Source organism: Paenibacillus cellulositrophicus (genome assembly GCF_009363095.1).
Lineage (GTDB): Bacteria > Bacillota > Bacilli > Paenibacillales > Paenibacillaceae > Paenibacillus_AQ > Paenibacillus_AQ favisporus.
Window position 1 is genome coordinate 403700 of sequence record NZ_CP045295.1, and the last position, 230686, is coordinate 634385.

Genomic DNA, 230686 nt, shown 5'->3' on the forward strand with positions numbered 1-230686 from the left:
CAAGTTACGGTATTCCTGCGCTGTTTCTGGCGACATTTTCAGTCCGCCTGCAACAGGTGCTTGAGCCTGTACAACTAGAAGGAAAAGCGGGCTTTGTGGAGGAAGGCTTTTCATCATGAGTGGACCGTAGTACGCTGTTACTTTCGTTCCAGCCATCAGGTCCTCCCATTTCATGGACTCCCCTTGAGATGTCATGACACGCGTTTCTTTACCTGCATTCAAAACCAAATTGTCACCTAATTGAACCTGCCAGCCGTCATCCGTATGTTTCACGGCTTTGATAGTATCTTCTTTGACCGCGCGATCTGCGTGAACCTTAACACTCACGGCCTGCGCTTGGCCCGGGAAGCTTGTCGCCATAGCTGGTCCGAATTCTGCATCGATTTGTGTGCCGGCCTTCAAATCGGCTGGGGTTAGCATTTTGCCGTCCAGGCTTTTAATAGCCGTCGATTTGTCTACCGTCAATATGACCCATGTGCTGCCGAGAAGCTCGATCCGGTACTTCCCGTCTTCATTGGCCTGCACGCTTACAATTACACCAGACGCACGCATCAGGTCAACCGCTTCGCCGAGCTCAATTTCTTTGCTCGCTTCATCGTAATTTAATGTATATCCAAGCTTGGCCGCAGCATCACGGACTGGGATATACAGTTTACCATCAATAGAAACAGGCGTAAGCATGCTGTCTTGTCCATTAATAAGAACCTTTGTATCTTTTTGAAGGTAGCCTGTAACCTTTTCAACTAAAGCGTCAGCTTCGACTGCGGCCGTTGTGCCGAGTACCCCTGCCAAAGTGAATAATACCGTTAGTTTAGTTCGTTTCTTGTTCATAAAAAAGCTCCTTCCGATCCTGAGATGGATGACGTTAATTGGTCAATCCTGCTAACAATCCATCAGACGGAAGCGGCTTCAAATAGGTTGCAGCAAAAGTTATTCATTCGTTTCGAATGTCACAAATCAGACCCTTACATCGTCATATGTGCAAAACGTTAAGGGAGCTGGAGAATAAGATGCACGATTTGAAACGAGCTGGAACATTGAACGTTGATGCGATAAAAAAAGAGCCTTCCCGAGTGAAATATTGCAGATTGGCATATTCCATCCTTGCGTTCGTATTTTTGTTCTGTATCATTGTGCAGGTATATCTGGCCGGAATGGCTTTGTTCGGGGATTCGGAACTTTGGAAATATCATCGGTCGTTCGTTCCCATGTTTGGATCGATCTCGCTCATCCTGTTCATCCTCGGCATCGTCGGGAAACTCAACCGGACAATGATCTGGGGGAGTCTTGGGCTGTTCGTCCTGATCAGTCTTCAATATATTACGGCTCTCCATATTGCAGGCGCACTGCATCCCGTTCTGGCGCTCGCCTTGTTTGGGGTCTCTCTTGTCTTGGTTCGAGGTTCTTATCCATTTTTAATGAAGCGAAAATAAATTGAAGCCACTTCACGACACCAAGGATAAGCTGATTAGTGACCGTTCTGTGCCGCAAAAAAACGTTCAATCATTTGTTTCGTTTCGCGGGGACTTCTCAACTGGACTGCCTTTCCATTTTCATCGATAGTAAAATGCCCCTTAAATGCTTCCGGCATAGCATCATATTGTTTCTCGACTTGTTGAAGTGCTTTTTCAAAACAGGGATACCCGTATTTTTTAATGAGGAGAGGCAGCCCGAAGGCGGATCTTAAAAACTCATATTCCTGGTAGTTATAGGGTGTAGTCTCCGGTCTCTTCATCAAAATTTCAAGGAAATGATCGATGACCTTACCGATCTCTTCTTCTGTGGCATAATGCGCTAATCCACGGATGGCGAGCAGTCTCATGTCCAAATATCGTTCCTTCTTATAGGCTTTCTGAAAAAAATCCTTCAGCTCCAATTCCTTGCACCGGATTAAACCATACAGAATCTTATTGCGAAGGGCGATATTTTTCAGTTTAAAATATAGCAGCTCTATGAAATCTGCTTCATTTGCTGTTAACAACTCATAGTCTACTTCACTTATTGCGCCGATAAACTTCGGATCATTTTCGCGAAAGGAGGCAGTCGCTAAGTACCTAATCGATTCCTGACAATGCTGTTGATTTAAAGACATGGCGCCATCACTCCTTGTATAAACTTGGCACAGCAAAATACCGAGTTGATGCTTCAGTAATTGCGCGCTGCATCGAACCACCGTTGAGCCATTTCTTCCGTGATAGGCTGGCCAATCTGGTGATGGGACTGGCTGAGCTGCCATACCGCTTCGCCAAGGTCCTCTCTCTCAGTCGTTTCTATGCCTTTGAGGGTATTGAAGCGCACGGTGAAGGCGGTAATGGCTGCCTCGGCATCGGCGAAGCTGCGGGCCTGCGATAAGCCTGCCTGTGCAACGTTGTAAGCTTCGTTAGCCACCTTGGCCAGACGTTTAGGCCAGGACGAGAACGGGCGCCCGAACTCGGTCGACCACCACTCGGGCTTTCGTAATTGGCTCACTGAAGCATGGCCGCTCCATGGCCGGATTTTCGCGCGTGTTTTCATTTGCTGCTTCAGACGTTTACCCGTGAGCTCTTCCACGTTATATGCGATAAATCTATCAAGCAACGGCCACGTGTCTAACGGGGGCAGCTCTTCCAGATCCGGCATGAAACGCAGCTCCAGATTCGTTAACCGGGCCTGACGGGCCAACACGTCCATATCGCAGAAGTTCCCCCACAAACTTAGTGAATGTAGGTTCGGAAAGCGGTTCAGACACTCCAGCGAGACCGGCTGTCCCATCGGCGCATTCTGTAACGCCAAACTCGTCACCTGGTGCAGCTCACCTAGGTCAGGCATCAAGAAGGGGGGATCATTCTTGCGTCTACTTGTGTGGGGCGCTAGTGTCAGAGAAGACGGCATGTTTCCAGTGACCGAGAGGCGTGATAGATCGCCGGACACATTCAAGCGGCAAGGCGTTATCGGAAGTTTTAGGTTCAAACACCCTCCTGACGGACGCAACTCGATGTGCAGGCCATGCAAAATGGACTGGCTGGCATCCACCACCGTGTCTGCCGACAGGATTGGAGTCCACGTCATTTCTTCAATGGGACGCTTCTGTGCCCAATCCAAGAAGCCTGCGTCACTGCCTGTATAGTGCAGATAACGCGGCCAAGATGAGCCGGCTGGCGTAGCAAAGGCATCGAATACGGTCCAATCGATATGCGCGTCGGGCTCAACGTGAAGATCCGCCTTTTTCCCCAAGTATGACGGGCCAATGGATAGGCTCCCCACCCCGGGTCGCATCACAAGGGTATGGCTGCGAAGACCTGTCAGGTCGATGGGATAGCGGCCATCTTGTCTCATTCCGCCATGATGGCGACCGGCCGAGCCCAGCCGCCGCTTGCCTTTTCGACCTTAATCGGAAAGCAGCATACTTTGAAGCCATACGGTTTCGGTATTTTGTCCAAATTGGCCAGCTTCTCAATCTGGCAATATTCCTTGTCCTTGCCTACGTAATGCGCTGCCCACAGCACGCCTTCCCGCGGCTGCTTTTTATACGCTTCAGCCTGCAGGTTGAGCGGAATATCCCAGCCCCAGCCGTCAGTGCCGACTACCTTGATGCCTTGGTCCAGAAGCCACAGCGTAGCTTCAGCCGATACCCCGGCATGAAGAAATGCATAATGTTCGTGATACAGCCGTTTGTCCGCATCGCTCCGAATGAGAACGATATCAAAAGGCTTCAGGGTATACTCGATCCGTTTCAGCTCGGCGATCAGGTCATCCGTTGTGATCTCGTAACCAGGCGGCTTCGCGCTGAAATCGAGCACCACGCCGTCAGAATAAAACCATTCAAGCGGCAGTTCGTCAATCGTCCTTGCTTGCTTCCCCTCCGAGACCGGCCAGTAATGCCATGGCGCGTCGATATGGGTACCCGAATGCGTATTCAGCGTCACCATTTCCGTTGCCCACGCCTTGCTCTCTGGAAAATCCTCCTGCTTCAATCCAAGTATCTCGGCTGCTTGCCGCGCACCGTCTTCATGGGTCGCATATTCGATTTTCGCCGGCAGCGGCTCGCGGATACGCGGGCTGATCGGCACGCTCAAGTCAATAAGCTTCATGATGATTCTCTCCTCTCTTATCCCGATTTTCTTTATGGATATCCCTACCAATTATTTATGTACATACTCATTAAAGTAAATAATTTTATCCTAAATAGCAATATCAATCTGCGCCCGATTCCATTAAGCCGGCTAAACTTACTTGTTCATGTCGTCGGGTTTTGATTAGAACACTTATTGTTAAAACAAAAAAAGCCGCAGATACGCGGCTATTTAGCGTTGTATGCTCTAGGCTTCTTACGTGTCGGGATTTTTCCGTACAGAGATGCCTCTCTACTGGGATGATTCCAGATTAGTCTCTGTTCGCCTGATAGGTGAGCACGGCTACACCAGAACCGAAAGTCTGCGTGTCGACCAGTTTCAGCACCTTGTTGTCGAAGCCCTTATCGAACAGCCGTTGTCCACTGCCCAGCACGATCGGGAACACCATCAGCCGGTACTCGTCGATCAGGTCGAGCTGCGCAAGCGTCTGAATGAGCGCCCCGCTGCCGAACACGAGAATGTCTTTGCCAGGCTGCTGCTTTAGCTTTCGAATCTCTTCGGCGAAATCGCCCTTGATGACAGTGGAATTGTTCCATTCGGCTTTGTCCAGTGTCGTGGTGACGACGTATTTGGGGTAACCGTTCATCCATTCACCGTATTCCCCCGTCTGTTCGATCATGTTCGGCCAGGCTGCCGCGAACCCGTCATAGGTTACGCGTCCCAGCAGCAGCGTATCGCTCGACTTCAACTCCTCGTACTTGAACTTCTGCTGTTCATCGCTGCCGAATTGGAATGTCCACGCGGGATTCTCGATAACCCCGTCCAGCGATACGAATTCAGATACGACGACTTTTCTCATGTTTTCCATCCTCCTTTGATTTTTAAATATTGTTTATTGCATCAATGCTGTTGCGTGTCTTAAATTCAATTCGCCAATAGTATTACATTTAAGTTGTTTTCTGAACTTTCGGCAATTATATGACTTTCACGATACGCAGTAAAAACATTACATACATCGGAATGACGAACATGTTCTTCAGAACAAACAACACGGCGTTCGATAAATCCTGAACGTTGACTTCTGTTGCACCGAACAGATGAACGGACCATCCGATCGCAGCCTCGCTGCTTATCCACTCCGTTGCCAGCTTGAGCCCGGGAATGATTGCGTACTCGAACCAAAGGTACAGCCATCCCGCCGTGACGATAATTTCGGACGCCTTCAGAAGGGACAGCTTGCCCCAACGGATTTTATCCCGTTCTTTCCAGCCGATGACAACAATGGCCGCGAACAAAGCGATGCGTAAAATCCACAGAATCGTTTCCAGAGATTCCGGCTTGTTCCCCGTATACATCTGATATCCCCGTATCGCGGAGGGCACGATGGCGAGCGTCATAAGCACGATATGCGTAAAATAAAAGCGGAATCCCCACGTCACGAGCCGAAGCGGCTCCAGCAAAAATTGGAGAACCGACTGTCTAACGGTCATGGCTTTTTTACCTCACCTCCTTTCCGTTCACCCGGATATCACCCGATGTGTGCACGACCATGCTTTTGCTTGAGATTCCTTCCAGCTTCACATCTGCCCGCTTCGATGTGACTTCAACCTTGTCGTAAAGCTTATGGGGGAGCCGGACTTCGACCCTTTCTCGGTAGAAGAGCATACCAATATTGTCGCGATACGGATCTTTTCTGATCACGTCGATTTGCAGTTTCCCGCCGCTTCCGGTGATATCGATTCGATACAACTGTTCACGGCTTTTCTTGCTGACCCGAACATCCGCCGTAACGGTGTTCTGTTCGGACGGTAGCACGTACACGTCCGTCTGCGGCGAGTGAATTTGCACCGTCCGGATCGGTTCATTCGGAGCGGTCTGCTCGTGTTTGACGGTATACAGCTCGTTGATGCCCGTCAACCGCAGTGTATAAATGAATCCGGCGATTCCGGCAACGAGCAGTACAAGAGCAACGTATATTCCTTTTCTGATCATTGCGTTTCCCCTTTTACGCGCTGGTATTGAGACTTTGTTGATTGAATGGCCCATGCGGCCATCCGTTTGCCTGCGGCGTACAGCCCGATGCCTCCGAGCAAACCCAGGCTGAAGAAAATGAGGGACAAGGAGGCATACAGCATCCCGTCTGTGCGGTCATAGAACGGCATTGTCCATAGCAACAGCAAGGGCGAAAGCAAGAAGACTGCAGGCAGAAAGCAAGCGACCCCGTATAAAGTAATCCCGGCAAGCACGGGAAACATTCCCAGCAATGCGCCGATCCCTAGACGCGTCGTTGCCGATACCGCACGTAGCATCCGCAGGAACGAGATGCCATGTTCGGCTTCCACGATCCGGTATTCCGCGATCATTTCTTTCACGACAACCTCAGGAGCGCCCAACCTGCGACAAATTTCCTCTTCGCTGTGCCCGCTCTCTACCCCGGTTGCGAAATGTTCGGCGAAATCGTTGAGCAAATCCTGGCGTTCGCTTACGGGTAACCGTTTCAGTCCCGCCTCCAAACGCCGCAAATATTCAGCCTTGTTCACGCTTCATTTCTCCTTCGATCAATCGATTTATCGCGTCAGTAAGCAAGCCCCATTCCGCCAATAATCCCTCCAAATGCCGTAAACCCACCTCCGTCATAGAATAATATTTTCGCGAAGGCCCTTCTGCTGACTCAACATGATAGGTCGATAAATAATTTTGCGCTCTCAGCCTCCGCAGTAACGGGTAGAGTGAGCCTTCAGCGATGTCGATTTCCATGGAGATTCGCTCGGCAAGCTCAAATCCGTAATAGTCCTTTCTCGCGAGTAACGCCAGTACACACATTTCCAGCACGCCTTTCTTGAATTGCACATTCAATGAACATTCACCTCATCTAACTATCATCCACTACTGAATATTATTCACTAGCTGCCGATTTGACGCATCCGACCTTAGACGGAAATATAATCGGACTTTGGTCGGGTTGCGATGTCGATCCGGGAATAGCAGGCTGTTAATCCCGACGTGCTCTTTCTTATATCCGCCCTTTTTCTTCTGTAGTCAGTCAGAAACCCCACCGGTTGCGGAACCTTACGCAGAAACGGCAGCCAGTGATATAGGCTGCCGCTTCATCAATTATTATAATTTGTTGTAATGCTCATCCGTTACGGGTTCCAACCATTCCGGCTTACCTGCAGTGATGGCAATATGTTCGAACCAGCTGTCTTTTGCTGCACCATGCCAGTGTTTTACACCATCATGGGTAACCACAACATCACCGGCCTTCAGGAACTGGGCGGCCTTTCCTTCTTCCTGGTACCAGCCTTCGCCGCCGGTTACCAATAGAAGCTGAAACCCATCACGGTGGATATGCCAGTTATTCCGGCAACCCGGTTCGAAGGTTACATTCCCAACCCCAACATGAACATTGGGATCGGCAACCAACGTCTGCAGGTAACTTTGTCCCACAAAATATTTGGCAAATGCTTCATTCTTCTCTCCTACTGGGAAAATCACGCCGTTTTTTACCTCTTCATGTTTTGCCATGTTGGTTCCTCCTTTTAACATTAGTATGATTCATATCCTTTAGCTCTGTTTACTTTAATTTCCCGCCAAATACCGGAAAGAAGCTATGCTCACCATAATCTTGAATTTGCTCTACATTCTTCAATGTCTCCATATCTGCATCGCTGATCACAAAATCAAGCTCTGCATTGTTTCTCATGTGATCAGGATTTGCCGTCTTCGGAAGTACGACAAGACCAAGCTGGATATCATAACGCAGGCAAAGCTGGGCAACGGATACCCCATACTTATCTGCTATTGCCTTAACCTCATTATTATCAAGGATTGCACCGTGAGCAATTGGTGAATATGCCTCCACCAGGATGTCATTCTTTTGGCAGAACTCAATGAGATCCAAAGGCGTATTGCTCACATGTGCCAAGATCTGATTGACCATAGGCTTGATCTCACAGCATGCAAGTATATTCTCAATATCATCCTGAAGAAAGTTAGACAGACCGATGGCCTTTACTTTGCCTGTTCTATAAGCATCCTCCAACGCTTTCCATACTTCTTTGTTTTCCTCGAAGTAACGCTTCTCCTCACGGAACTCCGTCCAGGGTTGTGGACTGTGAATAATCAGAAGGTCAATGTATTCCAGTCCCAATTTGGCTAAGGACTCATGAATGGACAGCGTAACTGCATCATAGCTCTTTGCTTCTGCAGCAACCTTTGTCGTAATGAAAAGTTCTTCTCTCGCGACACCGCAGGTACGGATTGCTTCGCCTACTCCAGCCTCATTCATATAAGCCTGAGCCGTATCCATATGGCGATATCCTAGAGATACCGCATCTCGCACGGCCTGTGCCGCCTGTTCATCGTCGAGGAGCCAGGTACCCAATCCTAAATTAGGAATTTCAATACCGTTCGATAATTTGAATGTTTCGTTAAACATTGGTTTTGTCTCCTTTACTATTCCGGAATGATTTCATTGATGCAGCTTAAAGCATTTAACGTTCTAGGGAATCCCATATAAGGAAGACAATGAGTGATGGCGGTAATCATCGTTTCCTTGTCATTGCCGACATTTAGATTCCCTTGTACATGTGCCTTGACCTGAAGATCAGCACCCCCGAGTGCGCTGATGATGCTGAGCGTCAGCAGTTCACGCGTTTTCAAATCCAGGCCTCCTCGGGTATAGAAGTCGCCAAAGCAAAAGGCGGAAAGATACTCCTGAATATGCTTTTGATTAATCGGGGAATTTTCCTGGTTTTTGGTAATGATGTCACCGAAAATGTCCACCTGCACGGCAAGTCCCTTGTCAAACCGAGTCTCTTCTTCAACCTGTTGTTGGCTCTCCAGCGGCAATGCGATGTTTCTTGCTTTGAAAACGTTGTTGACCTCCGTCATGGCATTCAGCGTTTTGGGAAAACCGACGTAAGGCGCGCATTGGTACACGGCTTCCTTGATTTCGATCGGTGTAAGTCCGACGTTCAGGGCGGCATGGACATGTGCCTTGAGCTGAGGCAAGGTTTGATTTGTGGTTAGCACCACTAAGGTGATGAGCTCCCTCATTTTGTCATCCAGGCTGCCTTGATGAAAGACCTCCCCGAAAATAAACCGGCTCAACATATCCTGAAAATCGGGATCCGTGGTATATGCGGCAGGCACTCCATCGCCGAATAGCTGCTTGTACGTTTCTTGACTCTTCTCAATTCGATTCATCTTGCAACCTCCTATCCATGGGACAAATTCAAACAAGCCGTTATGATTAATGTAAGGTAAGCGGCACAACCTTCACTGTGGCTGAACGGGCTCGCGTACTGATCATCGAGTTTAGTTAAGGACTTCCCTTGTATTTCGCACGATATGCATTGTCGATGAGGTCCCCGATCTCCCCTTCTACCGGTTCAAAAGCAACTTCCTTAGTCATGCCAGCCACCGTGATCTGCCCCGCCTTCTGCTGTACTGCTGCCTGGTACCAACGGGAGTTCTGCCCGTAATAGGCGCGTACATAGAGTGAGCCGCCAACCACAACAGACCAAATCCAGGTCGGGGTACCATAGGTAACGCCGTCTTCCCGGAAAGGTGAGATGTGAAGATCATCGGACTCAGCGATCCTGCTCAATTCTTCTTTCGGCCACGTACTCATGAATGGGATCCTCCTTAAAGCTTGATATTAAGCATGCACATAGAATGAACTACAGCAGCAAAAATGAACATTGATTGTTTAATCAACTCGTGTTTATAATTTTATACAGAACCCCCATGCTTACAATGGTCATTTCCTCACAATGTGTGCGTTACTCAACAAATGATCCAAAATTGCCGATTATCTTAAGATGGAGGACGTTATAAAAATGACTAAAGTGGATCGAAGGGTCGTCAAATCCCAAGAAGCTATCAAGAAGGCCATTCTTGAACTGATGGCAGAAAAAAACTTTGATGACATTACCATCCGTGATATTTCCGACAGGGCCAATGTGAATCGAGGTACGGTATATCTGCACTATCTAGATAAATACGACCTGCTGGATAAAATTATCGAAGAACACATCAGTAATCTCAGCGAACTTTGCCGATCTGCATCCGAAATGAGCTTCCAAGAAGGAAATTATGTCTGGTTCGAATATTTTGCAGAGCATCATTTGTTTTTTTCAATCATGTTAAACACCAAAAGCGCGGCTCATTTCCGCAGCCGTTTCCTTGATTTAGTCGTTCAAGAGTATAAAGTTGAAGTCGATGTAACCGAAGGGAAAAATCAAGGCTTAAATCAAGAAGTTATCCTGCAATTTTTCGGGGCAGCCGTTGTGGGGGCCGTGGAATGGTGGTTCAGGAATGGAATGCCTGTTCCTCCTCGTGTCATGGCAGAACAGACAGGGATATTGCTGGATCGAAATTTATAACCTCTGAATAACAAAACCACCTGTAATTCATATAGAAATATATGGATTACAGGTGGTTTTCTATTAATAAGTCGAGGCGAAGTTACTGCCAATTTTGTTGTTCTTATGAACATCTTCCGTTCCGGCATCGAGCGCGGTCTTGTAATATAAGCATTTATGTTCGATGACTTCCATTGTTCTTTTAAGTTCTTCCATCTGCGCCTCTACAGCAGCTTTCCGTTCCAGAAACATATCATATCTTTGTTTCAGAGTCGTATCCCCTTCTGAACACCAACTAATAAAATTTTTAATTTCCTTAATCGGCATCCCCGTGGTTTTCAAACATTCGATTACTTTCAATGACTCGATATCGGATTCTTTAAACAAGCGTGTTCCGCTGGCTGTCCGTTCTACAAAGGGCAAAAGTCCCTCTTTGTCGTAGTAACGCAACGTATATATAGTAAGGTTCAATTGCTTGGCAGCTTCGCTGATTGAAAATGTCTTCAACAAGGATCTTCCTTTCTTTGCGATATAGCTCTGTCGTTTATACCTATTTTGATATTATCATAAAATCAGTGCTTGACCTAGAGTTAACTCTAGGGAATAAAATTGATTTTGCAACATATGAACAACCATGGATAGGAGGATTTCGAGATGATTACTGCTAAAGCAAGAGCTGTCGACGGTCCGGACAAACCGTTTCGAGCAGCTGAAATTAAACGACGCGATCTGGATTCGCAGGATATTTTAATTGAAATCAAATTTGCGGGAATATGCCATTCCGACATCCATACGGCTCACGGCGAATGGGGACCTGTCAACTATCCGCTTGTGCCTGGACACGAGATTGCGGGAATTGTTACGGCTGTTGGCCCTCATGTCACAAAATACAAAGTCGGTGACCGTGTAGGGGTTGGCTGTATGGTTGATTCCTGTGGCGAATGCGAGAACTGCCGTAAAGGGGAAGAACAATACTGCCTCAAAGGAAATGTTCCGACCTACGCTGGTGTTGACAAATACGGCGAGCCAACTCAAGGTGGTTATTCCACCCACATTGTCGTCACGGAGAATTTCGTAGTCAGAATCCCCGACAACATCGAGCTTGATGCCGCGGCGCCGTTGCTTTGCGCGGGTATTACAACCTATTCCCCGCTTAATCATTGGGGGGCCGGCCCAGGCAAAAAAGTAGCTGTAGTCGGTATGGGCGGCCTCGGGCATATGGCTGTTCAAATTGCGCATGCGATGGGTGCCGAGGTCACGGTTTTGTCCCAAACCTTAAGTAAAAAAGAAGATGGCTTGCAATTGGGTGCAGACAACTACTACGCCACTAGCGATCCGGAAACCTTCGAAAAACTCGCCGGCCGCTTTGATCTGATTATTAACACGGTGAGTGCCAGCATCAATATGGATGCTTATTTCTCACTACTAACGCTTGACGGAACTTTGGTTAACGTCGGTGCCCCTGGGGAGCCGTTGTCGCTGAATGTCATGTCCCTCATCGGACATCGGCGTTCATTTGCGGGCTCCATGATTGGAGGCATCCGCGAGACACAGGAAATGTTGGACTTCTGCGCACAGCACAGCATCGTTCCTAAGATCGAAGTGATCTCGGCCGACCAGATTGACGAAGCCTACAAACGTGTATTAGCCTCGGATGTGAAATACAGATTCGTCATTGATATTAGCACGATGTAAGCTGCGTACAACATTTGTTCCATAAGTGATTACATGTTGAAGGTGCCTCAAAAGAAAGCTTTTGGGCACCTTCGCTTTATTCTATGATTTTCATTCCACGTCCTTATTCCTTATCAAAATAAACGGTTTTTCCCGTTTCTGCGGATATATACACCGCCTCTAATATTTGCGATACGACCATCGCTTCCCTAGGTTTAACCAAAGGTTCGGTATCGTTCACGATACTGTCAATCCATTGCTTGGCTTCATACTCGAAATCGGTCATTTCTTCTCCGCTGAATCGTTCTCTTGCATTCGGATTCACATCGATTTTATTCAGGAACAGGCTCCCATCTCTCTCGCCATTGATCCGAAGCTCATTTTTAGCAAAATCCGCTCCTCCCTTCGTTCCGCACAGCAGGTTGCCGCCACCTTCTGCAATGTTAAGGGCCCAGCTGGTTTCTATGATGACCGTCGCTCCATTTTTAAATTTCACATACCCGAACGCCGAATCTTCTACCTCAAATTCGTTTGGATCCCAGGATCCCCATTCGTTTGCGGCATTTTCGGTATATTTCAGTTTATGGAAGACGCTGCCGACGACACTAACCGGTTCATAGTTATCCATCAACCACAGGATCAGATCAAGGGAATGGGTTCCAATATCAATCATAGGCCCGCCTCCCTGTTTCTCTTTATCCAGGAACACGCCCCATGTAGGTACGCCTCTCCTCCGGGTCGCAACCGCTTTGGCAAAATAGATATCTCCAAGTTCCCCTTTGGTGATCATCTTTTTTAACAGCTGACTTCTGGCGTTGGAGCGATTCTGGTACCCGACGGTTAGCTTCTTGCCTGTTCGCAAATGGGCTTCGTACATCACTTTGGCCTCCGCGCCTGTGACTGCCATCGGTTTTTCGCACATGACATGTTTGCCGCTTTCGAGAGCATCAATGGATATCGACGCGTGAGAGCTGTTCGGTGTCAATACATGTACGACCTCAATATCCTCTATCGCAAGCAGATCTTTGTAATTTGTAAACACCTTTGCATCTGGCGTGCCGTATTTTTGCGCCGCTTCCTCGGCCCTTTCCGGCTTCAAGTCGCAGAAGGCCACCATCTGTACATGATCTAACTTGGACAAACACGGCATATGCTTCCCGCCCGCGATCATGCCGCAGCCGATGATTCCTACTTTTACAGTTCTCATCTGAATTCCCTCCCCCACGCTATTTGAACTCTACCGTCCGGTTTTCCTTATGAGCGGTGTATGCCGCCTCCAATAGCTCCGTCAATTTTGTCCCCTCTTCCAGACCGAAGGGCATCGGCTTGTTATGAAGCAATGCATCTGCCCATTGGATGATCGGAAGCGGCTGCTCTTTAGGGAGTTGGCTCGGTGAAATCCATCCGGAGAAAGGCAAATCGAGCTTCTTCGAGATGACTCTAACGTTATCATCTGAGACCATCAAGGTGCCCTCTGTGCCGTAAATTTCAAGGGCAGAAGGAGTTTTGTACGTCACAAGGCTCGTTTCAACCAGAGCGACCGCGTTGTTTACGAACTCAATGGAGCACTGCGCATTATCTTCCACTGCACGACGGGTGAAGTAATGAAACATGGATGTGATTCTTTTGGGCTTGCCGAGCAGCATACTTGCGATGTACATCGGATGACAGCCCAAATCCATCATGGCTCCGCCCCCTGTTTGCTTCTCATCATACCAGTATTCCGGGAGCCAATTGTTTAAAGCACCGTCGTGGCCATTACGAATGCGTAAAAGCGTAATGTCACCTAATATATGGTCATCGATCAATCGTTTAGCGAACAATTGGTGTGGTCTTGTCAGAGCAGGAAATGAAATGCAGAATTTGACGCCTGCTTTGCGTACCGCTGCAGAGATCCGATCGCATTCCTGGGTGGTCAGAGCCATGGCTTTTTCGGTAAAAATGTGTTTGCCGGCCTCAGCTGCTGCTACCATGACGTCTGCGTGCATGCTTGTAGGGGCATCCACGACGACGCCATCGACGTCTTCCCGTTTCAGCAGAGTATCCAAATCCGCTTCAAAATCCGCTCCCAATTGGGCAGCCCATTCGCTTCCACGTTCAGGCTGTTCGTCCCAAACGGCCGTGATCTTAACGTTTCCATGATTTTGCAGCCTTCTGGCGTAATCCGCTGCATGCACATGCCATTTGCTTAACATCGCAACGTTCAACATGCTTTTCCCCTCCGTAATCGGTTAATAGTCGTCGTATGCGTTTGAGCATTCGTTAGAAAGTGAATTGGGATGGCAGTAACGCCACCCCAAAATTGTTCATGATATAGATTGAACGATCTAGAACCCTACATCATCTCTTTCCGCAGCTTTTTGAGCTACGAACTCCGCCATTTCATCCACGCCCGCAGACTTATATTTTTCTTGAACACTATGAAGAAGTTTTAGAGCTTCTTCATCTGACGAAGCAAACAGTGCTTTCTTAAATTCGTCGTCGAAATTCAAGCTGCTGGTTTTACTGATAAAATCCTGATATTTCGGCCATTCTCTTGCAAGGTAGCTGGCGCTTACTTTGTCTATGATTTTGATAGGCATTTTTGCCGAGAAGCTTTCCTCCAACTTTTGCCACTGCGTTTTTTGATCTTCGGGCGTCGGCCAAGTGACTTCATTAGAGAATGCCCCGATGAACCTTCCTGGAAGGAAATTGAGCCCTGCGTCTCTCTTCAGATCCGGATTTTCATCGAATTGTTTTTTTACATCCGGAATCCATTGGGGTACTCCGTTTTCCATGGTATAGTGCGTTCCTTCAATTCCGAAATACGCAAGCAATCGGCCTTCTTCGCTGTTAACATAATCAATGTACCGCAATGCCGCATCGGGATCTTTGATGTTCGCGCTCAAGAAAAGGACAGGGAAACCGGAACGGCCGGGTTTTTCAACTTGCGTACGAATGTCTCCGTTCTTATTCTTCATCGGGCCGAGTAGTTCATATTGCATTTCCGGATTCGTCTTATACAGCGTTTTTTGTAAATCACCTAACATCGGTTGGGCTCCGAATACAGCCATCTTGCCCGTCGTGAGCTTTTCATTCGCTGTGGTACTCGTATTGTTGAAGGCTTCAAGATCAAACAATCCTTCTTTTAGCAGCTTTCTCATGTATAACAACTTGGCTTCATAATCCTTGGATTGCGTCCAGTGGATCAGTTTTCCATCCACTTCACGGAAGTCCGAAATCGAATAATCCGACCATCCGGCAAGGAACTGCCCGTAATCCCATCCATTCCACATCGTTCCGGCCGGGATGACCGGCTTCCCGCCAATATCTTTGAACCCGCCATCTCTGATCTTGACCAATAGATCATACAGTTTGTCTTCCGTATCAATATCCTCCGCTTTTACATTTAAAGCTTTCAGGATATCTCCCCTGGCAAAAAGGCCGTAATTCCAATTATGAATGCTCTCAGGGGTTCCGTCCGGGGTCTCCGTTGGAATGAGATACGTCTTGCCTCCAAAATCGGGACTATTGAGATCGAACTCGGCAAAATCTTTCGCAATCCCGGTTGTCACCAGTCTTTTAATATTCGGGTATTTATCGAGATAAGGAGTTAAATCCAGAAGCTGTCCTTCCATGGCTGCCTTCTTGATGACTTGCCCTTCTCCTCCAGTAGTAGACCAGAACGGTGCGTTAACAATATCCGGAACCGTACCGGAAGCAAAGATGGTATTCAGTTTTTCTACTTCGCTTGTTGTGATGGATTCCAGGTTTAGCGTGACCCCGGTTTTTTCCCTGATTTTTTGGGCCACCGGATTATTTTTCTGGTCCTGAGGGAAACCGGCTCCGCCGCCGTTCCAAGCACTGAGGAAAGTCAAGGTTACCGGCTTTATTTCTTCTGTACCTGTCTTATTCGGACCCGGATCAACCGTGCCTGCTTTCTCTTCTTTGCCTGTTCCCGTACATGCCGTCATGGTCACTAACAGCAGTAACGCGATTAGTGTCGTGGCAAGAACACTCCTACGCCTGTTCTTCCTCATCCTACAATCCCCTTCCATTGGAAGTTTATATATAAAAGGCCTAGCCTTTTATACCAACTACTCCTTAAGCGAACCTACCAATACGCCTTTGACAAAATATTTCTGAAGAAATGGATACACACAGATGATCGGGGTGGTGATAATAATGACGAAAGTCATCCTCAAGGCTTCCGGAGTTACACCTCGCAGCTCCATCTGAGACTGGGTCATGTTTTGGATCGCTGATCCGCTATTTCCCGACGACGTCATCGACTGGAAAGACGCTTCGCTGATCATCTTGTTCAGGAACGTAGCCGCAGGCTGCAGTTTTTCGTTCTGTATGAAAAACTGACCGGTAAACCAGTCATTCCACACGCCAACCCCGACAAACAAGGCAATAGTAGCAAGCACCGGCATCGAAAGAGGCAGGATGATTCTTGCGAATACCGCCAACTCACTTGCTCCGTCGATTCGGGCCGATTCCGACAGACCTTCCGGGATCCCGTCGAAGAAGGTTTTCATAATAATCGCATTGAAAAAGTTATACAGTGACGGCAGTACCAACACCCAAAACGTATTCAGGATGTGCAATTCCCGGTACAGGATAAAGGTCGGAATGAGGCCCCCGCTGAACAACGTGGTGAAGAAAAAGAAGAATACGATATATTTTCTTCCGGGCAGCCCTTTCCGCGACAGGGCGTAGGCTAATAACGCCGTCAAAAATACGGAGCCAACCGTTACGATCAGGGTTCGGGAAATGGAAATATAAAACGAATTTAAGATTAAGGGATTGCTAAAAGCTTTCGCATAGTTTTCTAATGTAAACACTCTAGGAAAAAGATAGATTCCACCCTTCATCGCGTCGTAGCCGTCATTGAAAGAAAGGGCCAGAAAATAGATAAATGGATAGAGTGCCGTAGCGCAGAATAAAAGCAGCACCGAATAGTTCAGCGTCGCATACATTTTATCTGCCGGCGTCAGCCTTCTCTCCCCCATACACACACCTCCTCAATCTTCAGCGCCAGCTGTTTACCACAACGATACGTCACTCACACGTTTGGATACTTTGTTGACAACCACGATGAGAAGCAGCGAGATCGCTGACTTGAATAAACCAATGGCCGTGGAATAGGCTAATTGCCCTTGCTGCAGGCCAGTTTTTAAGACATACGTGTCCAATATCTCCGAGACGCTTAATGTTGCGGGGGACTGCATCAGCCAGATTTGGTCAAAACCCGCATTCAGTATTCCGCTGAGGGAGAATATGAGCAATATGCCGATCGTTGGCGTAAGGGATGGAAGCGTGATCTTAAACAGTTTGCTCCACCGGCCTGCCCCGTCGATTTCGGCTGCCTCATACAAGTGCGGATCGATATTCGTTAACGCGGCTAAATAAATGATCGAACCCCAGCCTACACCTTTCCAGATATCGGAAATGATGACCAATGGATAGAACAATTCCGGCTTCCCCATAAAAAAGATCGGATCCAACCCCATCTGGTACCGAATATCATTGATGAGACCTACGTTCGGAGACAGTATTTTTTGAAGTAAAGTAACGACGACGACCCACGACACGAAGTGCGGCAGATAGGAAATGGTTTGGAAAACCCTTTTAATTTTTTTGTGCATGATTCCATTAAGCATCAAGGCTAAGACCAATGGAGCCGGAAATCCAAAAATCAGCTTAAGGGCACTAATGGACAACGTATTTCGGAGAACATCGTAAAAGCTGGAATCGTTTAAAAACTGCTCGAAATATTTAAAGCCTGCCCACGGACTCCCCAAGATCCCCAGATTGAATTTGTAATCTTTGAACGCGATCAGAATGCCGTACATCGGATAGTAGGCAAAAACCAGAAACCATAGGATCGCAGGAAGAATAAATAAGTATATATATCTAAATTGCCATATTTTAACTAATTTTCGGTTCTTTTTTAGTCGTTCATATCTAGGGATAACAGCACCTTTGGGTACCATTCACCGAACACCTCCTACCTCTTCGTCGTATCAGGCTTTATATCGCATGGATTTCACACATCCCGGTCTCACTTTTGCGTAAGGCATATCGCACGGTTTCCCCCTCCTTTATTGCAAGCGGTTTCATTTGTATGATTCAAATATATTCAATATGGTGTAGGATTCATTCCATAATTTCTTCATTCGCATAAAAGTTATCTTCAGATCAGAAAAAAGGAGATGTTCCCGTCGCGGGACGGGCTGATATCATGATGTGGAGAAAATGTACTTTCCCGTCGTCTCGCCAATCACCAATTCCGGCTCCACGAGGGTTTTAATGTATTTTCCGGGTTGGCCGTCATCACTGTTTATGACCTCAAGCAGCGTGTTTGCCGCCCGGTAGCCCATATCTCGTTCAAACTGTTTAACATGCGTGAATGTGCTGTATCCTTCGATGATGGAAGTCGGATCGTCAAAACTGATGATGGATATGTCCTCAGGCACCTTCAAACCGGCTTGACGTGCCATCTGATGGATTTTCACGCCAAGACTCCCGTTTAGCGTAATATAGGCCGTTGCCATTCGATTTTGGATATATCGGTACAGAGGGTGTGTTTCTGCTTGCTCAAGACTTCCGATTTCAAAACCGGTTACGATGTGGGCCGGGTTAATGAGGGATCCCTTTTCCTTTAAGGCATTCATATATCCATCGATCCGCTCTTGAACGGTAACGGTTTGTATAGGCGAATCAGAGCATATGGCGATTTCACGGTGCCCCAGATCCCATAAGTAATTGACGGCCAGGTTAGCGCCAAGCCTACCGTCTGATGCGATATAATGAGTTTCCACTCCTGGAAGGTAACGGTCGATGAGAACAAACGGAAATCCCGCAAATTTCATGCTTAATATTTCTTCATTGAATAATTCCTCGTCAACCGGGAAAATCAACAGCCCTTCCACACCAATTTTACTGCAGGTCTGGATCGCCTCTTTTTCCTTCTCAATGCTGCCCTCCGATAAATAGATCACGAAACGGTAATCGTTTTCATTTAGGGCTTGCTGAATCCCCTGGACAAGTCTAATGGTAAAATAATCATAAATGCTGGGCATAATCAGACCGATCAGCCTCGTCCGTACTTCTCCGCTAGTTATAATGGTTTGCTTTTCTGCACTTTTAGAAGATGCCGTCGGAATTTCATTTTCCGGATCGCTTACAAAGGACCCCTTTCCGGGAACTCTTGTAATGATTCGTTCATTAACCAAGCCGGATAAGGCATGAACGACAGTAATTTTGCTTACTCCGAATCGCTCCATAAGTTCCTTTTCCGTAGGGATACGGTCTCCAACCTTCAATACCTGGGACGTGACCAAATCACGTATATACTCCTGAACCCTCTGATACAAAGGTATTCTGTCCGCTGAGTTCATCCGAATCACCACATTTCATATCAATATATTCAATATATAAAATACGAATGGCGAGATCGTTTTATTCCATGTCTGTTCTTTGTTTGATACACAAATAGCAGGCTCCCGATATTTCGGAAGCCTGCTGCTTCATCGATCTGCTTATTAAGTTAAACAAAATCGTCATCAATGAATTATTTCAATTTTGCAACGGATACGGCGACCTTCTCCAATTGCGCCTTTGAGAGGGAATGATCCTGCGAGTAGAGCGTAACAAATCGGTCATCGAGTTTAAAAGTCAGCATCGCGGTATCGCTTGGTGTATACCATTTAGCCTGCACCCCATTGGAGAGCGTGACATTTTTACCATCATATTCGAAAGCGTAGTCCCGTGGCGATACCTCTACGTTCATGTGATTAAACGTGAACTTGACCGAATCCCCGCCAGCAGCTACTTTCTGGAAACTATCATTTTTCACCGCCTGCATTGGCGCATAAGCCGTAGTAAAGCCGTCGAATTTCGCGAATTCTTTCTTCATCGCCTGAATTTGAGAAGTCGAATACGTAACAGCCACAAGATCGGCTCCTGTTTGGTTTCCTGTATTCCCATCGTTAGGCGCAGAAGGTGTACCAATGGTGATGACACCGGTACGGCTATTATAATCAACCGATGCCTTCAATGCCTCAGACAGGGCACGAACCGGAAGATAAGTCGAGTCGTTGTATACGATTGGAGCCAATTTGTTCCCTTTTCCATCCGTCGGTACAAACGTTTTTCCATCGATTTTGAAACTGATGTTGTGATTGAGGTAGGCGGAAATTTTCTGCAAGTTGGCACCGGCGTAGACGCCTGCCGCTCCGGAAACGGTCATACCTACGACAAGTGCAGCCATAATGGTTCCTTTTACACGATTTTTCATGATTATTCTCTCCCTTGTTGTTTTATTGCCGAAGCAAACGCGATGTCTTACCTTGGTAGAACTCAAACCTTCTTCATATCCCCGTTTATCTTGTTTAAGGCTGGGGTTCCTTATGTACCTAACTATAGAGCGACTTTATCTCCAAACTATCTCCGAATTGTATCCGACTTGTAAACATTTTGGCCTGGAGTAAATGCGTTTAATGAGAATGGTCGCAAGAGAACTTAAAAAGGCCGCCATGCGGCAGCCTTTTTGCAACTTGAATATATACTCGGCTTATTCTTAAGCTTTAAAAGGACCATCCGGATTGCTTGATCAGGTTGGTGACAAGCTCATCGTCGAAGACGATTCCGAAACCGGGGGTCGCCGGAATATGAATCTCTCCGTTTTCGATTCCATAGCCTGATACATCCATGCCTTCAATGGTAATGTCGTCATATTCCACAAATTCGAAGTTTTGCACCGCAGCTGACAAATGCCCCGACGCGTAAATCCCGTAAGCATTGCCGTAACAATGAGGCGCGGACCGCAAACCATGGGCATCCAGCTTTTCGCCTAATTCCATCCAATGCGTGAAACCCGGCGAGATGATATCGTACTGAAGCACATCGACACATCCGCGAATTGCCCACTCCACGAGATGCGGTGAGGCAAGCCCTTCCCCGTCTGCGATGAGCACATTCTGCCCGCGTTGCCGGAGCCATTCCTTCAGGTCCTCGTACAAGGCTTCATCCTCATGAAACGCTTCTTCCAGCCAATACAGGTTCACATCCGTCAAAGCCGCCAATACCTCTTTGGTTAAGTTCAAATTATACGCATTATTTGCATCGATCATAATTTTGCCTGTGGGACCCGCCACTTCTGCAATCCCCCGTACGATCGCAATATCCCGTTTCGTCCCTTCCCAAAGCGGCATATGGCGTCCGCCTCGGCCAACCTTAATCTTAAAATGACGCTGGCCCTTCGCAAAGCCTTGTGTCGCTTCTTCTTGCATCAATACGACGGCTGCCTTCTCATCGGAAAGATGCAAATCGTCGAAGTATAGAGAGGTGTCATAACATGGGACAACGAATGGGACTCCCCTTTCCAAGTTGGCAGTCGATACCAAGTCATATACTGGTTTGCCTTGTCTCCGTCCTAACCAATCTAACACCGGATATTCCAATGGCAAGCGATACGCTTCGCGCAGTCTGCCCTTGTCATCAAATAAGTCAAGCAATTTGCGGCCAATGATGCCTTCGGCCCACTCCGGCGTCATATGGATCGAGCTGCCGTAACCCGTTTGTCCATCGATTGTAATTCTGGCGATATCGACTGTACAGCTTTGGCCATGAATACCGATTCTGCCATTGGCCCCGGCGCTCCTGGATCGTTCTCCTCTTAACTTGGCGAATTCGATTTTTTCCACGATCCAATCCGATTGTATACCCGTAATATTCATAGGATTCCCCTCCTTCATCAACTCGGCGGTTTCATTTCCCGCGGTTAGCAGCCTAGGGTATTCGTCTGTCACATTTCGTCATACTCTCTCTATATTTACCGGGAGTAATCCCTTCGACTTTCTTAAACACTCTAATGAAAACGCTGTCACTTGTATAGCCGACCATCTTGGCGATCTGTGCGTTGGTCAGCCCAGGATCCGACATCAGTTTCTTTGCGTGATCCATCCGTACGACTGTCAGGTAGTCGTTTAAGTTCTGCCCGCTTACCCTTTTAAAAAATTGTGAGATATATTGCGGTGTGATTTGCAAATGCTCAGACAATAAATTTAGGCTCATGTTGGGATCGGCGTAATTCGCTTGAATACAAGCCTGTATTTGCATTAGGAGCTGTTCACTGTGGTCACTTCGTTCCAATTTGAATGATTCGGCAGCCGATAAATACAGATCCTTCGCTTTTTCAAACATCTCATCGGTTGTTTTACAGGAGAGCAGGAAACGTACAGGATGTATGTCGCCCTCTGTAAGCCTGCGGTACGCCGGAGTATCCGAAGTCATAATACGCAGCAGGGTACTGGCGAGACTGAATAATAAGCATCTCCCCAGCTCAGGAGTGATAGATTCGTCGCTAAAATTCATATCGAACAGCTGTTTAAGCAGAAGGACAACCTGCTCTTTGTCACCGCTTCGAACACAATTGATTAACTGCAGCTCGGTTTCGACGGGGTAATAATATTGCAGCTTTTGCTGGCGGATATCATGATAATAAAAGATCGACAGCTGCCCATTTACCATCCTGTACTCCAAGGCGGCAGCCGACTCCAAATAGGCTTCTCCAATCTGATGCTGCCCCTCATGAACTCCGCTTATGGCTATACTGATCTCCAGCTTGAATCGGGTCTCCAAAATGTGGTGCAATTCAGAGACGATGTCCTTAACACGGCAAGTCGAATGCTCCAACTGATCCGGCAACAGATTGACGAGCAGGGCCAGCCGATTTTTCTCCAGGTCTATGGTATGTATCGTATGCAAGTCGTAGATCGAATCTTCAGCCAAATTGGAGATAATAAATCGGACCAATGCCCATTGTTTTTCACTTTGGTTCGGTGCGAACCGGGTCAAGTCCTCCACTTGAACGAGAATGACGGCAAAATGAGGAAACGGAAACTGGATACCCATAAATTCCAGCGATTGTTTCATTTGCTCTGGAGGCTCATAATAGCCTTGAAGCACACGATGCAAATAATTTGAACGAAGCAATGGCAGCTGCTGGGTAAGCTTGTTCTTAATACTTCTCTCCTCGTCCCAGGATACCTTCATCATTTCCATGATATAGTCAAATTCATCACCAGCCGCTTTCCGGGGATGGAACTTTCCGGCCTGTATTGCTTCTACAATTCTTTTGATCGGAAAATAATTTCGATATGTGATTCCATACGCTGCTGCGCTCCCTACAAGAATGCATAACAAGAGAAGCCACAGCGCAAGATGCTCCATTTGTTTTAATTTATGCAAATATAAATTCAATGGCATCACATCAATATAGTACCATCCGACTTGTTCCGAGGTGGTGAATGATACCATTACATCTTGACCGTTCAGATTGGTATTGAGTAGACCGGTATTCGACTTAAGTTCGTTCAATATGGATTTTGATAAAGGGCTGGCACCGGGTGTACTGCTGATGAGTTCATGATTTTGGTTCACGATATAAACGGAGCTCCCGTTTGCGGACTCGATTTTTCGTGTCATTTCGTGAATTTTGGCTTCATCGATCAGAACGACAAGACTCCCTTTAATCGTGGAAGTGTCTTCGACAGGCAGCGATTGCATAAAGGTAATGACTTTCATAGGGTCATTCTTCAGGCTGCTGTTTCGCTGCAAAGTTGCGGCCGGCAGGTAAGTTTGACTATGGTAGCTGATCATCTGTTTACGCCATTCTTCATAGGTAAGATGATCAAAGCTATAATATTTATCGTAAAAGCTGTGCGAATCGGTCACGAGGTTCGGTTTGATCACAGAATCACTTCGGTCCAAAAAAATATAGAAATCGTAAACAAAATTGTTGGTCATGTGGGAGTACATTTTTAAATAGTCTCTTGAAAACTGTACCAGATGATATCGTTCGGATAAGTTCTTGCTCTGCGTATCCAATAAATAACGCAGCTTAGGATTGAGTATCATTTGATTGGATAAATGTTCAATATCTTTAAGATTGCTGTCTATATTGAGACGCATTTGCTCCAGCATGCCAAGATTGGAACGTTCCGCATTGGCTTTCATGATATGTTCAAACTGGGTATAGAAAACAAACCAGATGATGATGGGAAGCAGGAGCAGCAGACAATTGGATACGAGCATCCTGATGAATAGGCTTCTTCTTTTGCTTCCGGCATTCTTTTTTCGGATGAATGAAAACATTGCGATCCTCCTAGTATAGAAAAGCTTGCTCACTCCCTATTATTCGGGAAGAGCAAGCTTACTCCCTTCGTTGGATGACCGATTCGTGTGACGATCATTCTTTTAACGCACCGATCAGGACACCGTGCACAAAATACTTTTGCAGAAACGGATACAGACATAATATCGGAAGTGTGGAAATGATAATTGTCGCATACTTGATCGTGATTCCGATGTCTAACCGATCTGAGGCCGCTGCATCGGTCGTCATGCTGTCCGTACTGTTCGAGATCAGAATTTCACGGAGAACCAGCTGTAGGGGAAATAACTCCCGGTCACGCAAATAAATCAATGCGCTAAAGTACGAATTCCAATGTCCGACGGCATACCACAAAATCATGACGGCTATCACGGGCATCGAGAGAGGAACAATGATCCGGCTCATGATGGTCCAGTCGTTCGCCCCGTCGATCCGCGCGGATTCCTCCAGACTTACGGGTACCGCTTGAAATGCGGTTCGCATAATGATCAAGTTAAATGAACTGACTGCCCCAGGCAAGAGAAGTGCCCAAGGCGTATCCAGCATACCGAGACTGTTCACCAGCAGAAACGATGGAATGAGCCCCCCATTGAACACCATCGTGATCACGATCATGAACATGATGGAATTGCTGAAATAGACGTTGCGGCGAGAAAGGGCATAGGCTCCAAGTGTTGTCATGAATAAGTTGATGGCTGTACCGCCAGCGACATAAAAAATCGTGTTTCGGTAACCGGTCAGGATCATCGGATTATCCATTACGGCTTTATATGCCTCCAAGTTAAATCCTTTAGGGTAAAACAGCATGCCGCGAAATCGGGCCATTTCTGTAGGATCGCTCAAAGAGGCGAACAATACGTAAAGGAACGGGTAAAGCGTGACGAAGCAAAGCAGAATCATGAAGCACGTGTTGACGCCGGAAAATATCCATTCACCCAGGCTGCGTTTGTGAAGCATACCGTTTCTCCTTTTACCATAATTTATGTTCACTCACTCGTTTGCTAATGGAATTGGCGAGTACGATCAGAATGAAGCTGATGACCGAATTGAACAGCCCCACGGCAGCGGTATAGCCGAAATCGGCTCCGAGAATACCTTTTCTGTATACATAGGTGGAGATGACATCGGCCGTCTCATAGGTTATCGGATTGTACATGAGGATAATTTTCTCGCTCCCGACGGAAAGCATGGATCCAATATTGAGGATGAACATGATCACAATGGTTGGCATAATTCCGGTTAGGGTAATATGCAAGGTCTGTTTCCATCGTCCTGCTCCGTCGATCCGGGCCGCATCATAAAGTGTCGGGTCGATATTGGCAATGGATGCGAGATAGATGATAGAGCCCCACCCGATTCCCTGCCAGATGCCCGAGGAAATGTACATGAACCGAAACCATTCCGGCTCCTGCATGAAAGCAATCGGTTGAAGTCCAATCATGAGGAGAAGGTTATTCACCAGACCGTCTCGGGCAAAGAAATCGATCATCATCCCTACCACAACGACGATGGAGATAAAGTGCGGGAGGTAACTTATCGTCTGTACGATCCGCTTAAAAAAGCCCTTCCGAATTTCATTAAGCAATAACGCAAGGATAATCGAAGCGGGAAAAGCGAACAGCAATTCATAAATATTGATCAACAAGGTGTTCCGAATCAGTCTCCAAAAATAGTAATTTCCAAAAAAGCTTTTAAAATGGTCGAAACCAACCCACGGACTTCCCCAAATGCCGTCTGCAAGCCCGTAATCTTTAAAAGCAATTTGCAGACCATACATCGGTCCATAATGAAAAACGATATAGTAGGCAATGACAGGCAGCAGTATAAGATAAATGTAGCGATTTCGGATCAAGTCCCTTTTAATGATGCTCCATTTCGTGTCTGCCCGGTTCCCCGTTGCCGTCGTCACCATATTTCCCTGCACATTAGGCATGGCTTACTCCTTCTTTGAACACGGGAGAACGGCAAGCCGCAAGCTTTCCGCCTCCAGTTTAGTAGGCTTTTTAGCGGTTGTTGTAGCGTTCCAATCCGGATTGCTGCATTTTGATCGCATCGTCGAGCCCCATGCTTTTCAGGGTAGCGACATACTCATCGAACTTATTTAGCGATTCTGCGCCCATAATAAATTTAACGATCATTTCATTTTTGTAAGTGTCAACATCGTTCATGATCGAGGCATATCGGCTGTTGTCTTCCCTGGCGATCGTGATCGGAGGCATTCTCTTTTCATTCGAAGGTTCTGCCCAGACGGTTAAAGCCTCTTGCTGCTCCGGTCTGGCCGCATACTGCTCCATGTAGCGTACATCCTGCAAGAACGGACCGGCATCAGCGGACAAGACATGCTGTTTAAGGGATTGCGCAAGCGGCAATCCATCCGGATTGTTCATGACCGAGTCCGTATACTTCGGATAACCGTTCTCCATCGTATAGGATACGCCTTCTTTACCGAAGTTCATGATCATTCGTCCTTCTTCACTATAGAAGTAATCGAGGAATTTTACAGTTTCTTTTACGTGCTTGTTGCTTCCGGTAATAGCCGTGAATATGCCTACAATTTGATTGTCCATTTGACCGAATATCGGTTTATCGCCGGACTTCAATGTCGGATAAGGTGTGGCAGCAAGCTTGAATTGCGGTTCCTTGGACTCCATTAAGTCCATAAATCTGCCCAAGCCACCGCCTACTGCCATCACAGCCGCACCGACCTGATTGCCGGTCATTTTGGCATCGTACATTTTGCTGTCATTAGCTGCAAAATCTTTGTCCAGCAAGCCCTCATTGTACCAACGGTTCATGGTTGTAAGGTATTCCTTATATTCGGGTTGAACGGGGCCATATTTAACCGTATTTCCTTCATGATAGAAGCCGTTCGGGATTCCAAAAACACCAGTAAAAGCAAGCTCGCCTGCTCCGATCATGATCGGAATTTCATCGGCCTTTCCGTTGCCGTTGGGATCTTGCTCCTTAAACGCTTTCAAAACGGTGTACCATTCGTCGATCGTTTTAGGAATAGGCAAACCCAACTTGTCCAGCCAATCTTTACGTATGACCGGACCGTCGTGGGTTTGCAGTTTTCTAACGGGGCGGATGAACGGGAAGCCGATAATATCACCATTATCTGTCGACGCCTGCCTTCTCCATTCCGGGTTCTCGTCCAGCAGCTTTTTGAAGTTAGGCGCCTCATCCAAATAGTCGTTTAATGGAATGATTTTACCATCCTGAATCGCTTTTTGAGCGCCTCCCGGGTAATTATTCCACGAATACTCCACGACATCCGGCAGCGATTTCGAGGCCATCATCAAGTTGAATTGTTCACCACCTTGGCCTTGGGCCGGGTGTTGATAATCGATGGTGACACCGGTGTTCTTTTCGATTTCTTTAATGGCGGTAATCTCTCCATAGCTTTTCATAATGGCCGCTGCGTCCTTATGCATCTCTTTCCAATACGATAGGTGGCTCAAAGGTTCGGTTGTCTCTGCGGATTTCGTACTCCCCTTTGCTGTCTCCTCACTGCTGCAGCCGGCCATCGCTATGGCGGCTAACCCCAAACATAAAACGGGTGCAAGCTTATTGATTATTTTCCTGCTCATCTGCATAAATCGTAGCTCCTCCTCAATTTTAGATGTGCTTTTGCCATATTCAGCATAAAGGATGGGGGTTTCTCCCGAAATCGTACAAAATCAGAAAAGGTTTGCCGTTATTAAGATCGACTACTTGCGAAAATAAAACTGAATCGACCATATTAATGAATATAGACGAAAACGCGTTGGTTTCCTTGTCTTTCTTCGGCTGCGTAACCTGTTGTTGTCGTCGGATTTGACAGGTACATCTATCGTTAGAATATAAAAAGCCGCAGGTGTGCGGCTTTTTGCCGTGTATCCGGTTGGATAATTACTTTACGTTTGGCAGGCAGCTCCATCTCAACTTCAGCTGTGGTTCTTTTGTACAAAATAAAGAGCACATTGTTCAAGATCGTTCTACAGGAATGCCTTACACTAATGCTAAAGAGGTTCTAATCCAAATCGATGGAGGATGTTCAATGAATCATGCATGGACCTATGTCCGCCTTGCCGCCGTATCCGTGTTCTGGGGAGCCAGTTTTAATGCAGGTGAGCTGGCCATTCAAGCGATGCCCCCTTTGACGGTCACCGCTTGGAGATTCCTCATAGCCGCAGCACTCATGCTGTTGCTTCTATTGGTGAAGGAAAAACCATCGTGGAGCAATCTTCGCTCCTCGATCTGGGTCTATATTTTATTAGGGGTCGTCGGCGTTTTTGTAACGAATGCTCTGCAGTTCACAGCCTTGAAATATACACCACCGCTTCATCCTGCCTTGATTATGGCTACTAACCCAATCGTAACGGCACTTTTGGCGGTGCCTTTGCTGAAAGAAAACATCCGTAAGTGCCAAATCATCGGGATGTTGTGCTCGATCGCCGGTGTTCTTATGGTCATTACCAACGGGGCTTTTTGGCAACTCACTAACATATCACTTGGGGATTTTATAGCATTGGGAGCGAATATCACTTGGGCGCTATATGGGGTACTGGGACGAAAGCTTCTGACTAACAGCACGCCGCTCGCCACCTCAGCCATAACCATGGCAATTGCTACCATTTGCTTTCTGCCTTTTCTGAATTTCCCCTCATCGGGTATATCGCAAACGACACTCACAACAGCATGGATTTGCATTTTCTTTATGGGGACATTTGGCGCTGTTTTGACTTTTCTTTGGTGGAATCAAGGCATACAGAAAGTAGGTGCAAACCGTACCTCCGTATTCTTCAACCTGGTTCCTGTCGTAACGCTGATGATTTCGGTACTGATGGGGCAGCTGATAGGTTGGGTTCAAGTACTCGGTACCTTCATGGTCATATTGGGTGTCGTCACCGCAGTACGAACAAAACGAACGGGGCCGAGTGGAAATCATGGGCAAAAGCCAACCATCACCGCTTCGGCCAAATCGGATCTTTGAGTCTTTTATGCCAAGGGATGAGCAGAACTTACAAGAATATAAAAGCGATGCACTGTAAAATAAACGTATGTACAAAACAAGGAGGAAATAAGATGAACAACAATCAAGAGCTCTTGATCTGGATGAACAAAATGGCTGTAATCGAAACGGTATCCAAATTTGCTTATTATGCCGACAGCCGGGAGTGGGGATCACTTCAGCAGCTATTTACGGAAGAAGTGACAGTCGATTATACGTCCTTGGCAGGTGGCGAACCTATTACCATACCGGCCAGCATGCTGATGGACAACTGGAATCAGTCATTAACGCCTTTAAAAGCGACACAGCATTTGATCTCCAACCACATCGTGGATTTCGAAAATGAAGATCGGGCCGTATGCCGTGCCTACTTCCAGGCGCAGCATGATTTTCCAAACTCCTTCGGAGGGAGTCAGTGGACTTTGGGCGGAAAGTATTTGTTCCGCTTCGTAAAAGAACACGATCAGTGGAAGATTACCGAATTGGTCATGACCGCGGTATGGGCCAGCGGCAATCAAAATATTATGAACTTGGCCGGCCAACACAACTAAACTCTTTGAGAAGTTTCAAGTGCCTCAGCATGCCTGCTGCTCTGATAATCACTTAGTAAACGCTGCAATTTTTCCATCGTGCCATCTTGATGAGGAACATGAATGGAGACGGTCAAATTCGGATCATTTGAATACTGAAACGAAACAAGATCAAAATTCAACTTCCCGAGATTCGGACAGTGCAGCGTCTTTGGAGCATCTATGGCATCGAGTACTTCGTGATCGTCCCAAAACTCCCGAAACTCCCTGCTAACTTGGGACAAGGCGTCGAACTGTTCGGACCACCAGGGGTCGTCACCGTGACGCGCATAACCGGCATGAAAATTAGCAACAATCCGCCTGGCATGCAGTTCCCATTGTTCTCCCTTAGCGTAACGGAAGCGGGGTGACGTAAACGTCATCCATATGAAATTCCGCTCCCGATCTGACATAGCGGCCAACTCCCCATTCAACGCGCAATAAGCTTCATTCCAGGCAATGATGTTCATACGTGCATCCATGACATTTGCCGCGGACAGGTTTTGGCTATCCAGAAAGCGTTGCAGTTCCGGTGTAACCTGAGATATTTTCTTTGTTTCAACCAAGGGATATTGCTTACGGGCCAGATGATACAGATGTCTGCGTTCCGATTCATCTAACCGGAGCACTTCTGCTATGCGATCAAGGATTTCTACGGATACGTTAATATGACGCCCCTGTTCCAAGTAGGTATACCAATCCAATCCCACACCGGCCAACAGAGCCACCTCACCTCGGCGAAGTCCGGGTGTACGTCTGCGTCCGGAATCCTGTAATCCTGCTTGCTTCGGTGTTATCCTTTCTCGCCGTGAGCGTAAAAATCGAGATAATTCCTCGTATCGGTCCAATCTCTTCGACATAATCCACATGCCCCCTACTATATTCATGAACGTAGGATTCCCAATCCTACGATAACCAGATCTCTTCCTAGCCTCTTCAAGTTTCATTAAACTCAGTTTATGTCCTCCATAGGAGGAAAAGCAAGAATGGATAAGACAGTGATCGCCCCAACCTGTTCTTTTCCATTCGAACCAATCTGATTGAGGTGATGACAATGAAAGTAGCCGCCATTGTCGGCAGCATCCGCAAGGAATCTTTTAATTTAAAACTAGCTTACTATATTCAACATCGTTATAAGCATCTTTTCCAATTGGATGTGTTGAATATTCGGGATCTTCCCTTTTACGATCAGGATACGGAGTCCGCTCCGCCGCAGACGGTTATCGATTTCAAGGGCAAAGTCGCTGAAGCTGACGCGGTGTTATGGGTCACTCCTGAGTATAATTCAACCATCCCAGGTGTCATGGTAAATGCGATTGACTGGTTATCCCGCGTTGACCAAGTAATGGTCGGTAAGCCCTCTTGGATCGTAGGCTCTTCCATGGGTCTGCTGGGATCGGTGAAAGCTCAGGGCCATCTACGTGATATATTGTTTGCTTCCGGCATTTCATCGCCGCTGTTACCGGGAAATGAAGTATACATCGGCCTTGTGCATGAGAAAATGAATGAGAAGGGTGAGTTGACAGATGAACCTACGATTAAGCACCTGGATCTCGTATCCGAGAATTTTGTGATATGGGCAAAGGAACAATCCCGATTAAAGCAGCTGCAAAGTCTAGTATAAACGAGAATCTGGAGGAAAAAGATGTTTGAGCATATTGTACTATTGAAATTCAAGCCCGATGTTTCGACTGCCAAAAAAGAAGAAGCCGTCATGCAAGTTTATGACTTTAAGGGAAACATTCCGGGTATCACAGAAATCAGCGCTGGAATGAACGTTACGATGGAGAAGGAGCATATGCAGGGGTATGCGCTGGGAATCCGCGTCTCTTTTGAAAATCAACAAGCTTGCCAAGACTATATTCAGCATCCCCTGCATCAAGAGTTTTTGCAGGCGATTGGCCCATATATTGAAGGGATCATCGTTATGGACTATCCTTGGAAAGGTCAAGATTAGAAAAATACACATATTTTGTTAATAAATAAAGCCGCAGTTATGCGGCTTTTAAAATGGCTTAACGACCATGAGCACCAATACGGCAATCATCAGCAGCATGGCTGCCATCTCGATGGGTACGATCTTTTTTAACTGCAGTCCGAATTCGGCAGGTATGTCATTACCTTGGTCTTGACGCTCAGATATGGTTTTTCTGATCTTTTTCATACGCGGCTCGATCCATCCGTCGATCAGTCCAACCATGAGAAGCGCTAAGAGAATGGATACGTTCAGCCACATTTGGGATAACCCCATCTTGGTTATGATCATAAGCCCAACCCCGGTCAGAATAAGTCCGGTTCCGCCAATTTTAGGCATGATGGCCAGTTTGGCCGTTATACCTAATACAAAGTGCAGCTGGCCGACCGTTCTGGCGGATCTCCGAATGATGGGCGTTACGAAAGCGGGGCCGATAAAAGCGATCGAAGACAATATATGCAAAACGAGCAGTAATCCAAATAGACCCATCATCCCCTCCTCCTCAGCTCACTGCAATATGGCTTTGATAGGCTAGACCGACCCTTTTTCTTTTAAACGATCCTTCGAGTTCAAGATGGTCCAACATACACATGACGACATCGTCATAAGCTACATTCAGCTCTTGAAATCTGCTGAACAAGTGACCTGCTATCTCTGCTTCGGAAAAGTCCTTGATCGTCTCCTGCATCGGAACGGGCAAGATTTCCGTTGTGACATGCAGATGAGCAGAATCTGAATGCTCTCTCGAATCTGTCATGGTTCCCGGACACATCATGGTCCAATCGAGGTCCGTCCGCTGCAGCCTTTCGAAATTTCGGTTGTGGTTTTTATACTCAGGCGGAAAGCCGGGTAAATTGTTGCCGATCAAATCCGTATATGGAATATCCAGCAGGCCGGCTCCTCCCATAACCCATACCCGCCCGGAGAAACTCGGCTCCATTTCACACTGGCTAATAATGTTATCGACGATACGGACAAACTCTTCTCCCTGCCCCGCATGGCCGGCTGCAATAATAGCGGCGTCTTGATTCACAAGTGCCTCACGAACGCTCACTTGGTCCATCATATCGTCCACGATCACTTTTACTTGCTTTTCGGAATGCTCACCCAGCTGATCGTAAAGCTTCTCAGCATTTCGCACAAATGCGGTCATTTCATGCCCCATTTGTATCCCTTGTGCCAACACTCTTTTCCCTGTATTCCCCGTCGCTCCAAAAACAATGATTTTCATCGTTATGTCCTCCTCTTCATAGGTCCCAATATTTGGTTAGCTCAAGATTAGCACCGCTTCAAAAGGATGTTAAGAACCCACTTTAAAGTAGGGGACTTACTTAAAAGTAAGTATGACGAAAAGGGATACAATGCTTTTTCAGGAGTGTGACTGCATTGAAGCAAAAAGCTGCCCGGAAATCCCGTGGCAGCTTTTATTTGGAGTTGATTGAATTCGTGTACAAGTTCATTAATTCCGCTTTATGACGCCGGCTCTTCATACTTCCGCTTATTATGATTCTCTCCCCAAGCACACATGACTTCCGCAACAGGAATCAAGGTTTGGCCGTATTCACTAAGAGAATATTCTACTCTTGGAGGGACTGTCGGGTAAACCGTTCGATCGACTACGCCTTCTCGTTCCAAATCCCGGAGATGTTGTGCAAGCATTTTTTGCGAAACATCAGGGATAAGCTTTTCCAGATCGCTGAATCGCTTTGTAGAATCAATCAAAAGCCATAAAATCATCGGCTTCCATTTGCCACTTAGAACATGAATGATTGTCTCAATCGGACATTCACGTTGATGAATCATTGATGAATCATCCCCTTACCTGTAAGTAAGTACATTAACTACAAAGAACATAACAAAATTTTACATTAGCCCCTACAATCAAGTCAATCCATAACCGTCTGAAACGTATTGGCCACCCCCATCCCGAATACCTCACGGTGTCCAAGCATTCCTGCATGAAGCGGAATACCTTATGATATCCACTTTAAGTTAGGAGCTGATATCATGAGCCGTTTTCCGGATGTGGTCATCATCGTCAGAAGCAAAAAAAACTTTGCCAACATCGGCAAAGTACGCATTATAGGTAGCGCGTCCCCTTGCCTCAGTACTTTAAAAGTAGGGGCACCCGTAAAAGATGCTGTACTCTGTCTGCTTAAAAACGGGTTTCTAATTACGGAACAGAAAAATATTGGTGTTTTCTTCCGTATTCGATAAGTGAGGTCCGGCAGTGTTGCCTGAGCGCAAGCAAAAATCCCCCTTTTGTCACCAATGAATAAGCAGCAGCCAAGGACGAGAAAACAATAGTCCAGACTGCTGCTGTTTGATTAATAGCCCGCGTCAGTGCCATCTGTGAAATCTATGATTGCACGGTAGACCGCAGCCCAGAAGTCGTGAATAAAAATGTATGCAATGTTCCGATCAATGGAAGGTTTGCTGAATTCGAGACGGCAGGCAGGAAGGATGGAGAATACCATGTTACGCCCGCTTTTTGTACGCCCTCATCGCAAAGACATAAGCTACGAGCATAATGCCGACGCACCATGCCAGAGCAATCCAGATATCATTGCCTACCGGTTGATTTGACAATAGTGCACGGATGGTTTCTACAATAGAGGTTACCGGCTGGTTTTCGGCAAAGGCCCGAACGACCTTCGGCATCGAATCGGTCGGCACAAAGGCCGAGCTGATAAATGGCAGGAAGATCAGCGGATAGGAAAATGCGCTGGCCCCTTCGACCGATTTTCCGGACAATCCGGCAATCGCTGCGACCCATGTCAAAGCCAGTGTAAACAGCACGAGTATACCGGTTACAGCGAGCCATGGCAGAACCCCTGCCGAGGAACGAAAGCCCATAAGGAGCGCTACAAGGATGATGACGACAAGAGAAATCATGTTGGATACCAGCGAGGTCAGCACATGTCCCCATAACACGGCGGAACGCGCAATCGGCATGGAGTGGAACCGCTCAATAATGCCCCGCTGCTTATCCATAAACAGGCGGTAAGCCGTATAGGATATCCCGCTCGCAATCGCAATCAGCAGGATGCCGGGCAGCAGGTAGTTCACATAGTTATCCGTTCCGGTGTGGATTGCGCCGCCAAACACATAGACAAACAGCAGCATCATCGCAATCGGTGTGATACAGACCGTAATGATGGTGTCCATGCTGCGGAATATATGACGCATGGAACGTCCAAGCATAACGCCCATATCGCTAAAAAAGTGATTTTTGACTGTCTCCATTTACATAGCCTCCTTCTTTCCGACGATTGCGAGGAATATCTCTTCTAATGTCGGCTGTTTTTCTACATATTCTACCTTTGCGGATGGGAACAGCTTTTTCAGCTCAGAGAGGGTGCCACTCGCAATAATCCTGCCTTCATGCAGAATGGCTATACGGTCGGCAAGCTGCTCGGCTTCCTCCAAATATTGCGTGGTCAGGAAGATCGTCGTGCCGCCGCCGGCAAGTTCCTTGACGGTCTTCCAAACCTCGATGCGGGCCTCGGGGTCAAGACCGGTAGTCGGCTCGTCGAGGAAAATGATCTGCGGATTGCCCACAAGGCTCAAGGCGATGTCGAGTCTGCGGCGCATCCCTCCCGAATAAGTCACTGCCTTGCGGTCAGCGGCGTCCGTCAAGCCGAAGCGTTGCAGCATACGATCCGCGACCTGGCGCGGATTTTTGAGGTGCCGCAGCTTGGCGATCATAATCAGATTTTCCCGCCCGGTCAATATTTCGTCCACGGCGGCAAACTGCCCGGTCAGGCTGATCGATTGTCGTACCCGGTCGGGCTGTGATGCGACGTCACAGCCGTTTACGTTGGCGGTTCCTCCGTCCGGTTTGAGGAGCGTGGTGAGGATTCTGACCATCGTCGTCTTGCCCGCCCCGTTGGAGCCAAGCAGGGCGAAAATCTCACCTCGCCCCACTTCAAGATCGACGCCTTTTAGAACTTCTGTGTCCTTAAAAGATTTTCGCAGACCTTCCACTTCAATTAGTTTTTCCATCCGGGTACCCCTCTTTTACTTTGTTTTATCCGTTACCTTTTTTATGGCCTTGTTACTTTCTCGGGCAACCGCTTCCTGATAGATGTCAGCGTAAGTTTTTGAATCTTTGATGAGATCGTCGCAGAAAGCCGCTACGTCTCTTCCCGTCACTTCGAGCACGCCTTTCCTCAAAGCTGCGCCCTCTTCAAAAAGATCGACGATTCCCGAGAGTAAACCGGTCCCTTCGGTTAGCTCCACAGGGCCTACTTTAAAGAGATATTTTTGAATCTCCTTATACACGATATGATAATCCCGCGGGAGCGCTTTGACTCGCGCCACGTGCGCCCGCCACTCTTTTTTGCCTTCGATGATATCTCGTATACTCATGTGATCCTCCTCCTATTTGCCTAATTTTTTGGCGATATTATGGTTGAGCTGCTCGCGCCACTTGTCACGAAAAGACTTTGCTCCTTCTTCGCCAGCCAGCGCTGAACAGAAGCCTTGGATATCGTCACCCAAAACCTCTTGAACACTCTGGCCGTCCACCGCAGTTTCTTCAAGAAGGCCTAGCACACCGTCAAGAATCGGCATGAGGTTGCGGCCGGTGAAGTCGGAATGCACCCAAAGGTTGGCATTAATTTTTTTCCACGCCGCTTGATAATCCGCAGGCAGCTTTTGGGCCCGCGATTCAAAGGCTTTCATTTCTTTGGTCATGTCGCTGCCGGTGATTTTTTCCCAAAAATTCATTTTCCCTTCTCCTTTAACTCGTTTATTTTGGATGATACAAACTCCCATTTTTCCCAGAACTTCCGCAGCTCCTCACGCCCCGCGTCGTTGATCGCGAAAAACTTTCGCGGCGGTCCCATGTCGGATGGTTTCTTGGTGATCTCCACCAACTTGTTTTTTTCAAGCCGGATCAGAATGGTGTATACCGTTCCCTCCACAACATCTGTGAAGCCGAGGGCGTTCAGCTGCCGCGTAATTTCGTAGCCGTAGGTTTCTTGGCGGCTTATGATTTCAAGGACGCAGCCCTCAAGCACGCCTTTAAGCATTTCCGTTAAATTTTCCAACACAATCGCTCCTTGCTATTCTGTGTGACTGGTATGAAGTAATACTTACTACCGCTATAAAGTAACACGTAGTAGCTGGTTTTGTCAACGGCGTTTCTCGTCGCATTATCAAAAATAGGCTTACATTTGATTTTCCATCACAAGCTGTGAAGTCTCTTATTGTCGGGTATTCTGGATACTGAAACAACGTCCTGTAACCCAGGCATTGTTTAAAATAAAAAAAGCCGCAGTTATGCGGCTTTTCTCTGTGTATGTTCTTGTCGTCGTACAATGTACCATGAGATGATGTGAATTTCTATGGACGTCTGTTGTCAGAATAGACTTTCTGAGCCTCAGCATTCAACTTATATAAACGAAATCCTTCGGACAGATTATTACGCCTAATTATACTTTAAGGCTCCCAGCTTGCTGCGGATCCATGCCACCAGAAAGAGAAGCAGGCCGAACACAAGCACTGAGAAGTCGAACCAGATGTGACTCGTCGCTAAATAACGTTCAAAATCAATATCGCTTGTAATGCCCCAATAGCTTACAACCAGGACCAAAAATCCAAGCGTAAAGGAGAGCGCCCGATAATTCTTGAGCCCCGTCCATTCGGCTATTCCCGTTACGGTTGCATAATGATAAGTGGCCAGCTCGATAAATGTGCCGGGCAGCCATACAGCAAGCAGCAAAGCATCGATGTGCTGAAAGAATTCACCGAGTGCAATATAACGAACGACTTCGATAAAGGGATAGTTCAACGTACTGGTATACTCGCCAAAAAGGAATACAGATATAAGCCCGGATGCGGCCAATGTAATCATTTCACCAAACCAGGCAGTCATAACGAACAATGTTACCTTTCGTTTATCGGACAATAACGGGTAATACAGCCCTAGCAAAATATACCCTGCAAACCATGTGAACGGAACGGTGGCTCCTTTGAGCGATGGTATAGGCCCTTTTCCCAAGATCGGCAAAGCGTTCGATAACTCCCATTCAGGGATTGTAAGAATGCTCAATATGACAAACACAACGATTGTAGCCGGTATAAACAACTGTGCCAACCGCCCAAGCACCTCGACGCCGCCCCTAGCCGTATAGGCAACAAGGAACATGATTCCGCCAGAGATGACTACGGTAGGGGTGTTTTCCAAAAATACAGAAGATATGAAGTCGGTGTATATCCGCAAGATCACGCTGGTCAGATAAAAGGCATAGAACACGAAGATAAACCCTGCCGCTATACCCAGCCATTTTCCTAAAATACGTTTGCTGTAAACGATAATGGATTCTTCCGGAAACATCCGGCTGAGCCGCAGCATGGCCAGCACCATCATAATGCCGGTTAAATGTGACCATACGGGTGACAACCACAAGTCCCGCCCCGCCTTCTCGCCCGCAATTTTGGGAATCAGCAGCAGCCCGTCATAGGCCATCAGGGAATAAAGCATAAATGCTAATTGCCCCCGGGAAATCTTTCCTTTATCCACCATCTCCAACACCTCATCAACTTAATAAGCCGGAAAGTGGTCTGTAGAGCCACTCCACCCATCGGATGGGCCCTGGCATTTCCGGAAATAAAACGGCCATCAGGGCGGCTATCCAGCTCAAGCCGGCAATTGAGACAAGCACAACCCGTTCCCGGACACGGCCGATGTCCAAGCGAACCCACTCGAAACACGCGATGATGACGACGACCACCGTTATTCCCGCCACCTTCATCCAAATCATGGCTTGGTACGCTCCTTATGCTGTCGTCCCAGTGGAATGCTGTTCATACCGATGCGCCGCAGCTTCACGCTGGCTTCCACCTTGAAATCCATCTCTGGATAGAAACGGTTCCATTGCGGTTCAAGGCGGCTCCACTCATGTGGATTTCTGCGTTTGATCGCTTCACCGAAAGCAAAAATATCAGCGTGCATACGCTGGGTATCACGGACGGTCTGTGTTACGACCTCCCGAATATGTTCAGCCGCCGCTGCTTCAAGCAAACGGGCATTTTGGGGTTCAGCCATAGGGAGACGAGATGTATTTTGGATCATATTGATCTCCGATTCGATTCGGATGTTCATTTGCCACTCCCCATTCTTACGGATTGGAATCAAACGAGACTTTGCAGCGAGGGTCGTATAGGTCACCCGGGCGGGAGACTCATTCCCTACGTTGACAGTTTCGACATCGTTCTTCAATTGATTCGTTGCCCACTTTGCGGCGAGGAACGAGTTCCCCGTCAGCGTTCCGACCATTCGCCCCTGGTTAAAGACCGCATAACCCTTGATGTAAGGCTCCCCTCCTCTGTCTCCTCTGTCCTCCGGGATATTAATGAAAGGGAGAACCGCTGTGTCCTCGTCGCTGCTTAGACGCTGAACGAGCCGACTTAACGTCAACGGCTTATGAAACACGCGGGCAGCTTCGCTCTGCAAGAAACCCGCTTTGGTCTGTTCCAGCAAAAAATGCGAGTCGAAAAAATCCAGAGCTTTTCCGTGAGTTACAAAAGGCATCACCCGCAGGCGAATTTCATTGACACGTACGAGGTAATCCAGCTGTTCGCGAAACCCGTCCCTCGCGAGCTCCTCCCCGACAACCAGCACCTGAAGCTGCCCCCAATAAATCGTTCTCGGCAGCTTCCATTGGAGCCGTCCCTGTGCATCGGCCGCCGTGTCACCGATTGCGTACCGTACGATCGTCGTGCCTTTTCCGCCTTTCTGGCCACTGCTTTGCCCCGTTCCGCTCTGCTGCTGCTGTTGCTGCGGAGCGACGATTTCCAATATTAGTTCGATGGCTCCATCCTTCGTCCGGTCTATTCCCGCACTCGTGACGATCGCCAAGCTGTTCACTTCATCACTGTCCCAGCAGCCGGTCAAGGACAACAAGGCCGCTAATGGCAGTAGCCGTTTGCACAGTTGAATCAGGACAGATATAGACTTGTTTTTTCTCATATCTTCTCAACGTTCGCCCCCGTTTCCCGGATTTGGCCGCTTCCCCGGTGCAAGTCGCCGGCGGTTGTTTTTTCTCGAGTAGCCCGGCCGCATGATCATGGTCCACCAAGGAGCTCGGACTACCGCATCCTTCATCTCGTTAGCCGCAAAAGGCGTGATCGGGGACAAATAAGGCACTCCGAAAGAACGCAATGTGCACAAATGGATTGCAATGGCAATCAGACCATACATGACGCCAAGGATACCGAGCAGACCTCCAGCCAGAATAAGCAGCAGGCGCAGCAGGCGGACCGAGAATTCCAATGAATAATGCGGGGCTGTAAATCCAGCGATGCCTGTAAAGGCGATGATGATCACGATCGGTGCCGATACCAGGCCGGCGGATACGGCGGCTTCGCCCACAACGAGCGCACCGACAATCGTTACTGCCGAACCGATTTGCCGGGGAAGACGAAGTCCCGCTTCCCTCAGCACCTCGAATGCCATCTGCATCATTAACACCTCCACAATCGTCGGAAACGGGATCTCCTCCCGTGAGGAAACAATACTCATCAATAATTTGTTCGGAATCATTTCCTGATGGAAAGTCAGAAGGGCGATATACGTAGCAGGAAGCATCAGCGAAATGAATAGTGCGAAGTAACGAAGCATGCGCAGCAAGCTGGAGTATAAGGAGCGGTTATAGTAGTCATCTGCCGCCTGCAGCAAAGTAACGAGCGTTACGGGAACAATCAGCACGTCAGGCGTACCGTCGACCAGGATCACGACCCTGCCCTCGAGCAATCCAGCCGCCGCGATATCTACCCTTTCTGTGAACTGTTGTTGAGGGAACGGGGAATAAGGATCGTCTTCAGTAAGCTCTTCAATGTAACCCGTTTCCAGGATACTGTCTATATCGATACGACTCAGGCGGTTCTCTACCTCTTGGATCATGGCCGGCTTTGCAATGCCCTCCATATAAGCGATATAAATCTCGGTTTCCGTATCGCGTCCAATTCGAAGCGATTTTAATTTAAGGTTGACGCTTTGGATCTTCCGCCGCATGAGTGACAAGTTCGTCGAGATCGATTCGGTGAATCCTTCACGGGGCCCCCGCAGTGATGTCTCGGTCTCCGGTTCCTCCACCGACCGTTTATCCCATTTCGCGATCTTCAGCACCAGAGCCCGGTCGCAATCCTCAAGCAGCAGCAAAGGATAACCTTTAATCAGTTGTTTGGCGCACGCATAAGCATCGACGGATTCCTCGATAGACCCGATGGGTAAAGCCAGGTTTTTGATGGAGGAAAAATCCTTGGGCTGGCCTTCCGCCAGCATCATGAGCGGTCTCAAAACGTTGTTATCGATCTCCAGTCTGTCCGACATGTCCGGAATATAAACCAGCTGAGCATCCAGCTCCATGCCTATCCGGAAGGGGCGAAAGACGACATCGTCGGCGTTCCCCAGTATGCCCTTAAGCGTTTCGACGTTCCGGTCCAGCGATGGAACTAGCTCCGTACAATAGGACGAAGGCATTTCACCCGTTGTTTTTAAAGGAAACGAAGTCCGTTTTTTCATTTAAGGAGTCACCTTACCTATCCTGTTGGGTCAATTTCTCATGAATGGCATGCTTTACACCCTCCCATTATGTTTTCCCAAAAAGACCATTTCATTTCTGCATTTCTTTCTGATTGCGCAAATCCGTCACATGATGTATATTGTTTTTACATTGACATTACTGCAGGTCTAAAAAGGAGGAGCCATGTCACCTCGTACCAAAGAACAGAATGACGCGATCCGCGAGATGCGGATGAACCAAATCATGCAGGCAGCAGCGGAAGTATATTTGGAGAAGGGTATCCAATTGGAAATACGCGATGTTGCGGTCAAGGCTGAGCTCGGCTACGGAACCGTGTATCATTACTACAAAAATAAGCACATGCTTTTGGAAGATTTATTGTGGGATGCCCTATATCGGACGGAGTCGGCAGTACAATCTGCTATGACCGGAGACGGCGGCAGTTTGCATACAGCGGAGTCGTTCTCCAGGCTGCTTCTGAAGGAATGCATCCAAGATCCCTCCGTATTTATATTGCTTAAAACGGTCGCGGATAACTTTCATCACTTCCCGGGCAACCGGTTTATCAAGCTGTCAGACCATTTTCAGGATCGGATCTATATACCGTTTGTGGAAATGATTCGTGATGGAACCGGTTCTAAATCACCGGAGAAGATAGCTAATCTGATATTTGGCTCGCTGGTTGGCTGTGCAGCATTGAACATCCACCACAATATGCGCAATGAGACGGATGTCGAAGGCATCATTGACGTGATTTTTTCAGGCATACAGGCAAAGGAGAGATAATCGGAATGATCACCCTGAAATCGAAAGCGGAAATTGAACAAATGAGAAAAGCTGGCCGAATTGTCGCTGCTTTTCATCAAGCCATTGCAGGAATGATCCGGCCGGGAGTCACAACGCTCGACATTGAGTTGTTCGCTGTGCGGTTCCTGAAGGAGAATAACGCCAGGGCTTATACGGTCGGCTACAACGGCTATCCGTATGCGACTTGTGCGTCTGTCAACGACGTCATTGCGCACGGTTTTCCGAGCCCTAAACCACTCAAGGAAGGCGATATCGTCACCATCGATATTGTCGCGGAAGCGGATGGCTGGATCGGCGATTCAGCTTGGAGCTATGCAGTTGGCGAGGTGTCGGAAGAAGCCCGTAATTTAATGCGGGTAACGAAGGAATGCTTATACCTTGGTATCGAAATGGCCGTCGTCGGAAACCGGATCGGTGATGTGATGCACGCGGTTCAAAGCCATGCGGAGCGCAACGGATACTCGGTGGTGCGGGATCTGCTCGGTCACGGCGTGGGACGCGAGATGCACGAGGAACCTAATTATCCCCATGTCGGGAAGCCGGGCAAAGGATTCCGCTTGAAGGAAGGAATGGTTATGACGATTGAGCCGATGATCAATGCCGGAAAAGCATTCATGACGGTTGATGCCGACGGATGGACTGCAAGAACCGCCGACGGCTCACTTTCTGCGCAGTACGAGCATACGATCGCCATAACTGCGGATGGACCGATCATATTGACCGAACAGAAGAATTAGATTCAACAAAACCCTGCCAGCACATAGCCGGCAGGGTTTTCATCTTTCTTAATGATGCCCTTCCCCTTTTCATCGTCATTGTAAAACGCACCATCTCCGCAAGATGATCTCAAAGTTATTTTATAAAAAGGGCTTTAACAATGTCTCAGTGGCATTCCATAACAGACTTTGCGTGTTGGGATCCCCGCCGGGATGTACGGGAGTGATCGCTTTCCCGGAACCGACATTAAAATACCCGCCTGTAACATCCCGATACCTTGAATCCGTGACCAATTGAACGATGATCCCCGCACCTCTCCGCGGATCCCCAATTTTTAAAAATCGCAATGCTTTCTCGAGAACCGATGAAAACGCTAGCTCACGTCCCAGACCCGTAACGTTGAAACCGGGATTAAGCGCATTCACTGTGATGCTTGTTCCGTCCAACCGCCGCGACATTTCACCCGTAAACATGATATTCAACAGTTTCGTCTTTCCATAGATTTTGGAGGAACCCCATCGCGAAAACTCCGCTGTGTCAGTAAGGTCTTGGGGCAGCTTAAGTTCCCCGTGATGGCGGGAGGCTTCGGAAGCTACATTAATAATTCTTGCTTGCTCAGCATTCTTCAGCGAAGGAAGCAGCAGATGCGTCAGCAGCCAAGGCGCTAAATAGTTGACCGCTACCATCTCCGGGTATCCATCCTTGGTAATACGTTGTTCGAAACCATGCAAGCCCGCATTGTTTACCAATACATCAATTTTAGGATAAGCAGAGCGTATTTCATTCCCTACCTGTCTGACTTGGTCCATAAGTGAAAGATCACCGAAAAAAAAGTCCACCTTTGCATTGGGGGCATGCTGGCTAAGTATATCTCTCGTTATTTCCGCTGCCCTTTCGCTCCTCGCCGTTAATATTAGATGGGCGCCTTGCTTAGCCAGGCTAATGGCTGCCAATTGTCCTAAGCCTCTCGTCGCCCCTGTTATCGCAATAATTGGATCGTACATGATTTATTCCTCCCCGATTCCTTACTTAGATGCATTGAACTTGATGAGTGCTTATATCTTTCATATAATTGATATATCTCAACTATATTTAATTGTTTGATATATGTCAAATATTTTGGAATCGATGGGAGTTTATTATGGACAATAACAATCACGAAACCGGGAGAGCGCAGCTGGAAATCCATCTTGGTCAGCAGTTGAATGCCCTGTTAAGCGCTTCCCATGCCCTTCATGTAAAAACGGCGGCTGTATTTGATCCGAACTTGCAGCCCGCTGCGTTCCTGCTGGTCCGATGGCTTCTAGCCTACGGTCCGTCCAGCGCTACCTCATTGGCTGAATCCTTGGCTATGGACCGCAGCTCCGTAAGCAGACTCGTCGCCCAGCTCAAAAAAGCAGGTTATGTTCATAGCGAACCCGACCCCCATGATCGCCGCGGCGTCGTGCTGTCTGTAACTGATTTGGGACGCGACAAAGCCGTTCTGGCCATGAATGAAAAAGGAGCTGAATTTTATCACCGCATTTCGGACTGGGACGACTCCAGCCTGGAGGCTTTTATTCAGATGCTTAAGCGCTTTAATGGTTTGTAAAATAGAACGTTTAACAAAAAAATCACCGGCATACATGCCGGTGATTTTCAACCTCAGATGGTACCCTTATACAGGCAATCATCCACTGATATACTCAACCATTTTCTTATGCAGTTCGAATTCAGAACATTGAAAGATTCCGTTAAAATCATGCGGATTACGGATCACTTTGTTTAAAGTATCCATTCCATATTGCTCAACAACAAATTCGACGAACATATAGGAGAACTGGAATCCTTTCATCGTTTCAAAATCCCAAGTATCATCATTTAACTCATCAAATGTTGGGATCGCCAAATTGCGGATGGCATCTTCTGTCGAGCCTTTAATAAAGTCTTGAGTCATTTGTTTCGCTTCATATCCGCCTATCCCCTGCCTTATCCATTTCGGAGCCGTGCTATTAATTTCATTAATTAACCACATGGTGAACAGATGGACCGTGCTTTTCAGGATGGATTGATACGTATGCTCAGGTCCTGGATTCAACGGTGATACGATTTTAAGAATATGTCCTTCATATGTGCCCATAAACCAATTGGGTGCATCGGCTTCGCCTACAGCTCGATGAAACGTTGGAAGATCCGGGTATATTTCAATCACTATCTTTTGTGATGGATGATAGTTGTATTTTGTCGAGATACGCTCTACATTATTGCTGAGTTCAGCAAACAAATCTTGTTGAACCTTTTTCAAACGTTTGCTCGTGCTCTCGCTGCCACCCTTATCTACAATTGAAATCAAATCTTGAATAGACATGATGGTAATTTCCCCCCATTCTTTCAATTCTTTTTTTAGTCTTTCCAGTGATCTGTACAATCTGTTCTTTACGGCACTCTCACGCATTCCAATGATGTTGGAGATTTCAGATAAGGTCAAATCCACAAAAAAACGTAGTGCAATTATTTCTTGGTCAACCTCATCTAATTCTTTTAGCGCAGCTCCAATATCAATTCGAAAATCAACAAATTTTGTAAACTCAAGGGAGATCGACTGTGACTCATAATCTGTAAAATCAAAAGGAGATTCTTTTTTTCGTGACAACCTCCGGTATTCGTTTTTGACGGTGTTCTGAGCAATCTTAAATATCCACGTGAATAAATTAGAGCTGCCTTTAAAGCTCTGAATGTTTTCGACAGCTTTCAAAAATACCTGTTGAGTCAAGTCATCCGCAACCATCGGGTTTAATTTCAGCGAAAAATAGTTGCGGATTCTTTGACGATACTGCTCATACGCTCTTTCAAAGCTTGTGATGATCGCCTGTTCATCCGGATAAACAGGTTGTGTGTCGTGAGCTCCTGACATGATGTGAACCTCCTCTTGATTTACAATGAATTAGACACCAGAGGGAGCCAAAAAGCCACGTACATTACAAAAAAATATTATGTAATTACATCGCTATATCTTTTACAGCTTAAAGCAGCTCTCAATAGTACATGATCTCTTTTCTATACAAAAGAAAATAGGCCACCGATGATATCGAAAGCCTATTTCCAGCACAATTCATTCTACATCATAGGAATGACATCGTCACCGAATCACCTATTCTTCCTCGAACAATTTCTCTCCGCGATGGAGCCGCCATGCAATTTTCGCCGTATGAGGCAACTCACGGGAAGTCGGAGCATGCGCTGCCAAATAACGGGTAACTGCAAGGATCAGCGTTTCGCACGCCTTCTCAGCAAGCGGCCCAGACTCGGATGCCCAGCGGTCATATTCCGCCACGGCTGCCTCGTACATCTGGAAGGAGTGGAATTCCGCATCCTCTCGCAGCAGTGCATGACCCAGGACGTTGAATAATGGCTCCGGTTTACCGCCGCTGCGCAGGTAACGCATCACCCATGCCGCAGCCGGCGCCACTTGCTGCTGCTTATCGAGAATCTCCAGCAGTTCCGAGGGCTGCTGTACTTCTTCGCTCGAGCTAACTGCACTTGGTCTCGGGGCAGCCGGGATATTCAAAAACCGGTCGAGGTAAATGGTAACCGCCGTATGAAAAATCCCCCGAACCAGCCCTGGATCGGCGGAACGAATCAAGCCTTCATGAACCGCGTGAGCATGCGTGAACGTGTGCAGTACCGAAATCCAGTCTCCGAAATCGTTATGGATATGGAAGCGGACGATCCGTTCAGCCGCAGCCAATGCGGCAATTTGTGATAAACGCATCGGAGAGGCACCACAGAGCAAAGCCTCCTTTAACAAGCGAATCGTTCGAAGCGGCTCGTCTCCGAGCAGCGCTTGAAGCAGTTCCTCCTCGTCAATCTCGGAGCCCCCTTTTCCATGTGAAACTCCCTTCCTGGACAACTCCTCGAACGCTTCCTTCAACGGCTGAACCAGATTGACCGGAGATTGCCAGCTATGAAGCTCCTCGCTGCGCGATGCGTTCCCAAACATCGGAACGAGCGAAGCGAGGACATCTGCGCGCTGATCGTCTCCGACATACTTCAAGCTCTCAAAAGCTTTATTATGGAAATCCAGTGTGTGGCCTCCATTAATATAAAAATGGTCCGTCGCCGCCATGCTCAGCATGGAGAATAACCGGCTCTCATCCGCCCCCGCCTGAACGGCGGTCAGAAGCACCCGTTCCGCGCCGCGCGTATCCCGAACCTCGATGCACTCGCGGTACCACTCCGTTAACCGTACTATGGAGACGTCTGTATTCGGAAGCGGATCGAGCAAGAAGCGCGTTCCGCTTCCGGCTGAATCGCTCGCCGTGTGCAGCAATCCTTGAAACAACGCTAGGATCTGGCCCTGCTTATCCAGCTTGGGCAGAATGTTGGTCATCGCAGTCAGAATCGTTAATCCGGAGCCCCACCCTTCCCTGCGCTGTTTGACTCCAAATTCGATCCCGACCGCCGCGATTTCCTTCCCCGGAACGCCCGCCTCCCTTAATCCGACGATGGCCTTTGCGATGACAAGACCGATATTTTGTTCAAGTCCGCTTAGAAGCCGATCCTTATACCGTTGTACTTGATTACCGTTTCGGGAACTTGGGTTGACCCAAATCAATCCGTCATGCACGGTAAGATCATGTACAGGAACATCGTCCGCCCATGGGTCGAGCGTTCCCCCGCTGCATACATCAAACCTTGCATGATGCCAGTGGCATGTCAAAATTCCGTTGCACAAACTGCCCATATGTAGAGGAAAACCTAGGTGAGGACATCGGTTATCAAGCGCATGCACTTGATCTTCGTGATAAAAAACGACGATGCCCCCTTTGATCAACTTCGGCCCTTGATTTCGAATCTCTTCTACCGAACCCGCCTGAATCCAACCATTCATGTGAACGCCTCCATTTTTGAATTCATTTGCTTTCCTTGTATACAGATTATATGATTTCGAACACTTATTAAACATTTTTGTTTAAAAAGTTGATAAATTTTTTACGATGTTGATTTCAGATAACCAGCAACACGCTCTTGTCCTCTGATGTTGCTTTCTTAGCCTGCAATCACAGAACCAAAAGACCAGTTCCACAACGTGAACTGGTCCTTCTTCATACCCTGATCTTAACAAAATTTCAATTTATCGTTCTCTGGCTCACTTAAAACTTTGCAGTACCAGGGATGTTCTTTTCGGCTATTCCTACCCTTTCAAGACGGCAGATGTTTGCTTCAGCGACTGATCCGCCAAGATGGCCAGACGCTCCACCGAGCCGTCCTTCAAGTCAGGTGTAAATACGCTCAGGAATTGACAGGAGCTGTCCTGGACAGGGAAAAGATGTGTCGACAAGTTGAGCAAGCCTGCCTTGGGATGCGCAATCACGCGGGGATGCTGGCTCGAGCACCCAACGACATAATTGTCCCATCTTGCCGCGAATTCGGGACTGCCTTCCGTCATTTCTTGAATAAATTCGGTATACCAGGGGTCCTCGATATGCCGGGTGTACATCGCCCGGAAATGGCCAAGCAGCGATCCGGCAAGGTTTTCCCAATCGATGAACATCGTTTGGTAAGACGACAGCTTGAACATGCGCCAAATCATATTGCGCTCGCGGCTGTCAGAAGTCCCAAAGGAGCCAAACACGGAAGAGGCTAACGAGTTCCAGGCCAGCACATTCATTCTCCGGTCAGAAATATATGCCGGGCATAATGGCATTTGGTCTAACAAATACTTCAGCGAGTCCGACACGGCCGGTTGTTCAACGTCTCCTTTATAAGCGGTTCTAGGCGGTCTGGCGAGGAGATACAGATGTTTATGCTCGTCCTCATTCAGACGCAGCACACGAGCCAGGCTGTCCAGCACCTCATCGGATACATTAATGTCCTTGCCTTGTTCAAGCGAAGTATACCAAGGCAGCGAGATTCCCGCGAGTGCGGCGACTTCTTCACGCCGTAACCCCTTCGTTCTTCTTCTGGAGAAATCGGCATGCTGCAAACCTGCATTTTGCGGCGTCAGCCGCAGCCGGCGGGATCGCAAAAATTGGCCGATCTCCAGACGCTTTTGATCATCATTCATGTCGGTGGTCGCTCCTCTCAGGCTGATACTACCAATAGCAGCTTTGCCAGTTATAGGTGTAGTGAGGATATTCGTAGCAATATGAATACACACGGAGTTCTTCTTCAGGAAGTCAGGTTGCTGTAAGATGAAGCCATATTCCGGATACTTCAGTTCGCTAATCATTCTAAACAGGTGGTGTTCAATATGAATCAGCGTTTGTTTTCCTCCTATCAAATTAAGGGACTGCAGCTTAAGAATCGCATAATTATGGCTCCCATGCTGCAGAACTCAGTTACATCTAAAGACGGCAAGCCTAATGAGTGGCATTATGTCCATTACACCAGCCGCGCCATCGGAGGCGCCGGACTGATCATGATGGAAATGACGGATGTGGAGCCGGATGGCCGCATTACGGATTACGATTTGGGGCTGTGGTCCGACGAGCATATCCCTTACTTCGCTAAAATCATCGATGGGGTCCATTCCCACGGTGCCAAAATCGGCATACAAATCGCCCATGCCGGCCGCAAGGCTGAAGATGCAGAAGTTCCGGTCGCCCCTTCGGCGATCGCGTTCCAAGGTTCCCGCTACCGGCTGCCTCGAGCACTAACGACAGATGAAATCGAACAAAAGGTGCAGCTCTTTGGCGACGCGGCACGGCGCGCTGTCCAAGCAGGTGTAGACACGATCGAGCTGCATGGGGCACATGGATATTTGATTCATCAGTTCCAATCCCCGCAAACTAACATGCGGGACGACGAATACGGTGAAGACTTGACCCGTTTCGGCGTCAAGGTGATACAAGCCGTGAAAAAAGAGATGCCGGCCGACATGCCGCTCTTCTTCCGGATTTCGGCTATCGAATACGCGGACGGTGGCTATGACATCGAACACGCGCTCCGTCTATGCGAAGCTTACCGGGACGCTGGAGTGGATGTATTCCATGTCAGCTCGGGCGGTGAGGGCCCGGCAGGCTTGAAAAAGCCCGGTAACTATCCAGGCTACCAGGTGCCGTTCGCCCGAAGCATCAAAGAAGCCCTGAACGTCCCTGTCGTTGCGGTGGGGATGCTGGAAAATCCCTCACTGGCTGATGCCGTCGTTGGTAACGGGGATGCCGATCTAGTGGCGATAGCCCGCGGTATGCTGCGAGACCCCTACTGGGCAACGCATGCTGCGATTGCTCTGAAGCAAGAGCAGACCAACATTCCGAAGCAATACGAGAGGGCATATTTGTAAGTGAGCCAGATGGTAATGATTTATTGGAGTCGGGTGTATTTCATAAGGCTCCTGACGCAAGATTATCATCTCAGGCAATAAATGGCAACGATGCGCCATCGTGTGGGTCAATATCATTTCAAACAACAAAGGGCCTCCAAATTGGATGCCCTTTTTGTAATGTTTCGTTGTGGTGTTGATCTTGGTACCCCCAGTGTCATTTTTTCAAAACAAGGGGTCCCATCTCTTTCAGCGTAGTGCGTCCCCACTGCTCGATGAGCTTGCAATAGCTTTCGGCGTCATACATCTGCGCTGCCACGTCAGCGATCGTCATGGTCCAAGATATTTTGGGGAGAGGCTGCGCATCCAATGGCCTTCGAATCCCTTTCGTGCTTCCGGGTCCTTTGGCCATATCTTGGCGAATCAACTCCGTAGCGTAGCCTTCCTCCAAATGCTTCTGTAATGCGGATTGGACCCAAGCGTACATCTCATCGCTATAACCTTGGTGTTGAACCATGTAGGAGGCAACGGTGAGAAAGTGAACCCGTCCATAGCTGGGATCGTTGAATTCAAGTGCCAAAAATTCGTTGAAAATCGATTCGCAGGTAATCCCCTGAGGAAGATCGGCGTTGCATAGAACACAAGTATTCGGCATGTATTTTCCTCCTCATCCACCGCAATAAAAAACCCTTTATGTTAAGCGTCTCTCTTATCCTTATTTTTTCAAACCATATTTTTAGATGCAGCTAACCTCTTCTAGATCATAAACCTTTACCTTGCGAGAGAGTCAATAGCTAATGCGTGAAGATAGCATCCACGAGCTTCAATTCTTTTTTAAACTCAACCAGCCCAAAATAGATGCTCCATTTTCGGCGGCATTTATATTCTGAAGTGTTAAAATTGTGCAAAGTCTCAAGCAAGATGAAAAAAGCGTTTAGGAGGGGTAGCATGATATACGCTGACTTGCAACTCACGTATTATCAGATGAAAATCCAAAAAAAATTCTGGCGGACCATAAGCGTAACAGTCCCAGCGAGGAGGTACCCTTTATGATCACACGTAGGAAATCGGGCAAATGGTCCGTATTGTTTGTCGTCACGCTTGTGTCCTTTATCACGAATTTGGATGCGACGATTGTGGTCAATGGTCTCCCTCCACTCATGGAGGATTTGCATCTTTCGCTTGAACTGGGAATGTGGACGCTTACCTCGTTCTACATCACAAGTACTGTATTTTTGCTTCCTTCCGGCCGTTGGTCAGACATGTTCGGAACGAAACGGATTTTTCTATGGGGATTTGCTTTATTCACTATTGCTACCGCTCTTTGCGGAATGGCGAGTTCCGGTACGGTATTGATCCTCGCTCGTCTGCTGCAAGGAGCAGGGGCTGCCATGGCGATGGCAGCATCCACCCCGATTCTAATGCGGACCTTTCCTCCCCAAGAGCTTGGAAGGGCCCTTGGCATCAACAACATCGCATGGGTGACCGGATCTCTTCTCGGCCCTGTTGTCGGAGGGGCACTCATCGGCGGGTTCGGTTGGCGCTCCATGTTCTACGTTATCGTTCCGCTCGGAATCCTGGGCTTAATCGCCGGATTTTTTATTTTAAGAGAATCTGCGGAATTGCAAAAAGCCAGGACGGACTGGCCAGGCTTACTTACCTATGGGACAGGATTAACCGCATTTCTCATAGTCTTGTCCGAAGCGCAAACTTGGGGATGGGTATCGAGTATAACGCTTGGGCTGCTCGCACTTGGAATTCTCCTTTGGACCGCATTCGTTTTCATTGAGAAAAAAGTCCGTCACCCTTTGTTTGATCTAGGTCTCCTCGGCTATCGGGATTATACTATTGGGCTTGGAATCACGGCGAGTTATTGCATCGGTTATTTCGCTGTTTCCATTCTATTGACACTGTATTTGCAAGGTGCTCAACACCTCAGTCCCTTGGAAGCAGGGCTCATGTTGATCCCTTTATCCGTACCCCAACTGTTCACGGCTCCCTTAGGAGGCAAACTTGCGGACCGTTTCGGCCCGGCAAGAATGATATTGCTCGGTTCGTTTCTAATTGGTCTTGCGATCCTATTACTCGGACAGCTCGGCCCTGAGATGTCGGGTGCAGCTGTCATCATTCCGCTTTTGATTATATCTGCAGCAACCGGGCTCTCCTGGCCATCGCTTGCGAAAGCTGTGCTGTCAGCGGCTCCACCAAATCAAGCCGGACCTGCATCAGGAGTGTTCTGGACCGTTTACAATATGTGCCGTGCGATCAGCCAAGCGCTTGTTCTGGTCATCATTCAATGGGTGGCAAAGTCTGATGTTGCTTCTCATTTGTTGTCGGGGACCCAGAATCATGACATGAGTTCATCAAGGGATGCCCTTATTCATGCGACTAATGTTGGTTTTCGGTTGTTCGCAGCCTTTCTTGCACTCGCCATCCTGCTTGGACTGTTTTTACTGGGCACGCAAAGAAAACGGCAAGGGACTCGCCCGATTAAAAATTCGGAAAAGATAGAGTTTGAATGATCGTAAATACAAGGAGGTACAAAAAGAAAAGAACCGGATCCCTACGAGAATCCGGTTCTTGTAATCGTAAACAAAGCTCAACGATTGGCCCTATCACAACATCGCGAAACATCCATTATTCTTTAGGTTTTATGGCTCGTGTTGCAATAAAGCTGTTTGTATAGCGGTCCAAGAGCTTTTCCCCTCCGAAGGTATCTTCGTAAAACCCGGCAATGACAAAACCGGCATCGATTTGACCCTGCAATTGCTGCTCCAACGTGTGGCCGAATTCAAGGGGTGTTCCATTCTTTGCAATCTCTTCTTCAGTTGAATAATCGAGTTCTGAATAAGGGATGGAATGTTTCACTTGGAGGACCCCTTCCTCTTGAAGCTCCCAATCAAATAAATAAAATACGGGATTCATAAATCCGCTGATTAAACAACCTCCGGGGTTTTACGGATGTCACCACAATGCTCCAATTGCCTGCCCTTGCCTGTTGAATGTCTTCGCTGGATACGGGAACGGTCCAACGATTTTGTTGCTTTACTTTGTCTTCCCAAATGTTTTTATTGTGCTCTATACTTTTCATCTGTTTATGCACACCCCTAACACGATTAATTAGCGTTAGCCTACCACCTGCGGCTAGTTGGTTCCATTTGGATGATCCGACATTATTGACGTTAGTTCTTCCTTGCTGACTTTGGCCATCGATAGGAGGCAACGTGTCTGGTCACGCTGAAAACCTGCAATTAAAACTACCTATACCCGAGTAAGCTTATCCGGGTTTCTTACGATGTAGATTCCGGCAAGCTTTCCGTAACGACGTTGTAAAAATATAGCCGCCACAGTTTCGTCCCCTGAGCGGAGCACGATGCTGGTCTCCCCGTTCAAAAGGGCAAACTCGGAGCGAAGACTTCCCTGATAGTAGGGCTTTATGCCCTCGAACGCACCGGCAAGGATTCGGGCGACTTGATCGCGCGCTTGGATCGGTCGTGTAAAGGCAAGTACTTTTCCGCCCCCATCCGAGACGAGCATGACATCTTCGGTCAGAAGGGAAAGGATTTCATCAATGTTACCTTGCTCGAAGGATGTGAGGAACCGGCTAACCCACTCCCTTTCGGTCGCTTCGGCCGTAACCTGTTCCCCTTCGGATATTCCCATCTTGCTTTTTGCCCGGCTCATTAGCTTTCGGCAATTCGCCTCCTGCTTACCTAGCAGCTCGGCAATTTCGGGATATTCAAAACCCAGCGCCTCACGCAAGACGAATACCACTCGCTCTGTCGGCGTCAGTCTCTCGAGCATAACGAGCATGGCGTAGGATAGCATATCCCGGCGGACAACCGTCGTCTCGAGCGTATCCACTTCCGGCGTACGAAAAGGTTCGGGGAGCCATGGACCAACGTACATCTCCCTCCTCCTCCGCGCTGACTTCTGCAGATCAAGGCAGCGATTGGTTACCATTTTACACAAATAAGCTTTAGGCTCCTCCAAACACTCTACATGTACATCATAAGCCTTCATAAACACGTCCTGTACCGCATCTTCCGCATCCGCCGCAGAACCTGTCAGCTGATAAGCCAATATGAACAGCAGTGATTTATATTGACCGTACAGTTCTTCCAATCGTCGTCCCTCCGCTCATTTCTATCTAAGCATACTGGCGGTATCTTCTACCAGCTTTTTGATTCTTCCCGGAAGTTTTCCGGTCATAACCATATCGAGCCCCCATTTGCGTATCCAGAACACTCCTTTTTGCCCCAGTGCGATGGTGAACGCATCCATATTCGATTTGACGGAATGATGACTTGGAGCCGGACGGCCTTCTAAATCCGCCCTCACGATTGACCCCAGCCGAAGCCCCTGCTCCCCCGCTTCAAAGCACGTCATCTGGGTAGCTCTGCCGTCTTTCGGATCAACAATTCCTGAACAGTCGCCAATGCTGTATACGTCCGGCATCCCTTTGACGCGATAGCATTCATCCACCATTACCTTCCCCTCAAGCGTAAGGGGCAGCCCCATACCCTTCAGTCCCGGATTGGGTATCAAGCCTAAAGTCCAAATACACAAGCCAACCGGTAGACACACGCCGTTATTGAGTGCCAACGATCCTGCTTCCTCCCGAAGCGCCTTACGATTGTGAAGCACCGTTACTCCGCATTCGATAAGCTGCTGCTCCAACTTCCGTCTAAGTTTCCCCGACACTTCCGGGAGCAATCGTTCCTTTGCGTTCAGCATATAGACGGAGACCTCGGATGGGTTCAGACCTAACGCCATGGCTTCCTTCCTCATGGCGAGCGCAAGCTCGGCCGACGTCTCAATGCCGCTGATCCCCGCTCCTGCAACCGCGATGGTCATCAGTCTCTTGCGTTCTTTAGGGTTCATCCCGCAGGCAGCCTTCTGAAGGTTCGCGCGCCAGCGCTCCCGGATGTCTTCCGCAGCTTGTGGGTCGGTCAAAGCGATGCCGCCTTGATCGGGATCCGGTTCCCGAACGATGCTGCCCACCGCCACGACTAGAAGGTCATAACGCATTCGGGCATCATTTCCTTGTGAGTCTGTATATCGAACCCGTTTCTCGGTACTTTCCACAGACGCAACCGAGCCTTGCACGAAATCGACATCCTTAAGAGTTAACTGATCCCAGGGGATCATAATCTCTTCCTCGGTCGCGGTTGGACGGAACATTCTCAATTTGCGCAAATGACCGGGCTGCTTGTCGATGAGAACAAACCGAATCCTCCGTCCGTTCGCTATGCCCCGTGTTTTTTTCTGTATCGATTTGAGCGCTTGAAGCCCTGCATATCCTCCTCCAATGATGACACAGGTCAATTCCTTCATCATTCCTCAGCTCCTTTTGCATTTTGCACAAAGAACGATGTAAGGCTCTGATTTGTGACATCGGATACGCACAAAAATTTCATGGATCCATACAAAAAGCCGCAACAATGCGGCTAATAAGCATGTGTGAAAATCCATAAAAACACTAGTTTTAATCTATTCAATGATCTTTAGATATTGGGGAGGAATAAAATCAGCAAGCCATACACCGTTGTACGCTGCATAAACGGTGGAACAGCCTCTTCAATTGTTTCCGATATTATGGTCGCTTGAAATTTGATCCTACACCTAATACCGCACTTGCGGAAACTCCCTTGCTTCCGAGGTGAGGCCGGGTCTACCAACCTAAATTTATACAAGTTATGCAAGAAATTATGTATAATCACATGGGGCCTATAACTGAAACGGAGGTGGTTGGGACAAATAAAAGAGTCATTGGAGTCATCATTGGTATTGCAATAGCGTTTATATTCTTTGATTATATTCATAAGTCTGATCCAGAAAAGACCCTAGATTTCTACCTTAGAAGTCTAAAACAATTACATATCGAAGAAGCTTATCAATGTATTGTTTTTGAAAATGGATTTGCTGAGCCATTCGAAAGTTATAAACGAAATGCGATTTCAAACCAAATCGTGAGCTACTCCATTAAAAAGTTCTTTGTTGTAGGAAAAGATAGTTACGTTGCCTTAGTTGCATTAACCGAGCAAAATAAATCAAGCCCCAGAGATATTACTTTCACGCTGAAAAAGTTTAATGGCAAATGGAAAATACTCTTCCCCGCCTATAAAAGTCCAAATATTCTCTTATAATCAGTTTTTTGAATGGGAGACCGGAACTCTAAGCTGGTCTCCTTATTTTCCTTGACGAATTTACAAAATTAGCTTCTTTTTCCGGGTAAAAATATTACGGTTCGTGCATTGTGTGAAACGGTGATGCATACGTACCAAGCAAAACTATTTAGCACGGGTTTCATCGCTAACGACATGACCGCTCGCGGCAATGTCGTTAGCGATGATATTTTTATTTCAACGGCTCAAACTGCCCGCCAAACGCAATCGTTGACGATATGGACCGACCGGAATAAAAATCAGCCCCGTTTCATCCCAGGAAGCCGTGCGATAAAGCGCATCGCTGGAATTGGCATCAAAACCAAGAAGCGGACGCCCACCCATCCCAAGAGCGGATGATGCCAGCAATAAACGGTGCACGAGCATCCCGGCCTCCATTTGCTGTATGCGGTAGCCCCTCTTGCCGAGCTGGGATTGAAAGAAATTCCTCTTCCCTGCCACATGAAAGCCGAACGGCACTTGAAACAAATTGATATTGGGAAGCGACATTCCCTCCTGCAGCCGTTGGCGGTGATCCCCAAGAGAAACCGACTGCAGCGCATGCGCGGCGCCATCATACCGATAAGCGCCATCCGGAACGTCTTCGACCCCGTAGAAGCAGCCGTACAGGCATACACGGGGTTCCGGCCGCTCCCGCGGGCCATCCAGGTCATTGTGATACGAGAAGGAGGCCGTCGTTTCCCGAAGCAGAGCTGCAACCCGGGAGAGACCGATCGGCTTCGAAATAAATTCCGTCTCGGGCGAAAACCGGTTGCGGCAGGCCGCCGCCAAATCATACGACAAGCGGTCTACAGGAGGCAGGGGCAGTGCGAGCGCATGATCCGGGATTGCTTGTTCATCCTTCCGAATCTCTCGGAACAATCGCGTCGAATCCAGTCTGGACGCTTCGCTCATCTGAAGCAGTATCGGATAATCTGCGATCCTCTGTGACCTGACATAGTGATCATGCTTGATTGGCAGCAAGTCCCCGCACAGCTCGGAGGCGGAAACCGTGTCCTGATCCTCGTTCCCGCGTTCCATCCACCGGATCACCGGATCAGTCGATAACGGGATAACCGCATACACGCTCTCCTCTTGTTCCGATAGTCCGAGCAGATGATTGACGGCTTGATCGAGAAATTGAAAATGCACACTAGACGAATATCCGAATCGTTTCGCTATTTCGAGCAGCTGCCCGATCAAAATGCCAGCATCCAGTCCCTGCAGCCTGTAGGAAAAATTATTGTATTTGTAAAAATTTTTCCAGTAAACCGTAGATACGAACGCGGCTCCGAAGCAACCGCTCACGTCGCGGCGATTCCCAAGCGACTTTGCTACATAATCATCGAAGTTTCCTTCGCGCAGCAACGCCAACCGATGATGCGCCGCATCGTAATGGTATACGCCGGCAGGCAATTCACCAAGCTTCAGATAGAGATACAGTTCACTCGGATATAACCCGCCTCCGGAAGGTACGAAGCGTCGACACATCTGCAAGACGCCTGCCGATTCTTCCGATGGATCCCCTTCCATGACGGATTGGGTCAATTGTGTAAGCCCGAATGTATAGTAAAGGAAATGTCCGATATCGCGAAGGTTAGGCGGCTCACCGGTCGTAACCCTGCCCTCGAGCGTTACCGGCACTTCCCTGGACAGTGGAATCATTGGCAAATCACGATAAAGCTTGTATGGAAGCGGTGCGTCATCCCAATCCGTCTCCCAATTCAAGGGCTTGACCTTATCCGGATCATATTGCAAATGGTGAAGAAAAACGTCCAAATTCATAAGACTCATCGCTTTCCTCCTTGTCTTCAACCGCGCCGCTGATAGTTAAATTTACGGGAACGGGTGCGGATATGGATTAAGCTGCTCGGGAGACAAGGGCTCCTGCGCGTATGACAGCTCTACAGGGACCCTGAGCACTCGATCAAGTCCCGTCAAACGGATGAGATGCTGCCCGAACGTCATCGGCAGCATGCCGGGAATGAGCACTTTCACGCAATGCAATCCGTTGCGGCGCGTCTCCGGAGTTGTCTGGTCGACCACGATCACCTCAAGATTCAATTGGCGAAAAACATGCAGCATAGCCTTCAGATCATCGGTCAGATCTGCGTTCCAGCCCCTCGGTTCAAACGCTTCAGCGAACGTTTGGATCGGACGATCGTCATTCAGCAGAAAATCGAGCCGTTCCTCCGCCTCTTTCAACCCGTACAGCATGGAATGATCCTCCATTTGGACGACCTGGTACGGATCGAGAAGCATCCGTTCATACTGCTGACGGTTTTCCTCGAATTTCTCGTTGACCGTGAGCAGCATGCCCGCCACCTCGTGGATCGCGCTCTTGGCCGCGCGAATCGGATCTGGATGGGCGCCCGCCGCGCAGATGAGGTTTACACCCCGCTCTTTCTTGTTTTTCGCGAGTGCCCACACGCTTGGTATGCCGTGCTCCATTGTCGATTTATACAATTGCACTTCATAGCCCGCTACGGCCTCTATACGATCCGTCATCCATCTCAATTCCCGGTCCTGGACCGAACGGTGATCCAGGCGCGGCAGGGGCAGCCGTGCATACCAGGTCATGAGGAAGGAGTCGCGCTCCACCACTTCCAGCATCCCGTAGAAGATCGCTTCCTCTAGACTGCCGCCCAGCGCACAGCCATTGGACGTTTCGTAGACAAACCCTTGACCACAGCCCGAACTGTAATAAGCCAGCAGCTCCGGTACGAGAATCGGACGCTGCTGCAGGAACGAATAACCCCATACCCAATCGATCGGCTGCTCGGGATCGAATGGCTTGAACGGGAAGCCTGCGCGTTCATACTGTTCCTTCGCATGGACGCCTACGCGAAGAGGATCGAGCGCCTGGTCCTGCACATTGCGGAAACTGTCATGGACGACGGATCGTTTGCCGCGGGGCGACAGACCGCAATAACGCTCCAGCCCCTCCAGGATGGCCGTCATTTCGCTATCCGCATAGCAGTGGGTCCGACCTGCGCAAGCCTCATCTCCTCCAAACAAGGGCAAATTGATGCTCGCATCAGCAAATGGAGACACAAGGTCAACCATTTTCCCATTCAGAAAACCAGTCCTGACATCCAGGTAATCTTTGGCTAAAACTTCCTTCAGCTCATCCATCGAACGGCTGCGGTACGTTTCACCGCTGATTTTCAGGCTTGGCTGCAGCTCAATGCGAGCCGTCCCCTCATCGTCTTCCGGCAATCGGCCGCAGGTCGGACATAGCGGATCGGGCAGAAAGAAGTGCGACGAGCTGTTCATCGTACGCAGATCGATCAAGTATATCCGGCTTTCCGTCTCCGGCTCTCCACCCTCCAGTACCTTCACGGCTTCTGCCGCAACAAGGCGCGCCATTTGCAACAATCCCGTGCGAGATGCCCAAGCGTCCCGGCCGATCCCCCCTTGCGATGCCAGCATCTGCTGTAGGCCCCACGATTCCCTGCGATCACTTCCCGCCAGCAGGAACCGGGTATCCGCGCATTGCGAGCATCCTTGCCCCTCCGGACGAACCAACGGACCGACAATCCCCTCTCCGAATGCAACAAAGCCGCGAAGCCAGGGTGTTCCCGACTGTCGGAACCGTTCCTCCGCCGCAAGATGAACAGAAGGATCCCAAGCATCGTTCAGCACCAGCGCCAAGTCTCCCGTTGCCGCCTCTCCGGAATCCATGCTCTCCTGCCGGAACAGCCGATAGCGGCCATCGGCAGACAATTGCTTGATTACCAAATCGGCGAGCTGTCCTTCCCCGATGACCGTCACGATTGCGCTCAATGCGTCTCCTCCTCTCTCAGCGACACGCCAAACACCCCTGCCAGCTCTTCTTTCATAAACGGTTCTATCGATAAGTCAACGACCGCGATCCGCTTATGGTTCGATTGCAGGATCTGCCTGACAGACTGCAGCATGATGCCGGATTCCGAATTATCGAAACCCGGGATCGTCAGGCTCTGCGGTAAGACATCTTCAACCTTGACCGAAGAACGCTCCAGGATTTGGCCTTGAATGTCCGCCGCATCGTTTTGAGTTTTCATCAGCGCCTGTCGGAGCGCTTCACGCAGCGCCATTGTGCAGTTGACTCCGACTCCGCCGAACCAGTACCCGTTCGTACCGACCCAGACGACCGGGAAACCCGACGCTTCTTGACCCAATCCGATTACCGGGGCTTCCTGCATCGTAGATAATGCGCGCAAATAATAGCGGCAAATATCGTCCTCAACTCCGCTTAGCTTGATTGGATAAACGGAGGGCTCGCTGGATTCGGAACGACTTTTTAGCTCCTCGAAGAGACATTTCCGCAGTCCGCGGAAGACCGCTTCTGCTACGGTCTCTCCTGCTCCGATCCCTACATATCCATGCGGCTGCGAGTCGATCGGGCTGGCGGAATCCGGCTGCGCAGGTCTGGCTGTCTTCAGAACCCCGGCCAGTCGCGACACGTACGCCTCGATGCCGGCCAAGCCCGCTTCCTTCCTAGCCTCATGATGCGTCATTCCAGAACAGACGATCAGCGGCAGCAGATCAGCAGGGCCTTCCGACAGCGGGTCGACTGCCTGAACGCGACACTGGGAGAGCGGAAGCTGCTTCGAGTCCCCTTCCTCCCACAAGTGAAGAATGCCGGTCTCCGCCGAAGTCAAGCGATGGAAATAGGAGAAGAGACGTTCTGCATTCTGCCTTTCTGTTCGCTGATCGATTGAATGGTCGAACGGATCCGTAGGCTCGGCCGGACGAAGACCCCTGACCAGCGGATGGGGAAGTAACGAATGCCACCCGCCTTCTAATGTTTCCGGATTCAGCAGGAACAGTTTTCCGTTCAACTCAGAAACTGGCACGCCCGAAACGGCCTTGAACCATTCGAATACGACCACATTCGCGAGCATGGCTTCCGACGTAGTAGAGACGGGGGTCGGCCGATCTGCATCGCCAAGAGCGGTTCGGTGAATCCTGCGCCATGCCGATTCGAAGCAGACGTCCGAATCCGGGTGCACCAACGGTCCAGCTATGCCCACCTGCCGCAAGTAGATGGCAGGCAGCAGCAGCTTCTTCGCGTCCCTGCAGGCCGCATGAAGCGCTCTAAGCTCTCCGGGATCGTCATCCTGAGCAACGTAGAGAACGGAATCCGCCTGCCGCACGACCTCAGACCAATCGAGGAAGCCGTCATTCGACGGAAAAATCTCCTTGACTTCAATCTCGGAGTCCGTTAGACGCGCGGCCGCTGTCAGCTCTGAGATCCGCTGGCGATCCGTGGTCGCCGGGTTCATGATCAACATACGAAACCGGGGCAACCCAGATTCCAACAAAGCCGCAACGAGCGAGACAAAGATCGGGCCGGAACCAACCACAATCGGATTAGCCTCGCGATAGGTTTGAAAGCGGTAAGCGCCTTCCCCCGCTAAGCTGTCCAGAAATTCGATCTGTGCGTCATATTTCCGTACTACCGCTTCCGCAAGACTGTGTGGGCGGTCTTGGCTGGAGTCCCGGACAAAGCCGTTATTCAGCAGTACTTCCACGATTTCATAAACCCGTACCTTGTACGGATCCGGCAGCCCGTCCGTCAGATCCGCCATGGAATAATCCCCGCTCAGCATCGGCATCAATTTTTCGATCCACTGGTCGACCATGTCGCCTTCCATTCGGAACGAACCCGTATTGTTGCGAAAATAGACGCCTCCATTCGAATCGGGGAGAAAGAACGTATCCCCTTTCACTTTCAGACGCATAGAAGGGTTCAAGTTTTTATTCCTCCTTAAGGTTTTGCCGGAGGCAAAACCGCTTCGTAAGTAAAAGACTAAGCTTTTGCCGGTGATAACCGCATTGCACACACCTTCGGTTTTCCCTCATTTTCAAGTTATGTAGAGCGTTTTGTCCGTCATGCCTAAAACAAAAAGGAGCAAGCCCCTGCAAGACGCGATATCTGCAGGGGCATACCGTTTTGGGGATCGCCAAGCGAGCTTGTTGGAACTCAACGGCAGCGGGCGCAGCCTCCGCAACGTGCGCAGCCTCCGCAGCCTCCGCAACTGAAGCAGCTACTGCAGCGGAAACAGTTACCGCATGAACAAAACCCGCCGCATGCGCCGGCGCAAAAAAAGCAAATACCAACACATAAGCGGGAATCCCCCGGACAGTTCTGATATTGCGCCGACGTAGGGGTCATCCCCGTCGTATTGAATTGGCCGACATTCAAGTTTTGCAGACCTTTCTGGAATTCGTTCATTTAATACCCTCCGTATCATTCATTTCACTGTCCCTGCACGGGACAATCGTTATACGAGAATGTTTGGATCTGGATCCGACCGGCATACTAGCCCAGCCGCCCTTCTCGACAAAATAATTTATGAAATTGGATCCGCTAGTGTTCCTATGACATTTGCCTACGAAAAAATGGTTACGGCAAGATACTAATAACCCCGAACTCGACCATGAGTTTTCGGGATTTCGATCCTTCGGACTGCCTTCTCGAAGTCCCCCGCGTGGATCACTACTATAAACAAAACTGCCCGTTAGTTAAATCTGAAACATGCAGTAATGTCCCTTTCATCCAAGGTGTTGTATTAAGCTAACGGAAAATCGAGGCACCAAAAAAGTCATAACCAATATCTGTGGTTATGACTTTTTTGGTTTCTTTCTAATGTAAAGGATATTAATAATCCAGTAGGCGTCCATTATCGTTCCATTGACCGTACATCTTGTTTTTTCTCGTGTTTGTTAGGAATTTTTCTAATCTGTTCTTAAACCGCATAAAAATCAATCGCTTGTTCTGCAACCCCATCAAAGTTTAAATAGACAATAGCTGACATTTAGTAAAGCCTCCTTCTTGTTATAAATGCAGTATAATGAATAAGAGGTGACAGCTTTATGTCACCATTTATAAATAAAATACAGAACAAGAAGGAGTACATATGGAAAAGGTTGAGAGATTAATATCCATCATCATGATCCTGCTGAAAAAGGATGTGGTTTCAACCAAAGAATTCGCACAATTATTTAACGTTACCAAAAGAACGATTCTGCGTGATATGGAAACATTAAGTGTATCCAACATCCCCATCTATTCCGTCAACGGCGTTCATGGCGGCTACGGTATTATGGATGAATACAAGGTTGATAAACGTCTCTTAAGCAGCTCCGACCTGGAGAATATATTAACGGCACTCGGCGGATTGGAACAAATTCTGATCAGCGAAGAAGTTGAAGTGACCATTAAAAAAATAGAAGCCATGGTTAGCCCGTTGGCTCCGAAAAGCTCAATACATCTGTCATTTTATGATTGGGAGGGAAGGTCTGAAATTCGTCAAACTTTGAAGAAGTGTCAAGAAGCGATATTAGCAAGAAGGTTAATTTCATTTGAGTATATTGATAAAAATGGTGTGATCACGAACAGAATGGTCGAGCCATATCAGCTTCATTTTAGCGAAACAAGCTGGTATTTGAAAGGATTCTGTCTGCATCGCATGAGGTATAGAACGTTTAAATTATCCAGAATCGACCATCTTCAAGTGGATGAAAAAACGTTTAGCCCTAGAAATCATTCATTAGAACAAGAACATGAATCAAGTTATCAACCGGAACTAGTCACTGTAAGAGCGTTGATTTCGCCCAGCATAAAGGATCAATTTATTGAACGGTATGGCCGTAAGAGTATTGAATACTATAGTTCCGACTTATTATTGGCAACCATCCACGTTCCTCAAAGCCAAATCGGATTTCAATTTTTAGCAAGCTTCGGCACAAACCTAAAAATCGTAGAACCGCAATCATATGCTGATGAATTTCGAAATTATTTACTTGAAATGGTTAATCAATATTCCTAAATGGTCCACAGCACAAAAAAAGCTCTGCCTTTGGCAGTAGCTTCAGAGTTGCCCGAGAAAGCCCACCTCCCGGCTTGCCCGGAATTTTACTATGTAGCTCCTCTGCTATTTTTGTTATAAAACTCCCATAAAGGGGCTAAGTTGACCGATATAACCTCAATGACTCCTTCAAACATCGTTTCCACTGAGCGATCTTGAGGGTACCGGCTCCACTGCAAAGCCGAACCGAATATGCCCCAACTGATAACGAGGGCCATCGCTTCCCATTTTTCTTGCGAAAAGCCCTGTTTGTCCATTTCATTTATCCGTTGAAGCAGGAATCGATGAAGTTCCTGATGCATGACATTTTCAAACATCGCTTCAAACTGCTTGTCTCCCGGCGTGCTGCATTGTTGAAACCGCAATAGAAAATCGAATACGGTTTGAAAAAGGATTCGCAGATTATCCGCATTGCATCTTGTTTCTTCCGGCAGTCTATCCCTTATAGCCATTTGGAATTTTTCCGTCATCCAATATTCAAGAAAGTCATATTTATCCTGAAAATGCGCATAAAATGTTGTTCGATTTATGGCTGCTTGATTCGTGATATCGTGCACAGAAATGGAATAGACATTTCTCTTTTTCCCAACCAAATCGTTAAAAGCCTGCACGAACAGCTGACGGGTTCTTTTAACACGCGGATCCTCTGGATTTACCGACATTCTATCCCCCTCTTTCTCTAGAACTCAAATAACAGACAAAAGGACTAAAATGTCCGGAACACAACAAAAACAGCTTTTTGCAGGTTGTTCGCACGGACCCAACCTTTTAAATTTTACTTATACGATGATGATTGCACAAGCAAAATCGTATGGCAAGAAACTCTATCATGATTCGCAAACGAAAGGATGAGTGTAGGAATGATTGTTGTTACAGGAGCGAATGGAAAATTAGGCCGGAAGGTCGTAGAGGAACTTCTCAAACGTGTTCCTGCTGGGGACATTGGTGTAAGTGTCCGAGATGTGAATACGGCACAGGATCTAAAAGAACGCGGAGTTCGTGTTCGGCAAGGGCATTTCGATGATTCCGAAAGTCTCCTTCACGCCTTTGAGGAAGCGTCTCAAGTTCTCATGATCTCGTCCCACTCCTTGGGAGAGGTTGCTGTTCGTCAGCATCAAACCGCAATCGACTCGGCAAAAAAAGCTGGTGTTCGACGGCTGCTGTACACTAGCCAAATGTTTTCATCTGCAACGTCGAATTTTCCTCCCATGGACGTTCATGCGGCTACAGAAGAAATGCTAAAATCTTCAGGAATGGCTTTCACGTCGCTGCGAAACGGCTTTTATGCCGCTTCAGCAATCATGTGGATGGGTGATGCTTTAAAAACAGGGGAATTGATTGCTCCGGAAGATGGTCCTGTTGCCTGGACCACCCATTCCGACCTGGCCGAAGCCACAGCGGTTATCCTGACAGAGCAGAGTTATGACGGTATGACCCCTAACCTTACGGCTTCCCAAGCGATTGACATGGATAGAATCGCATCGATTGCTTCCAAGGTCTTGGACCGGCCGATTCGTCGAATTGTCGTATCGGATGATGAATATCGGAGCCATTTAATGTCCAGAGGACTGCCTGAAACGATGGTCGGTATGCTAACGGGTATGTTCCAGGCCAGTCGACAGGGAGATTTCTCGCAAACCAATCCCGCATTGGAAAAGCTGATCGGCAGATCCCCAATGAATTTTGCGGATTTTTTAAAAGATTCGCTTTCTCGGTGACACGTTAACGCCGACTTAGAAAGCAGCTCAATCGGATGAGCCGGCATGCCAAGCCTTTAGCATCTCTTGTGCTTTTTGCGGATCGTCGATGAGGAGAGTCCGATACTCCAGCATCCAATTAAGCGTGACCAGCATCTGGTCATATTCTTCCTTCTTGCCTTCGATCTCCTTTTTCTTGCCGCGAATCCAATCGATAATCTGCTGGTTCGTGTTCGCGTTGGCGTCGTGGTCCCGCAGCACTTCCTTCAGTTCAGCCAGTGAACAGCCGATGGACTGGAACTTCTTGATGAGCTTCAACCGCTCGACAGCCTCATCCGAATAGTTGCGGTAATTGTTGCTTTCTCGCCGGACATGCCGATCGTCCAGCAAGCCTTCCTTTTCATAATAGCGGATCGTATGAATCGTTAATCCCATCTTATCCGCCAGTTCCTGAATTTTCATCGTCTTTTCTCCTTTGGACCGCTTGCCCTAGAGTTCACTTCATAGTTTATGCTTAACATGTTCAAGCAGTCAACTCATGAAGGAGGATATCAAAATGCATGTTTTTGTTACAGGAGCAACAGGGTATGTCGGTTCCGCGGTTGTCAAGGAACTGATCGGTGCAGGACATACCGTATCGGGTCTTTGCCGCTCTGAAGAGAAAGCCGCGGAATTAAAGGCAGCGGGAGCCGAACCGCTGTACGGCACGCTGGACGATCTCGATACGCTAAGCAGCGCCGCCGCGGCTGCGGATGGCGTGATTCATCTGGCGTTCACCAACGATTTTTCCGACTTTGAAGGTGCACTGGCTCTGGATTTACGGGCCGTGGAAGTCATGGGAGCGGCGCTCGAAGGCTCCGGGAAGCCGTTCATTACTACCGCACATGCCAATGGACATGCCGTGGATGAAGCCGTGCTCGCTATGGCGAAGCGGGGTATCCGGGCATCGATCGTCTCGCTTGCACCGTCCGTACACGGCCAAGGCGATAAGGGCTTTGTCCCGATGATGATCAGCATCGCCCGTTCGAAGGGCTTCGCCGCCTACATCGGTGATGGAACGAACCGCTGGCCAGCGGTTCACCGCCTGGACGCGGCAGTTCTGTACCGTCTGGCGCTGGAATCGGCCCCGGCGGGCTCACGGCTGCTTGGTGCCAGCGATGAAGGCATTCCGCTCCGCGAGATCGCCGAGGTCATCGGACGGCAATTGAACGTGCCGGCGGTCAGCATCACATCTGAAGAAGCTGCCGCCCATTTCGGTTTTCTCGGTGCCATTGCAGCCCTCGACATTACAAGCTTGTATAACACTGCACAAGCGAGTCAGGCAACACGGGAGCTTCTTGGCTGGAAACCGATGCAGCCCGGACTCATCGCCGATCTCGAAGAAGGGCATTATTTCGTGTAAAAAAGGAGGGTGTCTCAAGCCTTAATTGGCTAGGGACACCCTTTTTATTTTCAGTAAAGGTTTCGTTATTCGCTTGTTATGCCTCTCTGTTCATCGGATACGAATAGCCATATATATTAAAATGATTCCTGTCGTAAATATTATTCATATTATTCAAGCGGACTGATGCATGCTAACATAAATGAAAAGTTCCGTTTATCCTGCTTCCATCGTTATATATTTACTGCAGAGGAGATCATTGATGTTACCAAGGTCCGCATTTCCATTACTTCTATTGAATATGTTTCTCGCCAATCTTAGCATGGGCCTCGTCATTCCGATCGTGCCGGAACTGCTCGCGATGTTTTCAGCAAGCGGCCAAGCCGCCGGCTATCTCGTCTCTTGCTTCGGTTTGACACAGTTTCTATTCTCACCCTTCGCAGGAAACTTGTCCGACCGGTACGGTCGTAAACCGATGATCATTACAGGGTTGATTTTATTTGCCGTTTCTAATTTAATGGCGGCGTTTGCAGGCGATTTAACCTTATTATTCGTGTCGAGACTGATCGGCGGAATCGGGTCAGCCGCCCTTGTCCCTGCGATTATTGCTTACGTTGCAGATATTACAGAAGATGCCCAGCGCAGCAAGGCCATGTCTTGGTTAGGCGCATCGATGACTTCAGGGTTTATTATCGGGCCGGGTGTAGGAGGATTGCTTGCGGAATGGGGCATCACAATGCCTTTCTTCGCTTCCGCATCCGTTGGACTGCTGGCTATGATATGCAGTATGTGGATGCTCCCCGAGCCGCTGTCGCCTGATATCCGCCGCCTTCGCCAATCTGTGCAGAACAAGAAAGACAATATCTTTCGTCAAATTGGTCTTTCCGTAAAATCCCGTTATTTTATCCTGCTGCTTATTGTTTTCGCCATGACGTTTGGTCTGACGCACTTTGAAGCCATTTTCCCGCTTTTTGTCGTTCAGGGTTATGGCTTCACTACGCAGCAAATCGCCATTTTACTTACCGTGTGCTCTTTGATCGGCACGCTGAACCAAGTGCTCCTGACCGACCGGATCACCCGCCGGTTCGGGGAAAAGCGGGTTATCGTCGCCATGCTTTTGCTATCCGCTTTCACGCTCGCATCGTTGCTTTTCTCAGGCAATTACTATTATGTCATGATCGTCACCATGCTATTTTTTTCATTCAATAATATTTTGCGTCCAACCATCAACACCCTCCTATCCAAAGAAGCTGGAGAGGACCAAGGATTCGTCGCAGGGATGAATAATGCCTATACGAGCCTTGGTACGATCTTTGGACCGTTACTCGCAGGGATATTATATGAAATCCATATCGACTTGCCTTATCTTTTTGGTGCATTTGTGCTGCTTGCAAGCAGTCTAGTCTCGGTAAGAAAATTGAATAAAAATCGTCATCGGCGTCTACAAGCGCGTTAACAGGCAGCATTAATCAATAGGATGATTCTCAACCCATCTCTTCTCTTAAGTCATGCTCCATGAAGAGAATATCACGTTTCATTTCCTTCATGCCCTGTCTGGATATCCGTCCGGTCTCGAACATGGCTTGGATGTTGTCTCTCTCCAGCTGAATCCCGACCCGTGCGAGCTCCTGCATCATGATGTCGAACTCTTCCCGGTTGTAGGTGTCCGATTCGTTTCGGGTCAGAAGAAGCAGCGTACGTTCATATTGCAAAATCAGCGAGCTGACCGACTCCATATCCGTCTCCCCTTTTGCGAGCAGCGCATTCAGCTCCTTTATGACATAAGCCGTATTTTGAATTCTGAGCCTGGCCAATTCGGCGCGTCTCTCCCGGATACTCAGGCGGGCCGGATGCAGCATTCCGAACACTTCAATCCATTGCTTCACAGGGAAAAGCTCTTTTTTATAACGGACATCTCCTGTGTGCATAAATAACAGCTGGTTTATTCTTCTAAGGTAACGGTACGCTGTGACTGGATTCACTTCTTTCTTCTGAACCGCGTGCAGCGTGTTCTCTCTTTCCCATTTCAGGATAGAAAGGCCCAAGGCCCGCTGCACTTTATCGTTCTTTTCCTCTTTTTTCAGCGATTTGATTCTGGAAGTATACGTATTGATGATCTGGGCAGTCGCCAGCCGGTTCTGATCCGTGGTCAGTTCGTTTAATCCGTTCACCACATTCCTCAGAATTTCAATTTTTGCCTGAACCTCCTCCTCTTCCTGCTCCGTTTGCGTTTCTTTCCCCAATAAAAGCGGCAGCAGATAGTTGGACGCAAGAAGGGTCCACAGGATAACTCCAGCCGCAAGGAAAATGATCAGATCCCTCGCCGGAAATGCGGTGCCATCACTAAGAAATAATGGCAGTGACATCGTACTCGCCAGTGTGATCGTTCCCCGGACGCCTGATAAGCTGAGAATCAGCGCCTTCTTGACCCTAAGCCGCAAAGGGCCGCGCGGTTTGGTCCCTTCGACCATATCCATTAGAATCGCCCAGATGAAGCGCAGCCCAAGCACAGCTGCGGTCAATAACAGGGTGTACATGATGACTTTCAGATTCCCGATTTCCGCGCTGTTCCAAATCGTCTGGATAATATCAGGAAGCTGTGTGCCAAGCAGCAGGAAAACCAGCCCGTTTAGAACAAAAACAATGACCGACCAGGTGCTTTTGGATACAACCCGCAGCTTGGCTACCTCGGGATTCATTTTCTTGTAACCGAAAGAATGGGCGATTCCTGCGGCGACGACGGCCAGGATGCCGTTAACCCCTAACTCCTCGGCCGCCATGAAAATCACAAAAGGGGTCAGGATTTCAATCAGCATGTGGAGCGTAACATTCTCCATCCCCAGTCTGCGCAGCCATTTCACCATGGCATATTTGGCAAGCGTGAGCAGCAGGCCCAGCACTACACCGCCAAGTGAGATGGAAATAAAGCTGATGCTGGCCGTTTTGAAAGAGAACACACCGGTGATCATCGCGGCTACGGCAAACTGAAATGACACCAGCCCCGATGCGTCATTGATTAAGGATTCTCCCTCCAGAATTTGCATCGTCTGATGAGGGATTTTTACTTTCTGCTCCAGTGCACCCACGGCCACAGCATCAGTAGGCGCTAATGCAGCCGCCAGTGCAAAAGATGCCGCCAGCGGAATCACCGGAAGGAGCCAGTTCAGGAAATAACCAACCACGGCTACCGTGACGAATACCAGACCCAGTGCCAGCAAAAGGATTGGTTTCTTCAGCTTCCAGAGCGCTTCCTTATCCGCATGCCTTCCATCATTGAACAGCAGCGGGGCAATGAACAGGAGCAAAAACAGCTCTGGATTTAATTTCAGTTCAAAGTGTAACGGCAGCCAAGTGATCAACATCCCCAGTACGATTTGAATAATAGGCACGGAGACCGAGGGGATAAACCGGTTCACTAAATTGGATAAAGACACCGCCGCCAGCATTAGCAAAATAAACTCAAACAATTCCAAACGATTCTTACCTCCATTATCGATCTGTAACGATCCACTCGTTGTAAATTTAGGATCCTCTCTACGATTCAACTATTGTAAATGATATTTATGAACTGTATGTGAATCGTTTTGCACTTAAGCCCAGAGCAATATTCTATAGTACCCATTGGTATTATCATCGGAATTACCGACAGCTTCTTTAATACACCCTACTTTCCATTTGTTCTTCACCAGATATGGCTATTAAGCGTGAAAAAGCCTAATTTCTCGGCATTCGGTGAGAAATTAGGCATTGGTACTTCATTATAGGGCCCTTAAGCGAATATACAAATTATTCCCGTTCCTTTGGCCAAGAACCTTGTTGTTTGCGAATGAATACGATTTGTCCGATATGGTATACGTTGTGCAGCATTTGACGGGCCAGCCTCCCCACACGCTCCTCATCCAGCTGACTGTCGTTCATTTGTGCCAGCGATTGACGCAAATCTTCACAAATCAGGCGGGTTTCTGCCAAGGTTGCCGCCCACTTGTCAGAATTCGCCGGGTCCCCAGGCCCTCCAAATGTATCTTCTGCCAAAACGGCCTCCCATTTAGAATCAGGGGGTTCTCCGATATCTCCATATGTAGGCTTGTGTTCAGATGCCTCTGTTCCATGCGTTGTGTCATGGAGTTGTCTGACAAGCAGGGCGTTGTAATAATTCAGATGGTTTACCGTTTGCCAAATGGTATTCCCTCCTCCAGGGGGCTGCCAGCTTGCATCGGTCGAATTTAAACCTGCAAGAGCAGATTCTAATGGTAAAAACCAGGTCTCCGTATCCCAAACAAAGTCAAATTGCATACGAAAAATATCTATCCGTTTCATATTCATTTGCTCTCTCCTTGATGATTCATATTTGGGAGTCTTATCACAGATTACGATCGTCCCCTGTTTCCTTTAAATGACTTGTAAGACAAAACAATAAAAAGCGTCTCCATTCGATTGATTTTCAATATGCTCGTCCATCCACCATACGCCGTAAGAGTAATAATAAGTCCCTTTTTGTGCGGGGGCATGAAAACTATTCTCTTTCACCGCAACGTCTATTGAACTTCCCTCCGCCGTCATTTGCGTGACGGTGATATTTGTTGGGCTTGGGCTCAACATTCATTGCAAACTTCACGACTTCACCGGGTTGTACGGAAACAGGAACTTCATCTTTTAAAAGTTCAACCGGTCCAGCGGTATCCACACATATACCTTGATTCTATCCTAATCATCACTGCTTAGACGTTAAAAATTTCCAATTTGTTGTATCATACTTCAGCATACATTCTTCTTAAAACACAAAAAGCCGCAGTTACGCGGCTATGAATTGTGTATGCTCTTGTCCAGGTCCATGACTTAGGCTGATTGAACGTGCGTTGTTATTCATCCCATCTGGAATGAAGCACGTGATGGCAAAAATTAGGCCGTTTATAACCCGGCAGAAACAGCTCGCATATATCGGCGTTAATCGTGCCGTAGGTCGTTTCCGGTTTATGCTTAAAGCCTTCAAAGAAGGCGCGCAGAATGTTGTGCTTAAACCGGTTTCGCGGGAACGCATCAACGATTTGCCGGCGAATTTCTTCCGAGATCAGTTCGAAGTTTTTCCCCACGACGTCGTAACCGACGCCAAAATTCATCAGGGCCGCTTCGGTTTCTTTATATTCGACGATTCCGATCGTAGTATGCAGGGCGACGGCATCCCACACCAATCGGATGGATTCTTCCGGCACGCCACGGCTTTGCAGGAAATCTCGAGCGGCATTCGCGCCGTCGACTTCAAAGCGCTTATCAGGACTGCGGAATGCAGGCGTAAGGCCTAAATCGTGGAAAAGAGAACTGATATAGAGCAATTCCGGATCATACTTCAATTGATTCAGGTTGCCTTTGAATGCTGCGAAAAGAAATACCCGGTTTGAATGGTTCCACAGCAAATCATCACCATGTTCCCGGAGTAATTCGGCCGCTTCCTTGGCCAGTTTGCTATCAGGTATTTGGATATCTGCGATTGACATGGACATCGCTAAGCGCCCCCTATTTATGTCGTTAAGCTTATACTAGGGTTTCATGGAATGGAGATCAATGCGGGTGTTTCTATGATCATTATCGACCAAATGCATGATCTCCTACCTATTTCCAGTATCCCCTTAAGACATTCGAATATTCCCTGGGGCGCTGCAGATTCTTTTTCTAAATATCCATTGACATAAGTACTAATTTTACAGGAAAGGTATACCCCATTGACTCTAACAACGATATAGCTTCCTTATTCTGTTCATGAACCAGCGTCTCCACTTCGTTTCTGCCGTTCTTCAGGTGATACTCAAATCCCTTCGTGATGAGAAACCTACCCAGCCCTCTATTACGCCAACGCGGAATGACGAATAATCTTTCGACTGCCCCGGTTTGCCAACACATTACGCTGCCAACCAACTCATCACCTTCAAAGGCAGAAATGGTATGTAACTCCGGACCACCCATCATCCATTCCAACATATTTACACTTCGGTATACTACACCTTGATAAAATTGATTTTCCAGCTCGGTATATTGGATTCGTTCTTCTCTGGATTCCATTGGGTGGTATTTGACATTCACTCCAATAGGCGCTCTGACTTCAGGTACAGGTTCTTCAAGTGAACGCCGTGCTATGTAATAAGTTTGAAAAGGGCTAAAGCCCTTCCCTTCGTAAAACGCTCTGTCACCGTAAAAGTCCTTCCACGCAACCAGCTTCGTTTTCTTGTTTGGATTGCGCAGCTTTTGGCAGGTATCCATAAAAGTAGGGAAAAGAACTGCTCTCACTTCATCCATGCGGTTTAAAGCTAATTCATTCGTAGGCATTTCGACTTCGAATACATCATGATTATCCGCAATTCCGTGACGTAAGTATCCTACACATATTAAATTACCGTCCTCGTTAAATACACAGCTCATCCTCTGATGATCGTAATCTCGATTATATTTAAAAAGGATCCATGCTTTGTGACTTAAGTTTTTTACTGCTTCCTCTAATTCAGACCCATACGGACGAGCTTGTAATGACATCCGAATGCCCCTCTCTGAATGGTGTTTCTTCAATCGTAGCAAAGGAAACCGTTTAGAAATATATAAAAGACCTTTCAGAATCATTTTTTACACAAAAAATCACATCATAATATATGATGTGATTTCTACGGCCTACATTTTTGAATAAATGATTTTTTTAATACTATCGATGGAAAGGCAGAATTGATCAGAAAGTTCATCGATCGTTGCGCCATCAATATATTGCTGACGTATGGTTTCGTTTCTGAGGCTCAAATGTTTTCGGCTTCCTGAATTTTCGCCCCATTTCTTCCGTTGTCCTTCTGGGGTTGGGATGTAAACCATGCTTCCGTGGATATATTTCTGTATTTCCTTTAAAAGCTCTTCCGGAAAAATGATATCTGCGTTTACATACTTCATGATAGCTCTGCTCCTTAAAATTTATTAAAATTTAAGGTTGCAAAGCCTATCCTATAAACAATGATCATGAACGCTGATATTCAGGCGGTGAAAATGAAATCTGAGCTCCATACAAACAACCGCCGTTGTTTATAGTACAAGACTTTGCATGGAGCTGATCGTAGATTTTCTCATCATTCGAGACCTCACTTTCAAAAATATGATCGGTGTCTAATCAGTACCAAAGATTACAATCGATAATATGTTTATTTTACTGATTTCTCCACTTCATGTAAATGTCTGGAACTGCGCCTAACTGTCATTTCAAAACATGAGGGGCTGGTACTGTTAGCCGAACCTCTTAGTGTTACAAAGAATTATTGATAAATTCCTTTACGGCCATTGCAACTCGTTCAGGCTGTTCTTCTGCTGAAAAATGCCCGCAATTTTCGATGATTTTGGCTTTGATATGTTGCAGGCCATTTTCCCTAAATCCGGCAAGGTATTTTTCAATATCTGCATTTTCATCCGATCCTCGCAAGTACAGAACTGGCGTTGACACGGTAACATGTTTTGACGCGGCATTATCCTGTTCATCTTCTTGGAAGCATCTGTATAAATCAAATCCTGCTCTCAATGCGTCCAAACGGGAATAGGCTTCGGCATATAATGTTCTGCGGGCATCACTCATTCGCTTGCCTTTTCCGGCCAGCACGTCATAGAAAAAGGAGAAATAAGGAAGTTCTTTGCCTGAAACCAGTATCTCGGGCAGTTCAGGCACGTTATGAAAACCAAAATGCCAGATGTAAGGATTACTTTTCACCTCGTTCCACGGATCAACTCCAGGAATGGCGACATTCATAATTACCGCGCGCGATAATCTGTCAGGAAAGCTCTTCAGAAAAGCATACGTCACCTGGCCTCCAGCATCACAACCTACCAGTGTCACATCTTGCAAATTCATATGATCCATAATTCCTCGAACATACTCGGCTATATTGCGTTTGCTGTATGACTGCAAAGGAATGACTGAATTCCCGATCCCGGGGATGTCGATGGCGATAACATGATATTCTTCGGCAAGCCTATGCATCACGTCTTCAAATTCCAGCCAACAGGTCGGCCAACCATGAATCAAAAACACAGTTGGCTTTGATATGGAACCGGCTTCGACTACATGGATCGGAACTTCTTTGACAAGTACTTCCCGGTGTGTGAACAAACCTTCTCACTCCTATCGAAATTTTGTGATCACTTCTCAATCGTAGCATTCAAAATATGACAACATCTTGTCACCATTGACATATCGTATTTGCAAAATGCGGACGGATGTAAAAGCCAGCTGAGCTTATCCGGCGGCACCCGACTCGTCTGGAGCGTGCGCGTGCCCCGTTACGGCTGCCCGCCGCTTCATGCGCCGCTCCAGACGCAGGCTAACCGCAAACAAGACGAGCGACAGCGCCGTCATAGCGCCTGCGAAATAGCCAATCTCACCGACGGTAGCGAAGCGCACGACAGCTCCTCCGGCCGATGCGCCCAAGGCGCTGCCGACGTACAGGACGGAAGACTGCAGCGACAGGACGATGCCGGACGAAGGCCCCGACAGCCCGATCAACCGGTGCTGCTGCGCAGGATTGAACATGTAGCCGCTGAAGCCGAACAGTGCCATAGCAGCCACCGCCATGGCGAGAATACCAGGCCGGCCGGCAAAGCCGTATAACGCCGACATCAAGATAAGCGCGGCTGTGAGCAGGGTAAGCGCCAGTGGAATCGCCCGGTTCGGTCCGATCCGGTCCGCGGCCAAGCCGCCTGTCCGCACCCCGATGAAGCTGGCGATACCGGAGAGGCACAGCACCATGCTGATCGTCCGGCCGCCGGCACCATAGCCGGAAAAAAGTTCGGAAACATACGTAAAGAGCGCAAAAATACCGGTGGCCCAAGCAAGCGTAATCAGCAAGGCGGATAGCAGCTCCGGCTTCTTGAGGTACAAAAGGCGTTCCCTTATACCGATCGCCGCACCCGGCGCCACCTGCGGGAACAGCAGCCGGATGGCTAGCGCGGCGAGCAGCGCCACCCCGCCGACGATCCAGAACGTCGTACGCCAGTCAAACGTCAGGGCGACCCACATCCCGAAGGGGACGCCCAGGATCAGGGAGACGGTTTGCCCGGCAATAACGATCGACACCGCACGCCCTCTTTTCTCAGGCGCGGCCAGCGTGGAGGCGACGGCGACGGCCCCCGGCGAGAACAGGCCTGCCCCCAGCGCGGCGACAATCCGCCCGGTCATCATCAGGCCATAAGAAGAGGCGAACCCGCACAGCACGTTTCCGACAGTGAGCAGCAGCAGCGAACCGAACAACAGTTTTCTGCGCTCCATCCTCCCGGTCAGTGTCGTCAGCAGCGGCGACGACACGGCATACACGAGCGCGAACGCCGTCACCAGTTGTCCGGCAAGCGCCGTCGACACATGCATCGCCGCCGCCAGTGTTGGCAGCAGCCCGCCGATCATATACCCTTCCGTGCCGACCGCAAACGCCCCAAGCGCCAGCCAAAAAATCCGTTTGTCCATGAAATCCCTCTCCTTATTTAGATTCGTCTTGTCAATAGAACTGAATCAGTTACAATGAAAAGCGAAAAAAAGCTCAATTTCGGTTACATCTTAGATTCTTCTCGTCATCAATACAACCGAATCGGTTACATTGAACGCCGTAATGAGCCCACATCCAGATGTTATTACTCTACACGGCCTTTCCCCACTTCCATCCTCACTTGAACGTGAGCAGTCGCCTGCCACCTCCTTTCATTGAAACTGAATCAGTTACATTGAGGAGCAAAAAAAACGTGGGTCAGTCTAACGGCGTGACGGATTTCTCACCCGGAGTCTCCAGAGGCCGGAATCTCGGATCCAGCAGCTGCTGGCCGCTAATCTGGCCCACTCCGGCAAGCGGTTCTCGAAGAATGCCTGCCGTTGCGGCAGCATTACTGCTTCCCTTGCTCCAGCGACGAGGCGACCAGATCACGGATCGATTCCTGTGCCAGCCGGCGCTTCAACGCTTCCTCGCTGTCCTCGTAAACCGTTTGCAGAGCCGGCTGAATGCCATTGCCGATGATACAGCTCGGGTTCGGCTGGCTGTGATGCAGCTCGAATAGTGGCGTCTGCACAACGGCTTCGTACACGTCCAGCAGGCTGATCTCCTCCGGAAGGCGCGCCAGCTTCCATCCGGCCCCTGTCCCTCCGTGCTGCACCAGAACCAGGCCTGCTTTCGCGAGCTGGCCGAGAATCCGTCTCAGAAAAACCGGGCTTGTTCCTACGCTGTTCGCAATCCGGTCGGAAGGGAAAAATTCGTCCTTCTCCGACCAATAAGCCAGCCAAGTCAATATATGAAGCGCAACGGTGTAGCGGCTTACGATAGCCATTTTCGGCATCCCCTTTCAATAAAACCATTATAGTTTCATTGAACGCCTCCCGTCAACGGCTCCCTTTCTCTTCCCAGCAGCTATACGGTGTACTTTGTAATGGATTGGCTTCTCACTTCATGTCCTGCCAGCTTTTGAAATCGTGGATGGCGAAGCCGGCATAGCTTACATAATGAGCCAATTGATTATGGGCGGACTGCAGCTCTTTATCCATCATATCGCTGCTCATGGAATAGAATGAGACCCGCGGACCCTCATTGCTTTTGACCGTTTCGACAGCAATAACAATCTTCTTGTTCAGCGTGGAAGCTTCCCTCAGCATGGCCTGCGCATTTTCCACAATGCCATTACCTCCCAACGCATGATTCCGATAATTCATGATGACAAGGGAATCGAACTTCTCCAGCATCCATGCGCTCATGCTGTAATCCTTTCCCGGTAATTTAATCGTATTCAGCCAATACGGAACGTCGATCGCAATACTCAAGCCGCTTCCTTTGCTTTCTTTCTCAATCAGTCGCAAATTGTCCATCCAGCTTTCAAGAATGGTCTTATTGTCCGTGGTCCATTCGCTAAGACCATAAGGCTCAATATCGAAATGCAATCCCGTGAAGCCTGCTTCCGGGCCAACAGAGGAATTATAGGCTTTCACCCACGCTATAAATTTTTGAATATCCCCCTGCGCAGACTTTTTGGCCCATTCGGGACGGCCCTCAAGTGCCTCCACTTGAATTCCTTCCTGCTTCGCTTTCCGGATGAAGCCTTCATAAATTGCCGGATCTAGATCTCTGTCGATTTGAAGGTAAATGGATGTTACACCTTTTACTTTTGCGAAATTTAGTATTTGATCTTGATCCTGTTTGAGGATGTGACTGTCCCATATCCATGTTCCTTTGGGGACCCGGGCCACCGAAGACATGATGCTCACCAGATTGCTCGAAGGCTGCCAATCCACGTTGGAGTGCAGGGCTTCACTAATAAAGCGCAGCGGAACCATCGTGCGGCCATTTTTAAGCACCGCCGCTCCTTCAAAGTCCACCCTTTTCCCATTCACCAGTGCATAATTATGGCCAATCACCAAAATAATGATGTCACGGTCAAGCGAGATCGTGATTTGTTTTAAACTTCCGTTCCATTTCGTTGTCGCTCCAAGTTTGTCGGATACAAAAGCAAGCGGAACCATCGTAAGGCTGGATTTTTGATCGACATAGGGGTGTCCATCTGGGAATTGTACTTCACGCCCGTCCACGGATACACGGACTTCAGAAGCGTAGATCGCGGGGGTAAATGCACCTAAGCTCAGCATGATCGCCAACGTGCATACTAACCATTTTCTCATGAGTTACTTCCTTATCTTATTAAATTTGTTCTTTACCGCATTGTGCACACTTGGCCGCACATTGAAATTATACGGTATGTAATAATTGGTAACAAGCTCAACGGGCAAATTACGCTTAACCCACAGGAGCCGCTCTACTAGAAGCTATCTCGGCCAGCATTTATTCCCCTATGCATATCTCTGTTGTTCCTTACCTCCGTTAGGCTTGATGTCCTTGTCTTGAATAACAGCCCTTTACTTCAATAACAAAAGGACCACCGAAATAATCAGCAGTCCTTCTATTGATATAAAAGCAATGATCATCCTATCATTCCCCTTACAGAGGGTTGATCAGGTTTACTAGGTTTTAGTTCCAACCAAGCGCCTTTTTTCCGGCTTCGATAGCTGTGACGATTCGCTCTACATCATATACATTGCCTTTCCATGTGCCTCCGCTCACGGCTTGCAGAGCAGCCCATAGCTTCGTGTCGTCCGGGAGGTCATCATCGGGACGCATTCCTGGGTGGAATGGTCTCTGGGCCAATAATCGGGCCCCCTCATCCGGCGTTACCTCCTGGTCCCCTTCTCCGATAAAATCAACCCGCCCTTCCAGCCGGTTACGGTCAACGACAATTTCAATCAAATCGCCGTCCTTGAGCTTGCCGATCGGTCCGCCTGCCAGCGCTTCAGGGCCGACATGACCGATGCACGCGCCGGTTGAGACGCCGGAAAAACGGGCATCGGTGATAAGCGACACATATTTACCGAAGGGCAGGTGCTTAAGCGCGGACGTGAGCTGATACGTCTCCTCCATGCCCGTTCCGGACGGTCCCCTGCCAATGAGAACCATGATATCACCTGCCTGAATCCCCCCGTTCTTAATCGCACGGATCGCGTCGCGTTCGGTTGTAAACACCTTGGCCCTGCCTTTATGGTGATATATGCCTTCCTCATTCAGGACGGAAGGGTCAATCGATGTGGATTTGATCACAGAGCCTTCCGGAGCGATATTCCCGGTTGGAAACGTGACGGTGGAAGTGATGCCAAGGAGCCGCGATTGTTCCGGGCTCATAATGACACTGTCCGGATCGATTCCGTCCTTTTCCTTAAGCTGCTTGCGCAGCCGATGACGACGCTCCGACGATTCCCACCAATCAAGAACTTCTCCCAGTGATGAGCCCGTTACCGTAAGCACCGATTCATCTAACACACCGAGACGTCTGAGGTGCAGCATCACTTCAGGCACGCCTCCGGCCAGAAATACCCGAATGGTCGGGTGAAAAACCGGGCCGTTCGGTAGTACGCTGACGATGCGCGGTACATCCCGGTTGACGTGGATCCAATCCTGAACCGCCGGCACCTGTAATCCAGCTGCGTGGGCGATCGCAGGGATGTGGAGCAGCAGATTGGTCGAGCCTCCGAAAGCAGCATGAACGACCATGGCATTTCGTACCGCCGCATCTGTGAGGATGTCGCCCATCCGCAGTCCTTGAGACTCCATCGCCATCAGCGCACGGGAGGATTGACGGGCCATTTCCTCCCAGATGGGCTGGCCCGAAGGCGCGAGCGCGGCATGGGGAACCGTCATGCCAAGCGCCTCGGCGACAACTTGGGCCGTTGCCGCCGTACCGAGAAACTGGCAACCCCCACCAGGCGTCGCGCAGGCCCGGCAGCCAAGCTCCGCCGCTGCTTCCAGCGTGATTTCGCCGCTCGAGTACCTGGCGCCGATCGTTTGGATTTTGCCGGCATCCTCCCCTTCGGTCGGCGGAAGCGTTACCCCTCCGGGAACGATAATTCCCGGAAGCTGCGGCATGCCCGCAAGCGCAAGCATCATGGCAGGCAGCCCCTTGTCACAGGTGGCAACGCCAATAACACCTTTTCGCGTAGGCAGCGAGCGGATAAGCCGGCGAAACACGAGGGCTGCGTCGTTCCGGTAGGGGAGCGAATCGAACATACCCGACGTTCCCTGTGACCTGCCGTCACAGGGGTCGCTCACGTAGCCGGCGAACGGGATACCACCGCGGCCGGAAATTTCCTCCGCCGCAGCCTTCATCAGCAAGCCAACCTCCCAGTGTCCTGTGTGATATCCCAGGGCTACGGGACTGCCGTCCTCTTGCCGAATCCCTCCCTGCGTGCTCAGAATCAGAAACTGCTTTCCGTTCAGTTCTCCCGGCTTCCAGCCCATCCCGACGTTTTGGGACATGCCAAACAGGTCTCCGCTTGGGGCATTTCTCAGCAGATCATCTGTTAATGGCAGCCTTCCCTGTACCCCGGGGGCATGCGTTGTAATGTCGCCGCTTGTCAGGTCATCCTTCCCCATGATCGACTTGATCAAATTGTGCATGGCACCCTCCCCAAGATTATGGCTTCACGAAAACCGTTTTGATGGAAGTGAAAAATTCGATGGCCGCCTGCCCCTGTTCCCTGGAGTGCGAGCTCGACATTTTCATCCCGCCGAACGGAGCCTGCAGCTCAACGCCCGCTGTTTCCGCATTCACCCGGACCAGCCCGGCATCCATGTCCTGAATAAAGGACAGCATGGCGCCTATATTTTGCGTATAGATGGAGGCACTCAAGCCATAATCGCTATCGTTGGCCGTCGCTATCGCTTCTTCAAGGCTGTCCACGGCAATCAGGGCAAGCACCGGACCGAAAATTTCCTCCCTGGCAATGGACATTTGAGGTGTCACCCCGTCAAATACGGTCGGCTGGACATAGAACCCGTCCGCAAGTGCCGGGCCGCTCGCCCTTGCCCCTCCGGTCAGCAATACGGCTCCTTCATCCAGCCCTTTTTGGATGTAGTGCAGCACAGTTTCCAGCTGCCTTTCATTAGCGCAGGGCCCCATCCAGGTCTCGGGTAACATGCCGTCACCAAGCCGAATGCCCTCGATTTGGGACAGCAGCTTCGCTTTAAAAGCTTCATACACTTTGCGCACAACGATCACCCGGCTGGTCGCCGTGCACTTTTGGCCGGTGGATTTCAAGCCACCGCTGATCGTCGCTTCGACCGCCAAATCCAGGTTCGCATCCTCGGCGACAATAATCGGGTTTTTGCCGCCCATCTCGAGCTGGTACTTGGCTCCTCGGGCCAGCGCGGCCGCGCCGACGCGCTTCCCGACTTCGTTGGAGCCCGTGAAAGTGATTCCGCCCACGTCCGGATGCTCCACAAGCGCTGAACCGACCACCGAACCGCTGCCGCATACAAGATTGAAGACACCCGCCGGAATTCCCGCCTCCTCGAAGCATTCGGCCAATTTGGCTGCGGTCACAGCCGTTTCCTGGGCCGGTTTCAACACAACGGTATTGCCGTATATCAGAGCCGGCGCAGTCTTCCAGAGGGGGATGGCTACGGGGAAATTCCACGGGGCGATCACACCGACAACCCCCAGCGGCACCCGGGTCGTGAACATCAGCGCCTCGCTGTCCGTCGAAGGTATCACGTCACCGGACTTGCGCATCCCCTCACCGGCGTAGTACCGCAAGATAGCGACCCCGCGCATCGTCTCCCCCTTGGCTTCCGCCAGCGTCTTGCCCATTTCTCTTGTCATTGCCTCGGCGACCTCATGGGCCCGCCGTTCCAATACACTGGCCGCACGAAACAAGATATTGCCGCGTTCCGATCCGGGCAGGCTGCGCCATGCCCGCCGGGCTGCTGTGGCTGCTGCGACGGCACGGTTCACATCCTCTTCTGTGGAAACCGGTACATAACCGACCACTTCATGGCGATTGGCGGGGTTGATGCTGGGCTCCGTTTGTCCGGTGGAAGCCGCCGTCCATTCTCCATAGATGAAATTACGATAAATCTGTTCTCCCTGGAATGCTGTCATGACAATCTCCTCCCCAAATCCCTAGTTTGATATAACGTGGTTCACCAACATCCCGATCCCGCTAATCGAAATTTCGATGCGGTCGCCGGGAGCAAGCGTGAAGTCGGCCGGCGGCACAATAGCTGTGCCCGTCAACAGAACGGTACCGTCAAACAAATCGTTGTCCGCCGCCAGGAAGCGGACCAGCTCATCCAGCTTGCGGTTTAACTGACTTGTGCTTGCCTCACTTTCCACCACAACGAGGTCTTCGCGGTAAATCTGACAGACGATTTTGAAATCGTAGGGGTCTTCGACGGTATCAGCGAGCCGGATCGCGGGCCCGATCGAGCAGGACTTCCGCCATATTTTAGCTTGCGGCAGATATAGCGGGTTCTCCCCCTCGATATCGCGGCAGCTCATATCATTGCCAGCCGTGTATCCCACGATGGTCCCGTCGCCGGCAAGCACCAAGCCAAGCTCCGGCTCGGGGATTTGCCATACCGAATCGCTGCGCAGCGTTACTTCCTGATTCGGTCCGACCGTGCGTGCTGCCGTGGATTTCAAAAATATTTCGGGTCTCACGGCGTCATAGACTTTGTCGTAGAACGTCTCCGCATCCATTCTTCCGCCAGTGGCTTCATAATTCCTCGCCTCCCGGCTGCGCTGATAGGTGACGCCGGCTGCCCAGACCTCCGGCGCATCTACTGGAGTCAGCAGCTGCAATGATGGCCATGCGGCAGTCAGCTCATTTTGCGGTGTAATAGCGCTTTCAACAATTCGGACAGGTGAAACGCCCTTCTCCCTGGCCTCATTAATCAACGATATCAAATCAGAGTGAGGCAATGGATAAGCCTTCTCATCATCCGTAACCGCCGCGAGTCTCGTCTGCCGTCCGTCCAAATATCGAATAATTCGCATTCAATATTGCCCCCAATTTCTCCCTATAAGGGTTGATAATACTACCATATCATCGCCTATGACCCTTGACGATACGCTAATCTTCACTTCGATTTACCCTTTTCACGCATTTCTTTTCCGGAAGGATCAAGCTATAATCGTAACAAATTGATAACTTGTACCATACAGAGGAGGGTATCGCCGTGACCGAGCTTCCCGGAGTCTATGTTGGCCGTCTTCCCGATGTCCGCATGTCATTTCAGCTGTTGGGCCTTCATGCGCGAAAAGTGGATTCCCGCTGGACCTATCCTTCCCACGAGCATCCCATGTACGAGATCCACTGGGTCGTGGAGGGAGAAATGGACATGGTGATTAATGGGCGAAAATACCGGCAGTCCCGGGGGGACCTGCTGTTCATCCATCCGGGCATGACGCATTCCTGCACCCGTGCCGGATCCCAGGGTTTCACCTACTTTTCCGTTCACTTCAGCGTGGACGATACATCCTTTTGCAAGGAGCTCAACCGCTGTAAGGAATTTTATTATCCGTCAGACTCGCCGTTAGTCCAAGGGCTGTCTCCGTCTTTATCGACGCTGTATCGTCTTGCGGCAGAGCACCTGCGCAGCCCGCTCCCAACATCCAAACAGATGAAGGTCCATGCGGCTGTCTTCGAGCTTCTTGGGTCCCTGGTTGGCCAACTGTCAGAGACTGCAACCGTCGCCCGATCCAAAAAGGAATCACTTGCTCAGCAGATCGCCGAGCAAATAGAAGATTCCGTAAAATACATTCTCCTTCATGGAGAGATTCGGGAAAACGAACGAACCTGGATCCAGGACATTGCCAAGTCGGTTCATATGAGTCCTTCGCAAGTGAACCGCATCTTTAAGCAGATCTACGGGAAAGCCCCGCGTAAGTTTATGTCCGAAACGCTGCTGAACGAAGCACAGCGCTTGCTGCTGCAAACCGATTTGGGGATCGACCACATCGCCATGATTCTCGGATATAAAACCAATTCGCATTTCAGCCGCCAGTTCAAGCGGTGGACGGGGATGGCTCCCAGCGAGTACCGAAATCAAGTCCAGCAGCAGCCCTTAGCTTATGAGCCGGATCAGTAACTCATTTAACGATATCCTATAATCGGCTACCTCTATGATCCGGTCATAAGTTTTTAAACAGTCACAAGCAATTAAGGTGTTATTTCATCACTCATTCGTTTGGTGAACGTGTAGGAGCGGCCGGCTTCCCCCTCAAACGAAACGGGATCAAGACCAGGTGCTTCCAGACGGCATGGACCGGAAACCGCACAGGTTACGACCGCTTCAGTAACGTGGCCCTTCGTCCAGGTGAAATTCAAGGTGAAGCCGCCCCGAGCCCGTAGCCCTCTGACTTCCCCATCGTTCCAGCTGTCAGGCAATGCGGGCAGCAGCCGGATCAAACCAGAGTGGCTCTGCAGCAGCATCTCGGCAATGCCCGCCGTGCCGCCGAAATTGCCATCGATCTGGAACGGCGGATGGTTGTCGAACAGGTTCGGCAGCGTAGAATGATGGAGCATCGCTCTTACATTTTCATTGGCCTTGTCCGCATCGTGCAGCCGGGCCCAGAAGTTGATAATCCACGCCCGGCTCCAGCCGGTGTGTCCACCGCCGTTAGCTAGCCTGCGTTCCAGCGTCGTCCGGGCCGCTGCTGCCAGCTCCGGCGTGGAATCCACGTTAATGCCTTCGCCCGGATAAAGCCCGAATAGATGGGAGATATGGCGGTGTCCCGGCTCCACCTCCTCGTAATCCTCCATCCACTCCTGAATTTGTCCATGTTTGCCGATTTGCGGTTTGGGCAGCCGCTTCAAGGCGGCAGCGAGCTCCTCTCGGAACGCCTCATCTCTCTCAATGATTTCCCCGCTGCGGATGCAAGCATCAAACAGCGCTTCGATGATCTGAAAATCCATGGTGGCCCCGGCGCAGAGAACTCCTGTTTCGCCATTGGGTAGCCTGTAGCTGTTCTCAGGGGAGACAGACGGACAAGTCATCAAGCGTCCCTCGTTGTCCTCGATTAAATAATCGAGCAGGAACAACGCTGCCTCTTTCATCGTCTCATAGGCACGCGCTAGAAAATAACGATCCTGGCTGAAGCGATAATGCTCCCACAAATGCAGGCACAGCCAGGCAGCGCCCATCGGCCAGAAGGATGCCGGAAGATATGTGTCCTGCGGCGCCGTATCCGCCCAAATGTCCGTATTGTGATGCGCCGTGAATCCCCGGCAGCCATACATGACACTGGCCGTGACCCGCCCGGGCTCACGCATCCTTTCGAGCAAATCGAACAATGGCTCATGGCATTCGGACAGATTGCAGTTTTCCGCCGGCCAGTAGTTCATCTGCGTGTTAATATTGATCGTGAATTTACTGTCCCAAGGCGGAGTAAAGCTATCGTTCCAGATCCCTTGAAGGTTTGCAGGCAGGGAACCCGGCCGGCTGGAGGAAATAAGCAAGTATCGGCCGAATTGAAAATACGTTTCGATCAGCCCGTTATCCTCTTCGCCCTCTCGGAACCGCTTCAGTCTTTCATCGGTCGGCAGCGCGTTTTTGCCTGGGCTATCCGGCAGCCTCAGGGTAACCCGCCCGAACAACGCAAAGTAATCCTTCACATGTCGGGCAAGCAGCTCGGCATAGGAAACCTGGCTCAATTCCTCTAACTGTCGTTTGCCGTAAAGCACCGGATCGGGATGCCGGAAGGTGGTACCCGCGGCAAGCAGCAGCGTAACCGCATCCGCATTTTCAACCAATAAATATTCGCCTATGGTCTTACACACTCCGCCTTCTGGAAGCGCCTTCACGATAGCGCAGAACGAGCTGCCTCCTTTGCCGCCGCATTCCCCTTGCATCACAAGTCCCTGCTGGCCCCATTTTTCAGTCTTCTCCATGTATCTCCAGTTGCGGCGGTTAAACCTTGCCTTTAAGGAAAGCGCCCCCTTCTTGTCAGCGGAAATCCGCATCATGATCGCCTGATCCGGGTAACTGGCAAACAGCTCACGGATATACCGGACATCTCCGATCCGGTAGCTGACCCGGGAAACGCCGCGTTCCAAATCCAGCTCCCGTACGTAATCCCCAGCCTTCTCATGACGATCGAACGAAATCAGAAGATCGCCGAGCGGCAAGTAGTGCCTCTGCGATTCGGGCAGCCCCGCCATCGTCATCCCCGCAAGGGCCTCCGCCTCCTTCAGGCGTCCCTCCATAATCAGTTTGCGGATTTCCGGCAGATGCGGCAGGGCGTCTTTGTTATTGCGATCACGCGGACCGCCATACCATACAGAATCTTCGTTCAGCTGCAGTTTCTCCTCGGTTATTCCGCCAAAGATCATGGCGCCGAGCCGGCCGTTCCCAATCGGCAATGCCTCGTTCCACTCTGCGGCAGGCTTGAGGTACCATAATCGCTGTTTCTGTTCCACGGTCTCCGTGGGATTCGTATTCGTCATGCTTTTCCTCCAATCCGCCTCACAGGCGAAAAAATGGTGTGTTCAATCCAGTTCAATCAACGTTTTAATGACCATGAGTCATCTCCCAGTTTAGCAGCTTTCCTTTGAGTCCACCTCTATATTATCCATATCATCTGTTTCACGGTAGGCACCTGGTGTGATCCCTGTATACTTTTTGAAGACTTTGGTGAAATAATGTTTATTTTCAAACCCCGCCCGCCGACCGACTTCGCTTACGGAAAGATGCCGATGCGTCCTCAGCAATTTCTGCGCTTCCTTGATCCGAAATGCGTTCAAATAATTAACAAACGTGTCTCCTGTCACCTTCTTGAACAGGCTGCTGATGTAATTCGGATGAAGGTTCATCAAATCGGCAAGGTGATCCAAGGAAAGATCGTTCATAAAATTCGTTTGCGTGTAAGCAAGAATGCGTTTCGTGTGCCGTTCACAGTCGGAATCGGCTTCGGAAGGCAGCTCTTCATCGATAAGTGCTAGCAGCTTAGCAATTTCGTCTTTGTCCAGCGGTTTAAGTAAATAATCCACAACGCCGCTGCGCAGTGCTCTTCTTACGTATTCAAATTCGTCATAGCCAGTCAGAATAATAAACCGCTTACACAGTCCATTCCCTTTCGCCTCCTCCATCAACTCGAACCCGTTTTTTTCCGGCATATGAAGATCCGTCACCGTGACATCCGGCATAAAACCCTTCATGATTTCAAGAGCCTCAAAAGCGTTGCCTGCCTCTCGCACCTCAGTACCGAGCGGAGCCGCGTCCTTGATGACCTTGACTAATCCCTCAAGAATAATCGGCTCATCATCTACAATCAATAGTTTCATCGTTAACCGCCGCCCCTTTCGTTATGATGATTGTGAGACATGTTCCTAGTCCCTGCTCACTATCAAGAACCAGCCGTGAATCACCGCCGAAAAAGGATTTCACCCGTTCGCTGACGTTAATCAGGCCAACACCACCGCCCTCGGTCTCTCTGCTGGAATAGTTGTCACTATCCCCCATGAGCAGTGTACGGAGCCTGGACAGCTTGTCCTCCGGCATGCCTGCCCCACTGTCAGATATGGAGATCCGAACTTCGTCCGCCGTTTCATACGCACGCAGCCTGATATGGACGGGCCGAAGTGTTGCTGCAGCTCCGTGGACGATGCTGTTCTCGATCAAGGGCTGGAGCATGAACCGGGGACAATCAATCCGATCTGCATCCACATCGATGTCCAGCTCGTAGCTCAGTCTGTTTCGGAGCCGCATCTTGTGAATCTTAAGATAGAAGATGACCGTCTCGATTTCCTGGGCGAGAACCGTATGATCCTCCTTGGAGGACAAGCTGTAACGCATCAGCTTCCCGAACCAAAAGGAAATGTCGGCTACCTCCTTATCGTTATTGGACTCGGCCAGCATTCTGATCGTTTCGAGCGTATTATAAAGAAAATGCGGTTTGATTTGAGCCTGAAGCACTTTATAGGCCGCTTCTTTATTTCGCAGCTCGGCCCGGTGGACATTGTTAATCAATTCGTCCATCCGCTGAATCATCGAATTGTAAGTCATGATCAGAAAGCCAATCTCATCCTGACGGTTCGGACTGTCGTGCTTGCTGATGTACGGTCTCATATTGTTGTCGTCCAGGTTACGCATGTGTCTAGCCAGGCGAAGAATGCGTTTGGTGATTGTGGAAGCGAGTACATAATACGCTAGCGACAATGCCGCCAAAAAAACGATGACGGTTGAGATCAGAATCATCTCCTTGCGCTTGATCGCGTGAAACACGACGTCTACTTTTCCAATCACAACAACTCTGACCCCAAGCTCCTCAAAGGAAAGCTGATTCACGATCGTTTTCCGGTTAATGAAATAGGGCTTATTGTCACTTCCGCCGAGCAGTTTGAGCGTCTCCTCATCCATTCCGGAAGCCGTGTCCTCCGCTGCCTCCTCACCAAACGGTAACAGGATCGCCTCCCAGTCACCTTCTATGCCGATAGCCTTGTAAAATTTCTGCATGAGACTGCCGCCAATGCGCAGCTCCAGAAGCCCGACAATTTCAGTAAACTCCGGGTTATAAATGTTCTGATAAAAAGCAAGCCGCGGTTGCTGAGCTTCCGGATCTTGGACAATCCATCCTCCTTGACCGGGTTTTAATGAACCTGCTATCTTCTTGCCCTGTGCATCAAGAGATGACATATCGAGAAAACGGTCGGTAATTCGAAGCGCTTGTTTCTTGGTTTTATAGATTCGAAGCGACTCGATTTCCGGATTGGCAAATAGCGATTGTGTCATGATCGGACTGATATAACGGTTGTAGGCATAAATGCTTTCGGCGTCGGATCCATAAATTCCGCCCAAGTAGTCCGTGACATAAGGGTTATATTGCAGCAAGCGATGAACAGATTCGATGCGGGTCAGATCCGCTTTCATATTTGCCTTGGCCTGTTCCAGGATCTTTTGCCGGCTTTCTACGAATTGTTGGGTCAGATTGCCGTATATTTGTACGTAGTAGTAATATCCAAACGTAACGACCGGGATAAAGACAAAGAAAATATATCCGATAATAATTTTGCGCACGATACTCACGGTCTTGAATCCCCCCGCTGCCGGTTTATTTCTACTAAACGTACCATGAGCAAGCAAAATCCGGTAGAGATTTTACGTCCCTACCGGTTTAATGACATCGTGTTACTCAAACAAACTTTTCTTCTTCTGGTATGTCTCATTTGCCCAATCGACAAGCTGCTGCAAGCCCATATTCTCGGCGGTCTTCACCATGTTCTCGTAATTGGCAACCGCCTCTTCTTCGGATTTCGCCAGGTAAATCTTGACCTTCTCATTCTTGATCATCTCGTCGATTTTTGTTTTGAGCGTCTTTTCTTTGGAGTCCGGCTGCGTTTGGATAAGACCGATCGCCGGTTTATAGGTCGTGATGGCCTTCGTCTCCATTAACGCCTGTGTTTTCTGCGCTCCGGGAACATAGGACAACATGCCTTCGGTGACCCCGTCATTGTACAAGTACCACCATTTGATTCCGTTGCCGTTAACGAAATCGGCATCCGATGGGTCGTATTTCAGATTTGGATAACCCGCTTCATTCCAGGTCCAATGTTCGCCTTCGACACCAAACATGGTCAATTTTTTGCCTTCGTCGCTTGCCAGGTATTGAATAAACTTGATGGATGCTTCCGGATCCTTATTTTTCTTCGTAATGAAGGTACCCGCAAATCCCAAGCCTGTACTCACAGCTTTGGCATCCTTCGATAATGCGCTCGGAAGCATTTTCAACGTAAAGGCGCCCCCGTTACTCTTGATTTTATTGTTGTCCGCTTCCGCAGCGGAAACGGTGTAGCCGTGAGCAAAGGCTTTGCCGCTTGTCACATATTGATCATCAATCTGATCATTCGCAAAAGCAAAATTTTCCGCGAGAATGTATCCGTTGCGATATAAGCTGTTCATAAACTTGAAATACTCCAGCATCTTCGGTTGTCTGATCGCATAATCGATTTTGCTGTCTCGTTCATACCAGCCGTCAATGAGCGCTTCCGTTCCGAACTGCTGCATAAAGTACTGCTCAACCCATTCCTTATCCAGAACCAGCGGTACCATTTCCGGGTGCTTCTGCTTGACCATGCCTAAAACTTTTACAAAATCGTCCAGCGATTGGATCGGCGGATTGCCGAGCTCCTTCAGAATATCTTCCCGAACGGCAATACCTGGATGGCCGTCGCTGCCAATCGAATATTTGTTTTGAGCCATTTCCTCCTGCGTAGCGAAGGAATTCCGCACCGTATAGAAGTTGCCGTCGTCCATCGTATGGATCGCAATTCTCGTTTTGTCGATTTTGAAATCGGGCGCATATTTTTCGATTAACTCATTCCAAGGATAGGACAGCTTCGAGTCCGACAGCCGATCGATGTTAGCATACGTGAAGACGAGGTCCGGCAAATCTCCTGAAGCGATCATCAACGGCAGCTGCTTATCGTCGGTTGCCACAGTGACATTCAGCTTGACTCCTGTCTTTTCGGTAATTTTCTCGGCTACCGGGCCTTTCCATTCCTTAACGGGATACCACGGCGCATCGATAAACAGCGATAATTCTTTCACGCCGCCTGATGATGCCGACGAATCACCGTCCTGCTTCGCGGCCGAGTCCCCGCCGTTACCGTTGCCGCCGCAGGCGGACAGCATTGTAAAAGCAAGCACCGCAGACAGTGCCGCAGCGAGCAGCTTATAGCTCTTGATTGTTTTCAAGTGTACCCCTCCAATGGATTTACTGGTATTTTAATGTAAGCGGTTAAATATAGAAACAGCGATTTACCCTTTCACAGATCCTAACATAATTCCATGCACAAAATATTTTTGCAAAAACGGGTATACGCATATGATCGGCACGATGGAGATGACCATCGCCGTCACCTGCAGCGAGAAGCTTGTCACTCCAGCCGAAGCCGAGGCGCTGTTTGCTACAGCAATGGAGTCCAGCGGCGTGTTGCTCTTGTTGATCACTTCCATCATCCGGAAGGTAAGCGTTCGCAAGTTTTCCGATTGCACGAAATAGGCCGAGTCCAGCCATGAATTCCATTGGCCGACGCCCATAAATAACGCCATCGTGGCGAGTACCGGCGTCGAGACCGGCAGGATGATCCGAAAAAAGATCTTGAGTTCGCCAGCGCCGTCGATATGCGCCGATTCTTTCAGTTCGCCCGGGATTTCGCGGAAGAACGAGATGGCAATGAGCAGGAAAAACGTGTTGAGCATGGACGGCACGATGTACACTGCAAATGAATTAAGCAATCCGATCGAGCGCAGCACAACATAATAAGGAATCAATCCGCCGGAAAAGTACATCGCGAAAATGATGACCGTAAAATACGTTTTGCTGAACAACAAATCACGGTGTGAAAGGGCGTAAGCGACCAGGCTTGTGAGCAGCAGTCCCAATGCCGTACCCGATATCGTCCGGGCAACCGTGACCAAAAAGGCTCGATACCACTTCGGATCTTCCAGAAATATTTTGTAATTTTCCAGAGTTACGTTTCGTGGCCACAAATAAATGCCTCCCAGGAGCGTATCGGAGCCTTTGTTAAACGAGGCGATGAATACATAATAGAATGGATACAGCATGATGAGCATCAATATAAACAACATGATGTAAATAAAGCTGTCAAAAATAACATCCTTCTGTCTTTGGCTCTTAAGCACCACCAGCCCTCCTTTTTAGAATAAGCTTGATCCCGACACACGCTTGGCGATAAAGTTGCTCGAAAAAATCAAAATGACCGAGATAACGGACTGAATGAGATCGATTGCTGCCGCGTAGGAAAATCGCCCGTCACTCAGACCAACCTTGAATGCGTACGTCTGAACAATTTCCGATGTCGGATTGTTGATACTGTTGCCGTATAAGTAGGCTTGTTCGAAGTTGGAGCCAACCAGGCCGCCTCCGAGAATACTGCCAATGGTCAACACCAGCACGACGACGATCGTTCCCCTGATTCCCGGAAGTGTGATATATCGGATCCGTGCCAGCCTGCCGGCACCGTCCATCTCGGCAGCTTCGTAAAGCGAAGGATTAATCCCCGTGATGGCGGCCAGGAAGATGATCGTCCACCAGCCCATTTCCTTCCAAATCGCACTGCCGACGGCAAGCCCCCAGAAATAGTTCGGACTCGTCAAAATGTTGAGCGGTTTGTCAATCAGACCGGTTTCGACCAGGGCCCGGTTTACCATGCCAACATCCGCAGACAGGAAGGCGTAGGATACGCCGACGACAACAACCCAGGAAATAAAATGCGGCAGGTAGCTGATCGTCTGAACGAATCGCTTGAACGCCATATTTTTCACTTCATTCAACAGGATCGCAAGCAAAATCGGTGCGGGAAAAGCGAAGATGACCTTCAGTAAGCTCAGGACAAGCGTGTTGCGTACAATCGTGGCAAACTGATAATCATGGATAAATTCATCGAAATATCTCAAACCGACCCACTCGCTGGTAAAGATCCCCTTGATCCCATTTGAAATACTGTAATCTTTAAACGCCATAAGAATACCGAACATCGGCGTGTACGAGAAAATCAGCAGAAAGATCATACCCAGCCCTACAAATACATGCAGTACTTTTTGCTTTTTGAACCGCTTCCATAATTGGTGCTGCTGACCGCCGTGATCCGCAGTTCTCGTAAACTGTGCATCCAAATCCATTTGCGCTCCTCCTTTATTGCTAGTCTATCCTCTTGACCCATCTGCTCGTAAGCCAACATTCTTAAGAAAGCGTTGTCATTTTTTAATACTCGGCCTCCATGGCTAAAAGATCACACAAACCAAAAAAGCAGTTCCGGAAAATGCTCGGAACTGCTTATGTATTTTTTCGGGAAGCTGGTTCCCTGGCGGGCGGCCTACTCTAAAATAAACGAAGCCAGATCCGCGCTTCCGCTGCCTGTGTACGTAAAATATAGAGCCTGTATGCCATCCGGAATGACGAGACCCGTTGAATATTCCGTCCATATATTCGTGAAGTTAACGGGTATTTTTCCGAGAGCCGGTCCGTCCCAAGTCGTTTTAATTTCAAAGTTGCCCTGGCAATAACCACGCACCTTGAGTTTCACCTTCCGGATTCCTTGGCAGTCGAAATACTTGAAACCAGCAGTAGCGGAGTCTGTCATGTTAGCGATGTATCCGATCTCTTCGTCCCCGTCTCTTCCCTCCTGCGTGATCTTCGGAAAACGGCTGTCCATCCATGCCCCTGAGCCGAAACCGCCTGTATACAATTCTTCGTCTTTACAGAACAGATTACATGCCAAGTAGGCGTGGTATTCACCGCGACCCACAAGCGGGCCGTCATTGGGACCGCAAGAGGTCATTTCCACTTGAGGAATCGTTCCATCCTCCCGAATGACGATCGGTTCGATGCAGCCCTGCCGACTAAAAGCCGTACCGTTGGTATGGCGATGATAAAAAATGAACCATCTATCGTTCATTTCCACAATGCTGCCATGGTTATTACCGCCGTAATACATCGGTTTGTCCGCCGGTTTGTAGGAATCGATGTGAAGATCATTGTTGCTTATGATGACGCCCTGATAAATGAAGCCTTTTGTCGGAAATTTACTGGTGGCATAACATAATTCATGCATGACAATCGATGAATAGACAAGATAATAGGTATCACCCTTCTTACGGATGGAGGGAGCCTCAAAAAATTCATGCCCTTCAAACCCGCTTCCCGCACTGTAAGGTTCACTTGGGGCGACAAATACAGGTTCCTCCACAATGGTAAGCATATCTTCACCAAGCACCGTGGCCATTGCGCCATGTCTGGATTTATCTTTGGGTGCACAGAAACCAGTATATAAGTACGTCTTCTTCCCTTCTGTCAACACACCCGGATCAAACTGGGGCTCGTCTCCTTCTCTTTCGCCCAAGCGTGTACCGTCCGCGTACCTTACGTATCCGTAAAATTCATACCTTCCAGCAGGTGTATCGCAGACGGCAACCGAAACAACCGGCACCTTATCCAGGACATAATAAAGATAATAACGACCATCCGGTCCGACGGTAACGTCCGGCGCATAAAGACACATCCTGCCATCAAGATTTAGCGGGTCTTCCGTTTTGGTGTAGATCACACCCTCATACCGCCAGTCGCCTAGATCATTTACGGGTGCCGACCAGCAAGCGTAGTCGTTTAAACAAAACACATGTCCGTTAAATCGGTCATGCGAGCCATATACATAAATTCTGTCGTTAAAAACGTACGGTTCTCCGTCAGGTATGTATTCCCACGATGGGAGATAGGGGTTTAGACCCTGTTTTTTCATCATAAACGTTCACTCCTTTAAATATGCCTTCACGCTTCTTCATACGCCGAGCTGCCATCTTTAGCAAAGGAAAGACGGCGGTTGAGGCTGGAATCCTCTTCTAAGTCCAAATATACGGAATACGCTTCTTCCTCAACTCTGAATAGCGGTATGAGTTTCGCTTGTTTGACTTGGTCATCGTCAAGGGCAAACTCCAGTTGCTTCTTTTCCGATCTGACGAATCTTTCGTTGATATTTGCATTTGACACCCCTTGCAAAAGCGAACCTTGCCCGATCTGAGCCAGTAACACGGTGCCAAACATCACCGCCGCCAAACGGTCTGAACCTTGGAGCGGAACCAAATGCAGGGAAGCCTCTATTTCAATTTCGATCGTATCCTGATCCTGAAAAACACGTTGAATCCCGACGTACCCGTTTTCCCTGACAAGTTCAATCGGAGCGGAATTGATTTTTACAGCTTTGACTGCTTTTTCCTTGAGTATTAGTTTGAAAGCTGACGGTTCGGCTGCATCAACCACGAGCTTGGACGTAAGCCCATCGGGGAATTCCGTATGCTGTGTGATTGTGACATGCTTTTCTTTCCAAACCACAGAAGATGGAATAAAGGCATTCATCAGCAGAGCATCCCCGCTTTTAAACCAGATATTCTTCTGCAGCTCGCTCATTGCCTCGATGCCTGAGGCGGTACAACACCAGAAGGAATCGTACGGATCGCTGAATTTTTTGGTCGCGCAGTTACCCATCGGCTGGTGGTATTGCGAAAGGCCCGTTTCATCGCTGGCGCTATTCAACACCGCATTGTATTTCAGCGATTCCATATGATCCAGATACTCAACCGCCCCGTACCATTCAAACAACCGCTCCAGAATCCTTTCCGTATTATGCGCGCAGCAACCCTCACTTTCGCCGCCGGTCAATGCATCTGCCAGCTGTCCGCAGCCTCCCCAGTGCTCCGATTTTTCAGAAACTCCGCCTTTGATAAAATGGGTGGCCTTTGAGCTGTTGTTTCCATTGGCAAAAGTTCTTCCCTTTAAGTAATCATAAAAATTCAAGGCCGCCGTTCTATATTTCTCCTCGCCCGTAAGGTCAAACCGGTGCATTGCCGCAATAATCATCGGCAGGTGAGTGTTTGCGTGCAGATTTTCAAGCACATCCTTACCGTCTGCGAGATGATCCAGGAAATAATCCCTGTCGAAGAGTTGGGCCAGCTCAAGTATTTTGGCATCGCCGGTGATGTCATACAAGGTGTACAGGGCATCGCCGATCCCTCCGTACTCATTTACAGGGTTTACCTTCGTACAACGGAGCATCCCATCGATTTTCCAGAAGGAAAGCTCTTCAAAACGTCCGTGAATGTAGTGGGCCAGGTTTACGGAAAGAGCCAGGGCTTTTTCACTGCCGAGATACGCATAGCAATCGACCAACCCCTGGATAATCTTGTGCAGGGTGTAGTACGGCGCCCATACATTTCGATTTTCCTCGAATTCGAGCGTATCGAGCTTCTCCTCTTCGAAAGCGCTCAAATATCCGTTAGGCTTAGCGCATAACTCCATCATATCAACGATTTCATTGGCTTTTGATTTCAATCCCTCGTCCTGATCGGCAAAGGCAAATTTGGAACAGGCAGACAGATAATGCCCGACGAAATGTCCTCGAAGACCGCCATCTTCGCTTTCCCACCCGCTTAAGGGCTCCGCGTTGGACGGAAGCCCGGCATTCATTTTGAACGTATGCATAAGACGGTTCAGATCAAATTCAATAATATACTTTTTTACAAGTTGTCTGCGAAATGCAAAGGAACTGTCTGTCAACCTTACTTCATCAAGGCGAAAGTTGGTAAACAAACCGGTCACCTCTTTTCCATCGGTTATGATCCATACCATAAAAATGTATTAGCCTCGGCCCAATGTACGAGCATCGGAACCGAGAAAAGAAGTTGCACCGGGTTCCCTGCTTCCCCCTGTATATATACAAGGTAGAGCATCAAGCCGGGGTTCGTTCCACTCTCCCTGTCCGTTGGCATAATGAGATGGAAATCATCTATTTGTCCAAAGTGATTGCAGATATTTGCCAGTTCAAAAGGATGGAACAAAGGAGAAAGGTAGAATACTTTCTTCAATATTAGGCCTTTGAACCGTCCACATCCATATATTCGGTCCACCTTAATAGTTAGTCTATCTTCATGCCCCATTTGCTCGTAAGCCAACATTCTTAAGAAAGCGTTGTCATATTTTAATAATCAGCGTCCATGGCTTTATCATTAAATGATCTCCCGAACTAAAAACAGTTCCGGAAAATGCCTGGAACTGCTTCCGTATTTGTATAGCCTGGTTGCCCAGGCGGATGACTCCAAAAAAGCAGCTGACCACTGAGTGTCACAGTTAAAAATTACTACATGTTCCTTTGCAGCTTGACCTGACATTCAGACGTTGTTGCAGTGACGTACTCCATATAATTCACAGAGCCGTTAAAGTTCAAATAAGCTTCGTAGCGCATGCGGATTGCGGGTGAGGTAATCAAATCCAGAACATTTTCTTTTGGAACCCACCTGCATTCGCTCGTTTCCTCAGACGTCGCTAACTCTCCCCCCACAGCTGTACACACGAAATCAAACATGACCTTCGTAGGAACATCAGTTACACCGTCATACCACTTATGGATCGCTGTATTTGAAACAACACTGATTAAATGGCTAACCGTGGCGTCTATTCCACTTTCCTCTTTGATTTCACGGATCACGCCATCCATCAGGTTTTCGCCAACTTCGGTGATTCCCCCCGGATATACCCAACCGTCGTCATGCGCTTTTACTAATAGGATATTTCCCTTTCCATCTTCTACAATACCGCCTGCAGATACGATATGTGTCGGAAACGCCAATTAAAGACCCCCTTAACTTGATGATTTGTCTATGTATTCCTCTTGCTTCATGCACTTTCCTGCTTTTATGGAAAGGATGATATGACCCACAAGTTCGAACCTTGAGCAAAGCAAATAATAATAGGGCATATTTTATAAACGCTTCTTTATTTGAGCGAACAAAAAAAGAGTGCATCCAAGTTCAAATTTCGACTCGAATACACTCCTCTTTTACTTATTAAATTTTCAATCTAAAAATGCTTGACGTAATGCCTCTAAGCCGTCTTGATAGATCCCATGGAACAGATCAATAGCCTCTTGATCACTGACCCCTGCCGGGGTAAAACTGCCAGACAGCCGTATGTGCCATGTTCATTACTCCCCTATTGATTTCATGTCGATAGGCAGCGGTGCATGGGGTGCTACCAGTTTTTGTTCGCGCATTTCTTCCCAGAAAGCTGCCGGAATGACTGTGTTCAATGCAGCTTTGTCTTCTGCAATCCGCTCAGGACGACTTGCACCAGGAATGACGGCTGCAACCGCCGGATTAGCCAGCGAAAATTGTAAAGCAGCCGCCTTGATGCTGATTTGATGACGATCTGCAATATTTTTGATTTTCTCAACTTTTGCCACAATTTCCGGTGTCGCTTTTTGATACTCGAAGTGGGTACCTCCCGCAAGAACACCTGAGCTATATGGTCCGCCGACAACAATGTCCATCTTATGTTTTACTGCCGCGGGCATAACTCGCTGCAGCGCACGCTCATGGTCCAATAAGGTGTACCGACCAGCCAGCAAAGATACATCCGGCTTGGCTTCTTCCAATTCCAGCATGAGTTCGATCGACTCTACCCGGTTTACTCCGAGTCCCCAGCCTTTAATGACTCCTTCTTCACGTAAACGTGTGAGCGCACGGAATGCCCCGGTTCGAGCCGTTTCAAATTGCGAAATCCACTCATCACCATAAAAGTCTTGCGCGACATCATGAATATAAACGAAGTCCAGACGATCTGTTTTTAAACGTTTCAAACTATCCTCGATCGAGCGGAGGGTCGCATCCGCACTGTAGTCGTTGATGATTTTATTCTTGCGACCGAATTCGAAAAGTCCCCCTTTTTCCCCTAAATCACGCGCAGATGGATCTTCCAATTCATCCGAAATAATTCGGCCTACTTTTGTACTTAAAACGTACTCATCCCGGTTTCTTTTCGACAATGCTTCACCCAGACGAATCTCCGCCAAGCCAGATCCATACAGCGGAGCTGTGTCAAAGTAACGGATGCCGCTCTCCCAAGCCGCATCTACAGTGGCTATAGCTTCTTCCTCCGGGATATTGCGATACATATTACCTAACGGCGCCGTACCAAATCCAATTTTTCCTTGCAGTATATTTCTCATCTAAGATGTCCTCCGAATATATTTAATTCAATTTGATAGTACATCGATATGGAAATCAATGCCTATTCAAATCAACAAATGTCATTTTATCCTCTGACAAAAATAGATTATGAAGCATTTAAATAGAGAAAGGAAGTACGCACTTTGAAGTACTATAGGCACCAAAAAGTACTCTACTCCCTACATCCGTCCAGTTGTTCTGGTCCTCGGTTTTGTAAGGTAACGTATATCGTAAAAATACAAATAACCGCAATGATACGGCTTACAAGCGTGAGACGTTCATGCAAATAAAAAGACAGCCGATCATAATGACGGCCGCCTTCTAACCTGCTTCATTATTTAATATGCTAATCGAATCCCAGAATCTCAAAATGATGGAGAATTTTCTGAAAGGCTCTGTGCCCTTTCTTGAGGTGGTACATCGAGGCTAATGTTACCCGGGTGTCAGTCTTCGATGGCCTGATAGACCGTTGTCCAGAAGTCGTGGATAAGCCGCGCTGAATCCGGAGTAGACATCCCAACCTGGGTGAGAAGAATACACGTAAGCTGGTTGTGCGGGTCGGCGTAGGTCGTGGTGCCGCTTCCGCCGTCCCAGCCGAACTGGCCGATGGGCGCGTAATCACCACGATAGGTTCGCACAGCCATCCCGAAGCCCCAGCCGCCGTGCTGTCCTTGACCGAATGACACATGGACATTGTTCGTGGCCATGGCGTGTCGGGCGGCTTGCTGCTCGGGTGTGAGGCGGTTGGTGGTCATCAGCTCGACGGCGGGCCGGGACAGGATCCGTTGGTTCCCGTGCATCCCCTGATTCAGCAGCATTTGAAAGTACGCGTGGTAGTCATCAACAGTGGAGCAAAGTCCGCCTCCGCCGCCCTGGAACGCCGGAGGCTGGCTGTAGCGTCCCCCTTCGGCTTCGTCCCAAACGGTGAACTCACCGGTCTGCGGGTTGGGGGCGTAAAGGGGCGGCAGGCGGTCGATCTTGTCGGCGGTCACATGGAAGCCGGTGTCTCTCATGCCGAGGGGATCGAAGATGCGCTCGCGCAGAAATGTCTCAAACGACTTGCCCGTGACCCTGGCCACGAGTACGCCGAGCAGATCGTTGCTGATGTGGTACTGCCAGCGCTCTCCGGGCTGGTGCATCAGCGGAAGCGCACCAAGGCGGCGCATCCACTCATCCGGCTCGGGCATCGGTTCCGGCAGATCTGGCGTGAGCCCTTGCTCGAAAATTGAGTTCATGATCGGCGTGCCCAGCGACGTCATATCCATACCAAGCCCGAATGTGGAGGTCAAAATGTCCCTTACGGTGATCGGACGCCGCGCCGGCACGGTATCGTCCAGCGGGCCGTCGGCTCTCTTCAGCACCCGCCGGTCGGCGAGTTCGGGCAGCCACGGGTCTACCACATCGTCCAGCCGCAGCCTGCACTCGTCAAGCAGGACCATGGCCGCAGCCATCGTGACCGGCTTGGAAGTGGACGCCATCCGGAAGATCGTATCCCGGCGCATCGGCGCGCCTCCGTCATGGCGCATCGTGCCGATCGCTTCGACGTGCGTTTCACCGTTCCGGCTGACCAGGGCGACGAGCCCGGGAATTTTCCCCGAATCGACATGCCGTGCCAGCACGTCGCGCATTCTTTGCAGCCCGGTTTCGGAGAAGCCGCTGCTGCTTTTTCCCGATATCATCTTTTCCATTTAGATGACCTCTCTTTACTTTTTATCAGCCCTATGATTCTCTCTTGTCATTCATGCTTAAAAGCCCTTTGTCAAAAAGGAAAATTAGCTGCATCAACGAGACGAAATATCGGCAAGTAAAAGATGGCTCACCTCCTGTTCCGGGTATCCAAATCGAGATATGTACTAGATCACCGTAACCTTGGACAAATTGGCATCCATACCCTTGAGTGCGGCAAAGGTCAGCTTATCCATCGTCGCCCCGTCAAAACAAACGGTTTTGATCGCACGGTAATACTTCTTGGTCAACAGGGAACCTTGGAAAGATACATTCTTGAGCGTCGCGCTCTTAAATGAAACTTCTTTCAATCCAGCTTTATCGAACTTGACGCCGACGAAGATTTGACCGTCAAAACGCTGTCCGCTCAAATCGGAGGACGTGAAATCCACCCCGTCGAAAACACAGTTTTCAAAAACAGTTTTGGTGAGAGCGGTCATCGTGAGGTTGACGTCCGTCAGATGAACGCCTGTGAATTTTGCTCCGGCCAGCCATGATTTGTTGAAGTTCGTACGCACGAGGATGGATTTATTGAAGCTTGCATTCGCAAGGTCCAGGGTAGATAAGTTGCAGTCGGTCAGATTAGCGCCGTCGAAACGGGCGTCCCGCACGTCACTGCTCTTAAACGAGCTGCCGGTCAAGTCCGCATTCGTGAAGTCGGATCCCCGCAGCGCGCTCGCTTTGAATTTTCCCTTATGCGCGGTAACACCCGCAAAGTCGCTCCCCGCCAAGTTGCTCGCACTGAGGTTGGTCAGCACCTGCCGCTCCAGCGAACGGGAGAGATTCGCCACTTCCAATACAGTTTGTTCAATGTCGCCGATGCTGTCGATGGTCATCTCCAATGCCGTTTCATCGTCCTTGCCCTCGGCTTTCAATTCACGGAACCGCTCCTGCAAATCGGAGTGCAGGTCCGCCTTTAATTCGCTGACGCTCTTTACCCCATCGTACGGTGCAAAAACCCCATTCAGATAGTTCGTCAATTTCTCGTTCATCCCGTCGACTCCCCTTATAACAAGTTTTCAAGCACACGCTTGGCGTACTCCCAGTTGCTTTTGTTGCGCTCGTACGTCTCCTTGCCCTTCTCGGTAATTCGAAAATATTTGCGCCGTCCGCCCTGCGATTCATCGCCCCAATACCACTCGATATCTCCGTCCCCTTCAAGCCTCCGGACGCTGGAATACATCGTGGCTTCCTTTAGTTCGTACTCGCCTCCCGAACGTTCGGCAATCAGCTTGACAATTTCATAACCGTAGCGGTCCGCTTCGGATAATAATCGTAAAATCATCGTGTCGGTATGGCCTCGCAGCAGGTCGGATGTGATTTTGTTGTCACTCATACAATCACCTCCATATCTGCATAATACAATACACTACTGTGACTGTCAAGGTAGTTAATTTATTAAAACACTTCTGATCAGTCATCAGGTTTACATAATTAAATTATGGTTAACTGAAGTTGTTTTAAATCCACGATTGTTGAATGAGCTTATATTGTCACAACATAAAAAGCCCAAACATTGCGGCTATGAAGGATGCACTGAACCACTCCGCTTTTCCACTGACCCCAATGAGTGAGGCAGGTATTAATGCCTGCGATCGCTGATTCCACTGGATACATCCGCCAAGGAGCATCTGAAGTCCTATACTTGCTGACATTCAAACGATGGAAGGATCTTGATTAAAAGGTTATTGTGTATCCGCTTGAACCGGGATATATACAGTCATTTTCAAGTCGGGGCAATCGGCAACCGTAAGCGACTGGTGCTCGAAAGCGAGTTCACCGAGCCTTGGGTGATTGAACCTTTTAAGTCCCAGCGGGATACCAAGCACTTCATGATGATCCCACCATTGATTGAACATTTCGCTCGTCTTCTTGAGCAGATCAACCAACTCTTCGAACGAAGGATCGCCAATATGCTGTCCGTAGCTGGTCCGAAATTGGGCCAAGAGGCTCTGGGCTACATGCGGCCAGTCCGGAAGCAAATCGGGGTAATCGGGACGGGCAAACATTCGCCACAAACTGTTTCTTTCCAGAACGTTCATCCGGTTAAAGTCGCCAAACAGCTCGCAAGCCGCATGATTCCAAGCAAGCGTGTCCCATCGGGGTCCTCTTATGTAAGCGGGAAAAGGCTCTAATTTATCCAGCATGCGATGCAGGGACGGATCCACGTGAATGTCGGACAACCAATCCTTGGCGGGCGGGCGGTGCTCCGCAAGCGTATACAAATGCAGCAGCTCGTACCGGTTCAATTGGAGCGCTTCGCCCAAACTGTCCAGCACCTGTGCAGAAGGCCGGACATCCCGCCCCTGTTCCAGCCACGTATACCATATGTTGCTGACCCCGGCGATGTCCGCCACTTCTTCACGACGAAGTCCCTTGGCCCGCCGATGCGGTGCGCTTTGGATACCAAGGTCGGCCGGGGATATGCGCGTTCGGCGCGATTTTAAGAATGCCCCTAACTCTTTGCGGCGTTTCAAATCTTCTTCCATGCTCTTCCCTCCGCTCCATCTGCATATGAAATCATTTTTCACGTGCATTCTTGCTAGGTATTATTTTTTATAATCGTATAAACGGTATTCTTACGAAAAGATCTTTTTCATCTAGGATAGGGATATAACTTGATGGAGAAAGGTGATTGAAATGACCAAGACTAGTAGAGAGAGCGTCGATTCTCGCAGATGGTGGGCTTTGGCTGTGGTATTGGCAGCGACATTTATGGCTTTGCTTGATTCTTTTATCGTTAACGTTGCGATTCCATCCATCCAAGCCGATTTACAGGCAAGCGCCTCGGACATTCAGTTTATTCTCGCGGGCTATACGCTGGCTTATGCTGTTCTGCTCATTACCGGGAGCCGGCTCGGCGATATGTTTGGGCGAAAACGACTGTTTCTCATAGGGATGCTGGGATTCGTAGTCGCTTCGGCGCTATGCGGTGCGGCTCCCTCCTCGCTGTACCTGATCCTGTTTCGCGTGCTTCAGGGCATAACAGCGGCGGCCATGATGCCGCAAGTGCTCGCTATGATCCAAGTGAGTTTTCCAGAGCATGAAAAAGCGAAAGCCATCGGTTTGTATGGTGCGACCATCGGCATCGCCACCGTATCCGGGCAGCTGCTCGGAGGTTACCTTATCAGCCAAAATCTGTTCGGCTTGGGATGGCGTTCCGTGTTTCTCGTGAACGTCCCGATTGGTGCAGCTGCGTTACTGGCCGGAATCCCGCTGCTTCAAGAGTCGCGCACCCCTTCAGCCAAACGGCTTGATCTGGTCGGCGCAATCATTTTAACGGCAAGCCTGCTGGCGCTGGCGTTTCCTCTTGTGCAAGGCCGTGAGGCCGGATGGCCCGTATGGTCGTTCATCTTGCTTGCCTGTTTTCCGGCAGGGTTGACATTGTTTATTATATATGAGCGCAAAATGCTTGAAAATGGAAAATCGCCACTGCTCTCCCCTTCACTTTTTCGGGATCGTTCCTTTAGCCTCGGCATATCGCTCATACTCGTCTTTTATGCGATCGCTTCGGCATTGTTCTTTACGTTGGCCGTTATGCTACAGCAGGGATTCGGCTATTCTGCTTTAACGTCGGGGTTAACCTATTTGCCTTTGGGAATCGGCTTCTTCCTCGCCTCACTGGCATCACCTAAGCTCGTGAGCAGGTTCGGACCGGCTGTTCTGTTGGTCGGAGCTATAATTACGGCAGGCGGCATCGGTTACACTTTGGAAATTGTCCATCATCACGGCGGTCATCTGGTTTGGATGGCGCTTTGGCCGAGCTTGTTCGTTATTGGCATTGGGCAAGGCACCTGCGCAGCTCCGCTCATCGGAACCATTCTGTCCAAGGTCCGTCAGGTGAATATCGGGGCGGCTTCCGGGGTTTTGACGACTGCAACCCAGCTCAGCACCGCGCTGGGCGTATGTTTCGTCGGAATCTTCTTCTATCGAGCATTGGATATTTCAGCTTTGCCTGATGCGCAGGCCCGTTATGCACACGCCTTTACCATCGCGCTGGAATTTGTTTTGATCTTGTCCGTCATCTATGCGTTCCTGCTCATCTTCTTACTGAAAGCGGGACAGCAACGGCACCCTGAAAAAGCTGTCAGCGCTTCGGGGCAGAGGGGTTGATTCGTATGGCCAGCTACCTGAATCAAATCCGTTTTAATGATATCCCAGTATCAAATCTGGAGTATTCGCTTGAATGGTATCAATCCTATCTCGGATTTGATGTTCAATATAAAAATGACGATATCGGAATATTACGTCTGGAGCGCGGTCCAGGATTAATTCTTATCAGATCTGATAACAGGTCATCCAATGGAAAAATAAACATGGAAGGAAAAGCTGTTCCTATGATCGGATTCGAGACTTACCAAATCGATAAGCTCTATCGTATTCTTCGTGCAAAAGGTGTTCCGGTTTCACCCATCCGCGATGAAAGCATTGGCCGCCTCTTTGGGTTTCTTGACCCTGATGGAAATATGTACTCTGTCCTGAAATGTAATCTATAAAAGCCAGTAGGCGCATGAAGCCCGATTAACATTAGGTTAATCGGCTTTTATAATATTGTCCTCCCCTGCCTCTTCAAGGGCCTATGGTTAAAAAACGAAAAAGCCGCAGTTAGGCGGCTTTTGTAAGTGAACGTTCTTGTCGTCATACACGGCTAACGCACCCCTTTTATCGTTTCACCAGTGCAAATGCGAACGAAGTGCCCCAGCCTTCTTTTATAGCGAGATGGATCCATAACCAGGCCAACTCCTCGAGCTGCCTAGAAATATGCAGTTTGCCGGCACATACTGCATTGAATCCAATTTCCCTGGCCAATTTTATGGCGGTTTCGACCGCTTCTTGTTCGTCCCCTGCTGCAAACATCAGCGTTTTTGAGGTTTCATAATGAGGATGGATCATATTGTCTGCACCGGTTTGATTAAAACATTTTACGACGCGTGCCCCATTCGCCCATATAGCGATTTGTTCGGCTCCCGAAAGGCCCTGTTCAAAATCCAGTCCGCTAAAGTCAAGTTTGATTGGGTTTGTACAGTCAATTAAAATCTTTCCGTCCCAGTCAGGGATCAATTCCACCGTTTCCTTTACTGCTTGCCAAGGTACAGCCAATAAAGTCACCGCGGTGTCCCTTACTGCTTTTTCTATGTTGGTAAGCTGTGTGTTTCCTGATTCGCGCAAATCCCGGTAACGGCTGCTTTCAGGGTTACGAACACCGTAAACTACGCGATGTCCTGCAACCTGAAATGCATTTCCTAACGCTCTTCCCACATTCCCTGCCCCTATGACACTAATGTTCATGGCTCAAACCTCCCTTTCAATCATGCGATAATGTTTCATCTCTAAGATCGCACTGAAATAAGGTTTGACCAATGCAAAAAAATGTTGAAAATCCGGACTCGTCCGGAATCCCTGCATGTGTCCCTCTACAGAGTCCCATTCGATTCTGACGATAAAGTGATTGGGTTCCTCAACACCTCGGATCACTTCGTAAGATAAGCAATGCTCCGAACTTTTCAGATAGTCTCCTGCCTCCTTATACGCTTGTACAAAATGCTCCGATGACTCTGGTGGGATATGATAACGAATGATTTCAACTACCATATAAGAATGCTCCTCCTTTGTAAATTTTTGCTATATAAGAATAATACGGGAGCATTAAATGTCTTACAATAAGGCACATTTTTGTTCGTTGATCTTATCAACTGCTTACGGTTCGCCGGATACATGCATGTCTCTCACCTGCAAGTCGTATTCCCGGCTCCGCCTTTTCCCCCATTCACACATCAGCTCAAGAATCGGCTCGATGCTTTTACCGTACTCGGTAAGCGAATATTCCACTTTCCTTAGACGTTCATCATAAACGGATCTCTGAATGAGCCCGTCCCGCTCCAACTCCTTCAGTTGAAGGGTAAGAATCCGCTGCGTAATGTTTGGCATCTTATGCTGAAGCTGGCTATAACGCAACGTTTGCTTGGACAAATAACGTAGAATTACCGTCTTCCATTTCCCCCCTACAACATCTAAGGTCACTTCTACTGGGCAGTTATATATTTTGGTCATAACACGGTCCTCCTGTCAGCAGGTTTTTTTCATTAATCCCCTATGGAATCCAGCATCATCAAACTTAATCAAGGCGATCGCTCATATACTATATTTTTACATTTGGTCTCTCAGACTAATTGGCAATGAGGACGAAACACTCGGGCAGGAAGCGGATCCGACATCGGTCGGCGGTCCTTGGATGGACACTTGTCTTAAGAAGCCCATCTTCAGAGACGTCTCATAAAAAAAACAAGTACAGAAATACTGACCGTAACTGTCAGGGAAAGCGAGATATGATTAGTCAGAAGTAAAGCTCTTTCCGATTCCTCCCTGTATTACTGGATTGGCTAAGGCATGAAACAGTATGCCTGAGCAAAAAAAATCAAACAAGAAAGAAGGAACTCTTTATGTCTCAACGGTTTGATATTCATCAGGTCATGAAATTAGCGCCGCAAGGAGTTAAGCTTCTAGGTGAGCTGGATGCGTATACGAAATCGACAGATCTTGATCCAAAGCTTCGCGAACTGGTCATATTCAGAGCATCGCAAATTAACGGATGTGTATACTGCCTTTCTTATCATGCAGCTGATGCCCGGAAGTTAGGGGAATCCGAAATGAGGCTGTATTGTCTCAGTGAGTGCATGGGAAGAAAGCAACCTTTACACGGAAATGGAGAAGGCAGCGTTAGAGCTTACAGAGCATATAACATTGCTGCCCTCGCTTAAAGTGCCGGATGATGTATATCATAATGTCAGGAAGTACTTTTCGGAAACTCAGTACATACATCTAACGATGTTAATCATGATGATCAATAGTTGGAACCGGATGTCGATTGCGATGGGATTCCTTCCGGAAGCAGAATGAGTCACAAGTAAATTAAGGGGGATCACCTTTTTATTCATTTGGGGTGGAGCCCCATTTTTCTCCCCATTGGCGCATTTGAAAAAGTACTTCCCTATACTCTCTACCTTTTTCCGTTAAAGAGTACTCGACGCTAATAGGATTTGTTGGGTAAACCTGACGATTTACGATTTTATAATGTTCTAAATGCCGCAAAATATCGGTTAAAGATTTGATGCTGATGGTGCTCAAATTTCGGCGCAGCTGATTAAAGCGCTGAGGACCATAATACAATTGAGAGATTACCAGGAACGCCCATTTGCTGCCTATCACTTGTAACGCTTCGTTAACCGCGGATAGGCATTTTTGTTCATCACTTGAGTTCAAGCAATCACTTCCTCACAAATTACTTACTATTCGTAAGTATAACTCAACAAAGTGACTCCTTACAAAGAAATCATATATGATTTACACTTTCAATTAGTAATTCCATTACCTTGAAGGAGGAAGCATATGACTACACTTCAGAAGACGATTTTGGTTCTAGGAGCCACAGGCCAGCAAGGGGGTGCGGCAGCGTCACATCTGCTTGCCGATGGCTGGCAGGTGCGTGCTTTCACCCGTGATCCTTCAAGTAAGGCAGCCCAAACCCTTGCTCAAGCGGGTGCTCAATTGTTCCGGGGGGATTTGGGAGATCGCGCATCGCTGGATGCTGCCATGCAAGGAGTGCATGGGGTCTTCAGTGTTCAACCACCTACGTGGGAGCCTAGCGATGCAAGAACAGCCGAAGAAATTCGTTGGGGTAAAAATGCAGCCGATGCGGCGAAAGATGCCGGGGTTCAGCATTTCGTTTATTCATCGAATAGCGGTGCTGACGTACAGTCCCGCTTTCGTTATTTTGCCAAGTGGGAAATTGAACAATACATTAAGAGGCTTGGCCTTCCTGCAACGATCTTGCGCCCGTCGGGATTTATGGAAAGTTACGCCAGTCCGTTTTACGGTATTCAGCATGGGACATTGGCTGAAGCCACCAACCCGGACGTGCCTGTATATTGCATAGCTGTGGATGACATCGGTGCATTCGTCAAGCTGGCCTTCAAACATCCTGGCAAATTTCTGGGCAAGACGATCGAAATCGCCGGTGATGCACGGACTCCGCCTAGCATTGCCGCAGCCATCACTCGTGCGACAGGCCGCCCGATAAGGTATGTCCAAATTCCTATTGAAACGATACGTCAGCACAACGAAACCTTGGCGCGGATCTATGAATGGCTAAACGGGGGCGGCTACGAAGTCGATCTTCCAACATTGCGCAGCCTACACCCTGGTCTTATGGATTTTGACACTTGGTTGGAGAAGAAAGGGAAAGCGATGTTCGAAGTGCTTTTTCAAACGAACCAAACCAATTAAAGTTTATCTTCTTGAAGTCTAACAGCCGCATTTAACGGAACGGGACGGCGTCCTGTCCCATCAACGGTGAACGCTCTAACAATTTCCGGATAATCCAGCCGTCGTCCCAAGTTCCTTCCTTCAGGTGCCTGCATGCATTCTCAATCAGCCCCGCCCACCACATGGGCGTGATCAATTCCCACTCCTCCAGCTCAAGAGGTGATACTTCATCATACCCATAAATGACCTCGTCGTACTTTCCCCGCCAAGAAAGAGCAAAGTCGCCTACTCGATGATCCCAGTGCGCAAGCTCAAAATCGAGTATGCCGGAGAGCTTCCCATCCTGGAATCGCAGGTTCCAGGGTGTAAAATCCCCGTGGATCACGATCCCGGGTCTGGAATGAAGTTTCAGCTCCTCCACCCGCCTGCGGGCACGCTCCAAATGCCACCACAGAATTCGTATTTCCTCAGGGTGCTGCTTTTCATTTCGTGACAGCAATCGATCTAGCTCGGAGTCAAATAGAATCTCTTCGCACCGCCGCCAATCCTTGCGCTGACCGATTCCACTGAGTTTGCCAAGGTCAGAGTGAAACTGGGCCATAAGCCGCCCCCTTGCACGCTGTTCGGCCGCCCGGTTGTCAACAGATGGCGGTTCACCGTAAAGATAAGGGAATAACCCCCAGATTTGCCCCTCCAACTCGAACGGCCCTTCAATAACGGCTGCCACAGGCCATCCAAGCCCAGCTATGCTTTTAAGCAAATTCACCTCATAATCGATCTCATCCAAATGGGTTTCTTTGTACCAACGTCGTAATACAAGGTGGTCATTCTTGAAATTCACCAGCCAGTGCTGGTTGAGTCTCCCACCCAATGAAGAGGCCACTTTGATATGAAACTGTTCAAAAAGCTTATCTAATGGCAGCGCCAAATCCGCACGATCGCTCACTTCGACTCCCCCTTCTATCGGATGTCATCCTACATAACATTCCGCTTGCCGAATATTTTGAATACTGATAGCAAATAATGTGGCTTAAGAATAGGCTTGCAGAAAAAATTGGCAGGTGAACAGGTTGCAGCACATTATCTTCATTTGTGTCGATACGTTAATGAGCCAGTCGATTGATAAGGGAATCGAGCAAAACAAACTTCCAACTTTTCAGTTCTTGATGGAACACGGTCAATACTATAAGAATGTCGTCACCTCATTTCCCACCATGTCCGTGTCGATTGACTGCACGCTGCTGACGGGAACGTATCCGGATGAACATCGTGTACCGGGACTGGTCTGGTACTCAGCACAAGATAAAAAAGTCATTAATTATGGCAGCGGATTTTGGGAAATCTACAGGAACGGAATCAACCAATATTTGAATGATGCCTTAATCCGTATGAACGGCGACCACTTGAATCCGCAAATACCGACCATTTTTGAAGAATTGGACCGTATGGGGTTACAATCGGGGTCCATTAATGGTTTGATCTATCGGGGAAGCGCGGATCACCAGCTGAATTTTCCTTTTTGGCTTCATATGCCGACAGCATTACCTAAAAATATCACGGTCAAAGGTCCGGATTTGTTTGCCTATGGAGCATTCTCAAATCCGTTGAAAAGCGTGAAAAGTTTGCCGGTGAGCCCCATCGGTAAGTTCGGCTTTAACAATGAATATTCGCTCGGAATGGTGACTCATCTCATTCAAAATGGGCAATTGCCTGATTTTCTATATGTCTATTTCCCCGATCTGGACCAAAAAATACATAAAAAAGGGCCGTCGGATTTGGATGGCGTGATCCGCACCGATCACCAATTGAAGATCTTGCTGCAGGCATTTGGTTCACCGGAAGAGGCTCTGGAAAAAGCCGTAATCATCATCATGGGGGATAACGGAATGGCTCACGTCCACCCGAAAAATCGCCAACCGGTCATTGATTTAGGGCAAATCTTGAACGAATACCGCATTTTACGGCAGGGTGACACCGTCACGGACCAGACCGAGCTTATTCTTGCCATCAATGATAGAATGGCTTATCTGTATAAGCTAACCTCTCAATATTCTTTTGAGCAAATATCAGAGGTATTGAAGGCTGACCCGAGAATCGATATATTGGCTTGGAAAGATGATGATTGGATTCGCGTTGTTCGATCAGGATCATCCAAGAAATTCGCCTATCGGTCACAAGGAGACTTGGTTGATCCCTATCATCAATCATGGACATTGGCCGATGATCCCGAAGTGCTTGATTTACAAATCAATACCCAAAAGAACACGGTTGACTATGGACATTATCCCGATGTTCTTCGGCGATTGTCCGCTGCCTTACATTCACATCATGGGGAATACATGGTCGTAACCGCAAAGCCGGGATATGAATTGAAGTATGGCAGTTCACCCACCCATATAGGAGGCGCAGGGCACGGGGGCATAAGTCAAGCGGAGTCGCTCGTTCCTCTAATGATTGCCGGTACAGACCATAAACCGGAGTCACTGCGGGTTGTTGATTTAAAATCTTATTTTCTTCAACTTTTAAAGGATTGAGCTGATTATAACATTGCTCTGCCCCAGGGTGACTGGTCTGATTTCATAGAGACATGATCAAAAATAACGATAGCCGGGCTTACATGTCCCGGTTTTTTTACGTTCTTATTTCTCGGTCTCTCCAACCCTTGAGGAGATGCAGATGAAAGGTTATAATTTGATTACCATTTTTTAGAAAGCGGTGAGAAGATGGAGATTACCTGTGAGCTGGTACGCCGATTAATCGATAGCCAATTTCCGGAATGGGCGAATTTAGAGATAAAGCCTGTAGAAAAAAGCGGCCACGATAACCGTACCTTCCGGCTTGGCAGTGAAATGACCGTCCGTTTACCAAGTCATGAACGCTACGCCTCGGCTGTTGAAAAAGAACTAACCTGGCTTCCCGTTTTCAAGCCGCTTCTTTCCGTCCCCATTCCGGTTCCGGTTGCAAAAGGAGCGCCCACGGACGAATATCCTCTTCCCTGGTCCGTTAACCGTTGGATTGAAGGCGACACGGTCACGCACAACAACATATCCGATCACAACCAATTTGCCGAAGACCTCGCCAGTTTTTTACAAGAGTTGGAGGCGATCGACGCAAGCCGCGGCGTCCCGGCAGGGGTCCAGAACTTTCATCGAGGGGGGAATCTTGCGGTATATGATGATGATACAAGAACGATCATCGAAAAGCTATCCGGGCAATACGATCACAAGCTGCTAACGGAAATATGGGAGCTTGCCCTTGCGACAACATACCAATCAGAGCCGCTATGGCTGCATGGTGATGTTGCCGTAGGCAATTTGCTCGTGAGGGATGGACGACTGTGCGGTGTTATTGATTTTGGAACGATGGGCGTAGGCGATCCTTCGAGCGACCTGGTGATGGCCTGGAACTTTTTTGATGAAGTCAGCCGCGACCTGTTCCTGAAACGGATGGATTTTGATGAGGACACCATTCATCGCGCTCGCGGCTGGGCCCTATGGAAAGGGCTCATCACCTATGATTGGAATGAAAAGGGCTCGGAAGCTGCGGATTGGGGAAAGCATGTGGTGGACACCATTGTCCAGGACTACAGGCGGTTGTAAGGAAGGAAACTTTATGCATCTAGCCAAGCGCTTCTACCCATAAGATACGTTGCCCCACGGTTCATCTTAACCAAACAAGTTCTTGTCTTTCGATAAAGACGAGAACTTGTTTTTTTTGTTAAATAAATCGCTCCGCGAACTACACGGCATGAATGGGGGAATCAGCAAGTACTTCCCTTGCCGTCTCGATAAAAGATTCTATGATTGGCGAAAGCCACTTGTCTTTATGCCATGACATCTGGGTATACACGTGCAGGTGAGGAATTTGCCATGGAAGAGCAACAAGTTCGCCCCGCTCAACTTCAGCTTCCACTACAATTTCAGGAAGAAAGGCAATACCGATTCCCGAAACGGCGCACTGTTTAATAGCTTCAGCACTTTGAAACTCTAAATACGTAATACTGTCTATCCCCTCTTTCTCAAATGACCGGTCGAACATGGTCCGATAGGGACAACCCTTTTCATTCGTCAGGAACACTTCTCCATGAAAATCTTCCAGCTGCAGCAGGTTTCTTTTGGCAAGAGGATGGTCGGGAGCAGCAAAAAGGCGGAAATTCTCTTCCACCAACGGGTCCACGGCAAGTCCGCTCGAGCGAATGGGTTCGTCCAGCATAAAGACGACGTCGGCAGTTCCCTCAAATAGTGCTTGCTTGAGCTCTAGATTTGGAACGGAGCGGAAGATCAGACGAACCCCCGGATGCTGCGAGCGAAATCGTTGAAAGACAGCTGGGAGCCGATAGGCGCACACGACCTCATTGGCACTGATCGTCAGGGTGCCGGTTAAATCTTCATTGTCATGAACGGCGCCGCGAGCTTCGTCCAGCTTGTCCAGAACACCTTGAATGTGAGTTAAAAAGCGTTTCCCCGCCGTCGTGAGAACAAGCTGCTTGCCCAAGCGGTCAAAGAGACGAACCCCAAGCTCATCTTCCAATGCTTTTATTTGCATCGTGACGTTGGAGGGGACGTAGTTTAGCACTTCCGCAGCCCGACTGAAATTCAATGTGGATGCAACCGTACGGAACGTATTCAGCTGGCGCAATTCCATCACACGCTCCCCTTTCATTTTCAAAAATATTGAACACTACTTTGAATTCTATTCACTTTTATTGAGAGTAACACAGAACTATACTGACAACAAGCAATACAATCTATTGGTTTCATTTTGAAAGGAGCAAACGATATGATGGATTATGAAATTTTTGATTTGGGTGACGTAACCTTGCAATCGGGAGTAACGTTACCGAGCGCATTTCTCGCTTATAAGACTTATGGCCGATTGAATGAAAATAAAGATAACGTCATCGTCTATCCGACTGCATTTGGCGACCAGCACGTTCAGAATGAATGGTTGATTGGGAACGGCATGGCATTGGATCCGCAGAAATATTTCATTATCGTTCCGAATCTATTGGGCAATGGACTATCTTCCTCTCCTAGCAACACGCCTCCTCCATTCGACAGAGCTAACTTTCCGCAGGTCACCGTCTATGACAACGTTCAATTCCAGCATCGGCTGGTGACTGAGAAGTTCGGCATTCCAAAGATCGCTCTCGTCGTTGGATGGTCCTTGGGAGGGATTCAGTCGTTCCAATGGGGGGCGAGTTATCCGGATATGGTGGAACGAATGGCGCCTATTGCCGGTATGGCCAAGACTTGGCCGCAAACATATTTGGTCCTGGAGGGAATGAAGGCTCCGCTCATGGCTGCCGTCGGATTCGATTCAAGTAAGCTAAACCAGTTGACTTCCGCTGACATGCGCGCCGTTGGCCATGTTTATGCGGGATGGGGATTATCGCAGGCGTTTTACAGAGAGGGGCTTTATCGGGAGATGGGATTTGACTCAGTGGCAGATTTTATGGCCGGCGTGTGGGAAGATAGCTTTATGAAAATGGATCCGCACAATGTCCTGGCCATGTTACGGACGGGAATACATGCAGATATTAGTGCGAACCCCACCTATAACGGGGATTTCGAGAAGGCGCTCAGAAGCATTCAAGCGCTCGCCTACGTCATGCCGGGGAGCACGGATCTTTTCTGCCCGGCGGACGACAACAAATACGAGGCTGAGCTTATGCCGCATGCCGTCTTTAAACCGATCGAGTCGATCTGGGGCCATTTTGCCGGCCGCGGAATCAACCCCGCCGATAATCAATTTATTGATGACAATCTAAAACGCCTGCTGGCGACAAGTACAAATGAATAGATCATTAAAATCATGACGCCTAATCGAACAAACCCTTGTGAGAGTAACAACAGCAGCCGATCCGTTGGATCGGCTGCTGTTGTGTTATGCTGCGCTATAGTTTCCGTTCGTTGAACGAGCTGCCATTGGAATTTTCTGAATAGATACCGTCAAGAAACTCGATGGAAACGCGTTCTGCTTCGTTCCTTGGTACAATTTCCGAACCTTGGCGCAGACGCTGGTACATCTGGATCGTATTTTTTAACGCATGATAGCAGCTTTCAAAGCTATGGATAGGGATCGTTCCTTGTAATTCCTCCATTTCCTTGAGGGCATATTTCTCGAGCTTTCGGACTCCTCTTGGGGAACGACCGTTGTGGATGAGAACCAATGGTCCTAACACTGTATTCCGCATAAATGTTATCGTATCGATCACTTCGAATAATTCGCCTCTCCCTAATTTTGCAGCACAGTAATGAACCCATACCCAGAAGCGATCTTCGATCCATTGAGGCTGAGGGGATGGGAAAGATGCACTTGTATTATTGAGTATTGTTGAAATTCCAGTACCTTTCTCCCAAAGAATCAGTGGGTTCTCGACCCGGGACTCGAGCTCTTCCAAATGAACAAATTTTAAATCGACATGGAGAGGGGCAGGTCCATATAAACAAATAAGCAATCGGGGTTCCCCAACATGCTCGCCTGTGAATGCAGACAGTAAATGACCAAGCCTTTCGGCAGATTGGATGCGTTGTTCCATGATCTCTTTTTGAAAAGCATCGTCGTAGACGATAATTAAATCCAGATCACTATACTCATCCATTTCTCCATACATCATAGATCCGCCCGCGAGCAGGCCCATAAAACGCTGATCTTTGCTTACATGTTCAATCGCTTGTTTAATGAATCGATCGTGTAAAGGTAACTTCATGCCAAGCACTCCTTAATTTGTGACCCATAAAATGGGTATTATTACAAAATAACATTTACAAAGATTGATCGTCAACTGTATGCCATTGTCAAGGATGCGGGCGGTCCCCTAAACTTTGAATCGTTCAAGTAACGTATGCCTCACATCTCCAGTGGCCTCCAAGTATAAGACAGCCTTGGCGGTTCTGAGAATGTTTTTCTCCCCCTCTCTTCCCTCTTTTTTTCATTTCATATAAAATGAATTAGCACTATGTAAGCAAATACATAGTTTCGCTTTACCGAAACTATGCGTTCGGCATTTTTTTCACATCGAGAAAGGATGACTTGCATTGAATGTGAACACTTCGTCCGTGCTCCATAACCGCTCATTTTTGCACTTATGGATTGCGCGGATTTTCTCGGCCAGCGCGTTTCAAATTTTGTCCGTCGTCATTGGTTGGCAGATGTACGCACTGACGGACAGCGCCTTTCAGCTCGGCTTTGTCGGGCTGGCCCAGTTCCTACCTATGCTGCTGCTGACGCTGCCGGCCGGGCAGACGGCGGACCGCTATGATCGCCGTACCATCGTCTATATTTGCCAACTCATGGAGTGCGCTGTCGTCGTCTTTCTCGTCATCAGCAGCATTGAGGGCTGGATCACCTCTGTCCATTTGTTGATCGCCGCTGCCATTCTCGGCGCTTGCCGTACCTTCGAAGGCCCGGCTTCCGCCGCCCTCGTGCCGGATATCGTCGACCGCGAGCAGCTGCCGCAGGCTGCCGCTTGGTCCGCTTCGGGGATGCAAACGGCGATGATCGTCGGCCCGTCGCTCGGAGGCGTACTCGTGATCTGGGGCATCTCTACGGCCTACATCACAACACTGGTCGCGCTCCTTATATCCGTCGTATTGATTTTCTTCGTGAAGACCGTTCATTTCGTTAAAAAGCTGGATGCCGTCGGGATCGACACCTTTTTCAGCGGTCTGCGGTTCGTATTCGCCCGTAAAATCATCCTGGGCACCATCTCGCTCGATCTGTTCGCCGTTCTGCTCGGCGGTGCGACGGCATTGCTGCCCATCTTTGCTGACGAAATCCTGAAAACCGGTCCGACCGGTCTCGGCCTGCTTCGCGCAGCGCCAGCAGTCGGCGCAATCGTTGTTTCGCTGATTCTCACGCGTATTTCGATTGAGAAAGCCATTGGCAAAACGCTGTTTGCCTCGCTCGTGGTGTTCGCCTTGGCGACCATCCTGTTTGGCATCTCCCGCAGCATCTGGCTTTCGCTCTTCGCGTTGTTTCTCACCGGCGCTGCCGACGTCGTCAGCGTCGTGATCCGTTCGACGCTTGTACAGGTGAACACGCCCCAAGAAATGCAGGGCCGGGTCAATGCCGTTAACTCGCTCTTCATCGGCACTTCCAATCAGCTCGGCGAATTCGAATCCGGTACGATGGCCGGGTTGGTCGGTGCCGTGCCGGCAACCATCATCGGCGGCGTTGGCACCCTAGCTGTTGCCGTAATCTGGATGTACTGGCTTTTCCCTGTTCTTCGGAACCTGAAGACGTACTCGACGGAAGAAGGGTAAAAAACTGCATTACATCTTACAATATAATAGAAGCATCTAAACTCAAAAAACCTTCAATCCATTCCACAACGGATTGAAGGTTTTCGCTTTGGTGCGGTTCTTATTCCTCTTCGCTTTCGCAAGTCACTTCAGTAAATATATTTAGTGGAAAAATGGTAGGCACTCTTCGGCCCGGGGTCTGGACAAACTCGACAAACCCCCGACCCACGCGGATTAATATCCCGTTCAGTTCGCCGATATCTTCTGCGGTGGCCGTCAAGTCAAAGGGTTTCGTCCGTATAACCCTTTCGTTCGTGACGATATAAAAGGAGGTTTGGATTGCGACTACAGTCTTGCCAACTGTAAACGAGGACTTGGTCACATTGGAGAGCTTGCCTGTCGTTTTGGTTAATCTTGGAAACCCGGGCTGGAACACCGTCACCGTTCGTCCCACAAGCGCCTGCAAGCGCTGCACCAATGTAATATTCTGTGGAGCGGGACAGCCGTGAATATTGTTGTTCCCCATCATATCTCCTCCTTAATCATCATAAGTTGACTCTATTAATGTATGCTGTCCCTATGGTAATGCTTGGGTAGAAACACGACCCGGCCAAAAGTATGATCTTTTTGGGGGACTAGTAATGCCCAACAAAAATAAAATCCGATTAGTCCTTGGCACCATCGCCGAGGGCTTTATACTGTCTTCAGTGAAGGGGGTTTATAATCATCTGAATCATCCCATAATGCTAATCAGGCACAGAACTGCGCCGGATCAAAATGGGAAGTGGTCAATAATCATGGTCTATGTACTTGTATTTTTTTTATTCCTGAACATTGTGTCTTTTGCTGTCCCCAAAAATTTAAGCAGGATTGAGGTTTATGCGACTTCCTTTTTTGCCTACGCATTCGGTCTTACCACGGATGTGGTGTTTGACCTGCACTATGATCTCTATGGTTATCTGTCGCCAGGTTTCCAGTGGCTATCTATGTTGGCGATTATCATGTATTTCCCGTCCGTCAGCTTTCTGTTCTTGAATTTCTTCCCTTTCCATAAGAGAATGCGGTCCAAAATCATATATATTTTAGCGTGTTCCGCATTTTCGATCAGCTTTGAATGGCTAACCTTGCAGACTGACTTTTTTTATTACAACGGTTGGAAGCTGTGGTATTCAGCTGTGTTATATCCCTTTATATTCTTAATTCTTGTATGTAATTTGAAACTCGTGAGAAGGCAAATAGCCAATCGTTAAGTGTATTTATGGAGGAAAGTTCGTGGATAATTACAGGAATGTCGAAAACAAATTCCGCCGCTACAAGGCCCATATTTCCATAGCCGGCACCACCCAGTTTCATATCCGCAATCCGTATATCATTGCTTGGTGGTCTGCGGCATTTCCGGGTTTTGGGCACCTCCTGTTAAGCAAGTATTTACGTGGGTTCACCTTGTTTATCTGGGAAGTGATTGTCAATTACAACGCGAAGATTAATTTGGCGATGGTACATTCGTTTTGCGGGAATATTGAGGCAGCGAAAGAGGTCCTGGAACCAAGGTGGATGCTCATGTATATTCCGGTTTATTTGTTTGGCATATGGGATAGTTACCGGACATCGGTCGATATGAACAAAGTGTTTTTACTCGCGGAAAAAGAAAACGCACCGTTTAACACCTTTACCATCGGAGCGATGGAAATCAATTATTTGGATAAACGACAACCCGTCATGTCGGCCATCTGGTCCTTATTTATGCCAGGACTTGGACAGCTGCACATTCACCGCATCGTCACCGCATTTTTCTCACTTGCTTGGACGATCGCATTTTTATATTTCTCCAAACTGCTTCTGTCCGTCCAATACCTGTTCCTTGGTCAATTAACGGAGTCAACGGCCGTGCTTGACAAACAATGGCTGCTGTTCATGCCCTCCATGTGGGGATTTGCAGCGTACGATTCGTATGCAAACACCGTGGAAAACAACAAGCTGTTTAACAACGAGCAGAAGAGCTTCCTGATCAAGCATTACCAAAGCCCTTCGTTTCAAGTAAAAAAGGGAAAGGTAGTGAAATAAACCCGATGGTACAAATATTTTCAACGTTTGAGCATTCCACCAATTTGGAATTAGCGATCACAGTTCTGGAGAAAAACGGAATCCATAAAGAGAACATTTTCGCTGTACCTTTAACGAATCGCAAAACAGAGCGGCGATTGTTTGACAGCATTCACAACGCGGACGGCATTTCATTGTTCAGCACAGGAGCTGTGCTTGGAACGGCGTTTGCCGTCATTGGTGCCAGTGTCGGTTTTAAGCTGGCTTGGGGGCCGATCTACTACGGCCTGATTGGCACGTCTGTTGGTTTTATCCTTGGGATTTGCATCGACTTGTTCTACTACAAAGTCATTAAAAAGCAGCGGCGTCTGTTACGGGGCAAATATTCGGAAGTGATCCTCTTGATTGAGTGCGAGGAGGAGCAGGCTGATACGGTGGAAAATATTTTATGGCATCATTATGCATTTGGAACAGCAAGGGTCGTTTAAGAAAACACAAAAAGCCGCAACCATGCGGCTTTTTTCGCCTCACAAATCCTCCAAGCGTCGGCTTTATGTTATCGGGTTGGCGGCATCCCTGCATCCCAAATGCTCGCATAGGCATAGTTCCGTATCGTTCCGTGCCAGCGATACCACTCTGAACCATGTTCCTGCTGCGCATAGAACAGCGTGACTTCCGATACAGGGTCCATGACGACGTAACAGCCTCTAGCGCCATCCCAGCCAAATTCCCCATGTTGGCTAAGTGCATTGTTATCCTCAGGACTCACTAAGGTTCTTACGCCTAAGCCATAGCTATAGCCCAATTTGCTTCCCCCGCCGAATTTGGCAAAATCCTGCTGAGCAGTAGGCGACAGGCGGTTGCTTCGCATAGCATCCACTGTGTCCGGTTTAAGGATGCGCACACCATTCGGTGCCAATCCGTAGTTGCATAATGCCTCTGCAAATATAATATAGTCTGACACTGTGGAATATAATCCACCGCCGCCGCTTTCATAAGCAGGGCCTGGCTTAAGCTTAAAGGTTTCTCCGACGCTTTCTGCCGTGTGCGTCTTACCATTAAATCGATTGTACAGCTTGCAAAAGCGGCTCTCATCCTTTAGCTGGAATGAGGTATCTTTCATCTCTAGCGGATCGAAAATATTCTCCTGCAAATATTGTCCAAAGCTTTGCCCAGTTATGACCTCCAGCAATGCACCCAGCACATCGTGGCACGCGGTATATTTAAAATGCGAGCCCGGTTCAAAGGCTAACGGCTCCTGCGCCACCGCCTTGACAACAGCAAGTGTTCGGCCCTCACTGTTGCTCTCGGCGACAGCCTTATGAACTGCATCCGTATGAATCGTTTCGATCCCTGCTGTTATTGTAAACAAATGCTCGATGGTAATTGGATTTTGTGAAGGAAGCAGGTCGACTGTTCCATCTGGCCGCGAATGACGAACAAGCATGTGCTTAAACTCTGGGATATACTCATACAAAGAATCCGTGAGCTTATATTTTCCTCGCTCTAGCAGCTGCAGCAGTGCTGTACAGGTCACAACCTTTGTTGCAGAATACAGTTTGAAAATGCTGTCCCGGCTAAATGGAACTAGATTCTCTACGTCTGAAAACCCGGTATAATGCTCGTAAACAGGCTGGTGATTGTGATACATCACGACACCTAAACCAGGAATGTTTTTTTCGTTATAAAAAGTATTCAGATACGCAGTGAGCTTCGTAAAATTCATCATTTTCCACCATCCCTACTTCTTTATATACACCCTTATATATCAGCTATTTCATAATGGGAGAAGATCGTTTCAATAATATTTTATCTGAATACATGCCTTCTATATAATAAGGTGTTATTAAAGATTCATGTGTATAATTGGCGTGATGGTGATGTACCCCAGCCCGAAACGATAAATCCAGCACGATCGGAGGCTTGATTATCCAAAAACAACAAACGAGCTGCGCATAATGCGCTAGCTCGCTTGCTATTGTTGTATGGGCACCAAGGACCAATCATGGAACTTTTTCAGCTTAATGCGCCCGGCTTTCTCCTACATATACTGACGATCATGACGCCGAACCTGGTTTGGGTTTGGATGGTCATTCTTAATACCAGACATCAGGGATCATCTCCCGCTCAAGTGTCAGCAGTTCATTGATGATCTGGTCTGCGTCGCTGATCGAGTTCACAAGCGGATCCGTCAGCATCGCTCTCCGCAGCTTCTCGTAGCTCTGCTCCACGACGGCCTCCGCCGTAAGCTCATGCGTATCCAGAACAAGCTCTTGCATGCCCCGAATTCCCCGCGGCATCTCGCCTACGTGAACCGGCTTCGCCCCGTCCATGCTCACGTCGCACAGCAGTTCCAGGAACGAGTCGTCGCTCATATTTGTGACCGCTCCGCGATTCAGCGTATTGATGAAGAACCGTTTCCCTAAGTTGCCCACCATATTTTCGATAATGTCCGTCGCATGATCCGGGCCGAAGGTACTCATGTAATCGGCAATCGGAATATTTACTGAGAGGAAGTCGTCGACCTGCCGCCACATCTCGTCGTGCCGCTGATACCGGTCCTCCGTCTCCCATATCGACAACGGCGGAATGGCGTCCGGCGTCTTGCCGTGACCTTGCCAATAACGGACGTATTCCTTGGTATGGGCCGTACACGTAGGGATATACCCGAAAATATCGTACAGCTCATACGTAATAGCGTCGTTATGAAGCGCCTTTGCGCCGCGGTCTCCCCCGTTGTTCTCCTCGCCAGCCGCTTTGCGCATCGCCTCCGCGATCGTGGGCATAACATTTTTCCCTTCGAACTCCGCTTTCAGCAGCCACGTGAAATGATTGACTCCCGCGACGCGGAAGTCAAACTTCCGGTCGATCTCCTCGTTGAACCCGCTTCTGTCCCCGATAATTCCTGCCCGTACGGCGTAATAGGCCTTTTTATGCGGCATATGGTGGCTGTCACACAGCGCGAAAGATTTCAGCTTCGGCGCATACCGGTGTAAAGCGATCCCGTGTACGGTAGACGGGTTAATATAGTTGATCACCCAGGCGTCGGGGCACAGCTCTTCAATATCTCTAGCGCATTCCATAATGACCGGCAGCTCCCGCATCGCCCGAAATATACCGCCTGGTCCGATCGTATCCCCGGAGCACATGCGAATGCCGTATTTTAATGATACTTGGCAGTCGATGCCCCGGTATTTGACCGATTGCTCCGCAAAGCTGAGTACGACAAAGTCTGCCCCCGGAAGCACCTGTCTTCGGTCCGTTGAGCCCTCCACTTTCAAAGATACGTTGTTCTCCCGGGCCACCATCTCCGCCAGTTTGACCATTTTCGATAATCGTTCTTCGTCCGTATCCACCAAAGCAAGCGTTCCCTGATTCAAGTATGGAGAATGGACCATCTGCCAAATGGACTGACGACCGAAAAACAGGCTGCCTGCTCCAATGACGACGACCTTCGGCTGCTGCATGTTCACACCGTTCACAATTAACCCTCCTCGCATGATATAAGTCCATTATAGGAGGATGGTCGGAAAACGGAATGTGAGATAGTTTCAAGTACATGTCAAAAAGTAATATAATTAACAACTCGTAAACCCTTTGTTATACTAAGTTTAAAATCACAGATGTCATGCGGTAAAGGAGGCCATGCAACCCGATGAATGCAAACATGAGTATTCTCAACGAACTCTCGGAATATGTCACGCTCGGCATAAGCTCTTATTTAGAACAAGCTCACGATAAGAATTGGACCGAGCACAAGTCCCATCCCGATTACGATCTGTGGTTCATTCAATCAGGCTCCGTGAGGGTAACGATCGGCGGGTCCGAACATACGGCAGGTCCGGGTGATGCGGTGTTTTTTTATCCCGATATGCCTTATATCGCTTCGACGACTGAGGACGGCTGCCGATTCATTTACATTCATTTCAATTTCGGGATCGGCGAACAACAGCGAATACTAGGTGAGTTCGAACTTCCTGGAATCGTGCCAAGCGGCCTGATCCAGGAGGAAGCGGTATTGTTCACACAGGCCTATCGCCGGCTGAAACAGGTCAGCGACACACCGGGGAACCAGCTTTACTTGAAAGCCTGCCTCCTCGCCGTCATTGCGAAGATCCTTGAGCTTCACGGGCAAGGCGCCTACACCGGCACATTCCTCAACGGCAGGAAACCGGGTAAAACCGAAGGAAGCCTAAGTGTACTGCAGGACGTATTTCAATACGTGGATGCAAACCTGCACCGTTCCGTTCGGATGAATGAGCTCGCTGCGCTTGTCGGCGTATCAGAAAAGTATTTTATCTCTTATTTCAAGAAAAGCGTAGGCATTACGCCGGGACAATACATTTCCCAAATCAAAATGAACCGGGCACGAGACTATCTCTACGCCAAAAAATACACGATCCAACAGATCGCAGGCTTTCTCGGGTATCCTGATCCGTTTACCTTTTCAAAAGCCTTCAAAAAATATTACAACGTGCCGCCTTCGAAATTCGAGTAACCCTGGTTGTCTGCGCATTCAACCTTCCGTACGTGAGAGACGTGATCTCCCGTCATTTGACCTTCTCTGCCAACTCCAAAATGATCCCTTCCGGCCCACGAACATAGCATAACTTGTAACTTTGTTCATATTGCTGGATCTCACTAAAGGTTTCCGTGCCCTTCTGTTTCAATGTGGAGACGATGGCTTCAATATCTTCAACTTCAATGGCCATATGCCGGATACCGAGCGTATAGGGATAAGACTGCTGAATTTCGGTATCATCTGACGGATGATAATATTTGACCAGCTCGATCCATGCCTGGCTCTCTGGTGCCCCCAATGCTACGCAGGCTGTTTTTGCGTCGCGGAGCCCTAGGACCCGATCCAACAGCTCGCCTTCCATCTCCCATTCCGCTCGCACCTCAAAGCCTATATCGAGAAAAAACGCTTTGGCGGCCGAGAGATCATTTACGTTTATACTTACATGATCTATTTTATTGACCTTCATCTCGCACATCTCCTTCATCCGAGAAATAATGATGCAGATCGCTTTAGAAATGACGCAATAAGCTCAACCCAATATTATCGTATATCAACGATTGCGATTTCTTTTCAATTGCTAAGTTGAGTTTGGTGAAACCGTTCCTCTTCTTGTTTACTCATTCACCGCGTGCCCGCACAGCTCCTGAAGATGGCGGACGATGATCCGTTCAACGGTCTCTGGCGCGTAGATCTCCGGCCGAAGCAATGCGAGAACCGTCAAGCCTTCGATCATCGCGGCCAATCTCAAGCTTTCGAGCTCCATGTCGATGGATGAGGGAAGAAGCTCTGCCTTAGCCAGAAGATCGAGGACGGTTCTGCTCAGGTCATGAAGCCCGTCCGTGAGCTCATCCTTTTTATCTTGCAATGCCGAACTCGTGAGCGAACGGATGGCGAATACCCACCAGACGCCGGCTGCCGTTCGTTTGTCCGAATCCATGGGAAGGAGTTCTAAAACCACTTCCAGTGCGGCTTTCATTGGAATACGGCTTATCTCGATTCCTTTTGCTCTGTCGGCTCCCCTCGTCAAATAATAATCCACAATAAATAACAGCAGCTCGTCCTGCGTTGAAAAATAATGCCGTAAGGCTCCAGGCGAAACCCCTGCCGCAGCGGCGACGGCACGGATAGACGCATGCTCGATCCCCTTCGTTTCAATAATTTTCCATGCCGATTCGGCGATCAGTTTTCTTTTTTGGTCATGGTCCACAATTTTTGGCACGGTCAAAACGCCCCTTGATTTATTTTAACACACTGTATTATTATAAATAGCACAGTGTGTTATTTCATTTTTCAGTTATACCGTGACGTGGTTACCAAGTCAAGGGAGCTGGACTTTTTCATCAATTACAGGAGGGGGAATTCTGTGCAGGAGCAATCTAATGGATTTCGTGTGCAACTGATCTGTTATGGGTGCAAAAGGGCTTTTAACGCCTTCGAGGGCACTTCAGCTTACGACCGCGCGAAACGAAACAGAAATGGAATGTATTACTGCGAGGATTGCAAAAACCGGATTGAGCTTGAAGCGAGACTGCAGCTCGGAAGACGGCTGTTGACCGGAAAGGATTAGCAAAAAGCCGTGCTGCCTGACGGCGCACGGTAAGATTGCGTTATCTTCATAAAGGTAATTTTTGAATCTCAAACGCATCGTTTAGTGACTTGACTATATACAGCTCATTAAAACCCTCACTATAAGACGGCCGTTGCAGCTTCTTCAACGTGCTAATTATTCCGATCTCAGGAACCTTTTCTTTCCCTTCCCTCTTGTTGTTACGGTCAAGGGATAATTCATAGTCAGGTTCGAAATAATACCCTATAACCTTATAATGATGTTTTTTCACGAAATCGATATATTTCTTTCGATCCTCCACGGTGGGATTCGTATTGTCTACCACAAAGGATTGCATCGTTCGGACGGATGCTTCCAGAAAAACATTCTCCCGGTGTCTTGTTCTCAACATATCAAGATTAATCCTCATATGAGTTGCAAAGAACCTCTCCTTATAAAATGTTGATTTTCCGGAAGCCTGTATCCCAATGAAAATGACGCATTCCATGACGGTTTTCCTTCCTGGCCTAAAGATGGCGGAGCGTTTCAGATCCGATTTGATCTTTATCGTATCCCCCAGCACGATCTTTAATACGAGCCCTTATCTCGTCACACTGCCAGACATGCGATGTGCGAAACGTTCGGCCGCCTGAAGGGCCTCCTGCTTGGCCTGCTCCAGTACGTTCTCTTTCGGTAAAACAGCGTTTCCCTGCGCGCGAATGATCTCGTAGCTGTCAAATCCCATAAAGGTAAACATCGATCGTAGATATTGATGGGAATACTCCACTTCCGTGTACCAATCGTTATTCGTGTATATCGATCCGCTTCCCTGAATAACGAGGACGCTCCGTCCGTCCTTGAGCAAGCCGACGGATCCCGAATGGGTAAACGTGTACGTTTCCCGCGGAATGAGAATGGCGTCCATGTAGTCTTTGAGTTTGGACGGGATATTGAAATTATGCATCGGCATCGCAATGACGATGTTCTTCGCACCTTTGAACTGCCGCAGCAGTTCGTTCGTCCGGTCTGTAACTGCCTGCTCCTCCGGTGTAAGCAATTGTCCTGCAGCGGACTTGCTGCGGGCCGTTAGAGCAACATGATCCAGCAGTGGTACCTCGTCACGATAAAGATGGAGTTGTTCGACCTCACCATCCGGGACAAGCTCTCTGTAACGCTGTAAAAAAGACTCGAGCACGTTTAAAGTCACCGAGGTGGTGGATTCCACATCCGGATGGGCATTTAGAACCAGCATTTTATTCATGATGAATCCTCTCCTACTCATTTATAATTGTCGACAATATTAATCGTCGATTATTTCTGTCGACATTATAACTTGCAATCATTTCGTTTGTCAATCGCGTTACGTTTGACATCAAAAATGTTTGCTTTTAACATTAAGGTTAGTGAATTTGTCGGGAGGCAGGTGGCTTGCATGCAGTATAGTATTGGGGTCGAATATGCTTTGCATTGCCTCGTATACTTGATTGATCTCCCGTTGGACAGTCCGATCGGGATCAAAGAACTTTCCGCCTACCAAGGCTTGTCGGAGACGTATCTGTCCAAAATTTTCGGGAAGCTGTCCAAAGCGGGTATTGTGGATTCGGTACCAGGGGTCAAGGGCGGCTACAAGCTGGCCAAATCCCCGGATGCGATAACTTTCTGGGACGTCGTAACGGCCGTCGAAGGAGATCAGCCCATTTTTCAATGCCAGAACATTAAAGATAAAAATTATTTCTACCGAAGCAAGGAAAACAACGATGCGTGCGCTTCCTGTACGCCTTCGGATTGCTTGATCAATATGGTCATGCTGGATGCGGAGGAGAAAATGCGGGATTCTTTGCGAAGCCGGACACTGCAGTGGATGAACGAGGAACTGGAGCGCACCTTGCCCAAGGAAACCCGGGAAGATGCGCGCGCCTATTTTAAGAAGAACAACAAGGTTAAGTAGGCCAGGTTTTTGCAATTGGATATAAAAATAAAAAAGCCGCAGCAATGCGGCTTTTTTAACAAATGTGTATTCTCGTAATCTTGCGATTTGATGATCATTTTCACAAGTAAGGAGTAATCAACAGGACGATCCCAGCGGATCCGCACCAACTCCATTACCCTTCCACGATATCCGCCCGCAAATCTCCTGCAATTTCGATCATAACGGGTACGACATCTTGATGAGAGACAGCTGCATACAACTCCCCCATATAGTGCCTAAAAGGAATGAGGGCGTCTCCATGCTGCCACATAAAGAAATCCCCTTCGATCGACATGGTACTTTCTTCCCCTTGTACAGTCAGCACCGTTTGGTAAGTAAAATCAGCCTTGGTTGAAAAATATGCTTTGCATTCTTCCAATGAAATGTCTTGATCACCGGAGTCCGGCTGCATCGATCTCGTAATTCGAAAGCGTTGATTCATAAATATCCTCCAAAATAAATGACTTTCTACTTCATATCCTCCACTACCTTAATCGTTAAGCGGATCACTGTCAATGGAGGGTCAAGGGCTCTCCGTCTTTTATTGAACCGTGGAGAACTTGCGGGAGATGGTCCTGTATTTTGTAGGTGAGATGCCTTTTTTAGCCGTAAATTGCTTGATCAAGTGAGTGTCATACTCAAATCCGGCAGCGTGAGCAATTTCATCAAGCTTCATCCCGGTGTGCGTTAAAAGTTCACTTGCAACTTTTAAACGGTATGACAGCAAGTAACCCATGGCTGTATGACCGCATCTTTCCTGAAACAGCTTATTCAGCGTCACTCGGTTTAAATGAGCGCAGCTCGTCAGATCTTCCAAAGAAATCTTTCTGGAATAGTTCGTGTGAATATACTCTAGCACCAAATCGACAGGGGAATATTCGCCATTTCGGTTTAAATCCTCAACCAAACCTAAAATCTGGATGAGGTATTTCTTTATTCTGCACACCCAGCGGGCATCACTTTGCGCCTGCACTTCCATGCCAAGTATAAAAAACCATTCAAATAATAGCGGAAATGCTTTCTCGGTGATACGGGGCACAGCTGTATATGGATCCTCCCTGTGAAAAAGGGAACGGCCTGCTTGTATTCTCGGACTCGTCGGGAAATAGCCCCGCGTTTCGGAGAGAGTGATCGTATTAAGAAATTCGGGATGAAAACGAAAGGATTGTGCAGCAACGTTTTGTTTTTCTATCACTTCCACCTCATCATCCTCGGCCAAGCAAAGGATACTAGGAGCTACGATCGATATCGGCCGTTCGTTTAACGTCCCGCTCATCCTTCCTGTTGTAAAGAGAATGAGCGTATAACGCTCAGGATAAGGAAGCATGCTGAGATCCTCCACAGCGGCAAACTCAATATTCACGGTACGATGTTTGTGTCGGTCTATTTGGGGCATAGCCATCACCTATCAAATTTTATAGTTAGATGCTTCGTTTATGCCAGTGTACCATACCAGCACAAAGGATATAATGGCGATGCAACGACAAAAGGAGGGAAAGCACGATGACGATTGAGCGTTTTCACATTCATGTCGCAGACGAAATTTTGGACGATCTAAAATACAGACTGGATCATATTCGCTGGCCGGAACAAGTAGATAACGATGGATGGGAACGAGGCACGGAATTAAATTATTTAAAGTCGCTCGTTTCGTACTGGAAGGACCATTATGATTGGCGAGCCAAGGAATCCGAGTTGAACCGCTTTTCCCAGTATTGCTGCCATATCGACGGGATCGATGTGCACTTTGTACATGAGCGCGGTAAAGGACCTAATCCTCTGCCCATCATTCTTACCCACGGTTGGCCCGACAGTTACCTTCGTTACGAAAAAATCATTCCTCTGCTTACGGATCCAGCCAGCTGCGGCGGTGACCCTGAGGACTCATTTGATGTGATTGTCCCGTCATTACCTGGTTTTGGGTTCTCAAGCCGCCCTGCACATCCCGGTGTCAACAATTTTCGTGTCTCGGAAATGTGGGCTAAGCTGATGACGCAGCACTTAGGTTACAAAAAATTTGCTGCCGCTGGCGGGGATATCGGCTCCGGTGTTACAAGGTACCTGGCAGCCAACCATCCGGAACTGTTATTCGGGATCCACTTGACGGATATCGGCATTATCAGAGATTTGATGACGGCAACGGATCAGGCAAAGCTGTCGGAAGAAGAACTGCGATATAAGAAAAACGCATCAGCATGGATTGCTGAAGAGGGGGGCTATATGTCCCTTCAATCGACCCGCCCCCAAACACTGGCGTACGGACTATCCGATTCACCGGTCGGCTTGGCAGGCTGGATCATTGAAAAATTCCGGGCATGGAGCGATTGTAACGGTAATCTTGAGCAAAAATACAGTAAAGATGAGCTGATCACGCATATGATGATTTATTGGGTGACAAACACGGCCATGTCGGCAGCGAACATCTATTATGAGAATTCTCATTCCTTGCCGCCATTGGGCTACATTGAGGTGCCGACAGGCATCGCGTTGTTCCCAGCAGATATATTGCTGCCGCCCAGAGAATGGACTGTGCGCAACCTAAATGTAACCCGCTGGACTACGCTGCCCCATGGCGGCCATTTTACCGCATTGGAAGAACCCGAGCTCTTGGCACAAGACATTCGTGCCTTCTACAAGCCGTTTAGAGGGACAAATCATCATTAATATTCATGAAGATCCAAACTTGGCACTCCCCACTACGATAAACAACGGCAGCCGATCGTCTGATCGGCTGCCGTTGTATGATTTCGCAAGATTCCTCTCCAATGATTTTTCAACTTACGTGTCGTCTGCGCCGTTCGGCACTCATCCACTCAGGACTCCACGTTTGCTCTTTGTCATCGATCCGTTTGCCTGGTGGAACAATGGTATCGATCGCATCCAACACATCCGTGCCGAGCCTCAATTCTGCACCGGCAATATAGGCTTTTAATTGTTCTGAAGTGCGCGGTCCCCAGAGAGTTGACGTGACGGATGGATGACTTTGGGTAAAAGCGACTGCCATATCCGCTAGTAGAATCCCCGCTTCATTTGCAAGTTGTTGCAGCTTTTCAATGATCTTAAACTTATACTCATTTTCAGCTAGCTCAGGATCTAGCGCATCTGCATACCCTTTTAATGTCGCAGCGCGAGAATCGCTTAGCGCGGCCTGACCTGCTTTGTACTTTCCTGTCAGTAAGCCACCAGATAAGGGACTGTACACGAATAGAGAAAGATCATATTGTTTAGCGACTTCAGCAAGTTCAAATTCCATTCGTCGATTGATCATAGAATATGGCGTTTGTTCACTTACAAATCGCTGAATATGATATCGATCGCTAATGGCTTGTGCCTGAACCAATTGCCAACCCAGGTGATTTGAAGTACCGATATGATGAATCTTCCCTTCTTTCACCAAATCGTTCAACGTTAATAGAATCTCCTCATAAGCAACAAATTCAAAAGGAAGATGGAGTTGATAAAGGTCTATATAGTCGGTCTGCAAACGTAGCAGACTTTGTTCAACAGCAGTTCGTATTGAGCGGCGAGATGCACCACTATGATTTAATTCATGGGTAGCCTCCGCACCAAATTTAGAAGCTAATATGACATTTTGCCGCCTGGTTTTAATCGCTTTTCCGATAATGCGTTCCGATTCCCCATTTCCGTATCTGTTAGATGTATCAATCAGATTGATGCCATAGTCCAATGCTTCATCAATTATTTTTATGCTATCTTCTTCACTTGTCCTTGATCCAAAACTTGATCCGCCTAATCCAAACGCGCTGACTTTTGTACCCGTCTTTCCAAGATATCTATATTCCATGGTTTTCCTCCTTACATTTGATATAGCCCGATGGTAATGAACACGTGTTGATTAAGGCTATAGAAGCAATTATAATCAGGCATAACAGGGAGTTCAATGTACATAAAAGGCCAAGTGTTGATTAATAGATACAACGTCAAAATTGTTGATAAACACCAACATTCATCATGGAGGTACACAAATGAGCCAAAGTAGTACGGATTTGAGAGTCGTCCGCAGTCGCACGCTAATGGAGAACGCATTGTTGTCTATTTTAGAAAATAAAGGTATTAAAGGGCTGACGGTTAAAACCCTATGTGAAACAGCAGGAATTAATCGAGGCACTTTTTATTTGCATTATAAAGATATTTTTCATCTGATTGAGGAAACTGTATTTATTCAAGAATTATTGAGCGTATTCGAACCTCTCAATCTTCAGGAGTTGATGCGCTATCCTGATCATGAGGGAGCTTATCCTCCGATTACCAAGGCCTTCCAATACATGCATAAGCATGCCAGCTTTTTTAAAGCGCTATTCCATTCGGAAGCTCCAGCAGAGTTAAAAGAACGGCTCCAGTATTTAGTGGGTACACGTTTGTATGAAAATCTGAAACGAAATCAAGACGATCATTCTGAAAACCTATTTACGGATTATGCAATTGCTTATTTGGGAAATGCACAGTTTGGAATGATTCAACATTGGTTTACGGCAGATCGTTCCATTCCTCCCGAAGATATAGCGAGAATGTTGACCAGATATATACGCAATACACCATGTCTCGATAACGATGGTTGAAATTTGTATGGTACCTGCCGTTATATTTGAGCATCCAATGTGTAAGCAACAAAAAAAGCAGTAGTTCAAAGTTTTGAACTGCTGCTTTTACTTTTAAGATCATACTCAAGAAAATAAAATCAAACCAGCTCCAGCGCTTTCAGCAAGGCGTATTCACTGGATTTGGCCCCTTCTTGCGAATAATGAGCATTCGGAAACGCTGGAGCCAAATGATGATATCCAGGGTATACATGCAGCTCCACCAAGACACCGTCAAAGGCAAGCTGTTTTGCAAATAATATCGCTTCATCTATGAACAAGTCAATGCTGCCTATGCTGATATATGTGGGCGGTAAACCGGCCAGCGATTTCGCACGTGCAGGCACGTAATACTCGCTGGTCCCTCTTGAAGAAAAAAGGATATTTGCCTAAAACCAAGAACTTCTTAACATGTTAGATAGAATGAACTAAAGAAATATAGAGCCGTATGAGACCGTTATAACAGGAAGTTCAAAGCTAAACTTTAGTTCAATCTATATAGTTGTTTTATTATATGAAGTTTATTTAAGGATTGGAGGAATTCAAATGGAGGACATCATTCAGGAATATGCCTCAGGATACGAAATGCTGCGTGAGGCCATCGAAGGGTTAACGGAGAAGGAGCTTCGTTACAAACCTGCACCGGACCAATGGAGCATTCATCAAATTATCATACATGTGGCGGATTCAGAGATGTCTTCTACATCTCGACTTAAAACAGTCTTGGCGGAGGATGAGCCGACCCTCATTTCATTTGACCAGGACGCATGGGCGAACAACTTAGGTTATGATTTATTGGACCGCGAACAATATCTGCAGCTGTTCAAATTGCTGCGCCTCAGTATGCAGACCATCCTAGACAATCTAACCAACGAACAAATCGAGCGAGTCGGGGTGTATGTTGACCAGGGCCGATTTAGCTTTAAGCAATTATTGGTATTTCGTGTTGAACATGTCCGTGGTCACCTTGCTCAAATTGAAAGAGTAAAAAAGGCCTACCGCGAAAGCAAATGATCGTAATTAACCAAGTGGCATTTCATTAACAAGGAGAAAAATCAAATGGGGATGATTGTACTCGGTATATTCATGATTGTATTAGGCCTGTACGATTATAAAAATCCTAACTCCAAACTTCTTAATTTTTTGCGACGTGCTCCCAAGAATGATACCGAAGTCCAACAAGTACGCTCAAATGGTTCCACTGAAATGTTTGGCGGGTTCATATTTATCTTGATTGGAGTAGTCGTTCTTCTGTTACGAAAATACGGGCACTTCTAGCGATCATCCAGGAACGAAACAACAACTCACACTGAACTAATACAAAGGAGTCAATGAAATGCCTCCGCCTAACCAATCTAGTATCTGTTTCATCCGATGATTATGTAAATAAAAATGCAAAAAGCCGCATTTTTGCGGCTTTTTTGCGGCTTTTTCATAAGTAGTTTAGTACTCTTTCTTGATGACAAAAAACGAGCCTCGGATCGTTCCAGCTAATTTAGACTTCTGCCGGGCAAACTTAAACTTTTCCAGCTCCTTCGGTTCCTCCATCCCGTCCGAAAGCTTAAAACCAACGGCCCGCTTCTTCGGGTCATCCACCGTGTACATCACATTGAGCCCCAGACCATCTTCATAAAAGACATAGGTGAATTGAATATTTTCGACTTGAAATTGCGATGTTTCCAAAGGCTTGGCTGAAAACTCGATCTCTCGTTCTTCTTTCAAAATCCGGTTCACATAATCCAGAGTCTCCTGGCTTTCGCTGGCGGGTACGACCGTAAATTTGTGCTTATACTTGTTCATGAAGTAACGAGCCTCATTCGCCCGAAGCCCAGCAAGCGCTTCTGCTACTGGAGAAGACTCAACACCAATGGTGGACACATCTTTAAAATCAACGATATACGACATTTCTATCCCTCCTAAAAGTTTTACAAGGCGTTACACCTTAGAACTCACTCCGGGCAAAATCCGCCCCGATTACTTCACGAATTTACTTACTTCTTTACAACAGGAATCCACATTTCGCCAAATACGACGCCGTCTCGCTGCCCCATCTCAACGGTTGCATTCGGCCCTCCAACATAAGCATAATCTTTCGCTTCAGGCAGCACTTGACCAAACGCAACGCCAGCAAGCTGATTGCTCAGATCATTGGATGTCGGCGCTTCCCCTTTAACAACGAGGTATTCGCCCTGAGGGAATTGGATCATTCTCGTTGCCTCTGGCAGCGAAGCATCCGTCATGACTCCGGCATAGTACATCATCTTGTTGTTCACCGCCTCGTTCACAGCAAAAATGAAATCATTAGCAGCGATGGATTTTAACGTATTCAGCCTTCCGTCTTCTTCGACGGTTGACCAGAATTCTGCTTTTTCTTTGTTGATGCCGGCGTAGTCTGTGTAATCGCTCTTCAGTTCCGTTCCAATCCCCAATACGATAAAGCTGTCCTTTTCTTCCAACGTATATTGTGCCATTTTGATTACCATCCTTTTTTTAAAATTTGTTCAAATGATTTGTGTTTTCACTTGATAGGTTTATAATAACCTTGAATCATGTCTAAAAGTGATACTGTTTAGGAGACTCCTATGAAAAAAGTTGAACGGATTAATACCATCATGCGGTATATCAACAACCGTGCCCACTTTACGATTTCCGAAATTATGCGGGAATTTAACATCTCCCGATCGACGGCGATCCGGGATATTCGGGAAATCGAAGCGATGGGGATGCCGCTTGTTGCAGAAGTCGGCAGGGATGGCGGGTATTTCGTCATGAACAACTCGATCCTGCCCACGGTTCGCTTTACCGATAACGAAATTAAAGCCCTATTCATTGGCTTCATGGCTACAAGAAATCAACAGCTCCCCTATTTGAAGAGCCGCCAATCGCTGGCCGAAAAATTGCTTGGCCTGATTTCGAAAAACCAGCAGGATGACCTTGTCCTGTTGAATCAAATTTTGCTGTTTGAAGGAACCAACCCCAATAATCCCGACCTGCTCGACCTGTCGGACCTCCCCCATCCGATGCTGGAAAAGCTCATCCAAGTCCTTCTCAAGGACGAATATTTATGGATCACCATCCAAGAAGAGATGGAAATCAAGTCCTATCCTATTTATCTCCTGCACCTCTATCGTGAGAAAAGCGTCTGGCTGATCGAGGGATTTGATTTGAAGGAAGAGAAGAGAAGGATTATTCCTGTTGATGACCTTACCAATGTAGAGCCATACCCTTTGAAAAAAAGAATAAGTAAGAAAAAGATCCAAGAACAACTACGTAAGCAGGATGAAATCACCAACCTGGTCATTGAACTGGGTCCAAAAGCGATTGCGCAATTCAGAAAATACCATCCAATAAAAGTATCCCTGTCCTATACGAATCCTTACCAAACGACAGCCATTTTAAGGACATATATTCATGTCGATAAAGCCGAAGAAATGACCGAAATAACCAATTGGCTGCTTTTCCTGGGTGGAGATATCAAGATCAGAGAGATGCCGAAAGAGATCTTGGAGGTTGTACAAGCGAGATTCAGTTTATACACAAATTGACCGCATGTTACTTAAGAAAAAAGAAGCAGACTGCCGCAGCAGTCTGCTTCCGAAGGTCAGGCTCAAACGAATAACTATTCCAATATTTCAATGTACCCTTCTGTTCCATTCACACGAATTCGCTGTCCGTCTTTGATGAGCTTGGTCGCATGATCCACTCCGACTACGGCCGGCAGGCCATATTCACGCGCGATCACGGCTCCATGGGTCATCAGGCCGCCGACTTCCGTGATCAAACCTTTGATGGATACAAACAATGGGGTCCAGCTTGGATCCGTAAATGCGGTAACCAAGATATCTCCTTCTTCCAAAGCTGCATCTTCCATGCTTAAAATGACACGAGCTCTTCCTTCGATCACTCCAGAAGAAACAGGTAGACCCAAAATTGCATCGGCCGGGAGATCTCCCCGTTGGTACGAACCTCTAAACATTTCGCCATCAGACGTGATGACACGCGGTGGGGTCAGTTTTTCATATACTTTATACTCGTCTTTGCGTTTGCTGATGATCCGGTTATCCAGCATATTGGTGCGAACGGCTTCGTGAAGCTCTTCAAAAGTAAGGTAGTATATATCTTCGATATCATGGATGACGCCGGCTTGCACGAGCCGTTCGGCTTCTTTCAATAAAGCCTGCTTATAAACAAAGTAGCGGCTCACCCAGCCATATTTAGGGTATTCCCGATACCCGATGAAATTTCGGACGAGATCGATCATCCGTTTCGTTTCGTCGGCTTTTTGATCCCCTTCCGGCAGCTGTCTCAACCGATTTAACAATTCTTGTTCTTTGGCCAAAGCTTCCTGGCGACCTTGCTCGAATTTCCGGCGGCTCTCATGAGGCTCAAAGTTTTTGATGTTGCTCAGGATCATTGGGACCAGCGTAATCGGTTTTTCGCTCCAACGGGCACGACTGATATCGATTTCTCCAGTACACCGCATGCCGTATTTGCTCAAGTAATCATAGATCGCTTCCTGGGCTTCCCTTCCTCCATCAAACTTCACCAGTTCGTCCAGAAAGTGATCTTCTGTTACATGCTGCAAATAATCAATCACTTCCGGATAAGGGCGAATCACATCCGCGACATCCAGCAGCGCCAAGCCCATTTCCGAAGTAATATTGTTTGGCACGGATTGAGAAAGCGTATCGGCTGCGTTTTTTTCGCCTAACCATTTATTCATATGTTCATTGATCCAGAATGTAGCATTTATAGCAGACATAAACACTGCCGTACTTTGCGGATCAAATAAAATCCTCTTTAATTCCTGGATGTCTTCGAGGATGAAATCGAACAATTCTGCCCCGGATTTCATTTGGATCCTTTGTTTTAAAGCTGCAATCGAGGCTTGATTCCGCTGGATCAAGTCAGTAACGATAGATGGATCGTTCTCAAAGGCTGCCGGCTTATCTGTATTACTTTTAGCGGGAATGGGTGCTGTTTGATCATTCGGTACCAATTTGACAAAGTCTCGCTCGATTACGTTCTCGATTGCGCCTATGAAAAGCGGATCGGATTCCAAGTTTTTTAATAAAGCTTCCCGGCCGGCAGTGGTAGTCAGCCTAGGCGCAATATCAATGAACAGCCTTCCGCCCGCTATGCGCATAGGTGCAGGAGTAATTAACAGATAAAAAGACAGTCCCAACGGTTTGATCGGATCTGTCATCATTTGTTGATGGCCAACAGATAGATAGACGTGATTATCCTGATCATTTGCTTCAGGGATTGGGTATAGCGTTGTAATCGGCCGGCTCTGAACAATATAAAATGTATTATCAGCCAAACACCATTCGATGTCCTGCGGCTGGCCGAAATAACCTTCGACCTGTCTTCCGATCCGTTCCAGCTCTACAATTTGTTGATCGGTAAGGGTTTGGGCCTTCTGCTGTGCCGGATCGATTTGGCGTGTTTCGGTTCCGCCTTCTTTTTGTCCATAGATCGCCAATGTTTTGGCTGCTATCCTCTTATCGAGGATTTCCCCTCCTTGTACTTTATAATTATCAGCGGATACCAAACCGGAGACCAGTGCTTCCCCAAGTCCAAAACTGGCATCGATGGACAGCTGCTTCCGGTTTCCGCTCATTGGATCAGCGGTGAACAATATCCCTGAAGCCTGTGGGAATACCATCTTTTGAATGATCACGGATAAATAAATGTGACGGTGATCAAATCCATTTTGTATACGGTAGATGACTGCGCGATCGGTAAATAAGGAGGCCCAGCATTTGCTGATATGCTGCAGAATGGCATCAACACCGATGATACTTAAATAAGTATCCTGCTGCCCTGCAAAAGAAGCGTGCGGCAAATCTTCGGCGGTTGCACTAGAACGCACAGCATAAGCGTGTTCCTCGCCGAACCGGGAGAGATAATGAGTCACTGCCTCCACAACATCGGAAGGAATTTCTGCTTCCGTAATGGTCTGCCGAATCTTCCCGCTGATCTCACCAATTTGGTCTCGATCATCTGCGTTTAGCATGGTTAGTTGTTGGAGTAATGCATGATACGTTTCGTTTTGTCCGATGGCTTTTTGATACCCCGCTGTTGTAATACAGAATCCTTCCGGGACCTGGATTCCGTCCACTTTAGATAATTCTCCTAAATTCAATCCTTTTCCGCCAACGAGATAAAGCTGCGATTTTTCGATTTCATGAAACCCAAGAACCATTGAACTCATTCGACCATCTCCCTAACCATTAGATTGAGAAAAAAACATTTGACAAGAGTTTAACTGGCATGTTACACTTAAAATGTAAGATAAGATATTTATGACTTTATAACATGAACAGTCGTGATCTGATTATATCATCACGTCTTTTTTTGCGCAATATGAAAGAACCTGGGATTTCTGTCCAGGTTCTTTTTTGATTTACAGCATTCCAATCTGAGGGTCGATATCGTCATCCAAGCCGTTCCATCGGGTTCCGTCGCCTTGCTCTCCATAGGACTCGTCTCTAAACTTTCGTTATTGATCGTCCGCGCTGGGGCCGTACATCCCAGGTACGGATATTCCGAGCAGTCGCAGATAAACTGTCAACTGTCCCCGGTGATGGTACACATGATTGAACATCAGCGTACGGGCCATATCGATTCGGGGTGCTTCCAAGATGGTCTCTCCTTTGCTGACGAGCTTCCAGGAATTCCTTAGCCCATCTTCTCCCCATTCCCGAAGCTTGCTCTCGGCAAGAGACACGCTCCATTCCAGTGCCTCAAGCACTTCTTTCCGGGTGGTCGGCTCCGGCAGCGGAACTACCGGAGCTTCGCTGACCGCCTCGTCCAGCAATAGAGCCAGCCCCCCGGGAACTCCCGCAGCATGCAGGGCGAGCTGTCCCAGAGACATCGACCTCGGGTGCGGCCGCCAAGAAAGTTTCTCCTCAGGCAGCCTTTCAATAAGCAAGCGTGTCGATTCGGCTTCCCTTTTTAATTCACGAATCCAATCTTCAATCATGTTCATGGTGATTTTCCTCCTTTGGCCAACGCCATTCATCACCTTAATCCTATAACGCCAAGGGCGTGAAGGTTTCTTCAGGATTGCGGAATCGTGAAAGTAGTGTCTCTGACGAACCTCATTGCGATGCTGGACTTAAGTCGAGGTCAGAAACCTGCTGCAGTCTGGTCCGAATCACAGCGTTATTCGTTACAATAGAATAAAGCAAGCACATTGGAGGAGCGATGGATCATGCATTACGAACATAAAGTCCAGAGGGAAGTTGCCGATTGGGAACAAAAACTGTTCAAACCGCCGGGATGGATGGAAAAAGCATCGAAAACCGTTGGCAGCCGGATCAACCATTTGATTCCCCCAAAGGTGCAAAACGTCATCACGACCACCATCCGGTCGATCGTGCGCACGGCACTGTTCGGCGCGGAATACACCCCTAGGCGTCCGGTGCAAAGTACGATGGATCTGGAAGCTGCCGATCAAGAAGCAAAAGACCTGTTTGCCCTGTACCAAAAAATTGCGGTTGCTGAGGGTGCTGGAACAGGAGCTGGCGGCATCATCCTTGGCATGGTAGACTTTCCGGCTCTCATCGCAATCAAGATGAAGTTTTTGTTCGAGCTGGCGCATGTTTACGGTTATGACACGAAACATTTCTCCGAGCGGGTGTTTATTCTCAAGGTATTTCAAATGACGTTTTCGGGGCCGGATAACCGTGCCATGCTGCTCGATTCCATCAAAAATTGGCATATAGAAAAGGAACAATGGCTATCTGATACCGAATATTCAAGGACGATGGACTGGGAGACTTTTCAGATCGAGTATCGCGATGCGATCGATTTTCGGAAAATGCTGCAGATGCTGCCAGGGATCGGCGCGATCGCAGGTGCATGGGCGAATTACACTATTCTTGAGGAGCTGCGCGAATCCGCCATGAACGCTTACCGCCTGCGCAGATTGCACGATGATTTCGAGGTTTGATCGTATTTACTATTTTATATTTGTACTGAGAGGTCCTTCACTTATTGCTTGCAGCCCACGCATCCAGCTGCCTTTGTTTTTCGGCGATCACTTTATCGATTCCGGCCGATTTTAATGCTGCGTTAAATTTCGGCAGGTAAACATCCGGATCCAGAGTTCCTGTCTCAAGCGCCTTTGAATATTGCTGAACGACATTCTGGATCGCGGCCAGTTCGGTTTTGACCGGCTCCGAGTTATAGGTGAATCCGAGCGCTGCAGACTTCTCCGCACTTTGGTTAAACGCCTCCATTTGCTTCCATATATCCGGACTGTCCGTCGACCACGGATAAGACAGCAGCTGATTCCCGAACATCCACCCTTGTCTCATGTTGTAGCCGCTGTTCGTCGCATCCACACCGCTAGGAAAGTCAATCGTCCCGTCTTCCTTCACTTGATAGTGCTTTCCTTCAATCCCCCAATCCAGCAAATTGATGATTTGTTTGTCCGAGTAGAGCAAATTCAGAAACATCATCGCGCGCTCGGGATTTTTGGATTTGGCCGCAATGGCAAGCATCGCGTTCATAATGGTCAGCGTATTCATTTTGGGCGGAGCGAGTGCAACTTCCGTCAGCTCCTTGCCGGCCCATGCTCCCGTCTGCGTCGTGATCCCCGGCTTGCCTTTATTGGGTGTCGCGAACCCGATGTTTGCCTTGATATAATCCCGGCCGGTTTGCGAGGTCGTTGCAATGTCTTTCGGGATGTATCCTGCCAGGAACCATTGACGTATCACCCCGATGAACTTCGCATATTCCTCGCTCTCATACAAATTAACGACCTTCAGCTGATTCGGGTCGGTAAGTACACCGATCATGTCGCCCAGTGGATCAATCGTCGTCTGAAGCAGTGGATAGGCAATGGAACCTCCTCCTGACGCTTTACCCAGCATATTGGCTTCCGGATGCTTCTTTTTAACACATTCAAAAATCGGTTCCAAATCCTCGATCGTTTTCACCTGGCTGACGTCCATATTGCTCTCTTTCAACCAATCCGTTCGCATCAGAATGGTCGGATAAGCGGCAAAGTCCCGGATCGTTGGAACGCCGTATATTTTGCCGTCAATTTTTGCCGCAGCCAATACGTCCGGATCGAAGGCGGCAAGGATATCCTGGCCATGGGACTGAAGCAGGTCATCGATGGGCAGCAGCTTTTTTTGCGCGACTTCCGAAATATATTGGTCTTCCCCCGTGAACACCAGGTCGAGTTTCTCATTCCCGGAGAACATCAGCACTTTTTGCTGCGTCCACGCAGCCGCCTCAATGCGTTTCAGCTTGACGGTTGCATTGATTTTTTCTTTCGTAATCTTGCTGATTTCCTGCTCCACAAGACCAAGATCACGCTGATCCGGTCCCCAGAAAGCGATCGTAATTTCATAAGGAGCAAGTTTACCGTCACCAGACGCTTCTTGCGATGACGACGACGGCTCCTTCTCACCGTTCGAAGAGGAGCTTGCACATCCGCTCAGAACGACGGTAACAGCCAGCACAAAGAACAACAAGGAATGAACCGACTTTTTCCACATAGGCTTTTGACCTCCCAGGATCTTCAATATGGAATCTCCACGCTTGGAGCTGAAGTGCAGCAGAAAGGGTGACGAACGCCGCGTCACAGCGGCATTCGTCCGATCCCGATCCTCATGATGCCGCCAACTCGGACTGCTTGCGGTATTTCATCCACATGAACGTAAAACCTGCCACCCCTGCTACGGATATGATTGCGCAAATCGAATACATCGTTTGAGGGCCCAAATAATCGAACATCCAACCGCCGAACAGACCCGCGATGATGCCGGAAATTCCACCCCACGTCAGGGCATAAATGGCCTGCCCGGTCGCTCTGTACTCAGCTGGTATTAATAGTGCGGTCAGACTGGTTCCGATGTAATAGTAGCCACCGAACGTAATACAATGCAGCACTTGGATAAAGATGACCTGGAGCGGTCCGCCGGCAACTGACATCAATAACCAGCGGATCACGAACAGGATACTTACGATGACCAGCCCTCCCAGCATCATCCTTGCCGATTTTTTCAGGAATCGGTCAAACAGCAGAAACACCGGAATTTCAAAGATCGCCGACAGGAACACCGACCAGCCAATCAATTCGTTGGAGCCTCCCAGGTTGGAAATGTACAGTGTGACGAACGTTTGGTTGATCGAATTGGGAACCGAAATGAGGATGCCAAGGATAACGAATACAAAGAACAGCTTGCTCGACAGCATCACTTTCCAATAGCTTTGTCTCTCTGTCTTCGGCTTGGAAGTCACTCTGCCCTGAGGTAGTCCGATGGTAAATGCCAGTGAGATCAGCATCATGATCCCGTACAACATCCAAAGATTCACCAGCCCCATCCAGCTGAGAACCGGTCCGGCCATCGCGGCGATGATCGCCCATCCCAGCGAACCCCATAGGCGAAATGCGCCAAACTTGTAGTTCGTGTTCTCGATGGCATTCAGAATCAGACTGTTGCTCTGCGAGAACGTGGGACTGTTGAAGAAAAAGAAGATCAGCATGAAGGCGAAAATGACAGCATATTCACGGAGCTGAAACACCACGATCGTCGCTAACAAATTCCCGGTCAGAAGAAAAATAAGAATACGTTTCACATTCTGCAGCCGGTCGCTCCAATAACCCCAAAATGGATTGGCGAAGATGGAAATGAAGGGCCCACCGGCCATAATCATGCCGATTTCCACTTTACTGAGTCCGATATTTTGAAAATATAAAGGAAAAAATGAAGTCAAAATCGCAATCGTGCCATACAGGAAAAAGTTGAAACGTTTCAGTGCCGACAACGATCCGGAGGAATGGCCGGCCGCCGGTTGGACCTCCCTCTTCCTTAAAGGCAGCATTAGAGCTGGATCGCTTTCGACAGGGATTGTTCGATGATCTCGTCGCTGCTTACTTCCCGCCCAAGCCGGTCGGATAAATAAATGCCTTCGCTAATCAGCATCGTCTGCGAGGCGATGTGGGCCGTGGGAAGCAGCTCCACTCTTCCCTGCAGCGCGGCGACCCAGTGATGCTGCGAGGACTGGTATGCGTCATAATTCGGCTTCAAATGATTCCAGCGGCCGTCCATCTCATCCAGGTTGACGCTGCCGTTGACATCCATATCGCAAATCGTCGTGTGAAAACTGAACGGGGCCAAAATTTGCTGATCCGAATAGGCCGGCAGCTTGATGCCCCCTTTATCCCCCACCACAGAGCAGCCTTCGATGCTTCCCAGGTGAATGCTCCACGCTTCGATAATATCGAGCGTCGCGCCGCCTTCAAATTTAATGAATCCCAGCCCCAGCTCTTCCACATCAAAGACCGCCTGCCCGGCACGCCCGGCATCCACATCCATCTCCCGGTAGCCTTTACCCGAAATCCGCTCCACCTTCGGTGTGCCAAGCAGGTACAGCATTTGCGCGATATGATAAACTCCCATGTCGATCAGCGCCCCGCCGGCGGCGATTTGTTTGTTTAGAAAAGCCGGGGTGCCGTATCCGTCAATATAAGGGCGTCCTCTCCGGCGATGGCCGGTAGCCCTGGCATGATACAGCTTGCCGAGCATGCCCCCGTCGATCAGCGCTTTTGCCGCCTTTGTCTCTTTTCGATACAACGTACCAAGCTGAATATGCAGCTTCTTGCCGTAATCTTCTGCCGCTTCAAGCATGGTCAGCCCGTCCCGGTAAGTCCCGGCGATCGGTTTCTCGCAGTATACGTCCTTGCCTGCCTCGAAAGCGGCTATCGTCACGGGGGCATGCAAATTGTTGTGCAAGCAGACATCAACGGCTTCAATGTCATCGCGCTTCAGCATTTCTCTGAAATCGGTATAGACGTGGGGAATATGGAACTCATGCGCGACCTTGAGGGCTTCCTGTTCATTGATGTCGCAGATGGACACGATCTGAACATCCTCCATATTCGCGTAATTTCTCAGGTGAGCTTTGCCGATCAAACCTGCTCCAATCATGCCAATGCGAACGGTTCTTCCCATTTCGATCATCCCTTCAGTTTTTTATTTTAAACGGCTCAATAACCGCTTCACGGATGCGATTGCCCATTCCATCTCTGCGTATTGATTGTCCGGCGCGTTATACTCGATGCCCCAGTATCCGTCATAGCCGGCATCCAGCAGTGCCTTCACCATTTGTTCGCCCTTTGGTGATCCTACCGTTTTGCCGTCAAAATGCGTATGATAGACCCACGGCGCGACCAACGTGTCGCCAATGTCTTCATCCGTATCCCACCGGCCCATATGGAGCAGTATGCCAAAGTTCGGATGATTGACCGCTTCGGCCACTTTTTTTAAGTATTTTGGATCTTTGGAGGTTCCCATATGATTTTCAGGTCCTACGATGAGCCCAAGCTCAGCCGCTCTCCGGCTCAACGCTTCGAACTTGTTTACAACATATTCGAACTGCTCTTCCGTCCCGGGCGCCGAGCTATGATCTCCCGCATCGATTCGGATGGTACGAGCTCCAAGCTTCTCGGCAATGGATAGATAGGCGACAGCGTTTTCATAAAGCCTGCTGCGCTTGTCAGGATCTGCATCCCATAAATGCGCCCCGTCCACCGCGATGTTAATAATCGTCATTTCTTTTTCCCGTATCGCTTCGGCCAGACGTTGAATATAAGCTTCATCAGGCAGTGAAAAAATGTCGTCCTTAGCCCCTTCAAAGGTCCCGTTCCACAAATCAACGGTATCGAGATGGTATCTGTACTTGGAAGATTCCAGGTACCCGAACGTATCCATCTTCCCTTCCCGGATCATATTGAAAAAAGAAAAACCGCCAATGCTGATTTTCATGGATTAGCCTCCTTGATTTGGTTTCTTTTTTTGTAACCACGTCCTGCAACCTCTGGCAGCCCTTCATCACCTCCTTAACATGCTGCAGGGAAATCACCCTTTGACCGCCCCGACGGTCAGCCCTTTAACGAAAAATCTCTGAAAGAACGGATACGTTAACACAATCGGCAGCGCGCCGATCACGGCAATAGCCAGGCGGACGCCCTGGGTCGGGATGGAACTGCCGTCCACCCTTGAAGAATAGTCTACATTATCCAGTAAATATTGTACGTTCAGCAAAATGGTATTCAGAAGCACCTGTATGCTGTACAGCCTGGAGTCTGAAATGTAAATGAGTCCGTTAAACCAGTCGTTCCAATAATTAATGACCTGAAATAGTCCGACCGTTGCCAGCACGGGAAGAGACAGCGGCAGCGCCATTTGCACGAATATCCGAAATTCCCCCGCTCCATCCATGTTCGCCGACTCGAGTACCGCTTCCGGAACCGATACGGTAAAAAACGTCCGCAGCAAAATAACATAGAAGGCACTGACCAGAAGACCCGGGACGATCAGCGCAAGCAAGGTATTGGTAATATGAAAAACATTCGAGTAGATTAAATAGGTCGGAACAAGTCCTCCGTTGAAGAGCATCGTGAAGAACACGATAAATGAAAAGAAATTGCGCAGCGGTAAATCCTTCTTCGACAGCGGATAAGCGAGCAAAGTCATCAGGACCAGACTGGCTATCGTACCTAAAAGGGTCACAACGATGGAAATGCCGTAAGAATTCAGGATCTCCCCCGATTTTTGAAAAATGAATACATAACTATCCAGGCTCCATTCACTTGGAAAAAACGAGTAGCCTTCCCGGATGATCGCATCCTCATCGGTGAACGAGGCCGTAATCAGCAGCAGAAACGGCACCAGGCAAAACGCGACAATCAACCAAAATATGAAATGGATAACGACTTGTTCAATCCGTGTTCTTCTCAAGGACTTCGCCTCCTTATTAGAACAATGAGTTGTCGGGGTTTATCTTCTTCACAACAAAATTGGAAATGAGGATCAGCGCGAAGCCAATCACGGATTGGTAGAAGCCTGCGGCGGAAGCCATTCCGATATCCCCGCTTTTGAGCAGCGCCCGATATACGTATGTATCCAGCACATTGGTTGTTGGCAGCAGCGGCCCGGAGTCAAGCGTCACTTGGTAGAACAGACCGAAGTCCGCATAGAAAATCCGCCCGATCTGCATTAAAGTCATGATGGTGATGACGGGGGTAAGGGACGGCAGGGTGATGTGAAAAATTTGCTTGAACTTCCCTGCCCCATCCAAGGTGGCGGCCTCATAATACTCTTGGTCGATGCCGACGATGGCGGCAAAGTAAATGATGCACAAATAGCCGACGCTGTGCCACAGCTTGACGATGGTGAGGATGACCGGCCAGTATTTCGGTTCCGTATACCACATGACGGGATCCAGTCCTAGAAAAGGAAGGACCGATTTGTTCATGAAGCCTGTTTCCATGCTTAATAACGAAAATACCAGGTAACCGACAATGACCGTTGAGATAAGATAGGGCAGCAAAATGGCACTTTGGTAAAAGCGCTTTAAAAACCGCTGTTTTACTTCGGCCAGCAATATGGCCAGGGCAACGGCGAAGACAAGATTGAGTATGATGAATACAACGTTGTAGAGGATGGTGTTCCGGGTGATGATGTAGGCTTCGGACGTCTTGAAGAGATACTCGAAGTTTCGAAAACCAATCCAATCCCCGCCGAAGACCCCTTTGGAGAAGTCGATTTCCTTAAAAGCGATGATGATGCCGAACATGGGAATATAGTTATTGATGAGCAAATAGACAATGCCGGGGAGAATCATCAGGTACAGGATTTTGTATTTTTTGGCCTTTTTGAGTACTGTGCGGTCCAACCAGGATGTCATAGTAATTCCCCTCCTCGGAATAAATGACTGCTGCACGCCTAGCGGGATTCTCAGTGATTGAACTCGACATCATCCCCCCTTCGATTAATTTTTCCACCGGACAAATTAATTAACGAAAAAAATACGCCTCCTTGGGGCACGTTTGTGATCATTATAGGGACGCCTTCACAGCCCTGTCAATGTGTTTTTTTTATTTTATTTACCATTCCTTCCACCGCCCCGCCTTGACTGGGACTCGTTGACAGCACAATGGGCATTTTTCTATAATCGCATTGACACAACAATAGGCTACACTCCCGTTCCTATGCCCTCTTTCAGCCTAGCCGCCAGGGTCAGCACTCCTGTCCTGACGGGGACACGGCCAATCATAACTTCCGAAAGTAGGAGAATGCGATGACGAATAAAGTAGGAAACCAGCAGATGCTGCGGGAGATCAACGTTTCGACACTGCTGCATATGATTTTTGAGCATGGACCGATATCCCGTGTCGAATTATCGCGAAAAACCAAGCTGAGCCCGACGACCGTTTCCGTGCTGATCGAGGAGCTCATCCGCGAACAGCTTGTGCACGAGACCGGTATGGCCGGTAAAGGCGTCGGTCGAAAAATGACCCTGCTGAATATTCGCGCTGACGGCGGATATGTCATTGGCGTCGATATTTCGAGTTCGCCGGCACATTGCGTGCTGCTCGACCTAAACGGTCAGCTGGTGGCCAGCCAAAGCCTGGAATCGGTGCGCGGCCAGGACCAAATTCGAACTTCGCTGGTGAAACAGCTGCAGCAATTCATCCATAAGCAGCGGATTCCCCGTGAGCTCATCAGACGCATCGGCATTTCCCTGCCGGGGAGACTCGATGAGACGCAAAGCATCGTCATCTCTTCTAAATATTTGCAGCTGGAACAGTTCCCTATGCGTCAAGCGTTGGAGCAAGAACTCTCGATTCCGGTACTGCTCGCTAACGATTTGGACGCCGCCGGATTTGCCGAACGATTCAGCGGAGCCGCCAAAAATGAGCATACCATTATTTTTCTGCTGATCGGCCAAGGCACAGGAGCTGGACTTGTCCTGAACGGGGAGATTTATCACGGCTCCAGCGGAGCGGCCGGACGAACCACTCACCTCTCTCCGTATTGCACGCCCATCCTTGCGGAAAGACTTCGCACGAACCATCCGGAAGAGTTCGGATCCATGTCGCCGGAAGCAACGGTTCATGCCTTTATGGACCTGGTTCTCGCCGGCGTCCAGCCCTTCAGTGACCAGGGAGAGCTCATTATCCGTGATATTGCCGATTATTGCGGAAAAATGCTGGAAATGCTCAACCCGCAAAAAATGATTCTGGGCGGCTGGGTTACTGACAATGCGGCGTTTTTCAACCGTCTCGTACATGCGATTCACGAAGCTGATCACTCCCCCTATGGAGACACGCCGATCGTCGTTTTCCACTGGAAAGAGTACGGGTCTGCCTTGGGGGCGGCAATGCTTGGACTGCATGAAATTTTCAAAAAGAAAACGGTACAGTAACTTTATGCCGGTGGTCCTTTACAGCAAAATATGTTCATGCCCAGCGCTACCGGACATGAACATATCGTTGTCGAGGAAGTACCATCAAACCGCTGCGCCGACTGCTGCTGTTTTTAAGGCATACCAGTCTCGTCCTGCAAAAGGTTCGCTTTTATTTGGAGAATGACTGTGTCATATCCGTATCCAACTCTTTGGACACGGACTTTTGAAACTTGGATGTTGAGATCAGCTCTCGAAGCAGCTCCTCGTATTGATCCGCGTCAAATGGCACGGCTACCATTTGCTTAGTGAACGATGAGAGCATGATTCCGTTGGCGATGGTGACCGACCGGATCCCTTCCGTCCCTTCCGCAATCAGTTCGCCGTTCCCTGTGCTTATTTTTTGAATGAACTTTTCTGTGACCACCTTATGCCCTGATTCCACGTTTGTTTCAACTTCGATTTCCTCTTCTTCATACTCCACGTTCCCGAACCCGTCCTGCGTTTCGCGCAGATGCTTCAGCATGGAAATATGATTGCGATAGATCCGAAGCTTATTGTTTTCGTACAGAAGTTTTCCGTTCTCCCCGACGATCTCCAGACGATTTACGCCAGGTGATTCTGCAGTCGTCACGATAAAATGCCCGATCATGCCGTTATCATGCTCGAAATAAGCGGTGACTTCGTCTTCCACTTCAATATGGTGGTACTTGCCGATATGGGCATGTCCGCTGATTCTTGCCGGAATCCCAAAAACCCATTGATAGAAATCGAGATTGTGCGGGCATTGATTGGTCAGGATGCCGCCTCCCTCTCCCGCCCAGGTCGCCCGCCAATCACCGCTGTCGTAATAGGACTGTGAACGGAACCAAGCGGTATTGATCCAAGTGGCTCTCATCAACTGCCCCAGTTCACCGCTGCCAACCACTTCCTTGATTTTTTTATAATAGGGAAGCGTCCGTTCCTGGAACATCATGCCGAACACCAGATCCGGAAACTTCTCCTTGGCCTCGGCATAAGCATCGATGGTGAGCTTGGCGTCATTGACATGAACGGCCAATGGCTTCTCGCAGAGCACATGGATTCCGCGTTCGAACGCATCACTTGCAATGGCCGGGTGGCTGTAATGCGGCACCGCTATAATGACCGCCTCGAGCCCGGATTGCTCGAGCAGCTCCAAATGGCTGTAATATGCCTTTGTGCTGCATTCGGCAGCAAACCTGTCCGCCCGCTCTTGAACCGTATCACACACGCCTACCAGCTCAATTTGCTCCATCGACTTTATATTATGGATATGAGTTCTTCCGATGTTTCCTAAACCGACCAATCCGAGCTTTACTTTCTGCACGCTCATGTTTATATCCCCTCTCCTTTGAGTATTCGATACGATTACGACCAGGCCAAGCCTTCATCTATCAGCAGCCTTTTTAAGGCTTGTGCCGCTATTTTAAATCGCTCGGGTCCTTCTTGTTCCGGGAATGCACGGTGCAGATGAGGCTCGATGGATAAAAATCCGGAAAAGCTTCTCTCCTTCAGTGCTTTAACAAACGCTGAAAACTCGCCGTCTCCTTCGCCTGCCGGGACAAACATGCGCGACTGTTGGTCCGCATCCTTGATATGTACATATTCGAGGTAAGTTGACAGCTGCGGGTACGCCTCGCTCATCGGCATCACCCGGTTCATGACAAAATTGCCGGGATCAAAGGCAAGTCTCAGGCAAGGAGAGTCACAATGCTGCAGAATGCTCAAGCAGCGCTCATGGGTATCTCCGTATACGCCGCTGTCATTTTCCATCAGCAGCGTAATCTGTTCCTCCTCAGCTATTCTGGTCAGCATCTTCATACGGGAGAGCACTTCGCCGCGGTAGTTCTCCGGCTCTTCATTGTCGGGGATGTAATAAGAAAATATGCGGATATAGCGGACATCCAATTGTTTGGCGATATCCGATGCGCGCTTCAATTTCGCAAGTTCGGGGGCAAAGGGATCTTGAATCGGGTATTTACCGATTGGCGAGCCAATGGAGGACACGCGAATACTTTTTTGGCTTAATACAGATTTCAATCGGATCAGTTCTTCATCGGTCAATTCCAGTACATTTTTACCATACACGCTCCGGAGCTCCAAATAGGAAATGCCCTCGGACATGAGCACGTCGAGCTGTTCCTCCAAACGATCGGAAATTTCATCGGCAAATCCGGTTAGTACCAGCACTCTCGCATCACCTCTCCTTAAATTCGCAGAGACTAGGCTTAACTGTCGATATGGATTAGTGTAGCAGGCGGCGAGAAGCTGAAGGTACTTTCCGGTTGACCAGGTTGGTATCCTAAATGTTCTAAAATTGACTTTTTACCAAGCGTCTGTACTGCGTCGGTGTTTTGCCCTCCCATTGCTTGAACACTTTGCTGAAATGGGAATGATTTTTAAAGCCCGTTTCGTAACAAATATCCGTCACCGATTTCTCGGGGTCGAGCAGAAACAGGATTTTAGCCTGATTGATCCTTCTTTTGTAAATGTAATGAAATATCGTCATCCCCGTCACTTCTTGAAAAATGCGCACCAAATAATACTTGTTGATATGCAGGTTCTCTTGCAATTGGTCGAGACGAATATCGGTCATATAATGTTGTTCGATATAGGACAACGCGTTCTGAACGTGCTGCTCTTTTTCGGACGGGAAACCGGCTTCTTCTTTCACCGGCTTCATCAGCACTTGGCAAATGAAAAAAAGCGCGTCCAGACACAAGACCCGAAACCGCTCATGGGAGACGGCATCCGGTGCGGAATATAAGCAGTTCAATTTACACAGCATTTCTTCGAATTCGTCCTGCTCCTCCATGCTGAGCTGAACTTTGTAGTTCCGAAGTCTTTCGAAAGGCTGCAGGGGATTGATCGAAAATACATGCTCGGATGCAGCACGGAAGTAACCGGGATCAAAATTCAAAAGCGTCCGCACATAGGGATATCCTTCAAAGCTCTTAGGCATATGAAGAGTCAAACCATGCATCACGATGAGTGTACCTGGTTTGAGAACATGAATTTTGTCGCCTATCAAATACTGCCCTTTGCCCTCATGGAAATAAAAAATCTCATAGTGATCGTGGGATTGAAAATTTCCTGCCGTTACCGGGACGCTTTTTAAATACTCGTATTTCAGCAGATAAGCAGGTTCCACATCGCTGCCTCCGATCCAGGGAACGTCATTTGATGCCACAGGATGTCTCATCTGTGCACCTTATAAAATTTGCATAGGCATCACAATAATAACACTACTTACGTATAAAAAATGGTTCTGACCTCATTTGTTTTAAATTTCCTCTTGCTCAATATTGCCTATCCTGCTATTATGGAGAAGCGTAAATTTTGGAAAGCGAAATATTCGGATATATTAGGATCTTTCCAAGCAGATAAACTTTGACCACTTCCTCTCGGGAAGTTAAGGCCATACGGACAGCCGGGTCAAATGCCGACTGGCAACTTTCGTTGCCTTATTGATTGAGTTAAAAGCTCAAATTTTATAAGTTGGTAACTTTATAACCAGTGCTGACGCACACAACTTGTGAAACGGTCAATAAGAGTGGTAAAAGTAATTATTTGCTATATAGACTCTGATCCTAACAAAGTATATTTGAATATTAAGAGCCCTTCCATGAAACGTTAGCGTTTTATGGCTGACTGATAAGCACACTAGGGGTTTGTCCGGTCATGCTTATTGGAATTTCTTATTATTTGACTATATCAAGCAAGTGTGATGCGCATGGTGCGTATTTCGCTTGCTTTTTTGTTGCCGTTTTTACAGAAAAAAATTGAATTGGATGAGGAGATTGATTGAAAAATGGGAAAAGCACTAATCATCGGCGCCGGTGGCGTAGCATCTGTAGCAGTTCATAAATGCGTTCAAAACAGCGATGTCTTCGAAGAAATCTGCATTGCCAGCCGTACCAAGTCCAAATGCGATGAACTGAAAGCAAAACTTGACGGTGGAAAAACCAAAATTACGACCGCACAGGTAGATGCCAACAACGTGGATGAGCTGATCGCTCTGATTAACGAAGTGAAGCCGGATATCGTTATGAACCTGGCCCTTCCTTACCAAGATTTGACGATTATGGATGCTTGCCTGGCAACCAAAACACACTACATGGATACGGCTAACTATGAGCCGGAAGATACGGCGAAATTTGAATATAAATGGCAGTGGGAATACCGCGAGCGCTTCGAAAAAGCTGGAATTACAGCTTTGCTCGGCAGCGGATTCGACCCAGGCGTTACCGGCGTATTCTCGGCTTACGCGCTGAAGCACTATTTCGACGAAATTGAATACATCGACATTCTGGATTGCAACGGCGGAGATCACGGTTATCCTTTCGCCACCAACTTCAACCCGGAGATCAACATCCGTGAAGTGTCCGCTAACGGCCGCTACTGGGAAAACGGGGAATGGATCGAAACGAAACCGATGGAAATCAAACGCGAGTATAACTTCGCTGAAGTCGGCCAAAAGGATATGTACCTGCTGTACCATGAAGAGCTGGAGTCCCTTGCGCAAAACATCCCTGGACTGAAGCGCATCCGCTTCTTCATGACGTTCGGCCAAAGCTACCTGATGCACCTCAAGGCGCTTGAAAACGTAGGAATGACCTCCATCGAACCGATCGAATTCGAAGGAAAACAAATCATTCCGCTGCAATTCCTGAAGGCCGTGCTTCCGGACCCAGCTTCCCTCGGACCTCGTACGGTGGGCAAAACCAACATCGGCTGTATCTTCAAAGGAAAAAAAGACGGCCAAGATAAAACTTACTATGTCTACAATGTTTGTGACCACCAAGAGTGCTATAAAGAAGTGGGCTCCCAAGCGATCTCTTATACAACTGGCGTTCCTGCCATGATCGGCGCTGCGATGGTCCTCACCGGCAAATGGAACAAACCGGGCGTATACAACGTCGAAGAGTTCGATCCGGATCCATTCATGGAAGAGCTGAACAAATGGGGACTTCCATGGGTAGAAGACTTTAACCCGGTGCTGGTTGACGCCTTGCCTGAAGAAGCAAGAGAGCCGGAGCTTGTTCGTTAAGATGCGGTTCGAGGAGTTACCTACACCCTGTTTTGTAGTCAGTGAAGAACTCATTGAGAAAAACCTGAACATTCTGAACGGTGTCATGCAGCGTACGGGAGCCAAGATCGTGCTTGCGCAAAAGGCTTTTTCCATGACCGAGATGTACCCGCTTATCGGAAAATACTTAAGCGGTACAACCGCCAGCGGATTATTCGAGGCACGGCTGGGCCATGAGGAAATGGGCAAAGAGAATCATGTCTTTGCCCCCGCTTACCGTGAAGATGAGATCGACGAAATTGTTTCCATATGCGACCATATCATCTTCAACTCCTTCTCCCAGCTGGCAAAGTATAAGGATAAAGCTCTTGCAGCCGGCAGAAAAGTTGGCCTTCGCATCAATCCGGAATGCTCGACGCAAGTGGGACATGAAATCTACGATCCCTGTTCCCCCGGGTCAAGATTCGGCGTGAAGCAGGAGGATTTCCAGCCGGAACTGCTAGACGGCGTTACAGGACTGCATTTCCATACCCTGTGCCAACAGAATTCCGACGATTTGGAAACCACACTGAATGCCGTCGAGGAGAAATTCGGACAATGGCTGCCGCAAATGGAATGGATCAATTTCGGCGGCGGCCACCATATCACGAGAGACGACTACGATATTCCGAGACTCGAGGCTTGTATTACTCGAATGCAATCCAAATACGGCTTGGAAGTCTACCTCGAACCTGGAGAAGCCATCGCGCTGAATGCGGGCTATATGGTCACTTCCGTGCTGGATATCCATCGTAACGGCATCGAGATCGCCATCGTGGACACCTCGGCCACCTGTCATATGCCGGATGTGCTGGAAATGCCTTACCGTCCGCCGCTCATCGGTTCAGGCGAAGCCGGCGAGAAGCCGTACACCTATCGGCTCGGTGGTCCGACCTGCCTTACTGGCGACGTCATCGGAGACTACTCCTTCGATCAGCCGCTTCAGAGCGGCGACCGATTGGTATTCGAAGACATGGCGATCTACTCCATGGTCAAAACGAATACCTTCAACGGCATGCCGCTGCCGGCCATCGCCGTGCAGGAGAAAGACGGCAGCTGCCGCGTCGTGCGCGAGTTCGGCTATCAGGATTTCAAGATGAGACTTGCTTGATGAATAAGAAAAACGTCTATCGACGTACCTTCAAAGAAGACAGACCGCGTCTAGAGGAAGTTTTTCTTGCTAGATCAGGAAGCAGAAGCTCCGAAACTTATACTTTCTGATCTCTTAAGCAAAGCCTTAACCCTGTCACAAGGGTTAAGGCTTTTTGGTTTTACGTTTTCTTTTTTTTAGATAAAGCATTGTATAGACCTACTTAAGGATAACTTTCAATTGGGCTAATTCCCCTGGCTGCATGATCAATTGTACGTCTTTACCGTTGCTAGGGATCTGGCGAACCACTTCATCCAGAGGATTGACCAAGCAGGCAGCCTCCACTTCTCTATCCATTAGGTTAAAGATGTACTCAGACGGCTCCGTTCCGGCATTTCGCAGGGTCAGAATAAACCCATTTCCATCCACAGCCGGTTTCACGTATAGCAGGACGACTGTACCGCTTGACTGGCTAAACCACTGCCCTTCTTCCTCCCTATCACACATCACCGCCGCATTCATGGCTATAGGATCCGCTGCAGCTATGCCCGCACGATATGCCTCAACGGGATCAAATTGCCCGAACGGACTTAGCTCATAATGCAAAACGATCTCTCCAGGTTGACTGGCCCAGAAGTTGGTATCCCAATAATTGTTCATGGCCCATGCAAGCAGTAGCGGATTTTCCTGGCGGCCGATCTGCTTACTCTCCTTGCCGAAATGAAAATCGCCGATTTGAACGAGCGGCGCATCGGGACAAGCTAAGGTGATCCCCTTCTGCTGATCATAGATGGATACCGTCTGGTCAACGGTCACCCAGTCCCGGCAAGCGGTGCCAAGCTGCTCTCTGTCAAGCTCGACTAACAAGCCGGCTGTATCATAATGGGCGCGCCAGCCTTGATCCATCTGCAGCGGAAAGGCGAAATAGATCGACTCGGGCGTCCTTATATCCGATTTATTCATGGACGCGGAAAGACAGATCCGGGGATGGATGGCAGAAAAGGTAATCCGCTGTTCCAGCCGGGAAACCCCCGGCGCTTCAAGCTGCAAGACATACGTCACCGAGTCACTGGTTTGTTCGACCGAATAAGCTTGCAGCCAGTTGGCACCAACACGCTTTGCTTTCCATTCATGATTCCAGACGGATATGCTGCGATTCCCTTTGTCGACATCCCGCGGGAACAAGGTGCTTCGATGCTCAGGATTGTGGCGCCCGTCGATCGACTCCTGAACAAACTCAAATAACGTACATGGGCTCTTTTCGTCGAGCATAGGCCACTGATGTATCTTATCGAATAACTGCACAATTCTTGCGCTGACAGGGTTGAATGTCATCCGGTAAAATGGCGTTTCGATCATCCCTTCCGTGACCGAAATACGGTTGGACGAGGCGGCCAGCCGGGCTTCTAGCTGGGCAAACGGGATCTTTTTCCACGAAAATGGCGCCAGCTCTACCGTTCCATACGATTTATAGCTCTGTACCTCCTGTGTGTACGGCAAGAAGTCCATGACACGCGAAGCGGCTAAATGACGACCGCTGCCGAGGTAGTATTCAGGCACCTTGACCTCCGCATGCTGCGTTTCACTTGAGGTGTTGACCAGCATGACGCCGCCAGGCTCATGGGATTGTAGCGGGTTCCCTGCAATCGCTTCCATTTGTTTGGCATACACGTAAGCAGACAGGTCTGCCGATTTGTACGCCGTCACCCTCTTGTGCAGCTGCATCGAAACCGAAAGCGGATGGTCAGGGAGGTTGACCGAGCCCCATGAACCCCAGGTATGCTCATCATACAGCAGCGCCTGCTCCCATGCCTCGGTTTTCGCTTTCGTGTACTGCAGGTTTGGCGCTCCTTGGATCGCTTCAAGAAAATCAGCCTTCTTCAGGTGTTGCTTCGTTTGGCGAACGATCTTGGTTTCCTTCGCGGAGCTTCCCGCGCCGAAATTCCAGTAGTCCGTCCAATCGCCCGCATGAGTCTGGATTTGTTCTTTCGGCATCCGGCGAACCCGCTCCAGAAGCATCTCCGGGGTCGCAAAAATCACCTTCTGGTCATGTCCTTCCTCATTGTATCGGCGGATCAGCGACAGCAGGTTCGGGTCCGGACAGTTATTGTCATACAGCGGCGGATTGGTTGCCGTTAAGTACACGAAATCGTAGGGATAGCCCCCTCCTTCCAAACGGTCGATATAGTCCCTAATCCCTTGCGCCATCAGCTGGGTATCATCCTGACTCGTATGGAAAAACTGGCTAAACAGAGAATAATGCTCACCCAGGAACGTCAGCAGCTGCCGATTGTCGGGCGTTGTCCAGTTAAACACGGCAGGACGTGGCAGCGGTATGCCCCCGAAATGCACATTAATCCCTGTGATATAAAACTCGATTCCTGCATCGAGCAAAACCTGGCTCAGCGGCCATGGCTGCCCGTTGACATCATGATTTATCGCCGTTTTGATGGAAACGCCAAATCGCTCCCGCAGCTCGCGAACCGGCTGGAGCATTCGTACAAGCTGATCCGTATGTACAAGCGGCGTCGTATGCATCGGAAGTGCAGCTATACTGATCTGTCCATTGTGCAGCAATCTGCGGAAATCGGAAATTTGCTCAGAAGTGGCTGTCTCCAGCCATTGCATCACCGGGAAGGTGGCCTCGCAGGTCCAGCGGAATTTTGAATCCTCGGGCTCATGCTCCGATTGAAGACACAGCCGGATTGCTTCATCAATATAGTCTTTCTGAAGCTCCAGCAGTAACGGCTGGGGATGCGTGTAGCCGATATCCAGGTGACTATGATGCAAACACAATATTTCTTTGATTTTCGCCATTCCTGTCACGCTCCTAAGACTTTATATATTTGTCATCCTTCATCTTCAGGGTTAAATGATAAATCTCTTAAAAATTGTATCAAGTTCTGTGGGCTGCGTATTTACAGAAACGTATATCTTTTATACAATCGTCATGCCTATTTTCGGAGAAAAGGAGATGGTCTGTAATGGATTTTGCCAATCTTCATCCTTACGTCTACCATGCCTGCCTATATCCATTTTCCAGAGGCCAGAACAGCCTGTCGCGTACTTGCTACGCTTCATCGCTCTATCTGATCAGCGAGGGTAAGGGCATCATTCGGTTTCGGGGAGAAGACCACCCGGTCGTTCCCGGTTCTCTTGTATATATGCCGCCGGGCTTGCTTCACGACTGGTATGCAGATTGGGAGGAGCCAATGGTTCATTATTGCTGCTATTTTGATTGGACGTTAATCGATCGCAGAGAAGCCTTCTCGACGCCCAACATGATCTGTTTCGACCTTTCTCAACTGCAGCAGTCGCTCATTGGGCCTGCGTTTCCTATTCCGATACCCGAATTGATGACGGTGAACAAGCTGCGGATCTGGATGGATGGGTTTGAGACTTTTTTTAATAACAACGAATACATAAACGAGCGAACCTATTATCGGGGCCTGAAGATTCAATCTAATTTCCAGCAGTTCATGGAGTACTTCCTCACCTTCGCTCTCAAGGAGAACAATATCCCCGATCCGCGAATGCTTCATCTTTTAGAACGGCTGGATCAGGATTTGATGACCGGCAGCGTGAAGCCGCTGGAAGTGTATTTTCGGGAGCTTCACATGAGCCGCGGCTATTTTTTCGAAAAATTTCATCAGGCCACCGGCTTATCACCCACGCAATATATGAACCATTTCCGGATTAACCGTGCCAAAGATGATCTGCGGTTTTCCAACTTGAGCATCACGGAGATCTCTGAGAAATACGGCTTCTCGTCGGTTCATTATTTCTCTAAGCTGTTCAAGCAGTTAACGGGAACGCCGCCTAAAGAGTACCGCGCAGCTTATATCAGCGAGGGTTTTAAGCAGGTAGAAGTTTTTGCACCATAGTCAGGAGTACGAGCGTACCACTCCCTCTTGTTCGAATGGTTGATTAAAAAAAGACCGCTTTTTGCTGACTTTTTAGTATACTCTTGGTATACAGCCAAGTTCATCGCAGCGTAATTTGCAGATTTCGACTCTTACAGGAAAACATGATGCGAGGTGGGATGATCTGATAACGTAAAACAAATCTTTTATGCGGCTCAATAAAAATATGAATAAGGTGGGTTACGAATGAAAATTACAGGTTACGAATTATTCCTTGTACCACCACGCTGGTTATTTTTAAAAGTCGAAACGGATGAGGGCATTGCGGGTTGGGGAGAGCCTGTTATTGAAGGGAAAGCCGCAACGGTAAAAACGGCGGTCGAGGAGATGATGACTTATTTAATCGGTAAGGATCCTTTGCGCATTGAAGATCATTGGAATGTGATGTATCGTGCTGGATTCTACCGCGGCGGCCCGATCCTGATGAGTGCGATTGCCGGCATAGACCAGGCTCTTTGGGATATTAAAGGAAAGTTCTATAATGCACCTGTCTATCAGTTGATCGGCGGCGCTTGCCGGGACTCGATGAAAGTGTATTCCTGGATCGGCGGGGATCGCCCAAGTGAAACGGCACAAATGGCGCTGGAGTGTGTGAAAAAAGGTTTTCAAGCCGTTAAAATGAATGCAACCGAAGAATTGCAGTACATCGATTCCTTTGACAAGGTTGAAAAAGTGTTAGAAAACGTAGCGGCGATTCGGACCGCTGTCGGGAACCACATTGGAATCGGAATCGATTTTCACGGCCGCGTACATAAGCCCATGGCAAAAGTACTGGCTAAAGAGCTCGAAGTGTTTCGACCTATGTTTTTAGAGGAACCTGTGTTACCTGAAAATAATGAAGCATTAAAAGAGATCGCATCGTTAACCTCCACTCCGATTGCGACGGGAGAGCGGATGTTCTCAAGATGGGATTTTAAGCATCTGCTGTCCGACGGATACGTGGATATCATTCAGCCTGATTTATCCCATGCCGGCGGCATCACGGAATGCAAGAAAATCATCAGCATGGCCGAAGCCTACGATATCGCGGCTGCTCCTCATTGTCCGTTAGGTCCGATTGCACTGGCCGCCTGCTTACAGGTCGATGCGACCGCCCACAATGCCTTCATCCAGGAGCAGAGCTTAGGCATCCATTACAATCAAGGAAATGATCTGCTTGATTATTTGATCGATCCCGCTGTTTTTCATTATGAAAACGGTTACGTTAAAATACCGGACGGTCCAGGCTTAGGGATCGAGATCAACGAAGAAAAGGTGCGCGAAATGGCAAAAATAGGCCATCAATGGCAAAATCCGCTGTGGCGCCACAAGGACGGAAGCGTAGCCGAGTGGTAGAACCGCTCCTTGCGCATCTCATCCGGATCACCAAATCAAAAGATCGCTCCTCGCACGATGGGGGGCGATCTTTATTAGTTTCAAAATTAGCGAGTATGTTCAGTTTGACCGCGGGACTTCTTCCCTACCGGGATACTTTGGGCAAAACGGAATGCATTATGGGGGTCATATTTCCGCTTGACCCGCTTCAGTCTGTTAACATTCACTCCATAATACGCCTTGGGCCAGTTTTCGATTTGCAGATCGGGGAAGTTTACATAATCCCCTTTGACAAAGGGACGTAACGCTTTGCGGAACCTTGTCACCCACTGGATATTCCGCTGCTGCTCGCCGTCGTTCCTCCATCTTGCCGACAGCTCATAGACCGTCTCTGCCTTCCGATGTGGATAGGCCGTCGCAGTCGGGGATATCCGGCTTACCGCACTTCCTGCCCCGCCTAAGCTTTGACACCACACAGTAGCATGCTGATTAGGCGCATGGGACAGAAAATCACGAATCACTCGCACGCCTTCGCGAGGCAGCGGCTTAAACCCGAATGCTCCAGTAATTTTAAACTTCGGCTCCAGGTTGAGATCCCCTTGGGCAAAAAATTGGGTTGCTTCGATAAAAGGTACTGTCCTTACCATCACCTTTACTGGGGTTCCTGTTTGCAGCAAGGGTTGGATTATTCGCCGCAGTTCTTCCGCGCTTCCCAGCAGCTGTCCGGTAGACACGATGATCCCCACCTGTTTCGCAGCGACTTCGATCGTGGAAGTTAAGCGATTCGTAACAGCAGGAGCCCAGCGCTGCCAAGCCGGAAATACCTTCTCCAGATCGCGCCATTTCCAGGTGATGCTGTAGATGGAGACGTTCCGGATGGGCCTTACCCGAAACGTATATTCGGTAGCAATCCCGAAGTTCCCTCCCCCGCCCCCTCGTGATGCCCAGAGCAGATCGGAATGTTTCTTCTCGCTCGCGATGATCGGCTTCGCTCCGCGCCGTCCTGAAGCCACAACCATCTTCACCTGTTTTAGGTTATCGCAGGTAAGTCCATACTTTCGCGAGAGCAGCCCGATTCCGCCTCCCAGGGTAAGCCCGGCAATGCCCACATCTGGCGCCGTTCCACCCGGCAGGGCTACCCGCTTATTCCACAGTTTTCTGTATACGCGGGCAAGCGGATTGCCTGTTTGTATGCGGGCCACCATGTTTTTGCGATCCACCTCCACGCTATTCATTTCGCTCACATCGATAATTAACCCGCCATTGACAGACGAAAATCCTTCATAGCTGTGCCTCCCGCTGCAGACTCTAAACCGTACGCCTCGCTCACGAGCCCATTTCACTGCGTTGATAACATCCTGCGTTCGTTGGCAAAATACGATGATACATGGGAACTTGGAAAAGCGCCGATTGTATTCCATTCTGGCCGTATTATAAGACGGATTGCCAGGCACCACAATTCTTCCGGTCAATGGGGTACCGGCTGTATTCCGCTTTCCAGTCATTATATGTCCACCATCCTCGATCATGGATTAAGCTGTACTCATCTGCTTATTCCTATGTCGGGGCAATTGACCTGGCAACGGCACCTGCCTTATAGGCGCTTTGGATAGTAACCTTAGCTTTTTCCGAAAATCATGTCACCTCTGATGTCGTGTATTTAGCGAATCAACATGCAGGAAAGAAAAACGGCTCCGGTTTATGGAAGCCGTTTTTTTTGCGGTACTACCTCACTCAGCAGTTCTTGCCACTCTTCTTGCCTGGATTCATCGGTTGATTTCCCCCGGTTTCAGCCAGCTTCTCTCCGAATTGATCCAGCCGTTCTGGCGAAGATGCAGGGCCGTCGTTTTTCGGCTTGTTGTTTCTTCCAGTCATGACGCTCACCTCCATCCATAACATGAGCGCCTGGCCTTGTTTTCATACCCTGGGGCTTCCTCCGAACTTAAAATCGGGTCTTTTTTGCAGATTGCTTTGAACTCGGCACTATACAACCACTCCAAAAGCGCTTAATATTTTCAATAGCAAGTTGTTTAAAATCCGCAATCGTCGCAGTGAACTTATTCGAGAAGGAGTCATCAGAGGCATGCTGGAACCAAACATCACCAACCTATTGAAAAATACGCTGAAAGCAAGTATTGATAACAAGGAGATCGCCGGGGCGAACTTCATGGTGCTTAAGGACGGGAACGAAGTTTTTTACCATGAAGACGGATTAGCTGACCTTGAGTCGGGGCGCCCGATAACAAGGGATTCGATTTTCCGGTTATATTCGATGACGAAGCCGGTGACTTCCACCTCCATCATGATGCTGCTGGAGCGTGGGGCTATCGATTTGTTCGATCCTGTAAGCCGTTACATTCCGGGTTTCAAAAACCAGCAGGTTGAGAAAAACGGCGAACTGGTTCCGGCCGGCCGGGAAGTCAACATTCACGATTTATTGAATATGACATCAGGATTAGTATATGGCGGAACCAACCAAGGCGGACAGCAAACGGATGCATTGTTCCAGGAGCTGGGCAGCCGGTTGAACGGTGATAACCCGATGAGCACACTGGAGTTCGCGAACCGCCTGGGCCAGATCCCGCTTTCGTTCGAGCCGGGCTCGTACTGGCAGTACGGAACGTCGGCCGATGTGCTTGGCGCGATTGTAGAAGCGGTGAGCGGTATGCGTTACGGACAATTTTTGAAAAAGGAAATATTCGAGCCGCTGGGTATGAAGGATACCGGATTCTGGCTGCCTGAAGAAAAAAGAGACCGTCTTGTAAAAACCTATCAGGATGATGGCGAAGGCGGCTTAAAGCTGTACTCGCACAGCCACCTTGGCATCGCCCATCAGCTGGACCGTGATCCGGCATACGAGTCCGGCGGAGCCGGCTTGGCATCCACGATTGACGATGCTGCCAAGTTCACGACGATGCTGATGAATCAAGGCAGCTTCAACAGTGTTCAACTGTTAAAGCCAAGAATGGTTCAATATATGACGTCGGCGGCATTAACCGAGTGGCAGCAAAACGGCTTCGATACGTGGCACACCATGCGCGGCCACAGCTATGGCAACCAGATGCGCATCATGACCGACCCCGGAAAAGCCGGATTTATCGGCAGCCCGGGCGAATACGGCTGGGACGGCTGGCTGGGGGCTTACTTCAGCAACAGCCCGCGGGACGGACTGACGATCTTGTTTATGATCCAGAAAAAGGATGGCGGCACGATGCCAATTACGCGCAAGCTGCGTAATATCGTATTCAGCACTTTGTAAGGCCAAACGAAAGAACCGCACGGGAGTTGGGCTCCACGTGCGGTTCTATTTTTTTACGAAGAATGGTCTATAGGTGGACAGCTCCCCATCAGGAAGCGCTGAAATCGTTAAAATAGTGCACGCCGTCATGCGCCGTATCGCCAGGTGCGGTTCTCCGGTTGGTGCTGAACCATAACTTATCTCCGTTCGCCACTCCGACGCCCTCAATTTCAAACAGGTCAGGAAATGCCGAAGACGTCACGCGGAACGATAGATTGGGGTCCGCTTGGATGGTACCCGAAGCCGTAGAAATATTGCGATAAACGAGCACAATGCTGACGTTTTTATATGTCATCGGAACATAGATGGTGTTGTTATAATAACCGAAGCCTTGGAAAGCATACGAAGTGATATTGGATATCGTGCTGCCGTTGACCTTGGCATCTTCAATATTCAGAGAGAAGCTATTCGTTACATGGATCGTTCCACTGGTTGCGGTTAGCGGCAGTGAACCTCTGTACAAGGTTCGTCCGGATTTGAATAAAAAGTTTATGTTGCTCGCGTCTTTGCTCGTAATTTTCACACCCGACATCGCCTTGTCTGCACCATCGTATTTAATAGTGTAATTACCTACTTTGTAGTAAGTCGTTCCTACATATTTCAGTTTCACGAGACTCATACTGCCAGCGTTCATGGTGACGACGAACATATAATAATTGCCGTCGTTGGAGCTGAGAACGACATCATTGGCATGGCCGAGATAGGTTGCGTAAGTAGATCCGTTATCCCCGTTGGTCATGAGCGTTGTGGTACCGTCACTCATTTTGGTACGATAAATGACCGCCTTATTGTTATCGCTGTTGACTTTTACAGAATAGACGTAGGTTGATCCCACGGCAAATCCCTGTGCGGCGTAGCAATCATTGGCATTGCCCAGCGTAGCGACGGTGGAGTACGTGTTGTAATATGCTGCACTGGCTGCAACAGGCATCAGCATGGATGCGCAGAGAAGAATAGCGATAAATAAGGTCAATCGTTTGCTGCTCCTCCAAGTCTGGGCCATGACAGCCATCCTTTCCGTTAACCTCCACTTCATACACGGACACCTCCATAATATTGATGTTATGTTGTCTGTATGAATGAAATCAGTTTTCCTACCTGCCAACCTCCACAATAAAGAGCAGCTGTTTAATGGAATTCCAGACAGGAATGGATCGTTCTATTGTAGTTTAACCTGAATCCATGCTCATTCAAGTCATTATAGTCCTAAATCAGGTAGTTCTGGGCCTAATCCTTTGGTCCCCCTGGTTGTTGTGATTCAAGTAAAATACTTGTAGCGTTACCTCAGAACGTATTGTCATCATCGGATCCGTCTCATAGCTGGTACTCAGATGTAAAATTTCCCCTTGAACCTTACGCAGCGTCATGTCCTAAGATTCAATTGCCGGCAAAAAATTATAAAGGGAGATCGATGATGATGACGAAACGGCAACTTCAACACAGCACACCGTTTTTTAAGTATGCAAGGCGAGGAGTGGGATCAAAATGAGCAGCACATCGTACAGCAATGAGCTGAAAGCCGGCCTAAAGGAATGGATCGGACTTGCCGTACTGGCTCTGCCTGCCCTTCTGGTCTCGATTGATCTCTCCGTGATGATTCTCGCGCTGCCGCATATCAGTTCCGATCTGGGCGCAGATAGCGCTCAGCAATTATGGATCATCGACATCTACGGATTTATGCTCTCCGGATTTCTAATCACGATGGGCTCGCTGGGAGACCGGATCGGCCGCAGGAAGCTGCTGATGATTGGCGGAATCTCTTTTGCGGCAGCTTCCATATTAGCCGCCTTTGCTCCAAACGCCTGGACTCTGATTGCAGCGCGTGCGCTGCTGGGGATCGCCGGGGCAACGGTCGCGCCTTCGACTTTAGCTTTAATCAGCAGCATGTTCCGCAATCCCAAGCAGCGCTCTCTCGCCATCGGCATATGGATGATGTGCTCCATGGGCGGCATGGCGCTTGGTCCGGTTTTCGGCGGCATGCTGTTAAATCACTTTTGGTGGGGCTCGGTATTCCTGCTTTCCTTGCCCATCATGTTGATTTTGGTCCTTACCGGACCCGTTCTGCTGCCGGAATATCGTCATCCTCAAACCGGCCCTCTTGATGTAACAAGTGTTTTGTTGTCGTTGCTTGCCATTTTGCCGGTCATCTATGGACTTAAACACATAGCCAAATACGGCCTGCAAATTGTACCATTACTGTTTGTATTCGCTGGCTTAATCTTTGGCGCGTTTTTCGTTACGCGGCAGAAAAGGTTGACCAGTCCATTGCTGGATCTGCGTCTAGTCGTGAACCGGGGATTCAGCTCCGCGCTGGGAGGCATGTTCGGCATCACATTTACGGGAGCAACGATGCTCTATATCGGGCAGTATCTGCAATTCGTAAAGGGACTGTCTCCGCTTGAAGCAGGGTTATTTATGCTCCCCGGAGCCATCGCCTCCATGGCCGGGATGTTACTCTCACCGCTGGCCGCACGCCTGGTGCGCCCGGCTCGCCTGATCGGAGGAGGCCTTTTGATCTCCGCGACAGGATGTCTGTTCCTCACTCAGGTGGGCAGTGAATCAGGACTCACCTATCTTGTCATCGGGTATGTGCTGTTCAATCTGGGTGCTGCTCCATTACCGAGCCTGTCCAGCGATCTGGTGATCGGCTCGGTCTCGCCGGCAAAGGCAGGATCGGCCGCAGCCATGCTGCAAACAAGCGGAGAATTTGCGTTTGCGCTGGGCATTGCCGTTTTGGGCAGCATCGGCACCGTCGTATATCGCAGCCAGGTGACGAGCTCGATCCCTGCCAACCTCCAGGAATCCTCTGCACAACTCTCACGCGACAGTTTGACCGGGGCGATCGAGACAGCAAAAAGTCTCACAGTGGAAGCCGGTACTACGCTCGTCCAGGGGGCAAGCAAAGCTTTTATGGGCGGGTTTCACGCAATTGCAGCGGTTAGTGGAGTCATTATGCTTGGTATCATCGTTTTGGTCGCGATCCAGTTCCGTCACTTACGGCCGATTGGAGAGAACCAACCTGTCCAAGCCGAACGTATTCCCGAAACAGAGCATTCCCTGCAATAATGAATAATGATCTAGAATAGCCTTGGCATAGGCCAAGGCTATTTGCAAACGTGTGGGACGGAAAATTATATGTTAGCCAGCGTTTTCACCATAATAAAATCCGTTTGTTCTTCGTCACCCATATAAAAAGAGTGCGCACCGGTTTGAACAAAACCTATCTTTTTGTAAAAGTGAATGGCGTTCTCGTTCTTTTCCCAAACTCCGAGCCACAATCTCTTTTTGTTGTGAGTTTTAGCGATATCCATCGCTTGGTTGATTAAATATTGGCCAAGCCCTTTTCTTTGAAACTGGCTTCGAATATAAATCCGTTCAATTTCAAGCGAATCATCGCCCATGGGTTCGGTCTGGGCATCAATCATATTGACCTTTAAAAATCCGGCAAGTTCATCATGGAAAAAGACGAAGTAAAACTCCGAAGAGCTATCAGCCAATTCTTTTTCCAACTGTTCGTCGTTAAATGCCTTTTCCAAATAGGCTTTCAAATTCTCCGGTGAATTCTGGTCTTTAAATGTGTCCGTAAATGTTTCGATGCTGATTTCCTGGAGCTGCGGTAAATCTTCACGGCTGCACTTTGTTATGCTTACTGTCATGTTAGTCGAAAGCTCCTTTATCTATAATCAATAACCCCTCTTGTTCCCCTTTTTGACGTATTCCCAATCTACTTCTATATTCTTTCTAACCCTTTGCAGAAGTTGAAAAATGGTATCAGTTTCTTCTTCCGAAAATCCCGCTAACGCGACCCGATTCGAATGATCATGTTCTCTTTGGATAAAAGGATATACCGATTGCCCTTTTTCCGTCGGAAAAAGTTTTTTGATCTTTCGGTTATGCTCGTCCGCCTTTTTCTCAATAAAGCCATTCGTTTCAAGCTTTTGTATGGCACGGGCTGCAGTAGTCCGGTCTACCTTAATCATTTCGGCTAATTTTTCTTGAATGATCCCCGGGCTCTCGCAAATCCGGACAAGATACAAATACTGCCCTTTCGTCAGGTCATATTCCTTAAATTCGATGTTGCTAATTGAATCCAACGCCCTGGCAATCATTCCGATTTCACGCAGAATTTCTTTCATTTGGGCAGCTCCTCATCCTTTTCAACTGATCAATCGCTCTTGATTAATATTATATTATTTTTATTGCATTTACAACAAAATAAAAAGTGCGAATGATTTAAGTAATTAATAGTAAATACAACATCAGATAGCTAAGAGCGTAACCTTAAGGCACTTTCGGCAGACCCAGGCCGTTCATGACATAGGGACGAACAAAGCCCACAAGCAAATCGGTTCCGTCATTTTCTCCCACCGTTAACCAAGCATGCGCAGCGCCATAAATCGCAGAGGCAGTCATCGCCGAGATGATTTTCGTATGGCTGTCTTCCATGAGGTGAAGATTCCCTCTCCGTAAAATGTTTTCAATGGATTGCTGCAGCAGCTGCTTGATTTTCTCATCGACGAGCGATGCAATCGGTTTGGAATCCATTCTGCATATCCGATAAAAATCCATAATGTAGTTGTAAGTCATCATGATCAGCCCGTCACAGATTTCATCCGTAAAATCTCGCGCATTCAGCACTTGATCAGGAATTCGATCGCTAAAAGCTTGCTCTGTGATTTCTTCCAGCAAAGCGTATTTATCTTCATAATGCGCATAGAAGGTGGCGCGGTTAATCGTTGCTTTTTGTGCGATATCGTTAATGGTTATGGAATCAAAATCTTTCTTTCGGAGCAGCTCCCTAAACGCTTCCCTGATTAACTGGCGTGTGCGCAATACCCTCGGATCGTGCTGATTTACCATATCCAGCCTCCTGTTAAAACATCAAATTTCAAAATGTGTCGTCTATGCAACGTTCCGCTTCATCTGCCGATTGAACTCAGAAGCTTGCCATACTATCATTTTACCCAACAGGTGTTGCTTAAGCAATCTCTGACTAATTCATGGAAAGGATAGATCACTGTTGAATACGATAAAAAAGAGAATTTTAATATTTGGCGCAGGTATCGTTGGCAGCATATACGCGCTCCGGTTTGCCCAATCGGGTCTGGATGTCACACTGTTGGCTCGGGGAAAGAGGCTCGAAGCCCTTCAAAAGAACGGGCTGCGCTACAACGATCACGGCACGATAAAACAAATGTCGATCAAGACGATCGGGAAGCTTGAGGACGACGATATTTACGATTTCATCTTGGTCCCGGTACGGTTTGATCAAGCCGAATCCGCCCTGTCTGCGATCAAAAATAACCAGAGCCAAACGATTGTCACTTTGACCAACACCATCGGTTATGAATCCTGGCTTGATATCGTGGGTGACCGGCTGCTCCCCGGATTTCCCGGGGCAGGTGGAGACATGAAAGAGGATGTACTATACGCCCAATTCGGTTCGGAAAAACACCAAGGGACCATTTTTGGTGAAATCAATGGACAGACGAGCGAAAGGGTCAAAGAACTGGCCGAAATACTTGAAATGGCGGGTTTGCATTATGTAATCCAGCATGATATGTATGCATTTCATGTTTCGCATGCCGCGGTTGCCGTGGGCAACAAGCATTTCTGTACGGACGAGGGTGTGGTCGATCTGGAGACTGCAAGAAGCGAACGCACGCTCCGCAAGATCGCGGCTGATATTAAACAAAATCTTCGCTTGGTCGAGCTGGCCGGAATCCCGGTCATACCGACCGAAACGAAGGCCATGGGGGAACTGTCGGAACAAGATCTTACTGCGATGTACCGCCAGATGCTGAGCAATGATTTTATCATTGATGTCATGCTCGGGGATCATGCCATCAGTCAAAGAGCAGAAATTATGCTGTTAGATGAGAAATTTCATGAAAAGTTTTCTGTGGGGCAATAACATCAGATCGGCTACCCCGGTTAATCCCTTGCAAAAAGAAGCGGCAGTCTAGGACTTTTGAGCCCTGGCCTGCCGCTTTTCATCCAGTCATACCAAAAGCAAACGAAATCTGAAAACATCCACGGCAGAAAAAAAAAGCTTCCTACACCCTCCCGAACGGAGGATATGAAAAGCTAAATTGATTTACATCGCCTGTTTAGGTTGTTTAAAATTTCTCGGGAAACTGTTTAACAATGCCTTCTGTCAGGATGTCCGCCAAATGAATCATATGGATCTCGTTTTTGTCGGTTGCCGCGATATCCGCTTTCCAGTCTCCCTTGAGGCAGTCAAGGACGATTTCCGTGATCAGCTGAAGGTGCGTGTACAGCATATCCTGCAGCTCTTTAAACGACCAATTCGGATTCGCAGCGCTTAAAAATTTGGCGATATCGTCGGCGTTACGATGCCAATTCGCTTCTAACTTTTGCACATCCGCCTGGTTACCCGCTTTGGCTGCCGCGACAATTTTCCCTGCAATGAGAATATGTTCTCTTAGAATCTCAGCCAGCTTATTACCGGCAGCTTCCCCGTAATAGGGTTTGATCACATTTCCGATGTCCTGCTGGTTCCGCAGGAGCCGGTCCAATACGTCCTGCTGATCCGGACGGTTCGAAATGGCGCTGACAATATAACTTCTCGTCCAGATGGTATGGTCGATCCAAGCTTTCTGCATATCGGTTTTCAGCTGCACCATTTTAGGGCTGATACAAACCGGATTCTTCTTCCCATCCACCATGGCTTGTGCAGGTGCTGCGATCTGAATCATGCTGAAAATAAGCGTCAAGGTTATAAGTAAAGCCTTAAGCCGTTTGTTTTTCACTGTTATCTGCTCCTCTATACGTTTGGAATATATCAGGCTGTCTTAATATGGATAAAAAATACCCGATTTTATACAGAGGAGCAGCTTCATTTCTGATTGATTCGTTGATTCCTTCAAATTAGACGGTAGGGACGGTTCCCCCATCAATGACATATTCAGCGCCCGTAATTGAAGCGGCACGTTCTGACGCCAGAAAAGCGACAAGTTCGCCAACCTCTTCCGGAAATCCAGGTCGTCCAACTGGAATTCCCCCCAATGCATCCATGACCGATTGGAGTGCACTTTCGAAGCTGCCTGTTACCTGAGCGATATTCTCCATCATCGCGTCTGCTGCAGTCGTTTGAATAAAGCCGGGAGCAACCCGGTTTACACGAATGCCTTGTGGAGAAAATTCTTTTGAAAGGCTTTTGCTGTAGTTGCTTAGTGCCGCCTTAGCAGCTGCATAAGGAATTGTAGATTCAACCAGGGGCAATACCCGCTGGATGGATGAGATATGGATGATGACTCCCTTCCTTTTTTCGAGCATCAACGGGAGCAGTCCCCGATCCAAGCGTACAGCAGCCAAAAGATTCAAGTTTAGTGCTTCGAGCCAATGTTCGTCACTTGCCGCAAGAAAACCTCCCGGAGGTGTGCTGCTCCCCCCAACGTTATTGACGACGATATCGATCGTGCCGAACCGCTCTTTAACGGCTTCGACGACCTTTGCCGTTCCTTCCATTGAGGATAAATCGGCTTCCACGAACCGTTCCGGATCAGCAAGGTCCGCTGGAACAGAACGCGCTGTTGTCATCACCGCAGCACCAGCCGATGCAAATCTTTTTGCGATAGCTTCCCCCATCCCTTTTGTACCGCCGGTTACCAGCACTTTTTTGCCTTGATATTCCGTCATTGGATTTGCATAAGTTACAGCCATGTTGTTTCCTCCTGAGCATAAATGATTGGGTTGGTTAGAAATCAAGAACGCCGCTTGGTACAGTGAACGTCCCCTGAGAACAACCTTATTGTAAGCTTGACGGACCCCAGCGTCTAATTTATAGTTTTCATTAAATTTATGAATAAAATTTATATAAGTGGGTGCCATGATGGAGCTGACACAACTCGAATACTTTTTAACCGTTGCCCGGCTGCAGCATATGACGATGGCTTCGAAGGCATTGAATATTACTCAACCAGCCTTAAGCCACGCGATTGCCAAGCTTGAGACCGAACTGGGAGTTCCCCTTTTCGAGCGAAACGGCCGGAATGTCGAATTAAATCGCTATGGAAAAATGTTCGGCAGATGGGTTGAGACGGCCTTGAACAACATCCAAAACGGCATACAGGAAATTGAGGAGTGGTCCAATCCCGAAACGGGTGTGATTCACATCTCCTATTTGAATATTTTGGGCGTGGATTTGGTCCCTTCTATGGTTCGGGATTACCAGGTTCATCATCCCCAGGTCCGTTTTGAACTGTACCAAGGAGATCACGGGGATATCGATGAGTATTTGGATAAGGGTACGGCGGACATGATGATCACTTCGAGGGAAACGACGATGGACAATCATGAGTGGATTGTGATTCGCAAATTACCGCTGTTTATCGTTGTTTCCGCAGATCATCCCTTTGCAGGCCGCTCCAGCTTAAGCTTGTTTGAATTATCCGGTGAGCATTTTTTGGGACTCAAGAGAAATTGCGGCCTTAAAGCGACCATCACCTCCCGTTTTCAGCATACAAATTTTCAACTGGCCTCCACTTATGACGCCGAAGATTTGATTACCGTGGCCGGTTTTATTAAAGCGGGTCTGGGTGTGTCGGTGCTGCCGCAAACATTAGGGCTTATGTTAGACGGTTTGGTATGGATCCCTATTCATGAGGAAGGCTGGGATTGGGAAGTCGGGCTGAAGTGGCGAAAAGACCGCTATTTATCGCCCGCTGCCAAGAGGTTTATTGAGTATATGGATACGGCATCCAAGTGAAGGACGTTATTGATGGATCGTAAAAAAGATACCGCGATGTGCACGGTATCTTTTTTATCGTCTTTTATTCGCCGGCTGCTTCAAATGTCGTGACAATTTCGTACATCCCCGGCTCAAACTTCGCTATTTTCAAAGCTTCCTGCAGATACGGAAGCGGCCTAGGGTCATTTCGCATGGCTTGATAATCCTCTGCGCTTCTCCATTGGGAATACATCGTAACCTTCGTTCCATCCGTACCTCGATGGAGAATACATGTTATAAATCCTGGGGCGTACCGGACGGAAACATTCGTTGCGTCGGTCAGCAGTTCGATCAGCCGTTCCTGATTTGCCGGTTCAACGGTAAATACATTGATCAGTGTAAGAACCTGGTTATTCAATGATATTTGAGTCACGATGTCATCTCCTTGTTGTTATAAGTGGATCCGCTTATATCATGACTCCGGAAGCGCTTGAATCATGCGCGAAACCTCCGGATCCAATTCTTTTGCCTGGTAGTCCGTGGATAAGCTAAGTTTCTCCCAACGCTTGGTTTCTTCCAATTTGCCCTTATCCACCGCGTTCGCAATCGCAACAGCATCGCTTCCGAGCAGTAAGCGGAGCGGCGGGTTATCCTCATTCACCATGGAAATGATCGCTTGCGCAGCTTTATCCGGATCTCCGTTCTCCCTGCCGGTAGTCTCGCGAGCATGCTTCAAATGGTTGCCGACCGTGTCCTTATAATCGTCGATAGGCTCGATATGCTTCATTGAGGAACCTGCCCAATCGGTACGAAAACCGCCCGGTTCGATCAGCGTAACCTTTAACCCGAGCGGTCCAACTTCTTTGGAAAGCACCTCGGAGAAGCCCTCTACCGCCCATTTTGCCGTTTGGTATGGTCCTAGACCAGGAGCGCCGATGCGGCCGCCAATCGAGGAGAACTGGACAATATGTCCGTGACCCTGTCCTCTAAGGTGAGGCAGCGCTGCTTTCGTTACGTTAATGACACCCCAAAGGTTCGTTTCCAATTGAGCCCGGAAGTCATCCATCGGAGTTTGTTCAATGGAAGAGATATTGCCGTAACCCGCATTATTCACAAGTACATCCAAACGCCCAAACGTTTCGAAGGCGGCTTGCACGGCAGCCTCAGCCTGCTCAATCCGGGTTACATCCAGCTCAACGATGTGGACTTGGCTGCCAAAGCGTGCTGCAAGATCGGCGATTTGTTCTGTATTGCGGGCTGTTGCCACCAGCTGATCTCCTTTTGCCAGTACTGCTTCTGCAAGACTGCGTCCAAATCCCCGGGAACTGCCTGTAATCAGCCAAACTTTACTCATATCAAAAATGCCTCCTCAACCTAGGTTTGGAATGTTTGTTCCAATGCAAATATAACTCAGACATTTCCTGAAGTCAAGGATTTTTGGAATATATATTCCACCGGAACAAGTTTGACTCTATTTACAATCCGAAGGTTAGATCGCTGAAATTGTTCCGTAAACATGATACACGTTAGGTTTTTAAAGTGTATAAGGTTGCATTCATCTCTTGTTTTATTGAATTATAATCCACTTAGTAGATAAGGAATAAATAAATATGGAATATCAATTCCGATCAAGTGTTTTGGTTTCAAAGTGCTGATACTGCCCGAATTGGAATATACATTCCGATTCTCAGCACTTTGTGTCCGCCGGAAACGACACGGTAAACACCCCAAAAAAGCCGATGTGGATAACAGATGATGGCAGCTGCTGTTAAATCTGATAAGAAATTCATTGATCGGGGGAGTCAAGACAACATAAAAAACAGCCTTTTAAGGACCGCAGCGTCCAAAAGGCTGTTTCTACACGAGTATAGCTTTCCATGAGGCTTCCAACACTTGCTGAACCTGGACCTCGTCTAATGGATATTTCTGAATATAGTACCCTTTCACGATGGAAGAAATGATCCCATGGATGAGCTGATGGCATAAATGGGGGTCCATTTCTTTCATGATTCCCTGCTTCTGACCCTCAACAATCAAAGAAATGACCACGTCACTCGAATGGAGGGCATCGCCCATGTTCCGCAGATCCGGCGAAATATATGGGGAAAAGGAAAAGCTGTCGATAAACAGAAACTCTTTGGGTGAATCGATGCCGAACTTCAGCCTGTTCAACTGCAGGCATTTAAATCGCTCATACAGGCTCGCATCCGGGTTATAACCCTGAAGGAGGTACTCCCCCATATGTGTCCGCGCTTCTTTGTAAACCGCATTCACCAATTCTTCTTTATTGGCAAAATAGTTATATACCGTGCCGGAACCTACGTTGGCTTTCTTGAATATTTTGGAAAAGGTCACCGACTGCAGCCCCTCTTCATGGATCAAATCCAGTGTGGCCGCCATTATATCCTGCTTCTTGCTCATGTATTCCACCTCTTGAAACAACATTAGTACGGGCTTGAGGGAGATGTCAAGTTCACACCACTTAATCACTATGTTGTGCAGCATGACATGATAGCCGAGAAGGGGCAAGATGTACGTTAGGTATCCGAGATTCGTCATACCATTAAACACACAAAAAGCCGCAGTTTATGCGGCTTTTGAAGTGTACTTTTCATGACATCAAACTAGCAGCGACTAACGATATCCAGAGGCATCTGCAGGTTTGCCCGCCTCCTGAACTTCTACAAGGTACCGCCAACAGTCTGGCTGCGAACCGTCGAGGTCCGTGAAACCATAGACTTTTGCGAGCTGACCGCTTGACAAGGACTTACCGTTCCACCGGGCAGCTTCCGGATCGCCAGCTAATGCTGCAACCGCACGGCCTACATAACGCGGAGATTCCGATATGATGAAATGGGGTTCCTTCTCGGTAGCATCACGCCAGTTTTCTTCCTTTACACCGAAATGATCAAGCATGATTTCAGAACGCATCCAACCCGGCGTCATGGCTACCGCGGTACACTGATAAGGTGCGAGTTCATGCGCAAGTGACTTTGCCATGCGAATGACTGAGTTCTTGACTAAATCATAGAACATCGATATGCGGTAATTTTTATCATTGTACTCAGCGGTGCCGTCCGTCATTTCGACCACCAGTCCATTCTTATTTCTGATCAACAACGGCAGGGCAAAATGGCTTGTAATCAAATGCGTGTCGATGCCAAGGCGAAGCATACGAAATCCACGTTCGAGGGAGTGATCCCATACAGGCACATTCCAGTCTGCCAAATTTTCAGCGCCCCATACGTCATTGACCAGAATATCCAATCTCCCCTGCTCTTTCTCAATACGGGCGATAAGGGCCTGGACCTGTTCAGGCTGGAGATGATCGACTTGAACGGCTATTCCTTGTCCACCCGCAGCACTTACCAGTTCTGCCGTTTCCTCAATCGTTTCAGGACGGTTGTATTCGGATCGTTGTTGGCGCGTCGTTCTTCCTGTGACGTATACAGTTGCGCCTGCTGCTCCTAATTCGACAGCGATGCCTCTGCCGGCGCCTCGTGTTGCTCCAGCGACCAAAGCAACTTTTCCACGTAGTGGTTTCATATCACTTATCACTCCTATCGTTGATCTAACGTTCAATGTCCATGATAAATCCTAACTACGTCAAACCTTGTCGTATATAAAAGCATAATTTCGCATGATACGAACTACATTGTCGCCAGGAAGAGATCATAACATTCGGCCAAAAAAATAGCCGCAGCGTACGGCGATTCATGCCGAAGCTCTGCGACTGTAAGCTTAGTCTTCTTTATTATTTGCCATTTTCGTCGGCCGAAGGACCATAGAGGCCCGGTACCGGAATATCGAGAAGCCGCAAATATACCCCGAGCTGTGCCCGATGATGGATCATATGGCTTAATCCGAAAGTACGGAGAGCGTTAGCCCGTGGTTGGCGAAGGATGATATGGTCGCCGTTACGCAAGGTCCATTCCTCGCCAAGCGCTTGTTCGTCACAATCGTCTAACAGCTTTTCCAGCTTGGCGACGTTTGCATCAAATTCATCCAGGATGTCCTGACGACTTGTCAGAGCTTCCCGCCGAAGCGGCACGGTCGATAGATCCAATTCCGGGCTAAGAAAAATCGCGACCTGCCAGTTCAGCAGGTTGATCAGGTGCGTGGTCAGTCCGCCAAGCGTCATCGATTTCTCATGCGGCTTCCATGTCATATGCTCCTCGGGCAGGCGCTCCAGGATGCGGCGCGTAATGGCCAACTCATGCTTTGCATCACCGATGATCAATTGTTTCACCATGAATTCCCTCTCCTTTCTTATAAGACAAGCATACTATAACACCCAGTAAGAGGAAAGGCTTGCCCCATCCCCATACCTTCAACCTACAGCACAAACCGGAGTACCATTAAGGAAAGAATGCCCACCACTACCGTTCCTAATAAGCTTCGCGTCAGGATCGCCGTCGCAAAGGTAGGGATGGCGGCCAAAATTTCAACGTAATGCTGTAAAATATGAGCCTTTCCGTCCGTCGTGAACAGCTCCTGCGCGATTAATGCCGCCATAACGGCAACAGGTACGTAATTGAGCCAGCGCATGGTCCATTCAGGCAATTGCATACGGCTCAGCAACACGAGCGGAAGAACGCGCGGAAGAAGCGTGACGACCGAGGCGCCCATGATCGCCAGCAGGATGTGCCATCTTATTTCCATTTTTCCACCACCATTCCAATGGCAGCCGCCACGATTGTTGCTATAATAACGGCCACACTCCCGGATACAAAGGAGCCCGCTCCGAGCACGATCAGAACCGCGCAGACGGCTACGATGAGATCTTTCCGGATGATCTTTCTGCTGATCATCTGGAGGACAAGCAGTCCGATAAACATGGCGGTCAGTGCAAAATCAAGGCCGTATTTCTCAGGATCGGTAATCCACTTCCCGAAAAACGCTCCCGCGATGGTGGCGATGATCCAATTCAAATATGCGGTAATATTGAGGCCGTGCATCCATTTTTCACTGAGGGAGCTGCGATTCATCGCCTTATTCATGGCGACCCCGAAAGTTTCGTCTGTAAGCAGCGTGCCGATTAACATCGTCTTGAATGCCGACAGGTGGCGGAAATAAGGCGACATAGCTGCGCTGAGCAGCAGATGGCGCAAATTGACGATGAATACCGTTAGAATGATGGCTGCCGCCGACCCATGCGCCGCAATCATGCCCGCCATAATAAATTGTGCCGAACCGGCATAGATCAAGGTGGACATCAAGGTAATTTCGAGGACGGATAAACCGGAGGTTTTGCCTACAACACCTGCGGCGAATCCAATGCTTAAGTAACCCAGCAGTGTGGGGATGCAGTCTCTGATCCCCTGCAGCAAGCTGTCTTCTTTCACTTCGATTTCTTGTTGATGGTGTTGAACATTCTCGGACACGTCTTTTATCCTCAATTCTTTACTGTGTTGTTCGTTGTTGAGCCGGAAAATAAAATAATGATACGTCTCTAAGTGAGGTCACAGCCCGGTCAATTCGTGCGTTATACCATCCTTTTTGTACATTATAACACACAATATAGCGGGTGCGGTGTATTAAACTTGGATGAAATAGAGATAATTTCAGATTCCATTCGGGCTTTCCTGCCCCTCTTCTATTGATCCTGTAACCCAAGCAAAATCAAAAAAACGGCCCCCCTTCGTACCCAGTACGAAATGGAGCCGGAGTCTGATTGATCCGCTGCTTAATCGTTATCTTCAATGACAGCAATACCGTCGATTTCAAGGAGAACCGATGGGCGGGCAAATTCCGAAACAAATAGAACCGTGACCAGAGGAGGATGTTCTAATTCACCCGCTACCTCCAGAAAAGCCTTGTAGCCAACTCGGGGATCGCTGCCGCTGACTAAATAAATATTGAGTTTAACCAAATTGGCGAAACTTGCATGTTCAGATGCTAGAATCGTTGCGATATTATGCAGCGCCTGCTTGGTCTGTACTTCCAAATCACCGGGGCCGACGAGTTCGCCTGACGCATTAACGGCATTTTGCCCACCGATATAAATCGTTTTTGCCTTTCCGCTTACAGTAATCGCCTGACTGAACGCTTTGGATTGGAATAACCCCTCCGGGTTTTTATGCTCCATTCTGAATGTAGACATTCATCTTCCTCCTTCAAGATTCATGGTTTACATTCATTATAGGCATCTTCACTGACAGCTCCCGTCAGTGAAGTTCAATTTTCATCATCCGCATACAGTTCGGCGATTTGACAGGCCATTGCTTTGATTTGATTTTTCAACGCGATCGGCTCCAACACCCGAATGCTTGTTCCAAAGGTAAGTAAATATCTCGGAAGATATTTGTCAATCGTTGGGATGTCGATGAGGAACCGCGCTTCGGCGTCGGTACGTTCCGTCAAATAGTGATGCATATGCCAGTGGTTGCATATCGCATCCAGACTCCTCGTATCTCCTGCAATTCTGATTAACGCCATCGGTCCTTCCGCTTCTCGTTCCTTGTGCGATTGTTCGCGGAAATAGTCCTCTGTCGAGAAGTTCTCCGGCGTGGTGAAAAAGGCTTCAGTCCGGAATACACTCTCGATCCGGTCCACGCGGAAAGTCCGAATTTCGGAAGATTGGTGGCAGAATGCGATGAGATACCATTCGTTTCTGCGTAAGGTCAACCCATAGGGATCGATACTCCGCTCTTTGGCCGAATCAGAGTTTTCTTTACGGTAAGCGATGAGAAGCGTCTGTCCGTCCAAAATGGCCTGCTCCAACTGCCGGAGCATAGGAACAATACCCGGATGGGACGCGGAAGAGATGACACTGAAGCCGCTCGTCAGACGCTGCAGATCCAGCATTTGTTCTTCATTCAAACTGTGTTCGATTTTTTCCAGGGCTTGCTCAAGTTCATCCGTATACGGATACCCGACCCCCTTCGCAAACTTCGATGCGTCTACGATCGCCTTGAGTTCTACCGACCGAAAAAATAAAGGCGTTTCCCTGAAGGTCTCCAATATATAGAACCCTCCGTCATGCCCTGAATCAGCAACAATCGGAACGCCGCTGGCGCTTAATGCATCGATATAGCGGTAAACCGTCCGGACGCTGATCTCCAATTGATCCGCTATTTGCGCGGCGGTCAGCTTTTTTCTGGATTTAAGCATCCAAAGGATGGACAGCATATTATCCCATTTTGCCAAGATGAGGTACTCCTTCCAAACCGTATTCTTCCAAAAGTATACCGTTGAAATGAGTGCGGAGGAAGTCTCTTCATGGGAAAGATTGCGTCTTGTTAAAATAGAAGTTGCTGGACATTCTTGATTAAGGATAAAGAGCCCCCTGATTTCTCAGGCGGCTCCTTGCTCCCGGCTAATTTAGATTGACTCTCGAATGTCGAATTCCAGCTCCCAGATTGAAGACGTCAGCCCTTTTTCACGTTTGCCATAAATGGATTAAAGCTTGTCTGGGCATATTCCATCGCATCGATATACGCCTGCTGCTGAGAACGCTCCATCATTTCTTCTGGGCTAACGTCTTCTATCTTTGATGTAATCCACCATATATTCCCAAACGGGTCAACAACCCGGCCTCCTCGTTCTCCCCATGCCATCGTTGTCGGTTCCGTCATGGAAACCGCACCAGCCTTGATCGCCCTCGCATACATTGCATCGCTATCGTTCACATATAGACGAATTAAGCTGGGAAACGGCGGCCACTCCGGAGCAGCATCGAACATGAGTATTTTCGAATCGCCGATACGCACTTCCGCATGCCCAATGGCTCCATCGGGATTGTATACCCTTCCCAGTTCCTGTGCATCGAAAGCGTCGATTAAAAATGAGATTAACCTCTCGGTGCTTTGTGTCGTAATCCAGGGTGTAACTGTACGGTTCACCGTTTCCGGGACTTGGCTTTCATTCATTCACTCCAACCTCCAATGTTTTTATTCTGTTTGGAGTGTAACACCAAAAACTTGACAGCAGTTTGTCATCTTTTTGGGATTGTCGGCAGCGTGTTTGGAGATCTCTCTCCGGCTTTACCCTAGCTCGAATAAAGGGAGCAGTATGTACGATCAAAATTGCCGGCCAGCAAATCTTCCTTCCGGATAAAAAACTGCAGTTCCCCGGCATCCCACCAGCAAAAACCCACATCATCGTCCGAATCTAGTGCCAACAGCAACAGGGTATCCCTGATTTCCTGCTGCGCCCGATCCGAATCTCCATTCAGGTGCCGGGTGATCTGCTTCAGCGCCTCCGTTTCGGAATAGTTGTATTTTTCGCCGGTCAACAGCTTCAGTGCTGCTTCGTATTCGCAATCGCCATGCTGGGTTGCGGGATAGCCGAACATCATTGCCAGGTCATTAGAGCTGTATCCGGTCAGCTCGAAGCAAAGCTCCTCGTAATGTTCGTAATCATGCTCATCGTCTTCCACCTGCTCGTAATCCACATAACCGTAATTAGGCGGCTCCAGGGTGGACCTTGCCGACACCTGATAACCCGTAAATGCGTCTTCCAGTGCCGTCACTTCCGGTGCATGCCGCCGCTGCGCTGCTTGAAGCTGCTCCTCCTGCAAATAGAGCACTTTATGCTCAATGTCATAAGCCGGTTCATCTATCCCAATGAAAAAATAAAGCGCGCCGTTTGCCGGAAGGCGGGAAACTTCGTCATCATCCATCAGCTCAGGCAGCCTAAGCTGGGCCAGGAACGTCATGGGAGTTCCCTTTGAATCCACAGGCCATTCCACATCAGCCGGGAGATCCGGATCACCGCCGATCCTGGAACAACCGGCTGCCTTGTAATCTTCTCCCCTACTTTTGCTCAAACGAATACCTTGGCGCACGGTCTCCATTAGATAATCCAATGCATGCCCGAATTGCTGTTCATGGATGATCCGCTTCAGTTTATTTCCGTTGTTCTCACTTAACATCGATTTTCACCTTCTCATTGCTGTGATGTTATTTGAATACCTAATGATCGAACCGTCGCAGAATAACTTTGAGTTTATCCCGAAAACAAACTTCTTAGGAAGCCATGCCTCCGGGCATAATCCTTTCTTAAATCTGATATAAGCCGCGATTTACGCGGCTTCATCAGAAGATAAGATTGGTTTTTTTACGATTACGTTTACGTTTACGTTTGTATATTGGATGGTTACCTCAAGTATTTTCCCGTGATCGACTGCTCCGCATGGATAATCTCTTGCGGTGTGCCTTCGAACACCACCTGTCCGCCCTTGCTGCCACCGTCTGGACCCATATCGATGATCCAATCCGCTTGGCTGATCACTTCCAGGTTATGCTCTATGACGATCACCGTGTTTCCGGCATCCACCAGGCGGTTCATGATCTCCAGCAGGTGACCAATATCCGACATATGCAGGCCGGTCGTCGGCTCGTCCATCACATAGATGCTGCCTTTCTTGTGCAGCTCACTAGCCAGCTTGATACGCTGGCATTCCCCGCCAGAGAGCGTGCTGAGCGGCTGGCCGAGGGTGATGTAGTTCAGTCCCACATCGCTCATGGCTTGGAGCTTGCGGACGACCTCTTTGATCTGGAAAAATTCCAAAGCCTGCTCGACCGTCATCTCGAGCACTTCGGCTATCGATTTGCCATTCAGCTTATATTCGAGCACTTCTTCCTTAAACCGTTTCCCTCCGCAGACTTCGCATGGCAGCTTCACGCTTTCAAAGAACGATAGATCCAAGTACACTACGCCCAGCCCTTGGCAATTCTCGCAGGCCCCCTTGGAGTTAAAGCTGAATAAGCTTGGACTCACCTTGTTCGCGGAAGCAAACGCCTTGCGCACATCATCCAATATGCCCGTGTATGTCGCAGGGTTCGAGCGTGTCGACACGCCGATCGCCGATTGGTCGATGACGATGGCGTCCGGATGCTGACTGAGGAATACGTCGTTAATGAGGGTACTTTTCCCAGAGCCGGCGACGCCGGTTATAACGTTCAGAACCCCGGTTGGTATATCGACATTCACGTTCTGCAAGTTATGCAGATTGGCATTCCGGATGGGCAGCTTGCCGGATGGCTGCCTGCAATTTTGCTTCAATTCGATCTGGCGCTTCATATAGTTACCCGTCAATGTGCCGGATTCCAGCAGACCGGCGTAGCTTCCTTCATAGACGATGGTTCCTCCGCGGCTGCCGGCATGGGGTCCGACGTCGACGATATGATCCGCTACTTTGATGACGTCAGGATCATGCTCCACGACCAGCACGGTGTTGCCTTTGTCGCGCAGCTTCTGAAGCAGTTCATTTAACCGGTGCACATCGCGAGGATGGAGACCGACACTGGGTTCATCGAAAATATAAGTGACATCCACCAGGCTCCCGCTCAAGTGCTTCACCATTTTGACGCGCTGCGACTCTCCGCCGGATAAGGTATCTGTCTCACGGTCCAGCGTCAAGTAATCAAGGCCGATATCCACCAGATGCTGCAGCCGTTCCGTCAGCGACTTGACCATCGGCGCTGCCGCGGCATCGTCAATCTCCCGAATCACGCGAATGAGATGCCCGACTTCCATGGAAGACAGCTCCGCAATGTTGTGTCCATTAATTTTGCAGCCCAGCGCCGCTTGACTAAGCCTTGCGCCGTGACAGCTGGAGCAGGGCCCCTCGGTCATGAACGGAGCAACGGTCTGCTGTGTGCGTTCGGACTTCGTTTTCACGTCCTGTTTGATATATTTGTTGGTGAACTTCTCTATGACGCCTTCGACGGTAATATTAGTTGCCTTACCTGCGAAATCCATCTTTACTTTCCTTGCCTTGCCATACAGCAGCTGCTCCAAGTCTTCATCCGAATAGTCGCTGAGCTTCTTATCCGGATCAAAGGAACCCGACTGGATGAGCATGTTCCATTCCCATCCGTCCACCGTATATCCCGGCAGCATAATGGCCCCTTCCCGGAGCGACTTGGACATATCCACCGCTTTGCTCATGTCGACGCCGAGGCTGCGGCCAATTCCGTTACATTCGGGACACATGCCTTGCGGATCGTTAAACGAGAACATGTTCGCCCCTCCAACATAAGGCTGACCCACTCTGGAGAAAAGCAGCCGGAGTATGGGAGAAATATCGGTAATGGTTCCCATTGTGGAGTGGGACCCTCCGCCCAGCCGCTTCTGATCGACTATGACAGCCATGCTCAGGTTTTCGATCGCATCCGCATCCGGCTGCGGATATTTGGGCAGGAACGTCCGTACAAACATGCTGAAATTCTCATTCAACAATCGTGTAGATTCTGCGGCAATCGTATCGAAAACGATCGATGACTTGCCTGATCCAGATACCCCGGTGAAGATCGAAATTTTCCGTTTGGGTATTTGCAGGGAAACGTTTTTGAGATTGTTTTCCCTCGCAGCCGAGATGACGATATATTCCTGATTCGATTCGCTCATGGCTAACATCCTTCCGTTCGTGATCATTTCTATTATTCCATTCGTATTGTACCATTCATTGCCCGAAGAAAGTCTATGAATCGTGCAAAAGGATGCCGCGTCCCTTGGTATATGTCGGCTCACTATTCCACATCGACCACGAACTCAGCCCATTGTGTCATCATTTGCCTGGATTCTACGGAAGAAATATACGCAGGGCTGAGGACTCTGATCAGGTAGCTGCCCTTCTCGCTTAAAGTAAACGAGCCTGCGAATGCTTGGTCCTTAATGGGCAGCTCAATGCTTTTCACCTTTTCATATTGCAGATACGCTTCCTCGCTTGATTGTTGATACTGTTCGACCCTCACGGTCAGCTTATCATACAGGTCGTTATGCTGCAGGATATCTCCCGACACATCTATCTTTTGATTCGGTTTTGCTAGAATATAGCCTCGAGCCGGACTGGTGAAGGCAATGTTTTCTTTCCCTTCTCCTACGATCGCGACTGGCAGCGAGGCAAGATTTTTTACATTCCTCCTCACTGTAACTACCTTGCTGCCTGCCGAATTTGCTGTGAGCATCACGGGGTTGGGACCAGGGCGCAAGTTTACTGTAAACTGAATACGGTTATACAACCGTCCATCCATGGATATATCCTTTTGCGTGAGCTTGCCTGTGCCTCCGAGCCAACCCGCTTCGCCGATAGAGAACATATACTGCGGAGTGTACATATCCTTCTGATACAGCATGGTAAATGTGGTGCTGGCTTCATCCGTCTCCCATTCCGGATTTAGCACCTCTATAACTTTATCGCTCCAGTTCCATCTCACTGTGTCATTCACGGTTGAGACCACCAATCCAAGCCAGGATAACGCCCGAATCGGTACATAAGCTTTTCCCGAAGATAGAAACGGTGCCGGAATTTTTTCACCGATCGGCTTTCCGTCCGGACGGTATACGTCCTCCGAGCCGATTCGGAAGGTTAGCTGGCTAAATGTAGACAGCAGCTCAGGATGGACTACGACTTGTACCTCCCTTTTATCGGCATTCCAGGTCACGTTGGCCGCCGCACCAGATTGCCGGAGGGTACGGAGTGGCACATATACACGTCCTCCTTTTAGGATTGGCTTTTCTGCAGATATAACCTTCCCATCAAGCGTTGCCTTTCTCCCTTGAAGATCAAATTTCATTTCGTGCTTGACTCTGTACATTTTCGCTACATCGCCCTTCGGCTCCGCTGCAATTGTGGGTGCGGAATCTGCAAGGGCACTTGCTCCGATACTCCAAGCTGCGACTCCTGTTATGATCAGGCACAACCATTTCTTCATGTCCTACCATCCCTTCATCAGAAAAATATAATCTTATACTTATTTAACGGGATCGAACAGCAACTAGTTGGATGTCTGCCGAAATCCGCTGATCCACACAAAAAGACAGCTCAGCAAGTGAGCTGCCTTTTCGTTTTTTTACTGCGCTCCAACGACCGGATGTGGCACATACGGTTCTTCCAGAAATGCAATCTCTTCCGGAGTTAATTTTACGGATAGTGCTCCTACAGCATCTTCAACTTGGCCGATTTTTGTCGCCCCTATGATTGGAGCAGCTACCGATTCCTTTTGCAGCAGCCAGGCTAGCGCGATATGGATACGGGGTACACCGCGTTTCTCTGCAATCGAGGCCACTCGCTCAACGACCAGCCGGTCTACATCCGCCGTCGCATCGTACTTGGATTTTTGAATTTGATCGGTCTCCGATCTGTGCGTCGTTTCCGACCAATCGCGGATCAGCCTTCCCGATGCTAAAGGACTGTAAGGGGTCACCGCTATTTTTTGATCCTTGCACAGCGGCATCATCTCCCTTTCCTCTTCGCGATAAATGAGATTCAGGTGATTTTGCATGGAGACAAAGCGCGTCCAGCCATGCTTCTCTGCCGTATACAGCGCTTTTTGAAACTGCCACGCGTACATGGCGGAAGCACCGATATATATTGCCTTTCCGGCCTTCACTACATCATGCAGGGCTTCCATCGTTTCTTCAATCGGCGTGTTGTAATCCCAGCGGTGGATAATGTAGAGATCTACATAGTCGGTGCCTAGTCTTTTCAGGCTTTTATCAATTTCGCTCATAATCGCCTTCCGGGAGAGCCCCCCACCGTTGGGGCCTGGATGCATGCGCCCCCAGACCTTGGTGGCGAGGACAATCTCGTCCCGATTCGCATAATCCCTTAATGCGCGTCCGGTGATCTCTTCGCTGGTTCCCCCGGAATAGACATTCGCTGTATCAAAAAAGTTGATCCCTAGCTCGAGCGCCTTTTTAATGATCAGGCGGCTTTGCTCCTCATCAAGCACCCATTGATGCCCTCCCGGCTGCACTTCGCCGAAGCTCATACAACCAAGGCATATCCGCGAGACATCCATCCCCGTATTACCGAGCTTCATGTAATCCATAAATCAGGCCTCCGTTTCGGATTGTTATGTAAGCGCTAATCGTCGACTTCCATTATAATTCCCATGAACGAACTTGCAATTGTTAAATATACGGGATTTGTTTAATACTGGACGGATTTGTCGAGATTGTTCATTATTTTTTATGGTCTTTATGGGATTTAGGGATGTCATCACAAAAAAACAAGCCGCGATTTACGCGGCCGCCGTAATTGTTAAATCATATAACAAAATTCATCCGGCGTTTTCTCCTTGAGGCCGAATTCAAACGTGTCTTGGCGAAGTCCGCGCCGGAGTGTCTCGAGTGCCATGACTTCGGTCGGAGCGATATTTCCCAGGTGAACATTGGATCCGAATTTGCGCAGGAGCATGGCCTGTTGGTTTTTAAGGGGCGCCTCCCAAATCAGTGTCCGGTGATCCGGAACGAATTTGAGGATGTCGTCCACCACATCTTCCCTGCATTCCCCGTGTTTATCGAAAATGCCGACACTGACCCCCGACTCGCGGGCTTCGACCGTAACATATTCGGCGCCTGCAGCCAGATCCAATTCCACGGTATCTGCAAGAATAGCGGCATCAATCAAGGAACCGGACAACTTCTTTCCAAATTCGGAAAAGACCCGAAGTCCGCGCTTCTTTCCTTCCTGGATCAGCTCCGTGCGTTTTTGGCGGGACAGTTCGATCGTACCGTCGGATACTTCGAGTGCATTAAAACCAAGATCGCACACCGTATCAAAGAATGCAGGCACGATATCCTGCTGAACGGCAATTTCCAGCAAAGTGCCGCCTGTCATTACGGATATGCCGTGCTGTTTGGCAAGGTCGATTTTATACAGAAGCATATCCGTCCTATACAGCGGGGCCGTCCCAAATCCAAATTTGATGCAGTCGATGTAAGGTGAGGCGGTTTCGATCACATCTGCGAACGTATTTCTGCCGAGGCCTTTATCGATGACCATCGTCAATCCCCGGTCCGGATCCCGAGAGACGGCTGCGTCTTTCTTTTCCTTGTCGGAATCGAAGCGGGTCCCGCTCGGGTCACTTAACTCCCTGGGCCACACTGCACGCATGGAGTTGTTCATGTTGGATCTCCCTCAATTCTTTTTGGTTTGTCGTTTGAATCCCATGACATGCATATCATATGCGGGAGACGCATGACACGTGCCCAGGTCCGAGTGATCTATTCCATGACGAATGCTTCGGAGAATCAGGCGGTTGGCTCCTCAACAAAAAAAGAGGGCTTCCCCTCTTTATTTCCCGCGGACGACACGAAATCCCTGATCGGGGCCGAATCCGTTGGGATCGAATTTGCCTCGAAATGAAACCTCAGTGTTGCTGATATCCCCGATCCAGCCGCCCCCCTTCACAACCCGGAAGGAACCGCCTTGACGAACCGTGCCGTCGCCATACCAGTCCCAGCACCATTCCCTTACATTGCCGGACATATCGTAAAGACCCAGCTCGTTGGATTTCCGGGTGCCGACCGGTTTCGTCCGGTTGTGGTTGCTCTCGATGACCGGCCAGTTCCAATTTTCTGATAAATATTTATCCCCGGCGTTTCTCCAATACCATGCGACATCCTCGGCTTTATTGCTTCCGCTGTATTTGAAACCTTTGCCCTCCAGACCTCCGCTTGCGGCATATTCCCACTCTGCTTCTGTAGGCAGCCGGTAACCGTTCGCTTCCTGATTGACCGTTACGGTCCATTTTATTTGATCGTTTTCGTTTATGTTGTTCGGATCTTTATGATCCTTGTCTATGTTGTAAAACGGTTTTAAGCCCTCTTGGATACTTCTTTTGTTGCAATACTCCATGGCGTCATACCAGCTTACCATCTCTACCGGCAGCTGATCGCCTTTGAATGCTGAGGGGTTGCTGCCCATGACGTTGGCCCACTCCGCTTGTGTAACCTCGTATTTGCCGATATAAAAGTCTGAAAGGGTCATGCTTGTTTCAATATTGTTGGAGCCATTGCTCTTAAAAGTCCCGCCTTTAACGTACACCATATCTTCCTGCTTGCCCGTTTCTTCTTGTGAACAAGCGCTGGCCAAAAACATAGCTGCTAGTAAAATACAAACCCATAGCTTTCTCATAGGGATTTCTCCTTTAGGACGAATAGGAAAAAGATAGACCGCGGCGGACCGATGCCGGTATCCGTCAACGTCGAAGACCGTTCGTCTGATGGCAAACGGCCTTCAACATATCTGGATTGATTAATGTGTATGACTTATGAAAAGCAGCTTCATGCTGATTACCACACGGTTACGTTAGAGCTTCCGCTGCTCTGGTATCCCTCCGTTGCCAATACCTGATAAGCCCAGCTGCTGCCTAAATTCATGCCTGCGTTCTTCCATGCGTTGACGTGATTGCTGAACGTGATGGAAGAATTGACCCCGGTCGCTCTTTTCGACTGCCGGACACTCCAGAACTGCTGGAAGGTTTGTGTGCCGTCAATGGATGGCGCGTTGTACCGCATGGTCGTATAAATATCATAGGTGCCCCCGTCACTCGTCACTGTTCCTTTATAGGTTCCGGTAGGCCGGTAAGTTCCCCAGCTGTCCACGACGTAATATTCAATGAGGGAATTTCTCGTCCATCCATAGAGCGTCAAATATCCATTTCCGGACGGCGCCCAGACGCCAGCATTATAGTTAATCGTCCGGTTAGGCGATCCGGTATTCCAGCCCTTGCCGACAACAAAGTTCCCGGAATTTTGCCAGGTCACGCTGTAATTTCCGCCGGAACCGTTGACGGCATTCACCGTCCCCCCGCCATCGGTCCAATTTTGCCAATAGTCCGTCGTGGCTGCATTTGAGGTAGCTGCAAATAACCCAAGACTCATGGAAGCTGCAAGAACGACCGTTAACCATTTTTTACTCCGTTTCAACATAAACTGCCTCCTCATGTTTTTTTTGCACCTTACAACCGTCTGCCATTGGATTCTCTTGGCTCTGCTGTGCTCAACACGGCTAGTCCTTCTCTTATTCCTTTCCTCCTTTCTGTGAAAATTATAAAATGACAGCGGTTACATAACACTTCGCAAATTAAACATGATATATAGATTTTCTTACAATTTTTAGAAACCAACGGACCATCCGGGAAAAATGGGCACAAAAAAACACCCATGGACCGCGCTTTTTTAAGCATTTGGACCATGGGTACGTGAATAGAGAATATTTTGGGTAACCCTTTGAATCTTAATTATACGGCGTGTCGACTAATTAAAGTCTATGTATGAAGCTTAGATCCGCTCGTTGAGACTGCTGGTTGGGATCACTTGTGCAAAAGTGCCGTCCAAGGATGCCATAAACGTATTATGAACGGTTTGTGCAGGAATCACGGTACCATCCCAGAGTAAATCTCTGGTTGTGCACGCATCATCAAGTACGAGAACTTCATATCCCAGGCGGTTTGCGGTTCTTACGGTAGAATCAATACAAATGTGGCTCATCATGCCGCAAATGACTAACCGGGTTACATTCAGCGATTCAAGATGCTGCTGTAATTCCGTTTGGAAAAAGCTGTCCGGCGTATGCTTAATGATCACTTTTTCGCCAGGCTCGGGCAAGACGCCTTCATGCGGTTGAATCCCTTCCGTACCGGGAAGAAAAAATGTGGCGTTGTCCTCGAGAAGAATACACTGAATATGAACGATCGGTAACTTCTTGTCCCGGAACAGAGTTAAAGCTTCCTGCGCATGGGTTAGTGCCTTGTCGGGACGGAATAACTCGTTTCGGCCCCCTTTAAAATAATCCTTCTGAATGTCTACCATTATGAATGCGGTATTCATGGGTCATGGTCTCCTTTAATTTGTAAGAGTAGTTTCTTACCGCATTATAATATCGGTATCATGAATGGTGAATTACCCACTTTTTTGTGGGTATGGGATGCCTTTGCGGTCCAGAAGCTCCGTCTGTCCCCGTTCCACCATATAATCAATTCCGATCTCCTGCATAATGAGTACCGCATCCAACAGCCTTCTTCCCCGCTCCGTCAGAAAATATTCCACATGCAGCGGGTACCCTTCCGTTTTGATTTTATCCACGATCCCGCTGGAAATTAGTTCTTTAAGATGCTGCAGCAGCATCTTTTGGGTAATCTGGTCAATATCCCGTTCCAGTTGGGCCAGGGACGTATTTCCGTCTTTCAATTGATAAATGATCATCGTTTTCCATTTCCCTTTGATGATGTCATGAACGACTTCCAGCGGGCAGGTGCACTGCTCCCGAATCATCATGAAATTCACCTCCATCCATGTTCTCTGGGTCAGATTTCCATCTGTTCTCATACATATTAACAAACAAAGACCTGGATTCGTAACCCAGGCCTTTGTTCATTTTACGGCAAATCATAAACCACTTATTTCCAAAAGGTGATCTTATCAGCGCTCAAACGAACGGACTCATACCCTTCTTCTTCCGCTTTACCGATGGCAAGAATGAGTACCGGAGTATATCTCTCCGGATCTAATCCGAAAGCAGCTGCGATTTGATCCGTCTCAAATCCACCGATGGGATTGGTATCATAACCATGAGCTCTGGCGGTGAGCATGAGCTGCATGGCCAGCAATCCACTATCCACTTTTACAATGTCATTTACAACTTCTTTAGGGAGCGTAGGATAGATCGTAAGAATGCTTTCCAATTGCCGGTCCCGGACTTCCGGCGGCATTTTCCCCTGTTCCACCGCCGTATTGAAAATCTCTTCCGCATACTCATAAGATTTCATGTCACCAAAGATCAGCAGCATGGCAGAAGATGTGTCATTTTGCTGGGTATTGAAGCGGATCAAAGGCCGCAACGTATTTTTCCCTTCTTCGCTTTCAACGACAACGATGCGCCAAGGCTGCAAATTTGCTGAAGATGGGGCTGTGGCAGCTTCTTCAATGATCTCTTTAAGTTCTTCTCTGGATATTTTAAAAGCGGGGTCATAGGCACGAATCGAACGTCTCCCTTTCGTGATATGGGTAAAATCATTGTTTTTCATCGTAGTGGTCATATGGATATCTCTCCTCTTTTTTAATGTGTATTCTGATAACTCATTTGACCCTTTGAAATTCATTAAGTTATCATGAGGAAAGCATAAACTATGAACTATAGTTCATAGCAAGAAAGGATCTGGCATGATTTCGATGAAGATTAGCGACGTTTCCCAAATGGTGGATTTGCCGATTTCAACCCTCCGATACTATGAAAAAAAGGGGATTATCCCGGAGACCTACATGGTAAGAGATGAAAACAATTACCGGGCCTATGACGAAAAAATAATCCCATTCATGATAAGTTTAAAATCGTTACTCTCAGCCGGCTTTTCGATTCATGAGATTAAGGATATCCTTTCCCGAAAAGAACTTGCGCGAGAACAACAGTTGAAAATCATCGAAGAGAAAATGAAAGAAATTGAACAATTACAGAAAAAATTGGACGAAGCAAAGCACTTTCTTCAAGACTCCCTACAGTCGGCAGAGGACTGCACCTGGTAACAAACCATCAAGCCGCCTCCTACCGCAATGAGATCCGATAGATTTAGATGCTTTCCCTCTCTCTTTTCGCAGCATTATACAACCCGTCTTCATCACCCTTCCACTGCTATCGTTCCTTCATTCTCCATCTTGCCCGGGCATGCTTATTTTCAAAGTAGACTCCCCTTCATATCACCTTCATTTCACCATCTCAAATGCGAACTTGGTCAAAAATTCATAGAAGGGAAGCCCCTGGCTTCTCTTTGAATGGTCCGATTTCGACGTTTTGGTTCGATCGAATGGGTTCCACGACAGCAGAAATCCATTTTACGAATGTTTTACAATCCGACATTTTACAAAATCCACGTTTAGCCAACTCCTCTCGTTCTGGATCGAACCGAAATGAGCTTAAGCATTCATGTATTGGGCCTTGAAGCGTTCCGGACACGATGCTGCTCCTTCCGGATGTAAAGCTTAACGAAGCGGTTCTAATGTCATTTTCCCTAAATATGGATTATTAAAAGGCTTTCATCGAGATTGGCTTTTATAATGATCGCCAATTCGTTTCATACGCGGCTTACATTCACGAGTTAATCTTGGGATGTGGGAACGGTCTCACATTCAGAAAGCGGGGTTAGACATGAGTCATACGATCCGGGAAATTGCCCAGTTAGCCGGGGTGTCCAAGTCAACCGTATCCAGAGTCATTTCGGGAAAAGGGTATATCCACCCGGAAACAAGGGACGCGGTGCTTAAAGTCATTGAAGAACTGCAATATAAGCCGAACGCTGTAGCCAGGGCCATGGTATCCCAACGGACGCACAACATCGGAGTCCTGATTTACCGCAGGGAATACCCGATTGCCTCCCACCCGTTTTACGGCAAAATTGTGGATGCCATTCTGGCGACCGCAGCCCGCATGAACTATTCCGTCTTTGTGACGACAGATCATGAGATGTCGCTTCGATCCGCCGATTTTATGCTGGAGAAACGCGTGGACGGACTCATTCTGATCAGCCGGCTGCAGCAAAATGTGATCGATTATATCCACAACTTCGGCATTCCTTACGTCATGGTGAACGGATCTACCGATGTCGACAATGTGGTACATGTCGTTAACCGGGATCAGGACGGAGGCATGATGGCAGCCGAATATTTGACCGGTCTAGGGCACAGGCGAATCTTCGTGTTGGCCGGACCGCAGACCCACCGGAGCCATTATTTAAGGCTGCACGGCTTTCGCGATTATTTGAATGGTATCGGATCTCCCCTTGATCCGTCATCGCTCGCCTACCCGCAGGCATCCACCTTTGAGCAAGGATACGAAATGATGCAGCAGCATTGGCCTGATTTCAAGTCGGGAGGCTATACGGCACTCTTTGCGACGAATGACATGATTGCGCTCGGTGCGATGAAATTTCTGATCGAGCAATCGGTCCGCATTCCGGACCAAGTGGCTGTCATCGGTTTTGATGGCATCGACGTCGCCTCCATTTATACCCCTTCCCTAACGACCATCAAGGTGGACACGGAAGCGATGGGCAGAACCGCCTGCACCCTCCTGGACAAGCTGATTGACCAGCAGCCGGTTAACGAGCTGGATATTGAGCTGGTGCCCGAACTGATTATTCGTCAATCTACTTAAATCCTATAAGTAAAAACGAAAGGAGATTGATCCATGCGCTGGTATTTCAGAGCCATCGGACCAAAGAAAATCTTTGAATTTGTTGCACTTGTCGTGTTTGTCATCTTTTTTATGGGGCCGCTGCTCAATTTGGCGATTCTGGCCTTCACAGGCAAATGGAATTATCCCGATCTGCTTCCCTCCGTTTGGTCGCTGAAATGGTGGACCTTCGTCTTTCAGCAGCAGGACATCGCCAAATCCATCGGGCTTTCCTTTGTGATCGCAGCGCTGGTGACGGGCATATCGATCGTGCTCTGCATCCCGGCGGCGTACGCATTTGCCCGGATCCGTTTTCCGTTAAGCCGGTTTTTCCTGTTCTCCTTCCTCCTCACCCATGCTTTCCCCAAAATGGGCCTGTACGTGTCGATCGCCGTGCTGTTCTATAAGTTTGGTCTGATGAACACGCTGGCGGGGGTCATCCTGATCCACATTATTAATGTGCTGATGTTCATGACCTGGATCCCGACTTCCGCGTTCCGGAACGTTCATACGGCGCAGGAAGAATCTGCGAGAGACGTCGGCGCCAGCCCGTTCCGCGTGTTCCGCAGTATTACGCTGCCGATGGCCCTGCCCGGGATTCTGGTGGCTTCGATCTTCACCTTTTTGAATTCACTCGATGAAGCACAGGGCACCTTCCTGGTCGGTATTCCCGATTTCAAAACGATGCCGATCGTCATGTATTCGATTATCAGCGATTATCCGGCGTATGCCGGCGCGGTGTTCTCCATCATTTTAACGGCGCCATCCATAATCCTGCTGGTGGCTGCCCAGCGTTTCGTCAGCGCGGACGTGCTGGCTAGCGGTTTCCAGATCAAATAAATAGATAGCGATAGATGTATTAAGGAGGTCCCTATGAACATTCAGTTATCGATTCAAAACCTGTCCAAACGCTATAAAACCGGCGATGGCGTATCGGATATCTCGCTGGACGTGCAAAAAGGAGAGTTGATCACCCTGCTCGGGCCTTCCGGATGCGGAAAGACCACGGTGCTGCGCAGCATCGGCGGTTTTCTGGAACCGGACTCGGGAGACATCTTGATCGAAGGAAAGAGCGTGGTCAAGGTTCCACCGGAGAAACGGCCAACCTCCATGGTATTTCAAGGCTACAATTTGTGGCCGCATATGTCGGTCCATGATAACCTCGCGTTTGGCCTGAAAATCCGAAAAATCAAAAAGAAGGACAGGGAAAAAGCGATTCAGGACGTGCTGGAACTGGTTCGTCTTTCGGGAGCCGGCAGTAAATTCCCTGCTCAATTGTCCGGAGGCCAGCAGCAGCGGATTGCCGTTGCCAGGTCGCTCCTGCTGAATCCCGCCGTCCTGCTGCTCGATGAGCCTTTCTCGGCACTGGATGCGAAGCTCCGGCACGAGATGCGCGAGGAACTGCGGGAAATCCAGGCCAATACCGGCCTGACCATGGTTTTTGTCACCCACGATCAGGAAGAGGCATTATCGATTTCGGACCGGATTGTCGTTATGAATCACGGCAACATTGAACAAATCGCCTCCCCCCAGGAGATCTACGATGCGCCGAAGTCGCTGTATGTGGCTCAGTTCATCGGGAAAATGAACTTCGTAAAGGGGGTGATTGACGCAGATCAAATTACGGTTGGTTCTATCCGCTTCCCGAACCCCTCCCGTCTCACGGGCAATGTCACGGTTGCCGTACGGCCGGAAGATATTATTCTGGATCAGGCCGGCGGCAGCGGTCTGCCGGGCACAGTCAAGCAAATCATGATCCTCGGGCATTATGCCGAAGTTTCCGTCGATGTACAAGGTTATGGCACCATCCGCGCCTTCCAGGCACGCGATCAAATCAATGAACTGTCTAACGGGCAGTCCGTTTCCGTTCAGTTTGCGAAGGTTATCGCATATCCGTAAGGCGTAATTGGAATCAACCAACTTTACAAACCTATAGGAGGGTTTACTTCCATGTTGAATAAGAAATCGGCATTTGCATTTGTTACTTCCTTTGTCCTTGCGGCTTCCCTGCTGTCCGGCTGCGGCAACAGTAAGGACAGTGGCGCGAGTTCGGCTGCTGAAGGTACGGGTACGTCAAGCAAACAGGTCGAATTTTCGTTTTATTATTCCGGATCACAGAACGTGGACGATTTGTGGAAAAATTTGATTCCGATGTTCGAAGAAAAGAATCCCGACATCAAGGTTAAAGCCGTGTACGTGCCGTCGGGCACCGGAGCGCAGCCGACCTATGACCGCATTCTTGCCGCGAAGCAATCCGGCAAAGGCTCGGGTGATATTGACCTCTTTGAAGATGGCCTGGGGGTGGTGACCAAGGGGCAAAAGGACGATTTATGGGACAATTTAAGCACGGACCATATTCCCAATTTGAACAACGTGGACCAAAACACACTGAACGATGTGTCTAACCTCGCGATCCCTTATCGCTCCTCGGCGGTTGTCCTTGCCTATAACAGCGAAACCGTCAAGGATGTGCCGAAAACGCTGGACGACGTGTATGAATGGATCCGCAGCCATCCGGAGCGTTTTGCTTACAACGATCCGTCGACCGGTGGTGCAGGAAGCTCCTTCGTCACGACCAGCATCTACAAATTTTTGCCCGAAGACGCGATTCACAACACGGATCCCAGCATCGAAAACCAATGGGATCAAGGGTTCTCCCTCTTGAAGGATCTGGGCAAATACATGTACGGCAAGGGCATCTATCCGAAGAAAAACCAAGGTACACTTGATCTGCTGACGAGCGGAGAAGTCGATATGATTCCGGCCTGGTCCGACATGGTGCTGGATCAACTGGACAAAGGACAGCTCCCGGAAACGACAAAAATTACGCAAATCACGCCTGGATTTAACGGCGGACCAACTTACTTGATGGTACCAAAGTTGTCCGAGAAGAAAGACGCTGTGTACAAATTCCTTGATTTTGTGCTGTCGCCTGAAGCCCAGAATGTCGTCGTCGATAAAATGCACGGCTTCCCGGGCATCAAGCTGACGAACATGTCTCAGGAGGTTCAGGATTCCTTTAAAGGCGCTTCCGAAGGATTCCGTTCGTTCAACATCGGCGATCTAGACAAAGACATTAACAAACGCTGGCAAAGCGAAGTGGCTGCACAATGAGTAAATCATTCAAAAGAGGGATCCTGGGCATTTCCATGGTCCTTCCCTCCTTTCTCGTGCTGGTGCTGATTGTCGTCATCCCGATCATTAGTTCACTCCGCGAAAGCTTGAAGAATGATAACGGCGGGTATGATTTATCCAATTACACCTATTTGTTCACGGACAAATTGATGCGCTCCAACATTATTTTCACCTTGGAAATTACCATTGTTTCCTCCATCCTGGTTTTGCTAATCAGCTATTCGCTGGCTGTGTATATGCGGTTCAATAACGGCTTTGCGGTACGATGGATCCGGCGCACCTACATGATACCGATCTTTATCCCATCGGTCATTGCGACGTACGGCCTGATTCAGCTTCTCGGCAACCATGGCTGGATGGCAAGGATCCTGTACCATCTGGGTACGGACAGCTTTCCAAGGATTATATTTGACATGAAGGGCATCATTCTCGCGAATCTTTGGTTTAATATTCCGTTTACGACGATGCTGCTGGGCTCGGCTTTGTCCGGCGTACCCGATGCAGTCATTGAAAGCGCAAAGGATGTGGGGGCCGGACGGATGAGAATCTTTTTCCGGCTCATTCTGCCGCTGACGTTCAAGACGCTGCTCGTCGCCCTTACCTTTGTATTTATGGGCGTGATCGGTTCCTTCACCGCTCCCTTTCTGATTGGACCCAATGCGCCGCAAATGCTGGGCGTGTCCATGGAGCAAATTTTCAGTGTGTTTCAGGACCGCCAGCTGGCGGCGGCCACAGCATTCTTTACCTTCCTGCTTTGCTCTTTTGTCGGATATTTCTATATCCGTTCCATGATCAAAGAAGAAAGCGTGCGTTCATCATGAATACTTTACTCGTCAACGTTCAGGGAGCTGTAACGCCGGAGTGCTCCAAGACGCATATCGCTTACCGTTTTTTTCTGGCCAAATCCGGAGGACGGATGAAAATCGACTTTTCCTATAGTCCGAAAAATCTCGAGGATCATGCCAGGGCTAGAACGCTGATTGAGCAAGGCCTTGACCGATATATCGAGGATGAACTCCGGGAACAGGCCAAGTCCAAATGGCAGTCCTACCTTCCGCTCAAAAATTTGATCACGCTGTCCGTTGACGATCCGTCCGGTCACCGCGGGGCTGCCCACCGCCATGATCCGGAGCAGCATCTGTTTATTTCCGGGCTTGAATCGTCTCCCGGTCTGAGCAAAGGGGCACTGCAAGCAGGCATGTGGACGGTTACACTGAGCCTGCATGCCATCGTGACGGACGACTGCCGCTACTCGCTGCAAATCTGGCATGAGGAGGACCATGGATGAACTGGATGGCTTGTGAGCTTCATACCCATACTTTTCACAGTGATGGAGGTCAGAGCCTGGAAGAATTGGCTGCCGGCGCAAAAGCGCTTGGATTTGACTGCATCGCCCTGACAGACCACAACACGATGTCCGGCTTATGGAATAAAGAGGCGGTTGAGCAGCAGACGGGCATGAACATCATTCAAGGCATGGAATGGACCACCTTCTTCGGTCATATGGTGACGCTTGGCGTGAAGGACTATATCGATTGGCGTCCGGTAGGTCCTGGTGACATTCACGCTGGACTCGCCCGAGTTCACGAGCACGGCGGTATCGCCGGCATGGCCCACCCTTTTCGTCCCGGCAGTCCCATGTGCACTGGCTGCTATTGGGAATTCGAGCTCCGCGACTGGAATGAGCTTGATTATATCGAAGTGTGGTCCACGACCTTTGCCCCGCTGAAAAATAACAATGCCCGCGCATTTCGCCTCTGGACCGACAAGCTGAACGAAGGTTTCCGGATCGCGGCGACTTCCGGCCGGGATTGGCACCGCCAGGAACAGACCGATGAACCGCTGTCCGTCACGTATCTGCTTATGGAAGAGCATGGAGGCTCGATCACCGACAAGGCGGTCGCCGCCCTTTCCGCTGGAAGGGCCTCCGTCACCCTTGGTCCGCGGCTCGATCTTGGCGTCCATTTCGGCGGCCAACTTTACGGCATAGGGGATGCCGTCCCAGAGGGACCTTCACCGGATCACACGATCGAACTGCAGGCAGCTGCCGATTTCGAGGCACGGAAAGAGCATTGGGAGCTGCCGGAACAAATCTATACCTTGCGCTTTCACAGCAATCTTGGTATGGTATCGGAACTCCCCTATGCTGCAGATAGCAAGGGCTGCAATGTGACGCTTTCACGCGAAGGATTGCGGTGGGTGCGTGCGGAGCTGTGGGGAACAATCCGCGGGATCCGCACGATGATTGCCTTTACCAACCCCATTTATTTTGATGAACCGGGAGGTGTGATAACCCTCAATGACTACACCATTTCCACTGATCACGGCACACAGCGGCTGTATGGATACGCTCGATAATACGCTATCCTCGATCGAGACCGGCATCCGGCTTGGTGCCGACATTATTGAAGAAGACGTCCGGGTCACCAGGGACGGGATCGCCGTGCTTGCCCATGACGATGAATGGCGGACGGAGGACGGCAGGCTCATTCATATTTCGGAAATGAGTATGGCAGAACTACAGGAGCTGGTTCTCAGCGTAGACTACGCCGGCAAATCCGGGACGATGACGATCGCAAGGCTGGATGAGATGCTGGCCAGGGTTCAGGCTGCCGGTATCACCGCGAATCTGGATCTCAAAACCGATGACAGCGTCGAAGCGGCTGCGGCGCTCATTCATCACTACAAGATGGCGGACCAAGTCTTGCTGACAGGCTGCGGACCCGACCGGGCCATGCTTGTACAGCAAACGCATCCGGAGCTTAGAAAGCTGCTCAATGTCGACACGGAGCTTTTTCTAACCCAAGAGTATACGGATGCAGTCCGTCGTACCTGTGAGGATGCAGCTGCCGCAGCTTGCATCGGCCTCAATGTTCCGTACCAGCTGGTCAGGGAGGAACTGTTGGAACAGGCTGCAGCCCGCTCGCTTCCGGTTTTCGTGTGGACCGTCAATGAGGAGACATGGATGGAACGGTTCGCAAGTATGGGAGTCGCCTCCATTACGACGCGGAACGTCGATGCTTTGGTCCGGCTCAAGAGAAGTTTGACTACGGAAACAACAAAGGTCCCGGAATAATTCCGGGACCTTTTGCTGTACGATCTCATTTTGCCACTCCATCCGCAGCGGATAAACGGAGATCTTTCGCCTTAGTCCGAATGCCGATCTCTAAATTCGAAAATATGATCGACCGCTTGCCGGTAACCACCTGATTTGCGAAAGGATTCGCCCATCCTTGCGGCGGCTTCCTTGAAAGAACCGCGGCTTAATACCAAGTCTGCCGCTTCCCGCAGCTGATGGGCAGTCAAGCTCTGCATGTCTAAGGTCATACCCGCACCGGTCCGGGCGACTTGTCCCGCGATTACAGGCTGATCCGCACTGAGCGGGAGGACAATGAGCGGTACCCCGAAGTAAAGACCTTCATGGGCACTGTTCATCCCGCCGTGTGTAATAAATAGCTGGGCGTGCTGCAGCACTTCCGTTTGCGGAACATAACTTTTGACGATGAAATGATCCGGGATGTCTCCCAAATCGGATATCGGGGTTTTACTCCCGATCGACATAACAATCGTATGATCGGAATTTCCAAATGCCTCAAAACAAAGCTTATAGAATTCCAGCGCCTGATTCATGACGGTGCCGAGTGAAATGTAGATCGGGCTTTTCCCCTGGATTTCGGAAAGGTCAAAGTCATCTTCCATGGACCGCGAAGTGATGGATGGACCCACAAATTTATACGACGGATCGAATGTATCCCCTCCCGGTTGGAACTCCCTTGCTGTATAGACAATCGTAAGTGATGCAGGGTTACAGAACGCCTCGTAAGGAGAATGGATCTCGACGCCGTATTTTTGCTGGATCATGGCCGTCAGGTTTTGATACTTATCGTTGATCGGTTTAGTGATCTCTTCAGGGACATCGTTGAAAAACTGTTCCATCATATGGTCGAAAGATGGTTTGGACTCTGCAAAAGTACTGCAAGAGCTGATGGCGGGAAGTTTAAGGATCTCCGCCAGCAAACGTCCGCAGCCGAACATGGAGTCATGGATGATATAGTCAAAATGCTCTCCCTGGATCTGTTTAAGAACGCTGGGAATCACGACATCAGCCGTCAGCAAGAGACCGTTGACCCTTTCCAGCAAATAGTTTCTTCCGCCGGAGATAAAGGCTTTGATAAATTTCTGGTCGTCAATTGTCCGTACGATCGCTCCTGCCTTCTCCAACCTTTCCCGAAAAGCTTCGATGCAAAAGTAGACAACCTCTTCCCCGCGCGAGGTCAGCTCCTGAATAACGCCAATCGTCGGATTGATATGCCCCTCCGATCCGGCATTAATAAATAGAACGCGTGCCATATTCAATTCTCCTTTCTGTATTACAATGGTAAACCCTATGTCAGTAAGCTGGTCTGTTTCAACAAGCCTCGTCTTCTTGGGCATGGTCTGCAGGTCAACCAGATGCCCCTATTCGCGTCATTAATGTATCCATCATGCGACATCGTCATGCTGAAGCGATCATCCGCAGCTTCTCCACAAACAGCAGCAGAACGAGCCCCTGGCCGTAAAGCGTTGGAAAAGTCGGGACATGATCGTAAGCCTCGACGCTACCCAGCACTGGCGTACCTCCCGAGACGCCAAGGACAGCGCCGTCCTCACGAACTTGCGTGAGAACGGCGGCGACTGCGCGATCAGCGCTGGCAAATGCCAATTCCGCAGGAATCCATCCGGCGCGTGCCGCTTTGTACAATCCGCAGGCGATGCCGGCGGAACCCGACGTCTCCTCATAAAAGTGGGGGCGGTCCAAGACCGTCGGCCACAAGCCGCTCTCATTTTGACAGCGGACGAGCGCCTCGGCTAATCGCGAATAGCGTTCGCGGAGCTCGCCGATCAGCTTCATGTCGCCGCACAGTTCGCCCGCCTCTTCTGCAATCATGGGCACGCCAACGGCGATCCAGGCGTTAGCCCGATTCCACCGTGCGGCCGACATCCAATCCCCCGTCTCGCCGTTCCAACCGTGGAATAGCATCCCCGTCTCCTCGTCCTGCAGCGTCTGAAGGTGCAGCAGCGTCTGGTTCATCGCTTCTTCCGCAAGCACTTTACTCCCTGTTAACCGGGCCGTCCGGGCCAAGAAGAGGATGGCCATGAAGACGGTGTCCGCCCATACCTGCTCGCTAAACGAGGCGCTCTCGGTGACGGTATGCTCAAACGCACCATTCCTTGTCCGGGGCGCCTCCTTGACTAACCAAAGCGCCATCTCCTCTGCCTTGTCCTTGTAGAAGCGGTTACCGGTCTGCCGGTAGAGAAAGGGGAATATCGCGTAGGGTGCGAGTGAGTTAATGACCTTTATCTTCTCGGACCCGCCAATGTTTTGCTCCGTCCAGACCTCCACTGCCTGTATCATCCCTTCCGCTCCGCAGAAGGCTCCATAATCGGCTGCCGCGATTAAACCGACCCCCGGATTCCAATCCCAGCGGTTCCGTTCCATCGCCCATTCAGCCCATTCGTGTCCGCCCCAGCTCTCCGGACTGCTGAACATCAGATAGCGGTAGACGCGGTCCGCCGCAGCCTTCAGGTCCGTTTGCTCCATTTGCATTCCCTGATCGCTCCTTTATATGTAGTTGTTTCGATAGTCTGTAGGGGTCAGTCCAAACTGCTTCTTAAACGTTTCGCGAAAATGGTCCTGGTCGACATAACCGATCCGGTCACATACCTCGTAAATCCGATTCGCGGGGTCTTTCAGCAGCCGGGCCGCCTCTTCCATACGCAGTTTGACGATCCAATGGTTGATCGTCATGCCGGTCACTTCCTTGACCAGCGCGTTTACATACTTCTCGCTAAGGCCAACCCCACTTGCAACGTCCCGAAGCGACAGATCCTTCCGCGAATAATTTTCACGAATGGCCTGGATCGCTTGTTCGACGAGCTTATTCTTCTTGAGGCTGCCGGACCACTCAGCCATTGGCAGCGTCTGGGCCAAATTAGGCAGGCGATCCCTAAGCCTTTGTTCCATAAGCTCGACACCGCGCTGTTCCTCCCGTTCCTTGTGCAGCTCTGCAACGATTCTGGTGAATACTTGCTCGATCTCCTCCGGATCGATCGGCTTCATGATGTATTCCTGCACCTGCAGCTTGATCGCCTGCCGCGCGTACTCGAATTCGTTCAGCCCCGACAGGATGATGCACCTCATGTCCGGCTTGCTGGCCCGGAACGCCTCAATCAGCTCCAGGCCATTCCCCTTCGGCATGCCGATATCGGTAAGGAGCAGATCCGGAGGATCGCGCTTCAGCCATTCGAGCGCTTCCTCTCCGTTCTTGGCGGCTCCGACGAGTTCAATGCCGAGCCGCTCCCAATCGATGGAGCGCGACAGCGTCTCCCGGACGAGTTTGACGTCCTCGGCAATCAGCAGTTTATACATCAGGCGATTCCTCCTCAGGGTCGATTTGAACATGGGAACGCAGCGGGAGTACAACTTCAACGCATGTTCCTTCGTCCACGGGCACGTATCGCAGCCCAAAGCCTGGCCCGCATTGCAGTTGTATCCGCCGATGCACGTTCAGCGTTCCATAACCGTTCTCAGCAGATGAGTTTGACGTTAATCCGTGTTCCCCCGAGTCCTGCTCCCACAGCACACGATTGCGCTCCTCTATGCTGCAGCCCTTTCCGTTGTCTTCGACGCGCAGAATAAGCGTAGTCCCTTCCGCCTGTGCGGTAATCGCGATACGGCAATCGTCCGTTCGCCCGGCAAAGCCGTGAACGATGGCATTCTCCGCAAGCGGCTGCAGAATAAAGTGAGGAATGACGATGTCGTGCAGATCGGAAGCGATATGAAACTCGGCGAGCAGATCGTCGTGCATCATTTGCTGGATGTGCAAATAGGCTTCTACCTGCTTGATCTCATTGTCCAAGGAGATCCACGTTCGGCCCCGGTTCAAACCGAATCGGAACACATTGGCAAGCGAACGCACGATCGAGCTCGTCTCCCGGTCTCCAGCCAAAATGGCACGGCAATTGATCAGATCGAGGGTATTATATAGAAAATGAGGGTTGATCTGGGCATTCAGCAGTTCCAACTGAAGCTGGCGGCGCTCAATCTCCTCCTCAAAGCTCTTCTCAATCAGGCCGTGTAGCGTAACCAGCATGGACGCGAATTTCTCGTTCAGCGTCTCGACTTCGTGGATGCCTGACTTCAATTTGGGCAGCTGCTCACGGAATGCAAGCACTTCGGGACGCTGAACAGCGTTAACTAGCCGGGTAATCGGAACGGTAACCCGTATGACGATACGCCGCAGCCACAGTCCCGCGATCAGTACGGCTGCGATCGCAGCCAAAGCGCCGATCGCCGAGATGGCAAACGTGTATCTGCCGAAGTGGCTCTTTGGAACAGCGGTCAAAAGCTTCCAGCCATTGTCCATTTTTACGCACGTGACACGGTGCACCGTCCCTTCGACTTTCGCGTCGGCCGAGCTTCCATCGCAGTTGGCCGATCGAACGAACGGAAGCCCGCCGGCCGGTTCGAGAAATGCATACCGTTCGCTGTAAATGACGCGTCCTTCTTCATCCACCAAAAGGTGAAAGCCTGATGTCAGCGCAGCGTTCTCGAACAGGCTCCGGATGCTTCCGGTATCCGCCCCGATCATGACGGTGCCGATCACGCGGCCGTCCTTGGTGCTAATTTTCTTGGTCGCCGAATAGATCATCGCTGTCCCCGAGCGTCCGGCCTTCTGTCCCCACCAGACGTTGCGACGCCCTCCGGAGATCAGATCACGATACCAGCTCTCGTTCTGCAGGTCCGTCGATTTGTAAATGCCGGTCACCGGGGCGAAGTGGTCGGTCGCGAGGGTGTACAGGCCGCTCTCCGGCTCCAACGCGACGGCGACGACATATGTCTGTTGAACGATACTGCCTGAATTGGCATCATTCAGCAGTGATAAGAGAGACAGATTCTGCAAATTCGTCTGCAGGGTGAAGAAGTCGTTGACCGCTTCATAGGGCGCTGAATGCTCCGTCTCGAGCAAATTTTCGATCGATTGGTTGGACAGCAGAAACGCGGCCATATTGTTCATCGTGTCCAGCTGATATTCCAGATTGCGGTGTACGAACTTCATCGATTGTTCCGCCATCTGACGCGTGTGTTCATTTTGCACCCGGATGAGAATGTAGCTTGCCGATGCGGCGAACAGGGCGATGACCGTCACGACCAGCGCAAAGACCGGCAGACTGATCCGGGCCAGCAAGCTGGTGTGGCGCTTATTCGTGACCATCACCAAACCCTCCCTTGCCAAATTGTTTTCCTTAAACCTCCAAGTAAATCACAATCTATAATCATCGTGGAGGGTAACGCTTTATTTAGCTTCTTCCCTCTCTCCGCCTAAATCTCCTGCAATATCGTGAAATGCTGGCGGATTTCACCCGCTGCGTTCCCCTGAAACCGAGACTTTCAAACGGCAAAGCACCTCCCCAATGCTTCCGGCATCGCCGGATTACACCAGGAAGGCTGCTGACGTTACGTTTTTACTTGCCTGCTTTTTTCTGATAGGAAGCTTCTAGTTCGCTCAAAATTTGATTGCCCCCTTGCGACTTCCACTTCTCTACGAATTCGTCGAACTTCTTGATGTCGGCACCCATGATGATTTGAGTGAATACCGAGTCACGCATCGTATCCAGCTCTGTCAGCTTGGCGATTTTCGTCGGCGATTCAAGGTAGCTGGAAGCGTCGGTGATTTGATGCTCATTGTTGATCGCGACGCCGAGTGCTTCGGAGAACCGCAGCGGCAGCGACTCAAGGTAATGCGGCCAGCCCTTCAGTCCAGGAGCGAATAGATAGCTCTGCGTGCCTCTGAAGTTGCCTTTCGGATCTTGCTGTGTCTTCGGATCGACGAGAGTCGTGTTCGTTTTAAGCTTCCCGTCTACGAGGGAATAGTCCTCGCCTTCAATGCCCCAGACGGTCAACATCTGGTTCTCCTCGGATAGCGAATCCTCGATGATCGACAGTACGCGCTTCGGGTCTTTTGTTTTAGCGCTAATAGCATTCATCTGCGAGAACGGTGCCCCCATTGGCGCAACGGCCGTACCGTCCGTCCCCAGCAGTGACCCGGTCAAAGTCAAGTATTTGAAGGGCTGATCAGCCTGATTCGGGAGAACCGTCCTTGGCCAGTTTGCCATTCTTGATCAACTCATTGGTCTCGATCTGCGTGTCGTAATCGCTGGCCGTCGACCACCAGCCCATCCAGGAGAACACCTTGCCGCTGAAAATTTTTGCCCGCAGCTGCTCTTCCTTAATCGTCGAAAACTCCTTGTCGATGAGCCCTTCCTTGTACATCTTCTGCAGAAACAGCAGCGCGTCCCGCATCCGGGGATCGATGTCATAGTTGCTGAATTTCCCATCCTTCTCTGTGAAAAAACCGGGTGTGACACCGAACGCGCCGAACACGTTGTCGAAGGAATTGTTTGCGAATTTTACCTGTCCGATCTGGGACGTATAACCCCCGAGCGGAATGACATCCGGATGCTGCTCCTTGACCCTTTTCAGCAGGTTATAATATTCGTCAAGCGTCTTTGGTACGGAAGCGCCTGCCTGCTCCATGTAGTCCTTACGCATGACCAAGTCCCAGCGATACCCCGCCCCGGGCCCGCCCTGATACGGAATTCCGTAGATGCGACCGTTCACCTTCGCCTGCTCGAACACATCCGGCGGTACTTCCTTCATAATATTCGGCGTGTCCTTTTCGTTAATGAGGTCGGTCAGATCTACGAAAGCTCCTTGCTGCGCGTATTTCTGAAAGTCATCGGCAAAATCGATCTTCGTCACGTCCGGAATGTCGCTGCTTGCCATCTTGAGATTCAGCTTCGTTTTGTATTGCTGGACATCGACCATCTCCGGGATGATCTTAATATTCAGCTTGGCCTCGATCGCTTGTTTCACCGCGTCCTTCGAAGGGTCATATGGCAGTGAAATATCCTGTGCCTTCAGCCACTTCAGCTCGTAAGGCGAATGTTCCGCAGTCGCTTCAGACGAACCTGACGGGTTTCCCGGCTCGGCGCTTGCGCTCCCGTCTCCATCGTTGTTGCTGCCGCATCCCGACAGCGTAAGCGTTCCCAAAAGTAAGGCGGCGAGTACGCCGTAACCCCAATGTTTAACTGTCTTTGACATATACAGACATCCCCCTGTAATTTCACTTAAATGGTTGATTACCCTTTAACTGATCCGATCAGCATGCCCTGTTCAAAATACTTCTGAATGAACGGATACAGAACCATCATCGGCAGCGCTACGATGACAATGGCCGCCATTTGGATTCCAATCGTGGGCGGCGGCGTTCTCCCTGCCGCTTCGAGCAATTCAGGCGGCAGGCTGGAGCTCGCGATGATGGTGCGTAATACGAGCTGCACCGGCGCTTTGTGCCAGTCCGTGACATACAGAAGCGCATTGAAGAAATCGTTCCAGTACGTCACCATGTAGAGCAAGCCAATCGAGGCAATGACCGGCATCGACATCGGGAGAACGATCGAACGCAGCGTCCTGATTTCGGATGCCCCGTCAATTGCAGCTGATTCCTTCAGACTGTCTGGAATACCTTCGAAGAAGGATTTCATAATGATCATATTAAAGGCGCTATAGGCCATGACCAGGATCAGTACGTAGTCCGTGTTCAGCAGACCTAAATTTTTGATCGTGATATACGTCGGAATTAAACCACCCTTAAACAACATCGTGAACATGAAGATCAGCATGATGATCCGCCGGCCGGGCAGCTTCTTCTCCGCCAGGGAGTAAGCAGCCGCAGCCGTGAGCAGAAGCGCTAGCAAGACACCGGCGGCTGTATTACGGATCGTCACCCCATAAGCGTTATAAATGAGAGATCCCTTCTTGAGCAAGTAGGCGAAATAATCGAAGCTGAGCGATGTCGGAAACAGCACCAGCCCGTTCTTTTCGCTGAAGATCGAGTATGGCGTTACGGACACGCATAGAACATACCAGAACGGAATCATGATAATGAGCGTAATGAGCGACAGTACGAAATAGTTGGTAGCGATAAAAATGGATTCGCCTCGAGTGAGCTTCACGATTCGGATTCTCCTTTGTCAGAAAATGCCGGAATCATTGATTCGCTTTGCGATCTGATTGGCGATCAGTACCATGGCGAAGCCGATGATTCCCTTGATGACGTCTGCCGCCGCCGCGAGACTGAGGCTGAACTGCTCGATGCCTACCCGATAGATGTAGGTGTCGAGAATGTCGCCAACTTCGAACACCATCGGGTTGTACAGGTTGAGCACTTGGTCCAAGCCGGCACTCATCAGATAGCCGACCCTTAGGATGAAAATGACGATAATCGTGCTTGATATGCCCGGGAGCGTGATGTGGATGATGCGTTGAAACCTCGTCGCTCCGTCCATCACCGCGGCTTCGTACACTTCGGGATTCAGCCCAGCGATGGCGGCCAAATAAATGATCGCTGCCCAGCCCATTTCTTTCATGGCATCGGTGACGACGAGAATAACCCGAAAATACGCAGGCTCGACGAGCAGATATACGGGCTTGCCGCCAAACCATTCGACGATTTTGTTAATCACGCCGGTCTCCGGTGAAAGCAGCAGCGTAATGATGCCGCCGTAGACAACCCAGGACACGAAACGCGGCAGATAGACGGCCGTCTGCAGTGTCTTCTTGAACCATTTGGTCCGAATTTCATTTAGCGACAGCGCTAACAAAATGGGACAGATAAATCCGCTGATCATCTTGTACAGGCTGATGAGCAGTGTGTTGCGAAAAGCGTTCAGGAACATCTCCGACGCAAACATCTCCCGGAAATGTGCGAAACCCACCCACTTACTGGCCCCGAATCCTTGGATGACGTTGTAGTCCATGAACGCGATGCTGATGCCGTACAAAGGCAAGTAATCGAACACAATGACCCAGGCCAGTGCAGGCAACAGCAAGGCGTACAGCCATTTGTATTTCCATATCTTCATTAGCAGCCGCCTTCGCGGCTTCTCCGTTCTAGCGGGAATTCCCGCAGTAACGATTTCCATCGTCCCTCCTCCATCCTTCTTACTGTCCCGGCAATCCGCATTCACCTCTCCGGTTGTACACTTGCCGCTGCGAATTTACCAGTTGCGCCAATTCATTCGATGCAAGAACGGCGGTCTACAGGATGAACACCGATTCCTGTTCCGCCGCTGCCTTCCAGAATGGAAGTGCTTACATGTTTAAGAATACCGGCTTCCTTGAAAGTGGAAAACCGGAGCGAAGGATGATAATACCGGGGAAAAGGCGGAAATCTGACAATGATTTTCTAAGATTATAGTAATAGCAGCCTGACTGAACGGCCAGCACGATATGAATAAGATATTATCGGCTGCTTCAGCTCATCAAATAAGCCATCCGCTGCAGGTTCCATTTATCCATTCTCCTTCAACGCTTGGTCTCCTCTCTTTTTTTCGCCCGAAAATAACATCTTCAACAAAGGCGGCGTAATAAGCGTCGTCAACATCACAACAATGACAACGGAGGTAAAGTATTTCTGCAGCAGCAGTCCGGACTCCAAACCCGTTGCCGCTATAATGAGAGCTACCTCACCGCGAGAAATCATTCCCGACCCGATCGCGAGCGATGAGCGGCCGTTAAACCCGGTAAGTTTGGCGCCCAGCCCGCCTCCGAGCAGTTTGGTCAGAATCGCAACAATCGTAATGACGCCCATGAACAGCAGCTGGTTAGCAGCACCTTCAAACGTAATGTTGAGACCGATGCTGACAAAAAATACGGGAACGAAGATGGAATAGGCCACCGGCTCCAAGCGGTCCTCGACGTCATGCTTGAACGGGGTCCGGGAAACGGCAATGCCCGCCGCAAAAGCGCCAATAATGGCGGCTACACCCATGAGATCGGCAAAATACGATAAGGCAAAGCACACGATAAGCGCTCCGCTGATGACGGCTTCTGTTACGCGCAGAGGTGCAAAAAACTTCAAGAACCAAGGCACCGCCAGCCAGCCGACAACGATGGCAACGACAAAAAACAGCAGCTTTTTGCCGATGAGCAGGCCAAGGGAGATGTCGTGACCGGTGCCAAGCAAGCTCATCATCACCGCCAGCAGGACGACGACGATGACATCATCTACAACCGCTGCACCCAGGATCGTTGTGCCTTCCTTTGTGTTCAGCCGGTCCATTTCTTTCAGAGTCTGAACGGATATGCTAACCGAAGTGGCACAAAGCAGCAAGCCCAGGAAAAGTCCCTGGTTATTGCTCAGGCCAAAAACAGATGCGGCTCCATAGCCGCCGATAAACGGCAGTATAATGCCTCCAACCGCTACGGCGAACGCCGACTTCCAATTTTTTCGCAGCTGATCCAAATCCGTTTCCAGACCCGCCATAAACATCAGCAGCAGGACGCCGATCTCTGAGAAGATGGATATAAATTCATTCGGATGAATCCAGCCAAGCACAGCAGGACCGACAAGAATGCCAGCAAGCAGCTTTCCCAGAACAGCAGGCTGACCTAGCCTGACGAACAAGTCCCCAAGCAGTTTGGTAGCGAGCAAAATAATGGCCAGGTACATCATAATTTCCAACATATAAGTGCCTCCTTCGGGTTTGAACTCCACCATCCATATCCGGAAAAAGGCACAAAAAGAGCCCGTCAACGACAGGGCTCTCCTACAAGAACGCAGAAAGAGCCTGTCGTGACAGGCTCCTCCGGTGTTCCGATGTATGAATTTCTTATATTATACATGATTAAATACTTTTATGCAATTTTAACAGCCAATCAATAAAGCTACCGTCTTACTAGTTTAAATAATGGAATGGTCTGATCTTAACTTGAGCTTACATGGAGTAAAATTCTACCGCGCCCATGTCTGTTCTCGCTTTTCTCCAGAGCGTTCTTAGCTTGATTCAGCGGAAAACTGGCATCGATTGACGCTTTAAGTGTCCCGTCAGCAATCAGTCCTGCAATCGTTACCGAATCTTCAGGGGTTGGAAATTTGGTGTTGAACTTAGCTGTGACGCCATGCTCTTTAGCTGCTTCTGCGGATGGCGGCTGGGTGAGTGAAACCAATATTCCGCCGCGTTTGAGCACAGACCAGGATCGGTTTTCCGTATCCCCGCCAACGGAGTCTACGATGAGATCTACATGGGGAACAACCTCCTCGAACCGGGTTGTCGTGTAATCGATGACGTGATCCGCGCCCAAGGATTTTACAAAATCGAGATTGGCTGTGGAAGCCGTACCAATCACAGTGGCTCCTTTCCACTTGGCCAGCTGAACGGCGAACTGTCCCACGCCTCCTGCTGCTGCATGAATCAGAACGGTTTGGCCGGGCTTCAGCTCACCTTCCGTAAACAATGCTTTCCAAGCCGCTTCCGCTCCAGCCTTGATCGTTGCCGCATCTTCAAAGGTTAATGAAGCCGGCATGTGGACCAATTCGTTGGCCGACGCAACAGCATATTCGGCATAGCCTCCCTTTACGTTTCCGAATACGCGATCACCCGGCTTGAATGCCGTAACTCCGGGGCCTACCGCTTCGATGTGCCCGGAAGCATAGAAACCCGGGATGTAAGGGAATGTAACTGGGAATACATCCTGAACCCAACCGTTACGAAGTTTAAAGTCCAGCGGAATTACGGCAGCGTACACGATGCGGACAAGCACTTCGCCCGTATTCGGTTGAGGCACTTCCACTTCTCCAATTTTCAACATTTCCGGGCCGCCATATTCATGGATTTGAGCTGCTTGCATCAATTTAGACATATGAACATCTCCTTAAATTTTTTGATCGATTTTTGTTTTTACTTATTCCTCTGCCGCCTCCAAAGAAGCAGCTATTTTCCGTGCCAAGGTCACAAATGTCATTTGTTCGTCTTCTGTGAGTGCTTCGGTCGTCAAGGCTTCCACCTTACTCCACGCGTCATTCACCCTGCGTTCAATATCACGCCCTGCCTGAGTGAGCGACACGATGGTGACTCTCTTATCTTCCTCGGAGCGGCTGCTTATAACCAGTCCGGCGTCTTCCAAACGACGAACCGATTTAGCGATCGTGGAGTGGTCCAAACGAGTCGACCGGCACAAGCTGTTCTGCGATCGGTGGTCCTGGTGCCACAATTGCATCAGTACGATTTCCTGGCCAGGGTACAAGCCTGCTTCCCGTAGCAGTTGGGCCGCAAGCCCGCGGTGTGAGCGCGCCATGCTGAATATCGAGAAACTTACGGGAAACTCCCTCACCGCACTGACTTCATCTTCGGGAACATCAACATGATGCTTGTTATTCTCTTTCATCTAATGATCCTCACTTTCTGTAAGGTCTGTTCTTAATATGTGGTCGTCAACATATTTGGTAACATTGCAACTATAACACACAAATAAGTGGTCGGCAACATTTAATTGTGGCCGGCAACATATTTCTATGGAAAATAGGCAAAAACCACTGATCCAGGACCAGTGGTTATCAGGCATTGACGTAACATGCTTACCATTTACGAATAGCGATCATAAAGGAAATCAGCGCTGCGATGGAGGAAATCGTTCTTACATGATTCCAGGGTACCCAGCCGGCAATATACTCACTCCATACTTGCGCTCCCTCGTCAGCCCCCAGACTTACAGCTGCTAGAGAATTATTAAGCGGAACATTGAAGATGGCCGTTACCAGAAACACTCCGACAAAAATAAACAAGCAGCCAATGATTACATAGACCGCGCTATGGTTGCCCGATTTGAAGAACGAAGCAACGCCCAAAACGACGCTTAGGATGGTGGTCCCCATAAAGACGAGCATAAATAACGATTGCAGAATCGTCGAATTGATCGACTGCATAGCAGATATGCTCTGCTCTGCAGGAAGTCGGGAAAGCGACGTCATCACGAATGCCGAAAAGGTGAAAAACACGCCGGCCAGCAATCCGGATCCTAACGTAGATGCGAAGGTCAGATAATATAAAAAATTCACCACGGTTATGTCCTCCTACGATTTGATGGACCACTTTGATAAACTACTGTTTTAACCCCAAGCTCCGTCTGTAGCCGCCTGCCGTGCAAAGTCGAAGAAATCCCTTGGCTTTCTTCCTAGTATTTGCTCCACGCCATCCGCCGGAATCTCGTTTCGGCCATCCAGCACGGTGGAGAACAAATAAGACAGCAGTGTTATATACTCATCAGGTACTTGTTGTTGTGTAAGCATGGATAGGAATTGTTCGGAAGTAAGCTCGACATACCGAATATTCCGCTGACAGGCTTGAGCGATCAAGGACGTAGCTTCCGCAAAAGTAATTGCCTGCGGACCCGTCAATTCATACCGCTGCCCGATATGCCGGTCATCTGTCAAAGCCGAGACGACTGCATCTGCAATATCGTCTGCATCAATGAACGGTTCTCTCACGCTTCCTGCCGGCAGTGCTACCACTTCCGCTTGTACCATGTCATACAGGAAGCTCTCGCTGAAATTCTGGCAAAACCAGCTGCAGCGGAGGATCGTCCAGTCGGCGCCGGAAATCTGCAGCGCAAGTTCGCTCCGCTGAGCTTCCTCCTCACCTCGGCCAGACAAAAGAACTAATCGGCGCACGCCGGTTTCTACGGCCAATCTCGCGAACGAACTGATCGCATGAGCAGCACCCGGAACGGCCAAGTCCGGATAATAGGTAATATACGCTGCCCCTGTCCCTTGCAGTACAGGCTTCCATGTGGACGAATCGCTCCAATCAAAGGGCTGCTCAGCGGAACGTGATCCGGAACGGACCGGTATTCCCTTTTGCAGCAGTTTCTCTGATACCCGACGCCCTGTTTTCCCCGTACCGCCTACGATAAGAACCGGCTGATTCATTCAATCTCCTCCAATATTTTATTTAGTTGCACAAGCAAACGTTGTGCGATTGAAAAACCGAATGCTCTTGTCATTCGGCACTTTCCAAGCGGTTGCTTACCTCGTTCAGCTGAAGCGAGAGTTCATCGTCCTGGCTGTTTAATATCGTGTTATAACGCTGCCGCAGCTTTTGCCAACATTCGTGGATTTGGCTCTCCATCTCTCTTCCCCGGTCTGTTGCGTAAATCAAGGACATTCTTCCTTCCTGGCGGCTGCTGAGAAGTCCTTTGGCTTGAAGGCTCTCAATGAGCCGTGTAATGGTGGAAGGCTTAAGGTGGAGGCTTTGGCCGATTTCTTTCTGCGAGATGCCGTCCTTCTCCAGCACCGTCAGCATCAGAAATGCAGAAGTTGGGTTTAGTCCACTTGGTGCAAATTCATCTTCGGCCATCTTGGTAATAATCCTGCTGAGGCGATTGGCTGTGAAATACAAGCATTCTTTAAAATAAGTGTCCAACATGTCGCTGCCTCGATTCAAAGTTCAAATTAATGTTTGCACAAACAAATATAATACACTTTCTCCAACTTGTAAAGACTGGAAATGAGAACTGACTTGCACATTTTGAACAATGGTACGTTATTGACTCATTGCCATCGGAGACAAAAAGGAAGACTGCCGGACATCTGCCCGTCAGTCTCCTCTTCCCTACTTCGCAGTATGCTCCTCATCATATTCGCTGGACAATTCCTTCAGCGATTTGATTTTGCCATGGGGATGCTGTTCTTGCTTGCGTGACTTCCAGGCTGCTTCATTTCTTCTTTTCTGGTGAGCCATGACAGATATCCTCCTCTGGAAAAGTGAGTTGTATACCACTTCCTTATGTTGTCATTCCAGGGCCCTGTTCATTCGTGAAAAGAAACAGTCTCAATCCCGGAACAACCCATGACGGCGTTCATGCAGCGCACTTCATTGTTTAGCCTTTCTCAAACGGATCTTCGGCTTCGTCAATTCATAGCTGTGCTTTACCATCTCATGGATATCATCATCCTGGAGCTCCCCATCCAAGATCACCGTATTCCAGTGCTCCTTATTCATGTGATACGCCGGCGTCACTTCTTGGAACACGCTGCGCAAAAAATCGGCCCGGCTTGGTTCGCATTTCAAATTGACGCACAAGTGATCGTTGTGATGGAAAATCAGCGCAAAGCTCTTTTTGTTCCCTTTATGGCGGATTACGGTCCATTCTGCTCCAAACGGGTGGTCTTCATAACAGGCCGGGTAGGACAGACAGTAATCAATGATTTCATCGATCGTCATTGGTTTCCCTCACTGCTTGATTATTTTACAATTCGTCATGATTACTTATTATAATCCAGCTCTATCGGTTTTTCATTTTTTTTGTAAAGAGTAGAAGCAGTCCGTAGATAAAATAAAGGATGCTCGCCGTGACGACGCTATACAGAAAAACAGGAATAGACGTCGGCGCCCACACTTGAATGAATGCCCAAGGTAATCCTCCAAGCAGGATCGTCGGCAGCATGCTTATAAATATTAGAACGGCAGCAACCATACAAATATGGATGAGCAGCAGCAGCTTTCTTTTTCCGGTTAAAGGGCTTCTCCTGCGTTGTTTAACGGCTAGCTTTCTGACAATATGGGCTGACAAGGCAATCCATAATACACCGAATAAAATGACGATGATTTCGAGGATACTCACGATGCGATCCAGCAGTTGATAGCTGTCGGTATGATTCACCGCCGGAGACTGCCCTTTCCACAAGTCCATCACGCCTTGTCCAATTGCCGTTGTATAGCTCGTGTTCATGTTGGCGAGAATCGCCATACCCAGCTGTTGATCCGGCTGCAAAATAAAATACGACGTAAATGACGGATTCTCACCGGCATGAAAAATAACTTTTTCCTTGCTTTTGCTCATGACAGCCCATCCGTTGGCATAATACGTATTCTGGTCAAAAGGATTTACCGAATTGTCCGGATTGTGCGACTCCTCAATCAGTTTGGGATCGTTGACCTGTTCGGGAGCGCTCTTTAGCTGGAGCTTGATCCATTTCGCGATATCATTCGCATTGCTGACGATATAACCCGCAGGGGTGTTGCCCCGATAAATCGGAGGTGTGAATGGCCTATGATTCATCCATCCGATTTTATAGCCGGAAGCCATATGGTCTGGTTGAGTCGATGGCACACCCACGAACGAGCTAGTCATGCCGATTCGATCTAAAATGTGCTGCTTCATGTACTGCTCATAGGGCATGCTGGAGACCACTTCGATAATTAGGCCCAGCACGTCGTAATTGATCGTTGCGTATTCAAAGGAACTTCCCGGCTTTCGGTTCAGCGTCTGGCCCTGCAATGTTTTTACCGTCAGCTCAAGCGCGTTGTCCGCTTTGCTTTCAGGGATCCGGGTGATTGTATTGGAAGCGATGCCGCTGGTATGATGCAGCAGCTGATTAATCGTTATCTTTTGCGGCTCACCGTGATAGGTCAGCTCTAACCATGGAATGTATTTTTGAACATTATCCGTCCGATGCAGCAGCCCTTGCTTCTCCAACTGCAAAATCGCTAAACCTGTAAAGGCTTTGGTCGTCGAACCAATTTCAAATAAGGTATCGGATGTTACGGGAGTTTTCGTCTTTACGTTCGCGTATCCAAAGCCTTTTTGATACACCGTCTCCCCTTTCTCGACAATCACCAAAGAGATTCCGGGTATTTTACTGATGCTTTGCTGGTTTTTAACATACTGTTCGATCTTCTGGATCTTATCGTTTGACTCCGCCCACACGATTCCTGGAGCGATACTGCTGATGGTCATAACGGCTGCAACTAATAACAAGCCCATTTTGATCCATGATTTCAATGCGTTCATTCTTTTTCTCTCCCTAGTTCATTGACATCTACCTGGCTTCATGAGTCGATTGCGATTTACTTATTTTTTGATGGGTATCCTTTTACCGTAAGTCAGCAGACGCCATAGCCATTCCATAGGCCCCAAACGAAACCGTTTGAGCCAAAAGGAACTGAGCGGAATCTGAACGGCATAGATGCAAAGTGCGATGAATGTCGTATCATCCTGATTCATCCTGCATCACTCCTCATCTTGCTGTCTACCGTCGCACCTCGCTAATGTAAGCTAAATGGAAAGTGATTTGAATAGAGAAAGCCTTACATATGCCTTACACTTTAGTAAGGGAATCATTTCCTCTATACGAAAAGACGATCATCCCTAATAGGAACGACCGTCTTTAATCACGGCAATCCCGGGTGCCGCAAACGATGTATTTCAGAAGGCTTAATCCATGAAAAAAGCACCCCGTGACTTGGTATAGGTACATACCGGGTTTAGGAGTGCTGCTGCCAAATTAATGATTAATGTCACATTTGTTCATAATAAATGCGATCTGATTCTCGAGGCGGTTAATGTCTTCCTGCGTCTTGGGGTCTTCCTTGCCCATGCCCCGGAGCGAGGCGAGCTCCTGCTTCAGCTGATGCAAATCCTCCCCGGCATTGCTGCAGTCATAGTTACTTTCCAGGTTTTCGAGCATGTGCTTTTCCTCCATTTTCACTTCCCTATTATGGAGGATTCACCCGAAATTATTCAGAATGGGGTCAACGAAGAAATGGGTTATGTTCCTTAACGAACCACACTCTAGATCCCTTGGTTTAAAAGCACATGCACGGCGTATGGTTCCAGGCGAATGCAGCCTTCAATGGTTTGCTTGCTCAGGGCATCTATATACGTCCCCCCCAGTTCTACATCGACGGATTCGCTGCGGTGATTCAGCAGCATTAAGTAGCTTTTGCCATCCTTTTCTCTTTCTACTGCCTCGACTCCATCGTATTTTTGGGACAAGGATGGGACAGCGCCCTCCCTTTCCAGAACCAGCTTCATCAAGCTCTCCATCGCCCGGTCATCCAGATCGCACCCGACGTAATAAACCTTCCCTTTACCATAGGTGTGAACAGTAACTGCCGGTGTTCCGCTGTAATAATGACTCTCATAATCCGCGAGGATCTCAGCCCCTTCCAGCTTAAGCACATCGCACCACATGGAAGCGGTGCCGTCTCCGAACTCTCCGCTCACGGATACGGTCCGGCCGAAATTAACCGAGTCATACTCTTCCAGCTTAACGCCTGCCAGTCTCCGGAACAAGCCCGGCAGAGTCAAAGTCGTCATTCGGTTATTCCAGGTACGTGTTCCCGACCGGAACGTGATAAGCAGCGAACCGCCGCCTGCCACATATGACTCACATTTGTCTGCGATCTCTTCCGTCATCAAATTAAATGCCGGCATCAGAACAAGCTTGTAAGGCGTAAAGTCAGTCTTCACGCTGACCACGTCTACGCCGACATGCTGCCCGGCAACTGCATCGTAGTAGCCTGCCAGCAGAGCTTCATAACTGAAGTTCCGGTTATGAGGCTGAGCGCGGTGGCTCCACACTTGATCATAGTTTTTAATGAGGGCTACGGTATTGTTGTTGGCGGCCCCTACGAACAGGGGGGACAGTTCTTTGAGTTCATGTCCGATCGCGGTGATCTCCCGGTACCTTCTCCGGCCGACGCCGTCATGATCAAGGATGCCGTGCCAATACTGTTCGATGCCGACCGTGCAGGCCCGCCAGCGGAAATAGACCATGGCATCCGCTCCATGCGCGATCGCCTGATAGGTCCATAAACGAAGTTGTCCCGGCTCGGGCGTATCGCCTAACGAGTGCCAGCCGCACGGACCGCTCTGCTGTTCCATCATCCAGTAGTTTTGATTTTTGATGCCGCGCATCAGATCATGGGCCATGGCGACGGTTAAAGGCGAAGATTTGCCCCACATATTATTCGGATAGTTATCCCAAGAGATAAAGTCAAGATCCTTGCCTAGATCGAAGTAATCGATCTCGCTGAAATGACCCATCAAGTTATGGGTGATCGGCAGGGAGGTGCATGCACGAATCTCTTCGATTTGAAGCCGCTGATAGGCGGCCGTCGAATCGGAATAGAATCGGCGGTAATCGAGCTGCATACCCGGATTATGGTTATAAGGTGTGGACATCAATCCGCCGGAACCGCCTTGGCTGAAGCCGTCGCTTGCGGCATACGTGGGAAGCATAATTTCTTCCCAGCTGCGGTAAGTATGGCTCCAGAACACGGTTCCCCACTCTTCGTTCAAATTGTCGACGGTGCCGTACTTTTCGCGGAGCCAGATCCGAAAGGCATGCAGATCGCTCTGGCAGTAGCACGGACCGCCGAATTCGTTATCGATCTGCCAAGCAACGATGTGCTCATTGTTTTTGTAATGCTCGGCCATGACACGGGCAATGCTTGCGGAATACTTCTGATACACCGGATGATTAACGCAATAGTGCCTCCGTGTACCAAAACCTTTGGTTAAGCCGTGGACATCAACGGGGTACATATCCGGATATTTGTCCATCAGCCACTTGGGAGCCGCCGCCGTCGGTGTTCCCAAAATGATCTTGATCCCTTCCTTGGCCAGTACCTCAATGGCATGGTCGAGCCACGTAAAGTCGTACCGTCCTTCCTCCGGCTCCAGTTTGGCCCAGGCGAATTCCGCCAGCCGGACAATGTTGATATTTGCTTCCCGCATCATTCGGGCATCAACGGCCCAACGTTCTTCGGGCCAATGCTCAGGGTAATAATCCACGCCGAAATACATGGGTATCTCCTCCGATATGTATCATTATTTTGCTTGAAAATATCTTATTGAACCTATTATATTATTAATCATATGGGGCTTAAATCATAAGATTTTGATACTATAGTATAACAATTATGCTAAAAGGAAGCTGAGATATGAGAATCAATTATTTCATTCCTAGCCCGCGCTTCACGAACCTCATTTGTTATCCCGAGTCGTTCGGACATTATGCAGATGAGCCATCACACAGTGAAAACCGGACGCACGGACTCTCCACTTATAATTGGCATATCGTCCGCGGCGGAAAAGGATACATTCAAGTCGGTGAAACTATCCTGGAACTTGGCCAAGGTACCGGCTTTCTATGCGGCCCCGGTGTTCCCCAGCGGTATTATGCCGATCAAGACGAGCCTTGGGATATCCGGTGGGTTCATTTTACGGCTCCTGGTCTTAGTACGTTACTTCAAGGGAGAGGTGAACGGGAGGCATGGGTATTTTCGTGGGAGGGAGCGGACCGGCTTGATCGGCTGTGGTCGGATCTTCTGGCCACCGGCATTCACCCGCTGCAGGAAGGCGAAGCACGGTTGTCCGCGATGCTGTACGAAATGCTTGCCGAATTCATCATATACATAGACGGCTCGGAAGAACGTCCTCAGCCGGGGATGCGCACCAAGCTGATGGAGACGGCGCAGTGGATTAGAGCTCACAGCCATCAGCCTCTTACGCTCGAGCAAATGGCGAGCCAGGCAGAGTACAGTCCCTCCCATTTCAGCAGGCAGTTTCACGTTTTGTTCGGCAAAACGCCGATCGAGTTTTTGAACGAATGCCGTATTCTACAATCCAAATCCCTGCTGATATCAACCGGTTGGACCGTGAAAAAGGTCGCGGAGACGGTCGGCTTTGCCAGCAGTACGTACTTTATTCAGCGTTTCCGCAAAAACGAAGGCATGACGCCAGAGCAGTTTCGGGAACTTCGTGGCGTTCACGTCAAGTGATGCGTTATTAACGGGCGTCTCAATCCTCACAGACGGTTAGAACTACGTTGCCTTTCTTGTGGCCTAGCTCAACATAGGCATGTGCCTCGGCGGCTTGCTCCAGCCGGTAACGACGGTCGATGACCGCCCGGAGCTGACCCGCTTCGATCCGATCCTTCAGAAAGGCCAAGTCTTTCGCGTTTTCCTTCATATTTCCGCCAATCACCTTCTTGCTGCTCGTCAAGCTGGCCCACAGCCCGCGAACGATGATCACCGGGTTCACATGATAAGCCCGAAGGTAGACACCGTTGGGTGCCAAAAGCTTGACGCATGCTTTAAAGGGGCTTTTTCCCACCGTGTCGAAAATAATATCGTAAGGCGGGCCGTCATTAGGCAGCTGCTGTTTCGTATAATCCAAAACCCGATCGGCTCCGATTGACGTCACCAGCTCTGCATTCGAAGCGCTGCATACTCCGGTGACTTCCGCTCCAAAGTGCTTTGCCAGCTGCACGGCATACGTCCCGACGCTGCCTGAAGCACCATATACGAGTACGCGCATGCCGCTTCTTATTTTCCCTGCTCTGAGAAACTGGAGCGCAGTGAGGGCGCCAACCGGAACGGCAGCCGCCTCTTCAAACGTCATATTCTCCGGCTTTAGCGCCACGCTCCCCTCCTCGGGCAGGCATTTGTATTCCGCATATGCACCAAAGCTGCTGCCACAGGCTGCGTAGACGGCATCCCCTGGCTTGAAGCGGGTAACGCTTGACCCCGTGGATTCGACCACACCGGTCAGTTCAAATCCGAGAATCCGGATGCGCTTCGGTCTCCACAATCCGTTGAACAGTCTTGCCAGAAAAGGGTCCGCCCTGCGTAATCGCCAATCTCCTGCTGCAGCGGTTGTAGCATAGACCTTGATTAATATGTCGCCGGCTTTAGGGGCCGGCTTGGTCACTTCCTTGAGCTGAAGCACATGTGGCGGTCCGTATTGTTCATATACGATGGCTCTCATTTTTTCGCCCCCCGTGTTGTTTTCGGACCTGTCCCTGCGCTGCTTCCTGACTCCGTTCTGACCAAACCGCATAACCCATACCTGCGAGAGCGATTCCCATCGGAACCGCCAATACCCGATCCAGCGGGTGTGGAAGCAGTGATGAAGCCAGTGTCGACACAGCGGCGCAAGCCAACAGAACAGCTGTCCAGCGCGGGAGGATCCCGGCGCGGAACGTAGCTATGCCAAGCAGCAGACCGCCGAGCACATACAACCCACCACCTACAGGTGCTACTCCGGGCAGGAGCCCAAGGTTGGACACGGCTGATGATCCGGCAAAAATCCCTAAGTACCCCTCCACGAAACTCGGTGCATCCGCAGCGATAACCGGTAAAACAAAAGCTTCTACAAAGGTGAAAGCAATTGTAGCTGTCCAAAAGAGACCAAACAGGAGAAAACCGGCCAATCCGGTCCACCCGGCTACACGGACTTGCCTTGTATAAATTCCGGTTATGCCGAGCAGTCCGAGCAGAGACATCGCGAGGGTCATGTAATGGACGATGGCCCAGGCCTTTGTGGTAACGGATGATAGAATTTCAGGCGGATGAATTGCCTGGATGACGATAAAAAGAATGCCCGCCAAGATGGCGGATAAACCGCTCCAACGAATGACGCGATAAGCTGTTATGTTCATATGGTTTTCTCCTCTTGTTTTTATTCTTGTCGACGATTAGCAAGTTCTGTTCACTCCGGTATATTTACTGACAGCCATCTTGTGTCCTATTAATCTCTGGTGGTGACTCCGGCTGTGGTTCTAGCCGGATGACTGAAATCAGCCGCAGGTTGAGATCGCGGAATCTTCTAAGCAAGCCGTATAAGGCGGGTTGATCGGCCACAGATCCGGTCAAAATGGATGTTCCATCTGGCTCTTGATTGAGACGAAGTCCCTCGAACCCGTCAGCCCACCGGTCGCCGAGATATCCCTGAAACCGAATCTCATACCGTTCAGGCTCATTTGGATTATCTGGTATATCATGTGTTTCGTTCATTCAACCGCCTCCCTTAATTTCCTTTCCATTTCATGTCGTGGTCAGTCTCCTTTCATCGTGCCGCTCTGTTCCTAAATTGAAGATACAAGATCATGTGGTGAGACGGCATCACCAGATGTGGTGATTTTAAATGGTCACCGTACATTCATTCGAAGTAATTGGCATAAAAAAGAGCCCCGATCCTGGGCTTATTCCTTCTTCCAGGTCCGGAGCTATACGAAAATCGCTATGTCACAAGTCATCAAGCTCTTCGGCGCGCCTTACGGCTGCCCGACGGTTGTTCACCTCAAGCTTGTCATAAATGTTTTTGGTATGCGTTCGCAGCGTATTCAGCGAGACGTGAAGCTCACGTGCGATTTCAGGCCCGCTCAAATCGGTTTTGAGCAGACGCAGCACGTCCCGCTCCCGTTCGCTCAGCGGCTCCCCAACTGCCTTTTTCGCAGCCGATCCGCTCCCCTCCTTGCCAAAGGATAGCAGAAGAAGCCGCACATAGTTTGGACAGATCCCTCCATGCCATGCTGCTTCCAGCAAAGCGGCCATCGGTTGGCCCTCGTCTGCAAAAATCCGAACGTACCTTTCCGGCTCTGCCAGTGTCAGGGCACGCTCCAGCGGCGCAAGTGCGGAGGACATGTCACCTTGGCTGTGATGAGCAAGGGCTTGAAGGATCAAAACTTCGATTTGACTCCCCGTCCTTCCGCTGTCTGACGCTGCTTGGGACAGGCGTTCCAGGAATCCCAACGTTTTCTGAATATGTGCAAGGTTACTTGGATGCCGGTGCAAAAGTACCCGGGCCAGAGTTATGTGCTCAAATTCGCGCAGATAGTGCAGGTCATCCGATGTGGATAGACCCTGTTCGTGTGCCCACTCCGCAGCCTCGCCCCATCTATTCAGAGCCAGCCACACGCGTGCTTTTAAGGCCGACACCGGACGCACGTTTGGAAAAAAATCACCGACATACCGCTGCTCAGCCTCTTGCAGTATTTCAAGCGCGCCATCCAAGTCTCCTTGCGATTGCCGAATACGCGCCATAGCTACCCGCCAGCGATACGGATATTGGGGCAGACCCATTTGCTCACCCAACTCCTGACTTCTGTGCAGATGCTGCATGGCGGCGTCCAAGTCCCCCTTCTCCCGGCTTAGCTCGCTCATTCCGACGTACATGTCTGCTGTGCCCCGCATTTCAGGAGTACCCATCTCGGCAGCAAGCAGTAATCCATTCTGAAAGATATCCATGGCCTGGCGAAGCCGCCCCAACGCTATGTTTATATCGGCCAGAGCGATGGAGCCCCCGATCGCGTCTGAGATGTTCCCTGCCCGCCGGACATTCGCCATTCCCTCACTGAACATCCGGTACGCCTCCTGAAGATCACCGCTCGTCCAGGCCGCAAGACCAAGGAGCGCGGCTGCCGCGCCGCGCCGAAGATGATCGTCCGCCGGAACGAGTTCAAGTACTCTCTTCGAATATGTAATGGCGGCGGGTATATCCCCCATGGCCTGGGCATAAGCGGCGCGGTATCCGGCAATGGTGCCCGGAAGGCGGCGAAATTCCTCCTCGTCTACGTAACACATATCGGTTGCTGAAGTTTCCGGCGTCCTATCCAATGAGGAATTCTCCAGCCACCGTTCGGCATCGCGCAGCCGTTCCTCTGCCCCTTCCACCTGGCCGACGGCAAGTAACGCCCATGCATATTCAACGCTGAGAACGGGCCTATGGCGAATGATTTCCTTGGGCAGCGCCTGAATCCACCCGAGTACTGCGGATTCCTGCCTGTTCCTGCGCATGGTTGCCCAAGCCTGCTCGATCAGATCCGCCGCTCGCGGGAAATCTTCGGCGGCCAACGCGTGCCCTATTGCTTCAGCGTAGGAGCCGTGCCGTCCGTACCACGCACTCGCACGCCGATGCAGTTCAGGAATGAGGTCAGGCTGATCCGTTCTTAAATGTATGGACAGCACTTCACCAAAGAGATGGTGATAGCGATACCACTGCCGCCTGTCATCCAGGGGTACGATAAAGAAGCTGCCCTGCTCCAGCGATTGAAGCCGAACTGCCCCTTCGTTCTGGCCGGTAACGGCATCGCACAGCGGGCCATGCAGCCGATCCAGAATCGAGGTCTGCAGCAGGAAATTGCGGACATCGGCCGGCTGACGCTGAAGAACCTCCTCGACCAAATAGTCGACGATGTACCGGTTGTCTCCGGCGAAGGAACGGATAAAAGCGGGAATGTCCTTACGTCCCTGCATCGAGAGAGCCGCGAGCTGCAGCCCCGCGATCCAGCCCTCGGTACGATGATCCAGCGCGTCAATATCCTCTGCTGACAGATGCAGTCCCATCACCTGATTGAGGAACTCGGCTGCTTCGCCTGCAGTAAAGCGCAGGTCGGTGTCGCGCAATTCGGTTAAATGGCCGCCGGCGCGAAACCTGCTGAGGGAAAGCTGCGGGTTTTCCCGAGTCGCGATCACCAGGTGCATTTGCGGCGGTAAATGCTCGACCAGAAACGCGATGGTATGATCGATCTGCCGGTCTCCTACAGCATGATAATCGTCCAGCACAAGGACGAATTCAAACGGTATTGTTGAAATTTCATTCAGCAGCATTGTTAGCATCGATTCGGCTTCCGGTGGCGGTTGGGATTGGATTGCACGCATTACCGCTTCTCCGAAATGCTGCTCTATTGTCTGCAAAGCAGCGACTAGGAGCGTAAGCAGACGCAGACTATCCTTATCCCTTTCGTCTAAAGACACCCAAGCGACAGGCCGTTCACAACCGGCAGCCCATTCGCTGATCAGTGTCGTCTTGCCAAAGCCGGCTGAAGCAGAAATTAAGGTCAACTTGCGCCCCATCCCCGCCTTCAGCCGCTCAATCAGACGCGGCCTAGAGACGAGCCTCGTTCGTGGCTGCGGGATGTATAGTTTAGTAGATAATACAGGAAGTTCCGGAATATTCATGGATATAATCCCTCGTTAAACCCATTTTTGCTCATATCAATCCGCATCCGAAATAGCCCCATTCTATGATTTATATCCATCATGATATCTTTAATCGAATGTTTCCACCACTAAAAATTAAATGGATAATCGGCTGCTTTTTCACCTTCAGTGAATGGTTCTACGACGATGACCGCGGCATTCTTTCCAGCATTCGTATCACTGCCCATACTGCAAGCGTTGCAATGATTGCAACGATGGCTGATCCGCCGGCGTGCAGAAGCAGCAATGGAGCCCACAGAATGCCGAGATAACGGTGCACCACGCGCATCCTCTTGTTACGAATTCTTTTTATGAAGAAACCGTAACCGGCAATCATTAATAAGATCGTGAATGCGGAAAGACCGGTAAATATTTTATGATCACCTGGCTTGGTTATCAAAAAAAATAAACCGTGAGCCGTGACGAGCGTTAGAATTATCCAACCCAAAAGCTTGTGCACGCCGTACAGAAATTTCCCGGTTTTTCGCACCAGCATCGAAGGCGATTTCATTTTCTTTTTAAACCAGACCCAAGAGAAGCTGGCCGCACCGAGAAACACAGCGAGCGTTCCCAGGAACTTAAAAATTTCCGCGCCACCTTCAGGCCGCTCTTCTCCGCGAGAATGTAACCCACGTCCTTCCGGGGGTGCCAAGAGGTGATCACCATTACTGTGAAAAGAAGAAATATAAAAATAGTAAGCTAAGAGCAGGACGGCAGCAACAGCTGCTATGATAGCAGGGATCCAAACCTTTTTTGTTTTCATGGGCTGCACCTTTCATAGAGAATTGACTTCACTATAAAAGAACAAGATTAAAAACCGATTAGAATCCGCTGTGATGTTGACGGCAGGCAAAAAAAGAAGAGCGCCGCAGCATGCCAGCACTCTCCTATCCCTTAACACTTTACCCTTGCTTATCATTATTGATATTAATCGTTGAATGTTCATTCAATTTAATGATCCGGGATGAAATGCTGCTTATGATCCGTGCGGAAAACGTACTTGCGATCAGGCACACCCCGATGAATACAAATATTTGCGGTACCTGCGTGCTGATCACATTCTCCAATTGAATGAAATTCAGCAGCAGCGGTACGGAAAAGGAAGCAATATTTCCGCAGAACACCGCGGTGACCAGCAGGTAGAACGACTTGTTGTCCTTAAAGTGCATCCCGGTGTCGGTATCCGTGTTTTTAACCAGCAGGAAGCTGGTTACACCTCCTACGGACCCGCACAGCGTCATGGTCAGAAAATAAATCTCTCCTTCCGACAGCGCCTGAAAAAAGACAAGGCGTGCCAAATACCACAAGATCAGCAGCAATGCCACAAGACAGCCGACCTTAAACGCCGCATCGACATTGATCAGCCATAGCGGCTCCTTTGTTGGCTGGGGAGCAGCCGCCTCTTGGGAAGACGGCTGCTGAACGGCCATAGGGGCTGAATCCAGCATCGGGGATGAAGCTAAGGGAGCATGTATCGGAGTGGATGGATCATCCATTGGGGGTATCCACAATTAAACCGATGATTTTCGGAATTCCGCTCGTATCGCGAACTTCGAAACCGTCTTGGAGCTGGGTCGTCATCGAGCTGTAATCGGAACCGGAAGCGGACGCCGACTCGAAATTGAACGGGCCGATGCCAAACGTTGCTTTGGCGGACCATTGGGTTTGCGTCGTTGTGTTGGTCCAGTCTTTGGATGAGAATCTCAAGTAAGGCGCGTATCCTAGGACGACTCCCTTGACGACGATATTCATAAGTCCGGATTCGTCCCAGAGCGGTTTACCTGCAAACATGCTGCCCTGCGGCCAGTTGGTGTAATCCTTATACGTGGACAGCAGTCCTTCGAAGAACCAATCCCCCGGGTTGATATTCACGGTAATCACATCTTGATAAGTGATCAGAATATCGTAAGAATAATCCTCTTTAAACTGTGTGGATCCGGAATCATTGGTGCTCCCGCCAAGCCAGAACCAGTCGATGGGGATGCCCACGTTGGCACTGAATTTCCATGAGCTGTCCCTTTCGGTCTGCTGCTGATCATTTAATGCGATTTGTACGTTTGCCTGCTCAGCGAACAGCGGACCTCCGTTCTTCGTTGCGATGCCATTTTGCTTGATAAGCCATTGCCGGACGTCTTTAAGTTCGCTCGTTTTAAACCGGGGAACACTTGCTGTCGTATCGTTCTCCTTGATCGTCATTTGGAACTGAGCCGTTTTTTGCAGCTCATCCGCAGAGTGAGGCTCGAAAGGATCGGCGAGTGCGACCGCTTCGGTCGCATCGGCCAGCTCCTGGTAGCCGGGTCCGAACTTTTTCAGCAGCAGGGCGTTCAGCTGTTCAGTCATTCCGCCAAGCAGGGCGCCGTATGTCGTTTGCAGCGATTCTACCTTTGCCTTATAATCTTCGGTTCCCATTTGCTGGGTTCGGAAGTTAGCCCAGGTCGGATCCGGCGGGTTGGTAAAATACACGCTGCATGCTTTTCCCGTTGAATCGAGCTCCGCACAAACTTCGTTCAGCCAGTCCGAATAGATGCCTTGGTTGATTTTGGAAATGTCGCTGCTGAGGAGCGCGATTTTTGACCGGAGATCCTCGATTTGCGTGTCCAGCGGATCGCCCGATCCCCCGCCGGAAGACGAGCCGCCGCTTCCCGAATCGCCGCTGCCGGCAGGGACGATATCCCGGACCCATTGCTGGTAAATATCGAACAGCTTATTATTGAACGCGCCGCTCCACGTTAACCCCCAGGAAGGGATCGTATTGCCTACATTATAGGCGTCCGTCAGAGCGACGACTTCAGTCTCGCTGCCCAGATGGGAGTCCACCCGTCCGGCCGCCGCTATGAAATTTTTCGGATCGCTGCCCGGCAGATGCCCGGATATCGCTTGAACGAACAATTGCCAAAAACGTGCCTGGTCCTGCGCCACCGCATTATTGCTCATCACCATTACGCCTCCCCAAACAGCTCAGCTAAGCCCTCAAATTCGTTTTCCTCATTGCCTTGAATTTTATCGTCAACCGGATTTGGATCCTCTTGAACATTTTCCTCGTTTTGATTGATTTCTCCGTTTTCGTTCATGTTTTCAATGCCTTGCTCCATCGCCTGAACATCGCTTGCCGGCGGCAGCTGCTCGTTATTAATGAAGTCGAGTCCCTGCTCATTGTTGAAATTTTCCGGCTGCACATTGTCGATATTGTCCACAAACGAACCGTTCTCCTCGAGTGCTTTCGGATCACTGGATTCCTTGATTTCCTCTTTGGTGCTGTCGAGCTTCTTCTCGACTTCCGGTTTATTCGGTTCGTTCGGCTTTTTGATTTTTTCTACGAATTCCGATATAGCCTTAAACCGCTTAGGCACAGAGGCGATGAAATCCACGACGAACACCGCAGCCATAAAGTAACCGAGGTATTTCATCGCTTTATCAACGACGGACAGCTGTACGGATGGCGGAGTAGGGCACGATTTCCGATTTCCGTCGTGACTGCCCGAAGAACCTTCCGGCGGCTTGCCGATCCGTCCAAATATGCTTTCCTTCTTTTCAGTGCCGTCGCTGTTGGAATACGTAATCGTACCGAAAAACTCATTGCCGACGTATGCATCTTTATCGTCTTTGGCTGCCCGGGTAACCTGACTGAATGTCAGCTGACCCGAATGATTCACCGTAAAGTCATCCTTCGTCCAGCTGAGTACGCCGTCCTTGTAAGTGACTTTATTCAAGTCTTTATCCAGCATATCGCTGCCAATCGAGATCCCATCGAGGCTGTCGTAAATAATGACTACGGGTCCCGTATCCGTTTTGCCGTCGGATGTGGTCATAACCGTATTGCCATAAATACCTGTCCAGAACTTCATGTCTACATTCCGCATCGCTTTAAAAGAAGCGTTGACCTGCTTCGCGGTACATGTATAGCCGTGCTGAGCCAGGAATTGATCCGGCGCCGACGTATCGGTATCCGTTGCCTTTTGCATCGCATCCTGCCAGCCGGCCAGAAGCGCGGTCTTCGCCAGGATGTCCTGGACGAAACGGTCGGACTCCGCATTCGGTTCGCTTTCCTTCAAATGGTCTTCGTAAAAATCGGTACGGGTTAGCTCAAGCACATACACTGAAGTGGTTTCATACCCTTTTTGCGCCAAAAAGTTGTTGATGATTTTGAGCTTTTCCTTATATACGGTCTCTTTGTCGCTGCCGGCCGGGGGATTCGCGTCGATTTTCGATTTGATATTGGCCAAGAGCGAAGTCCACTGCTGCTTCAGCACCTGGTTGACCTGCAGGTCAGATAAGAACAGCATCGCGTCCGCCTGCATTTTCAGCTTATCCGGATCCGTCGTATTTGGATCAAAGATTGAACCAGCGTCCGTTCCGTTTAAATTGGTGTTCACCGTCGTCACTTTTAAATTCCTCCTTCGATTCGGTTATGCTCTCAACGCCTCCATCATAACGGGCATTCCTTGCTGTCGATAAGTGACTGAAGTGTACATTTTGTCATATGACCGGGATATGACGAAAGTAACTGTTCGAGATTCTGGTTCACCGATATACTTATGGAGATAAAAAACACCGCTTCCTTTGAAGAGGAAACGGTGCTGGTGAGAAGTTCATTTTCATTAGTTTACAGCCTCCAAGGCATGCTTCAGCAGCAGGATGGCCTTGGTCCGGTCATTCGTCCCGATTTTCTCATAAATCACGCTGATATAGTTTTTCACCGTCCCTTCGGTGATGTACAGCGTATCGGCAATTTCCCGGTTGTTCTTATGTGCTGTAATCAGCTTGGCGATCTCAAGCTCCCTCGGGGTCAGCCCATAATCGATTCCGGGCTGCCTGGGGGCTGCTGCTGTGCGCATACGGGCAGCAAACTTGGCCGCCAGCTTGGAGGGCAGCATCAGCTCGCCCCGAACCGCCTCTTTCAATGAATGAATCAGTTTGTCGGATGAGAAGTCTTTGAGCAGGTAGCCGGACGCTCCGCTGGCAAGACCCTCGATAATATAATCTTCATTGGTAAACGTCGTTAAAATCAGAACAATCGTCTCCGGGCTAGACTCCTTAATCAGCCGGGTCGCCGTAATCCCGTTCATCACCGGCATTTCGATATCCATCAACACGAGCTGCGGCCTCAAGCTCTTAGTAAGCTCATAGGCGGTTTGGCCGTTGTCGGTTGTCGCTACAACCTCTATATCGGATTCCAGATTAAGTATAGTCTCAAGGCCTTCCCGCACAAGCGTCTGATCTTCTGCGATAAGTATCGTTAGTTTTGACATCATTGATCCTCCCTTCTACTTGGCAGTGTGAGCACCAATAGGCAGCCTGCACCTTCATTGGTGCCGATCCGGAAGGTTCCACCCCTTCGGCGGATCGTTTGCCGCATCATGGTCAGACCGAAACCAAGCCGATCCGATGCAAATGGCAAGCCGTTGTTCTCCAGGGTGAACCGGACCGAGCCGTCCTCTTCCACCAGCTCGAACCGAAAATGCGTACACCGGCCATGCCTGATGCCGTTCGTGATTCCTTCCTGCAGCGCATGGCGGATCAGCTTTTCCGCTTCCGGCTCCAGACGGCCATCCGTGATTTCAATGATGTGCTCCAGTGTCACCCCAGCGTATTTTTCCGAATCTTCTACGATCTGCAGCAGGGAATCCTGGAACGAGGATGCGGCCGCTGCTTCCTCGCCCAGCATATGTACCGAATTCCTCATTTCATGGAGCCCTTTGCGAACCAATTCTGACGCTAGATTCAACTTGTTGACCGATTCAGGGGCGCTCATGGATAACATTTTCAGACCGGCTTGAAGCTGAACGATGCTCGCCGTAAGAATATGCCCCACATGATCGTGGATTTCACCGGCAATCCGGTTGCGCTCGGCGAGGACCGAGACTTCGGACATCGCTCTTGCCCGCTCCTCAAGCGAATGCTCCAGCTCAATCGTTCTTGCTTCAACCTCGCGCTCCAGGGTCTGGTTCCAGCGGACCAGCTGCAGATGCAATTCCAGCCTGGCCAGCAGCTCCTGTTTGTCGACAGGCTTCACAAGATAATCGTTGCCGCCATGCTCAAAGCCTGCAACGAGGTCGGTCATTTGACTCTTGGCGCTGAGGAAAATCATCGGCAGCTCCCCGGAATTGTAATGCCGGCGTATCTCTTGGCCCACCTGAAGCCCCGACACAAACGGCATCATCACATCCAGCAGAGCGATGTCCGGCTTGTAGCCGTTCCTGATCCATTCCACGGCTTCTTGCCCGCTTCCCGTTGACTTAAGAGCATATTTCCCTCCGAGAAATTGCAGCAGCACCTGGACGTTGATCGGGTCGTCATCGACGATAAGCACTGAAGGCAGATGTATCCGGGCTTCCGCGGGTTCCGCGGTTGTCCGGATCATGCTCCAATCCGTATGCCGATCCTGCACCGCGGTGTTCTGTGAAGGGAGCGCCGTCCTCGGTTGTATCCGCGGCGTTTGCGGCATCGCCAGCGGAAGTGAAAAGCTGAACGTTGAGCCTTCGCCCAATTTGGACACCACTTCAATCTCGCCTTCATGCAGTTCAATCAGCTTCTTCGTAATAGACAGCCCAATACCGGTTCCGCCCTGCTGAGGACCGTTCATGGGATGGACCTGCTCAAACGAT

The 230686-nt window shown here is 49.1% G+C and carries 223 protein-coding genes and 4 pseudogenes (2 of these 227 cut by a window edge); 56 read left to right on the forward strand and 171 right to left on the reverse strand.

Annotated features, from left to right (window positions below):
• A protein-coding gene (locus GCU45_RS01680; RefSeq protein WP_152397815.1) for a stalk domain-containing protein crosses the window boundary here: on the reverse strand, positions 1-831 show its 5' portion. Its footprint begins 261 nt before the window's first position; 831 of the gene's 1092 nt are visible here — the first part of the coding sequence; its start codon is at positions 829-831; its stop codon lies off the left edge, out of view.
• A gap of 242 nt (positions 832-1073) precedes the next feature.
• On the opposite strand from GCU45_RS01680, the gene GCU45_RS01685 reads away from it, so the two are divergent.
• Positions 1074-1433 (forward strand): DUF6220 domain-containing protein, encoded by a 360-nt coding sequence (locus GCU45_RS01685; RefSeq protein WP_152397816.1) that lies wholly within the window; start codon positions 1074-1076, stop codon positions 1431-1433.
• 35 nt (positions 1434-1468) lie between these two features.
• Here GCU45_RS01685 and GCU45_RS34120 read toward each other — a convergent pair whose 3' ends face one another.
• The 12 genes from GCU45_RS34120 to GCU45_RS01745 form a co-directional block, all read right to left on the reverse strand.
• Positions 1469-2092 carry a hypothetical protein gene (locus GCU45_RS34120; protein WP_244364389.1) on the reverse strand — a complete coding sequence of 208 codons (624 nt, stop codon included), beginning with the start codon at positions 2090-2092 and terminating at the stop codon, positions 1469-1471.
• Between the two features lie 53 nt (positions 2093-2145).
• Positions 2146-3315 carry a hypothetical protein gene (locus tag GCU45_RS01695; protein WP_152397817.1) on the reverse strand — a complete coding sequence of 390 codons (1170 nt, stop codon included), beginning with the start codon at positions 3313-3315 and terminating at the stop codon, positions 2146-2148.
• Positions 3312-4070 (reverse strand): cyclase family protein, encoded by a 759-nt coding sequence (locus GCU45_RS01700; RefSeq protein ID WP_152397818.1) that lies wholly within the window; start codon positions 4068-4070, stop codon positions 3312-3314. Before GCU45_RS01700 ends, GCU45_RS01695 begins: the two co-directional genes overlap by 4 nt.
• Positions 4071-4362: 292 nt before the next feature.
• Complete coding sequence (locus tag GCU45_RS01705; RefSeq protein ID WP_152397819.1) at positions 4363-4911, reverse strand: dihydrofolate reductase family protein; 549 nt, start codon at positions 4909-4911, stop codon at positions 4363-4365.
• 115 nt (positions 4912-5026) lie between these two features.
• Complete coding sequence (locus GCU45_RS01710) at positions 5027-5542, reverse strand: hypothetical protein (RefSeq protein ID WP_152397820.1); 516 nt, start codon at positions 5540-5542, stop codon at positions 5027-5029.
• Positions 5543-5549: 7 nt separating this feature from the next.
• Positions 5550-6044 carry a DUF4097 family beta strand repeat-containing protein gene (locus tag GCU45_RS01715; protein WP_152397821.1) on the reverse strand — a complete coding sequence of 165 codons (495 nt, stop codon included), beginning with the start codon at positions 6042-6044 and terminating at the stop codon, positions 5550-5552.
• The gene (locus GCU45_RS01720) at positions 6041-6592 is read right to left on the reverse strand and encodes a DUF1700 domain-containing protein (protein WP_152397822.1); all 552 of its coding nucleotides are present in this window, start codon (positions 6590-6592) and stop codon (positions 6041-6043) included. The genes GCU45_RS01715 and GCU45_RS01720 overlap by 4 nt, the downstream gene beginning before the upstream one ends.
• Positions 6579-6908 carry a PadR family transcriptional regulator gene (locus GCU45_RS01725; protein WP_152397823.1) on the reverse strand — a complete coding sequence of 110 codons (330 nt, stop codon included), beginning with the start codon at positions 6906-6908 and terminating at the stop codon, positions 6579-6581. Before GCU45_RS01725 ends, GCU45_RS01720 begins: the two co-directional genes overlap by 14 nt.
• 261 nt (positions 6909-7169) lie before the next feature.
• On the reverse strand, positions 7170-7577 hold the full coding sequence (locus GCU45_RS01730; RefSeq protein ID WP_152397824.1) for a cupin domain-containing protein: 408 nt from the start codon (positions 7575-7577) through the stop codon (positions 7170-7172).
• Between the two features lie 49 nt (positions 7578-7626).
• Positions 7627-8490: an aldo/keto reductase gene (locus GCU45_RS01735; protein ID WP_152397825.1), complete on the reverse strand. Its 864-nt coding sequence runs from the start codon at positions 8488-8490 to the stop codon at positions 7627-7629.
• A gap of 17 nt (positions 8491-8507) precedes the next feature.
• Positions 8508-9260 carry a carboxymuconolactone decarboxylase family protein gene (locus GCU45_RS01740; RefSeq protein ID WP_152397826.1) on the reverse strand — a complete coding sequence of 251 codons (753 nt, stop codon included), beginning with the start codon at positions 9258-9260 and terminating at the stop codon, positions 8508-8510.
• Positions 9261-9375: 115 nt separating this feature from the next.
• Positions 9376-9687 carry a DUF2255 family protein gene (locus tag GCU45_RS01745; protein WP_152397827.1) on the reverse strand — a complete coding sequence of 104 codons (312 nt, stop codon included), beginning with the start codon at positions 9685-9687 and terminating at the stop codon, positions 9376-9378.
• Positions 9688-9895: 208 nt separating this feature from the next.
• On the opposite strand from GCU45_RS01745, the gene GCU45_RS01750 reads away from it, so the two are divergent.
• A complete protein-coding gene (locus tag GCU45_RS01750; protein WP_076164840.1) occupies positions 9896-10441 on the forward strand; it encodes a TetR/AcrR family transcriptional regulator in 546 nt (181 codons plus the stop codon).
• Positions 10442-10504: 63 nt separating this feature from the next.
• On the opposite strand, the gene GCU45_RS01755 is transcribed toward GCU45_RS01750, so the two are convergent.
• Positions 10505-10927, reverse strand: a complete 423-nt coding sequence (locus GCU45_RS01755; RefSeq protein WP_152397828.1) for a MerR family transcriptional regulator — start codon at positions 10925-10927, stop codon at positions 10505-10507.
• A 147-nt stretch (positions 10928-11074) separates the two neighbouring features.
• Here GCU45_RS01755 and GCU45_RS01760 point away from each other — a divergent pair, with 147 nt between their 5' ends.
• Complete coding sequence (locus tag GCU45_RS01760) at positions 11075-12115, forward strand: NAD(P)-dependent alcohol dehydrogenase (protein ID WP_152397829.1); 1041 nt, start codon at positions 11075-11077, stop codon at positions 12113-12115.
• A gap of 103 nt (positions 12116-12218) precedes the next feature.
• Here GCU45_RS01760 and GCU45_RS01765 read toward each other — a convergent pair whose 3' ends face one another.
• The 12 genes from GCU45_RS01765 to GCU45_RS01820 form a co-directional block, all read right to left on the reverse strand.
• Entirely contained in the window at positions 12219-13301 is a 1083-nt protein-coding gene (locus tag GCU45_RS01765) for a Gfo/Idh/MocA family protein (protein ID WP_152397830.1), read from the reverse strand.
• Between the two features lie 19 nt (positions 13302-13320).
• Complete coding sequence (locus GCU45_RS01770; protein ID WP_152397831.1) at positions 13321-14304, reverse strand: Gfo/Idh/MocA family protein; 984 nt, start codon at positions 14302-14304, stop codon at positions 13321-13323.
• 117 nt (positions 14305-14421) lie between these two features.
• Positions 14422-16113 carry an extracellular solute-binding protein gene (locus tag GCU45_RS01775; protein WP_152397832.1) on the reverse strand — a complete coding sequence of 564 codons (1692 nt, stop codon included), beginning with the start codon at positions 16111-16113 and terminating at the stop codon, positions 14422-14424.
• Positions 16114-16170: 57 nt separating this feature from the next.
• Entirely contained in the window at positions 16171-17088 is a 918-nt protein-coding gene (locus tag GCU45_RS01780; RefSeq protein WP_076164828.1) for a carbohydrate ABC transporter permease, read from the reverse strand.
• Between the two features lie 33 nt (positions 17089-17121).
• Positions 17122-18072: an ABC transporter permease gene (locus GCU45_RS34125; RefSeq protein ID WP_076164825.1), complete on the reverse strand. Its 951-nt coding sequence runs from the start codon at positions 18070-18072 to the stop codon at positions 17122-17124.
• 246 nt (positions 18073-18318) lie between these two features.
• Positions 18319-19479, reverse strand: coding sequence for a GntR family transcriptional regulator (locus GCU45_RS01790; RefSeq protein WP_152397833.1), 1161 nt, complete (start codon positions 19477-19479; stop codon positions 18319-18321).
• Between the two features lie 173 nt (positions 19480-19652).
• Positions 19653-20378, reverse strand: coding sequence for a stalk domain-containing protein (locus GCU45_RS01795; RefSeq protein WP_152397834.1), 726 nt, complete (start codon positions 20376-20378; stop codon positions 19653-19655).
• 289 nt (positions 20379-20667) lie between these two features.
• Positions 20668-21819, reverse strand: a complete 1152-nt coding sequence (locus GCU45_RS01800) for an enolase C-terminal domain-like protein (protein WP_152397835.1) — start codon at positions 21817-21819, stop codon at positions 20668-20670.
• A 52-nt stretch (positions 21820-21871) separates the two neighbouring features.
• On the reverse strand, positions 21872-24238 hold the full coding sequence (locus tag GCU45_RS01805; RefSeq protein WP_152397836.1) for a helix-turn-helix domain-containing protein: 2367 nt from the start codon (positions 24236-24238) through the stop codon (positions 21872-21874).
• 94 nt (positions 24239-24332) lie between these two features.
• The gene (locus tag GCU45_RS01810) at positions 24333-25214 is read right to left on the reverse strand and encodes a carbohydrate ABC transporter permease (protein WP_076164814.1); all 882 of its coding nucleotides are present in this window, start codon (positions 25212-25214) and stop codon (positions 24333-24335) included.
• Between the two features lie 13 nt (positions 25215-25227).
• The gene (locus GCU45_RS01815) at positions 25228-26190 is read right to left on the reverse strand and encodes an ABC transporter permease (RefSeq protein ID WP_152397837.1); all 963 of its coding nucleotides are present in this window, start codon (positions 26188-26190) and stop codon (positions 25228-25230) included.
• A gap of 70 nt (positions 26191-26260) precedes the next feature.
• Complete coding sequence (locus GCU45_RS01820; RefSeq protein WP_152397838.1) at positions 26261-27853, reverse strand: extracellular solute-binding protein; 1593 nt, start codon at positions 27851-27853, stop codon at positions 26261-26263.
• Between the two features lie 443 nt (positions 27854-28296).
• On the opposite strand from GCU45_RS01820, the gene GCU45_RS01825 reads away from it, so the two are divergent.
• Both GCU45_RS01825 and GCU45_RS01830 read left to right on the forward strand, forming a co-directional pair.
• Positions 28297-29232: a DMT family transporter gene (locus GCU45_RS01825; RefSeq protein ID WP_167527061.1), complete on the forward strand. Its 936-nt coding sequence runs from the start codon at positions 28297-28299 to the stop codon at positions 29230-29232.
• Positions 29233-29324: 92 nt separating this feature from the next.
• Positions 29325-29801 carry a nuclear transport factor 2 family protein gene (locus GCU45_RS01830; protein WP_167527062.1) on the forward strand — a complete coding sequence of 159 codons (477 nt, stop codon included), beginning with the start codon at positions 29325-29327 and terminating at the stop codon, positions 29799-29801.
• On the opposite strand, the gene GCU45_RS01835 is transcribed toward GCU45_RS01830, so the two are convergent.
• Positions 29798-30679: a helix-turn-helix transcriptional regulator gene (locus GCU45_RS01835; RefSeq protein ID WP_152397841.1), complete on the reverse strand. Its 882-nt coding sequence runs from the start codon at positions 30677-30679 to the stop codon at positions 29798-29800. The genes GCU45_RS01830 and GCU45_RS01835 overlap by 4 nt on opposite strands.
• A gap of 194 nt (positions 30680-30873) precedes the next feature.
• On the opposite strand from GCU45_RS01835, the gene GCU45_RS01840 reads away from it, so the two are divergent.
• Positions 30874-31443, forward strand: coding sequence for an NADPH-dependent FMN reductase (locus tag GCU45_RS01840; protein ID WP_152397842.1), 570 nt, complete (start codon positions 30874-30876; stop codon positions 31441-31443).
• Positions 31444-31464: 21 nt separating this feature from the next.
• Positions 31465-31776, forward strand: a complete 312-nt coding sequence (locus GCU45_RS01845) for a Dabb family protein (protein ID WP_152397843.1) — start codon at positions 31465-31467, stop codon at positions 31774-31776.
• Positions 31777-31824: 48 nt separating this feature from the next.
• Here the strand turns inward: GCU45_RS01845 and GCU45_RS01850 are convergent, their stop codons facing one another.
• The 3 genes from GCU45_RS01850 to GCU45_RS01860 form a co-directional block, all read right to left on the reverse strand.
• The gene (locus GCU45_RS01850) at positions 31825-32283 is read right to left on the reverse strand and encodes a DUF2269 family protein (protein WP_152402710.1); all 459 of its coding nucleotides are present in this window, start codon (positions 32281-32283) and stop codon (positions 31825-31827) included.
• A 13-nt stretch (positions 32284-32296) separates the two neighbouring features.
• Entirely contained in the window at positions 32297-33025 is a 729-nt protein-coding gene (locus GCU45_RS01855) for an NAD(P)-dependent oxidoreductase (protein WP_152397844.1), read from the reverse strand.
• Between the two features lie 239 nt (positions 33026-33264).
• Entirely contained in the window at positions 33265-33597 is a 333-nt protein-coding gene (locus tag GCU45_RS01860; RefSeq protein ID WP_089547588.1) for a winged helix-turn-helix transcriptional regulator, read from the reverse strand.
• A gap of 204 nt (positions 33598-33801) precedes the next feature.
• Between GCU45_RS01860 and GCU45_RS01865 the strand changes: the two genes are divergently transcribed.
• Positions 33802-34011, forward strand: a complete 210-nt coding sequence (locus GCU45_RS01865; RefSeq protein ID WP_152397845.1) for a hypothetical protein — start codon at positions 33802-33804, stop codon at positions 34009-34011.
• A 261-nt stretch (positions 34012-34272) separates the two neighbouring features.
• On the opposite strand, the gene GCU45_RS01870 is transcribed toward GCU45_RS01865, so the two are convergent.
• From GCU45_RS01870 to GCU45_RS01910, 9 genes are all read right to left on the reverse strand, one after another.
• Positions 34273-35040, reverse strand: coding sequence for an ABC transporter permease (locus GCU45_RS01870; RefSeq protein ID WP_145159372.1), 768 nt, complete (start codon positions 35038-35040; stop codon positions 34273-34275).
• A complete protein-coding gene (locus GCU45_RS01875) occupies positions 35041-35799 on the reverse strand; it encodes an ABC transporter ATP-binding protein (RefSeq protein WP_152397846.1) in 759 nt (252 codons plus the stop codon). It lies immediately after the preceding gene.
• A 15-nt stretch (positions 35800-35814) separates the two neighbouring features.
• A complete protein-coding gene (locus tag GCU45_RS01880; RefSeq protein ID WP_152397847.1) occupies positions 35815-36165 on the reverse strand; it encodes a DUF1048 domain-containing protein in 351 nt (116 codons plus the stop codon).
• A gap of 12 nt (positions 36166-36177) precedes the next feature.
• Positions 36178-36525, reverse strand: coding sequence for a DUF1048 domain-containing protein (locus GCU45_RS01885; RefSeq protein WP_152397848.1), 348 nt, complete (start codon positions 36523-36525; stop codon positions 36178-36180).
• On the reverse strand, positions 36522-36830 hold the full coding sequence (locus tag GCU45_RS01890; protein WP_280117547.1) for a PadR family transcriptional regulator: 309 nt from the start codon (positions 36828-36830) through the stop codon (positions 36522-36524). Before GCU45_RS01890 ends, GCU45_RS01885 begins: the two co-directional genes overlap by 4 nt.
• Positions 36831-37228: 398 nt before the next feature.
• A complete protein-coding gene (locus tag GCU45_RS01895; RefSeq protein WP_152397850.1) occupies positions 37229-38326 on the reverse strand; it encodes a GerAB/ArcD/ProY family transporter in 1098 nt (365 codons plus the stop codon).
• Between the two features lie 13 nt (positions 38327-38339).
• Complete coding sequence (locus GCU45_RS01900) at positions 38340-38564, reverse strand: HD domain-containing protein (protein ID WP_152397851.1); 225 nt, start codon at positions 38562-38564, stop codon at positions 38340-38342.
• The gene (locus tag GCU45_RS01905) at positions 38561-39772 is read right to left on the reverse strand and encodes a Ger(x)C family spore germination protein (RefSeq protein WP_152397852.1); all 1212 of its coding nucleotides are present in this window, start codon (positions 39770-39772) and stop codon (positions 38561-38563) included. The genes GCU45_RS01900 and GCU45_RS01905 overlap by 4 nt, the downstream gene beginning before the upstream one ends.
• A 6-nt stretch (positions 39773-39778) precedes the next feature.
• Positions 39779-41326, reverse strand: a complete 1548-nt coding sequence (locus GCU45_RS01910) for a spore germination protein (RefSeq protein WP_244364391.1) — start codon at positions 41324-41326, stop codon at positions 39779-39781.
• 184 nt (positions 41327-41510) lie between these two features.
• On the opposite strand from GCU45_RS01910, the gene GCU45_RS01915 reads away from it, so the two are divergent.
• Positions 41511-42113, forward strand: coding sequence for a TetR/AcrR family transcriptional regulator (locus tag GCU45_RS01915; protein WP_152397853.1), 603 nt, complete (start codon positions 41511-41513; stop codon positions 42111-42113).
• A gap of 5 nt (positions 42114-42118) precedes the next feature.
• Positions 42119-42871 (forward strand): type I methionyl aminopeptidase, encoded by a 753-nt coding sequence (gene map / locus GCU45_RS01920; RefSeq protein ID WP_152397854.1) that lies wholly within the window; start codon positions 42119-42121, stop codon positions 42869-42871.
• A 120-nt stretch (positions 42872-42991) separates the two neighbouring features.
• On the opposite strand, the gene GCU45_RS01925 is transcribed toward map, so the two are convergent.
• The gene (locus GCU45_RS01925) at positions 42992-43858 is read right to left on the reverse strand and encodes an SDR family NAD(P)-dependent oxidoreductase (RefSeq protein WP_425281281.1); all 867 of its coding nucleotides are present in this window, start codon (positions 43856-43858) and stop codon (positions 42992-42994) included.
• A gap of 134 nt (positions 43859-43992) precedes the next feature.
• Here GCU45_RS01925 and GCU45_RS01930 point away from each other — a divergent pair, with 134 nt between their 5' ends.
• Positions 43993-44442 (forward strand): MarR family winged helix-turn-helix transcriptional regulator, encoded by a 450-nt coding sequence (locus GCU45_RS01930; protein WP_152397856.1) that lies wholly within the window; start codon positions 43993-43995, stop codon positions 44440-44442.
• Between the two features lie 78 nt (positions 44443-44520).
• Here the strand turns inward: GCU45_RS01930 and GCU45_RS01935 are convergent, their stop codons facing one another.
• The 3 genes from GCU45_RS01935 to GCU45_RS01945 form a co-directional block, all read right to left on the reverse strand.
• The gene (locus GCU45_RS01935) at positions 44521-45744 is read right to left on the reverse strand and encodes an RNA polymerase sigma factor (RefSeq protein ID WP_152397857.1); all 1224 of its coding nucleotides are present in this window, start codon (positions 45742-45744) and stop codon (positions 44521-44523) included.
• Positions 45745-45981: 237 nt separating this feature from the next.
• Positions 45982-47721 (reverse strand): Rieske (2Fe-2S) protein, encoded by a 1740-nt coding sequence (locus GCU45_RS01940; protein ID WP_152397858.1) that lies wholly within the window; start codon positions 47719-47721, stop codon positions 45982-45984.
• Positions 47722-48024: 303 nt separating this feature from the next.
• Positions 48025-48897, reverse strand: a complete 873-nt coding sequence (locus GCU45_RS01945) for a helix-turn-helix transcriptional regulator (protein ID WP_167527063.1) — start codon at positions 48895-48897, stop codon at positions 48025-48027.
• 186 nt (positions 48898-49083) lie between these two features.
• Here GCU45_RS01945 and GCU45_RS01950 point away from each other — a divergent pair, with 186 nt between their 5' ends.
• Positions 49084-50115, forward strand: a complete 1032-nt coding sequence (locus tag GCU45_RS01950; protein WP_152397860.1) for an NADH:flavin oxidoreductase/NADH oxidase — start codon at positions 49084-49086, stop codon at positions 50113-50115.
• Between the two features lie 196 nt (positions 50116-50311).
• Here the strand turns inward: GCU45_RS01950 and GCU45_RS01955 are convergent, their stop codons facing one another.
• The gene (locus tag GCU45_RS01955; RefSeq protein ID WP_152397861.1) at positions 50312-50749 is read right to left on the reverse strand and encodes a DUF5946 family protein; all 438 of its coding nucleotides are present in this window, start codon (positions 50747-50749) and stop codon (positions 50312-50314) included.
• A gap of 394 nt (positions 50750-51143) precedes the next feature.
• Here GCU45_RS01955 and GCU45_RS01960 point away from each other — a divergent pair, with 394 nt between their 5' ends.
• Entirely contained in the window at positions 51144-52616 is a 1473-nt protein-coding gene (locus GCU45_RS01960) for a DHA2 family efflux MFS transporter permease subunit (RefSeq protein ID WP_152397862.1), read from the forward strand.
• Positions 52617-52731: 115 nt separating this feature from the next.
• Here the strand turns inward: GCU45_RS01960 and GCU45_RS34525 are convergent, their stop codons facing one another.
• The 3 genes from GCU45_RS34525 to GCU45_RS01975 all read right to left on the reverse strand — a co-directional run bounded on the left by GCU45_RS34525 (position 52732) and on the right by GCU45_RS01975 (position 55434).
• Positions 52732-52962, reverse strand: a complete 231-nt coding sequence (locus tag GCU45_RS34525; RefSeq protein WP_425281251.1) for a hypothetical protein — start codon at positions 52960-52962, stop codon at positions 52732-52734.
• Positions 52963-53355: 393 nt separating this feature from the next.
• A complete protein-coding gene (gene sigJ, locus GCU45_RS01970; protein WP_152397863.1) occupies positions 53356-54219 on the reverse strand; it encodes an RNA polymerase sigma factor SigJ in 864 nt (287 codons plus the stop codon).
• Positions 54220-54240: 21 nt separating this feature from the next.
• Positions 54241-55434, reverse strand: a complete 1194-nt coding sequence (locus GCU45_RS01975; protein ID WP_341874534.1) for an NAD(P)/FAD-dependent oxidoreductase — start codon at positions 55432-55434, stop codon at positions 54241-54243.
• Positions 55435-55805: 371 nt separating this feature from the next.
• On the opposite strand from GCU45_RS01975, the gene GCU45_RS01980 reads away from it, so the two are divergent.
• On the forward strand, positions 55806-56243 hold the full coding sequence (locus GCU45_RS01980; RefSeq protein WP_152397864.1) for a hypothetical protein: 438 nt from the start codon (positions 55806-55808) through the stop codon (positions 56241-56243).
• 216 nt (positions 56244-56459) lie between these two features.
• Here GCU45_RS01980 and GCU45_RS01985 read toward each other — a convergent pair whose 3' ends face one another.
• The 5 genes and pseudogenes from GCU45_RS01985 to GCU45_RS34130 all read right to left on the reverse strand — a co-directional run.
• A complete protein-coding gene (locus tag GCU45_RS01985) occupies positions 56460-58055 on the reverse strand; it encodes a SagB family peptide dehydrogenase (RefSeq protein ID WP_152397865.1) in 1596 nt (531 codons plus the stop codon).
• A 42-nt stretch (positions 58056-58097) separates the two neighbouring features.
• Entirely contained in the window at positions 58098-60047 is a 1950-nt protein-coding gene (locus GCU45_RS01990; protein WP_152397866.1) for a TOMM precursor leader peptide-binding protein, read from the reverse strand.
• Positions 60044-62002, reverse strand: coding sequence for a putative thiazole-containing bacteriocin maturation protein (locus tag GCU45_RS01995; protein ID WP_152397867.1), 1959 nt, complete (start codon positions 62000-62002; stop codon positions 60044-60046). Before GCU45_RS01995 ends, GCU45_RS01990 begins: the two co-directional genes overlap by 4 nt.
• A 230-nt stretch (positions 62003-62232) precedes the next feature.
• Complete coding sequence (locus GCU45_RS02000; protein WP_145945469.1) at positions 62233-62484, reverse strand: heterocycloanthracin/sonorensin family bacteriocin; 252 nt, start codon at positions 62482-62484, stop codon at positions 62233-62235.
• 426 nt (positions 62485-62910) lie between these two features.
• Positions 62911-63003 (reverse strand): annotated as a pseudogene (locus GCU45_RS34130) (YdeI/OmpD-associated family protein); the annotation flags it as partial.
• 166 nt (positions 63004-63169) lie between these two features.
• On the opposite strand from GCU45_RS34130, the gene GCU45_RS02015 reads away from it, so the two are divergent.
• Complete coding sequence (locus GCU45_RS02015; protein WP_152397868.1) at positions 63170-64081, forward strand: helix-turn-helix transcriptional regulator; 912 nt, start codon at positions 63170-63172, stop codon at positions 64079-64081.
• 89 nt (positions 64082-64170) lie between these two features.
• Here GCU45_RS02015 and GCU45_RS02020 read toward each other — a convergent pair whose 3' ends face one another.
• Complete coding sequence (locus tag GCU45_RS02020; protein WP_152397869.1) at positions 64171-64782, reverse strand: TetR/AcrR family transcriptional regulator; 612 nt, start codon at positions 64780-64782, stop codon at positions 64171-64173.
• A gap of 198 nt (positions 64783-64980) precedes the next feature.
• Here GCU45_RS02020 and GCU45_RS02025 point away from each other — a divergent pair, with 198 nt between their 5' ends.
• Positions 64981-65838 (forward strand): SDR family oxidoreductase, encoded by an 858-nt coding sequence (locus GCU45_RS02025; RefSeq protein ID WP_152397870.1) that lies wholly within the window; start codon positions 64981-64983, stop codon positions 65836-65838.
• A 27-nt stretch (positions 65839-65865) separates the two neighbouring features.
• Here GCU45_RS02025 and GCU45_RS02030 read toward each other — a convergent pair whose 3' ends face one another.
• Positions 65866-66279, reverse strand: coding sequence for a MerR family transcriptional regulator (locus GCU45_RS02030; protein ID WP_152397871.1), 414 nt, complete (start codon positions 66277-66279; stop codon positions 65866-65868).
• A 94-nt stretch (positions 66280-66373) separates the two neighbouring features.
• Here GCU45_RS02030 and GCU45_RS02035 point away from each other — a divergent pair, with 94 nt between their 5' ends.
• Together GCU45_RS02035 and GCU45_RS02040 are read left to right on the forward strand one after the other, a co-directional pair.
• Complete coding sequence (locus GCU45_RS02035; protein ID WP_152397872.1) at positions 66374-67219, forward strand: SDR family oxidoreductase; 846 nt, start codon at positions 66374-66376, stop codon at positions 67217-67219.
• A 241-nt stretch (positions 67220-67460) separates the two neighbouring features.
• Entirely contained in the window at positions 67461-68654 is a 1194-nt protein-coding gene (locus GCU45_RS02040) for an MFS transporter (RefSeq protein ID WP_152397873.1), read from the forward strand.
• A 28-nt stretch (positions 68655-68682) separates the two neighbouring features.
• Here the strand turns inward: GCU45_RS02040 and GCU45_RS02045 are convergent, their stop codons facing one another.
• The 12 genes from GCU45_RS02045 to GCU45_RS02100 all read right to left on the reverse strand — a co-directional run bounded on the left by GCU45_RS02045 (position 68683) and on the right by GCU45_RS02100 (position 83557).
• Positions 68683-70671 carry a Na+/H+ antiporter gene (locus GCU45_RS02045; RefSeq protein WP_152397874.1) on the reverse strand — a complete coding sequence of 663 codons (1989 nt, stop codon included), beginning with the start codon at positions 70669-70671 and terminating at the stop codon, positions 68683-68685.
• 313 nt (positions 70672-70984) lie between these two features.
• Positions 70985-71521, reverse strand: coding sequence for a DinB family protein (locus tag GCU45_RS02050; protein WP_152397875.1), 537 nt, complete (start codon positions 71519-71521; stop codon positions 70985-70987).
• A 536-nt stretch (positions 71522-72057) separates the two neighbouring features.
• Positions 72058-72696, reverse strand: coding sequence for an HD domain-containing protein (locus GCU45_RS02055; RefSeq protein WP_076164746.1), 639 nt, complete (start codon positions 72694-72696; stop codon positions 72058-72060).
• A gap of 169 nt (positions 72697-72865) precedes the next feature.
• Positions 72866-73720: a GNAT family N-acetyltransferase gene (locus GCU45_RS02060; RefSeq protein ID WP_167527064.1), complete on the reverse strand. Its 855-nt coding sequence runs from the start codon at positions 73718-73720 to the stop codon at positions 72866-72868.
• 132 nt (positions 73721-73852) lie between these two features.
• Positions 73853-74119 (reverse strand): CD3324 family protein, encoded by a 267-nt coding sequence (locus GCU45_RS02065; protein ID WP_152397877.1) that lies wholly within the window; start codon positions 74117-74119, stop codon positions 73853-73855.
• A 346-nt stretch (positions 74120-74465) separates the two neighbouring features.
• Positions 74466-75320: an alpha/beta fold hydrolase gene (locus GCU45_RS02070; RefSeq protein WP_152397878.1), complete on the reverse strand. Its 855-nt coding sequence runs from the start codon at positions 75318-75320 to the stop codon at positions 74466-74468.
• 126 nt (positions 75321-75446) lie between these two features.
• On the reverse strand, positions 75447-76667 hold the full coding sequence (locus tag GCU45_RS02075) for an MFS transporter (protein ID WP_152397879.1): 1221 nt from the start codon (positions 76665-76667) through the stop codon (positions 75447-75449).
• Between the two features lie 410 nt (positions 76668-77077).
• The gene (locus tag GCU45_RS02080; protein WP_152397880.1) at positions 77078-77515 is read right to left on the reverse strand and encodes an Rrf2 family transcriptional regulator; all 438 of its coding nucleotides are present in this window, start codon (positions 77513-77515) and stop codon (positions 77078-77080) included.
• A gap of 112 nt (positions 77516-77627) precedes the next feature.
• Entirely contained in the window at positions 77628-78854 is a 1227-nt protein-coding gene (locus tag GCU45_RS02085) for a copper amine oxidase N-terminal domain-containing protein (protein WP_152397881.1), read from the reverse strand.
• A gap of 346 nt (positions 78855-79200) precedes the next feature.
• A complete protein-coding gene (locus tag GCU45_RS02090) occupies positions 79201-81177 on the reverse strand; it encodes a YjhG/YagF family D-xylonate dehydratase (RefSeq protein WP_152397882.1) in 1977 nt (658 codons plus the stop codon).
• A gap of 16 nt (positions 81178-81193) precedes the next feature.
• The gene (gucD, locus tag GCU45_RS02095) at positions 81194-82660 is read right to left on the reverse strand and encodes an alpha-ketoglutaric semialdehyde dehydrogenase GucD (RefSeq protein WP_152397883.1); all 1467 of its coding nucleotides are present in this window, start codon (positions 82658-82660) and stop codon (positions 81194-81196) included.
• A 21-nt stretch (positions 82661-82681) separates the two neighbouring features.
• Positions 82682-83557, reverse strand: a complete 876-nt coding sequence (locus tag GCU45_RS02100; protein WP_152397884.1) for a fumarylacetoacetate hydrolase family protein — start codon at positions 83555-83557, stop codon at positions 82682-82684.
• 230 nt (positions 83558-83787) lie between these two features.
• On the opposite strand from GCU45_RS02100, the gene GCU45_RS02105 reads away from it, so the two are divergent.
• Positions 83788-84651 (forward strand): AraC family transcriptional regulator, encoded by an 864-nt coding sequence (locus GCU45_RS02105; protein WP_089550251.1) that lies wholly within the window; start codon positions 83788-83790, stop codon positions 84649-84651.
• Between the two features lie 71 nt (positions 84652-84722).
• Here GCU45_RS02105 and GCU45_RS02110 read toward each other — a convergent pair whose 3' ends face one another.
• From GCU45_RS02110 to GCU45_RS02180, 15 genes and pseudogenes are all read right to left on the reverse strand, one after another.
• Entirely contained in the window at positions 84723-87008 is a 2286-nt protein-coding gene (locus tag GCU45_RS02110) for a glycoside hydrolase family 95 protein (protein WP_152397885.1), read from the reverse strand.
• Positions 87009-87098: 90 nt separating this feature from the next.
• Positions 87099-87845, reverse strand: a complete 747-nt coding sequence (locus tag GCU45_RS02115; protein WP_152397886.1) for a response regulator transcription factor — start codon at positions 87843-87845, stop codon at positions 87099-87101.
• On the reverse strand, positions 87823-89586 hold the full coding sequence (locus tag GCU45_RS02120; protein ID WP_152397887.1) for a sensor histidine kinase: 1764 nt from the start codon (positions 89584-89586) through the stop codon (positions 87823-87825). The genes GCU45_RS02115 and GCU45_RS02120 overlap by 23 nt, the downstream gene beginning before the upstream one ends.
• A 102-nt stretch (positions 89587-89688) precedes the next feature.
• Complete coding sequence (locus tag GCU45_RS02125; RefSeq protein WP_152397888.1) at positions 89689-91254, reverse strand: extracellular solute-binding protein; 1566 nt, start codon at positions 91252-91254, stop codon at positions 89689-89691.
• Positions 91255-91317: 63 nt separating this feature from the next.
• Positions 91318-92205, reverse strand: a complete 888-nt coding sequence (locus GCU45_RS02130) for a carbohydrate ABC transporter permease (RefSeq protein WP_240913115.1) — start codon at positions 92203-92205, stop codon at positions 91318-91320.
• A 15-nt stretch (positions 92206-92220) separates the two neighbouring features.
• A complete protein-coding gene (locus GCU45_RS02135) occupies positions 92221-93204 on the reverse strand; it encodes an ABC transporter permease (RefSeq protein ID WP_145132834.1) in 984 nt (327 codons plus the stop codon).
• A 194-nt stretch (positions 93205-93398) separates the two neighbouring features.
• The gene (locus GCU45_RS02140; RefSeq protein ID WP_152402715.1) at positions 93399-94820 is read right to left on the reverse strand and encodes a family 43 glycosylhydrolase; all 1422 of its coding nucleotides are present in this window, start codon (positions 94818-94820) and stop codon (positions 93399-93401) included.
• 29 nt (positions 94821-94849) lie between these two features.
• Positions 94850-96673, reverse strand: a complete 1824-nt coding sequence (locus GCU45_RS02145; protein WP_244364579.1) for a beta-L-arabinofuranosidase domain-containing protein — start codon at positions 96671-96673, stop codon at positions 94850-94852.
• Positions 96674-97211: 538 nt separating this feature from the next.
• Positions 97212-97700 (reverse strand): NUDIX hydrolase, encoded by a 489-nt coding sequence (locus tag GCU45_RS02150; RefSeq protein WP_152397890.1) that lies wholly within the window; start codon positions 97698-97700, stop codon positions 97212-97214.
• 225 nt (positions 97701-97925) lie between these two features.
• Positions 97926-98042, reverse strand: a pseudogene (locus GCU45_RS02155) (SRPBCC family protein); the annotation flags it as partial.
• A 12-nt stretch (positions 98043-98054) separates the two neighbouring features.
• Entirely contained in the window at positions 98055-99077 is a 1023-nt protein-coding gene (locus tag GCU45_RS02160) for an aldo/keto reductase (protein ID WP_152397891.1), read from the reverse strand.
• Positions 99078-99521: 444 nt separating this feature from the next.
• Positions 99522-100766 (reverse strand): serine hydrolase domain-containing protein, encoded by a 1245-nt coding sequence (locus tag GCU45_RS02165; protein ID WP_425281252.1) that lies wholly within the window; start codon positions 100764-100766, stop codon positions 99522-99524.
• Between the two features lie 165 nt (positions 100767-100931).
• Positions 100932-101795 carry a pentapeptide repeat-containing protein gene (locus tag GCU45_RS02170; RefSeq protein ID WP_152397892.1) on the reverse strand — a complete coding sequence of 288 codons (864 nt, stop codon included), beginning with the start codon at positions 101793-101795 and terminating at the stop codon, positions 100932-100934.
• A gap of 14 nt (positions 101796-101809) precedes the next feature.
• Entirely contained in the window at positions 101810-102139 is a 330-nt protein-coding gene (locus GCU45_RS02175) for a PadR family transcriptional regulator (RefSeq protein ID WP_076164694.1), read from the reverse strand.
• A gap of 349 nt (positions 102140-102488) precedes the next feature.
• Positions 102489-103292, reverse strand: a complete 804-nt coding sequence (locus GCU45_RS02180; RefSeq protein ID WP_167527065.1) for a helix-turn-helix transcriptional regulator — start codon at positions 103290-103292, stop codon at positions 102489-102491.
• A 151-nt stretch (positions 103293-103443) separates the two neighbouring features.
• Between GCU45_RS02180 and GCU45_RS02185 the strand changes: the two genes are divergently transcribed.
• Both GCU45_RS02185 and GCU45_RS02190 read left to right on the forward strand, forming a co-directional pair.
• A complete protein-coding gene (locus tag GCU45_RS02185) occupies positions 103444-104916 on the forward strand; it encodes an MFS transporter (protein WP_152397894.1) in 1473 nt (490 codons plus the stop codon).
• Positions 104917-104921: 5 nt separating this feature from the next.
• The gene (locus GCU45_RS02190; RefSeq protein WP_152397895.1) at positions 104922-105299 is read left to right on the forward strand and encodes a VOC family protein; all 378 of its coding nucleotides are present in this window, start codon (positions 104922-104924) and stop codon (positions 105297-105299) included.
• Positions 105300-105465: 166 nt separating this feature from the next.
• Here the strand turns inward: GCU45_RS02190 and GCU45_RS02195 are convergent, their stop codons facing one another.
• The 3 genes from GCU45_RS02195 to GCU45_RS02205 all read right to left on the reverse strand — a co-directional run bounded on the left by GCU45_RS02195 (position 105466) and on the right by GCU45_RS02205 (position 106854).
• The gene (locus GCU45_RS02195; RefSeq protein WP_152397896.1) at positions 105466-106092 is read right to left on the reverse strand and encodes an NADPH-dependent F420 reductase; all 627 of its coding nucleotides are present in this window, start codon (positions 106090-106092) and stop codon (positions 105466-105468) included.
• A 3-nt stretch (positions 106093-106095) separates the two neighbouring features.
• Positions 106096-106395 carry an antibiotic biosynthesis monooxygenase family protein gene (locus GCU45_RS02200; RefSeq protein ID WP_152397897.1) on the reverse strand — a complete coding sequence of 100 codons (300 nt, stop codon included), beginning with the start codon at positions 106393-106395 and terminating at the stop codon, positions 106096-106098.
• Positions 106396-106500: 105 nt separating this feature from the next.
• Entirely contained in the window at positions 106501-106854 is a 354-nt protein-coding gene (locus GCU45_RS02205; protein WP_152397898.1) for a winged helix-turn-helix transcriptional regulator, read from the reverse strand.
• Positions 106855-107243: 389 nt separating this feature from the next.
• On the opposite strand from GCU45_RS02205, the pseudogene GCU45_RS02210 reads away from it, so the two are divergent.
• A pseudogene (locus GCU45_RS02210) lies at positions 107244-107700 on the forward strand (carboxymuconolactone decarboxylase family protein).
• A 30-nt stretch (positions 107701-107730) separates the two neighbouring features.
• Here the strand turns inward: GCU45_RS02210 and GCU45_RS02215 are convergent.
• Positions 107731-108063 carry a winged helix-turn-helix transcriptional regulator gene (locus GCU45_RS02215; RefSeq protein ID WP_152397899.1) on the reverse strand — a complete coding sequence of 111 codons (333 nt, stop codon included), beginning with the start codon at positions 108061-108063 and terminating at the stop codon, positions 107731-107733.
• Between the two features lie 126 nt (positions 108064-108189).
• Here GCU45_RS02215 and GCU45_RS02220 point away from each other — a divergent pair, with 126 nt between their 5' ends.
• Complete coding sequence (locus GCU45_RS02220; protein ID WP_152397900.1) at positions 108190-109086, forward strand: NmrA/HSCARG family protein; 897 nt, start codon at positions 108190-108192, stop codon at positions 109084-109086.
• A 31-nt stretch (positions 109087-109117) separates the two neighbouring features.
• Here the strand turns inward: GCU45_RS02220 and GCU45_RS02225 are convergent, their stop codons facing one another.
• A complete protein-coding gene (locus GCU45_RS02225; protein ID WP_167527066.1) occupies positions 109118-110011 on the reverse strand; it encodes a phosphotransferase enzyme family protein in 894 nt (297 codons plus the stop codon).
• Between the two features lie 124 nt (positions 110012-110135).
• On the opposite strand from GCU45_RS02225, the gene GCU45_RS02230 reads away from it, so the two are divergent.
• Together GCU45_RS02230 and GCU45_RS02235 are read left to right on the forward strand one after the other, a co-directional pair.
• The gene (locus GCU45_RS02230) at positions 110136-111599 is read left to right on the forward strand and encodes an alkaline phosphatase family protein (protein ID WP_244364394.1); all 1464 of its coding nucleotides are present in this window, start codon (positions 110136-110138) and stop codon (positions 111597-111599) included.
• A 189-nt stretch (positions 111600-111788) separates the two neighbouring features.
• The gene (locus GCU45_RS02235; RefSeq protein ID WP_152397902.1) at positions 111789-112664 is read left to right on the forward strand and encodes an aminoglycoside phosphotransferase family protein; all 876 of its coding nucleotides are present in this window, start codon (positions 111789-111791) and stop codon (positions 112662-112664) included.
• A 139-nt stretch (positions 112665-112803) separates the two neighbouring features.
• On the opposite strand, the gene GCU45_RS02240 is transcribed toward GCU45_RS02235, so the two are convergent.
• Positions 112804-113709, reverse strand: a complete 906-nt coding sequence (locus tag GCU45_RS02240) for a LysR family transcriptional regulator (protein ID WP_152397903.1) — start codon at positions 113707-113709, stop codon at positions 112804-112806.
• 138 nt (positions 113710-113847) lie between these two features.
• On the opposite strand from GCU45_RS02240, the gene GCU45_RS02245 reads away from it, so the two are divergent.
• The gene (locus tag GCU45_RS02245; protein WP_152402721.1) at positions 113848-114867 is read left to right on the forward strand and encodes an alpha/beta fold hydrolase; all 1020 of its coding nucleotides are present in this window, start codon (positions 113848-113850) and stop codon (positions 114865-114867) included.
• Positions 114868-114961: 94 nt separating this feature from the next.
• Here GCU45_RS02245 and GCU45_RS02250 read toward each other — a convergent pair whose 3' ends face one another.
• A complete protein-coding gene (locus GCU45_RS02250; RefSeq protein WP_152397904.1) occupies positions 114962-115777 on the reverse strand; it encodes a nucleotidyltransferase family protein in 816 nt (271 codons plus the stop codon).
• 334 nt (positions 115778-116111) lie between these two features.
• Between GCU45_RS02250 and GCU45_RS02255 the strand changes: the two genes are divergently transcribed.
• Positions 116112-117332: an MFS transporter gene (locus tag GCU45_RS02255; protein WP_167372861.1), complete on the forward strand. Its 1221-nt coding sequence runs from the start codon at positions 116112-116114 to the stop codon at positions 117330-117332.
• Between the two features lie 100 nt (positions 117333-117432).
• Here GCU45_RS02255 and GCU45_RS02260 read toward each other — a convergent pair whose 3' ends face one another.
• Positions 117433-117837 (reverse strand): hypothetical protein, encoded by a 405-nt coding sequence (locus GCU45_RS02260; RefSeq protein ID WP_152402723.1) that lies wholly within the window; start codon positions 117835-117837, stop codon positions 117433-117435.
• 271 nt (positions 117838-118108) lie between these two features.
• On the opposite strand from GCU45_RS02260, the gene GCU45_RS34530 reads away from it, so the two are divergent.
• From GCU45_RS34530 to GCU45_RS02270, 3 genes are read left to right on the forward strand one after another with little or no spacing between them, the layout of a single operon-like run.
• Entirely contained in the window at positions 118109-118561 is a 453-nt protein-coding gene (locus GCU45_RS34530) for a CBO0543 family protein (protein WP_425281282.1), read from the forward strand.
• 22 nt (positions 118562-118583) lie between these two features.
• The gene (locus GCU45_RS02265) at positions 118584-119375 is read left to right on the forward strand and encodes a hypothetical protein (RefSeq protein ID WP_152397905.1); all 792 of its coding nucleotides are present in this window, start codon (positions 118584-118586) and stop codon (positions 119373-119375) included.
• Between the two features lie 5 nt (positions 119376-119380).
• Positions 119381-119842, forward strand: a complete 462-nt coding sequence (locus GCU45_RS02270) for a hypothetical protein (protein ID WP_152397906.1) — start codon at positions 119381-119383, stop codon at positions 119840-119842.
• 68 nt (positions 119843-119910) lie between these two features.
• Here GCU45_RS02270 and GCU45_RS02275 read toward each other — a convergent pair whose 3' ends face one another.
• Together GCU45_RS02275 and GCU45_RS02280 are read right to left on the reverse strand one after the other, a co-directional pair.
• Complete coding sequence (locus GCU45_RS02275; RefSeq protein ID WP_152397907.1) at positions 119911-121083, reverse strand: serine hydrolase domain-containing protein; 1173 nt, start codon at positions 121081-121083, stop codon at positions 119911-119913.
• 367 nt (positions 121084-121450) lie between these two features.
• Complete coding sequence (locus GCU45_RS02280; protein WP_152397908.1) at positions 121451-122836, reverse strand: family 4 glycosyl hydrolase; 1386 nt, start codon at positions 122834-122836, stop codon at positions 121451-121453.
• Between the two features lie 173 nt (positions 122837-123009).
• On the opposite strand from GCU45_RS02280, the gene GCU45_RS02285 reads away from it, so the two are divergent.
• The gene (locus GCU45_RS02285) at positions 123010-123852 is read left to right on the forward strand and encodes a helix-turn-helix domain-containing protein (protein WP_152397909.1); all 843 of its coding nucleotides are present in this window, start codon (positions 123010-123012) and stop codon (positions 123850-123852) included.
• Positions 123853-123904: 52 nt separating this feature from the next.
• Here the strand turns inward: GCU45_RS02285 and GCU45_RS02290 are convergent, their stop codons facing one another.
• The 4 genes from GCU45_RS02290 to GCU45_RS02310 all read right to left on the reverse strand — a co-directional run bounded on the left by GCU45_RS02290 (position 123905) and on the right by GCU45_RS02310 (position 126683).
• Entirely contained in the window at positions 123905-124342 is a 438-nt protein-coding gene (locus GCU45_RS02290) for a VOC family protein (protein ID WP_152397910.1), read from the reverse strand.
• Positions 124343-124489: 147 nt separating this feature from the next.
• Entirely contained in the window at positions 124490-125095 is a 606-nt protein-coding gene (locus GCU45_RS02295; protein WP_152397911.1) for a TetR/AcrR family transcriptional regulator, read from the reverse strand.
• A gap of 394 nt (positions 125096-125489) precedes the next feature.
• Positions 125490-125930, reverse strand: coding sequence for an AAA family ATPase (locus GCU45_RS02305; protein ID WP_152397912.1), 441 nt, complete (start codon positions 125928-125930; stop codon positions 125490-125492).
• Positions 125931-126023: 93 nt separating this feature from the next.
• On the reverse strand, positions 126024-126683 hold the full coding sequence (locus tag GCU45_RS02310) for an FMN-dependent NADH-azoreductase (protein ID WP_152397913.1): 660 nt from the start codon (positions 126681-126683) through the stop codon (positions 126024-126026).
• 171 nt (positions 126684-126854) lie between these two features.
• Here GCU45_RS02310 and GCU45_RS02315 point away from each other — a divergent pair, with 171 nt between their 5' ends.
• Positions 126855-127370 carry an RrF2 family transcriptional regulator gene (locus GCU45_RS02315; protein ID WP_152397914.1) on the forward strand — a complete coding sequence of 172 codons (516 nt, stop codon included), beginning with the start codon at positions 126855-126857 and terminating at the stop codon, positions 127368-127370.
• A gap of 154 nt (positions 127371-127524) precedes the next feature.
• On the opposite strand, the gene GCU45_RS02320 is transcribed toward GCU45_RS02315, so the two are convergent.
• Complete coding sequence (locus tag GCU45_RS02320) at positions 127525-127833, reverse strand: hypothetical protein (protein WP_152397915.1); 309 nt, start codon at positions 127831-127833, stop codon at positions 127525-127527.
• 99 nt (positions 127834-127932) lie between these two features.
• Positions 127933-128718, reverse strand: coding sequence for a helix-turn-helix domain-containing protein (locus GCU45_RS02325; protein WP_244364396.1), 786 nt, complete (start codon positions 128716-128718; stop codon positions 127933-127935).
• A gap of 176 nt (positions 128719-128894) precedes the next feature.
• Between GCU45_RS02325 and GCU45_RS02330 the strand changes: the two genes are divergently transcribed.
• Entirely contained in the window at positions 128895-130055 is a 1161-nt protein-coding gene (locus tag GCU45_RS02330; protein ID WP_152397917.1) for an epoxide hydrolase family protein, read from the forward strand.
• 109 nt (positions 130056-130164) lie between these two features.
• On the opposite strand, the gene GCU45_RS02335 is transcribed toward GCU45_RS02330, so the two are convergent.
• Positions 130165-131196: an aldo/keto reductase gene (locus GCU45_RS02335; RefSeq protein WP_152397918.1), complete on the reverse strand. Its 1032-nt coding sequence runs from the start codon at positions 131194-131196 to the stop codon at positions 130165-130167.
• Positions 131197-131377: 181 nt separating this feature from the next.
• Between GCU45_RS02335 and GCU45_RS02340 the strand changes: the two genes are divergently transcribed.
• Positions 131378-131971, forward strand: coding sequence for a TetR/AcrR family transcriptional regulator (locus GCU45_RS02340; RefSeq protein WP_152397919.1), 594 nt, complete (start codon positions 131378-131380; stop codon positions 131969-131971).
• A 119-nt stretch (positions 131972-132090) separates the two neighbouring features.
• On the opposite strand, the pseudogene GCU45_RS02345 reads toward GCU45_RS02340, so the two are convergent.
• A pseudogene (locus tag GCU45_RS02345) lies at positions 132091-132354 on the reverse strand (alpha/beta hydrolase); the annotation flags it as partial.
• 181 nt (positions 132355-132535) lie between these two features.
• Between GCU45_RS02345 and GCU45_RS02350 the strand changes: the two are divergent.
• Positions 132536-133003: a DinB family protein gene (locus tag GCU45_RS02350; RefSeq protein ID WP_152397920.1), complete on the forward strand. Its 468-nt coding sequence runs from the start codon at positions 132536-132538 to the stop codon at positions 133001-133003.
• A 429-nt stretch (positions 133004-133432) separates the two neighbouring features.
• Here the strand turns inward: GCU45_RS02350 and GCU45_RS02355 are convergent, their stop codons facing one another.
• Both GCU45_RS02355 and GCU45_RS02360 read right to left on the reverse strand, forming a co-directional pair.
• A complete protein-coding gene (locus tag GCU45_RS02355; protein ID WP_152397921.1) occupies positions 133433-133894 on the reverse strand; it encodes a DUF8821 family protein in 462 nt (153 codons plus the stop codon).
• Between the two features lie 86 nt (positions 133895-133980).
• Positions 133981-134460 (reverse strand): GyrI-like domain-containing protein, encoded by a 480-nt coding sequence (locus GCU45_RS02360; protein ID WP_152397922.1) that lies wholly within the window; start codon positions 134458-134460, stop codon positions 133981-133983.
• Positions 134461-134571: 111 nt separating this feature from the next.
• Here GCU45_RS02360 and GCU45_RS02365 point away from each other — a divergent pair, with 111 nt between their 5' ends.
• Complete coding sequence (locus tag GCU45_RS02365; protein WP_152397923.1) at positions 134572-135534, forward strand: helix-turn-helix transcriptional regulator; 963 nt, start codon at positions 134572-134574, stop codon at positions 135532-135534.
• Between the two features lie 74 nt (positions 135535-135608).
• Here the strand turns inward: GCU45_RS02365 and ppsA are convergent, their stop codons facing one another.
• Complete coding sequence (gene ppsA / locus GCU45_RS02370) at positions 135609-138206, reverse strand: phosphoenolpyruvate synthase (protein WP_152397924.1); 2598 nt, start codon at positions 138204-138206, stop codon at positions 135609-135611.
• Positions 138207-138494: 288 nt separating this feature from the next.
• A complete protein-coding gene (locus tag GCU45_RS02375; protein ID WP_152397925.1) occupies positions 138495-138983 on the reverse strand; it encodes a DinB family protein in 489 nt (162 codons plus the stop codon).
• A gap of 225 nt (positions 138984-139208) precedes the next feature.
• On the opposite strand from GCU45_RS02375, the gene GCU45_RS02380 reads away from it, so the two are divergent.
• Positions 139209-139949: an EcsC family protein gene (locus tag GCU45_RS02380; protein WP_145945408.1), complete on the forward strand. Its 741-nt coding sequence runs from the start codon at positions 139209-139211 to the stop codon at positions 139947-139949.
• A 37-nt stretch (positions 139950-139986) separates the two neighbouring features.
• On the opposite strand, the gene GCU45_RS02385 is transcribed toward GCU45_RS02380, so the two are convergent.
• The 6 genes from GCU45_RS02385 to GCU45_RS02410 form a co-directional block, all read right to left on the reverse strand.
• Positions 139987-141507, reverse strand: a complete 1521-nt coding sequence (locus GCU45_RS02385; protein ID WP_152397926.1) for an ABC transporter substrate-binding protein — start codon at positions 141505-141507, stop codon at positions 139987-139989.
• Positions 141508-141619: 112 nt separating this feature from the next.
• Positions 141620-142837 carry an MFS transporter gene (locus tag GCU45_RS02390; protein ID WP_145945406.1) on the reverse strand — a complete coding sequence of 406 codons (1218 nt, stop codon included), beginning with the start codon at positions 142835-142837 and terminating at the stop codon, positions 141620-141622.
• Positions 142837-143967 carry a Gfo/Idh/MocA family protein gene (locus GCU45_RS02395; RefSeq protein ID WP_145018212.1) on the reverse strand — a complete coding sequence of 377 codons (1131 nt, stop codon included), beginning with the start codon at positions 143965-143967 and terminating at the stop codon, positions 142837-142839. Before GCU45_RS02395 ends, GCU45_RS02390 begins: the two co-directional genes overlap by 1 nt.
• Before the next feature lie 21 nt (positions 143968-143988).
• A complete protein-coding gene (locus tag GCU45_RS02400) occupies positions 143989-144780 on the reverse strand; it encodes a sugar phosphate isomerase/epimerase family protein (RefSeq protein ID WP_152397927.1) in 792 nt (263 codons plus the stop codon).
• A 93-nt stretch (positions 144781-144873) separates the two neighbouring features.
• A complete protein-coding gene (locus GCU45_RS02405; protein ID WP_152397928.1) occupies positions 144874-145755 on the reverse strand; it encodes a carbohydrate ABC transporter permease in 882 nt (293 codons plus the stop codon).
• A gap of 16 nt (positions 145756-145771) precedes the next feature.
• Positions 145772-146704 (reverse strand): ABC transporter permease, encoded by a 933-nt coding sequence (locus GCU45_RS02410; protein ID WP_244364400.1) that lies wholly within the window; start codon positions 146702-146704, stop codon positions 145772-145774.
• A 393-nt stretch (positions 146705-147097) separates the two neighbouring features.
• Here GCU45_RS02410 and GCU45_RS02415 point away from each other — a divergent pair, with 393 nt between their 5' ends.
• Positions 147098-148225: an ROK family transcriptional regulator gene (locus GCU45_RS02415; RefSeq protein WP_152397929.1), complete on the forward strand. Its 1128-nt coding sequence runs from the start codon at positions 147098-147100 to the stop codon at positions 148223-148225.
• Between the two features lie 151 nt (positions 148226-148376).
• Here GCU45_RS02415 and GCU45_RS02420 read toward each other — a convergent pair whose 3' ends face one another.
• The 3 genes from GCU45_RS02420 to GCU45_RS02430 all read right to left on the reverse strand — a co-directional run bounded on the left by GCU45_RS02420 (position 148377) and on the right by GCU45_RS02430 (position 151376).
• Positions 148377-149558, reverse strand: a complete 1182-nt coding sequence (locus GCU45_RS02420; protein WP_152397930.1) for a Gfo/Idh/MocA family protein — start codon at positions 149556-149558, stop codon at positions 148377-148379.
• Positions 149559-149593: 35 nt separating this feature from the next.
• Positions 149594-150415, reverse strand: a complete 822-nt coding sequence (locus GCU45_RS02425; RefSeq protein ID WP_152397931.1) for a sugar phosphate isomerase/epimerase family protein — start codon at positions 150413-150415, stop codon at positions 149594-149596.
• A 121-nt stretch (positions 150416-150536) separates the two neighbouring features.
• The gene (locus GCU45_RS02430; RefSeq protein ID WP_167527068.1) at positions 150537-151376 is read right to left on the reverse strand and encodes a helix-turn-helix transcriptional regulator; all 840 of its coding nucleotides are present in this window, start codon (positions 151374-151376) and stop codon (positions 150537-150539) included.
• Positions 151377-152036: 660 nt separating this feature from the next.
• Here GCU45_RS02430 and GCU45_RS02435 point away from each other — a divergent pair.
• Both GCU45_RS02435 and nspC read left to right on the forward strand, forming a co-directional pair.
• On the forward strand, positions 152037-153275 hold the full coding sequence (locus tag GCU45_RS02435) for a saccharopine dehydrogenase family protein (RefSeq protein ID WP_116230109.1): 1239 nt from the start codon (positions 152037-152039) through the stop codon (positions 153273-153275).
• Position 153276: 1 nt separating this feature from the next.
• On the forward strand, positions 153277-154404 hold the full coding sequence (gene nspC, locus GCU45_RS02440; RefSeq protein ID WP_152402724.1) for a carboxynorspermidine decarboxylase: 1128 nt from the start codon (positions 153277-153279) through the stop codon (positions 154402-154404).
• A 198-nt stretch (positions 154405-154602) separates the two neighbouring features.
• Here nspC and GCU45_RS02445 read toward each other — a convergent pair whose 3' ends face one another.
• Positions 154603-157200, reverse strand: coding sequence for a glycoside hydrolase family 38 N-terminal domain-containing protein (locus GCU45_RS02445; RefSeq protein ID WP_152397933.1), 2598 nt, complete (start codon positions 157198-157200; stop codon positions 154603-154605).
• A gap of 167 nt (positions 157201-157367) precedes the next feature.
• Between GCU45_RS02445 and GCU45_RS02450 the strand changes: the two genes are divergently transcribed.
• Both GCU45_RS02450 and dgoD read left to right on the forward strand, forming a co-directional pair.
• A complete protein-coding gene (locus tag GCU45_RS02450; RefSeq protein WP_152397934.1) occupies positions 157368-158267 on the forward strand; it encodes a helix-turn-helix transcriptional regulator in 900 nt (299 codons plus the stop codon).
• Positions 158268-158492: 225 nt separating this feature from the next.
• Entirely contained in the window at positions 158493-159641 is a 1149-nt protein-coding gene (dgoD, locus tag GCU45_RS02455) for a galactonate dehydratase (RefSeq protein ID WP_152397935.1), read from the forward strand.
• An 86-nt stretch (positions 159642-159727) separates the two neighbouring features.
• On the opposite strand, the gene GCU45_RS02460 is transcribed toward dgoD, so the two are convergent.
• Positions 159728-161125, reverse strand: coding sequence for an FAD-binding oxidoreductase (locus GCU45_RS02460; RefSeq protein ID WP_152397936.1), 1398 nt, complete (start codon positions 161123-161125; stop codon positions 159728-159730).
• A 229-nt stretch (positions 161126-161354) separates the two neighbouring features.
• Positions 161355-161495, reverse strand: coding sequence for a hypothetical protein (locus GCU45_RS33685; RefSeq protein ID WP_163875666.1), 141 nt, complete (start codon positions 161493-161495; stop codon positions 161355-161357).
• A 208-nt stretch (positions 161496-161703) separates the two neighbouring features.
• Between GCU45_RS33685 and GCU45_RS02465 the strand changes: the two genes are divergently transcribed.
• Positions 161704-162879 (forward strand): serine hydrolase domain-containing protein, encoded by a 1176-nt coding sequence (locus GCU45_RS02465; RefSeq protein WP_152397937.1) that lies wholly within the window; start codon positions 161704-161706, stop codon positions 162877-162879.
• Between the two features lie 88 nt (positions 162880-162967).
• Here the strand turns inward: GCU45_RS02465 and GCU45_RS02470 are convergent, their stop codons facing one another.
• Positions 162968-163954: a hypothetical protein gene (locus GCU45_RS02470; protein WP_244364401.1), complete on the reverse strand. Its 987-nt coding sequence runs from the start codon at positions 163952-163954 to the stop codon at positions 162968-162970.
• A 449-nt stretch (positions 163955-164403) separates the two neighbouring features.
• Here GCU45_RS02470 and GCU45_RS02475 point away from each other — a divergent pair, with 449 nt between their 5' ends.
• Entirely contained in the window at positions 164404-165984 is a 1581-nt protein-coding gene (locus GCU45_RS02475; RefSeq protein ID WP_152397938.1) for an MFS transporter, read from the forward strand.
• A gap of 65 nt (positions 165985-166049) precedes the next feature.
• Here the strand turns inward: GCU45_RS02475 and GCU45_RS02480 are convergent, their stop codons facing one another.
• The 3 genes from GCU45_RS02480 to GCU45_RS02490 form a co-directional block, all read right to left on the reverse strand.
• On the reverse strand, positions 166050-166574 hold the full coding sequence (locus GCU45_RS02480; RefSeq protein WP_152397939.1) for a spermidine/spermine N(1)-acetyltransferase: 525 nt from the start codon (positions 166572-166574) through the stop codon (positions 166050-166052).
• Between the two features lie 27 nt (positions 166575-166601).
• Positions 166602-167054 (reverse strand): MarR family winged helix-turn-helix transcriptional regulator, encoded by a 453-nt coding sequence (locus tag GCU45_RS02485; RefSeq protein ID WP_089547684.1) that lies wholly within the window; start codon positions 167052-167054, stop codon positions 166602-166604.
• A gap of 145 nt (positions 167055-167199) precedes the next feature.
• A complete protein-coding gene (locus GCU45_RS02490) occupies positions 167200-167778 on the reverse strand; it encodes a TetR/AcrR family transcriptional regulator (protein ID WP_152397940.1) in 579 nt (192 codons plus the stop codon).
• Positions 167779-167938: 160 nt separating this feature from the next.
• Between GCU45_RS02490 and GCU45_RS02495 the strand changes: the two genes are divergently transcribed.
• Positions 167939-168832 carry a ketopantoate reductase family protein gene (locus GCU45_RS02495; protein WP_152397941.1) on the forward strand — a complete coding sequence of 298 codons (894 nt, stop codon included), beginning with the start codon at positions 167939-167941 and terminating at the stop codon, positions 168830-168832.
• Positions 168833-169037: 205 nt separating this feature from the next.
• Here the strand turns inward: GCU45_RS02495 and GCU45_RS02500 are convergent, their stop codons facing one another.
• Together GCU45_RS02500 and GCU45_RS02505 are read right to left on the reverse strand one after the other, a co-directional pair.
• The gene (locus tag GCU45_RS02500; RefSeq protein WP_208837097.1) at positions 169038-169691 is read right to left on the reverse strand and encodes a glycosyltransferase; all 654 of its coding nucleotides are present in this window, start codon (positions 169689-169691) and stop codon (positions 169038-169040) included.
• Positions 169692-169809: 118 nt separating this feature from the next.
• The gene (locus GCU45_RS02505) at positions 169810-170604 is read right to left on the reverse strand and encodes an SDR family oxidoreductase (protein WP_152397943.1); all 795 of its coding nucleotides are present in this window, start codon (positions 170602-170604) and stop codon (positions 169810-169812) included.
• A 166-nt stretch (positions 170605-170770) separates the two neighbouring features.
• Between GCU45_RS02505 and GCU45_RS02510 the strand changes: the two genes are divergently transcribed.
• Positions 170771-171649 (forward strand): LysR family transcriptional regulator, encoded by an 879-nt coding sequence (locus tag GCU45_RS02510; RefSeq protein ID WP_244364403.1) that lies wholly within the window; start codon positions 170771-170773, stop codon positions 171647-171649.
• A 64-nt stretch (positions 171650-171713) separates the two neighbouring features.
• Here GCU45_RS02510 and GCU45_RS02515 read toward each other — a convergent pair whose 3' ends face one another.
• The 20 genes from GCU45_RS02515 to GCU45_RS02610 all read right to left on the reverse strand — a co-directional run bounded on the left by GCU45_RS02515 (position 171714) and on the right by GCU45_RS02610 (position 190386).
• Entirely contained in the window at positions 171714-172043 is a 330-nt protein-coding gene (locus GCU45_RS02515) for an antibiotic biosynthesis monooxygenase family protein (RefSeq protein WP_152397944.1), read from the reverse strand.
• Positions 172044-172082: 39 nt separating this feature from the next.
• Positions 172083-172964 carry an oxidoreductase gene (locus GCU45_RS02520; protein ID WP_152397945.1) on the reverse strand — a complete coding sequence of 294 codons (882 nt, stop codon included), beginning with the start codon at positions 172962-172964 and terminating at the stop codon, positions 172083-172085.
• 503 nt (positions 172965-173467) lie between these two features.
• Positions 173468-174031: a TetR/AcrR family transcriptional regulator gene (locus tag GCU45_RS02525; protein WP_152397946.1), complete on the reverse strand. Its 564-nt coding sequence runs from the start codon at positions 174029-174031 to the stop codon at positions 173468-173470.
• A gap of 213 nt (positions 174032-174244) precedes the next feature.
• Complete coding sequence (locus GCU45_RS02530; protein WP_152397947.1) at positions 174245-175156, reverse strand: SDR family oxidoreductase; 912 nt, start codon at positions 175154-175156, stop codon at positions 174245-174247.
• 208 nt (positions 175157-175364) lie between these two features.
• Entirely contained in the window at positions 175365-175862 is a 498-nt protein-coding gene (locus tag GCU45_RS02535) for a DinB family protein (protein ID WP_152397948.1), read from the reverse strand.
• Positions 175863-175945: 83 nt separating this feature from the next.
• Entirely contained in the window at positions 175946-176272 is a 327-nt protein-coding gene (locus GCU45_RS02540; protein WP_152397949.1) for an AzlD domain-containing protein, read from the reverse strand.
• On the reverse strand, positions 176263-176994 hold the full coding sequence (locus tag GCU45_RS02545) for an AzlC family ABC transporter permease (RefSeq protein WP_145945383.1): 732 nt from the start codon (positions 176992-176994) through the stop codon (positions 176263-176265). The genes GCU45_RS02540 and GCU45_RS02545 overlap by 10 nt, the downstream gene beginning before the upstream one ends.
• Positions 176995-177296: 302 nt before the next feature.
• On the reverse strand, positions 177297-177713 hold the full coding sequence (locus tag GCU45_RS02550) for a RidA family protein (protein WP_089547709.1): 417 nt from the start codon (positions 177711-177713) through the stop codon (positions 177297-177299).
• A gap of 74 nt (positions 177714-177787) precedes the next feature.
• Positions 177788-178759, reverse strand: coding sequence for a helix-turn-helix transcriptional regulator (locus tag GCU45_RS02555; protein ID WP_152397950.1), 972 nt, complete (start codon positions 178757-178759; stop codon positions 177788-177790).
• A 221-nt stretch (positions 178760-178980) separates the two neighbouring features.
• Positions 178981-179481: a VOC family protein gene (locus GCU45_RS02560; protein ID WP_152397951.1), complete on the reverse strand. Its 501-nt coding sequence runs from the start codon at positions 179479-179481 to the stop codon at positions 178981-178983.
• Between the two features lie 119 nt (positions 179482-179600).
• Positions 179601-180485: a DUF1963 domain-containing protein gene (locus GCU45_RS02565; RefSeq protein ID WP_152397952.1), complete on the reverse strand. Its 885-nt coding sequence runs from the start codon at positions 180483-180485 to the stop codon at positions 179601-179603.
• A gap of 224 nt (positions 180486-180709) precedes the next feature.
• A complete protein-coding gene (locus GCU45_RS02570; RefSeq protein ID WP_152397953.1) occupies positions 180710-182965 on the reverse strand; it encodes an ATP-binding cassette domain-containing protein in 2256 nt (751 codons plus the stop codon).
• Positions 182966-183087: 122 nt separating this feature from the next.
• Positions 183088-184272 carry a stalk domain-containing protein gene (locus tag GCU45_RS02575; RefSeq protein ID WP_152397954.1) on the reverse strand — a complete coding sequence of 395 codons (1185 nt, stop codon included), beginning with the start codon at positions 184270-184272 and terminating at the stop codon, positions 183088-183090.
• Between the two features lie 138 nt (positions 184273-184410).
• On the reverse strand, positions 184411-185391 hold the full coding sequence (locus tag GCU45_RS02580) for an aldo/keto reductase (protein WP_152397955.1): 981 nt from the start codon (positions 185389-185391) through the stop codon (positions 184411-184413).
• Positions 185392-185603: 212 nt separating this feature from the next.
• A complete protein-coding gene (locus GCU45_RS02585; RefSeq protein WP_152397956.1) occupies positions 185604-186470 on the reverse strand; it encodes a phosphosulfolactate synthase in 867 nt (288 codons plus the stop codon).
• A 168-nt stretch (positions 186471-186638) separates the two neighbouring features.
• Positions 186639-187481, reverse strand: coding sequence for a formylglycine-generating enzyme family protein (locus GCU45_RS02590; RefSeq protein ID WP_152397957.1), 843 nt, complete (start codon positions 187479-187481; stop codon positions 186639-186641).
• A 158-nt stretch (positions 187482-187639) separates the two neighbouring features.
• Positions 187640-188278 carry a glycoside hydrolase family 11 protein gene (locus tag GCU45_RS02595; protein WP_076164478.1) on the reverse strand — a complete coding sequence of 213 codons (639 nt, stop codon included), beginning with the start codon at positions 188276-188278 and terminating at the stop codon, positions 187640-187642.
• A gap of 351 nt (positions 188279-188629) precedes the next feature.
• Positions 188630-189178 carry a cysteine hydrolase family protein gene (locus tag GCU45_RS02600; protein WP_152397958.1) on the reverse strand — a complete coding sequence of 183 codons (549 nt, stop codon included), beginning with the start codon at positions 189176-189178 and terminating at the stop codon, positions 188630-188632.
• 72 nt (positions 189179-189250) lie between these two features.
• Complete coding sequence (locus GCU45_RS02605) at positions 189251-189625, reverse strand: winged helix-turn-helix transcriptional regulator (protein WP_076164472.1); 375 nt, start codon at positions 189623-189625, stop codon at positions 189251-189253.
• 122 nt (positions 189626-189747) lie between these two features.
• A complete protein-coding gene (locus tag GCU45_RS02610; protein ID WP_152397959.1) occupies positions 189748-190386 on the reverse strand; it encodes a nitroreductase family protein in 639 nt (212 codons plus the stop codon).
• A 124-nt stretch (positions 190387-190510) separates the two neighbouring features.
• Between GCU45_RS02610 and GCU45_RS02615 the strand changes: the two genes are divergently transcribed.
• The 9 genes from GCU45_RS02615 to GCU45_RS02655 all read left to right on the forward strand — a co-directional run bounded on the left by GCU45_RS02615 (position 190511) and on the right by GCU45_RS02655 (position 198723).
• Positions 190511-190870, forward strand: coding sequence for a helix-turn-helix domain-containing protein (locus GCU45_RS02615; protein WP_152397960.1), 360 nt, complete (start codon positions 190511-190513; stop codon positions 190868-190870).
• A 619-nt stretch (positions 190871-191489) separates the two neighbouring features.
• Positions 191490-192494, forward strand: coding sequence for a LacI family DNA-binding transcriptional regulator (locus tag GCU45_RS02620; protein WP_145132628.1), 1005 nt, complete (start codon positions 191490-191492; stop codon positions 192492-192494).
• Positions 192495-192527: 33 nt separating this feature from the next.
• Complete coding sequence (locus GCU45_RS02625; protein ID WP_152397961.1) at positions 192528-193352, forward strand: ABC transporter permease; 825 nt, start codon at positions 192528-192530, stop codon at positions 193350-193352.
• A gap of 33 nt (positions 193353-193385) precedes the next feature.
• The gene (locus GCU45_RS02630; protein WP_152397962.1) at positions 193386-194411 is read left to right on the forward strand and encodes an ABC transporter ATP-binding protein; all 1026 of its coding nucleotides are present in this window, start codon (positions 193386-193388) and stop codon (positions 194409-194411) included.
• 51 nt (positions 194412-194462) lie between these two features.
• A complete protein-coding gene (locus GCU45_RS02635) occupies positions 194463-195626 on the forward strand; it encodes an extracellular solute-binding protein (RefSeq protein ID WP_152397963.1) in 1164 nt (387 codons plus the stop codon).
• On the forward strand, positions 195623-196468 hold the full coding sequence (locus GCU45_RS02640) for an ABC transporter permease (protein ID WP_076164456.1): 846 nt from the start codon (positions 195623-195625) through the stop codon (positions 196466-196468). Before GCU45_RS02635 ends, GCU45_RS02640 begins: the two co-directional genes overlap by 4 nt.
• Positions 196465-196935: a hypothetical protein gene (locus tag GCU45_RS02645; RefSeq protein ID WP_152397964.1), complete on the forward strand. Its 471-nt coding sequence runs from the start codon at positions 196465-196467 to the stop codon at positions 196933-196935. Before GCU45_RS02640 ends, GCU45_RS02645 begins: the two co-directional genes overlap by 4 nt.
• Complete coding sequence (locus tag GCU45_RS02650; RefSeq protein ID WP_152397965.1) at positions 196932-198005, forward strand: CehA/McbA family metallohydrolase; 1074 nt, start codon at positions 196932-196934, stop codon at positions 198003-198005. The genes GCU45_RS02645 and GCU45_RS02650 overlap by 4 nt, the downstream gene beginning before the upstream one ends.
• A complete protein-coding gene (locus GCU45_RS02655; protein WP_152397966.1) occupies positions 197947-198723 on the forward strand; it encodes a glycerophosphodiester phosphodiesterase in 777 nt (258 codons plus the stop codon). The genes GCU45_RS02650 and GCU45_RS02655 overlap by 59 nt, the downstream gene beginning before the upstream one ends.
• A gap of 71 nt (positions 198724-198794) precedes the next feature.
• Here GCU45_RS02655 and GCU45_RS02660 read toward each other — a convergent pair whose 3' ends face one another.
• The 20 genes from GCU45_RS02660 to GCU45_RS02750 form a co-directional block, all read right to left on the reverse strand.
• A complete protein-coding gene (locus GCU45_RS02660) occupies positions 198795-199997 on the reverse strand; it encodes a macrolide family glycosyltransferase (RefSeq protein ID WP_152397967.1) in 1203 nt (400 codons plus the stop codon).
• Between the two features lie 145 nt (positions 199998-200142).
• A complete protein-coding gene (locus GCU45_RS02665; protein ID WP_152397968.1) occupies positions 200143-201234 on the reverse strand; it encodes a glycoside hydrolase family 88/105 protein in 1092 nt (363 codons plus the stop codon).
• A 15-nt stretch (positions 201235-201249) separates the two neighbouring features.
• Complete coding sequence (locus GCU45_RS02670; protein ID WP_167527069.1) at positions 201250-202056, reverse strand: response regulator transcription factor; 807 nt, start codon at positions 202054-202056, stop codon at positions 201250-201252.
• On the reverse strand, positions 202049-203902 hold the full coding sequence (locus tag GCU45_RS02675; RefSeq protein ID WP_152397969.1) for a cache domain-containing sensor histidine kinase: 1854 nt from the start codon (positions 203900-203902) through the stop codon (positions 202049-202051). The genes GCU45_RS02670 and GCU45_RS02675 overlap by 8 nt, the downstream gene beginning before the upstream one ends.
• A gap of 250 nt (positions 203903-204152) precedes the next feature.
• Positions 204153-204803: a type 2 periplasmic-binding domain-containing protein gene (locus GCU45_RS02680; protein WP_152397970.1), complete on the reverse strand. Its 651-nt coding sequence runs from the start codon at positions 204801-204803 to the stop codon at positions 204153-204155.
• Positions 204763-205791 carry an extracellular solute-binding protein gene (locus GCU45_RS02685; RefSeq protein WP_152397971.1) on the reverse strand — a complete coding sequence of 343 codons (1029 nt, stop codon included), beginning with the start codon at positions 205789-205791 and terminating at the stop codon, positions 204763-204765. The genes GCU45_RS02680 and GCU45_RS02685 overlap by 41 nt, the downstream gene beginning before the upstream one ends.
• A 38-nt stretch (positions 205792-205829) precedes the next feature.
• Complete coding sequence (locus tag GCU45_RS02690) at positions 205830-206705, reverse strand: carbohydrate ABC transporter permease (protein WP_152397972.1); 876 nt, start codon at positions 206703-206705, stop codon at positions 205830-205832.
• Between the two features lie 18 nt (positions 206706-206723).
• Positions 206724-207674, reverse strand: coding sequence for an ABC transporter permease (locus tag GCU45_RS02695; protein ID WP_152397973.1), 951 nt, complete (start codon positions 207672-207674; stop codon positions 206724-206726).
• A gap of 368 nt (positions 207675-208042) precedes the next feature.
• A complete protein-coding gene (locus tag GCU45_RS02700; RefSeq protein WP_152402730.1) occupies positions 208043-209215 on the reverse strand; it encodes a cation:proton antiporter in 1173 nt (390 codons plus the stop codon).
• Between the two features lie 242 nt (positions 209216-209457).
• Complete coding sequence (locus GCU45_RS02705; protein WP_152397974.1) at positions 209458-210393, reverse strand: NADP-dependent oxidoreductase; 936 nt, start codon at positions 210391-210393, stop codon at positions 209458-209460.
• A gap of 42 nt (positions 210394-210435) precedes the next feature.
• Positions 210436-210918: a MarR family winged helix-turn-helix transcriptional regulator gene (locus tag GCU45_RS02710; protein ID WP_152397975.1), complete on the reverse strand. Its 483-nt coding sequence runs from the start codon at positions 210916-210918 to the stop codon at positions 210436-210438.
• Between the two features lie 190 nt (positions 210919-211108).
• Positions 211109-211591 carry an anthrone oxygenase family protein gene (locus GCU45_RS02715; RefSeq protein WP_152397976.1) on the reverse strand — a complete coding sequence of 161 codons (483 nt, stop codon included), beginning with the start codon at positions 211589-211591 and terminating at the stop codon, positions 211109-211111.
• A 48-nt stretch (positions 211592-211639) separates the two neighbouring features.
• Complete coding sequence (locus GCU45_RS02720; RefSeq protein WP_152397977.1) at positions 211640-212458, reverse strand: NAD(P)H-binding protein; 819 nt, start codon at positions 212456-212458, stop codon at positions 211640-211642.
• 70 nt (positions 212459-212528) lie between these two features.
• Complete coding sequence (locus tag GCU45_RS02725) at positions 212529-212885, reverse strand: MarR family winged helix-turn-helix transcriptional regulator (protein ID WP_244364405.1); 357 nt, start codon at positions 212883-212885, stop codon at positions 212529-212531.
• Positions 212886-213140: 255 nt separating this feature from the next.
• Positions 213141-213269 carry a DUF6254 family protein gene (locus GCU45_RS34135; protein ID WP_219845392.1) on the reverse strand — a complete coding sequence of 43 codons (129 nt, stop codon included), beginning with the start codon at positions 213267-213269 and terminating at the stop codon, positions 213141-213143.
• Between the two features lie 132 nt (positions 213270-213401).
• On the reverse strand, positions 213402-213752 hold the full coding sequence (locus tag GCU45_RS02730) for an MmcQ/YjbR family DNA-binding protein (RefSeq protein WP_152397979.1): 351 nt from the start codon (positions 213750-213752) through the stop codon (positions 213402-213404).
• Between the two features lie 61 nt (positions 213753-213813).
• Positions 213814-215322: a serine hydrolase domain-containing protein gene (locus GCU45_RS02735; RefSeq protein ID WP_244364406.1), complete on the reverse strand. Its 1509-nt coding sequence runs from the start codon at positions 215320-215322 to the stop codon at positions 213814-213816.
• Between the two features lie 60 nt (positions 215323-215382).
• Positions 215383-215535: a DUF418 domain-containing protein gene (locus tag GCU45_RS02740; protein ID WP_152397980.1), complete on the reverse strand. Its 153-nt coding sequence runs from the start codon at positions 215533-215535 to the stop codon at positions 215383-215385.
• A 280-nt stretch (positions 215536-215815) separates the two neighbouring features.
• Positions 215816-215998 (reverse strand): DUF2524 domain-containing protein, encoded by a 183-nt coding sequence (locus GCU45_RS02745; protein WP_076164415.1) that lies wholly within the window; start codon positions 215996-215998, stop codon positions 215816-215818.
• A 104-nt stretch (positions 215999-216102) separates the two neighbouring features.
• Entirely contained in the window at positions 216103-218121 is a 2019-nt protein-coding gene (locus tag GCU45_RS02750) for a beta-galactosidase (RefSeq protein WP_152397981.1), read from the reverse strand.
• A 137-nt stretch (positions 218122-218258) separates the two neighbouring features.
• On the opposite strand from GCU45_RS02750, the gene GCU45_RS02755 reads away from it, so the two are divergent.
• On the forward strand, positions 218259-219098 hold the full coding sequence (locus GCU45_RS02755; protein WP_152397982.1) for a helix-turn-helix transcriptional regulator: 840 nt from the start codon (positions 218259-218261) through the stop codon (positions 219096-219098).
• Between the two features lie 19 nt (positions 219099-219117).
• Here the strand turns inward: GCU45_RS02755 and GCU45_RS02760 are convergent, their stop codons facing one another.
• The 10 genes from GCU45_RS02760 to GCU45_RS02805 form a co-directional block, all read right to left on the reverse strand.
• A complete protein-coding gene (locus tag GCU45_RS02760) occupies positions 219118-220086 on the reverse strand; it encodes an NAD(P)-dependent alcohol dehydrogenase (protein ID WP_152397983.1) in 969 nt (322 codons plus the stop codon).
• Entirely contained in the window at positions 220067-220759 is a 693-nt protein-coding gene (locus tag GCU45_RS02765; RefSeq protein WP_152397984.1) for a hypothetical protein, read from the reverse strand. Before GCU45_RS02765 ends, GCU45_RS02760 begins: the two co-directional genes overlap by 20 nt.
• 64 nt (positions 220760-220823) lie before the next feature.
• Entirely contained in the window at positions 220824-221114 is a 291-nt protein-coding gene (locus tag GCU45_RS02770; RefSeq protein ID WP_152397985.1) for a DUF8691 family protein, read from the reverse strand.
• A 231-nt stretch (positions 221115-221345) separates the two neighbouring features.
• Entirely contained in the window at positions 221346-223943 is a 2598-nt protein-coding gene (locus tag GCU45_RS02775) for a winged helix-turn-helix domain-containing protein (protein WP_208837098.1), read from the reverse strand.
• A 277-nt stretch (positions 223944-224220) separates the two neighbouring features.
• Positions 224221-224844 carry a hypothetical protein gene (locus GCU45_RS02780; RefSeq protein ID WP_152397987.1) on the reverse strand — a complete coding sequence of 208 codons (624 nt, stop codon included), beginning with the start codon at positions 224842-224844 and terminating at the stop codon, positions 224221-224223.
• A gap of 139 nt (positions 224845-224983) precedes the next feature.
• Positions 224984-225511 carry a YEATS-associated helix-containing protein gene (locus GCU45_RS02785; RefSeq protein WP_152397988.1) on the reverse strand — a complete coding sequence of 176 codons (528 nt, stop codon included), beginning with the start codon at positions 225509-225511 and terminating at the stop codon, positions 224984-224986.
• Positions 225512-225569: 58 nt separating this feature from the next.
• Positions 225570-227015, reverse strand: coding sequence for a hypothetical protein (locus GCU45_RS02790; protein WP_152397989.1), 1446 nt, complete (start codon positions 227013-227015; stop codon positions 225570-225572).
• A gap of 5 nt (positions 227016-227020) precedes the next feature.
• Complete coding sequence (locus tag GCU45_RS02795) at positions 227021-228463, reverse strand: hypothetical protein (protein ID WP_152397990.1); 1443 nt, start codon at positions 228461-228463, stop codon at positions 227021-227023.
• 216 nt (positions 228464-228679) lie between these two features.
• Complete coding sequence (locus GCU45_RS02800; RefSeq protein WP_076164392.1) at positions 228680-229330, reverse strand: response regulator transcription factor; 651 nt, start codon at positions 229328-229330, stop codon at positions 228680-228682.
• Positions 229330-230686: the end of an ATP-binding protein gene (locus GCU45_RS02805; protein WP_244364408.1), read on the reverse strand. It continues 1799 nt past the right edge of the window; 1357 of the gene's 3156 nt are visible here — the last part of the coding sequence; its start codon lies beyond the right edge, outside the window; the stop codon is at positions 229330-229332. Before GCU45_RS02805 ends, GCU45_RS02800 begins: the two co-directional genes overlap by 1 nt.

Bases quoted from the DNA above. Each gene is read 5' to 3' on its own strand.
- GCU45_RS34120 (WP_244364389.1), bottom strand. From the start codon at position 2,092: ATGTCTTTAAATCAACAGCATTGTCAGGAATCGATTAGGTACTTAGCG.
- GCU45_RS01695 (WP_152397817.1), bottom strand. From the start codon at position 3,315: ATGAGACAAGATGGCCGCTATCCCATCGACCTGACAGGTCTTCGCAGC.
- GCU45_RS01700 (WP_152397818.1), bottom strand. From the start codon at position 4,070: ATGAAGCTTATTGACTTGAGCGTGCCGATCAGCCCGCGTATCCGCGAG.
- GCU45_RS01705 (WP_152397819.1), bottom strand. From the start codon at position 4,911: ATGAGAAAAGTCGTCGTATCTGAATTCGTATCGCTGGACGGGGTTATC.
- GCU45_RS01710 (WP_152397820.1), bottom strand. From the start codon at position 5,542: ATGACCGTTAGACAGTCGGTTCTCCAATTTTTGCTGGAGCCGCTTCGG.
- GCU45_RS01715 (WP_152397821.1), bottom strand. From the start codon at position 6,044: ATGATCAGAAAAGGAATATACGTTGCTCTTGTACTGCTCGTTGCCGGA.
- GCU45_RS01730 (WP_152397824.1), bottom strand. From the start codon at position 7,577: ATGGCAAAACATGAAGAGGTAAAAAACGGCGTGATTTTCCCAGTAGGA.
- GCU45_RS01735 (WP_152397825.1), bottom strand. From the start codon at position 8,490: ATGTTTAACGAAACATTCAAATTATCGAACGGTATTGAAATTCCTAAT.
- GCU45_RS01740 (WP_152397826.1), bottom strand. From the start codon at position 9,260: ATGAATCGAATTGAGAAGAGTCAAGAAACGTACAAGCAGCTATTCGGC.
- GCU45_RS01745 (WP_152397827.1), bottom strand. From the start codon at position 9,687: ATGAGTACGTGGCCGAAAGAAGAATTGAGCAGGATCGCTGAGTCCGAT.
- GCU45_RS01750 (WP_076164840.1), top strand. From the start codon at position 9,896: ATGACTAAAGTGGATCGAAGGGTCGTCAAATCCCAAGAAGCTATCAAG.
- GCU45_RS01760 (WP_152397829.1), top strand. From the start codon at position 11,075: ATGATTACTGCTAAAGCAAGAGCTGTCGACGGTCCGGACAAACCGTTT.
- GCU45_RS01765 (WP_152397830.1), bottom strand. From the start codon at position 13,301: ATGAGAACTGTAAAAGTAGGAATCATCGGCTGCGGCATGATCGCGGGC.
- GCU45_RS01770 (WP_152397831.1), bottom strand. From the start codon at position 14,304: ATGTTGAACGTTGCGATGTTAAGCAAATGGCATGTGCATGCAGCGGAT.
- GCU45_RS01775 (WP_152397832.1), bottom strand. From the start codon at position 16,113: ATGAGGAAGAACAGGCGTAGGAGTGTTCTTGCCACGACACTAATCGCG.
- GCU45_RS01780 (WP_076164828.1), bottom strand. From the start codon at position 17,088: ATGGGGGAGAGAAGGCTGACGCCGGCAGATAAAATGTATGCGACGCTG.
- GCU45_RS34125 (WP_076164825.1), bottom strand. From the start codon at position 18,072: ATGGTACCCAAAGGTGCTGTTATCCCTAGATATGAACGACTAAAAAAG.
- GCU45_RS01790 (WP_152397833.1), bottom strand. From the start codon at position 19,479: ATGAACTCAGCGGACAGAATACCTTTGTATCAGAGGGTTCAGGAGTAT.
- GCU45_RS01795 (WP_152397834.1), bottom strand. From the start codon at position 20,378: ATGAAAAATCGTGTAAAAGGAACCATTATGGCTGCACTTGTCGTAGGT.
- GCU45_RS01800 (WP_152397835.1), bottom strand. From the start codon at position 21,819: ATGAATATTACGGGTATACAATCGGATTGGATCGTGGAAAAAATCGAA.
- GCU45_RS01805 (WP_152397836.1), bottom strand. From the start codon at position 24,238: ATGTTTTCATTCATCCGAAAAAAGAATGCCGGAAGCAAAAGAAGAAGC.
- GCU45_RS01810 (WP_076164814.1), bottom strand. From the start codon at position 25,214: ATGCTTCACAAACGCAGCCTGGGTGAATGGATATTTTCCGGCGTCAAC.
- GCU45_RS01815 (WP_152397837.1), bottom strand. From the start codon at position 26,190: ATGCCTAATGTGCAGGGAAATATGGTGACGACGGCAACGGGGAACCGG.
- GCU45_RS01820 (WP_152397838.1), bottom strand. From the start codon at position 27,853: ATGCAGATGAGCAGGAAAATAATCAATAAGCTTGCACCCGTTTTATGT.
- GCU45_RS01825 (WP_167527061.1), top strand. From the start codon at position 28,297: ATGAATCATGCATGGACCTATGTCCGCCTTGCCGCCGTATCCGTGTTC.
- GCU45_RS01830 (WP_167527062.1), top strand. From the start codon at position 29,325: ATGAACAACAATCAAGAGCTCTTGATCTGGATGAACAAAATGGCTGTA.
- GCU45_RS01835 (WP_152397841.1), bottom strand. From the start codon at position 30,679: ATGTCGAAGAGATTGGACCGATACGAGGAATTATCTCGATTTTTACGC.
- GCU45_RS01840 (WP_152397842.1), top strand. From the start codon at position 30,874: ATGAAAGTAGCCGCCATTGTCGGCAGCATCCGCAAGGAATCTTTTAAT.
- GCU45_RS01845 (WP_152397843.1), top strand. From the start codon at position 31,465: ATGTTTGAGCATATTGTACTATTGAAATTCAAGCCCGATGTTTCGACT.
- GCU45_RS01850 (WP_152402710.1), bottom strand. From the start codon at position 32,283: ATGGGTCTATTTGGATTACTGCTCGTTTTGCATATATTGTCTTCGATC.
- GCU45_RS01855 (WP_152397844.1), bottom strand. From the start codon at position 33,025: ATGAAAATCATTGTTTTTGGAGCGACGGGGAATACAGGGAAAAGAGTG.
- GCU45_RS01860 (WP_089547588.1), bottom strand. From the start codon at position 33,597: ATGATTCATCAACGTGAATGTCCGATTGAGACAATCATTCATGTTCTA.
- GCU45_RS01865 (WP_152397845.1), top strand. From the start codon at position 33,802: ATGAGCCGTTTTCCGGATGTGGTCATCATCGTCAGAAGCAAAAAAAAC.
- GCU45_RS01870 (WP_145159372.1), bottom strand. From the start codon at position 35,040: ATGGAGACAGTCAAAAATCACTTTTTTAGCGATATGGGCGTTATGCTT.
- GCU45_RS01875 (WP_152397846.1), bottom strand. From the start codon at position 35,799: ATGGAAAAACTAATTGAAGTGGAAGGTCTGCGAAAATCTTTTAAGGAC.
- GCU45_RS01880 (WP_152397847.1), bottom strand. From the start codon at position 36,165: ATGAGTATACGAGATATCATCGAAGGCAAAAAAGAGTGGCGGGCGCAC.
- GCU45_RS01885 (WP_152397848.1), bottom strand. From the start codon at position 36,525: ATGAATTTTTGGGAAAAAATCACCGGCAGCGACATGACCAAAGAAATG.
- GCU45_RS01890 (WP_280117547.1), bottom strand. From the start codon at position 36,830: ATGCTTAAAGGCGTGCTTGAGGGCTGCGTCCTTGAAATCATAAGCCGC.
- GCU45_RS01895 (WP_152397850.1), bottom strand. From the start codon at position 38,326: ATGGTGGATAAAGGAAAGATTTCCCGGGGGCAATTAGCATTTATGCTT.
- GCU45_RS01900 (WP_152397851.1), bottom strand. From the start codon at position 38,564: ATGATTTGGATGAAGGTGGCGGGAATAACGGTGGTCGTCGTCATCATC.
- GCU45_RS01905 (WP_152397852.1), bottom strand. From the start codon at position 39,772: ATGAGAAAAAACAAGTCTATATCTGTCCTGATTCAACTGTGCAAACGG.
- GCU45_RS01910 (WP_244364391.1), bottom strand. From the start codon at position 41,326: ATGAAAAAACGGACTTCGTTTCCTTTAAAAACAACGGGTGAAATGCCT.
- GCU45_RS01915 (WP_152397853.1), top strand. From the start codon at position 41,511: ATGTCACCTCGTACCAAAGAACAGAATGACGCGATCCGCGAGATGCGG.
- map (WP_152397854.1), top strand. From the start codon at position 42,119: ATGATCACCCTGAAATCGAAAGCGGAAATTGAACAAATGAGAAAAGCT.
- GCU45_RS01930 (WP_152397856.1), top strand. From the start codon at position 43,993: ATGGACAATAACAATCACGAAACCGGGAGAGCGCAGCTGGAAATCCAT.
- GCU45_RS01935 (WP_152397857.1), bottom strand. From the start codon at position 45,744: ATGTCAGGAGCTCACGACACACAACCTGTTTATCCGGATGAACAGGCG.
- GCU45_RS01940 (WP_152397858.1), bottom strand. From the start codon at position 47,721: ATGAATGGTTGGATTCAGGCGGGTTCGGTAGAAGAGATTCGAAATCAA.
- GCU45_RS01945 (WP_167527063.1), bottom strand. From the start codon at position 48,897: ATGAATGATGATCAAAAGCGTCTGGAGATCGGCCAATTTTTGCGATCC.
- GCU45_RS01950 (WP_152397860.1), top strand. From the start codon at position 49,084: ATGAATCAGCGTTTGTTTTCCTCCTATCAAATTAAGGGACTGCAGCTT.
- GCU45_RS01955 (WP_152397861.1), bottom strand. From the start codon at position 50,749: ATGCCGAATACTTGTGTTCTATGCAACGCCGATCTTCCTCAGGGGATT.
- GCU45_RS01960 (WP_152397862.1), top strand. From the start codon at position 51,144: ATGATCACACGTAGGAAATCGGGCAAATGGTCCGTATTGTTTGTCGTC.
- GCU45_RS01975 (WP_341874534.1), bottom strand. From the start codon at position 55,434: ATGATGAAGGAATTGACCTGTGTCATCATTGGAGGAGGATATGCAGGG.
- GCU45_RS01980 (WP_152397864.1), top strand. From the start codon at position 55,806: ATGTATAATCACATGGGGCCTATAACTGAAACGGAGGTGGTTGGGACA.
- GCU45_RS01985 (WP_152397865.1), bottom strand. From the start codon at position 58,055: ATGAGTCTTATGAATTTGGACGTTTTTCTTCACCATTTGCAATATGAT.
- GCU45_RS02000 (WP_145945469.1), bottom strand. From the start codon at position 62,484: ATGAACGAATTCCAGAAAGGTCTGCAAAACTTGAATGTCGGCCAATTC.
- GCU45_RS02015 (WP_152397868.1), top strand. From the start codon at position 63,170: ATGGAAAAGGTTGAGAGATTAATATCCATCATCATGATCCTGCTGAAA.
- GCU45_RS02020 (WP_152397869.1), bottom strand. From the start codon at position 64,782: ATGTCGGTAAATCCAGAGGATCCGCGTGTTAAAAGAACCCGTCAGCTG.
- GCU45_RS02025 (WP_152397870.1), top strand. From the start codon at position 64,981: ATGATTGTTGTTACAGGAGCGAATGGAAAATTAGGCCGGAAGGTCGTA.
- GCU45_RS02030 (WP_152397871.1), bottom strand. From the start codon at position 66,279: ATGAAAATTCAGGAACTGGCGGATAAGATGGGATTAACGATTCATACG.
- GCU45_RS02035 (WP_152397872.1), top strand. From the start codon at position 66,374: ATGCATGTTTTTGTTACAGGAGCAACAGGGTATGTCGGTTCCGCGGTT.
- GCU45_RS02040 (WP_152397873.1), top strand. From the start codon at position 67,461: ATGTTACCAAGGTCCGCATTTCCATTACTTCTATTGAATATGTTTCTC.
- GCU45_RS02050 (WP_152397875.1), bottom strand. From the start codon at position 71,521: ATGAATATGAAACGGATAGATATTTTTCGTATGCAATTTGACTTTGTT.
- GCU45_RS02055 (WP_076164746.1), bottom strand. From the start codon at position 72,696: ATGTCCATGTCAATCGCAGATATCCAAATACCTGATAGCAAACTGGCC.
- GCU45_RS02060 (WP_167527064.1), bottom strand. From the start codon at position 73,720: ATGTCATTACAAGCTCGTCCGTATGGGTCTGAATTAGAGGAAGCAGTA.
- GCU45_RS02065 (WP_152397877.1), bottom strand. From the start codon at position 74,119: ATGAAGTATGTAAACGCAGATATCATTTTTCCGGAAGAGCTTTTAAAG.
- GCU45_RS02075 (WP_152397879.1), bottom strand. From the start codon at position 76,667: ATGGACAAACGGATTTTTTGGCTGGCGCTTGGGGCGTTTGCGGTCGGC.
- GCU45_RS02080 (WP_152397880.1), bottom strand. From the start codon at position 77,515: ATGGCTATCGTAAGCCGCTACACCGTTGCGCTTCATATATTGACTTGG.
- GCU45_RS02085 (WP_152397881.1), bottom strand. From the start codon at position 78,854: ATGAGAAAATGGTTAGTATGCACGTTGGCGATCATGCTGAGCTTAGGT.
- GCU45_RS02090 (WP_152397882.1), bottom strand. From the start codon at position 81,177: ATGCACAATTTGATCAAGTCGATCATGGGGAAGGATGACCTGACAAGC.
- gucD (WP_152397883.1), bottom strand. From the start codon at position 82,660: ATGACAGCATTCCAGGGAGAACAGATTTATCGTAATTTCATCTATGGA.
- GCU45_RS02100 (WP_152397884.1), bottom strand. From the start codon at position 83,557: ATGCGAATTATTCGATATTTGGACGGACGGCAGACGAGACTCGCGGCG.
- GCU45_RS02105 (WP_089550251.1), top strand. From the start codon at position 83,788: ATGTCATTTCAGCTGTTGGGCCTTCATGCGCGAAAAGTGGATTCCCGC.
- GCU45_RS02110 (WP_152397885.1), bottom strand. From the start codon at position 87,008: ATGACGAATACGAATCCCACGGAGACCGTGGAACAGAAACAGCGATTA.
- GCU45_RS02115 (WP_152397886.1), bottom strand. From the start codon at position 87,845: ATGAAACTATTGATTGTAGATGATGAGCCGATTATTCTTGAGGGATTA.
- GCU45_RS02135 (WP_145132834.1), bottom strand. From the start codon at position 93,204: ATGGATTTGGATGCACAGTTTACGAGAACTGCGGATCACGGCGGTCAG.
- GCU45_RS02140 (WP_152402715.1), bottom strand. From the start codon at position 94,820: ATGAAAAAACAGGGTCTAAACCCCTATCTCCCATCGTGGGAATACATA.
- GCU45_RS02160 (WP_152397891.1), bottom strand. From the start codon at position 99,077: ATGAGAAATATACTGCAAGGAAAAATTGGATTTGGTACGGCGCCGTTA.
- GCU45_RS02165 (WP_425281252.1), bottom strand. From the start codon at position 100,766: ATGGAAAAGATGATATCGGGAAAAAGCAGCAGCGGCTTCTCCGAAACC.
- GCU45_RS02170 (WP_152397892.1), bottom strand. From the start codon at position 101,795: ATGAACGAGAAATTGACGAACTATCTGAATGGGGTTTTTGCACCGTAC.
- GCU45_RS02175 (WP_076164694.1), bottom strand. From the start codon at position 102,139: ATGAGTGACAACAAAATCACATCCGACCTGCTGCGAGGCCATACCGAC.
- GCU45_RS02180 (WP_167527065.1), bottom strand. From the start codon at position 103,292: ATGGAAGAAGATTTGAAACGCCGCAAAGAGTTAGGGGCATTCTTAAAA.
- GCU45_RS02185 (WP_152397894.1), top strand. From the start codon at position 103,444: ATGACCAAGACTAGTAGAGAGAGCGTCGATTCTCGCAGATGGTGGGCT.
- GCU45_RS02190 (WP_152397895.1), top strand. From the start codon at position 104,922: ATGGCCAGCTACCTGAATCAAATCCGTTTTAATGATATCCCAGTATCA.
- GCU45_RS02195 (WP_152397896.1), bottom strand. From the start codon at position 106,092: ATGAACATTAGTGTCATAGGGGCAGGGAATGTGGGAAGAGCGTTAGGA.
- GCU45_RS02200 (WP_152397897.1), bottom strand. From the start codon at position 106,395: ATGGTAGTTGAAATCATTCGTTATCATATCCCACCAGAGTCATCGGAG.
- GCU45_RS02205 (WP_152397898.1), bottom strand. From the start codon at position 106,854: ATGACCAAAATATATAACTGCCCAGTAGAAGTGACCTTAGATGTTGTA.
- GCU45_RS02220 (WP_152397900.1), top strand. From the start codon at position 108,190: ATGACTACACTTCAGAAGACGATTTTGGTTCTAGGAGCCACAGGCCAG.
- GCU45_RS02235 (WP_152397902.1), top strand. From the start codon at position 111,789: ATGGAGATTACCTGTGAGCTGGTACGCCGATTAATCGATAGCCAATTT.
- GCU45_RS02240 (WP_152397903.1), bottom strand. From the start codon at position 113,709: ATGGAATTGCGCCAGCTGAATACGTTCCGTACGGTTGCATCCACATTG.
- GCU45_RS02245 (WP_152402721.1), top strand. From the start codon at position 113,848: ATGGATTATGAAATTTTTGATTTGGGTGACGTAACCTTGCAATCGGGA.
- GCU45_RS02250 (WP_152397904.1), bottom strand. From the start codon at position 115,777: ATGAAGTTACCTTTACACGATCGATTCATTAAACAAGCGATTGAACAT.
- GCU45_RS02260 (WP_152402723.1), bottom strand. From the start codon at position 117,837: ATGGGGAACAACAATATTCACGGCTGTCCCGCTCCACAGAATATTACA.
- GCU45_RS34530 (WP_425281282.1), top strand. From the start codon at position 118,109: ATGGTCTATGTACTTGTATTTTTTTTATTCCTGAACATTGTGTCTTTT.
- GCU45_RS02270 (WP_152397906.1), top strand. From the start codon at position 119,381: ATGGTACAAATATTTTCAACGTTTGAGCATTCCACCAATTTGGAATTA.
- GCU45_RS02275 (WP_152397907.1), bottom strand. From the start codon at position 121,083: ATGATGAATTTTACGAAGCTCACTGCGTATCTGAATACTTTTTATAAC.
- GCU45_RS02285 (WP_152397909.1), top strand. From the start codon at position 123,010: ATGAATGCAAACATGAGTATTCTCAACGAACTCTCGGAATATGTCACG.
- GCU45_RS02290 (WP_152397910.1), bottom strand. From the start codon at position 124,342: ATGAAGGTCAATAAAATAGATCATGTAAGTATAAACGTAAATGATCTC.
- GCU45_RS02305 (WP_152397912.1), bottom strand. From the start codon at position 125,930: ATGGAATGCGTCATTTTCATTGGGATACAGGCTTCCGGAAAATCAACA.
- GCU45_RS02310 (WP_152397913.1), bottom strand. From the start codon at position 126,683: ATGAATAAAATGCTGGTTCTAAATGCCCATCCGGATGTGGAATCCACC.
- GCU45_RS02315 (WP_152397914.1), top strand. From the start codon at position 126,855: ATGCAGTATAGTATTGGGGTCGAATATGCTTTGCATTGCCTCGTATAC.
- GCU45_RS02320 (WP_152397915.1), bottom strand. From the start codon at position 127,833: ATGAATCAACGCTTTCGAATTACGAGATCGATGCAGCCGGACTCCGGT.
- GCU45_RS02325 (WP_244364396.1), bottom strand. From the start codon at position 128,718: ATGCTTCCTTATCCTGAGCGTTATACGCTCATTCTCTTTACAACAGGA.
- GCU45_RS02330 (WP_152397917.1), top strand. From the start codon at position 128,895: ATGACGATTGAGCGTTTTCACATTCATGTCGCAGACGAAATTTTGGAC.
- GCU45_RS02335 (WP_152397918.1), bottom strand. From the start codon at position 131,196: ATGGAATATAGATATCTTGGAAAGACGGGTACAAAAGTCAGCGCGTTT.
- GCU45_RS02340 (WP_152397919.1), top strand. From the start codon at position 131,378: ATGAGCCAAAGTAGTACGGATTTGAGAGTCGTCCGCAGTCGCACGCTA.
- GCU45_RS02350 (WP_152397920.1), top strand. From the start codon at position 132,536: ATGGAGGACATCATTCAGGAATATGCCTCAGGATACGAAATGCTGCGT.
- GCU45_RS02355 (WP_152397921.1), bottom strand. From the start codon at position 133,894: ATGTCGTATATCGTTGATTTTAAAGATGTGTCCACCATTGGTGTTGAG.
- GCU45_RS02360 (WP_152397922.1), bottom strand. From the start codon at position 134,460: ATGGCACAATATACGTTGGAAGAAAAGGACAGCTTTATCGTATTGGGG.
- GCU45_RS02365 (WP_152397923.1), top strand. From the start codon at position 134,572: ATGAAAAAAGTTGAACGGATTAATACCATCATGCGGTATATCAACAAC.
- ppsA (WP_152397924.1), bottom strand. From the start codon at position 138,206: ATGAGTTCAATGGTTCTTGGGTTTCATGAAATCGAAAAATCGCAGCTT.
- GCU45_RS02375 (WP_152397925.1), bottom strand. From the start codon at position 138,983: ATGAACATGATTGAAGATTGGATTCGTGAATTAAAAAGGGAAGCCGAA.
- GCU45_RS02380 (WP_145945408.1), top strand. From the start codon at position 139,209: ATGCATTACGAACATAAAGTCCAGAGGGAAGTTGCCGATTGGGAACAA.
- GCU45_RS02385 (WP_152397926.1), bottom strand. From the start codon at position 141,507: ATGTGGAAAAAGTCGGTTCATTCCTTGTTGTTCTTTGTGCTGGCTGTT.
- GCU45_RS02390 (WP_145945406.1), bottom strand. From the start codon at position 142,837: ATGCTGCCTTTAAGGAAGAGGGAGGTCCAACCGGCGGCCGGCCATTCC.
- GCU45_RS02395 (WP_145018212.1), bottom strand. From the start codon at position 143,967: ATGGGAAGAACCGTTCGCATTGGCATGATTGGAGCAGGTTTGATCGGC.
- GCU45_RS02400 (WP_152397927.1), bottom strand. From the start codon at position 144,780: ATGAAAATCAGCATTGGCGGTTTTTCTTTTTTCAATATGATCCGGGAA.
- GCU45_RS02410 (WP_244364400.1), bottom strand. From the start codon at position 146,704: ATGACATCCTGGTTGGACCGCACAGTACTCAAAAAGGCCAAAAAATAC.
- GCU45_RS02415 (WP_152397929.1), top strand. From the start codon at position 147,098: ATGACGAATAAAGTAGGAAACCAGCAGATGCTGCGGGAGATCAACGTT.
- GCU45_RS02420 (WP_152397930.1), bottom strand. From the start codon at position 149,558: ATGAGCGTGCAGAAAGTAAAGCTCGGATTGGTCGGTTTAGGAAACATC.
- GCU45_RS02435 (WP_116230109.1), top strand. From the start codon at position 152,037: ATGGGAAAAGCACTAATCATCGGCGCCGGTGGCGTAGCATCTGTAGCA.
- nspC (WP_152402724.1), top strand. From the start codon at position 153,277: ATGCGGTTCGAGGAGTTACCTACACCCTGTTTTGTAGTCAGTGAAGAA.
- GCU45_RS02445 (WP_152397933.1), bottom strand. From the start codon at position 157,200: ATGGCGAAAATCAAAGAAATATTGTGTTTGCATCATAGTCACCTGGAT.
- GCU45_RS02450 (WP_152397934.1), top strand. From the start codon at position 157,368: ATGGATTTTGCCAATCTTCATCCTTACGTCTACCATGCCTGCCTATAT.
- dgoD (WP_152397935.1), top strand. From the start codon at position 158,493: ATGAAAATTACAGGTTACGAATTATTCCTTGTACCACCACGCTGGTTA.
- GCU45_RS02460 (WP_152397936.1), bottom strand. From the start codon at position 161,125: ATGACTGGAAAGCGGAATACAGCCGGTACCCCATTGACCGGAAGAATT.
- GCU45_RS33685 (WP_163875666.1), bottom strand. From the start codon at position 161,495: ATGACTGGAAGAAACAACAAGCCGAAAAACGACGGCCCTGCATCTTCG.
- GCU45_RS02465 (WP_152397937.1), top strand. From the start codon at position 161,704: ATGCTGGAACCAAACATCACCAACCTATTGAAAAATACGCTGAAAGCA.
- GCU45_RS02470 (WP_244364401.1), bottom strand. From the start codon at position 163,954: ATGAAGTGGAGGTTAACGGAAAGGATGGCTGTCATGGCCCAGACTTGG.
- GCU45_RS02475 (WP_152397938.1), top strand. From the start codon at position 164,404: ATGAGCAGCACATCGTACAGCAATGAGCTGAAAGCCGGCCTAAAGGAA.
- GCU45_RS02480 (WP_152397939.1), bottom strand. From the start codon at position 166,574: ATGACAGTAAGCATAACAAAGTGCAGCCGTGAAGATTTACCGCAGCTC.
- GCU45_RS02485 (WP_089547684.1), bottom strand. From the start codon at position 167,054: ATGAAAGAAATTCTGCGTGAAATCGGAATGATTGCCAGGGCGTTGGAT.
- GCU45_RS02490 (WP_152397940.1), bottom strand. From the start codon at position 167,778: ATGGTAAATCAGCACGATCCGAGGGTATTGCGCACACGCCAGTTAATC.
- GCU45_RS02505 (WP_152397943.1), bottom strand. From the start codon at position 170,604: ATGGCTGTAACTTATGCAAATCCAATGACGGAATATCAAGGCAAAAAA.
- GCU45_RS02510 (WP_244364403.1), top strand. From the start codon at position 170,771: ATGATGGAGCTGACACAACTCGAATACTTTTTAACCGTTGCCCGGCTG.
- GCU45_RS02520 (WP_152397945.1), bottom strand. From the start codon at position 172,964: ATGAGTAAAGTTTGGCTGATTACAGGCAGTTCCCGGGGATTTGGACGC.
- GCU45_RS02525 (WP_152397946.1), bottom strand. From the start codon at position 174,031: ATGAGCAAGAAGCAGGATATAATGGCGGCCACACTGGATTTGATCCAT.
- GCU45_RS02530 (WP_152397947.1), bottom strand. From the start codon at position 175,156: ATGAAACCACTACGTGGAAAAGTTGCTTTGGTCGCTGGAGCAACACGA.
- GCU45_RS02535 (WP_152397948.1), bottom strand. From the start codon at position 175,862: ATGGTGAAACAATTGATCATCGGTGATGCAAAGCATGAGTTGGCCATT.
- GCU45_RS02540 (WP_152397949.1), bottom strand. From the start codon at position 176,272: ATGGAAATAAGATGGCACATCCTGCTGGCGATCATGGGCGCCTCGGTC.
- GCU45_RS02550 (WP_089547709.1), bottom strand. From the start codon at position 177,713: ATGTCTACATTCAGAATGGAGCATAAAAACCCGGAGGGGTTATTCCAA.
- GCU45_RS02560 (WP_152397951.1), bottom strand. From the start codon at position 179,481: ATGAATGAAAGCCAAGTCCCGGAAACGGTGAACCGTACAGTTACACCC.
- GCU45_RS02565 (WP_152397952.1), bottom strand. From the start codon at position 180,485: ATGTTAAGTGAGAACAACGGAAATAAACTGAAGCGGATCATCCATGAA.
- GCU45_RS02570 (WP_152397953.1), bottom strand. From the start codon at position 182,965: ATGAGCGAATCGAATCAGGAATATATCGTCATCTCGGCTGCGAGGGAA.
- GCU45_RS02575 (WP_152397954.1), bottom strand. From the start codon at position 184,272: ATGAAGAAATGGTTGTGCCTGATCATAACAGGAGTCGCAGCTTGGAGT.
- GCU45_RS02580 (WP_152397955.1), bottom strand. From the start codon at position 185,391: ATGGATTACATGAAGCTCGGTAATACGGGGATGGATGTCTCGCGGATA.
- GCU45_RS02585 (WP_152397956.1), bottom strand. From the start codon at position 186,470: ATGAACAACTCCATGCGTGCAGTGTGGCCCAGGGAGTTAAGTGACCCG.
- GCU45_RS02590 (WP_152397957.1), bottom strand. From the start codon at position 187,481: ATGAGAAAGCTATGGGTTTGTATTTTACTAGCAGCTATGTTTTTGGCC.
- GCU45_RS02595 (WP_076164478.1), bottom strand. From the start codon at position 188,278: ATGTTGAAACGGAGTAAAAAATGGTTAACGGTCGTTCTTGCAGCTTCC.
- GCU45_RS02600 (WP_152397958.1), bottom strand. From the start codon at position 189,178: ATGAATACCGCATTCATAATGGTAGACATTCAGAAGGATTATTTTAAA.
- GCU45_RS02605 (WP_076164472.1), bottom strand. From the start codon at position 189,625: ATGATGATTCGGGAGCAGTGCACCTGCCCGCTGGAAGTCGTTCATGAC.
- GCU45_RS02610 (WP_152397959.1), bottom strand. From the start codon at position 190,386: ATGACCACTACGATGAAAAACAATGATTTTACCCATATCACGAAAGGG.
- GCU45_RS02615 (WP_152397960.1), top strand. From the start codon at position 190,511: ATGATTTCGATGAAGATTAGCGACGTTTCCCAAATGGTGGATTTGCCG.
- GCU45_RS02620 (WP_145132628.1), top strand. From the start codon at position 191,490: ATGAGTCATACGATCCGGGAAATTGCCCAGTTAGCCGGGGTGTCCAAG.
- GCU45_RS02625 (WP_152397961.1), top strand. From the start codon at position 192,528: ATGCGCTGGTATTTCAGAGCCATCGGACCAAAGAAAATCTTTGAATTT.
- GCU45_RS02630 (WP_152397962.1), top strand. From the start codon at position 193,386: ATGAACATTCAGTTATCGATTCAAAACCTGTCCAAACGCTATAAAACC.
- GCU45_RS02635 (WP_152397963.1), top strand. From the start codon at position 194,463: ATGTTGAATAAGAAATCGGCATTTGCATTTGTTACTTCCTTTGTCCTT.
- GCU45_RS02640 (WP_076164456.1), top strand. From the start codon at position 195,623: ATGAGTAAATCATTCAAAAGAGGGATCCTGGGCATTTCCATGGTCCTT.
- GCU45_RS02645 (WP_152397964.1), top strand. From the start codon at position 196,465: ATGAATACTTTACTCGTCAACGTTCAGGGAGCTGTAACGCCGGAGTGC.
- GCU45_RS02650 (WP_152397965.1), top strand. From the start codon at position 196,932: ATGAACTGGATGGCTTGTGAGCTTCATACCCATACTTTTCACAGTGAT.
- GCU45_RS02655 (WP_152397966.1), top strand. From the start codon at position 197,947: ATGACTACACCATTTCCACTGATCACGGCACACAGCGGCTGTATGGAT.
- GCU45_RS02660 (WP_152397967.1), bottom strand. From the start codon at position 199,997: ATGGCACGCGTTCTATTTATTAATGCCGGATCGGAGGGGCATATCAAT.
- GCU45_RS02665 (WP_152397968.1), bottom strand. From the start codon at position 201,234: ATGCAAATGGAGCAAACGGACCTGAAGGCTGCGGCGGACCGCGTCTAC.
- GCU45_RS02670 (WP_167527069.1), bottom strand. From the start codon at position 202,056: ATGTATAAACTGCTGATTGCCGAGGACGTCAAACTCGTCCGGGAGACG.
- GCU45_RS02675 (WP_152397969.1), bottom strand. From the start codon at position 203,902: ATGGTCACGAATAAGCGCCACACCAGCTTGCTGGCCCGGATCAGTCTG.
- GCU45_RS02680 (WP_152397970.1), bottom strand. From the start codon at position 204,803: ATGGCAAACTGGCCAAGGACGGTTCTCCCGAATCAGGCTGATCAGCCC.
- GCU45_RS02685 (WP_152397971.1), bottom strand. From the start codon at position 205,791: ATGTCAAAGACAGTTAAACATTGGGGTTACGGCGTACTCGCCGCCTTA.
- GCU45_RS02695 (WP_152397973.1), bottom strand. From the start codon at position 207,674: ATGGAAATCGTTACTGCGGGAATTCCCGCTAGAACGGAGAAGCCGCGA.
- GCU45_RS02705 (WP_152397974.1), bottom strand. From the start codon at position 210,393: ATGTCTAAATTGATGCAAGCAGCTCAAATCCATGAATATGGCGGCCCG.
- GCU45_RS02710 (WP_152397975.1), bottom strand. From the start codon at position 210,918: ATGAAAGAGAATAACAAGCATCATGTTGATGTTCCCGAAGATGAAGTC.
- GCU45_RS02720 (WP_152397977.1), bottom strand. From the start codon at position 212,458: ATGAATCAGCCGGTTCTTATCGTAGGCGGTACGGGGAAAACAGGGCGT.
- GCU45_RS02725 (WP_244364405.1), bottom strand. From the start codon at position 212,885: ATGGCCGAAGATGAATTTGCACCAAGTGGACTAAACCCAACTTCTGCA.
- GCU45_RS34135 (WP_219845392.1), bottom strand. From the start codon at position 213,269: ATGGCTCACCAGAAAAGAAGAAATGAAGCAGCCTGGAAGTCACGCAAG.
- GCU45_RS02730 (WP_152397979.1), bottom strand. From the start codon at position 213,752: ATGACGATCGATGAAATCATTGATTACTGTCTGTCCTACCCGGCCTGT.
- GCU45_RS02735 (WP_244364406.1), bottom strand. From the start codon at position 215,322: ATGAACGCATTGAAATCATGGATCAAAATGGGCTTGTTATTAGTTGCA.
- GCU45_RS02740 (WP_152397980.1), bottom strand. From the start codon at position 215,535: ATGAATCAGGATGATACGACATTCATCGCACTTTGCATCTATGCCGTT.
- GCU45_RS02745 (WP_076164415.1), bottom strand. From the start codon at position 215,998: ATGCTCGAAAACCTGGAAAGTAACTATGACTGCAGCAATGCCGGGGAG.
- GCU45_RS02750 (WP_152397981.1), bottom strand. From the start codon at position 218,121: ATGTATTTCGGCGTGGATTATTACCCTGAGCATTGGCCCGAAGAACGT.
- GCU45_RS02755 (WP_152397982.1), top strand. From the start codon at position 218,259: ATGAGAATCAATTATTTCATTCCTAGCCCGCGCTTCACGAACCTCATT.
- GCU45_RS02760 (WP_152397983.1), bottom strand. From the start codon at position 220,086: ATGAGAGCCATCGTATATGAACAATACGGACCGCCACATGTGCTTCAG.
- GCU45_RS02765 (WP_152397984.1), bottom strand. From the start codon at position 220,759: ATGAACATAACAGCTTATCGCGTCATTCGTTGGAGCGGTTTATCCGCC.
- GCU45_RS02770 (WP_152397985.1), bottom strand. From the start codon at position 221,114: ATGAACGAAACACATGATATACCAGATAATCCAAATGAGCCTGAACGG.
- GCU45_RS02780 (WP_152397987.1), bottom strand. From the start codon at position 224,844: ATGAAAACAAAAAAGGTTTGGATCCCTGCTATCATAGCAGCTGTTGCT.
- GCU45_RS02785 (WP_152397988.1), bottom strand. From the start codon at position 225,511: ATGGCCGTTCAGCAGCCGTCTTCCCAAGAGGCGGCTGCTCCCCAGCCA.
- GCU45_RS02790 (WP_152397989.1), bottom strand. From the start codon at position 227,015: ATGAGCAATAATGCGGTGGCGCAGGACCAGGCACGTTTTTGGCAATTG.
- GCU45_RS02800 (WP_076164392.1), bottom strand. From the start codon at position 229,330: ATGTCAAAACTAACGATACTTATCGCAGAAGATCAGACGCTTGTGCGG.